The following is a 230,686-nucleotide window of genomic DNA, read 5'->3' on the forward strand; positions in this document are numbered from 1 at the left end:
GTTGCGCGCGTGTTGAAGCCGACTGCCTGTATTTGGGTGTTCGGCAGTATGCGGTTCCTCGCCACGGTCTTCGGCGAAATGGAGGCCGCTGGCTTCCGCTACGCGCAGGACATCGTATGGGAGAAGCAGAACGGCACGGGCTTCCATAACGACCGCTTCCGCCGTGTGCATGAGCACGCCATTCAGTTCTATCGCGGTGCATGGGGTGATCTGTTCCGGGCTCCCCAGTACACACAGGATGCGCGTGCGAAGGTCGTGCGCCGCAAGACTAGGCCGACCCATACCGGGAACATCGAGGCCGGCCATTACGTGTCTGAGGATGGTGGCCCGCGCCTGGTGCGGAGCGTCATCGACGTGGCAAACGAGCACGGCAAAGCCGTCCACCCGACTCAGAAGCCTCTCGGGATACTCGCGCCGCTGATCGCCTACTCGGTCCCGCCTGGAGGCTTGGTGATTGATCCATTCATGGGTAGCGGATCGACGGGCATTGCCGCCGCGACACTGGGCCGACGCTGGATCGGTGCGGAACTGAATCCGGATTACATCGCCCTGCAAGCTGAACGCACGCGCCAACCGGGCCTGATGCTAGAGACCGCCTAACTTTACAGCCGCTTATGCGGCGCGACCGTTTAGACCGAATTATTCAGAACCAATAATTGCAGTGGAACAAGCAGCAGCACATATCATCGAGACAACCCGGAATGCCTGGGAGCAGCAAATGGACAACCGACTCATGAGTGAGAAAGATCTTCAGGACGTGACTGGCCTGAAACGGAAGAGCCTGCAGGCGGAATGGTTCAAGCGCCATTTCGGAGTGACGCCCGTGCAACGCTCCGACGGCAGGATCATCATGACCTGGGCGGCATTCGAAGGCCTGCAGGCGAAGCGCGCAGGCGTTCTGCCCAACGCTGGCTCTGCGATCCCGGGCCGCACTCCCCTCATCCCGATCAGGAAAGCAGCATGAACGCGCGCCGCCGCACAAAGCCAGACGGACTGCCAAGCCGGGTCTACATCCGGTACGGCAGCTTTCACTGGGTGCGCAACACCGACGAGAAGTGGATCAAGCTGTGCCGCGTCGACGAAGGCGAAACGCGGATGCTTGAGCGGTTGGCCGAGGAGAAGCGGAAGACCGAGGTCGACGGCGACGAGGGCAGCATGTCGCGGCTGGTCGCGATCTACATGGAAAAGCACGCCAAGCACTACGCCGAGTCGTACCGAGACGAATGGCGCCGCCGCGGTGAGGACGTCCGCAAGGCCTTCAAGCGGCACGGCATCGAAGAGGTCGATCCGGGCGCCGTGCAGGAATTTCTGCTCGGCAACTGGCCGGACAAGCTACCGACACAAAACGCCATGAAGGGCTGGCTGTCGAAGTTCTTCAGTTGGGCGGTGTTGCACCGGCACATCAAACTCAATCCGTGCCGCGAGATTGAGCTGAAGAAGCCGAAGGTGCGAAAGGTGTACATCCCGCATGACCACTTCCTGGCCATCCGGGCCGCGCTGGCAAGCTACAAGTACAAGAAGAAGATCGGCGCCGAGGTAGCGGAGATCACCGCCAAGGTGCCGACCGGGCCGGAGATGCAGGTCTTCGTGGATCTCTGCTACCTGACTTGTCAGCGCTCAACCGACATCCGCGAGTTGCGCTGGTCGCAGGTGGACCGTCAGGCCGGCGTGATCCACTTCGTGCCCAGCAAGACGGAAGACAGTAGTGGCGAGGCCGTCGATTGGCCGCTCACGCCAGAGATCAAGGAAGTGCTGCGGCGCGCAAAGGAACTGCGCCACGGCATCAAGGTGCAGGCGCTGGCCGATGACTATGTGCTGGTCGACCGTCAGGGTAAGCCGAAGACCGCGGCCGCATGTCGGGATGCATGGCGCGATGCGCTGGTGCGCGCGAAGCTGCCGGGGAAGGATTACACGGTGAAGGACATCCGGGCGAAAGCACTGACGGATGCGAAGAAGGCAGGGTATGACATCGAGGCCCTGCAGGTGGCCGGTGCGCACTCTGACCGCGCTACCACTGAAGGCTACATCAAGCAGCGCGAGGTACCGGTTTCGACCGTTCGCTTGGCGCTGCCTGCTGCATGAATATTGGATGTCATCCAAAAAGACGGGTAGCAACGCTACCCAGCGGGAAAAGTAAAAAACCCGCTTGGCCTTATACCAAGCGGGTTCTGTCTGGTCGGGGCGAGAGGATTTGAACCTCCGACCACCTGCACCCCATGCAGGTACGCTACCAGGCTGCGCTACGCCCCGAAGAAGCGAGAGTATATCACCGTCAATTCGACGATGGCTAGTATCCAAGCCAATTTATTGGTGCCGTGCGATCTCTTTCAATTGCGCCAGCAGGTGCTGCACTTCGACCAGGTCGTTGCGCAGCGCATTCAGGTCAACAGAAAGCACAGGTGCTTCCTCCACGGCAACCTGAACCTCACTGGACTCGGCGCCCACCGCGACGCCAGCGCCGTGATGGCGCCCTTCGTCGAGCCGGTTGCGCGCGCCGTTGATCGTAAAGCCTTGCTCGTACAGCAGATCGCGAATCCGGCGAATCAGCAGGACTTCGTGATGCTGGTAGTAACGGCGATTGCCGCGTCGCTTCACGGGCTTGAGCTGGGTGAATTCCTGTTCCCAGTAGCGCAGCACATGCGGCTTGACGGCGCAGAGCTCGCTGACCTCACCGATGGTGAAGTAGCGTTTTGCGGGAATCGGCGGCAGCGCGACGCGCTCGCTGGATTTTTCCGTCATGCGTTGGGTAGTCTGATGTCAGGCCGTGGACCAGAGCCGGTTGGCTCGGTTGGACGCGAACTGCGCGCGGCATTGCAGGATACAGACTGCAATCGCCGCGGGCAATCACCCGGTTGCGCGTCGTTACAGATGTGTGGCTGCCGCGACGATACTGCCCGTGCGGCACATGCCCTCGCGCGTCAGGCCTCCAGGCCCGCGCGCTCCTCCACCTGTGCCTTGAGCTTTTGGCTGGCGTGGAACGTCACCACGCGGCGCGCCGTGATCGGGATGATCTCTCCCGTCTTGGGGTTGCGGCCGGGACGTTGCGCCTTGTCGCGCAACTGGAAGTTGCCGAAGCCTGACAGCTTGACGCTGTCGCCGCGCTCCAACGCTTCTCGAATCACGTCGAAGAACGCTTCGACCATGTCTTTCGATTCGCGCTTGTTCAGGCCAACCTGATCGAACAGCATCTCTGCAAGTTCGGCCTTAGTCAGGGTGGGCACCTCGGCGGCACGGGCTTCCGGCGATGCATCGTCGAGGGAGGCAGCGTGCCGGTCGCTTGCATCGCCCAGGTCTGCAGCATTCATGGAAATCGTGTCTCGATCGTTCATCCTAGATCGCTCTGTAAAATCTGCCGCGATCCGCCCGGGGGCTGTGCCCGGGCGCTCCAATTGAAGGTGGACTGCCTGATTCGCTTAAGCGCGCAGGCGGGCGTCGAAGCCTGCCGTCAGCGCGTCGATCATGCAGCGCACCGCACTGTCGACTGTCTCGTCCTGGAGGGTCGACCCAGTATCTTGCAACGTTACGCGGAACGCAAGGCTTTTCTCGTCAGCGCCAATGGCCGTCGACGCGGCCTTCGGCCGGAACTCGTCGAACAGTACAAGGCTCTGGACGAAATGGCCGAAGCCGCCCTTGTCCAGCGCCGCGCGCATGGCGTCCAGCATGTCTTGCGCACGCAGCGACTGCTTCACGACTACAGCCAGATCGCGTACTGCCGCCGGGAACTTCGAAATCTCCGTGTACACCGGCAGACCTACACCGCGCAGCGCGTCGAGTTCGAGTTCGAACAGCACCGGCGCCTGCGTCAGCTCATACTTCTGCAGCCAGCGAGGATGGAGTTCACCGACCACGCCGACAGCCTTGCCATCGACGATCACACGCGCGGCGCGACCCGGGTGCAGCGCGGGATGCGCCACTGGTTCGAAGCGCGGCACGCGCGGGTGGAACAGCGCTTCCACATCGCCCTTGATGTCGAAGAAATCGACCGGACGCGTGGCCACGCCCCACTGCTCATCGAACGCCGGGCCGTAGGCGATACCGGCAGCCATCATCGGCTGATGGTAGCCGGCAACGGTCAGGCCGCCGTCGGCCACCTTCGGATCGCGGTGGAACACGCGGCCCACCTCGAACAGGCGCACGCGCGAAGCCTTGCGGTTAAGGTTGTAGCGAACCTTGTCGAGCAAACCACCGATCATCGTGGAACGCATCACGGCCAGTTGGCTCGCAATCGGATTCAGCAGCCGGATCGGGTTATTGTTGTCCGCGAAGTCCTGCTCCCACTGCTCTTCCACGAAGGCGAAGTTGATCACCTCGTTGAAGTCGCGCGCGGCCAGCGCGTGGCGCACCACGTGTTGCGAGCGGCGGCCTTCGCTGGTCGGACGCATTTCGCTTTCGGCCACAGGCGGGCGGGCCGGGATACGCTCGAAACCATAGATACGCGCGACTTCCTCGATCAGGTCTTCCTCGATCTCGATGTCGAAGCGATAGCTCGGCGGCGTGACTTCGAACACCTCGCCTTCGTCGCCTTGCGAGCGCGTGAACGACAGGTTCAGGCGCTGGAACACATCAGCGATCTCCGCCGACGACAGTTCGATACCCAGCACGCGCTCGGCACGCGCCACGCGCAGCTTCACGGGCTGACGCTGCGGCACATTGACGGTCTGGTCGTCCACCGGACCGGCCTGACCACCACAGATGTCGAGAATCAGCGCGGTGATGCGTTCGATATGCTCGACCGTGGTGGCGTAGTCCACGCCACGCTCGAAACGATGCGCGGCATCGGTCGAGAAGTTGTAGCGGCGCGCGCGGCCCTGGATGGCATTGGGCCACCAGAACGCGGCTTCCAGGTAGATATTGGTCGTATCGAGCGAAACGGCAGTGCTGTCGCCGCCCATGATGCCGGCCAGGCTCTCGATCTCCTTGTCGTCGGCAATCACGCCCACCTGCTCGTCCACCTCGACGGTATTGCCGTTGAGCAGCTTGATCTGTTCGCCCTTGCGGCCCCAGCGCACATCCAGGCCGCCGTGGATCTTGTCCAGATCGAACACATGCGACGGACGGCCTAGCTCGAGCATCACGTAGTTCGAGATATCGACCAGCGCCGAAATACTGCGCTGCCCCGAGCGCTCCAGACGCTGCACCATCCATGCCGGCGTGGCCGAGCGGGCGTTCACGCCGCGGATGATCCGGCCCGAGAAACGGCCGCACAGGTCCGGCGAGGAAATCTTGACCGGCAGCTTGTCCTGGATCGTCACGGCTACTGGCGACATGTCGGGCAGCGTCAGCGCGGCACCAGTCAGCGCCGACACTTCGCGCGCAACACCATGGATCGACAGGCAGTCGGCCTTGTTCGGCGTCAGCTTGATCGTGAAGACCTGATCATCGAGATCAAGGTACTGGCGAATGTCCTGACCCACCGGCGCGTCGTCCGGCAGGACCAGCAGGCCACCGTGATCTTCGGACAGCTTCAATTCGCGTGCCGAGCACAACATGCCAAAGCTATCCACGCCGCGCAGCTTGCCGACCTTGATCTCGAACGGCTTGCCGCCCTCTTCACCCGGCGGCAGCACGGCGCCGACCAGCGCGCACGGCACGACGATGCCGGGCTTGACGTTAGGCGCGCCGCAAACGATCTGCAGCGTTTCGCCGGTGCCGGCATCCACCTGGCACACGTTCAGGCGGTCGGCGTTGGGATGGCGTTCGGTGGCCAGCACGCGGGCCACCACGATCTTCGTGAACGGCGGCGCAACGGGGCCCACTTCTTCCACTTCGAGCCCGGCCATGGTCAGGCTGTGCGACAGCGCGTCGGTGGAGATCTTTTCAGGGTTGGCGAACGTGCGAAGCCAGGATTCCGAGAATTGCATGGCGCTTCTGATCCGGTAGGTATTCTGAGTTGTCTGGGACGTTGGAGCTGCGTTATTGCTTCGGGCGGTACGCCATTTCAGGCGAACTGGCGCAGGAAGCGCACATCGCCTTCGAAGAACAGTCGCAGGTCATTGATGCCATAGCGCAGCATCGTCAAGCGCTCGAGGCCGGAGCCGAACGCAAAGCCGATGTAGCGCTCGGGATCGAGGCCCATATTGCGCAGCACGTTGGGGTGCACCTGGCCCGAGCCGGAGATTTCCAGCCACTTGCCGTTGCCGAACGCCATGTCGATTTCAGCCGACGGCTCGGTGAACGGGAAGTACGACGGACGGAAGCGCACCTGGATATCGTCGCGCTCGAAGAACTTGCGCAGGAAATCGGTGTAGACGCCCTTCAGGTCGGCAAAGCTCACGTTGTCGCCAATCCACAGACCTTCCACCTGATTGAACATCGGCGAGTGCGTGGCATCGCTGTCCACGCGGTACGTGCGGCCCGGGCAGATCACCTTGATCGGCGGCATGGCGCGGCCGGCGTACTTCTCGACGTGCATGCGCGCGTAACGCACCTGCATCGGGCTGGTGTGGGTACGCAGCAGCAGGAGCTTGTCGTCGCTGTCGCGGCCGTCCACATAGAACGTGTCCTGCATCGAACGCGCCGGATGGTTGTCCGGGTTGTTCAGCGCGGTGAAGTTCATCCAGTCGGTTTCGATTTCAGGGCCGTCGGCCACGTCGAAACCGATCGAGCCGAAGATCTGCTCGACACGCTCCCAGGTACGCATCACCGGATGCACGCTGCCACGCGCAACAGAGCGGCCGGGCAGCGTCACGTCGATAGCTTCCGCGGCCAGACGCGCGTTCATCAGCGCATCGGCCAGCGCCTGGCGGCGGGCCTGCAGCGCGGCTTCCACCTGCTGCTTGACCTGGTTGATACGCGCACCTTCGGTCTTGCGCGTTTCCGGGTCCAGCTTGCCGAGGCCCTTGAGCAGCTCGGTCAGCGCACCGGTCTTACCCAGAAAGCGGGCCTTTTCGTTTTCCAGCGTGGCGTTGTCGTTGGCGGCGGCGAAAGCAGCCTGGGCGTCGGCGACGACTTGATCCAGATCCAGGGACATGGCGGCAATACGTAGACAAATACGTGGAAAGGTTGACACTGCACGCGGCAATGCGCGTGCGGTGCATCTATTTCGAATGCCGTCTCGGATCGCTCCGATCGACACGGCATTCGAAATAAAAACGGGGCTCGGTGAGGAGCCCCGTTTCAGCAGACCTTGCGGTCGGTGCTTGCCCGGAAGCGCGGTCTAGGCGCTTCCGCAGCCGGCATCAGGCAACGGTGGCTTTCACCTGGTTGACGATGGCGGCAAAGGCAGGCTTGTCGTGGATAGCCATGTCCGACAGCACCTTGCGGTCCAGTTCAATCGAAGCCTTCTTCAGGCCGTTCATGAACACGCTGTAGGTCATGCCATGCTCACGCGTAGCAGCGTTGATACGTGCAATCCAGAGAGCGCGGAACACGCGCTTCTTGTTGCGACGATCGCGGTAGGCGTACTGGCCAGCACGCATGACCGCCTGCTTGGCGATGCGATAGACATTATTACGACGGCCGCGGTAACCCTTGGCAGCGTCGATGACTTTCTTGTGACGGGCCCGTGCAGTAACCCCACGCTTGACTCGAGGCATATAAAACTCCTTTCGTTATCGTTTGAGGTTATGCGTAAGGCATCATTGCGCGAACGGACTTCAGGTTCGTCTCATGGACGTCCTGGGTGCCGCGCAGTTGACGCTTGTTCTTGGTGGTCTTCTTGGTCAGGATGTGACGCTTGAAGGCCTGGCCGCGCTTGAACGACCCGTTCGGACGCGCAGTAAAGCGCTTGGAGGCGCTTTTCTTGGTCTTCATCTTAGGCATGAAAAACTCCAGCTCTATGACATGCATACAGGTGGACGGCTGACGCCATCACTTGCAAAACCCGTATCCACTTGTTTTTGTACGCAGCACACGAAGCGCCGCGCACGGCTTCCGCACAGGACGACGCCGGGATGCACATGGCACCCCGGCCGCCACCCCGCACAAGAATCACTTCTTCTTCTTGGGGGCCAGCACCATCACCATCTGGCGACCTTCCATCTTCGGCATCTGCTCGACCTGACCCAGTTCTTCCAAGTCAGCCTTCAGACGCTCGAGCACGCGCGCGCCGATTTCCTGGTGAGCCATTTCACGGCCACGGAAGCGCAACGTGATCTTGGTCTTGTCGCCCTCTTCCAGGAAGCGTCGCAAATTGCGCAGCTTGACGTTGTAATCGCCATCATCCGTGCCAGGACGGAATTTCACTTCCTTGACCTGGATGATTTTCTGCTTGAGCTTGGCCTCGTGGGCGCGCTTGGCTTCCTCGTACTTGAACTTGCCGTAGTCCATGATGCGGGCCACGGGCGGAGTCGCGTTGGGCGCGATCTCCACGAGATCCAAGTCCTTGTCCTCGGCCAGGCGCAGTGCGTCCATGAATTTGACGATGCCGAGCTGCTCGTTATCAACCCCTACCAAGCGCAGCTCAGGCGCGCTGATTTCCCGGTTGATACGGTGACCTTTGTCTGTAGCGATGTTCCGTTACCTCAAGAAGACAAAAAAACAAGCCGTGCTCGACACCCTCAGGCTTTGCTGGAAACGTCCTGTTGCAGACGCTCCACAAACGCGGAAACAGGCATGACACCCAGATCCACGTTGCCACGGGCACGCACGGCCACTTGATTGGCATCCCGCTCCTTGTCGCCAATTACCAGCAGGTAAGGGATCTTCTGGAGGGAATGCTCGCGAATTTTATACGTAATTTTCTCGTTACGCAAATCCGCCTTGGCCCTAAACCCTTGTTTTTGCAAGAGTTGCACAACGCTTTCAGCATATTCCGACTGGGATTCGGCGATATTCATCACCACCACCTGCTCCGGAGCCAGCCAGGCCGGCAGCGCACCCGCGTGGTTTTCCAGCAAGATACCCAGGAAGCGCTCGAACGAACCAAGGATCGCGCGGTGCAGCATAACCGGACGCTTCCGGGAATTATCCTCGGAGACGTACTCGGCGCCCAGGCGCTCCGGCAGCACCAGATCGAGCTGCAGCGTGCCGCACTGCCACGAGCGGCCGATTGCATCCTTGATGTGGTACTCGACCTTCGGGCCGTAGAAAGCACCCTCGCCCGGCAGCTCTTCCCACTCCACGCCGCAAGCGCGCAGCGCCAGGCGCAAGCCATCCTCGGCGTGGTCCCAGACTGCGTCCGAGCCCGCGCGCTTTTCCGGGCGCAGCGACAGCTTCACCGCGACATCCTTGAAGCCAAAGTCGTCATAGATCGAGAACGCGAGTTCGTTGAAGGCCTTTGCCTCCTCGACGATCTGCTCTTCCGTGCAGAAGATATGCGCATCATCCTGCACAAAACCCCGCACACGCATCAGCCCGTGCAACGCTCCCGAGGGCTCGTTGCGATGGCACGCACCGAACTCGGCAAGACGCAGCGGCAGGTCGCGGTACGAGCGCAGGCCGTGGTTGAAGATCTGCACATGGCCCGGGCAGTTCATCGGCTTGATCGCGTAATCGCGCTTCTCCGACTCCGTGACGAACATGTTCTCTTTATAGTTGTCCCAGTGGCCGGAACGCTCCCAGAGCGAACGATCCATCACCTGCGGCGTGCGCACTTCCTCGTAGCCGGCCTGACCCAGACGGGCGCGCATGTATTGCTCGACGGCCTGCCACACCTGCCAGCCCTTCGGGTGCCAGAACACCATGCCAGGTGCCTCTTCCTGCAGATGGAACAGGTCGAGCGTCTTGCCCAGGCGACGGTGATCGCGCTTCTCGGCCTCCTCCAGCATGTGCAGGTAGGCGTCCTGGTCTTCCTTCTTCGCCCAGGCCGTACCGTAGATACGCTGGAGCATCTCGTTGTTGGAGTCGCCGCGCCAGTAGGCACCAGCCACCTTCATCAGCTTGAAGACCTTGAGCTTGCCCGTGGACGGTACGTGCGGGCCACGACACAGGTCGACGAAGCTGCCTTCGCGATAGAGACCGATCTCCTGATCCGCGGGAATCGATGCAATGATCTCGGCCTTGTACTTCTCGCCCATCGACTCGAACAGGGCCACCGCCTCATCGCGATTCCATACTTCGCGCGACACCTTCTCGTCCTTGCGGGCGAGTTCCGTCATCTTCTTTTCGATGGCGGCAAGGTCTTCCGGCGTGAAGGGACGCTTGTACGAGAAATCGTAGTAGAAGCCGTTGTCAATGACCGGACCGATCGTGACCTGCGCGTCGGGATACAGCTCCTTGACGGCGTAGGCCAGCAAGTGGGCCGTCGAGTGACGAATCACGTCGACGCCATCAGCATCCTTGTCCGTGACGATGGACAGCGATGCATCCTGGTCGATCCTGAAGCTCGTATCGACCATGCGACCATCGACCTTGCCGGCGAGCGCTGCTTTGGCCAGTCCGGAGCCAATGCTCTGCGCCACTTCGGCCACCGTGACGGGGCCGGGATACTCACGACGGGAACCGTCTGGCAGCGTGATTACGATCATCTTGCACCTCTCGAGGATTCCGCTGCACCGGCCTTCAGGCGATGTGGCGAGCGGAGCATAGCTTCTTTTGTGGCGCCAGCCCATCCAATCGCCTCAACGGCTATCGGACACGACCAGCAACGAATCTTTCTGGCTGCCTCACGGCGAGCGACGAGGCAGCTTACCGGATGCTGGAAAACGACAGACGAAAAAAAACGCGGCCAAGGCCGCGTTTTTCTGTGTTTCCCCGCATCACACACTACGGGTCGAAGGCGCACCTCGACTACTGTCGCTAACCAGCGGTAGTAGTTCGAGTTGTCTTGCTCATGATGCGTTTCCGTTCCTTGGAAGGTTATTCGGATCTGCCAGCGCCAGCCTTCGATTGCCGACGGGTGCTACGTTTTACTGCATGTTCGTTGGTAGGCTCGATTGGACTCGAACCAACGACCCCCACCATGTCAAGGTGGTGCTCTAACCAGCTGAGCTACGAGCCTAGCGAAGCTGCAAGTATAACCTTATTTTCGTTTCGCGTGCAACACCCCCTGCACTTCTTCGATCAGGGAAATCGCACGCTGGAGTTGCGTGGCCTCGGCGACCTCCGCCGTGAACTGCATTCGAGCAACACCCTTGCTCGACAGCGTCTTCACACCCGTGACGTTGATCTTCTCGCGCGAAAGCACTTCGGAAATATCGCGGAGCAAGCCTTGCCGATCGATCGCCTCCACCTGAATGTCCACGGGATACACGGCATCGCTGCGCTTGCCCCACTCCGTCTGGATTACCCGCTCGGGGTCTCGCGTCGACAGTTGCTGGAACGTGTGGCAGTTGCGTCGATGGATTGACACACCCCGACCACGAGTCACGAAGCCAACGATATCGTCCGGCGGCGCCGGCTTGCAGCAGCGAGACATTTGCGTCATCAGCGAATCGACGCCCACCACGAGCACGCCACTCTTGGCGCCGCGCGCCACGCTGGTGGCGCGACTCTTCTTGGTAACGGCCTCTTCCTCGCTGAACTGCGGCTGCACCTCCCCGTCCGGATGCCGTAGCGCCTGCTCCACGTGGCGCAGGCTGAACTCTTCCTTCGCCACCGCCGCGAACAGATCATCCGGTGTCTTGAAGTTGAGTCGGGTGGCGAGATCGTCGAGATTGACCGCCGTCTTGCCCTCGCGCTGCAACGTCTTTTCGATCAGGGCACGCCCTTGGGCAATCGTCTCCTGAGAGTCGAGCGCATTGAACCATGCCCGCACCTTGGCACGTGCGCGGCTGCTGGCCAGGTAGCCCAGCTCGGGGTTCAGCCAGTCGCGCGAAGGCCCACCCTGCTTGACCGCCACGATCTCCACGGTCTGCCCGTTCTTGAGCGGCGTGTTGAGCGGCACCATCGCGCCATCGACACGCGCACCGCGGCAACGATGGCCGAGGTCACTATGCAGGTAGTAGGCAAAATCCACCGGCGTGGCGCCCTGAGGCAACGCCACCACGCGCGCCTGCGGCGTCAGCACATAGATGTGGTCGTCGATTGCCGCGTGCTTGAGCTGCTCCCACGGCGAATCCTCGTGCGTGACCGTGTGATCGGCGTCATCCTTCCACGCCAGCAGTTGCCGCAGCCACGCGATTTTCTCGTCGTAGCTGTTGTCCGCGGTGAACTGACCGCTATAACCCCTGCCACCCGCTTCCTTGTAGCGCCAGTGCGCCGCCACGCCGTACTCGGCGAAGTGGTGCATCTCGTGCGTACGGATCTGCACCTCGAACGCTCGGCCATCGTCGCCGATCACCACCGTGTGCAGGGATTTGTAGCCATTCGCCTTCGGCCGCGAAATGTAGTCGTCGAACTCGCGCGGAATCGGTTGCCAGATGTGGTGCACGATACCGAGCACCGTATAGCAGTCCTTGATGTCGTCGACAATCACGCGGAAGGCGCGCACGTCGTAGAGATCGGCAAAATCGAGCGCCTTGCCCCGCATCTTCTTCCAGATGCTGTAGATGTGCTTGGGTCGCCCGGTCACTTCGGCGCGAATGCCCGCCGCCGCCAGTTCGGACTGCAGCCGCGCGATCGCCTGCGAGATATAGCCCTCCCGCTCGATGCGCTTTTCGTCGAGCAGCTTGGCGATGCGCTTGTAGGTCTCGGGCTGCTCGAAGCGGAAGGCCAGATCCTCGAGCTCCCACTTCATTTGCCAGATACCCAGCCGGTTCGCCAGCGGCGCATAGATATCGAGCGTTTCGCGCGCCACGCCCGGCAGCGGCTGGCTCTTGGTCTGCGCCAGCCAGCGCAACGTCTGCAGACGCGAAGCCAGCCGCACCAGCACCACGCGGATGTCCTGCGCGAAGGCCAGCAGCATCTTGCGCAGCGCCTCAACTTGCTCCTGCCGCGCCGCCGCCTGCGACTTCGACGTTTCGGCGGTCTCGGCCTGCGTGGCGATCGCGCCAATCCGCAACAGTTGCCGCACGCCCTTCACCAGCCGCGCCACGTCCTCGCCGAAGCGTTCCTCGATGTGCGCCTCGACGCCGGGCACGAACGCCACCATCGGGAACAGGCACGCCGCCGCACGCGCGGCATCGTCTACGCGCAGGCCATCCAGGATACGCAGCATCCCCTCGGCATGAGACAGCACGGTCTCGCCGGTGGGCAGTGTCGTGGGTTTCTCGCCGTCGGCCTTCTCGCGCACATACGCGAGCGCGCGCTCGACGAGCCCGGCGTCGGGCACGCCCGCGGTCTGACCCGTCAGCTCCGTCGATGTCACCATGTCTTACCGCCCCGCATCAGTTGAGCGCGGCCGTCACCACCACTTCGATCAGGTAGTCGGGATTGGCCAGCGCCGCCTGGACGGTGGCCCGCGGCGGCGTATTGCCTTGCGCCACCCACTCGTCCCACACCTCGTTCATCTCGCCAATGCGCGTGATGTCCGTCAGGAAGATTTGGCACATCAGGATGCGCGTCTTGTCGCTGCCGGCTTCGGCCAGCAGGCGGTCGATATGGCCCAGCACCTCGCGCGTCTGGCCGCGCAGGTCGGCCTTGGGGTCGACCTCGGGCACCTGGCCGGCCAGATAGACGACGCCGTTGTAGACCGCGTATTCGGACAGGCGCTTGCCCACGTGGGCGCGCTTCAGGGTGTTGGTGCTCATGACAGTTTTCGTTCAGTATCGGGGCTCAAGACCCCAGGAAAAATTGACGGGCGATGGCGATCTGCGCCGGATCGACAAACGTCGGAGCATGACCCACATCGGGAATCTCCACGCTCGACACCTGCTTGCCGCGTGCCACCATCTCGGCCAGGATCTCGCGCATCAGCAGATCGGACTGCGCGCCGCGCACCACCAGTGTCGGCCCTTGAATGGCCTCGAACATCGCCCACAGCGCGGCCTCGCCAGCCTGCATCGCCTCCGGCGTCGCGTCCTTGAACGGCACGGCCAGCGCCGGGTCGTAATGCAATCCCCATTCGAGCCCCTCCGCGCCCTGCATCGGTTTCAGGATCGCGCCATTCAGCTCGCGCCACTGCTCGGGAGTATGACGGCCGAATGAGGCGCTGATCGTCTGCAGATAAGCCAGCCCTTCCTCGAACGTCTTGAAGCGCACCGGCAAACCCAGATACGCACCAATCCGTTCCATCGATTGCGCGGTGATGCGCGGACCCACATCGTTGAGCAACAGCTTGCGCACCGGCGACTTGACCAGCCCGGCCAGCCCGATGCCGATCAGCCCGCCCATCGACGTGCCGAACCAGTCCACCTGTTCGACGTTCAGTCGCGCGATCAGCGTAACCATATCGGACACGTATTGCGGCAACACGTAGCCCCGCGGGTCGGCCAGCCAGTCGGAGCGGCCACGGCCCACCACGTCCGGGCACACCACACGGTACTCGTCGCTCAGCGAACGTGCCAGCGCGTCGAAATCACGTCCGGTACGGGTCAGGCCGTGCACGCACACCAGCACTCGCTGATTCGCGGGATCTCCCCACTCGTGATAGGCCATGCGATGCAGGCCGGATGCGCTGATGCACTGTACGAAGCCGAGGCGCGGACTGGAAGACATCTGGACTCCCTGCAATCTCGCGCCAAAGGCATGATGACGCGAAAGGTTAAGCGATATGACTACTTCGGAAAGTACGACGGTCGAACCGGGCGGTTGAACCAAATTGCGGGCTTTTGGCCAAAGCAGGATTGTACGCTCAGCGAGTACAATGCCACAGCACATCCTGACTCGCCCAACGGAGGCATCCATGCTCAAAGGCAAGACGGCACTGGTCACTGGATCGACCAGCGGTATCGGACTCGGCATCGCCCAGGCGCTGGCCGCGCAAGGTGCGAACATCATCGTCAACGGATTCGGTGACGTGGACGGCGCAAAGGCGGAGATCGCCAAATCCGGCAGCGGCATTCAGGTTGGCTACCACGGCGCCGACATGAGCAAGGCCGCCGAGATCGAGGACATGATGCGCTATGCCGAGAAGGACTTCGGCGGTGTGGACATCCTGGTCAACAACGCAGGCATCCAGTTCGTGGCAAAGATCGAGGAATTTCCGGTCGATCGCTGGGACGCGATCATCGCCATCAATCTCACCTCCGCATTTCACACTACCCGCCTGGCGCTGCCCTCGATGAAGGCGAAGAACTGGGGTCGGGTCATCAATATCGCCTCGACCCACGGTCTCGTGGCATCGGCGGAAAAGTCGGCCTACGTGGCCGCGAAACACGGCATCGTCGGCTTCACCAAGGTCACCGCGCTCGAAACGGCGCAGACCGGCGTCACGGCCAACGCCATCTGCCCGGGCTGGGTGCTGACGCCACTGGTACAGAAACAGGTGGAAGCCCGCGCCCAGAAGGAAGGGATTCCGGTCGAGCAAGCCAAGCGTGAACTGGTGATCGAGAAGCAGCCTTCCGGCCAGTTCGTCACGCCCGAGGAACTCGGCGCGCTGGCGGTGTTCCTGTCGAGCGAAGCCGCGCGTCAGGTGCGCGGCGCGATCTGGAACATGGACGGTGGCTGGGTGGCCCAATAAGAGAACGAGGAGTGCAGTAAATGGCAGACCGACGTAACTTCCTGCGCATCCTTGGCGCCAGTTCGCTGACGCTGGCGCCGGTGTTGGCCATGGCGCAGTCGCCGAAGCTGTTGGCCATCGACGTCTACAAGAGCCCGACTTGCGGCTGCTGCGAGGACTGGGTCAAGCATCTGCGCGCCAACGGCTTTACGGTGACCACGCACGATGTCGAGGACACTGGCGTCTATCGCACCAAGTACGGGATTCCGGACCGCTTCGGCTCGTGCCACACCGGCGTCATCGCCGGCTACGGTATCGAGGGCCATGTGCCGGCAGCCGACATCAAGAAGCTGCTGGCCAGCAAGCCGCAGGCCGCAGGATTGGCCGTGCCGGGAATGCCGGCAGGATCTCCGGGCATGGAATATGGTTCACGCAAGGACCCGTTCGACGTGCTGCTGGTGAAAGCCAATGGCGCGGCGTCGGTCTTCTCGAGCTACAACAAGGCGAAGTCCTGAGGCTCGCGCGAGCCAGGCTCCGCGAACGGCAACCCTCGCCAAGAAAAAAGCCCCCGCCGGCATAAACCAGCGGGGGCTTTTTCTATTTGGCTACTGCACTTTGGCCACCATACCAAGCGGCCAGACCAGCGGCTCAGATCAGCTTCGCGCCCGTCTTCGCCTGCACTTCCTCCCGGCTCACGCCCGGGGCGGTTTCCACCAGCTTCAAGCCTTCCGGCGTCACGTCCATCACGGCCAGGTCGGTGATGATGCGATTCACCACACCCACGCCGGTCAGCGGCAGATTGCACGCCTCAAGGATCTTGATGTCCTCGGTGCCATCCTTCTTCTTGGCGGTATGTTCCATCAGCACCACCACGCGACCCACGCCGGCCACGAGGTCCATCGCGCCGCCCATGCCCTTGACCATCTTGCCCGGGATCATCCAGTTGGCCAGGTCGCCGCGCTGGCTGACCTGCATGGCGCCCAGGATGGCCAGGTTGATCTTGCCGCCGCGAATCATCGCAAACGAATCGGCCGACGAGAAGATCGACGAACCGGGTAGCGTCGTCACCGTCTGCTTGCCGGCGTTGATCATGTCGGCGTCCACTTCTTCCTCGGTCGGGAACGGACCGATGCCCAGCAGGCCGTTTTCCGACTGCAGCCACACTTCCATGCCTTCCGGCACGTGGTTGGCCACCAGCGTCGGCAGGCCGATACCGAGATTCACATAGAAACCGTCCTGCAGTTCCCGGGCCGCGCGCGCGGCCATTTCATCACGTGTCCATGCCATGATCTGTCTCCTTACTTGGCACGCACGGTGCGCTGTTCGATGCGTTTTTCGGGGTTCGTGTTCAGCACGATGCGGTGCACGAAGATGCCCGGCAGGTGGACGTCGTCCGGATCGATCTCACCGGTTTCAACGATCTCTTCCACCTCGACCACCGTGATCTTTCCGGCCATTGCGCAAACCGGGTTGAAGTTGCGGGCGGTGCGGCGGAAGACCAGATTACCTGCCTTGTCAGCCTTCTTGGCCTTGACCAGCGCCACGTCCGCCGTCAGCGAACGCTCCATCACGTATTGCTGGCCGTCGAACTCGCGGATTTCCTTGCCATCTGCGACGATCGTGCCCACGCCGGTCTTGGTGAAAAACGCCGGGATGCCCGATCCGCCGGCGCGCAGCTTCTCGGCCAGCGTGCCCTGCGGCGTGAATTCGAGTTCGAGTTCGCCAGCCAGGTACTGGCGCTCGAACTCCTTGTTCTCGCCCACGTAGGACGAGATCATCTTGCGGATCTGCCGCGTGGCAAGCAGCAGGCCGAGGCCAAAACCATCGACGCCGGCATTGTTGGAGATGCAGGTAAGCTGCTTGGCGCCGCTATCGCGCAGTGCCGCGATCAGCGCTTCGGGGATGCCGCACAGACCAAAACCGCCCACGGCGATCGTCTGGCCGTCGCGCACGACGCCCGCGAGCGCCTCAGCAGCGCTGGCGTAGACCTTGTTCATTGTTTGCTCCTTCCTCGGTAGTCCCGCGCGGATGGTTCGAAGCCTTCCGACGACGTTCTTGGTCCGCCACATGGCCAACCGGCCACATGCGGAATCTGTAACGGTACAATCAGCGGTCAGGCCCCGCCGTTGCCGCCCCAAAGCATACGTCAACGCATACCGCCAACGCCATTACGTAAAAGTACATAAGGGATAATGCCGTCCATCGACTACCAGACCGCTTTTCAGCTTGCGCCCGTCGGGCTGGTGCTGTCGCGCGCCCGCATGATCGAGGATTGCAATGACGAGGTTTGCCGGATCTTCGGCACCACGCGCGACGCCCTGGTCGGCGAGTCCTTCCAGGTGCTCTACCCCACTGCCGACGAGTTCGAGCGCACCGGCGCGCGGATCGTGCCGATCATGAATGCAAAGGGGATGTACTCGGACGAGCGGATCATGAAGCGCGCCAACGGGGAGCTGTTCTGGTGCCATGTCACCGGCCGCGCGCTGGACCGGCAGGATCCACTCGGCAGCGGCATCTGGACGTTCGAAGATCTATCCCAGAAGCGGCCCGTAACAGCCGAGCTGACCGCGCGGGAGCGCGATATTGCCGCGCAGCTGGTCGAGGGCAAGACCAGCAAACAGATCGGCAAGCTGCTGGCGATCAGCCCGCGCACGGTGGACATCTACCGGGCACGTCTGATGAAGAAGTATGGCGCGCATACGGCGGTGGATCTGGTCCAACGCCTTGTCAATCACTGAGGATGCGCCCCCTCTCCCGCGAGACGGGAGAGGGAACCTGCCGATTGCGGATGTAAAGCCTACGCCTCGATCAGGCGACGGATTTCATCCGGAACCGGGACCGACTTCTCCGCCGCATAGTCGCACCACACCACCTTCGCGCCACCTTCCGCCCAGATCACGTCAGGCAGATCGGTCCGGATGATCTCGGTCCACGTTTCGAAACTCGTGCGACCGAGCTTGCCCGCGTACACGCGGCATTCGATGTCGCCGGGGTGACGAAGCTGCTTCAGGAACGTCATGCTGGCGTTGATGATGACCGGCCCATGGCCGCTGGCGTCCTTGCCGCTACGGCCCAGCGAGGCGAACCACTCGAGCCGCGCCTGTTCCATGTAGCGGAAGTAGACGGTGTTGTTGACATGACCCATGGCGTCCATGTCACCCCACCGTATCGGCATCACGAAGGTGAAGACGTGTTTCATCGGCGATTGGCGATGGACGCTTCGGCCTTGGTCACCAGATCGGCGCCAATCTGCTTCTTCCACTTGTCGTAGACCTTGGCGGTGGCCTTGCGGAAGGCATCGTGCTCGGCCGGCGTCAGGCTGGTCACCTTCACGCCGTGCTGCTCCATGTCTTTCCATGCCGGCGCGCCCGCCTCGTTCAGCCCCTTGCGGGCCAGCGCGATTTCCTGCTTGCCTGCGTCGATGGCGGCCTGCTTGACGATCTCGCGGTCAGCCGGCGTCCAGCTTTCCCAGATCTGCTTGTTGACCACGAAGATCAGCGGGTCAGCCACGTAGCCCCAGGTCGTCACGAACTTCTGGCCCACCGTGTAGAGCTTGGCAGCGGCGAACACGCTCTGCGGGTTCTCCTGGCCATCCACGGCGCCGGAGGCCATGGCCGGCTGCGCATCGGCCCAGCTCATCTGCGTAGGGTTGGCGCCCAGCGCGTTGAACGTCTCGATGTACAACGGCGAGCCCACCACACGCAGCTTCAGACCCTTGAGGTCCTCCGGCTTGCGGATCTCGTGCTTCGAGTTCGAGACTTCACGGAAACCGTTCTCGCCCCAGGCCAGCGGCACCACGCCCGCCTTCTCCAGCGTGGCGAAGATCGACTTGCCCACATCGCCCTGGGTCAACGAGTCCAGCGCCTTGTAGTCGGGCATCAGGAACGGCAGCGAGAACAGGTTCAGTTCCTTGACCTGCGGGGACCAGTTGATGGTGGAGCCCACAGCCATATCGATCACGCCCTGGCGAATCGCCGAGAACTCGCGCGTCTGGTCGCCAGCCACCAGCGACGTGCCCGGATACAGCTTGATGTTGATGCGGCCATTGGTGCGCTGGCGCACCATGTCTGCCCAGATCTCGCCGCCCTTGCCCCACGGGAACGCGGGACCGAGCACCAGCGACATCTTGTATTCGGACTTGTAGGTCTGCGCCATCGCTCCGGCCGGCGCAAGCGCGGCGGCGGCGATCGAAGCGGCAACGGACAGCATCAGGGCACGGCGTTTCATCCGGGAATCTCCTCTTTTCGTTTTCTCGTTCATATCAATAGCCCAGGTAGTCGGGCAGCCAGGTGGCCAGCGGCGGATAGGCCAGCACCATCAGCATGGCGACGAACATCGCCAGCAGCATCCAGATCACCCACGGCACGGTCTCTTCCATGCGCACACGCGCGATGCGGCACGACACCATCAGGTTGACGGCCAGCGGCGGGGTGAACTGACCCAGCGCCACCTTGAGCGTGAGCACCACGCCAAACCATACCGGATTCCAGTGGAACGCGGTGGCGATGGGCAGCAGCAGCGGCACGAAGATCAGGAAGATCGAGATGCCGTCCAGGAACATGCCGACGGTCATCAGCAGCAGCACGATCAGCGCCAGCACGCCGTACTCGCCCAGCCCCGAATGCGCAATGGCATTGGCCAGCGGGTCGATCACGCCGAGCGTGGACAGCGCATAGGCGAAGATGCCGGCTAGCGCAACGACCAGCAGGATCACCGCCGATGTCTCGGCCGCCTCCTGGAAAATCGTAAACAGGTCGCGCACGCCGATGCTGCGATAGATCACCATGCCGACGAACAGCCCGTAGACCACGGCCACGACGGCGGCCTCGGTCGGCGTGAACCAGCCCGCGCGCATGCCACCGAGAATCAGGAACGGCGCCACCAGGCCCCATGCGGCCTCGCGCAGGCTCTTCCAGAACGGCGGGCGCGGCAAGCCGGCCTCGATATGCCCCATGTTGTGCTTGCGCGCCAGCCAGACGGCCGGAACGATCAACGCCACACCGGCCAGGATGCCCGGGATCATGCCGGCGGCGAACAGCGCGGGCACCGATGCGCCCGGCACCAGCACGCTGTAGATAATGAACGCCACCGACGGCGGGATCAGGATGTCCGTAGCCGCCGCCGCGCCAACCACCGCGGCGCTGTAGGAGCCGGGATAGCCCGCACGCGACATCGCCGCGATCATCACGCCCCCTACCGCGGCCGCGTTCGCGGGACCGGAGCCGGAGATGCCGCCCAGGAACATCGCCACGAGGATGGCCACCAGCGGCAACATGCCCGGACCACGGCCCACGATCGCGATGGCGAACGTGACCAGTCGTTGCGCCACGCCGGAACGGTCGAAGATCGAACCGACCAGTACGAACATCGGAATGGCCAGCAGCGGGTACTTGGCAAGTCCGGCATAGAAGTTCTGGGGCACGGCCAGCAGGCCGAACATCTGCGTATCGAGGTTCGACAGGCCGATGGCGACCAGACCGCCCAGCCCCAGCGACACGCCAATTGGCACGCCCAGCAGCATCAGGCCAATGAAAACCACGAACAGAATGATGGCGATCAGCGTCATTGCGCGCGCTCCCCATCGTTCTTCAGAGCGCGCAGCGCCCGGACATTGCGCAGGGCCAGAGCCAGCGCCCGCAGCGTTATCGCCATCGACAGAACAGGCAGCCAGACCGAGTACCACCAGCTTGGCACGCCGATGCCCGGTGACGTCTCACCGAACGTGTACTCGTCCCACGTGATCCGCACACCCAGCACGGCTAGGGCCAGGAACATGACCGCGACAGCCAGCGCCGAAACGATGGCCAGCCGCTTCTGCCGCGCGGCACTGCCACGCTCGAAGAAGAATTCGATGCGGATATTGCGATCGCGCGCCACGGCGGCGCTGCCAGCCACCAGCGCCAGCACGATCATCAGGAAGACCGAGAACTCCTCGGTCCAGGCAAACGATTCGTCGGTGAAGTAGCGGACCACCACGTTGGTGAACGTGATGATTACCAGCAACCCCATCACGATCACGCCGATCCAGTCCTCGATACGCGGTGAAACCCGGAATTCGCTGTCCCGCGCTTCGTCGGCGGCTTCGGGAATGATCACCGAATCGACGACATGCTGCGGCACGGCGTCGCGCAGTGCCTGATTGTCTTGCTCCATCCTCCCCGGCCTCCGGTCCGGTCCCGAGGCGCTAACAAAACGATTCTGGCACCGTGGTACGGGCGCCATGGTCTCGCCGCGCCACCTTCCCTGCCCAGAACTGGTTCGCTTCGTTCTGTTAACGCCCCGGGGTGATTCTTATTTGGTTATTTATTCTTCTCGGTCCAATCCGGGAGGATCAGACCATGCCATCGTCGGCCGTAACCACCGCGCCATTGATAAAGCGCGAGGCATCGGACGCCAGCAGCAGCAACAGGCCATCGAGGTCTTCGGGTTGGCCCAGGCGCTTGCGCGGCAGCATCTGGATCAGCTTCTGCCCCGCGTCGGTGTCCCAGTGGTGGTGGTTGATCTCGGTGTCGATATAGCCCGGGCAGATCGCGTTGGTATTGATTCCATGCCGCGCCCATTCCAGCGCCATCGCCTTGGTCATATGGACCACGGCAGCCTTGCTCATGCAGTAGACACCGATCTGCGACAGTACCTTGAGACCGGCCACAGACGCAATATTGACGATTCGCGCCTGGGGCAGCGGATTGCCCAGTTTTTCGGCGCCCTTGGCCCGCGCGATCATGCGCTTGGCCACTTCCTGGGCGACAAAGAACGCGCCTCGCGTATTGGTATCGAAGACGAAATCGAAGTCGTCAGCGGTGACGTCGGTCAACTTCTGCGTGGTGGAAACGCCCGAATTGTTGACCAGGATGTCGATCGCGCCAGCCTCGGTTTCAGCGTGCGCCACGGCCGCCCGGATACTGTCCGGATCGGTCACGTCGAGCTGCACCACGTGCGCGCTGCCGCCGTCTGCCTCAATCGAGGCACGTAGCTCCTTGAGCCGTTCCACTCGGCGCGAAGCCAGTACCACCTTGGCCCCGGCGGCCGCCAGAACATTGGAAAAACGCGTGCCCAGGCCGCTTGACGCGCCGGTCACCAGCGCGACCTTGCCTTCCAGATTAATCGACAGACCCATAGTTACCTCGGAGTTTGGGGGGCGCCCGGCCCAGCCGGACGTGCGGCGCCGACGTTACATAGGCTGGCGGCCGCAGCTTACCAAAAAAAAGAACGGTCGTTCAAAAAAAAATCTTGCCTGAGGGTGTCGAGTCCCGGACAATGCCGGAGATTCTAAGAACTTGGTCCCCAAAGCGAAAGGGGGAAATGCGGGAGACTTCGCAAAGCCCCGCAAATCCCTGCCAGTTTCTTGGAGCCCGATCACCGCATTCCCACAAACCGCAGCACCCGCACGACGGACTGCGACCCATGCGGCAGTATTGCCGCCCAGAAGAAACAGAGGGTAAGAGACAATGGATCAGCAACAGCTCGTCGAGCAGTTCGGCCCGCGAGAAGCCATGGAGTACGACGTCGTCATCGTTGGCGGCGGACCTGCAGGCCTCGCCACGGCTATTCGCCTGAAGCAACTGGCGCAAGAAAAAGGCGGCGACGTCAATGTCTGTGTGCTGGAGAAAGGCTCGGAGCCCGGCGCTCACATCCTGTCCGGCGCGATCATGGATCCGCGCGCGCTTACTGAACTGATCCCGAACTGGAAGGAACTCGGCGCGCCGCTGAACCAGCCGGTAACGGAAGACAAGTTCCTGTTCCTGAACGAATCCGGCTCCAAGGGCACCCCGCCGGCGCTGCTGCCGGAGTGCTTCCACAACCACGGCAACTACATCGTCAGCCTGTCGAACTTCGTTCGCTGGATGGGCCAGCAAGCCGAGGCGCTGGGCGTAGAAATTTTCCCGGGCTTCCCGGCCGCCGAAGTCCTGTACAACGAGGACGGCTCGGTCAAGGGCGTTGCCACGGGCAACATGGGCATCAGCAAGGAAGGCGAGCCCACCGAGAACTTCCAGCTCGGCATGGAGCTCCACGCCAAGTACACGATCTTCGCCGAGGGCGCGCGTGGCCACCTGGGCAAGCAGATCATCGCCAAGTACAAGCTCGACGCCGGCAAGGACCCGCAAAGCTACGGCATTGGCCTGAAGGAACTGTGGGAAATCGATCCGGCCAAGCATAAGCCCGGTCTGGTGGTGCACACGGCCGGCTGGCCGCTCGACCCCGCAACCTACGGCGGCTCGTTCCTCTATCACATGGAGGACAACAAGGTCGCAGTGGGCTTCGTGGTTGGCCTGGACTACACGAACCCGTGGCTGTCGCCGTTCGAGGAATTCCAGCGCTTCAAGACGCACCCGGAAATCCGCGCTTACTTTGAAGGCGGCAAGCGAATCGGCTATGGCGCCCGAGCGATCACCGCCGGCGGCCTGCTGTCGCTGCCGAAGACCGTGTTCCCGGGTGGCGCGCTGGTGGGTTGCGACGCCGGCTACCTGAACGCCTCGCGTATCAAGGGTAGCCACGCTGCGATCAAGACTGGCATGCTGGCCGCCGAGGCCGCCTACGACGCGCTGGAGGGCGGCCGTCAGCACGACGAACTGACCGCCTACCCCGCCGCGTTCGAATCGAGCTGGCTCCACAAGGAACTGCTGCAAGCGAAGAACTTCAAGCAGTGGTTCAAGAAGGGCCGCACCACCGCCACGCTGATGACCGGTATCGAGCAATGGCTGCTGCCGAAGCTTGGCATCCGCAACCCGCCCTGGACCCTCCACCGCGAAAAGCCGGACCACGTGTACCTGAAGCCGGCCGCCGAATGCGAGAAGATCGTCTATCCGAAGCCGGACGGCAAGCTCACGTTCGATCGTCTCTCGTCAGTGTTCATCAGCAACACGAACCACGAAGAAAACCAGCCCGCGCACCTGACGCTCAAGGACGCGAACGTGCCGGTGAACATCAACTGGGAAAAGTACGCCGGCCCCGAGTCGCGCTACTGCCCGGCTGGCGTGTACGAGTTCGTGCAGAACGATGACGGCAAGGAGCGCCTGCAGATCAACGCGCAGAACTGCGTGCACTGCAAGACTTGCGACATCAAGGACCCGACGCAGAACATCGTGTGGGTCACGCCGGAAGGCGGCGGCGGCCCGAACTACGTGGGCATGTAAGACGCCTGCCGCCCGAGACAAGATCAGGCGGCATTGCACGACAAGGAAAACGCCGGCCATTGGCCGGCGTTTTCTATTGGGCGAACCTTCTTTTGGGCGAACCGCGACTCAGGCGTCACCCCCGCGCGGCGCCTTGAACACCTCGACGGCAGGTGCCGGTCCCCGATACTTCTCGACGTCGGCCATGGCCGTGTGTCCGCAATTGCCTTGCGCCAGCTTCGAGGTACCGATGCCAGTTGTCAGGTTGTTGACGTCGCCATATCGGCACAGCGTCCCGGGCTTGCCTGGCTCTGCAGGATCGTACCACCCGCCCTCGCACACGCGGATAACGCCACGGCGAATGTCATCGGTAAGCCTGACGCCTACCAGCATCTGCCCGCGATCATTGAACACACGTACGATGTCGGCATCGGCAATCCCACGGGTCTTGGCATCTTCCGGATGCATCAGGCACGGTTCGCGTCCCTTGATGGCATAGCTCCCGCGCAGCACCGTGCCGCACAACTGCGAATGCAGGCGACTTCTGGGATGGCTGCTGTCGATGTGCAACGGATACCTGGTCGTGGGCCCACCCAGCCGTTCCAGCGGCTCCATCCAGGTGGGATGAGGTGGGCAATCGTCGTATTTCATGCGCGCGATGTTCGACGAGTAGATCTCGATCCGTCCCGAGGGCGTGCCGAGCGCATTGAGCAGCGGGTCATCGCGGAAATCCTTGTGCCGGATGTAACCCTTCGCCTCCTCGCCGATCGGGAACGCCAGCGGCTTGTTGCTGTTCCAGAACACATCGAACACTGGCATTTCCATGCGCTTGCCGCGTGCCTGAACGCGCGCCGCTTCGTAGAACGTGCGAATCCAGGCCATGTCGTCGCGCCCCTCTGTGAACGCCTTGCCGGTACCCATGCGCTCGCAGATCGCCGCGAAGATGTCGTAGTCGTCGCGCGCCTCGAACAGTGGGTCCACCACCTTGCGCATCGCCAGGATGTGGCTCATCGAGTAGTCGCCAATGCCTTCGATGTCATTGCGCTCGTAGGTCGTAGTGCACGGAAGCACGATGTCCGCATGACGCGCGGTGGCCGTCCACTGGAAGTCCTGCACGATGAACGTATCGAGCTTGCGCCACGCCTTGATCATCCGGTTGCGATCCTGATGATGCATGAACGGATTGCCGCCGACCCAGTAGGCCAGCCGGATGTCGGGGTACTTCGAGCGCTTGCCATTGAAGTCGTACGGCTTGCCGGGATTCTCGAGCATCTCGACGATGCGCGAGACCGGTATCGTCTCCGTCCCACCCGCTTCGAGCCACTCCGATCCTGGCGGCGGCTTCGCACCGCCGACGATACCCGGCAGCACTGGCCCGGTAGCCGTGGGGCTGCCGCCATTGGCATAGTGATAGGTGAAGCCATAGCCCCCACCGGGCAATCCGATCTGCCCCAGCATCGAGGCCAGCGTCACCAGCATCCAGTGTGACTGCTCGCCATGATGCTGACGCTGAATGGACCACCCTGCCGCCAGCATCGTGCGCTTCGAAGCGAATCGGCGCGCGAGATCGCGGATCGTGTCCGCAGGTATCTCGCAGATGCCCGCCGCCCACTCCGCATTCTTGGCCACACCATCGGACTCCCCCGTCAGATAGGGAACGAACCGATCGAAGCCAGTGGTATAGCGGGCCAGGAACTTCGCATCGTGCAGCTTTTCCGTGTACAGCGTATGCGCGATCCCAAGCATCATCGCGACATCGGTTTGCGGGCGCGGTGCCAGCCATTCGGCATCGAAATAGCGGCAGGTGTCCGTTCGCACCGGATCGATGCAGATCACCTTTACGCCCTTGCTCTTCAATGCTTCCATGCCAGGATAGGCGCCATGGTCAGGCACCTGCCAACCGATCTGGTTCGTGACCATCGGATCGGCCGCCCAGAAAACCATCAGTTCCGTGTGCTCGGCCAGCACCGGCCACGCGGTGGGTTGCTCGTAGACGTCGATCGATCCCACCACGTAAGGCAGGATCACCTGTGCCGCGCCGGTCGAGTAGTCCCCGCTGCGACTGACGAATCCGCCGTTGACGGTCAGCGCGCGTGCCAGCAACGTCTGGCAATTGTGCAGCTTGCCGGGACTCTTCCAGCCATAGGAGCCACCGAAGATCGAGGTCGGGCCGTGTTTCTTTCGCACACGCATCAGCTCCGCAGCCACGAGATCGAGCGCCTTCTCCCAACTGACCCGAACGAAATCGCCCTTGCCGCGCCCCTCGGGATTGGCACCGGCCCCCCGCTCCAGCCAGGCCCGGCGCACCATCGGATGGCGGATGCGCGTCGGTGAGTACATCGAGTCCAGCACACCGGGCAGTTGATGCGATGGCTTCGGGTCCTTCTCCCACGGCCGGACGCCCGTTACCCGACCATCGTCCACACGCATGTAGAACGCCCCCCAGTGCGATCCAGTCAGGACCTCGCGACTGCCCGCCGTTGCCGCCCGCGCACCCGACGCCAGTAGCGTGGCCCCAGTGGAACCCAACGTACCCGCGGCCAGCGCGCCCTGGATAAAGCGCCGGCGAGACATGTTCGTGTCCGACTTCCCAAATTCATTCGACATGGTGACTCCCGTCTTGTCCATCGATCACGGAGACGAGGTGGGGCTGACCATCGGGCCCCGGCGCCTCCAGCAGATTCAGATTGCCCAGCAGTCGCGCCAGCCCGCCATAGAAGCCGTCCGGGTCCAGCGCGATACATCCGTCGATCAGTGCCGGCATCCAGCCTGCCAGCCGCGCCCGCATCAAACCCTCGCCGCCGATGTGCCCCTTGCGCAGCAGCGCTGCAAGGAGCGCGAGTTCGATCGATATATGGTCAGAGGCTTCGCGCGTGGCGCCGAGGCCCATCCTGAATTGCCGCAGCAGCGCATCCATCTCGCCTGCGGCGCGTCCGTACAGCCTCGGCGGCGCTGGCGCCTCGCACGCGGCAACTGCATAGGTACTCTCGTAAAGTGATACGGCAGGGATGCCACAAACCCCTTCGAACAACCGTGTGTAGCTGACGGATAGATCCGCAGCCACGGTGTCCGCTGGCTTGCAAGGGTCCAGCGCCCGGCGAATCTGGAGCATGGCGGTATGACTCGACCATTCCACCGCAATGGCGCCGAGAACCGCGCAACCCTCCGGCGAGCGCAATCGCGCGATCTGGTTCCCGGTCGGTGGCGCCACCAGCAAGCCCGCAATCCATTCGAGCACTGGCGCCACCGTCACGTCCGGGACTCCGCTATCTTCCGTGGCGCTCGTCATGGATGGTTGCCCTTCGACGACGTACCGACGTCCTTCGAGTGATACTGCAGCCACGACAGCAGCAACCGGTACTCGGCATCGTCCAGCGACGTGTAGCGCTTCATGGCGCCGAGCGTCCCGATCCATTGGTTCGCGAGGAAATCCTCACTGTGTGGCAGTGCGTGGCACGTGGCGCAAGACGCGCGATACGTTTCATCGCTGTGATGCCAGAGTTGCGCAAGATCCGCCGACAATCCCTTCTGGGCGATCCATACTTCCAGACTGACCTGATGCCACTGTTGACCCGTATGCTCGTCCTTGATCGACGACAAGCGCTTCACCCTGGCAATCGCCTCGGGCGACAGCACGGCCTGCAGGATCCGTTGCCCCGGAAGCGCGTAGACCGCGCTGTCCGAGCCGCCGAGTTGCCAGCCCTCGACGCGTACCCGCATGCGCCCCCCGTCTCTCGACAGGACGGCGACTCTCGTGGCACCAAGCAGCTTGCCATCCTCGGCCGTGCCGCTCGCCTCCAGCGTGAAAGGCGCGGGAGAGACGACGTAGAGCGCATCGCTCTTGCCGATCACTTCGGGCGATGCCAACAGCGCAGTCAGTTTCGATGGCCCCGCCGCCGCGTGGGCAGCCGGCAGCATGATCACCTCCGCCGTGCGGTTCGGCTTCGGCGCACCAGCGTTCGGTGCTTCGACGGCCGGCACGGACTTCAGGTACTCGGCCATCGCCAGTCGATCCTCGTGCGAAAGCCGCGCGGTGTTCTCGATGACCTCTTTCATGTCTCCGCCAGCCTTCATGCCGATCGGGCCGACACCGTCTTCGAGATAACGCGCGATATCGTGCACGGACCAGTACCCAATGCCCGTCTCATCGGGCGTGATATTCGGGATGTATCCAGTGCCTTCGGGATTGGGACCACCGGAGAAACGTTTCGCGAGTGGCACGGCACCCGCCACGTTGCGCGGAGAGTGGCATTCCACGCAATGGCCCGCGCCTTCCACCAGATACCTGCCGCGCCGCCAGAGCTCACTCTTGTCCGCCGCAACCTCCGGCAACGGTTTGCCATCGAGGAAAGCCAGCCGCCACAGACCGACGCCGCGCCGCATTGAAAACGGGAATCTGAGTTCGTGATCGGGTACCGTGCCGGCCACCGGCGGCAGCGACTGCATGTAGGCGAACAGGTCGCGCAGGTCATTGCCCGTCATGCGTTGATACGACGTATAGGGGAAGGCCGGATAGGCATTGCCCTTGCCGGGGATGACGCCCTCGCGCATGGCCATGATGAACTGCTCCAGCTTCCATTGGCCGATACCGTCGTTCGGATGCGACGAGATATTCGGCATGTGGAACGTGCCGAACGCGGTCTCGAGCGAACGTCCGCCACCGAGCAGCGTATCGTCGCCCTTGCCTACCGACGCGTGGCATGTCGCGCAGTCGCCAGCGACGAACATGACACGTCCGTTCTTCAAGTCGGGGGAAGATGCGTCAGGCAGGTCACGTGACGCGTGCAGCAATCTCCAGGTGGTGGGAGCAGTAAGCGCGAGGAAGACAACGATGCCAATCGCCACGATTGCCGTGACGACGCGCAGGGACCATTTGCTTTTCATGTTTGACGACCTCTGTTGGGGAAACCCAAGTCGTCCATCACGCTACGCTTGCGAAAACGTGCGTGAATTGATACTCGACAATCGAGCTTTAACGATGACAGTTTGGTACAGATTCGATTCGCGATCCGTTAGCAGGCCGCACTGTCGAGCGGCGCCTGGACAGCGCTATGGTTTATTCCGCGGTCGATTCCACGGTGCCGCTTAACAGCGCTGACTGCCTGACGTCGAACCCCACGCTCAAGGATGCGCGAGGTTCGACGGTACCTGGTGTGCCATGTGCCCATGCCACGGGCTGCCATATCGAAGTCGTTGGCACTACGCCGCGCCCGCTTGTTCAAGTCAACACGCCCCGCCCTCGTCCGCTGGTGCCTTGTCGACGACGTAGGCCCGCAGCACCTCCGAAAGATCGGCAAACATCCGCGCGCGCAATGGATCGACCTGCAGCCATCGATCTGCATCGGATGCCCCCACTGCCTGCTCCACCCCGTGCCGCAATTGCGCGTAGGCAGCGTAACGATCATTCCAAGCTAGCCGAAGTACGCACATGGATTGGAGCGCGTCTCGCGTCAGAGCCGTGTCAGACCGGCATGCAGGTGGTGGCCAGCAACTGCTCGTAGATGAAGCATTGCAGCAGCGTCAACTCGCGCTCGCCCAGCGCATCGAATGCCACGCCGAAGGCCGGGAATTCGTCATCGTGCGGCGAAGCCGCGCTGCGCACCGTGCCGTCGATGATCACTTCGGCATCGAGCGAAGCCGTCTTCAGACGAAAACGCAGACGCACCTTCTGACCCACGGCAGGGGCCAGCGAGGATGTCTGCACAAGTGCCCCGCCGGTGCTGAGATCGGACAGCACGCCCAGCCGCGCCATCCCTTGGCTCATACGATCATCCATGCCGGCATTGGATGGCTGGCCATCCTCATCCCCGCCCTCGGTCAAATAGGCCGCCAATCGCGTAGGCACACGCGCCGCACGCCGCACGGGCATCTGCTCGGTCTGCGCCGGCGCCGACAGCACGAGATACCGGAACGGGCTGCGGCAGACCGCCGTGATCGTCGAGGTGAAGCTGTGGATGGCCTGGCCCGAGAAGCCGCGTAGCAGCAAGGGCTCGCCGGCCTGCAGCATCAGGTCCCGCCCCCCCAGTGTTGGCCACGTGATGAACAATCCCTGATCGACAAACCCGATCAGGCGGCTGGCGGCGGCGCGCGACTTCTCGCCTGGCGTCTTCACGTGCAGCAGCGTGCCAACCTGCAAACCGAGCGGGCCAGCGGAGAGGCGCGAAGCGGTTTGCACCTCGGGTTCGTTGCCGGCTTCGGGTATGTCATCTGGCCGGCAGACCTGTCCGTGGCGGAAGACCAGGGCCAGGTCGCGGGCGTCGGGAATGATGCTGCCGCTGTCGAGCATCAGGTTGCCCTGCTCGTCGAGCAGCGACCAGGGTAATGGCTGCCCCACTGGCAGGTCCTGGGGAGATAGCAGAATCATGGTGTGAACGCGGCTCCATGAGATGCGCCGGGACCGGACGAGCGGAAATGCGGCGCGATGCATGTATGAAAGGCGGCCGTGCCAAACCGATGGACTCCCGGCCCTTGAAGGCTGCTATCGGCCAATGTGACGAAACCTTGACCCTTCCGAGCGCACGCGCCCCGGCAGACAGCACACCTCAGTTAGCGGGCGATCATCGGCCACCTGTAGCGCTCGGGCAGCTTGCCGCTTGACGCGGCTCAATCATCGCTGCAGAATCAGCCACTTGCGCAAAGCTGTCTGACAGACTGACATATCAATTCCAATGAATCGTCTCTCCCGCCCCGCCTCCCTTGCCAGCCGCATCGCCCAGGCGCTGCGCGACGATATCGCCGCCGGACGCTTTGCCGCTGGCGCCCGGTTGCCGGCCGAGGCCACGCTGGCGGAGACGTTCGATGTAAGCCGGCCGATCGTGCGCGAAGCCATCGCCCTGCTGAAGGCCGACGGGATACTGGTCACCCGCAAGGGGTCCGGCGCCTATGTCTCCGAGACACCGGGCGGGCAAGTCTGGCGCGTAGCCAGCGCCCCGGACGGCGGCCCGACGCTGGTTCAGCTATTCGAATTACGACGCGTAGTGGAAACCGCATGCGCCGAAATGGCGGCCGCGCGCCGCACCGATGCCGATCTGGTCGCGATCCGTGCCGCACTGGCCACGATGAAGACCCACGCCACAGACTTCCCGAGCGCGGCCGCCGCCGACATTGCGTTCCACCACGCAATTGCCCAAGCCGCCCACAACCCCTGCTTTACCGGGCTAACGGATTTCGTCAGCCAGCAATTGCTCGTGGCGCGCCAGCACGCCTGGGAGAACAGCGCCCGCCTCGGCGCATTGCATGGCACACCACGCGCTGCCGACGCAGAGCATGCAGCCCTGGTCGAGGCCATCGCGGCCGGCGACCCCTCGGCGGCCCGCGCGGCGGCCACCGCCCACCTGTCCGCCGCCGCTGCGCGGATGGGCCTCGACTGAACAACGGATATCAGAGCAACAAGGAGCAGAGAGATGGAACAAGTAGATTGCGTCGTGATCGGCGCTGGCGTGGTCGGTCTGGCCGTTGCGCGCGCGCTGGCGTTGCAGGGCCGCGAGGTCATCATTCTCGAGGCCGAGAACGCGTTCGGCACGATTACGAGCGCGCGCAACAGCGAGGTGATCCACGCCGGCATCTACTATCCCGCGGGGTCGCTCAAGGCCGAACTGTGTGTGCGCGGCAAGGCGATGCTCTACGACTACTGCGCCAGCCATCATGTCGCCCATCAGCGCTGCGGCAAGCTGATCGTCGCCACCAGCACCGCCCAGGTGGCCACGCTGGAGAGCATTCGCGCCAAGGCCGCCGCCAACGGCGTGCATGACATGCAACTGCTGACGCGCGACGAAGCGCGGGCGATGGAACCCCAGCTCGAATGCGAAGCCGCCCTGCTCTCACCTTCCACCGGCATCATCGACAGCCACGGCCTGATGACCGCGCTGCTTGGCGATGCCGAGCGGGCCGGCGCGATGCTGGCCGTGCAGTCGCCGGTGCTGTCGGGCGCGGTGACGCCGGACGGCATCCGGCTCGAGGTCGGTAGCGATGATGGATCGACCGTGCTGCTCGCCCGCACGGTCGTCAATTCGGCGGGGCTGACCGCGCCGGATCTGGCACGCCGCATCGACGGCATTCCGCCCGAACATATCCCACCGCAGTACTACGCCAAGGGCTGCTATTTCACACTCGCCGGCCGCGCCCCGTTCTCGCGGCTGATCTATCCGGTGCCCGAAGCAGCCGGGCTGGGCGTGCATCTGACGCTAGACATGGGGGGTCAGGCACGCTTCGGTCCCAACGTGCGCTGGATCGACGAGATCGAATACAGCGTGCCGCCGCACGATGCCGATAGTTTCTACGACGAAGTCCGCCGCTACTGGCCCGGCCTGGCCGACGGCGCACTGCAGCCGGGTTATGCCGGCATCCGGCCGAAGATCAGTGGCCCGACGGAGGTTGCGGCCGATTTCCGGATCGACGGGCCTCGGACGCATGGCGTGCCGGGGCTGGTGAACCTGTTCGGCATCGAGTCGCCCGGGCTGACTTCGTCGCTGGCGATCGCGGAACGCGTGGCGGGGTTGCTGGAGTACTGATGGTTTGCACCCCTCTTCCGCGAGCGGTGTATAGACCGGAGAGGGGTGCGCGTAGCGCCGGACATCCGTCAGATCGACGATCTCAGGCCCGTTCGGGCTCCCCGCGAAAACTCATCACGGCGCATCCCGCGCCAATCAGCGCCGCCAGCGCCGCTAGCCCGAACGTGTGCATCGGCGCGAGCGTCTTCCACGTCCAGCCCATCGCCAGGCCGCCGAGCGTGCCGCCCACGCCGTAGGAAATGCCTGTGTACAGCGCCTGCCCCCGCCCCTGCAGCGGGCCGGCGAACCAGCGTTGCAGGCGCTTGAGGCTGGCACTGTGGTGCGCGCCAAAGGTGGCTGCGTGCAGGATCTGCACTAGCGCCATCAGCCAGGCGTACTGCGCGAAGTAACCGGTCATGCCGAAACGCAGCGCGGCCAGCACGAATGTGCCTGCCAGAATCGTGCGCAGCGCCAGCGCGCCGAACAGCTTTCCCTGATAGAAGAAGAACACGATCTCGGCCACCACGCCGATGGTCCACATCACACCAATCGCAAACTTGCTGTAGCCAAGCTGCTCCAGATAGAGCGAGTAGAAGACGTAGAGCGCCGCGTGGGCGAACATCATCAGGAAGGCCGATGCGAAAAACCAGGCCACATCGGGCCGCCGCAGCAGCGGCAGCGCAGGTGGGGGGGCTGCGCGCGGGCCTTCGTCGGCCGCGTCGCGCATGCCGAAGACCACCAGCGCGAACAGCGCCAGCATCGTGCTGGCCAGCCACGGAAACGCCTGCATGCCAAAGCGCTCAAACAACGCGCCGCCCGTCAGCACCGCGGCGATAAAGCCGATCGAGCCGAACATCCGCACACGCCCGTAGCGATGGTCGAACGCGCCGTGGCGGCGCAGCGTCGAGATCGTCAGCGCGTCGCCCAGCGGCGACATGGCGCTCGTGATCAGGTTGAGCCCGATCATCATCGCCATCATGCCGCCGTAGCTCTGGATACCGGGCACGGCCAGAAATGCCAGCAATGCCGTGACCGCGGCCAGCCGCAACAGCTTCACGCGTGTGTGCATCACGTCCGAGAGCCAGCCCCACAGATACGGGCCCACGATGCGGGATAGCTGGAAACAGGCCATCAGCACGCCGATTTGCACCGGCGAATAGCCCCGGTCGGCGAAAAACAGGCTGACGTACGGCGATATCACGCCGACATAGCCGTAATAGCCGAGATAGAAGAGTCCGAAACGGAGATAGGTCCCCGGGTCGATCGACCCGGAAACGCGAGTGCTCAGGATTTGCCCGGTGCTTGCGCCGGGATGCGCGGGGTGTCGACGCGGACGTCACCGCATTGGGCGCGATGCCGCAATGCGTGGTCCATCAGCACCAGCGCGAGCATGGCTTCGGCGATCGGCGTGGCGCGGATGCCGACGCACGGGTCGTGGCGGCCGAACGTTTCCACGCTGGCCGGGCTGCCAGCCTTGTCGATCGATTCGCGCGCGGTACGGATGCTCGACGTCGGCTTGATTGCCAGCGATACCTTGATGTCCTGCCCCGTGGAAATCCCGCCGAGCACGCCACCCGAGTTATTCGTGCGGAACCCCTCCGGCGTCAGTTCGTCGCCATGCACGGTGCCGCGCTGGGACACGCTGTCGAAGCCAGCGCCGATCTCGACGCCCTTGACCGCGTTGATGCCCATCATTGCGTGCGCGATATCGGCGTCGAGCTTGTCGAACAGCGGCTCGCCCAGACCCACCGGCACATGGCTGGCCACCACTTCAATACGCGCGCCGACGGAGTCGCCGTCGCGGCGCAGCGCATCCATGTAGGTTTCCAATTCGGGAACGATATCGGCATTCGCCGCGAAGAACGGGTTCTCCGGCACGTGTTTCCAGTCGGTGAACGGCACTTCGACCTCACCGAGTTGCGACATGTAGCCACGAATCTCGGTGCCGTACTGCTCATTCAGCCATTTCTTCGCGATTGCCGCGGCGGCCACCACGGGCGCGGTCAGGCGCGCCGACGAGCGGCCACCACCGCGATAGTCACGGATACCGTACTTGTGCCAGTAGGTGTAGTCGGCATGGCCCGGGCGGAACGTCTCGACGATGTTGCCGTAGTCCTTGCTGCGCTGGTCGGTGTTGCGGATCAGCAGACAGATCGGCGTGCCCGTGGTCTTGCCTTCGAATACGCCGGACAGGATCTCCACCTGATCCGCTTCCTGGCGCTGCGTCACGTGGCGCGACGTGCCGGGCTTGCGGCGGTCCAGGTCGATCTGGATGTCGGCTTCGGTCAGCGACATCCCCGGCGGGCAGCCATCCACTACCGCGCCGATGGCGGGCCCGTGCGATTCGCCGAACGTGGTAACTGTGAAAAGCAGGCCGAGGGTATTGCCAGACATGATCGAAACCGCACAGGAATTGGGGACGGCCTACATTGTACGGCTATTTTGCAGGGCTATTGCTGCCCGAAAGCCGCCTCGGGCCGGCCTGCCGTTGCGGCGGAGGCTGGCGCGAAGACCCCACTGCCCTGGAAATCAGGGTAGTACCGGGTCCGCATCCGGGCCATATAGGCGATCAGGTTCGGATGTGACTCGGCCGCGGCGCGAATTGGCGTCTCGAATACCGGGGACAGCAGGCTGGCCGCGAATGCGAACAGCGTGGCGTCCGCGCCGCATGGGTTGTTTCCCATCAGGTAGGGCTTGTCACCAAGGATGTCGGTGATCGCCTTGATGCCCTGCACCGCCATCGCCGTCATGTCCTGCTCGCTATGCCGGCCAAGGCCCTGCGCCCAGAGCATCTGCCGCACCTTGCGGCGTACCAGCACCTTGACCAGGCCACGCAACGGCCCCGGCACGACGTTGAAGAACTGCGCCGGACCGCGCTCGAAGTTGTCACGCTCCAGCCAGCGCACACGCGCCACCGCCCAGTAGAGGTTGTCCTCCATGAGCTTTTCCACGGCCCACGCGGTACCCCGCTCGGCCGGGCTCAGTCCTTCATCGAAATCGACGTGGTACGTCTTCTCGATATGCCAGCGGATCAGCGTCGAGTCCGCGACGATCCGGCCCATATCGTCCAGGTACGGCAGCTTGCCCTTGGGCGCGCGCCGCAGGTTGCCGCGCGCGGTCTGGTACGGCAGGCCGGCCATCTTCAGCAGCAACTCGGCCTTCATGACGAACGGGCTCGCATCGGGCAGGCCAAACGACGGGCCGAACGTGAAGAGCGTGATCATGGCTATTTCCAGTCGCCGCGCAGCGCGAGCACCATTTGTTGAAGACTCTCCGGCGTGGCCGCTTCGGGCGGCACCGGCTCACCAACCACCAGTTCCAGCTTGCTCAGGATGCCGCGCCGGAACGGACGGGTCATCGCCGGCGCGCCCTTGCGCGAGAAAAAGCTGCCCCAGAGCCCGCGCAACGCCATCGGCACCACCGGCACCGGCGTTCGCTCAATGATCTGGCGCACACCGCTCTTGAACGGATTGACGTCGCCAGTGGCTGTGATCTTGCCTTCGGGGAAGATGCAGACGAGGTCGCCATCGGCCAGCGCGGCCGCCACGGTATCGTAGGCGCGCGCCAGCATCTCCGGATCTTCGTGCGCGGGTGCGATCGGAATCGCCTTGGCCTGCCGGAAGAACCACGACAGCAGCGGCACCTTGAATATGTTGTGGTCCATCAAGAAGCGCACCGGCCGGGGGCTGGCCGCCATCAGCACCACCGCATCGGCAAAGCTGACATGGTTACAGACCAGCACCGCCGCCCCCTCCTCCGGGATGCGCTCGGCGTTGATGCGGCGCAGGCGGTAAATCGTATGCACCAGCACCCAGGCGATGAAACGCAGCAGGAACTCGGGCACCAGCGTGTAGATGTAGATCGCCACCACCGCGTTGAGCAGCCCCACCACCAGGAACAGTTGCGGAATGGTGTAGCCGGCCTGGGTCATGTACACGCCCAGCAGCGAGGCGCCGATCATGAAGAAGCTGTTCAGGATGTTGTTGGCCGCGATGATCCGCGCGCGGTGCGTGGGCGCGGACCGGCTCTGGATCAGCGCATAGAGCGGCACACTGTAGAAGCCGCCGAACATCGCCACGCCGAACAGATCCACCAGCACATGCCAGGTGCCCGGCTGAGCCAGGAAGCCCGGGATGCCGTTCAGCGAGGCGCCGGCGGCGAGCCCGTGCGACGCCAGGTACAGATCGACGGCGAACACCGTCATGCCGATCGAGCCGAACGGCACCAGGCCAATCTCCACGTGACGCCCGGACAGCCGCTCGCACAGCAGCGACCCGGTGCCGATCCCGATCGAGAATACGGCCAGCAGCAGCGTCACCACGTTCTGATCGCCGCCCAGCACGTCCTTGGCAAAGCTGAAGAACGAGGTCAGGAACGTGGCCCCGAGGAACCAGAGCCACGAAATACCGAGCAGGCTCAGGAACACCACGCGGCGCTCGCGCGCGAGCATGAGGTTGCGCCAGGTCTCCGTGAACGGGTTCCAGTTGATGCGGAGGTCCGGCTGCGGAGCGGGCGACAGGGGGATGCCCTGCGACACCGTCCGCCCCGCCACGGCGATAGCGACACAGGCGATACCGACGTACAGCGGACCGATCACGGTGCCATCGCCACGTGCGATGCCGGCCATCTCGCCGCCAAGCAGCGTGCCGAACAGAATGGCCACGAACGTGCCCATTTCCACCAGACCGTTGCCGCCAACCAGTTCGGTCTGGTCCAGATGCTGCGGCAGATAGGCGAATTTGACCGGGCCGAACAGGGTCGAATGCAGCCCCATCAGGAACGTGCCGAGGTACAGCAGTGTGGCGCTGTGCAGGTAAAAGCCGGCCAGCCCGACCAGCATGATCGCGATCTCCAGCGACTTGACCAGCCGGATCAGCTTCGATTTCTCGATCTTGTCGGCAATCTGGCCGCTCGTGGCGGAAAACAGCACGAACGGCGCGATGAAGATCGCCGAAATCAGGAATGCCGCGCTGTGGGGGTCGACACCCTCGAACAGCGTGGCATGGTAGGTAACCAGGGAAGTGAAAGCGACCTTGAAGACGTTGTCGTTCATCGCCCCAAGGAACTGCGTCCAGAAGAACGGCGCAAACCGGCGCGCGCCAAGCAGGCGAAACTGGCTTTGTTGGCTCATGAGCAGCGTTTCTTATTGACCCCGGTTACCCGCCGGGGCATCAGGCCGCCGCCATCATACCTGCAGGGGGCGCCAGGACTGCCGAGGGGATCAGCCGGCGCGCTCTTCCTTCTCTTCGGGCCAGTCGCGGATATAGGCCTTGAGCATCTTGTTCTCGAAGCTCTGCTCTTCCACCACGGATTTGGCTACGTCGTAGAACGAGATCACGCCCATCAGTGTGCGATTGTCGAGTACTGGCAGGTAACGGGTGTGGCGCTCCAGCATCATGCGGCGCACTTCGTTGACGTCGGTCTCGGGGGTGCAGGTCAGCGGCGCGTCGTCCATGAGCTTGCGGATGCTGTGGGTGCCCAGCGTGCCGTTGTTGGCCGCCATTGTCTCGATGATCTCGCGGAAAGTCAGCATCCCGACGAGATCGCCGTATTCCATCACCACCAGCGAGCCAATGTCGTGCTCGGCCATCGCCTGGACGGCCTGCATCAATGGCGTATCCGGCGTGACGGTAAAGAGCGTGTTGCCCTTGAGTTGCAGGATATCGCTGACTTTCATGATGGTGTCTCCGCTGCTTTGCGTATTGCTGTGCCTGATGGTATCCAGGCTGGTTTCGTGAGGGGCGCGCCCGATGGTCGATCCTAGCCCAAACCGCCATCTCAAGTAAAGCGAGCGCGGCTTCCAGCGCCCGTCCCGCCGTGGATTCCCGGGTTGCGCATGTGGCGTATGGTGCTACGATGCCGGACGGAGACAACCACCCATGGCTCGGCAAACCGAGCCCTTTCACCATGTCCGGTACCCGCTTTGACACGCTGGCCCTGCACGCCGGCGCCGCGCCCGACCCCACCACCGGGGCCCGCGCCACACCGATCCATCTGACCACATCCTTCGTATTCCGCGACAGCGAGCATGCCGCATCGCTGTTCAATATGGAACGCGCCGGACACGTCTATTCGCGCATCAGCAACCCCACCGTCGCCGTGTTCGAGGAGCGCGTGGCCGCGCTGGAGAACGGCGCGGGCGCCATCGCCACGGCCTCGGGCCAGGCCGCCCTGCACCTGGCCGTGGCCACGCTGATGGGCGCTGGCTCCCATATCGTGGCATCCACCGCGCTCTATGGCGGGTCTCACAACCTGCTGCACTACACGCTGCGCCGCTTCGGCATCGAGACCACCTTCGTCAATCCGCGCGACATCGACGCCTGGCGCGCCGCGATCCGCCCCGAGACGAAGCTGCTCTTCGGTGAAACACTGGGCAACCCCGGCCTGGACGTGCTCGACATCGCCACCGTGGCCCAGATCGGCCAGGAACACGGCATTCCGCTGCTGGTGGACTCGACGTTCACCACGCCCTACCTGCTGCGCCCGTTCGACCACGGCGCCGGGCTGCTCTACCACTCGGCCACCAAGTTCCTGGGCGGCCATGGCACGACGATCGGCGGCGTGCTTTCAGAAGGCGGCACGTTCGATTTCGAGGCCTCGGGCCGCTTCCCGGAACTGTCCGAGCCGTACGAGGGTTTCCACAACATGGTGTTCACCGAGGAAAGCACGGTAGCGCCATTTCTGCTGCGCGCGCGGCGCGAGGGCCTGCGCGACTTCGGCGCCTGCATGAATCCGATGGCCGCCTGGCAGCTGCTGCAGGGCATCGAGACGCTGCCGCTGCGCATGAGCCGCCACGTCGACAACACGCGGCGCGTGGTGCAGTTCCTGGCCAGCCACCCGATGGTCGAGTCGGTGGCGTATCCGGAGCTCGAATCTCACCCGGACTACGAACTGGCCAAACACCTGCTGCCGCGCGGCTGCGGCGCGGTGTTCAGCTTCAACATCAAGGCCGACCGCACCGCCGGCCAGCGCTTCATCGAAAGCCTGTCGCTGTTCTCGCACCTGGCCAACGTGGGCGATGCACGCTCACTGGTGATCCATCCTGCGTCCACCACCCACTTCCGCATGGACGCCGCAGCGCTTCGCGCGGCCGGCATCGGCGAAGGCACGATCCGCCTGTCGATCGGCCTGGAGGATCCGGACGACCTGATCGACGACCTGAAACGCGGCCTCAAGGCCGCCGAGAAGGCCATGGGAGGGAAAGCCTGATGGAACTGAACCTCTCCGGCCACAAGGCCTACGCCTACACCGGCGGCAAGCCGTTCGACCCCGCCCTGCCCTGCGCCGTCTTCGTGCACGGCGCGCAGAACGATCACAGCGTCTGGGGGCTGCAGACACGCTGGTTCGCCAATCACGGTTTCTCGGTGCTGGCCGTCGACCTGCCCGGCCACAATCGCAGCGAAGGCGCGCCGCTGACGTCGGTCGAGGAATTGGCCGACTGGGTGATGGCGCTGGTCGCGGCAGCCGGCGTGAAGGCGCCGGCACTGGTGTTCGGCCACAGCATGGGCTCCCTGATCGCGCTCGAATGCGCGGCGCGGCACCCCCAGGCGGTGCGCGCGATCGGCCTGCTGGCCACCGCCTATCCGATGAAGGTGTCCGACGCCCTGCTCGACGCCGCCCTGAACCGCGAAGGCGATGCCATCGCGATGGTCAACCAGTGGTCGATCTCGAGCCTTGCGAACAAACCCTCCTCCCCCGGCCCGGGCGCGTGGATGCACGGCGGCAGCCAGCGCCTGATGGAGCGGATTTCGGCGCGCAATCCCGGGGCGCATGTGTTCCATACCGACTTCTCGGCGTGCAACGGCTACGCGCATGGCGAGGAAGCCGCAGCGGCGGTGGCATGTCCGGCGCTGTTCGTGGTGGGGACCAAGGACATGATGACGTCGCCCAAGGCAGCCCAGGCCCTGGCCGGCAAGATGAAGAACGCCAGGATCGTCACGGTGCCGAGCGGACACGCCATGATGGGAGAAAAGCCCGACGAGGTGCTGGACGCGCTGGCGGGATTCGCGAAGACCGCCCGCTAGGAAACACCAGAAAGAAAAAACAGGAGACTGCCATGGCCCATGCCCACACCAAGGAATTCACCAGCTTTTCCGATTTCTACCCGTTCTACCTGAACGAGCACCGGAACCGCACCTGCCGCCGTCTGCATTTCGTCGGGTCGACGGTCGCGCTGGCCTGCCTTGTGACGCTACTGGTCACCGGCAATGCGTGGTGGCTGCTGGCGGCCCTGGTGTCGGGCTATGCGTTTGCCTGGGTCGGGCACTTCGGCTTCGAGAAGAACCGCCCGGCCACGTTCAAGCACCCGTTTTACAGCCTGATGGGCGACTGGGTGATGTACGCGGCCATCCTGCGCGGCAAGATCAAGTTCTGAACGGCTGCCCTGCAACCCGGGAACTGGAAACCGTCTAAAAAGCTGTTTCACAATGAAGCGAAGCGGTTCTGGCTAGACGCGGGGCCGCAAACAACAGTGCCGGTGGTACGGCAAGGCCCCGCAAAGACGCCGGAATCAATCTGAAACGGTTTCCTAGACCTGCCCGTGCCAGCCCGGCGGGACGACTTCCACCACCTTGCGATCGCGGTGGCCCGTCTCCTCGTTCGCGGCCGCCCCGGCCGTCTGCTGGCGGAACACCGCGTCCAGCGTCTGCTCGAGTTGCGGATTGTCCAGGATCGACCGCAGTGCCTCGGCCCCCTGCATCTGTTGGGCCAGCGCCGTGCGCGGCAGGCGCGCCATGTTCAGCACCAGCCTGTCGTGCAGCGTGCGCAGCGTGACCTGCGACGGATCGCAGAGCAACGCCCAGTGTGCCTGACCCCGATCCTGCTGAAGCTTGCCCACCAGATGCATGGCCTTGAGCTTGGCCAGCAGGCCGGAGAGATAGTCGGCCTCCATCCGCAGCTTGCGGCCCATATCCAGTTCGCCGACGGTGCGCGGCACCTCGTCCCGCGCGCGGTACAGCAGATACAGGATGCCAAGCGCATCGAAGAACTCACTGCCCGCGAACGTCCGCCGACGCCAGTGTCCCTCGCGGATCACCGGCAGGTTGGCCGCGATCGTCGCGCCGAGCAGCGTCACCAGCCAGCTCACGTACATCCACAGCAGGAACAGCGGCAGCACGGCGAAGGTGCCATACACGGCCGTGTAGGTGGGGATATGGGTGATGAAGTAGCCAAAGCCGCGCTTGGCCACTTCAAAAGCGACGGCCGCCACGATGCCGGCGACAATCGCATCGCGCCACTCCACGTAGGCATAGGGCACCGCCATGTAAAGGAAGGCAAAGGCGAGCGCAGAGAGCAGCACCGGCACCAGGCTGATCACGAACCCGACGCCGAACGGCAGGTTGCCGACGTAGCCCATCGAGACCGACATCAGGTACGAACTGACGGACAGGCTCGCGCCGATCAGCACCGGCCCGAGCGTCAGCACGGCCCAGAACACCAGCACCCGTTGCGCGAATGGCCGGCGCCGCCTGACGCGCCAGATCGCGTTAAGCGCGTCCTCGACGGTCAGCATCGTCAGCACGGAGGTCACCATCAGCCCGCCCAGGCCCAATGCCGTCAGGCCACGCGCGCTGCGGGAAAACTGCCCGATATAACGCGACACCGAATCGCTGATATTGCCGCCCGGGATCAGGTTCTGGAACAGGAACATCTCGATCTGGCCGCGGAAATCCCGAAACACCGGAAACGCGGCCAGCAGCGCGAAGGCAACGGTCAGCACCGGCACCACGGCCAGCACGGTCGTGAACGTCAGGCTGGCCGATACCTGGGGCAGGCGGTCCTCGCCGGCGCGGCGCAACGCATAGCGGGCAAGTGCACGCACTTTCTGCAGGTTCCACTCCCTGCGCAGGCGGGCGATGCGTACAGCGGTCATGCGGGGGCTTTCTCCTCGATGGGATGATCCTCGATGGGATGATGGCAAACTCACGCAAATATAATACGCGCAATGCACTTGCGCCGACCGCGCCCCGCCAATCCATCCATGACCGACATTCTCGTCCTTTACTACAGCCGCCACGGCGCCACCCGCAAACTCGCCGAACTGATCGCCCGCGGCATCGATAGTGTGCCCGGCGCCCAATCCCGCCTGCGCACCGTCCCGCCGGTTTCCACGGTCTGCGAGGCCACTGCGCCGGACATCCCGCCCGAAGGCGCCCCGTATGCCGAACTGCGCGACCTTGAGGAATGCGCCGGCCTGGCGCTGGGCAGCCCGACACGCTTCGGCAACATGGCCGCGCCGATGAAGTACTTTCTCGACGGCACCGTCGCCCAGTGGCTCTCCGGCGCGCTGACTGGCAAGCCGGCCTGCGTGTTCACGTCGACGGGCAGCCTGCACGGCGGCCAGGAGACCACGCTGCTCTCGATGATGCTGCCGCTGCTGCATCACGGCATGTTGATCGTCGGCCTGCCCTACGCCGAGTCCGGCCTGATGACCACCACGGCGGGCGGCACGCCCTACGGCCCGAGCCACTACGCCCACGTGGACAATCACGGCCCGATCACCGAGCAGGAGGCATCGCTAGCCACCGCGATGGGCCGCCGCCTGGCGGAAACCGCATTGAAGCTGGCGCGATGAACTCACCGGACACCAATCGGGACGGCTCCCCCGACGCCCTGCACAATCCGGCGCTCTGGCGCCTGAGCCTGGCCAGCCTGATCGCCTTGATGCTGCTCTGTATCGCATGGGAGTGGTTCCTGGCGCCGTTGCGTCCGGGCGGTTCCTGGCTGGTCTTGAAATTCGTGCTGCTGCTGCCGGTGCTGCGCGGCGTGCTGGCACGCAACCGCTATACGATGCAGTGGTCGTCGATGCTGATCCTGCTCTACTTCACCGAGGGCATCGTCCGCGCGACCAGCGACCGGGCCCCGTCTTCCTGGCTGGCCTGGGGCGAGGTAGCGTTGACGCTGCTGTTCTTCTTCAGCACGATCCTCTACCTGCGCCCCTTCAAGCGGCGCGCCAAGGCATTGGCCAAAACAGCGACCAAGACGGCAACCAAAACGCAATCCAACCACTGACTGCCATGCACTCCGATTCCTTCCTCGATCTTTGCCGCGCAGCCATCGGTTCGCAGAACGTGCTGACCGACCCGGCCGACAAGGCCCCCTACCTGACCGACTGGCGCCGCCGCTACACCGGCGACGCGCTGGCCGTGCTGCGTCCCGGCTCGACCGAGGAAGTCGCGGCGGTGATGCGTGCCTGCCATGCGCACAAGCTGGCCGTGGTGCCCCAGGGTGGCAACACAGGCCTTTGCGGCGGCGCCACCCCCGAACCCGGCGATGCCGCCGCGCGTGGCACGGTGGTGCTGTCCCTGCAGCGCATGAACCGCGTGCGGCAGGTCGACCCGCTCAATAACACGATCACCGTCGAGGCCGGCGTGATCCTGCAGCAACTGCAGGAGGCCGCGCAGACACACGGCCGGCTGTTCCCGCTCTCGCTGGCGGCCGAAGGCAGCTGCACAATCGGCGGCAACCTGTCGACCAACGCCGGCGGCACCGCCGTGCTGCGCTACGGCAACACGCGCGAACTCTGCCTGGGGCTCGAGGTCGTGAACATCAAGGGCGAGGTCTGGGATGGCCTGCGCGGCCTGCGCAAGGACAATACCGGCTATGACCTGCGCGACCTGTTCATCGGCGCCGAAGGCACGCTCGGCATCATCACCGCGGCGGTCATGAAACTGTTTCCGGCGCCGCGCGCGCGGGTCACCGCGCTGGCCGCCGTTGAAAGCCCACGCGCCGCGCTGGCGCTGCTGGCCATCGCGCAATCGCACGCGGGCGCCATGCTGACCGGTTTCGAGTTGATGTCCGCGATGTGCATGGATCTGGTGACGAAGCACTACCCGCAGTTGCGCTACCCGTTCACCGCCCATCATCCGCAACTCGTTCTACTGGAACTGTCCGACAGCGAGAGCGAGGAACACGCGCGGACGATCTTCGAAAAAATGATGGAGGTGGCGCTCGAAGCCGGCGTGGTCAAGGATGCCGTGGTGGCCGAATCGGTACAGCAGTCACGCGATTTCTGGAACCTGCGCGAACACATTCCGCTGGCGCAGGTCGAGGAAGGCAAGAACATCAAGCACGATATCGCCGTACCGATCTCGCGCGTGGCGGACTTCATCGAGACCACCGACACGCTGCTGCAAGACGCCTTCCCCGGCGCGCGCATGGTCACGTTCGGCCATCTTGGCGATGGCAACTTGCACTACAACGTGTCGCCGCCGGTCGGCGTGGATCATGATCAGTTCCTGTCGCACCAGGATGCGATCAACCTGATCGTCCACAACAGCGTGCATGTCCACAACGGCTCGATCTCGGCCGAACACGGTCTTGGCCAACTCAAGCGCGAGGAGAACCGCCGCTACAAGAGCGAGGTGGAACTGGCGATGATGCGGGCCATCAAGCAGGCGCTGGATCCGCAAGGGTTGATGAACCCCGGAAAAGTGGTTTGAGGATTCGGGCGGGGCATGGCAACCACATGCCCCGTCAATGCGGCATCCGCCGGTCATCCCCCTCGAACAACGCCCCGCACAACGCCTCGCCCTCCTCCGTCAGCCGCGCCGCGCCCCGGCCACCCTCTTCCAGCGTCATCACCGCCAGTCCCGCGTCGGCCAGTTGCGTCAGCACCCGCCTCAGCACGCTCATCTGCGCCTCGGCCCGCTTGCTGAGTCGCGCCAGCGACAGGTCGCCGCCGGCTTCCCGTGCATGCTCCCAAAGCGCGCGGAGGATCGCCTCCAGCACCGGGTCGATGCCCTCCTGTTCGCTCACGTCATCGCTCATATTGCCTCCCGCGCCTGCAATGTCGCCACCAGCTTGCCGAGCGTAACGACGGCCGCCTCCATGTCTGGCGTCCATGCGCTGCTGTAGTTAAGTCGGATGCAGTTGGCATAGGTCGGCACCGGCGAGAAGATGTGGCCGGGCGCCACCGTGATGCGTCGCTCCAGCGCCGCGTGATAAAGGGCCATCGCGTCCACCTCCTCCGGCAACTCCACCCACAGCACATACCCGCCAGCGGGGCGCGACACGCGCGTGCCCGGCGGAAAGAAGCGACGCACCGCCGCCGCCATGATGTTGGCCTGCTGCGCATAGGCCTTGCGCACGCGCCGCAGATGAAAGTCATAGCCGTCCTTGCGCAGGAACTCGGCGATGGCCAACTGCGGAATCGTCGACGTGGTCAGCGTGTTCAGGAACTTGAGCCGCTCCACCCTCTCCCGGTACCGTCCCGGCAGCGCCCAGCCGATGCGGTACGCATTGGTCAACGTCTTCGAGAACGACGAGCAATGCAGCACGATGCCGGCCCGATCGTAGGACTTGAGCGAGGTCGGATGCACGTCACCGTAAAACAGCTCGCCATAGACGTCGTTCTCGATCACCGGAATATCGCGCGCGGTCAGCAATTCCACCAGCGCCTGCTTGCGTTCGTCCGGCATCTGGAAGCCAAGCGGATTCTGGAAATTCGGCATCACCATGCACGCGGCCACGGGGCGCTCGTCGAGCAGCTTCGCCAGCGCCTGCACATCGATGCCTTCCACGGGATCGGTCGCCACTTCCACGGCACGCATCCCCAGCCGCTCGATCGCGTGCAGCATTGCGTAGTACGTTGGCGATTCCACGGCGATGGTGTCGCCCGGCTTCGCCACGGCCTGCAGGCACAGGTTGATGGCCTCGGTGGCGCCGATCGTAACGATCACTTCGTTCGGATCGACGGCCAGCCCGTTCTCCAGGTAGCGGCGTGTGATCTGGCGAATCAGTGGTGGCGCGCCAGGCGGCAGGTCGTCGAGCACGCTCCACGTGTCGTAGCGCTTGGCGATAGCATTGGCGTACTGCGTGATGCGCTGCCACGGATAGAGCCGGGGGTCGGGATACGGCGAGCCGAGCGGCACTGCGTCATCGACACGAATCGAGCGCAGCGTCGACAGCACGAGCGCGCTCACATCCACCGCCGAAGGGCGAGCCGCGGGTCGGGTCGGGAGCAGGTCGATCGGTGGCTCGCCGGGCCGGGCACGCACGAAGTAGCCCGATTGCGGCCGGCTCTCCAGAATGCCGCGCGATTCCAGCAGCAGATACGCACGCACGACCGTGGTGATGCTCAGGCGATGATGCTGCGCCGCCTGCCGCACCGAGGGGATCTTCTCGCCCGGAAGCAATACGCCTTGCTGGACCAGCGCCTCGATATCGGCCGCAAGTTTTTCGTAGAGAGTCACACCGCCAACCTTTCGCCAGTAATTTCCGATCTGGCTGGCGGTGCCCGGCCGGGCGTCAGCCCGATACCGCCAGCGGCTCAGATCGTAATACGAAACCCTCGTTCTCTGCTGGCGCCGTGTACTCGACGAAACCGTCCTGGCGGCAGAAACTCAGCAGGCGCAGGCCGGCCTGCGTGGCAATGCGGATGGCCAGCGACGTCGGCGCGGAGATCGTGGCCAGCATCTGGATGCGCATTCGCGCGGCCTTGCGCACGAGCTCATAGCTGGCGCGGCTGGATAGCAGGACAAAGCCGTCGCCGAACGTCGTGCGGGTGCGGGCCAGATGGCCGATCAGCTTGTCCAGCGCATTGTGGCGACCCACGTCCTCGAACGCGGCAACGACGTTGCCCTGCGCGTCACACCATGCCGCCGCGTGAACGCCCCCGGTGGCGGCCATCAGCACCTGCCGCGCCCGCAACGCTTCGGTGGCGCGACGGAGCATCGCAGGCGTCGGTTCAATCCGTCGCGCGGGCACGCCAACCGGCGTCGGCTCCAGATCGAGCAGCGCCAGGCTTTCGGTACCGCACACGCCGCAGCCAGTACGCCCGGCCAGCGTGCGGCGGTGCGCGCGCAACGCCATGAACGCACGCTGGCCGATCTCGATACGCACCTCGATGCCGTCGCAGCCCGGCTCGATCTCGATGTCGCGGATCTCGGCAACGCTGTCGACGATCCCCTCGGTCAGCGAGAAGCCGATCGCGAACGCCTCCAGATCGAGCGGTGTGGCCATCATCACGGCGTGCGAGATGCCGTTGTAGACCAGCGCGACCGGCACTTCTTCCGCCACGTCATCGATTTCGGGAACGGTGTGGCCACCGGTGTGGCGCCGAATCTCGCGCTCGACGTAGCCGGCCTGCCCATACTCGACTTCCACCATGCTCCTGCCTCCGGTCAGCCCGCGCGCCGCAACAGCACGGGTATCGATTTCGACGTCGGGGTGCCGGATCGGTCGCCAATGCTCTCCAGCGGCACCAGTGGATTGGTCTCCGGATAGTACGCGCCGAGGCAACCCTCTGGGATGTCGTAATCGACCAGACGGAAATCCTGCACATGGCGCGTCACGCCGTCTTCCCAGACGCTCGTGATATCGACGTGCTCGCCTTCCGCGAAGCCCAGCCGCGCGCGGTCCGCGGGATGGATGAACACCACGCGGCGCAGCCCGTACACGCCGCGATAGCGATCATCGAGTCCGTAGATGGTGGTGTTGTACTGGTCGTGCGAACGCGTGGTCATCATGACCATCATGTCGTCGCCGTAGCGGGCGCGGGCGCGCTTGATCGGTGTGTCCTTGTCGATGGCATGCACCAGGAACTGGGCCTTGCCCGACGCGGTTTTCCAGACGCGGTTGCGCGATGCCGGGGTCAGATGAAAACCACCCGGATGCGCCACGCGCTCGTTGAAGCGCTCGAAGCCCGGAATCACCTTTTCGATCGCGTCACGGATGCGTGCATAGTCCTGCGCGTACCAGCGCCAGTCGACCTTGTCCGAGCCGAGCGTGGCGTCGGCCATGCGCGCCACGATGGCGGTCTCCGACAGCAGGTGCGGCGATGCCGGCTTGTTCATGCCGTACGAGAGATGGACCATGCACACCGAGTCCTCGACCGTCACGCCCTGCGGCACGCCGTTCTGCTCGTCGATCTCGGTGCGGCCAAGCGTCGGCAGCAACAGCGAATCCTTCCCGATCACCAGATGGCTGCGGTTGAGCTTGGTGGCGATATTGACCGTGAGATCGCACTGGCGCAGCGCCTCCCACGTGCGGGGCGTATCGGGTGTGGCGATCGAGAAGTTCCCGCCCAGACCCACGAACACCTTGACCTTGCCGGCCAGCATCGCGTTGATCGCGGCCACCACGTCCTGCCCGTGGGCGCGCGGCGGCTCGAAATCAAACGCGGCGCCAAGGCGGTCCAGGAAAGCGTCGTCGGGCTGCTCCTCGATGCCCATCGTACGGTCGCCCTGCACGTTAGAGTGGCCGCGCACCGGCATCAGGCCCGCGCCGGGCCGGCCGATGTTCCCACGCAGCATCATCACGTTCGACAGCAACTGGATCGTGCGCACCGATTCCTTGTGCTGCGTCAGTCCCATGCCCCAGCAGGCAATCGTGCGTTCGCTGTGGACATAGACGTCGGCCAGCCCATCGATGGCCGCGCGCGTCACGCCGGACTCCGCGACGATGTCGGCCCAACTCTCGGCGCGCAGATCCGCAGCGAAGGCATCGAAATCGGCGGTGTGCTCGCGGATGAAATCCACGTCCACCACACGCTTGCCGCCCGTGGCGATGGCCGCGTCGTCGAGCTCGATCACACGCTTGCCCAGGCCCTTGAGCAGCGCGAAGTCACCGGCCAGCTTCGGGCGAACGAACATCGTGGCGATCTTCGTGCTGCCGCCGGTGAGCATCTCGCTGACGTGCTGAGGACTCGTAAAGCGCTGCAGGCCGCGCTCCTTGAGCGGGTTGATCGAGACGATCGTGGCGCCGCGCTTCGCCGCATCGCGCAACTCGTTGAGCATGCGCGGATGGTTGGTGGCGGGATTCTGGCCGAACACCATGATCGTGTCGGCAAGCTGGAAGTCGTCGAGCACCACCGTGGCCTTGCCCACGCCCACCGTCACCGGCAGGCCACGGCTGGTGGCCTCGTGGCACATGTTCGAGCAATCCGGGAAGTTGTTCGTCCCGTACATCCGCACGAACAACTGGAACAGGAAGGCGGCCTCGTTGCTGGCACGGCCCGAGGTATAGAACGTGGCGCGGTCGGGGTCGTCCAGCCGGCGCAGATGATCGGCGATCAGGCGAAATGCCTCGTCCCAGTCCACCGGCACGTACTTGTCAGTGGCGGCGTCATAGCGCACCGGGTGCGTCAGGCGACCATGCTGCTCGAGCTCGTAGTCGGACTGCCGCATCAGCTCGGTGACCGTGTACTGCGCGAAAAACGCGTTGGTCACGCGTTTGCTGGTGGCCTCGGCCGCCACGGCCTTGACGCCGTTCTCGCAGAATTCGAAGGTCGACGCGTGCTGACGGTCCGGCCAGGCGCAGCCTGGACAGTCGAAGCCGTCCGGCTGGTTCTGCTTGAACAGCGTCTTGTACTTGCCGCCGGCAACCTTCTCCTTGACGAGGTTGATGGCGACCTGCTTGAGCGCGCCCCAGCCGGCGGCCGGGTGCGTATAGGGGGCAACATGGCCCTTTTCGGGCGTCGGGGTAGTCATCGGGGGGGGCGACTTTTGCTGCAATGCACGAGAGACTAGGCCCTCGATGTGACGCCCGTGACGTACAGAATTACCCTGCCGGAAAGAGTACAGTTTGCGCCATCGCGGCGCACCAAACCAGAACTGTGCTTGTCAAGGCCGCATAAGTGCACAAATGTGCATATCTATTCTGGCCGTTCCGGCGTGGCGTCGATGATGCCCTCCAGCTCTGCGCTCATCGGAATGCCCAGCCGCTCGCCGGTCGGCAACTTGTTCATGAACCATTGCTTGTAGAGCCGCTCCATGTCGCCCGAGGTGATCACGTCGCGCACGGCCTTGCCCACCAGCGTCGCGAACTGCGGATCGTTCTTGCGCAGCATGATCCCGTACGGGTCATACGAAATGAAGTCGCGCGTGATGATGAACTTCTTGCCGGCGCCGTAATGGGCCAGAAAGCCATATAGCAGCACATCGTCGCCGGCGTAGGCATCGGCGCCGCCCCGACTCAACACCGCGAATGCGTCGGCATGGTCGCGCACGCGGATCAGGTTGATGTTCAGGTCGAAGCGCTTCGACAACTGCGCGACGGCCTGCTCGTTGGTCGTGCCCGCCGTGACCACCACGGTCTTGCCCTTCAGGTCGCGGAACGACTTGATCGGTGACGCGCGCGGCACCATCAGCTTGGTGCCAGCGATAAAGATCACCGGGGAGAACGCCACGGTCTGCATGCGCTCGGCGTTGCGCGTGGTCGATCCGCATTCGAGATCAATCTTGCCCGAGGTAATCGCCTCGAATCGGTTCTCCGATGTCACCGGCACCCACTTCACGGCCAGTTCGCGGCCCACCTCTTCGCTAGCGGCCTGCACGATCTCCGTGCAGATGTCGATCGAGTAGCCGATGGGCCGGCTGGCCTGGTTCAGGTACGAAAACGGCAGCGACGACTCGCGATAGCCGATCACCAGCGTGCCGGTGTCCCTGGCTTTCTTGAGCGTGCCGCTCAACACGGTGGCGTCCTGGGCCACGGCCAGCGTCGCGCCAAACGTCGCGACCAGCCCCAGCCACAGTGCGGCCAGCATTCCCGGCAAGCGCGCCGCCATGATGTCAGGCCTCCGCCGTGCTCGCATCGTCCGCGGCGATCGCGCTCTCGGTCTCGGCAACCGGCCCGGATGACAGCTGCCCTTCCCACTTGGCCACCACAGCGGCGGCGATCGAATTGCCGACCGCGTTGGTCGCCGACCTGCCCATGTCGAGGAACTGGTCCACGCCCATGATCAGCAGCAAACCCGCCTCCGGAATGCCGAACTGGTTCAGCGTGGCGGCGATCACCACCAACGAGGCGCGCGGCACGCCGGCCATTCCCTTCGAAGTCAGCATCAGCAGCAGCAGCATCGTGATCTGCGTGCCCAGCGGCAGGTGGATGTCATACGCCTGCGCAATGAACAGCACAGCGAACGTGCAGTACATCATCGAGCCGTCAAGGTTGAACGAATAGCCGAGCGGCAGCACGAAGCTCGAAATCTTGCGATCGACGCCGAAACGGTCGAGGGAATCGAGCAGCTTCGGATAGGCCGCTTCGGAGCTCGCCGTCGAAAACGAAATCAGGAATGGCTCGCGGATAAGCCGGATCAGCGTAAAGACGCGGCTACCGAGGAAAATGTAGCCGGCCAGCGCCAGTAGCGCCCAGAGCACGAACAGCGACAGGTAGAAGCTGCCCATGAACTTGGCGAAGGTCACCAGGATGCCGAGCCCCTGCGTGGTCACCGTGGACGCAATCGCCGCAAACACCGCGATCGGTGCCAGCCACATCACCGCGCCGGTGATCTTGAGCATGATCTGCGCGAGGTCGTCGATCACGCCGGCCATGCGCGCGCCACGTTCGCCGAGCATCGAGATCGCGGTGCCGAAGAAGATCGAGAACACCACGATCTGCAGGATCTCGTTGTTCGCCATCGCCTCGCCCACCGATTTGGGCACCAGATGGGTGACGAAGTCCTTCAGCGTGAAGGCGTTGGTCTTGAGGTTGGTCGCGGAGCCCACGTCGGGCAACGGCAGGCCGATGTTGTGGCCCGGCGCCAGCACCGTCGCCATGATCAGGCCAAGGGTCAGCGACACCAGCGACGCGGTAATGAACCACGCCATCGCCTTGCCGCCCACCCGCCCCACGGTGCCCGCATCCCCCATATGGGCGATGCCGATCACCAGCGTAGAGAACACGAGTGGCGCGATGATCATCTTGATCAGCCGCAGGAACACATCCGTGATGAGCGAGATGTACCCGGCCACTTCCTTGGCCACCTTCGGGTCGGGAAACGCGATGTAGCACGCATAGCCAACGGCGGCGCCCAGGATCATCGCAATCAGAATCCAGGTCGTGATATGGGACTTCGTGCTCATGACATCTCCTTTGGGGGGGCGGCCATACGGATGTCCTGCGTGTCCTGCGTGTCATACGTGCCGTGCCAGCCTGCATGTCCTGCGTCTGCGCCAGCACTCTAGGTAACGATAGGACGTGCCAGTGCAATTCCGCAAACCCGGAAAACACCTGCACGTGCAGATGACCCATCGCGCGTCATGGCTCGATTGCGACGCCCATGCGCCATGTATATAATCCGCCACACTCGCCCCCGCATCCATCGTTGCCGGAGCGTCATACCGACAAGCGCGCGCAGCGCCACCCGGCTGAGCCACCGGGCCGCGCGGACCGTGCCCCCGGGCCTTGCCGGCCCGCGTGCCGCCTATTTCTTCCGGCGGCCGATTTACATACCTACCTAACCCACGCCGAACCTCGGTGCGCCGCCGCATAGGCGGAGCAATGACCCGGCGTCAGCAGTCGCACGTCATACATGGCGCAATTCTTTCTTCGCCGACCCGCCTTCGCGTGGGTGCTGGCAATTCTGACCATGGTTGCGGGGCTCGTTGCCCTGAACAGCATTCCGGTGGCCCAGTACCCGGCGGTGGCCCCACCGACGGTCATCCTCTACGCCGACTACCCGGGCGCCACCGCGCGCACCGTGGAAGACCGCGTCACGGCCGTGCTCGAACAGCAGATGCATGGGATACCGGGGCTGCTCTATATCGACTCGAGCAGCGAGGCCGGCACGGCCACGGTCACCATCGGCTTCCGGCAAGGCACCGATCCGCAACTCGCGCAGGTGAACGTGCGCAACCGCGTGTCCCAGGCCGAGCCGCTGCTGCCCGAAGTGGTGCGGCGCGGCGGGGTCTATGTCGATCAGGCCAGCGCCAGCCCGTTCATGTACGTATCGCTGATCTCGAAGACCGGCACGATGTCCGAGACCGCGCTGGCCGACTATGCCGCCGGCACGGTCCTGCCCATGCTGCGGCGGCTGCCCGGCATCGGCAAGGTGGAGGCGTACAGCGCCGAGTACGCGCTGCGCGTCTGGTTCAATCCCGACCAGCTCAATGCTTATGGCCTGACCACGGCCGATGTGGAGGCCGCGATTCGCGCGCGCAACGGCAGCGTCACGCCGGGCCAGCTTGGCGGCGCGCCATCGAAGCCCGGGCAGTCCTACCAGGCGGTCGTGCGTCCGCCTGCGCCGCTGGCCGACCCCGAAGCGTTTGGCCGCATCGTGCTGCGCTCGGCCGCCGATGGCTCCGCCGTGTTGTTGCGCGACGTGGCGCGCGTGGAGATGGCCGCTGCCGACTATCGCTACAGCTCCACGCTCAATGGCCGCGAGGCCGCCTCGATGGGCCTGAAGCTCGCGGACGGCGCCAACGTGCTGGCCACTTCGCGCACGGTCCGGGACGCCCTCGACGAGGCCGCCAAGGCCTTCCCGGCTGGCGTGGCGTATGACATCTCGTACGACACCGCGCACTTTGTGCAGAGCTCGATTTCGCGCGTGTTGATGACGCTGGCCGAGGCCACGGTGCTGGTGTTCCTGATCCTGTACCTGTTCCTCGGCAACCTGCGGGCCACGCTGATCCCGTGCATCGTCGTGCCGGTGTCGCTGCTCGGCACGGTGGCATGTCTCTACGCGTTCGGGCTGTCGCTGAACGTGATCACGCTGTTCGGCGTGGTGTTGGCTATCGGCATCCTGGTAGACGATGCGATCGTTGTGGTCGAGAACGTCGAGCGGATCATGCGCGAGGAAGGCGTCGATGCCTTTACCGCCGCGTCGCGTTCGATGCGCGAGGTCTCGGGCGCGCTGCTCGCGGTGACGCTGGTGCTCTGCGCCGTGTTCGTGCCGATGGCCTTCCTGGGCAGCGCCGTGGGGGTGATCTATCGCCACTTCGCCATGACACTGGCCATCTCGATCGCGTTCTCGCTGTTCTTCGCGCTGTCGCTGGCGCCTGCGATGTGTGCTTCGCTGCTACGCCACGGCGCCCAGCCCGCACGCGGGCCGCTAGCGTGGTTCGAGCATCGCTTCACCGCGTTCACCACGCGCTATGCCGGCTGGGTGCAGCGGCTTCAGCAACGCCGCCTGCGGTGGCTGGCGGTCTATCTGGCCATGGCCGCGGTCTGCGCGGTTGGGCTCTGGCAACTGCCGAGTGGCTTTCTGCCCGAAGAGGACACTGGTGAACTCGTGATCGACGTGGAACTGCCGCCGGGCAGCACCCAGGCGCAGACACGGGAGACCATCGCGCAACTGGAACAGTGGATGAAACAGGAGCGCCTGCCGGTCAAGACGTCGTTCGCGCTGCTCGGCTGGAACAGCGGCGGCTCTGGCGAGCAACGCGCCAGCGTGTTCCTGTCGCTCGACGACTGGAAGCTGCGCGGCCGCGAGAACGCGGCGGACGTCGTGCTGGCACGGCTGACCAAGGGCCTCGAGGAATGGCCCGGACGCGGCGATGCCCAGCTCTACCCGTACAACGGCACTGCGCTGCCGGAACTGGGCAGCACCAGCGGGCTGGACATGCGGCTCGTCACGCGACTGGAAGGCGGACGTCCGAGCCTCTACGCCGCGCGCGACAAGCTGATCGAACGCGCCAAGGCCGACCCCGTGTTCGCCGAAGTCCGCGCCACGGCGGGCCAGCCCGTGCCCGCGCTCGACCTGGCGATCGACTACCGCAAGGCCGAGAGCTTCGGCGTCGATACCGAGGCGATCCACCACGCGCTGGCGGCCACGCTCGGCTCCCGCTACATCGACGAACTGGCCCGCGACGGTCGCGTGCGGCGCGTGATCCTGCAGGCGGATGCGCCGTTCCGAATGCAGCCGGAGGATCTGGCACGCCTGCACGTGCGCAACGCGCAGGGCCAGATGGTGTCGCTCGGCGCGTTCGCCACGCTGGAATGGGGCAACGGCGAGGCCACGCTCGAACGCTACAACGGCTTGATCTCGGTACGGATCAATGCCGACGTGGCGCCGGGCACCAGTACCGGTACCGCGATGACGCGGCTTGAGTCGCTGGTGCGTGAACTCGGCCCCGACTACGAGGTGCGCTGGAGTGGCCGCGCGTTCGAGCAGCAGCAAAGCGGCACGCAGGCGCCGTGGCTGTTCGCGCTGTCGATGCTGTTCATCTTCCTGTGCCTGGTGGCGTTGTACGAAAGCTGGACGCTGCCGCTGGCGGTACTGGCAATCGTGCCGGCCGGCCTGGTCGGCGCCGCGTCGGCCGTCTGGCTGCGGGGGCTGCCCAACGATGTCTACTTCAAGGTCGGCGTGATCGTGATCATGGGGCTCGCGGCCAAGAACGCGATTCTCGTGGTCGAGTACGCCGAGCAACTGCGGCGCAATGGACTGGAGCGCGTGCAGGCCGCCACCCAGGCGGCACGCCAGCGGCTGCGTCCGGTGGTGATGACCTCGCTCGCGTTCATCCTGGGCGTGGTGCCACTGGCGATCAGCACCGGCCCCGGCGCCGGCGCCCAACGTGCCGTGGGCACGGGCGTGCTGGGCGGCATGCTCGGCGCGACGATCCTCGGCACGCTGGTCATCCCGCTGCTCTATGCCTGGATCGCGCGCTGGTCGAAAGCGCGCGCCACCACCGAACCCGCCGAGGCGCCGGCCTCTGAGCCCGGCGCCTGAAAGCGCCGGACAAGCCACAATCGCCACAACCGCCACACCCGCGACGTGCAGCCACACATTGCATGTCGCGGTTGACGCCTTCATCACCTACAAATGATAATAGGTCGCATTTGCATCAAAACGCTTACTCTTAGCTGACACTCCATCCATGGCCTCGACGCGCCTGCGTGCCCTCGGTCTGTACGTGCACTACCAGGAGCTGGTCGGTACCTGGACGCGCAGGCTCAGCAATCGGCACGAGGCCGAGGACCTGTCGCAAGAAGCCATGCTGCGCGTGCTGGAGGCCCGGGTGACGCCCGAGCAGCCACGCGCCTATCTGCACCAGACCGCCCGCAATATCGCGATCGACACCTTCCGCAAACGAGACGGGCACGAGCACCTGCCGCTTGACAGCATCGAGTCGATTCACGCACCCTCCGGGAATCCCGAGGCAGACCTGCATGCCGTGCAGGTGGTCGCCGGGCTGGAGCGCGCGCTGGCCGAACTGCCCTTGAAGTGCCGCCAGGTCTTTATCTGGCAGCGGCTGGACGGGTGCTCCCAGCAGGAAATCGCCGAGCGGCTGAATATCTCGAAGAACATGGTCGAGAAATACATGATTCGCGCGATGCGACACCTGCGCGACCAACTGGGCCAACTCTCACCTCACTAGAACAATCTTGTCGATGCCTGCCCCCTATCCGTCTGGCGGCGTCTGCTCCCCCCCAAGCAGCCCATGCAGCGGTCTTGCGCCCCGGTCGAGAATCCGATGAGCCAATCCGTCGATGTCCGCGAAGCCGCGGCGCGCTGGTTCTCGCGCAATCAGGCCCAGGCGCTCAGCCCGGCCGAGCAACAGGCATTTGCCGCCTGGCTGGCGGCCAGCGCCGACCATCGCGCCGAATACGCGGCGCTCGAACGCGTCTGGCAAGCCGCGGCAGCTATTGATCCGGACAGGCTACGCAAGCTGGCCGTGGATGAAAGCGCCTGCCCGACACCCCCACTAGCGCCTCCGCTATCGCCTTCACCATCGCGCCGGATATCGGCCGGCTGGCGCCCCGCCCTGCTCGGGCTGTGCGCGGCACTGGCCATCGGCATTGGCTGGATCGGCTGGCAGCATGACGCGGCGGTTGCCACCAACGGTGAATACCAGACCGCACCGGGCGAACGCAGAACACTGACGCTCGACGACGGATCGCGCATCGAACTCAATACCCGCTCGCGCCTGGAGATTCATTACAGCGCCGGCACCCGTCGCGTGACCTTGCGCGAAGGTGAGGCGATGTTCGAGGTGTCGCACGACGCCGCGCGCCCGTTCGTGGTTGATGCGGGCATGGGCACCGTTACCGTGACCGGCACCCGTTTCGACGTCCGGCGTGACACATCGGGCGTGGACGTATCGGTCGAATCCGGCTCGGTAAACGTCAGAGGCAACGCTAAAGACGGCATGAAAGGCAACGCCAGCCGGACGCCCGACACGCGCCTGTCCGCAGGGCTCGGCGCGCGCATCGCCAGCGATGGCACCGTGACCGGCGCGTCCTCGATCGACGTGCCCGGCGTCCTGGCCTGGCGCGAAGGCAAGCTCGTCTTCAACGACGCGCCGCTCTCGGCCGTGGCGGCCGAAGTCTCCCGCTATCGGCAGCAGCCCGTGCGCGTGGCAGATGCCGCGACGGGCAGCCTGCGCGTCAGCAGCGTGTTCAGCGCCGACGACACGTCGGGCCTGCTGGCCGCGCTACCGCAGATGCTGCCGGTGGGCGTGCGTAACCTGCCAGACGGCAGCACCGAAATTTTTTCGCACTAAGCATTCAGGTTTTTCTTTCGGATTTCGTCTTCTTCCCGATAGCCAGCGAAGCCGCGGCTGTCGTGTTCTGAAGTAATCCAAGAAAACCTGACGTGACACATTCAAATTCGACTACGGGGAACCGGGCCGGCGCCGCCGCCCGAGATTACGGACGGCGTGGGTCCATGGCCGCGCTTGCGGCCGCCGTCCTGATGAGCATGGCCGTGGCACCCGCCGCTGCCCAAACGCCGCGCGGTGACGTGCCAATCCACATCGAGGCACAGCCGCTGGCCGATGCCCTGCTGCAACTCGGCCGCCAGACATCGCTGCAACTGTATTTCCCGCCTGAACTGGTGGCGGGCAAACGGGCGCCGGCCGTGAACGGCACCATGCGTCCAGAGGCAGCGCTGGACTCGCTGCTCAAGGGCAGCGGCATCCAGTACCAGCGCAGCGGCAACCAGGGCTTCGTGCTGCGACCGGTTTCCGCGGCACCGGCCGCAGGAACAGCAGTGGCATCCGACACGCTCCACGCCACGGCCCAGCCCACCACCGTGCTGGCCGCGGTGGAGGTCACCGCGTCGCGGACATCGAGCGATCTGGTCCGCCCGACGCGTCAATCGACGGTGCTGGAACGCACCGAACTCGAGGAACTGAAAACGGGCTCGGACAGCCTGGCCACAGTGCTGTCCAAGGTGATCCCCGGCATGGCCGACTCCAGCCACACGGTGACAGACTTCGGCCAGACACTGCGCGGGCGCGGCATGCTGGTGCTGCTCGACGGCATTCCGCTGAACACCAATCGAGACTCCGCGCGCAACCTGGCCAATATCGATCCGGCGCTGGTGGAACGCGTGGAGGTGCTGCGAGGCAGTAGCGCGATCTACGGCGGCGGCGCCACGGGCGGTATCGTCTCGATCACCACCCGGCCAGCCGGCGGCGAGCCCAAGGCCGATACCACGGTGACGATGTCCACCCCGCTTTCCCGCCTGCGCGCGGACGGCCTGAGCGCCAACGTGCAGCAGCACTTCTCGGGCAGCAGCGGGATGCTCGACTATGCGTTCGACCTTGGCGCGCGCCATATCGGCAATTCGTATGATGCGAAGGGCCAGCGCATTGCACCGGAGCCAAGCCAGGGCGACCTGTTCGATTCGAACAACTACAACGTCGGCGGCAAGCTCGGCCTGCGCTTCGCGCCTGACCAGCGCATCCAGCTTGCCTTCAGCCATTTTGACGCCAAGCAGGACACGCGCTGGGCATCGGATCCGAGCGTGGCCAAACTGCCGCCGGGCAGCGTGCCCGCGCGCGCGCTCGACGGGCTGCAACTTGCCGATCAGAACCAGATCCGCAACACGCTCGTCAATCTCGAGTACGAACACCGCGACCTGCTCGGCAGCCAGTTGTCGGCGCAGTTCTACTACCGGAACTACTACAGCCGCTTCACGCCGTTCGACGCCCGCGCCGTGCCCGTGCGCGGCGGCAACGTCGACCAGGCGATGCAGGATTCCGAGGTCTTCGGCAGCCGCCTGACCATCAAGACGCCGCTCGGCGCGGACAAGCGCACGCGCGTGATCTGGGGCATGGACTTCGAGCAGGAGACCAGCGACATGCCGATCGACATCTTCGACCCGAAGGCGTATGACGCCAGCGGCGGCCGGATCTTCAACAAGATCGGCACGCTGACCTACATGCCGCCGATCACCACGCGCAGCATCGGCGGCTTTGCCCAGTTGCAGCACAAGTTCAACGAGCAGTGGTCGACCGAGGGCGGCCTGCGCTACCAGTACGCGCGGGCGAGCTTCAGCGACTTCGTGCCGCTTTCGCAATCGCGCGTGACCAATCCCGCCACCGTCAGCGGCGGCGCGGTCGACTACAGCGCCGTGCTCGGCAATATCGGCGTGGCCTACAAGCCGGTGAAGGACCACGAGTTCTATGCCGCGTTCAGCCAGGGTTTCAACCTGCCCGATATCGGCCTGCAGGTGCGCAATGCGCGCGCGGGTTTCGATATCGGCTCGTCCGACCTGCAGCCGGTCAAGACCAACAACTACGAACTGGGCTGGCGTGGCGCGTTCGGCAACACGCTCGGCTCGCTGGCGATCTTCTACACCACGTCAGACCTCGGCGACGTGCAGAGCTTCAACAACGGCCTGATCCTGACGCGCACCGCGGAAAAGATCTATGGCGTGGAAGCATCGGCCGACTATCTGTCCACCGACGAACGCTGGGGCGCGGGTGGCACCTTCACCTGGATGCAGGGCCGCGAAACCCCGCAAGGCCGTGATAGCCAACAGATGACCGGCTACCGCATCCCGCCACTCAAGCTGACCGGCTACGTGCAATACCGCCCCGTGCCGAAATGGAACAACCGGCTGCAAGCCACATTCTTCGCCGGCTACGACTACCGACTGAACGGCGTGACGAGCTTCGGCCGCCGCGACGTGAGCAGCTACACCACGCTCGATCTGATCAGCAGCTACCAGGTCACGAAGAAGGACACGGTCACCGTTGGCATCCAGAACCTGTTGAACCGCTACTACTACCCGCTCTACAGCCAGCTTCTGCGCAACAGCAACAACACCAGTCATCTCCCGGCGGCCGGCATCACGCTCACCGCCACCTACCAGCACCGCTGGTAACGGCGTGACAAGGCTTTTCGGGCCTTGTCACGGCCGGAGTTAGTAACGATTCTCATTGCCATGTACTACAGCGCCCCTTCAGCAAGGAGATTTGCACCATGGTCTGCAACAGCATCATCGAGAGTATCGGCAACACGCCGCTGGTCCAGCTACGCCGCCTCTTCGGCCGCGCGGACGCGGAGGTCTTCGCCAAGCTGGAACTGTTCAATCCGGCCGGCAGCGTCAAGGACCGGCCCGCGCGCTACATCGTGGAGAAAGGCCTGGCCGAAGGAGCGATCGGGCCGCACTCCCATGTCATCGAAAGCTCGTCGGGCAACCTCGCCATCGCCCTGGCGATGATCTGCGGCCTCAAGGGGCTGCGCTTCACGGCGGTGGTCGATCCCAAGATCTCGCCCACCAACCTGAAGATCCTGCGTTGCTACGGCGCGGGCATCGAGCAGGTGACCGCGAAGGACAGCCAGGGCGGATACCTGGAAACGCGTATCGAGCGGGTGCGTCAGATGCTGCGCGAACAGCGCGATGCGATCTGGATCAACCAGTACGCCAATCCGCTCAACTGGGAAAGCCACTACTACGGCGAGGCCGCCGAGATCCTGGCGCAGCTTGCCCAGCCGGCCGATGTGCTGGTGCTGGGCGTCAGCACGTCCGGCACCGTGCATGGTATTGCGCGACGGCTGCGCAAGGCGTGGCCGTCGATGCGCGTGGTAGGCGTCGACGCAGTCGGTTCCGTGCTGTTCGGCCAACCGTCGCAAGCGCGCGAACTGCCGGGCATTGGCGCCAGCCGCGTGCCGGAATTGCTGTGCCGGGACGAGATCGACGAAGTGATCCATATCGACGACTACACCGCCGCCACGGCGTGCCGGCGCCTGCTGGCGCGCGAAGGCATCTTCGCGGGCGGATCTTCCGGCGCGGTCGTCGCTGCCATCGAGCAGGTCCTACATGCCACGCCGGTCAGCCATCGGCCGCTGCGCATTCTCACCCTGTTCCCTGATCGCGGCGAACGCTATCTGGACACCGTTTATGACGACACCTGGCTCGCACGCATCGCCGCGCGTCGCGCCGTGCCGAACCTCGCCGCCCTTCCCACCGTTGCCTCATTGATCCCCGCCGGAGTGTCCGCATGACCAACTCGCCCACGCTCACAGCCACCGCCTCTCCCTCTGCATCGAACCCCTCCCAGACCAAGCCCGAACTACGCTACCTGAGCCGCGACGACCTGATCGCGCTGGGCGCGGGCCACTCCGACGCCTTCGTGCAAGCCATTACCGAAGGGCTCGCCATCCACGCGCGCGGCGAGCATGTGCAGCCGCTCAAGCCCTATCTGCGCTGGTTCGGCGCCGACCATATCGCCGACCGTATCATCGCGATGCCCTGCTACATCGGCGGCGACAACCCAATCGCCGGCATCAAGTGGATCGGCAGCCGCCAGCACAACCCCGCGCGATTCGGCCTGGAACGCGCCAGCGCGGTGATCGTGCTCAACGACGCCACCACCAACTACCCGGTGGCGATCATGGAAGGCGGCCTGATCAGCGGCATGCGCACCGCCGCCATCACGGCGGTGGCCACGCGGCATCTGGCGCGTAGCGGCTTCACCGATGTCGCCTGCATCGGCTGCGGCCCAATCGCCCAAATGCAGATGCAGACGCTCCTCGAGCAATTCCCGCAGATCCGCGCCGTGCACCTGTTCGATCTCTCGCACGACGCCATGCATGCGATGCGGTCGATGCTCGGCAGCCGCTTTCCCGCCGTGGGCTGGGAACTGTGCGGCAGCGCCGAACTGGCCGTACGCGCCGCCGACGTGGTGGTGACCTGCACGGTCACCGATACGCCGTACCTCGAACACGCCTGGCTCAAGACCGGCGCCTTCGTCTGCAACGTGTCGATCATGGACGTGCACAAGGACGTCTATGAGAAGGTCGACAAGGTGATCGTCGACGACTGGGACCAGTCCAACCGCGAAAAGAAGATCATCAATCAGCTCGTGCTCGAAGGCCGCTTCAGCCGCGAGCAATTGCACGCGGAACTGGGCGAGATCGTGATCGGCAGGAAGCCCGGCCGCGAGCGCGACGACGAAATCATCCTGCTCAATCCGATGGGCATGGCGCTAGACGACATGGTCTGCGCGCGCCACTTCTACCACCTGGCGCTGGAACGAAACGCCGGCACGCGCCTGCCGCTGCTATGAGTGGCGGCTTCCACGAACGCCTGCTGGTGCAGGACCTGATCGACGCGCTGTGGCTGGAGGACCTGCATGGATTTCGCAACCACGCGCGTGTCGTGGATCACGACGCCGGGCAAGGCGCGTCGCTCGTCATCGCGCTCGGTCGGGCGGGAGAGCTTCATGCACGCGGGCGACGCTTGCACGGCATTCGCCCGTTGGCCGTGAAGGATGCCACGTTGACACTGCGGCGCGATGGCGCGGAGGCGACGGTCGATGGCGCGGCTGCATTGGCGGCGCTACAAGCCGCCGACTGGTGGCCGCAGTGCAGCGAGCGTTTGCGCGCACTGTTCGAACTGGCTCGCGCCCAATCCGCCCACACATTCGACCACGAGGACACCATCGTGGAGAAAGCGCGCACCGCCCCCGAAGCACTGATGCACTGGGAAGCACTGACTTGCCTCCGTGACCGGCCCTTCCACCCCCTCGCGCGCGCCAAGGCTTGGGGGAACAAGGGGCGCCCCGACACGCCCGGGTACCACGCCGAAACGGGCCAACCGCTGCAGCTGCGATGGGTGGCGCTACCGCGCAATCAGGTGCGCGGCGGCGTACGCGTGCCGGAAACCGGCCAACCTATCGCCAAAGCCTTGTTGAGCCCGCACGCCTTCGAGCGGCTGCATACCTGGGCGGAGACGGCCCGGACCGATGCCTCTCACCTCTGGTTCCCGATGCATCCGTGGCAGCGGCGTCATCTGTCCGGCATGTCGTGGATTGATCTGGGCAACCACGGCGATGCGTGGCCCACCGCATCGCTTCGTTCGATGGCCGTCCCGGACTCGTCGGAGCCATATCCCTTGCACGTGAAGCTTTCGCTCAGCGTGCAAGCCCTGGGCGCAACGCGGACACTGCCACCCCGGTATCTCCAGAACGGCGTGCTCGCGCAGGCATGCCTTGCCCGGCTACAGGCGCGTGATGCCTGGCTGGGCCAGCACCTGTTCCTGTGCGACGAGCAGGACTGGTGGTCCTTGCGGCAGCATGACGTCCTGTCGCGCGAGCCCGGCGAACTGGCTTGCCTGTTGCGCCGCTATCCCGCGCCAGAGCAACTGCCGCCCGGTAGCTGGTTGATGCCGATGGCAGCCTGCGCCGCTGTCACCAGCGACGGCGATCTCCCCGCGTTGCGTGCGCTGGATGCCAACGATTCACAACAGGCATGGGACGGGTTCCAGCGCATCTCCCACCTGTTGCTGGAAGCCGGCCTGCGTTGCTTCGCGCACGGCGTCATGCCCGAATTGCATGGCCAGAATGTGCTGCTGGTGATCGCCCCGACGGAAAACGGTCCTGGCCTGCACGGCCTCGTGCTGCGCGATCACGACACGTTGCGCATCTGCCCGGCGTTGATGGCCGACGCTGGTGTGCCGGCACCCGACTATGCCATCGATCGCTCCACGCCTAACACGCTGATCCTGGACGCGCCGGATGCCTTGCTTGCGTACCTGCAGACGCTAGGGATTGGCGTAAACCTGTTCGCAATGGCGGTGGCCATTGCCGACGCGTATGGCGCCGACGAGAACATCGGCTGGCGCATCGTGCGTGAACGGATCGATGCCCTGCTACGCGAAGGTGTCATCGCCAGACCTCACGTTGCGGCCATCGCCCGGCATGCGCTGCTGGAAGCCGACACGTGGCCGTTCAAGCAAGTGCTCGCGCCATTGCTCGCGCGCGAAGCGATCGGCACGGGAATGCCCAGTGCGATGGGCCGCCTGCCGAATCCGCTACGCCAGCCGGAGCCATAGTCATGCGTCCCAATCGCCCCCAAACGCTGACAGTGCTGCTGGCCACACAGGTGGTGGCTACCACGGGTCTGATGACGCTCGTGCCGATTCTGCCGCTCTACCTGCAAGCCATGCCGGGCGCGCATGGCACCGACTGGAGCAGTGTCGCGCTGGCCGCGCCCGCGGTCGGGGCGCTCGCGGTGGCGCCGTTCACCGGCATCTGGTGCGATCGCGTCGGTCATCGCCCGGTCTTGCTCGTGTCACTGGTCGTCTTCACGGTCAGCGTGCTGATCCTGGCCACTTCGCAGCATGTCGCCGGATTCATCGTCGGTCGGGTGCTGCAAGGCGCCAGCGCTATCGGCGTGATGCTGACCGCATGCATCGGACACGTTAGCGCGCCCGCCTCGCGCAACCGGGCGTTTGGCCTTCAGGAGTCGGCGGTGGCAGCCGGCGCACTGCTGGGCCCGGTGCTCGGCGGCGTGTTGCAGGATGTCTGGTCACCACGCCCGATGCTGCTTGCGGTGGCGGCGCTCAATGCCCTGCTGACGTTGGCGCTGTCGACCCTGTTGCGCGACATGCCGACGCACACCGCGCCGGTGCCTTCCGCTGGCAAGCGCCGGCCCATCCGCGATGTGCTGATGCTGCGCCGCTGGCTGGCCGCCGCCTGTCTGTCGCAGGCGGGTGCGTTCGCGCTCGTCAACGTGTTCGTGCTCTACCTGCAGCAGCGCGCGCCGCACGATGCGCTGCTAGCCAGCAAAGCGGGCACGCTCCACGCGCTCGGCTGGCTCGCGGCGATGTTCGCCAGCCCCTGGTGGGGCGCGCGCAATGATCGCGTGGCGTCCGGGCGGCATTTTCTCCTTGCCGCGTCCGGATGCGCGGCGGCCATTGCACTGCTGCCGCTGGCCACCACGCTCTGGCAGATTGCGCTGCTCCGCGTGATTCACGGCGCGTTGTTTGCCGCACTGGCGCTGTCTGTGCTCGCCCATTGTCATCGGGTGCTTCCCGCAGCGCTGCACGGCACTGCCACGGGCGTGGCGCGAAGCGCGATGACGACCGGCCAACTCGTCGGACCGCTGGCCGTGATGGTCAGTCTGCCGCTCGGTGGCCCGAACGCCGCGCTCTGGGTGACGGCCGCCATGTTCGCCGTATCTGCCCTGCTGGTCTTGCCAGACCGTTCTCCTTCATTCGCCCCTGTCCATGATGCGAGGTGACACCGTGTCAATACTCTCAGTCGACCCTGCAGTCTCAGTGCCGCACGCCAAACGTGTATTCTCCGCGACAACCCCATCGGTCGATCCGGTGGAGCGGCGCCTGATCGAGCAGTTTTTCAACACCTACTGCCGCGAAAGCGGCATCCACGATCCCTGCGGCAGCGCTCACTTGCCGGCCGATCACGCTGTTCCCGCCACGCTCGACCCAACGCTGTCGATATGGCAGGCGTCGGGCCGCCGTACTGCCGTGATCGCACTGCCCCACCCCGATGGCAACCACCGATGGCTCGCGGCCGCGCTCGACTACGTATCACCGATCGGATACCACCAGGTCGCCCACGCCGCAATGCTCGATCCCGAGGATGGCCAGCCCACGCCACTGGTCCAGGCGGAGCCCCTCGTCGACGCCATCGTCGATGCGTTGGCCGCCAGCTTTCCTGCTTCAGCCACGGACGAATGGCCCGCGCGCTTTGCCGCGCTGATGCGCAACGGTGCGCAGAAGGCCCGGCTCTATCACGCCGATGCGCCCGCGCCTTCCGCGCCGTCGACCTTCATCGCCGCCGAGCAGCGCTTGCGCTTCGGCCATGTCTTTCATGGAACATCGAAGGCATCCGAAGGATTCACGCAAGACGACCTGCGCCGATACGCGCCAGAGTTCGGCACCGCGTTTCCGCTGCACTACCTGGCGGTAGCCAACGAGCACTTCGCGTCCCACAGCGCCGGTCACGGACCATTGCCGATTGATCCGGAGGTCATGGCGTTCGCCGCCCCCCTGCTGCGCGACGGCGAGTATCGGCTGCTGCCCTGCCACCCCTGGCAAGCTCGGCACTTGCTGCAGCAACCCGCCATCCGCGCACTGATCGCGCGTGGCGCGCTGCTGTCGCTCGGACAACGGGGCGAACTCGCCTGGCCAACGTCCTCGGTACGTACCGTGTGGCTGCCACGCCAGCGCCTGTTCCTGAAGCTCGCGATCGATGTGCGGATCACCAATTTCGTCCGCAACAATCCTCCCGAGCACGTGCTGCGCGCGCTTGATGCGAGTCGCGCCATCACGCGAGTACCGGCATCGGCCCGCGCCAACGATCGCTTCACGGTACTGACCGAGCTTGGCGGCGCGGTGCTGGCCGTCGACGACCCCGGACTCCGTGCCAGCACAGCGGTCATCTATCGTCAGGGCCTGCCCGAGCGGCATGGCGATACGGCCCAGGTGCTGGCGACTGTGCTGGAAGACCCACCGCATGGCACGAGTCTGCTTGCGACCCACTTGCTCCAGGCGCTGGGCGCATCACCGACGGTGGAAGACGTCAGCCGCTGGTGGGCGCGCTATCTGGAAGTCACCCTGCTGCCGCTAACGCGCCTGTTCGGTGACTATGGCATCAGCCTCGAAGCGCATCTGCAGAACAGCATGGTTGCCTTCCACGAAGGCTGGCCCGCGCACGGCTATGTGCGTGACATGGAGGGCGTCAGCATCAGCCGGCGCCGGTATCCCTGGGCGGACGACCTCTACGGCAGTCCGGCGCTCTACGACGACGACGCAGCGCTGCACCGTTTTGCCTATTACGTGATGGTGAACCACATCGGCCATTGCATCGCGTGCATCGCCCGTACCGGCCATTGCAACGAGGCAACGCTGTGGCAACAGACCGCCCGCGCCCTGCATGACGACGGCCCCACCGCCCGAACGGTACTGGCACAGCTCGCAGCCATGCCCACGCTGCCCGCCAAGGCCAACCTGCTGAGCTGCTTCGGACGGCACGGCGAAACACCGGCCTGGGTAGCCATCGCCAACCCGCTTCATCACCCGCACGCGTAACCGCCATGCAGATCGACGACTATCAAGCCCTGATCCAGAGCGATCACTATCGCCGTGCCACGCAACGCGTGATCCGCCAACTCATGGAGGCGCTGCTGTTCGAGGACGTGTTTCGCGACGCCCACTGGACCACCGGGTCCGTCACGCTCCCAGCCGTTGCAGCCGATGGTCAACCGGTGCGGTACCGTTGCGCGCTCAGGCGCATCGATGCGTTCGGCCGCATCCGTCTGGGCAACGTGATACGCGCGCACGGTGGCGACGAGACGGCGGCGGACGATGTATCGCGCCTGCTGCACGAGCTGGCCGGCCAGTTCGACGCCGATCCCCAGCGCATTCAGCAGTTCGCGATGGAACTGCTATCCACGCAGCTCAAGGATGCGCACTCGCACCACGCGAACGGCGCCAGCGGCCAACTGCTGCGCGACGCCGACTACGACACCGTTGAGGCACGCCTGACTGGCGCGCATCCCTACCACCCGTCCTACAAGTCTCGCCTTGGCTTCACCATGATCGACAACGCGCGTTTCGCCCCGGAATGCGCCTCGGCGGTACATCCCGTGCTGCTGGCCGCGCGACGGGATCGTTGCCGCACATCGGCTAGCGCCACCGTGCCCGGGCAGAACGCTGGCGCCTTGCTGAGTGATACCGCGCGTCAGCACTTTGACGCGGCGCTTGCCCGATACGGCGCTGACCCGGCCGACTACCTGCCGCTACCGGTCCACCCCTGGCAATGGGCGGAGGTTGCCGCGCCGACATTCCACGCCGCCTTCGCGCAAGGTGATCTGATCGCCATCGGCACACTTCCCGAGCGCTACCTGCCCCAGCAATCGATTCGTACGCTGGCCAGCCTGGATCACCCCGGAGCGCCATCGCTGAAACTGGCCATGAACATGGTGAACACGTCGACGTCACGCGTGCTGGCGCCGCATACGGTCTGCAACGCCGCGCCGCTGAGCGACTGGCTGGCCAGCCTGGTGGGAGGCACGACGTGGACGCCCCCGATGGCCGCGCCGATCCTGTTGCGCGAGGTGGCGGGCGTCAGCTACATGCCAGCGGCACCCGCTCAGGGACAGTACGGCGCGTTGTCGTGCATCTGGCGCGAAAGCATCCACGGCCATCTCGCCCCGGGAGAGCGCGCGCTGCCGATGACCGCCCTCGCCCACCGCGACAGCGATGGCGAGCCCCTGCTCGCGCCTTGGCTCGATCGGTACGGTGCCGCCACATGGGTGCGTCGACTGATCGAACGCGCATGGCTGCCGGTGCTGCACCTGCTGTGGGTTCATGGAATCGCCCTGGAATCCCACGCGCAGAACATGCTGCTGATCCACGTGGATGGCCTGCCCGAGCGCGTCGCGCTCAAGGACTTCCACGACGGCGTGCGTTTCTCGCGCCAATGGCTGTCGACGGAGCCGCCCGCGCTGACGGCCCCGCCGCCCGAGCACGCGCTGGTCAATCCAAACTCGTTTATCGAGACCGACGATGCCGACGAACTGCGCGACTTCACCTGCGACGCCCTGTTCTTCGTCAATCTGGCCGAGTTCGGCGCGATGCTGGCCGACCATGGCTATCTGGAAGAACCTGAGTTCTGGCGCATCGTCGCCGCCGTGATCCGCGATTACCAGGCCGATCATCCGGATCTGGCGGAACGATTTGCGCGCTTCGACTGCTTTGCGCCGACCATGGCCATCGAGCTACTGGCAAGCCGCCGCTTTCTGCCGGAAGTCCGCCTGCGCACACGCGACGCGCCGAACCCGCTCGCAAGTGCGCCCACATCAGCGGCTGCAACCAGCCTTACGACAGCCCACGCACCGACGGAGGCATCGTGCAATCGTTGAAGGAGCGCTTGTTCACGCCAGGCAGCGAACCCATCGTCGGCCTGTTCTGCTCAACGCCGACACCGCTTACGGTGGAACTGATCGCCGCCGCTGGCTACGACTTCGCGGTGATCGATCTGGAACACACGTTGATCGATGGCGCATTGCTTGGCGCGATGCTTCTGGCGGCACGTGCCAGTGGCATCGCTCCGCTGGTGCGCGTGGCAGCGTTGCATCAGGTGGCGCCGGCGCTGGACGCCGGCGCGCAAGGAATCGTCTTCCCGCGCATCACCAGTGCGGCGCGGGCAAGCGAAGCGGTGGCCTGCTGCCACTACACCTGCGGCATCCCGGCAGGCAGGCGCGGCCTCAATGCCACCTGGCACAGCGGCTACGGCCGAGACGATCTGTGCGAAGCCACCGAGGACGCCGCACGGCACACGCTCGTGGTGGCGATGATCGAAGACGCCGCGGGCTTGCGCAACGCCGATGAGATCGCGGCGCAACGGGGCGTCGACGTGCTGCTCGAGGGTGCGGCCGATCTCTCCCAGTCGCTGGGTGTGCCATGGCAAACCCGCCATCCGCACGTGCGCGACGCCGTGGAAACGATCGCCGCCGCCGCGCAGCGTCATGACAAACACTTCTGCGCCCTGCCCCGCACGCCCGATGACGCCGCCGCATGGCGTGCACGGGGCACGCGGATGATGGTGCTTGGCGACGATCGCGGCATCGCCCGCCGTGCGATGGTCGCCCACCGGCAGACGTGCATCGCCTAGCAGCATGAGGACATAAGCTGCCTCGAACAGGAACAACCATGGATCTGACACACGTTACCCGCTATATCGCCGGGCAGGACACTCGCGAGCCGGTCTGCGCCTATCTCTACGATCTCGACGATCTGCGCCTGCGCACGACACGCTTGCGGGCGGCGCTGCCGGAGCAATGCGCACTGTATTACGCCGTGAAGGCCAACAGCGACGCGCCTGTCCTTCGGGCCCTGCTGGGTGTAGCCGATGGCTTCGAAGTGGCCTCGTTCGGCGAGATCGAGCGCGTCCGCGGCGTCGATGCCGAAGTACCCATCGCATTCGGCGGCCCGGGCAAGACCGATGCCGAGCTCGAAGGCGCGCTGCGTCTTGACGTCGGCCTGATTCACGTGGAAAGCACGCTGCAGCTAAGTCGGCTGGATGCCGTAGCAAGACGGCAAGGCCGCTGCGCCGATGTGCTGCTTCGCGCGAACCCCGCCTACGGTCTGCCCGGCGCCACGCTCCGGATGGGCGGCAGCGCCACGCAGTTCGGCATCGACGAGGCCCTGCTACCCGATGTGCTGGCGCTGTCCCGCACGATGCCCAATGTGCGCGTGGTTGGCCTGCATGTGCACGCCGGGTCGAACAGTCTCGATGCCGACACCCATCTGGCCCTGATCGGTCGCCATATCGCGCTGGCCAAGCGCCTGCGCGACCTGCACGGCCTGACACTCGAGTGGCTGAACGTCGGGGGTGGCATCGGTATCGACTATCAGAATCCGGAGCGCCACTTCGACTGGGGCCGTTTCTGCCATGGACTGGCCGCCCTGCTGCGGGAGACCGCGCCGAATACGCGCATCGTCTTCGAGTGCGGCCGCTTTATCAGCGCGGGCTGTGGCTGCTATGTTGCCGAGGTCGTCGACCTGAAGCGGAATCACGACAAATGGTTCGCCGTGCTGCGCGGTGGCACGCACCACTTCCGGCTGCCCGTGTCATGGCAGCACAACCATCCGTTCCAGGTGCTGCCGAATGACCAATGGGACTATCCGTTTCCGAGGCCCGTGGTTGAGCGGCAGCCGGTGACGCTGTGTGGCGAACTCTGTACGCCGAAGGATGTGCTGGCGCGCGAGGTGCCGGTGGATCGGCTGCGTGTCGGAGATCGCATCGCGTTCACCATGGCCGGCGCGTACGGCTGGCATATCTCCCACCACGACTTCCTGAGCCATCCGCACCCCGAGCGCGTGTTCATCGGTGGTCAACCTTGATCCCACCAGGACGATTCGAAAGGAATGCTTGCCCCGGGGGCGAGCCCGATATACGGTGAAACCGGACGGTCCGGTGGTGTGTCGTGCTCACCGGCCGGTCCGGTAACGATCGGGAGCGCGTGCCACGGCGCGCCGTTCCGCAAGGAGAACAACCATGATGGAAATTCTGGACGGCTTTCCCGCAAACGTCGTCGCGGTGCACGGCAACGGCAAGCTGACGCGGGATGACTACGAGAAGGTGCTGATTCCCGCCATCGATGCCGTGCTGACCGGCCGCGAGAAGGTGCGCCTCTACTACGAGCTGGGGCCCGACTTCACGATAACGAGCATGGAGCCCGGCGCCCTGTGGGACGATTTCAAGCTCGGCGTGTCGCACTACCTGAAATGGGAATCCGTTGCGCTGGTCACCGACCATGACTGGGTCCGGCACTCGATCAATGTGTTCCGGTTCCTGGTGCCCGGGCAAATCCGCACGTTCACAATGAGCCAGTCCCGCGAAGCCCGCGAGTGGATCGTCGGGTAGATTCCCGGGCCGTTGTCATGCCGGGTGGCACATCGCCGCCTGGCATGACGAGGCGCGCTTAGTAGTCCACGGTCATGGACAGCTTGAACGTGCGAGGTTGGCCAACCACCAGATAGCCGCCATACGACGAGGCCCAGTAATCCTTGTCCGCAAGGTTTTCCACCGACGCACGCATCGTGTAGCGCATCTGCGCGGCCTTGAACGTGTATCGCGCGCCCAGATCGAAACGGTTCCAGGACGGCAGGCTGATCGTGTTGGTCGCATTGGCTTGCTGGCTGCCGGTCTGGATGTATCGACCCGAGACGGTCAACCCCGGCACGAAAGGCAGGTCGTATTCGGCACTTGCCGTCAGCGTGTAGTTCGGCACGCCAATCGCTTCCTTGCCCTCGGTCGCGGCATTGCCGGTGTTCGACATCTTCGTATCGATATAGCCGATGCCGCCCAGCAGACGGAGCCCGCGCACCGGCTCGCCAAACACGCTCCACTCGACGCCACGGTTGCGCTGCTCGCCAGCCACCGAGAATATGTTCCCTTGCGTAACGCCGTTGGGTTGCTTGATCTGGAAGAACGCAAGCGTTGTGCCGTACTTGCCCGCATCGTACTTGACGCCGGCCTCATCCTGCTTCGACTTGATCGGCGGGAATACGTCGTTCCGGTTCGTCGCGCTTGACGGCGGCGTTGGCCCGGCGGCCAGTCCTTCGATATGGTTGTAGTAGACCGACAGGTTCTGGAGCGGCTTGATCACGATGCCGAACATCGGCGACGTTGCCGAATCGCCATATGCGGTGACCGCGTTGGTGCCATACGCGTAGCCGCGCGTGTTGATCACTTGATGCCGGACGCCTGCCGTAAGCAGCACGCGGTCGTCCAGGAACGACATCGTGTCAGCCACCGACACGCCGTTCAGGTTCGTTCGGCCAGTCACCTGCGGATCGGTCATGCTGCTGCCCGTATATGCCGTGGCTGGACGCGCAACGACAGGGGCATCGTAAAGGTTGGTCGCGTACGTGCGGGACATCTCGTAGGCCGATCGTTTTTCCTGCTCCAATCCGGACCACCCCAGATTCACGCTGTGCTTGACGGGACCCGTCACGAATCGACCCCGAATCCCAACCTCTCCGGTGGTTGTGTCCTGCTTGAACGGCACGCTGAGCCGCTGCGAGGTGCCGAAGCCGTCGTTGCCGACCGTGGCGCCGCCGTAGTTGCCGATCTCGTTGCTGTGATGCATGCCGAAGGCCGCATACGCCGTCCAGTCCTTCGCAAAGTCGTACTCGGCGCGAATCGTCCCCCACGTATCCTCAAGCATCGAGTTCGTCCAAGGTTGCGCGAAATTCGAACTCGCCGACGGCACGGGCGGCAGGGCCGTCGCTCCCGAAGTCAGCTGGATCGTGCTTCTTCCCTGATTCACCGTCTGCTTCTGATAGCCAAAATCGGCATTGACGCGAAACGCCTCGCCCTGGTAATCGAGTCCGAGCGTCAGCAGACGCTGCTGGCGGTTCTCGGAGTCGACCGGGGTATCGCCCCCACGCGCCATCGCGTTGATCCGCGCCCCAAACTCCTTGGCGTTGCCAAAGCGGCGGCCGACATCGACTGCGCCACCCACTTGGGCATCACTGGTGTAGTCGATCGTTGCCTGCGTGATCGGCGCCACCGTGGCGTACTTCGGGACGAGGTTGATGCCCCCGCCAATGCCGGTACCGGTTGGCGATACGCCGTTGAGGAACGCGCTGGCGCCCCGGAACGTTTCCACCCGATCGACCGCTTCCGCCGCCACGAGCTGACGCGGCGCGATGCCGAACAGGCCGTTCCAGCCCAGGTCGTCGCCAGTCAGCTGGAAACCGCGCACCATGTACGTCTCGGAGAAATTGCCGAAGCCGTAGCTGGAGCGGATAAACGGATCGTCGGCCAGCACGCCAGCAATACTTCGTGCCTGCTGATTCTGGATGGCCTGCGACGTGTACGTCGTCATGCTGAACGGCACATCCATGAAGTCCTGATTGCCGAGCACGCCAAGCCGGCCACCGCGTGCGACCTGCCCGCCCGCATAGGGCGGCGGCAACTGATCAGGAGTTGCGTCGCCGTGCACGGTCACGGTGGGCAACGTCGCCGCGGCTTGCGGTGCGCCTGACGATTGGGAAGGCTGCGCGTCTTCCTGTGCCAGCGCCACGGACGGGAGTACGCCGGCTGCCGCCAGCGCCACGACCAGATGGCGCAGGTAAATCGGGGATGGCCGCAAGGCACGCGGTTGAACACTACGCTCTACAGCAAGAGACAAGATAAGACTCCAAAAGGAAATAACCCCCTTGCACCACGGCCCGATCCAAAAGCCGTAGGGGCAAGGCATAACCCGTGTCCGCGAATGTTTTTTTCCACCCGTTCGCTACTGAAAGCAGATCAATGCGAGGGCGGTGGTAACGCCAATGCCAATCGCCACGCGTGCAAGACGTGGCGTGGCACGAGGCGCCCAGGTGAATGCGCCGATCGCAGTCAGCGCACCGATTGTCAGAAGTCCAGTCCAGTAGATGACGCCGAAAGCCCAGCCCTCGGCGAACACGCATGCGGCCAGCGCCGCCAGTAGCGCCAGCGTGCCGAGCACGCGCAGCCGCGCGACACGCGCGGGGGATGGCGCGCTGCCGCGCCCGAACATGTCGGCGTGATGGCGCTCGATGGCCTGGGCTAGCCACGTAAAGCCGCCCACGGCAAAGGCAAGGCCGGCGACGCTCGCGGCTGGCTCGACGCTCATGGCGACACCTCCGCCGCGCCGTGCCTGACTGCAAGAGCTGCGCGTTTTTCGGGGCCCCGTTTGCCAAGCATCCATGCGGCGGCACCAATACCAATGCCGATGGCAAGCACGGTCAGATCGAAACCGGCGACGGCAATCGGGCCGTGACGCAGCGTTACCCCGAGGTGCGAGGTGGTAGTGATGGCGTTGAGCACCGGGAGTCCCGCGAACAACCCCGCCCCGGTCCACAGCAGCACGCACCACATCTCTCGCGTGGGTTTCCATTGCGCCAGCAGCGCCGCCACCGCCCAGGCACCGAAGAAGGCCTGGATCTCCATGCCGGAGCGCTGGGCCATGTCGACCGGAAGCAGCCGGTTCGCCCAGAAGTAAGCAGCGAAGGCAATCGGCAAACCCGCGATGACACCGAGGTTGAGCGCCTCGACGAGCCGCAGCCCGAACGGCACGCGCCCGATGGCGGCGATACGCTTTGCATGGCTCTGGCGCGTCTTGACCGCCCACAGCAACGCGCCAGTGGCCACCATCAGCGCACCGGCCAGCCCAGAGACAAAAAACAGCGCGCGCAGTAACGGCGGTGCGAAATGCGCCACGTGCAGGCCGACCATCGTGCTGCGTGTGGCGCTGGCTGCGGCCACGCTCTCGCCAAGCGCGGCCTGAACGGCAGCAGTGGTGCCCGAAAACACCATGACGGGCAGCGTGGTGCCGATATCGCGGCTCTCCGCACGCGTCAGGGAGACGGTGGCATTGGCATTGTTGGGCTGCTCCACCGCTATCCGCTGCGGCGGCGTGCCGTGCCAGCGCGCCATGGCCTGCTCCACCATCGGCGCGATCGGCGCCAGTGCCGCTGCTTCGTTCGCCGCCTTGACGCGCGGCGCGCGAGCCGCGAGTTCGGCCGTGAATGCCTTCTCGTCGCCCTTGTAGACAGCCTGGATGCCCCACGGCATGTACATGAACAGGAGTGTCACCAGGCCCGTATAGGTGATCATCAGATGGAATGGCAGCGCCAGCACCGCCAAGGCGTTGTGCCCATCGAGCCAGGAGCGCGGGCCCTTGCGCGGACGGAACGTGAAGAAGTCCGTGAAGATGCGCCGATGCGTGATCACGCCGCTGATGATCGCCACGAGCATGAACATCGCGCAGATGCCAACGATCCAGCGTGCCTGGACCGCGGGCATGTAGTGCAGGTCGAAATGCAGCCGATAGAGGAATTCGCCACCACGCGTATCGCGCGCGCCGGGAATCGGCATACCCGTGCGGGCATCGAGCGTGCGTGATTCGAGGCGCGCGCGATTGCCCTTGCCGGCATCGGCCGGGCCGGGCTTGCGCAACCAGAATACGGAGATCGCGGGACGCCGGGCATCTGGCAGGTTGATGAACCAGCGCTCGGCGCCAGGCGCCTCGCGTTGCAGGTATGCGTAGGCACGCTGCGCGACGTCAGCGGCGGATACGTCTCCCTCCAACGACGCGTGCAGCTCCGGCTTCATCCATAGCGAGATCTCGTCCTTGACGTAGCTTGCCGTGCCGCCGCAGAACACCAGGAACAGGACCCAGCACACCAACAGCCCCGACCACGTATGCAGCCAGGCCATCGACTGCCTCAATCCCGCCCCCTTCTTCAGTTCAGCCATCACGCACCGCGCAGGATCGACCATCCGGCGGCCATCAGCACGCCAGGCACACACAAGCCAATCCAGGCGCGCCACGCGGTACTGGCCGCGAACACCCAGATCACGGCCAACGCAAACCAGAGGAACGACATCAACGTCGCCGTCATCACGGCTTCCGACCGTGCGACATCGGTCCACCGCACCAGTGCCAGCGACAGGCAGCCAGTACAAAGGGCAGCCACCGCATAGCCACCAACAACGGCGGCAATCACCCGCGAGCCGATTGCCATGCGATATCCGACCGACACACGCTGCTTCATGATTCGACGACTTCCGTTCAGGCCCAACAAACACAAACGCATATGATAATGGTTTGCATTACGGATTCGAGCCGGGAACGATGAACGGGGGTTGTGCGTGGGGTAAGACATTGGCAGACATGTTGCTTTCTCGACGAATCGGCACCGTATGGGTAGCAAAAAGATAACTACAGTACGCTTGCGTGGCCGATCGGGTGCCCCTTTCTGGAAACGACCCGAGCATCACCTCCCGCTTGACCATCATCCCGGCGTTGTTATAAATACAAATCATTTGCATTCGTATTAGTATTTGGCGCTTTTGTCGAATTCAGCCGCATCCGGGTGCGGAGCCACGCACCAGAACAACAACAATCCAGGAAGTCTGTATGTCCATGCTTGATTCACTCGACAGGCACGCGAGCTTGCGCGCGCGTAATTCGACGCACTCGACGCACTCGACGCGCTCGGCACGCCCGCTGCCGATCCTGTCGCCAATAGCCATTGCCGCGCTGAGCTTCAGCCTTTCGCAGCCAGCGCAGGCACAGTCGCAGGACACAGCCGACGCGACCACGTTGCCGGCGGCTACCGTGGTGGCGGACCGCTCTGGGGAGGCCGTCAAGGTGGAACGGGTCAATAGCGGCGCGCTGGGCGACCGCAAGCCCGTGGATACCCCCTACTCCGTGGTGGCCGTATCGGGCGACGAGATCCAGCAACGCCTGGCGCAGACGGCCAACGACGTGTTCAAGTACGACCCGGCCGTGTCGGTGCTGGGCGATAACGCGCGGACCGAGAACTCCTATTTCGCTGTGCGCGGCATGCGCGTGGACCTGCTCAATGGCACCAAGGTAGACGGGCAGAATTTCGTCACGTGGGATGCCGACATGCCACTCGAGCCATTCGAACAGGTGGAACTGCTCAAGGGGCTGTCAGGCTTCATGTACGGCTTCGGCTCGCCCGGCGGCATCATCAACTATGTGGTGAAACGTCCGACGGACAAGCCGCTGCGAGAAGTCACGGTCGGCTATCAGGCCAACAGCGTCTGGAGCGAGAAAGTCGACCTCGGCGGCCGCTTCGGCGTGAATGATCGCTTCGGCTATCGGATCAATGCGGTCAACGAGGATGGCAACACCAACGAGCCAAACGTGCATGTGCGGCGCCAGGTCTTCTCGCTGGCCACGGATTTCCGCATCACCCCGGACCTCACATGGAATGCCGACGTCATGTACTGGAAGCGCAAGTCGCAGGGCACGATCTTCGGCCTGTCGTTCGCGTCGGACCTGTCCATCCCGCCCGCCAGCAGCGTGGCCCGGAATCTGGCACAGCCATGGTCGTCGCACGAAACCGACACACTTACCGTAGGCACCGGCGTGGACTACCGCATCAACGATGCCTGGCAGGCCAGCTTCAAGTATCGATTTGCGCGGCAGAACCGGCTTAACGCCGACAGCTTCCTGTACGTCACCAACAGTTCCGGGGATTTCTCTGACACCAACTACCGCTGGAAGACCGCCTACTACTACCAGGCGTACGACGCAATGGTGCAGGGCAAGTTCGAGACGGGTGCGATCAAGCACGATATCGTTGCCGGCATCGGCTACCTGTCGCAAGTGCGCGAACTCGACAACGGTCTTGGCGGCAATGGCATCCCCATGGGCACCAGCAATCTGTATAACCCGGTGCCGCTGCCCGAGCAGCCGGGCGTGGGCAAGGACTACATCCCGTACCGCGACTACAGGATTCAGCAGAAATCGGTCTACCTGAGCGACACAATCCAGTTCACGCCACGTTTTTCGGTACTGGCCGGCGTGCGCTACAACGACTTCACGCAGGACAACTACGATCCGTCGCAAGTCAAAACCTCGCACTACAGCGCGACTCCGTTCACCCCAACCGTTGCGCTGATGTACAAAACCGACGACTTCTCCACGGCGTATGTCAGCTACGTGGAGTCGCTGGAGCAAGGAGGCTCGGCGGGCGTCACCAATGTCAACGCCGGGCAGACCCATGGTCCACTCAAGAGCCGGCAGTATGAACTTGGCTTCAAGACCGACCGCGACAAGTGGGGCGCCAACGTCGCGCTGTTCCGCGTCGAAAAGGGCTACGAGTACACCAACTCGGCCAACTACTTCGTGCAGGACGGCAGCCAGCGTTTCACCGGTCTGGACACAAGCGGCTGGTTGCGCGTAGCACGCGATGTACGGCTGATGGGCGGTGTGCTGTGGCTCGACACGAAGACCTCTGGCGTGGACGATCCCCTGGTCAATGGCAAGCGCGTATTTGCCACGCCGAACTACATCGTGACGGGCCGCATCGAGTACGACACCCCGTTCGCCCCCGGCCTGACGCTGTGGACCGGCGCCAAGGTAACCGGCGAAATGTATGTCAATTCGGCTAACACGCAGCACATACCGTCATACACCACCGCCGATGTGGGCGCGCGCTACACCACGCGCATGGCCGGCAAGACGCTGACGGTGCGCGCCGTGGTCAATAATGTGTTTGGACGCCGGTACTGGACGACCACGTACGACGGCTTTGTCCTGCCAGCGTCAACACGCACGTTCCTGGCGAATGCGTCGCTTCAGTTCTGACGGACACGCGCACCGTAAGCATCCATTGGCTGCCCCGGCCCTGCCCCCTACCGCCTGAACTCAAATTTCGGCTGGCACTCGTGGTGGCGCTTCGAGGAAGCGCAAGGGTCGCCCCAGAGGAGTCATCCCGACGAGCGCTTCGTCCCGCACGACGATGTGGCCACGCACCACGGTATGGATCGGCCAGCCCGTAACACCGACGCCGTCATAGGGTGTCCACCCACTGACACTCGCGATCCAGTCGTTGCGAATGGTCCTGCGAGCCTCCAGATCGACCAGCGTCAAGTCGGCGTCGTAGCCAAGCGCGATACGGCCCTTCCCTTCGACACCGAAGATCCGGGCCGGGCCGGCGCTTGTCAGGTCGACGAATCGCTGAAGACTCAATTGGCCACGATGCACATGGTCGAGCATCACCGGCACCAGTGTCTGCACACCGGTCATGCCGCTGGGCGAAGCTGGATATGGACGACGCTTCTCCTCAAGCCTGTGAGGCGCATGGTCACTACCGATGACATCGACGACGCCCTCGCGAATTGCTTGCCATAGGGCGTCCCGGTGGCGACTTTCGCGCACTGGTGGATTCATTTGCGCCAGCGTCCCCAGCCGCTCGTAGCATTCTGGCGCCTCCAGGGTCAGGTGGTGCGGCGTCACTTCAACTGTCACGCGATCCTTCCGATCCGATAGGAAGGCAATCTCTTCGGCAGTCGAAACATGCAGGATATGAAGGCGCCGCCCAGTATCCCCGGCAAGCTTCACGATGCGCTGCGTGGCCAGCAATGCGCTGCTGGCGTCGCGCCAGACCGGGTGCTGGCGCACGTCGCCGCTCGACTCAGCGATGACCTTGCGGTCGCGCAGGCGGGCCTCATCCTCAGCATGCACGGCCATCCTGCGGCGACCGTGCGCCAGGATCCGACATAGCACCTCGTCTTCATCCGCCAGCAGGTCGCCGAACGAGCTGCCCATGAAGACCTTCACGCCAGCACAACCAGGCAGACTCTCCAGGTACTCCAGGTGCTCGGCATTCACCGACGACCCGCCGATGTAGAACGCGTGGTCGCACCACGCACGGCCCCGTGCCGCATCAAGCTTGGCCCGGAGATCCTCTGCACGCAATGTGAGCGGTTGCGTGTTCGGCATCTCGAATACCGCCGTGACGCCGCCCAGCACCGCACCGCGCGTGCCGGCCTCCAACGTCTCCTTGTGCGTCAAACCGGGCTCGCGGAAATGCACCTGACTATCGATAACCCCCGGCAGTACGTGCAGACCCTTCGCGTGGAGCGTGGCATCGGCCGTCCACGAGCGCTGGAGGTCTCCAAGCGCCACGATGCGACCGGCTGCACATGCGACATCGGCGCACTCGACACCGTTGGGGGTGACGATGGCCCCGCCGATCACCAGCAAGTCCGCATGGCGGCGTACCGATGGCAGCCCAACGCCGGGGACTGTTCCATCCGTCACGCTGTGTCCTCCACGATTGCGCGTGGCAGCGTGGAGCGTGGGAGCGACTGACATGTTTCAGAACTCGTTCTGGATGGCTTTGTATCCGCGCACCAACGCGTTGTTGGTCAGCGCGACATCTTCGGAAAACTCGCTGGCGTCGACGGACACCTTGGGGAGTGTGGCAAGGTCGGTGGATCGTCCAATGCGCATCGTCGACGGAACATGGAAGCCGGCCGGCAAATGGCAGCCATCGACCACGGCGTTGAAGCGCACCACGCAGCCGTCTTCCACAACGCAGTCGAACAGCACGCTGTTGAACCCGATAAACACCCCATTGCCGACCCGGCACGGACCGTGGACGATGGCACGATGCGCGATCGAGGTACGTTCCCCGATCGATACCCGCGCGCCAGACTTGGAATGGATGACGACGCCGTCCTGGATGTTGGAATGCGCGCCAATCAGGATCGGCTCAAGCTGCCCGTTGGCATCTACCTCGTCGGCACGAATCACCGCGTAGGGACCGATAAATACGTTCTCCGCAACAACGACCTTGCCGCACAGGACGGCCGTCGGGTCAACGAAGGCGCTCGGGTGAATCTGCGGCAGATCGCCGCTCGGGTTCTTTCTGATCATGTAGCGGATTCCTGGCGTGCTAATCCGCACGCGCGCGTTTTAACCGTTCGAACAACGCCGGGTCGCTCCATTGCGCCGTGATGGCTGGCGCGAAGACGATGGATTCAAGATCGATGCGTCCCATGCGGGGATTCTCGGCGTCCTCACGGAAACACTGCGCATAGCCGGTCTCCGTTTCATGGACGATGACGGAGTGCAATCGCACGTCACCCTCGCCATTGCGCAAGGCGGTTGTGGCTAGCACCGCATCCACCAACAGGAAGAACAACCTTGAAAATTGTTCGGCGCTTGGCGACACCGGTATCAACACCCAACGCTCTGAATGCTGGCGCATGGCCGCCAGATACGCTGGGTCGTCGCCGGCCCATAGCGTGACCGCATGGTCGAAGGCGTCGATCAGCGTAAACGCGCCGCCTTTGAGCAGGCCGAAGTCATAGACCATCTGTCCATGGTCGAGTGAGTGTGCCTCCAGCAGTAACTCGATCTTGTACGAATGCCCGTGGATGGAATGCGAGCAGCGCCTCGTGCTGCATCCGCGCACGATATGGGCGTTCTCGAAGCGGAAGAGCTTGCGAATCAGCATGGCTTCGTCACGTGCGCCCGCCGCCCTTATGCCGGAGTTCCATCGACAAGGGTCCAGGTACTCCCATTGGCCGTGTCGTGAACCAGGACACCGGCCGCGCCAAGTTCCTCACGCAGCGCGTCTGCCCGTGCGAAGTCGCGGCGCTTGCGGGCCTGCTCGCGCTCCGCGACCAGATGGTCAATCCGTGCCGCGTCCGCGGTAGTGGCGAGACCGTGGGTGACTGCTGGCCCGGCCAATCCCCGGAGCGCGAAGTCAGGGTCCTGCTGGAACAATCCGAGTAACCGTCCCGACGCCATCACCCGTGCCTTGGCCACGGATCGGCTGGCATCGGCACCTGCCTTTTCCAGCTCGGCGAGCAACACGTGGAGTCGCGCCAGCGCACCCGGAATGTTCAGATCATTGTTGAGGGCCGCGATTACCTCCTCGTCAGGCTCTTCGCCGGGCGAGATCTCGATGTGTTCGACTGCCTTCAGGCCCCGGTAGAAGCGCAACAGCGTCTGGCGCGCCGTCAACAGGCGCTGCGCGTTCCAGTCTAGAGGATGCCGGTAATGCGCCGAAAGCAGCGCCAGTCGTATCGCTTCCCCCGGCGCCTGACCCAGCAGATCGCGCAGCAGCAAAACGTTGCCGAGCGACTTGGACATCTTCTGACCGTCCACGGTAACGAAGCTGTTGTGAACCCAGGTGCGGCAGTACAACTCGCCATTCGCGCAAGTGCCCTGGGCAATCTCATTCTCGTGATGCGGGAAGATCAGATCCTGGCCGCCCCCGTGGATGTCGATCGTGCTTCCCAGGTGTTGCCCGATCATGGCTGAGCATTCGATATGCCAACCTGGCCGCCCGCGTCCCCATGGACTCGGCCAACCCGGAAGCTCGGCAGTGGACGGCTTCCAGAGGACAAAGTCCAGCGGATCGCGCTTGTACGGTGCGACCTCGACGCGCGCGCCGGCGAGCATGTCCTGTGGTCGGCGACCCGAAAGCTGGCCATACGCGGGAAAGGACGGCACGTGAAACAGGACATGATCCTGTTCGACATAGGCATTCCCGTTTGCGATCAGCCGCCGTATCAACGCAATGATCGCGGGGATGTGCTCGGTGACGCGCGGCTCCAGGTCAGGAACCAGCACGCCCAGCGCCCGCATGTCTTCGTGGTAGGCATCGATGTAGCGCGCAGTAATGGTGCCGATAGGCACGCCCTCCGCCGCCGCGCTCGCGTTGATCTTGTCGTCCACATCGGTGAAGTTGCGGGCGTAGACCACTTCTGCGTACTGCTCGCGCAGTAGCCGCGCCAGCACGTCGAAGACAACGGCCGGCCTGGCATTGCCGATATGCGCGAAGTTGTAGACCGTTGGCCCGCAGACATACATCGCGACGCGGCCCGGCTGCCCAGTCCGCAAGGGCTCCTTCTTGCGGGTCAGCGAGTTGTAGAGGCTGAGCGCGGAAGTCATGCGGCCACCTCCCGTGCATGCTTCGTCTGCAACGGCGCTGCCCAAGCCACCGCATCATGAGGATGGAGACTCTCAAGGTGCCGAACGTGAACCCTGGGATTTGCGAAACGTCCGTCCAGCGCAACCTGAATGCGGCGCGCCGCGTCTTCAACGAACATAAGATTCTGGCCATTCAGCGCGGCGAATGCCTGCTCATCGGCGCGCTTGACGGCAGTCTGTACTGGCGTGCCCAGCGCGCGCTCGATGTGGTCGACCAGGTCGAGAAGCCCCAGGTTCGGCAAATCAACGGCAACGTCCACGGTGATCGCCGCCTCACTGCGCTGGCTGTGCGGCGTCGCCAGCGTGCCGTGTTGCCGCAACCAGGCCAAGACTCTGGCGACGTCGACTCGACGCTCATGCGCGAACGCCTTCTCAAACCCTTGCTCTACCAGTTGCCGGGCCAACGCCGCGGAGCACGGGCAAGTCGACGAGTAGCCTGCCGTGATCCGGCCCGTCAGCGCAAAGACATTGCCGACCAGCGATGCGTCCAACCGCACCGGATACGACTTCCATCCTGCAATGCCTTCCGTGACCAATGCGGAGCGACGGACTAGCAGATCAAAACGCAGGCGTAGCCGCGCGCTGCCTGTCTCGCAATCGCGATGACTGTCCACCATCGCTTCAAGCAACTGCCGTATGCGGATGGGCGAAAGCCCCTCGCCGTCGTCCAGCGCATCCAGCAGCGCGTACAGGCGAGACATATGGATCCCCTTGACCCTGGGCGCGGGCAGGTCGACATGAAGGTCCGCGCGGGCGTGTAACTGGCGCCGATAGCCAGGCTCGACAAGCCTGATTGGCAGGTCAATGCCCTGCATGCCGACCCACTCCAGCGGGGTGAAGGTCGGGGAGACGTCGGTCAGGGAAACGTCGGGAAGGGCTGCGCTCATGCTTTCGTTCGGATTGGGAAGGCATCCCCAATGTCCTAGGCGCATGGGGAGCCCAAAGTGTCAGGGCCAGTCAGGAAAGGGGTTGTGCCAGGTGGCCCACGCATCGGGACCCTGCGCCATCTCGTCGTCCGTCAACAGGCAGGCGTCCAGACATCTACGAAGTTCGAGCTCGCCCATGTCGACACCAATCAGCACGATTTCCTGACGCGCATCGCCGACGCTGTCGTCCCATTTGGCGCGAATCAAGGCAACGGACTCCGGGTCGTCCGGCCAGCGCTCGGGCGGCACCGCGGCCCACCAGTAGCCTGCCGGACCGTGCCTGGCAACGGCGCCAGCCTGAGACCAGGTTCCTGCGAGCGTCGGATGGCTTGCCAGCCAGAAGAACCCCTTTGATCGCACCACACCCGGCCATTCGGCCGCGACAAACGCGTGGAAGCGTTGAGGATGAAATGGTCGACGGGCGCCGTAGACGAAGCTGCGAATGCCGTATTCCTCCGTCTCAGGCATGTGCTGGCCGCGCATTTCCTGTAACCAGCCGGGCGCTTTCGATGCTTCCTCGAAATCGAACAAACCCGTGCCGAGCACCCGCTCGAGTGGCACCCGGCCAAACTCGGCGATTTCGATTTGTGCCCTGGGGTTGAGGGCACGCAGCATGGCCAGGAGGCGCTCGCGGTCCGCGTCGGCGATCAGATCGACCTTGTTCAAGACCAGCACATCACAGAATTCGACCTGATCGATCAGGAGGTCTACGACGGTGCGCGTATCCTCTTCGCCCAGTGACTCGCCGCGCGATTGCAGACTGTCGCGCGAACCGTAGTCCCGGAGGAAATTGAAGGCGTCGACCACCGTGACCATGGTGTCCAGATGAGCAACCTCATTGAGACTGCGGCCATCTTCGCCTTCGAACGTAAAGGTCTCCGCCACCGGCAGGGGCTCCGAGATCCCGGTAGATTCGATAACCAGTTGGTCGAATCGCCCTTCCCTGGCCAGCCGGTCGACTTCCAGCAGAAGATCTTCGCGCAGCGTGCAGCAGATGCACCCGTTGCTCATCTCCACCAATGTCTCTTCCGTCCGCGAAAGATTGGCGCCGCCATCCCGGACAAGCGCCGCATCGATGTTGACGTCGGACATGTCGTTGACGATCACCGCGACGCGACGACCCTCACGGTTATGGAGGATGTGATTAAGCAAGGTGGTCTTGCCCGCGCCGAGGAAGCCCGAGAGCACGGTGACAGGAAGCTTGGCTGGAAGCATGGGGATTTGGTTTGCCCGCAAGGCATCCTGCCAAATGCGGGCGATCTGTTAATGCAACATTGTTGCAAACAGATCTTAAATGCAACCATGTTGCATTTCAAGCCAAATCTTCAAAGTCCCCAAAGCGACGAGCGTGGCAACACCAACAGCGCCGTCGGAGTCGGGGCCAGCTTGTAGCGATCGAAATCGACATGCGGGCCCCGCCGCCTCCTTCTATCTGCGTTGCCTGAATGCAACTTGGGCTGATGTCCCGTACTGCCAGGCGATCTGCCACAGCATCGTGGCACGAAATGCGAAGACCGAGGCATCAGATGTCAACTGCATGGGGAAAAAGGCCTGCAGCATGGATCCTCCCGTCATCGATCACGTATCCGAAGTGGGTAACTCCATTCTTCAGCGCAGAATCATTGGTCTGATGGCAGCGGGCCATCGCCTCGTTACGGTGCGATCACCGATTACCCGGCATGTTGTGCACGTTGCCGTGATGACCCCAGAGAACGCCTCCATCATCGATCGCATCCCACTCTGGCGAGCCAAGCGGCTCATCCACGCAGGCGCGATCGTTCCAGATACCGGCAACCTCGATTCAGCAAATGAGTTGCTGCTGTCGAGAACTGCAAATCGAGATCGATTTGGCTAGTTCGCGTGCTGCCTGGCCCCATGGTCACTCTCAATGCCAGGCAGTCCCCACCTGGACATATATGGCGTTCTGATCCTTGCTGTGCGCGACATCGAGTCCCATAGCAAGTCCAAGCCTTCTGGCTATCAGGTATCGGAAGCCCATCCCTACGCTGACCACGTTTTCCGCGTCCGAGAAAGATTGGCGGCCGTAAGCCTTGCCGAGTCCCGAGAATCCAAGGACAGACCAACGCGGCTTGATATCCCAACGCAATTCGACCTCCGTCGCAATGGCGTTGCGGTCCTGGTAACGCGCCTTCTTTACGCCACGAAGGTCAATATAGGGCTGAACAAAGAACGGTACGTCTCCTGTCGAGAAACGCGTGTCCGCTCTCAGTCCCAGGACAATTGACTTGCCAAGAGGTAGCCAGGTGTAGCCGCGCGCCGCATACATGTTGTAGTTCTGCGTGCTACCTATACCGTCGCGAGCGAATTGGGTTTCGATTTCGGCAAAGCTGCCACGGTTAGGGAAGAAAATGTTGTCCCGAGAATCGTAGTCGATCACAAGGCTCGCCGCGCTGATACGCTGATCCCGACCTTGACCGGTGACGTCAGACGGGTTCTGTCCGAACTTGAACGTCGCGTTGGCATCGAAAAAGATATAGCGTGGCCCAGCGAACCATCGGCTGTTTCCAATGCGGACCAGTAGCTGCTGGAAGAGTCCGACCCCATCCAGTTCATACGCACGCGCCTGATTTGCCACGCCAAAGTAATCCAGATTCGCATCGACTTTGGCGACGCCACCAAGATAGCGGTATCTGTCGTTGTCCCAGCTATGGAAGTGCGCGACCGCACCTGCCCACGTACCGTTATCGGTGTAAGCACCCCCGAGCACCGTGATGTTCGGCGGCGCCCGCTCCTGCCCAAGCTCTTTCGCTCGTGTCTCGCTTTCCGCGAGGGACTCGGAGAAGAACAGGAGCCCGATACCGACACCGAATCCGACCGCCGGCTCGGTAATCACAAACGGGACGGGCAACGCACCCTTGTGTTCGAGCAGATAGTTGCTGAGATCAAACGCCCCGTCTTCCGGGTCGCGAAAGCTCGGCGAGCTCGATTGCGCACTCGCACAAATCGGGATGAACGGGAGCAGCAAGGATATGGCTGCCAGCAGTAAGGAACTTCGCCTGAAAGCGACATCTCTCATACGCCCACCCAGATCCGTAGTTCGCTTCAATTTCCGCGTGTCTTCAACATAGAAATCCGATCAATTCCTTTCGTCTATTGGACCAAGGACCATTGCCGGCCGCGTGCGTGCAACCTGTATGTGCGTCAATGGCTCGCGTCTGGCCGGAGGGCCCGTCTCAAGTGCTGAAGCGGCCATCGGCAAGGCGCAGCCTGGCGGGACAATGCCACGCGCGAGAAGTACGGCTGAAGCATGGTCGGCGCTAGCGCGACAACATCAAAACGCTTCGTTGATCTGAAAATAGACGCCCTTCGTGTTGCGGCCGACACCTGCGTCAAAGCGAACGTTCACGCGCGGCTTGAATTCGAAACGGTATCCGACACCAGCATTCGGCAGCCAGTGCGCGGAAGTGAGCGCGCCCGGATTGGGAGCCACGGCCCCTGTACCGACCCAGAACACCATGCCCTGCCGCCCAACGATGTGCCATCTGTACTCCGCCTGAACGCCTGCCATGACCTTGTCCCGAAATTGGCCAAGAAAGTAGCCGCGCATGCGCTTGTTGTTACCGAGCGTCGCCATCATGTCCCACGGCACATCCCCAAAATTGAAGTTCCCGTAGAGATCGAACGCCAGCACATCGCGCTCTCGCATCCGGAAATACTTGTTGGCGGTGATCTCGAGATTCTCCATGTCGGTATCGCTGCCCAGTGCACGCCGATACACCGTGGCATTGGCCAGCAGCGACTCGCCACGGTAGGGATTCGGGATGAAGTCGCGGGTGTCATAGGAGAAGTGCGCGCTGATCCCGGAACTCAACACGCGCGGACCGTGTGGATCTGTCGCCAGCGCGCTTTCCGCGCCACGTTCGAGTTTGGTGGCGTTGTCGTACTGCAGGCTATATCCAGCCCCTATATAGACGTTCGGCGCGACCCGGAACAGGATCTTTGGCTGTAGCGCCACGGTTTGGCGCGTATAAGCTTCCTTGTTGGCGCTGTCGATGGCGTTGCTGTAGCCGATACCCCAATATGCTGTCGGCATATTGATAAGGTCCGCTTCAATCGTGACGCGGTAGCTGTCGTCCGCAAAGAAGGTATTGTTTTCGACCGATATGCCGTAAGCCCCCTTGACCGTGCCGAAGCCGCGGATCGACAGCGTGGAGAGTTGCGTCTCCGCCTCCGCACTCTTGGGCTTGTAGAGTCCGATCGCTGCCGCCCCTATCCCGAACCCCATCTCCGGGTTATAGAACGGCCCGGGCAGGACGCCCCAGTCGATGCCCTTGCTTACGTCCACCTCCTTGGACGCGCCGAGCTTGTTGAGAAGCCTGTCAATCCACCCTTGCTTCTCACTGTCGTCTGGTTGATTGACCTCGGCCGAGATGGCTGTAGCGCACCACAGGCCGATCACGAGTATGCAGATGGTCTGTGGATGCGAGCGCATGAAGTCTTTCTAGAAGCGGAAGAAGCCGGTCGCAATAATATTGTTCCGGTTGTATCCGTAACCGAACTCCATGATGAACCCCAGACTGCGGTTGACTGCCCAGCTCACGCCTGCCGATCCACTCCAGGCCCCGACCACACTCTGATTGATTTCGTAGTTCAAGCGCGCTGTCTGGCCGCCAGCATCCTGGATCGGGACGTCAAAATGGCCGGTGATCTTGGCATGAGTCCTGAAATAGGTCACACCGACAAATGGCGTCAACAGACCGAGGCCCGGACCAAGGCGAAAATTCCAGCCGATGCGTGGGCCGATGTTGATGGACTGCACAGGCGTCTCTGACATCGTAATGTCCGAAACGGTATAGGTTACGGGCAAGGAGAAAAAGAGCTGCTTGTACGTGCCAACCAGCGTAAAGCCACCACCGAAGGTGTGGCCGCTATAGTTCGCGAATTGCGTGGGCAGCTTGATGGGGTTGGAACACTCCGGACGGGGCCGACTGCCGCCGCAGCCGATATTGATGCCGAAGAACTGCTGCAAGTCCGTTTTAGACGAAAACGAAATATCGATCGCCCCATTCCCCTCGATCGTGCCGAGCATCCCATAGACGTTCAAGAACGGAAATATCCACGCCCCGAGCTGGAACTGGTTTGAGACGTTGTGAAGTTTGGATTGCTGAAACTGGACGAAATCCGCTGCGCGTAGAGGATTGCTCCCTGCGGAAACCGCGAGGTCGCTAAGCTGATACCGCTGGTATCCGTTGTAATAGGAATAGCCGATGTTGTATGGATTCGGAAGGTTGTAGCCTTTATCGATCACGCGCTGCGCAAAGAACGGTAGTGCTCTGTCCCACTCCTTCGGTGCTTCTGGCGCGGGCTCCGCCGTACCTACCGGTCCCACGATGCCCCGATAGGGTCCAGACTCCGTGTCGGGGCTGGCCGTAGCCGCTCCGGCACCGCCGTCACTGCCTGCAGTCCAGGCGTGCGCCGCGAATGCACTGGCGGCAAACGCCAAGAAGACAAGGTAGCGTGGGACCACTCCGCGCAATACTGATCTGCCCATGTGACATTTCCGTCCGGTCGCCAACTCCGCGTTACGTCTGCGCCCCCGTGTGGGGGTCGATCGTGTAGCCCTTTGGAGCAGTCGAGCCGTTTGAGGCGGTGCTGGCGCACATCCTGGTCTGCAGATGAACGTTGCACGCAGCACAAGACGTCGGGTGAATATCGTCTGACAGAACGACAGAACGCGAAACCCGACGTCCCCGGCACCAGTAGCGCGAGTGGCTTTTGTCAGCGGTTGAAGTCCAGCACGATGCGGCCTTCGATCTGGCCGGCCTTCATGCGGTCGAAGATACTATTGATCGAGTCCAGTTTTTCCGTGGATACCGTGGCTTTCACCACACCGCTGGCGGCAAATTCGAGCGCTTCCTGCAGATCGCTACGCGTGCCGACAATGGAGCCACGAATAGTGATGGCCTTGAGCACCACGTCGAAGATCGGGGTGGGGAAGTCTCCCGGAGGCAGGCCGTTCAGCGAGATCGTGCCACCGCGTCGCACCATGCCGATAGCCTGCGAGAACGCCTGCGGCGAGACTGCGGTGACCAATACACCGTGTGCGCCGCCAATTTCCTTCTGCAAGAAAGCAGCAGGGTCGGTAGTGCGAGCATTGATTGCAACTTCGGCACCGAGCTTGCGCGCGAAAGCGAGCTTCGCGTCGTCAATGTCGACGGCGGCCACGCGCAGGCCCATTGCCTTCGCATACTGCACGGCCACGTGACCCAGACCGCCGATTCCCGAGATCACCACCCACTGTCCTGGCCGTGTGTCTGTGACTTTGAGACCCTTGTACACCGTCACCCCAGCGCACAAGATCGGCGCGATCTCGATGAAGTCGACATTCTTCGGCAGCAGACCGACATAGTTCGGATCGGCCACCACGAACTCGCCGTAGCCACCGTTGACGGAGTAGCCGGTGTTCTGCTGCTTCTCACACAGCGTTTCCCAGCCCTGGAGGCAGTGCTCGCAGTAACCGCAGGCGCTGTAGAGCCACGGCACGCCGACGCGATCCCCTTCCTTCACGCGTTTGACATTGGCACCAACTGCCGACACGAATCCCACGCCTTCATGGCCGGGAATGAATGGCAGCGACGGCTTGACCGGCCAGTCGCCCTGCGCCGCATGCAGATCGGTGTGGCAGACGCCGGACGCTTCGATCTTGACCTGGATCTGGCCAGGGCCAGGCTGCGGCACGGGCACTTCGTCGATAGTCAGAGGTGCGCCGAACGCGCGCACGACTGCGGCTTTCATCATGGCTGGCATATGTGGCTCCTTCTACAGGTGGCGCGTCGTCGACAGCGGGAAACATGCCATAGGCACGCGGCGTCCGACGCCAGAGTCATGATATGAATCAGGATCCGGATGGTCCAGAACTGAACACGGACTGTGGATCGAGACCGTGGCCCCGGACTACCAGAACCCCAGAATCTTCCACCAGATACCGCCTACCACGGCGAAGATGACAAGTTCAAAGACACACATCACCGCGCCGACCCGCCACCATTGCCCCATCGTCACATACCCGCTGCCGAATATGATCGGCGATGTGCCCGTGGCATAGTGGGTCAGCGTCATCATGATCGCCGAGCCGGCGGCCATCATCAGCATGAAAGGTGCGATATAAGCCGACGGAATCAACTGCGCGCCCACTGTCAGAAAGGCCAGCATCATCGCGCTGATATGGGCAGTGGTACTTGCGAACAGGTAATGAGAAAACACGAACGCCAGGACCAATATGGCGGCAATCGAGAGCCAACCCATTCCACTGGCGGCAATGGCATCGCGCATATCGGCCGAGAACCACGCGATCACGCCAAGCTTGTTGAGTTGCTCCGCGAGCATTACCAGAGCGCCAAACCAGATCAGGGTGTCCCAGGCGCTCTTTTCCGATAACACATCGTCCCAGTCGATCGTGCCGGTAATAATCAACGCGAACAGGCCGAGAAAGGCGACCACCGTCGGGTCGAGCGTGAACGTCGGCCCCCAGATCATTGCCGGCACGTTGGCCCACAGAACCAGCATCATGGCGAAGACACCAATCATGACGCGCTCTTTGCCACCCAGGGGGCCCATGCGAGCAAGCTCACCCCTGGCGTATTCGATCGCATTGGGGGTCGCCTTCAGTTCGGGCGGACAGAGCACGCGAATGACAAGCGGCATCAGAAGCAGGCAGACGAGGCCGGGCAGCAGCATGCACAGCGCCCAGGTGGTCCAGCTCAGGTGAAGCGACTGGCCACTGGCCTTGGCCACGTAGTCGACGACCAGGGGGTTCGGCGCGGTGGCGGTCACAAACATGGCCGACGTGATCGGGTTGGCGTGGTAGTTGACCAGTGCCAGATAGGTACCAACCTTTCCCTGAGTCCCGTTAGCCGGATCAGAATCGAAGGCGCCGGCAATCGACCGCATGATCGGGTGCACAATGCCGCCGCCGCGCGCGGTGTTGCTCGGCGTGAATGGCGCCAGTACCAGCTCGCAGATCGCCAGCCCGTAACCAATGCCGACCGTCCGCTTGCCCAATAGCGCGATGAACATCAGGCCGATGCGACTGCCCAACCCCGTCTTCTTCAGGCCGCGCGAAATCAGGATGGCCACAACGATCAGCCAGATCAGCGGACTATCAAAACTGCTCAGCGCATCGGCAATGGCGCCCTTGGACGAGTTCGAGGTCACTTGCGCCAGTGACACGATCACGATTGCCATCATTGCCATCACACCGATCGGCATCACCTTGAGAATGATGGCGACGATCGTGGTCAGAAAGATGGCGACCAGATCCCAAGCGTTGTCCTTCAAACCAGCCGGCGTCGGTGTGAGCAGCAGTGTGACAAGCACAACCGTGGTGATGATGGCCGGCGTCAGCCGGAAAGGCACCACGGACATGAAGTAGCGATATGTCGCGACGATCTTGGCGAACATCTCCGAACCTCCTCGAAAAGGACACGGCGAAATGAAGACAGCCAAAGTCTCCGCGTCTGCCGACACGAACTTCTGACACGAACAGCTCTACCCGGCTGTGCCGCGCACTTCCTACACTCAGAAAATCCTGATTGAAGGACTCCGCCAGCGGAAGTGAATCTTTTCGAAAATTGGATGAAAAAACTAAAAACCTGGAATCCTTCGGCCGTGATGCCGGGAAGACGGCGGCCTGCCGTCAGGGATCAGGCTCGCCCGACGAAAGGCGCGACGGTTCATCTTGCAGCGCCGGCTGCACACTATTTTGGAAGCGCCCCGCGTGGACATATGATTGATCGGGGCGCCGGCTGGTGAGAGTCAATATGCACGTGGGACCGAGCATCCACGCGTGCCGCAAGCAGCACCTTGCCTGCGTATGCTGACTTCGCGCGACAAATCGCCTTTGGCATGGGGGAAGATCGGCCACGTCCAGGTGAGTGAACAAGTCATTTCTGACCAATCAGTAGACGTTTCATCAGCGGGAATCATGGGCCATTCACAGAGTTCAGCTACTTACTGGTCGATGGATCGGCGCATGAAGAAGTCGTGGCTTCGGCGGGCGTTACCTATTCTGGCCCTGCTGGTGGCCATAGATATCCTGGTGAATGTATGGCAGTCCTACTATGACTTTCGTGCAATCAACGCCCTGGCCGCCCGGCTACTGGATGTGCAATCTTCCCTGATGGCCGGACGTATTGCAGATCAGTTTCGCGACGTAACTGCGTTAACGAGCGGAACGGAGCGTCTGCTCGATACGGGCACACTCACGGACGCCACACTTGTCAATCTCACCGAGGCTCTGGATAACCCATTGAGACGCGCGCTGATCGGGGTGTTCGATCCGCAGGGTGAGCATCTGCTTGCCAGTTCCCGTCCAGGCTTCATGAACGAAGTGCCGCCGCTTGACCAGATTTTGGCAAGCGTGCGAGCCAATCCGTCAAACGCCGTCATACTCCCCGTCGCGTGGGGCGAGCGTGGCGCGGTCGTGGTCGCCAAAGGGCATCAGAACCGGGCGATCAACCTTGATGCGGTGGTCGTCATCATCCTGACCTACGAACGCCTTGTGCTTGACGGCGTGAACCTGGCACCCGGCACCTCCGTTCTGCTATTGGATAGCGAACACCGCCTGGTGATGCGTGATCCGGAGCATCCGACACTAGCCGTTGGACAGGTCCTGCGCGAAGCTCGCGGGTGGGCCGGACCAACAACCGCAACGCAATATGCTTCCTCGCAAATCGACGGTATCGAGCGTTTGGTGTCCACACGAAGCATTGCGACACGGCTGACCCCCGACCACTGGACGGTGGCGGTCGGATATTCGGTCAGCGATTTCCGGGAGGGCTTCTGGCGGAGCACCTACATCAATGCGGCCGGCGCCGCTGTCATGCTTCTCATGTTGGTGAGTGGCATTCTGCTGATCCTCCACGAGCGTCGTCTGCAGGATCGGGTCGAGAGGTTCGCGAGCATGGTGTCAACCATCGTCAAGAACATGCCGACGCCCGTTGCCGTAGTCGACCATGACACGGAACAGATCCTCCTGACTAACGAAGCCCTACTCGCTGACTTCGGCGCTGTGGCCGGAGCGGGGCAATCATTCTCCCGGCTCTTTGCGAACGCCGCAGACTGGTCGCAGGTATGTACGACCCGTATGGATGAAGCCATTCCCATGCTCACGCGCGACGGAACGCGATACATGCTGGTGCATTGTGCTCAGCTTGAGTTTGGAGGTGAATCAGTCGCGTCAAAAGCGGTACTTGTCACACTGGTCGACGTCAACAGCCAGCAACAGATGCTCAAGGAGTTGCGAACCCAAGCCGACCTCGATGCACTGACCGGGCTCGCCAACCGCCGCTATTTCGAAAACGCAGCCCAGAAGGCAGTCATGCACGCGCGCAAGCAAGGCAGTGCCTTGTCGATACTCGCGCTTGATCTTGATCTATTCAAGCGGGTGAATGATACCTACGGCCATGCCGCTGGCGATCGCGTTTTACAGGTGGTGGCGCGGCAATTCGAGGGCGCATTGCGCAGCACTGACCTTGGCGCGCGAATTGGCGGAGAAGAGTTCACCGCAATCCTGTTCGATACGGCACTGGGACAGGCGCAGGTGATCGCCGAGCGCATCCGCGCCGCCATCCAGAATACGCCGATCATTCTTGAGTCCGGAGAAGCAATCACGCAGACCGTGAGTATTGGCATCGCGGCGTACCGCGAGGGCGAATCCGACCTCGCGGCAGCGCAGGAACGGGCGGACGCCGCCCTCTACAGTGCCAAGGCAGCGGGGCGAAACCGAGTCCATGTGTATGTGCCCGAGACGTCTGCGCCCCAGGACGCCGGCTAGGTACCGAATGTCGGTTTGACCATCGCAAACGGCCGCCTGGCCTGGGTGGCTCTGGATACGCATGGGGTGCGGACGACAAATGTAGGCAGAGAGCCTCACACAGGCATCACATTGCAGACGAAGCGCCTGAGACTATTCTTACTCTGATCCTCTGCTTTCCTGGCACTTGAAGGTGCGGCGCTCACCCGCTTTTCAGCCGACCCTTGGCTCCCTGCCGTCCATCCTGGGGTACGAAATGATCAAGCGCATCACAGTTGTTTCGGCTTCGATTGCCCTTGGGTGTCTCGCGACGGTCGTCCCGGTCCTCACCAGCCTCTATGTCGCGAAAAAAGATGTCGAGCGACGAGAGCGTGCCGAGATTAAGGACTTCGCCAATAAGGCGATCATGCGCGCGGAAGTTGTCACGTCCCAGGCCTTTGCCGCCCTCAATGATCTTGACCAACAGCCGGGTGCGCCTTGCTCGCCCCCCAACCTCGAACATGCGGCACGCGTGATCTACAACTACCGGTACGTCCAGGATGCCGGTGCATACGCCGATGGGCTATACCTCTGCTCGCCACTGCTCGGCGACGTGCGCGCGAAGGATCTAACGTTGCCTCCCCCGGATTATCAGAACAATGAGGGGTACTCCATGTGGTTCAGGCGGAAGAGTCCGCTTAGCAACGAGCGCAATGACCTCCAGATCGGGCGCAACGGCCGTTACGTCTCCATCGATCGCGGCTCCTACGTCGACCTGATCGACCCGGCCAAGCGTCCCATCGCGGCAATCCAAACCACCACAGGAACGCTGATCGCCGTCTCAACCGGCGCCGACCCAGGCGACATGCTCAACGCCTGGAAGCAAAGTGGCAACGTGAAGAGTGACGAATGGAATTACGCCGTAGCCCAGTCTTCAACACGACAGATCGCCGTCGTTGTGAAATCCCCGCGCAGCAGTATCGCCGGCAACTGGCCGAAGTTGCTGGCTGCCTGGCTTTCCATTGGCGTCACTGCGGGCGCATTGCTTGGATGGCTTGCGTACAAACGCATCTCCTGGCAGTTCTCATTCCCGGCAACCCTTGAATGGGCCATTTCACGGCGCAAGATCGACGTTGTCTATCAGCCGATCATCCGCATCGCCGACAACGAATGCGTAGGCGTCGAGGCGCTCACGAGGTGGACCCTTCACGGTCAATCGATCTCACCCGAGGTATTTGTGCGAGTCGCCGAGGAAAATAACCTCATCCAGTCTTTGACAGACGCCGTCCTCGAGAAAACCATCGCGCAGCTTGGCAAGATGCTCGTCGCGAATCCGACGTTCTATGTCTCGATCAATGTGAGCAGCGAGGATCTGCGCAGCGTACGCTTCCTTAACCAACTCACGTCGTCGCTCGCTGGGACGGGCATCGCCCCCCGGCAGATCCGAATCGAAGCGACGGAGCGCAGTTTCATGAATACGGAAGAGACACGAGGTGTCATTGCCGCGTTCAGGGCAGCGGGCCATCCCATCTACATTGACGACTTTGGAACGGGATACTCGAGTCTGTCTTATCTGCAGTCCTTCGAGATTGACGTTCTGAAAATCGACAAGTCGTTCGTCGACACGATCGAGCAGGACACCGCCTCAAGTGTTGTCGCTCCCCACATTATCGCGATGGCTCATGACATGGGCTTGGAAATCGTCGCTGAAGGTGTGGAGTCGGCGGTTCAGGTCGCATGGCTCCTCGAAAGAGGCGTGCATTATGCGCAGGGCTGGTATTACGCCAAGGCGATGACGGCGAGCACACTCGCACCATGGCTTAGCAGAGCTCATGCGCCACGCCAGGCAGTCAGCGTCGCGACAATCTAGAAGACCAACGCGCATCGACGCCCTTGGCATGATTCGGCGAGACGGCAAGGCGCCTAGAGAGCATTGCACTGAAAACGTGACGGGCCGAAAGAGCCTGGAGCGCAATCACTCCGATCTGGTCGTCGTAGGGTGTCCGTGAGCCTTTGATCTGGACCCTCTCCTCAGCCGCGCCCCCGAAGCGCCTGGCGCCCTTCTCTCTCGCGCCCAGGATACCGCCGCAAGGGACGCGCTCAGAGATGGCGATAGAGTACGGGCCCGGTCCAATGGGCGGGCCGGGCAACGAGCGAAACGCGTGGGACTTTTGAGGGACCAGAGAGGGACGCGAAGGGGTGCAGCGAAGGACCACAACCTACGGCCAGAGAATCGCACCCCAGAAAAAACAAAACCCCGGAAGACCGCGATCTTCCGGGGTTCGCCGCCAATACGATGTAGTGGCGGAGACGGAGGGATTCGAACCCTCGATCCAGGTTTTGGCCCGGATGCTCCCTTAGCAGGGGAGTGCCTTCGACCTCTCGGCCACGTCTCCCAAACTTGCGTTGTGCGAGGGAGCCACACAACGAAGCGCGTATTCTAGCGAGGGTGCCGCTACTGGTCAATGAAAATTCGATGACCCGCAGCAAAAAATGCCACGCCCCGCCAGAACGTTTTCAGTTCCGGATCACGCCTGATCCAGTTCGAACACCTTGTGCAGCGCGCGCACGGCGAGCTCCATGTACTTCTCGTCGATCAGCACCGAGATCTTGATTTCCGACGTGGAGATCATCTGGATGTTGATGCCCTCTTCCGACAGCGTGCGGAACATCTTGCTGGCGATGCCCACGTGCGAGCGCATACCCACGCCCACCACCGACACCTTCGACACCTTCGGATCGCCCGACACGCTCTCGGCGCCAATATGGCCCTTCACGTTGTCGTTCAGGATCGTCAGCGCACGCTGGTAGTCACCACGCGGCACGGTGAACGTGAAGTCGGTCTTGCCGTCCACGGACTGGTTCTGGATGATCATGTCGACGTCGATGTTGGCGTCGGCGATCGGGCCCAGGATCTGGTAGGCAATGCCCGGCTTGTCCGGCACGCCAAGGACAGTGATCTTGGCTTCGTCACGGGCAAAGGCGATGCCGGAGATGACGGCTGCTTCCATTTCAGACTCTTCCTCAAAAGTAATCAGCGTGCCCGAATGCATTTCCTGTTCGAGCGGCATCAGGGGGTCGGTCAGCGACGACAGCACGCGCGTCTTCACGCGATATTTGCCGGCAAACTCCACCGAACGGATCTGCAGCACCTTCGAACCCAGGCTGGCCATTTCCAGCATTTCCTCGAAGGTGATCTGGTCCAGGCGGCGGGCGTCTTCGACCACGCGCGGATCGGTCGTGTACACGCCATCCACGTCGGTATAGATCAGGCACTCGTCGGCTTCAATCGCCGCGGCAATGGCCACGGCCGAGGTATCGGAACCGCCGCGACCCAGCGTCGTGATGTTGCCGTCGCCGTCGATGCCCTGGAAACCCGTGACCACGACCACCTTGCCGGCGTCGAGGTCACCCAGGATGCGCTCGTCATCGATCGATTCGATGCGGGCCTTGGTATAGGACGAGTCCGTCTTCACCGGCACCTGCCAGCCCGTGTAGCTGACCGCGTCGATGCCTTCGCCGTGCAGCGCGATGGCCAGCAGGGCCACGCTGGCCTGCTCGCCGGTCGACGCCAGCATATCGAGTTCACGCGGGTCCGGCTGCGCGGAGATTTCCTTGGCAAGGCCCAGCAGGCGATTGGTTTCGCCCGACATGGCCGAAGGCACCACGACAACGCGGTGACCGGCGCGGTGCCACTTGGCCACGCGCTTGGCGACATTCTTGATGCGTTCCGTGGAACCCATCGAAGTGCCGCCGTATTTGTGAACGATGAGAGCCATCTTCTTATCGACGCCAGCGATTGTGCAAAGCCAATGAAATTACACGAAGAGTGGCTGCCCGTAAAGGCCAAAGGGGATAAATCCGGCAAAAACACCGCAGATTTTGCATCATTTTCTTGTGAAAATAATTCACAAGTCGAAATGATACTGTCCCCATTTTCCGCCGGAAACCGGGAGATTAGCCGCGCAGATCGGGCCGCGCGAGCCACTCCACACGCCACCGCGGGGCATGTGGCGCATCGTTGGGCCAGCGACGATGCATGCCCAAACCAGCCGCCAGGACCAGCACATCGGCACTCCATAGCAGCGGCAGATGCGCTCGCCGCCATGCGGGAATATCCGCCTCCTGATAGGCCTGTTTCAGCGCTCGCGCCGGGCCACCCGGACGCAGGACGATGCGCTCGCCCCCTGCCCTGCCAGCCAGCCTCAACGGCACGCGCAGCACAGACTCGGGCACACCAAAGGTGTCATCACGCTCGAAGTGCAGTTCGCCACGCCATGCCGGCACGACGATGCGCGATTCGCCGCGCCACTCGAATACAAACGGCGCCGGCATTCCAGCGGGCACGGCTGGGCAGGCCAGCAGCCGGTCACGGAAACGTCGCAGCACCAGGCCATCGTGCGCGATGGCCGGCTCGCCACCTTGATGCTGGATGAGTTGGGCCCGCATCGCGGTCAGGCGCGCCGTCGACGGCGGCTGGGTGCCGAGATCGCGCAGCCAGTGGCGCAGCACGGCATCCGCGTGCTCGGACGGCAAGGCGCGCAGGCCCGCGAGATCAAGTTCCGAAATGGTGTCGGCATCGCGCCCGGCGCAGACCAGCGAAGCCAGCGATTGCGCGGCCAGCGCATCGAGCATGCCGGCCGCCTGTGCGAAATGCGTGGCGGCCTGGGCCACGTTCTCATAGAGGGCCGGAAACGCCTGTAGTAGTGCAGGCAATTGCACGCGCAGCGCATTGCGCGCGAAACGCGTGTCCGCGTTCGAGGGATCGTCGATCCAGCGCAACCCCTGCCGCGCGCAGTAATCGTCGATCTCGGTGCGTGTTACACCGAGCCATGGCCGCACCAGTTGAATGTCGCCCCGATCATCGAGCGGGCGTCGCGCGGGCATTCCAGCCATACCGGCCACACCCGTTCCACGGAACAGGCGCAGCAGCACGGTTTCCACCTGATCGTCACGATGATGCGCGAACAGCAGCAGCCGTGCGCCCTGCTCGCGACACATCCGGCCCAGCGCCTCATGGCGAGCCCGCCGCGCCGCGGCCTCTATGCCCTCGCCCGTCGCCGCCTGCACCGTCACGCGCGCGCTGACCAAGGGCACCTGCAGATCGCCGCACAGCGCGGCGCAGAATCGGTCCCAGTCATCAGCCTGCGCCTGCAGGCCATGGTGCACGTGCAGCGCCACCAGACGCGCAAGCGGCCACGTGGCGGCCAGGGCTTCCCGCGTGGCATGGAGCAGCGCCACGGAGTCACGGCCACCTGACAGCGCCACCGCGACGGTCACGGGCTGCCCGACGGCGGCCAGTTGGCTACCAGTCTCCAACCGCCTATCGCCAGAAACAACAAAGGCCGCACTGGCCTGTAGAGCCTGTGCGACCTTGTCGGTCAGACGCGCGATCAGTTGCGTCGAATTCCCTGCGCTCACATCATTCCTGGGCGCCGGTTTCCTTGAACTTGCCATAGGCCATCAGTCGCTCGTGACGACGCGCCTGCAGTTCCTTGACGCTCATGCCCTGGAACTGGCGCAGCGATTCGGCCAGTGAGCGCTTGAGCATCGTCGCCATGCCCTTCGCATCGCGATGCGCGCCACCCAGCGGCTCGCTCACGATCTTGTCGATCAGGCCCAGCGCCTTCAGTCGATGAGCAGTCAGACCCAGTGCCTCGGCGGCTTCAGGCGCCTTCTCGGCAGTCTTCCAGAGAATCGACGCGCAGCCTTCCGGCGAAATCACTGCGTAGGTTGCGAACTGGAGCATCTGAACCACGTCGCCGACGGCGATCGCCAGCGCGCCACCCGAACCGCCTTCGCCGATGATCGTCGCGATCAGGGGCACCTTCAGGCCGGCCATGACATAAAGGTTGTGGCCGATGGCCTCGGACTGGCCGCGCTCTTCGGCGTCGATGCCCGGGAATGCGCCCGGCGTGTCGACGAACGTGAAAATCGGCAGGCCGAACTTGTCGGCCAGTTCCATCAGGCGCTTGGCCTTGCGGTAACCCTCGGGCTTGGACATGCCGAAATTACGCAGCGCGCGTTCCTTCGTGTCTCGGCCCTTCTGGTGACCGATCACCATGCAAGCCTGGCCGTTGAAGCGCGCCAGACCGCCCACGATCGACAGATCGTCGGCAAACGCACGGTCGCCGTGCAGTTCATGGAAGTCGGTGAAGATCTCGCGCACATAGTCCAGCGTGTACGGACGCTGCGGATGGCGCGCGATCTGTGCCACCTGCCACGGGGTCAGGTTGGCGTAGATGTCCTTGGTCAGCTGCTGGCTCTTGCCGGCCAGCCGGGAAATCTCTTCGGAAATATCGACAGCCGAGTCGTCCTGCACAAAACGCAGTTCTTCGATCTTTGCCTCGAGCTCGGCAATCGGCTGCTCGAAATCCAGGAAGGTGGTTTTCATAAAAACGCGGACCTGTCTGTGAAGGGGCGCATTCTACCGGAAAAAATACCGTTTCCGACCGCCCAGGAAGTTGATTTCTGCGCACAAATCGCAGAAATTAACGCCGTTTTTGCTCCAAATTTACCCTACCGCACTCCTGCCGTATTCCTAATACGTCACTGGCAGGGGGTCCAGACTGCGCCACATGTACCACGTCGCCACCGTTCGCCACGGCTCCCAGTTGGCGGCCACCTCGCGTGCCTCACTACGTGTCACCGGCTCTCCGCTGAAGTAGTTGGTGGAGATCGCGTTGATCAGCCCGACATCGTCGAGCGGCAGCACGTTGGGTCGCATCAAATTGAACATCAGGAACATCTCCGCCGTCCAGCGTCCGATGCCGCGAATCTGGGTCAACTCGGCGATCACTGCCTCGTCGTCCATCGCCACCCATTCCTTGACGTGCACGCGCCCCGCCTTGAAGTGGTCGGCCAGATCAATGATGTACTCCGCCTTGCGCTTCGACAACCCGCAACCAGCCAACTCCTCGGACCCGGATTTCAGGAACTGCGCCGGCGTCAGGCGCGGGCACCTGGCGGCGAGCCGTTCCCAGACCGATTGCGCGGCCTTCACCGATATCTGCTGGCCGACGATCGAGCGCGCCAGTGTGACGAACGGATCGCCACGCGACACCAGATGCGCCGGACCATAGGTAGGAATCATCTTGCGCAGGATGCGGTCGCGCTTCATCAGGTCAGCACACGCCTCGTCCCAATAAGCAGGCCGCACCGCGTCGACGACGGTTTCGACCGGCAGGGGTACTGCATCCACCTCGGGCAGGTCCGATTTGCGGGGCTTGCCGCCGGCCTTTGGCGCGACCTTGGCGGCAGCCTTCCCCGCCACCGGCTTCGGCTGGGCAGGTGCAACCGCCTTCGGCTTGCGCGCGGCAGCGTTCAAGCACGCCTCCACTCGGTGGCACCACCTGGCTTGTCTTCCAGCACCACGCCGGCTTCGAGCAATTCGGCGCGAATGCGGTCGGCCTCGGCGAAATTGCGCGCGGCCTTGGCGGCACGACGGGCCGCGATCTGCGCTTCGATCTGCTCGCCGCTCAGGCTGCCGGCGACATGACCACCTTGCAGGAACGTGTGCGGATCGCGCTCAAGCAGACCCAGCGTGCCGCCGAGCGCCTTGAGTTGATGCGCCGCCGCCACGGAACCGGTGCGATTGACCTCGCTGGCCAGGTCGAACAGCACCGACATGGCGATTGGCGTGTTGAAATCGTCGTTCATCGCTTCGGCAAAGCGCTTCGCGTGAGACTCTTCCCAATCCACCGCGCAACCGCCGGGCTGCGTTTCCTTGAGCGCCGTATACAGGCGCGTCAGTGCGTGGCGTGCGTCATCAAGGTGGGCATCACTATAGTTCAACGGGCTCCGATAGTGCGCGCGCAGGATGAAGAAGCGCACCACTTCGGCGTCGTACTCTTTGAGCACGTCGCGGATCGTGAAGAAGTTGCCGAGCGATTTCGACATCTTCTCGTCATTCACACGCACGAAACCGTTGTGCATCCACATATTGACGAACGGCCTGCCGGAAGCCCCTTCCGATTGCGCGATCTCGTTCTCGTGGTGCGGGAACTGCAGGTCGGCACCGCCGCCGTGAATATCGAAATGCTCACCGAGCAGCGTGCAGCTCATGGCCGAGCATTCGATATGCCAGCCCGGACGGCCGCTGCCCCACTTCGAGTCCCACTTGCTTTCGGGCGGCTCGGTTGCCTTGGCCGACTTCCACAGTACGAAGTCGAGCGGATCCTGCTTGGCATCGTTGGCATTGACGCGCTCGCCGGCGCGCAGGTCTTCCAGCGACTTGCCCGACAGCTTGCCGTAGCCCGGGAACTTGCGCACCGAGTAGTTCACGTCGCCGTCCGTCGCCTGGTAGGCCAGGCCCTTGGCTTCGAGTTTCTCGATGATATTGAGCATCTGCGGCACGTATTCGGTCGCGCGCGGCTCATAGTCGGGACGGATCACGCCCAGCGCCGTGGCATCCTCGTGCATGTACTGGATGAAACGCGTGGTGAGCTGACCGATCGTCTCGCCGTTCTCCGCGGCGCGACGAATGATCTTGTCATCGATATCAGTGATGTTCTGGACGTACGTCACGTCGTACCCGGCGGCGCGCAGCCAGCGGTGCACCATATCGAACACCACCATCACCCGCGCATGGCCAACGTGACAGTAGTCGTACACGGTCATGCCGCACACATACATGCGGACCTTGCCGGGTTCGATGGGCACGAAAGGCTGCTTTTCACGCGCGAGCGTGTTGTAGATGTTCAATTGCTGCATGAAGCGGATGTGAGTGGATACGGCGTCGATGACATCGAGCGAGACTGCCGCGCGCTGACAAGCATGTCGATGGCGCGCGAGCCCCATATCTTACCGGAAGCCATCAACGGCGGCCGGACGCGCTGCCGACAATGTCACGCGAACTTGCGACCTGTGCTCCACGCCCCGCCGCTTTGTTAGAATGCCGCGGAGTATAACGGACCGCCCTTACATGAGCCTGCCTCTGCCCATCCCGACCATTGCTTCGTCCCGCCGTGGCGGACCCCTTTCCGCGCTGGCGAGCGCGCTGGCGATGGCCGCCGCGCTGAGCGCCGCGCCAGCGTTCGCGCAGAACGGGCCGCTTTCGCTGACGCCGCCACCGGCCGCGCCGACCGGACCGCAATCGGCGGACCCCGGCATGAAGCCCGCGCAGAAGGCGGCCAACGAGAAGCGCTATGACGACGCCATCGCCGGATTCGACCGCGTGCTGGCCGACAACCCGCGCAATGCGCAGGCTCGATTCCAGCGCGCATGGGCAATGGCCAAGGCCGGCCGCGAGGACGATGCGATCAAGGCGTTTGCCGAGATGGCGCAGGATTTCCCCGAACTGCCGGAGCCGCACAACAACCTGGCGCTGCTGTACGCGAAACGCGGCGACCTGAAGCGCGCGGAGGCCGAACTGCTGCTGGCAATCGAGGCCCGTCCCGACTACGCGCTCTCCTATAGCAATCTGGGCGACGTCTATCGGGCCCTGGCCGTCCAGGCCTATGGCGACGCAACGCGCCGCAACCCCGGCGACAAGCGCGCCGCCGCGAGCCTACGCGAACTGCAGCCGGCGGCCGCACCCGCGCCATCCGCCGTGCCCGCCCCGGCATCGGGCGCCCCGGTGGTCAAGAGCAAGGCAAAGCCGGCCATGTCGCCGGTTACCCCGCCCGCCAGCGCGCCCGACGCACGCTGAACTCGCACAGTATTCAACGCCTCATCCGGCGACGTCCAAGTGACGTTGCCGACTGCCAGACCTGCAACCCGGAGTCCAGACATGACCCTTTCCCGCCGCATCGTCCTGACCGGCCTGATGGCCGCCGCCACTGCCCTGTCTCCGCTGGCCGCAATGGCCCAGGGCGCCAGCCCCGCCACCGCCGCGCCGAAGACCGAGCGCGTGCAATTCGTGACGAGCGCCGGCAAGTTCACTATCGAGTTGTACCCCGATGCCGCCCCGAAGACCGTGGCCAACTTCATGGGCTACGTAAAAAGCGGCTTCTATTCCGGCACGATCTTCCATCGCGTGATCAACGGCTTCATGGTCCAGGGCGGTGGCTTTGACCGCGACATGAAGGAAAAGCCGACGCTGGCGCCGATTGCCCTGGAATCGCAGAACGGCCTGAAGAACAAGGCCGGGACCGTCGCCATGGCACGCACGTCGAACCCGAACTCGGCAACCGCCCAGTTCTTCGTCAATGTGGTGGATAATCCGAACCTCGACTACCCACAGCCGGACGGCAATGGATATGCCGTCTTTGGCAAAGTGGTAGAGGGAATGGACACGATCGACAAGATCAAGACCACGCCGACTACGGCGTATGGCGCCATGCGCAACGTGCCTGCCGCGCCGATCGTGATCGAATCGGCCACCGTGGTCACCAAGTGACCCCAGGCAACCCCGAATACAACCGTCATCGCATCATCGAACAGAGGTAACCCCATGAGCAAGGTACAACTCCAAACCACGCAAGGCGCCATCGTCATCGAACTGGACGCCGAGAAGGCCCCGAAGTCGGTCGAGAACTTCCTGTCGTACGTGCGCAAGGGCCACTATGACAACACGATCTTCCACCGCGTCATCAAGAACTTCATGATCCAGGGCGGTGGCTTCGAGCCGGGCATGAAGCAGAAGGACACCGATGCGCCGATCGAGAACGAAGCCGGCAACGGCCTGAAGAACGACCGCTACACGGTTGCCATGGCCCGCACCAACGCGCCGCACTCGGCCACGGCCCAGTTCTTCATCAACGTGGTGGACAACGACTTCCTGAACTTCAGCTCGCCCACGCCGCAAGGCTTCGGCTATGCCGTGTTCGGCAAGGTCGTGGAAGGCACCGACGTGATCGACGCCATCAAGGGCGTGCGCACCGGCAGCTCGGGCTTCCATCAGGACGTGCCGCTCGAGGACGTCGTGATCGAGAAAGCCACGATTGTCGAGTAATCGCGTTTAACGTCGATTCGAACGACAGGCGGCATGCCGCTCGTGGTGAATACAGACATCCGGACCGCATGACCGCTCCCACCCGCACGCCGGTGGCCGCCCCGATCGAGGTGCAGGCGCCGGCGTGGTTCATTTCCGATCTCCACCTGACGGCCGACATGCCGCGCACGCTGGCGGCCTTCCACCGCGTGCTCGAGCGTGCGGCACGGGATGCGCGCACGCTGTTCATCCTGGGGGACTTTTTCGAGTTCTGGGTAGGGGATGAGGAAACCGACTCGCCGTTCGCGGCCGAGGTTGCTGCCGCGCTGCGCCGGCTTGCCGATGCCGGCGTGCCGGTCTATCTGATGCACGGCAATCGTGATTTCCTGCTTGGTCGTCGATTCGCGGCCAAGGCGGGCGCGACGCTGCTGCCGGACCCGTCGGTGATCGCCTGTGCTGGCCACCGCGTGGCACTCAGCCACGGCGACATGCTGTGCACGGACGACGAGCGCTACATGCGCTTTCGCCGCTGGACACGCAAGGGCTGGGTACAACGGCTGTTCCTGCTACTGCCACTCGGCACGCGGCTGTCGATCGCCCGACGCCTTCGGGCTGACAGCGAAGCCGGGCGCACGCGCCAGGACATCGACGCGGTGCCGGTCACCTATGGCGATGCGGCACCGGACGCCGTCAACGCACTGCTCGCCTCGAGCGGGGCCAGCACACTGGTGCACGGCCACACGCACCGCCCCGCACGCCACACGCACGAAGCCGGCGAGCGCTGGGTGCTGACGGACTGGGACCTCGACGGCCGCCATCCGCGGGCCGCCGTGCTCGAACTCGACGGCACCGGCTTCCGCGTGCTGCCGCAGGTCGACTGACGATGTCTGGCTCGCGCCAATCGCCACGCCGACCGGCGTGCGCCTCCACTACTTCATCAGCTTGCGCAGCTCGCTCGCGTCGAAGCGGCCGTTTGGCGTGTTCTCGAGATGCTCGCCGAGTCGGTCGAGCGCGGCCAGCACGGCCTCGATGCGGTCATGTTGCCTGGCCGCGTTGTCGATCAGGCTCTTGAGCGCCAGGGACACGGGATCGTCCGCGTTCGGCGTGATGCCGTAGGCCGAGAATTCCTGTTTCGCGCCCTGCTGCGTGGAAGGCGCATCGGGCATGATGATGCGCGCCGGAATGCCCACCGCCGTCGCGCCAGGCGGCACAGGCTTCAGCACGACGGCATTCGACCCAACGCGCGCGCCCGCGCCCACCTCGAAGCCGCCAAGCACCTTGGCGCCGGCGCTCACCACCACGCCGACGCCCAGCGTCGGATGGCGTTTCTGGCCCTTGTACAGCGACGTGCCTCCCAAGGTCACACCCTGGTAAATCGTGCAATCGTCGCCAATCTCGGCGGTTTCGCCGATCACCACGCCCATGCCATGGTCGATGAACACGCGACGTCCCAGCTTGACCGCCGGGTGGATCTCGATCCCGGTCAGAAAGCGGGACCAGTGCGAGATCCAGCGCCCCAGCCAGTGAAATCCACCTCGCCAGCACGCATTGGCCACGCGGTGAAACACCACGGCGTGCAGCCCGGGATAGCAGGTCAGGACTTCCAGACGGCTGCGCGCGGCGGGGTCGCGCAGCATGATGGTGTCGATATCTTCCTTCAGGCGAGTGAACATCTTCTTCGTGTCGTGTTGCCGCAGCGTGCGCCGTTCATGGAACTGGTCGCCGCCGAGGTCATTGGCCGGTATTGAGCAGTCAGTGTGGGGGACGGCTCTGGCGCGAGACAGCGAGTGTAAGAGATTTGCGCGCCTGCCGCCCCGCCCTGACGACATCAGGGCTTCTTGGAAAGCCGCCTCAGAATGAGTCTGAAACGACGTCCCGGGTCAGCACCAGGCTCAACATCGTTCCGGCAAATGCGCGCACGCATGCCTCACCGCCGAGCGACCAGACGCCGCGCCACGGATGAGGTCTTGCATGATGTACGCCGGGAAAATCGCCACGGAACTAGTCTTCCTTGTTGTCGTCGTGCTTTGCATCGCCCGTCAGCAGCATGCGCTTGGCGATGCCACGCAGGATGTTCACTTCCTCGCGCTCCAGGCCCGTCCGCGCGAACAACCGGCGCAGGCGCGGCATCAGCTTGCGCGGATTCGCCGGGTCCAGAAAGCCAATCGCCGCAAGCCCAGCCTGAAGGTGGCCAAACATCGCCTCGATCTGCTCGGTGGTGGCGGGGTCACCAGCATAGCCGATATCGCCAGCGACGTCCGGGAGCCCGCCGGCCGTTTCCTGCGCCTCGAGCAGGGCCAGCCGCATCTCATAGGCAATGAGCTGCACGGCCTGGGCCAGGTTGAGAGAGGCGTAAACCGGATTGGCAGGAATATGCGTCACCGCCGAACAGCGCAATACCGCGTCGTTCGGCAAGCCGAAGCGTTCATTGCCGAATACGAAGGCGACCGTGGTAGCGGGGTCCGCCTCCAGCACCGACCGCGCCTTGGCCACGGCGGCGCGCGGTAGCAGCCTCGGCGGCCCGAATTCGCGCTGCCGGGCGGTCATGGCGACGGTAAAGGCCGTGCCAGCCAGCGCGGCCTCGATGCTGTCGACGATCGTGGCGCTGGCCAGCACATCGTCGGCACCACTGGCCATCGCGACGGCGTCGGGATGCCACACGACGCCCGGCTCGCGCGGCGAGACCAGCACCAGGCTCCCCGGCACGTGCCCGAAGCCCATCGTCTTGATCGCCCGCGCGACCGAGCCCACGTTGCCGGGGTGACTGGTTTCCACCAGCACCACACGCACATGCGCGAAAATGTCCGAAAGATCACTTGCGGCCGTGCCATTCGGGATCGGATCCATCTGAGAGTTCAACACTTCGGTCATCCGGAGCGTCCCGGCCGTCTCGATCGAGGTTGTCGACTCGTGCGAGAAGCCAGGTTCCTATACAATGCTGCCTTCCAATTGCGGTGCGGCGCTTCACATGGCGACGCACCCCGTTCTTCTACAATTCGTTGTGTTGTCTGGCGGCCCCGGCAGCCCGCGCGATTCGCCCTTGTTTCTGTGGCGTCCCATGTCGCGTCGTGGCGCGGTTGCCCCGCCTGGAGAAATTCATGCATCCGATGCTCAATATCGCCGTCAAGGCGGCCCGCAAGGCGGGGTCCATCATCAACCGCGCGTCGATCGACGTCGATCTGGTGCGCGTTTCGCGCAAACAACACAACGATTTCGTCACTGAAGTCGATCGCGCGGCCGAAGCGGCCATCATCGACATCATCCGCACCGCCTACCCCGAGCATGCCATTCTAGCGGAAGAGTCCGGTCAGTCCTGGGCCGACGGCGAAGAACAGAGCGAGTTCACCTGGGTTATCGACCCGCTGGACGGCACCACGAACTTCATCCACGGCTTTCCGCAGTACGCAGTGTCGATCGGCCTGCTGCACAAGGGCGTGCCGTCGCAAGCCGTGGTCTACGACCCAACCCGCGACGAACTGTTCACCGCCAGCAAGGGCGCGGGCGCGTTCCTGAACAACCGCCGCATCCGCGTCACGCGCCGCGACAAGCTGGCCGATTGCCTGATCGGCACCGGCTTCCCGTTCCGCGATCTGGAAGGCATGGACGAATACCTGGAAATGTTCGCGCTGATGACGCGTAGCTGCGCCGGCCTGCGCCGCCCGGGCGCCGCCGCCCTGGACCTGGCCTACGTCGCCTGCGGCCGTCTGGATGGCTTCTTCGAGCGCGGCCTCAAGCCGTGGGACATGGCTGCCGGCATGCTACTGATCACTGAAGCTGGCGGTCTGGTCGGCAACTACGCCGGCGAATCGCGCCAGATGGAACAGGGTGAAGTGCTGGCCGGCAACCCGAAGGCCTTCGCACAGATGGTTCGCCTGCTGGCCCCCTTCTCGCTCGACAACGCGAAGCCCGCCGCAGTCTGATCCTTAGCTAGCCCCCAGGCTGCCTTCAAACAGGCGCCATCGGAGAGATCCGATGGCGCCTGTTTCGTTTTGCGCACTTTCTTTCAGAATCTCGCCCGGGATTTCCCGATTCACCCGCCATAAAGTTGCTCGCGACACACAAGTTTACTTGCGCCCCCTAACACCGTGTGTAGACTTACACACGGATCATTCAGGGCTCGAAATTGCATTCGTCCACGCTGATCCGATTGCTCGAACAGAAGGGGTGGAAGCTGGTGCGCACGCATGGCAGTCATTTCACCTTCAAACATCCGCGGCACATGCTGATTGTGACCGTGCCCCATCCAAAGAAGGATCTGCCGACAGGCACGGTCCGAAACATTCTGAGGACGGCCGGGCTATGAGCAGCGCGCCGTGTACAAAGAGGAACGACATGGACTTTCCCATTGCCATTCACAAGGATGCGAACTCGGTCTACGGCGTGACGGTGCCCGATGTGGCGGGCTGTTACTCCGCCGGCGAATCCATCGAGGAAGCGGTCCGCAACGCACGCGAGGCCATCACGACTCACGTGGTGGCCCTGCTCTCCCTTGGCGAGGAGGTTGTTCTGAAAGCGACGCCGATCGGCACGCTGATGGCCCAACCGGAGTACGCAGGCGCGATCTGGGCGCTGGCCGACATCGACATGAGCAAGCTCGACGCACGCCCGGAGCGAATCAATATCAGCCTGCCTCGTTTTGTATTGCACAAGATCGACACGTTCGTGGAACGTCGCCACGAAACCCGGAGCGGGTTCCTCGCGCGCGTCGCGCTGGACGCCATCGCGGGCAGCGTCTGAGTCCAGAACGGAAAATCCCAGCAAAAATGAGAATTCGGCACGAAGCCGAGGTGTGGGGTCGCAGTAAAATGCCCCTTTACGCCGCGCACGGGGTGGGCCTGTAATCCAGACGCCACCAGACCGCCGGCAACCGATACACCGGCGGCCCGGCACCTGCGCCGCTTGCCGCCCGAGAGGAATGCATGTCAGAAGCCCTATCCGTACCTGCCGCTGAAGGCGAGAACACCGTGACCGCGAGTGAATCGCCCGACCTTGCCGCGACTTCCGCCAGGGCCGAGAAAGTCGGCAAGCAGGGAAAGCCCGAGAAAGCCGAGAAGCAGTCGCCCATGATGCTGCAGTACCACGGCATCAAGGCCGACCACCCGGACACGCTCCTTTTCTACCGGATGGGTGACTTCTATGAGCTATTCCATGACGATGCCGAGAAGGCCGCGCGATTGCTCGACATCACGCTGACCGCGCGCGGCCAGTCTGGCGGTGTGCCAATCCGTATGGCCGGGATCCCATTCCATTCGGCTGACCAGTATCTGGCGCGCCTGGTAAAGCTTGGCGAATCCGTGGCGATCTGCGAACAGATTGGTGACCCAGCGACCAGCAAGGGCCCGGTCGAGCGCAAAGTGGTGCGCATCGTTACGCCCGGCACGCTGACCGATGCCGCCCTGCTGCCGGACAAGTCCGACACGTTCCTGTTGGCCGTGCACCAGCAGACCACACGCCGCGGCGTCAGCAAGACGGGCCTGGCATGGCTGAACCTCGCCAGTGGCGAACTGCGACTCATGGAGTGCGACGCCGCGCAGTTGTCCCGTGAACTCGAGCGTATCCGCCCCGCCGAGGTGCTGTACACCGACGGCATGGACCTGCCGGCGCTGACATGCGCGCGCACCCGGTTGCCGGAATGGCACTTTGACCAGGAAGCCGGTACTCGCCGCCTGCGCGAACAGATCGGCGTGGCCAGCCTGGAGCCGTTCGGCTGCTCGGGCCTGGGAGCCGCCCTCGGCGCTGCCGGCGCGCTGCTCAACTATGCGGCCACCACGCAAGGCCAGTCTCTGCGCCACGTGCAGGGCGTCACCGTCGAGCGGGAATCCGAATTTGTCGGCCTCGACTCGGCTACACGCCGCAACCTCGAACTGACCGAGACGCTGCGTGGCACCGAATCGCCAACGCTCTTCTCGCTGCTCGACACATGCGCGACGACGATGGGCAGCCGCGCGCTGCGCCACTGGCTGCATCATCCGTTGCGCGACCCGGCCCTGCCGCGAGCGCGTCAGCAGGCCATTGGGGCACTGATCACACAAGGGCCGGACGGCTTGCGTACCGTGCTGCGCAAGCTTGCCGACGTCGAGCGGATCACCGCGCGACTCGCGTTGCTGTCGGCACGTCCGCGCGATCTGTCCTCGCTGCGCGACACCCTGCGTGCCCTGCCCGATGTGCAGGCCGCCACGGTCAGTTCAGAGGATGCGCCGCTGCTGGCGCAGACCCTTGAGGAAATCGACATTCCGCAGGACTGCCTGGAACTGCTGATCCGCGCCGTGGCGGATGAACCCTCAACGGTGATTCGCGACGGCGGCGTCATCGCGCGCGGCTACGACGGTGAGCTCGACGAACTGCGCGATATCTCGGAAAACTGCGGTCAATTCCTGATCGAGCTGGAAACCCGGGAGCGCGAGCGCACAGGCATCACGAACCTGCGCGTCGAATACAACCGAGTTCATGGCTTCTATATCGAAGTCACCAACGGGCAGGCCGACAAGGTGCCCGACGACTATCGACGCCGGCAGACCCTGAAGAACGCCGAACGCTACATCACACCCGAGTTGAAAGCGTTCGAGGACAAGGCGCTCTCGGCACAGGATCGCGCGCTGGCTCGCGAGAAGCAGCTCTACGACGGTCTGCTGCAGGCCCTGCTGCCGCATATCGGCAGTCTGCGTCGCGTGGCCGGCGCGCTCGCCCGCCTCGACGTGCTTGCCACACTGGCCGAACGTGCGAAAACACTCGACTGGGTCCAGCCGGAACGCGTCCAGGAGAACGTCATCGACATCTCGCAGGGCCGCCATCCCGTCGTGGAAGGTCAGCTGGCCGCGGAGTCGGTCGCGTTCATCGCAAACGACTGTCAGTTGAACGAGGCCCGCAAGCTGCTGCTGATCACCGGCCCGAACATGGGTGGTAAATCGACGTTCATGCGCCAGACCGCATTGATCGTTCTGCTGGCCTGCGTCGGCGCCTGGGTGCCGGCACGCCGTGCCGTGATTGGCCCGGTGGATCGCATCTTCACGCGTATTGGGGCCGCCGACGACCTGGCGGGCGGACGTTCGACCTTCATGGTCGAAATGACCGAGGCCGCAGCCATCCTGCACAACGCCACGCCATCCAGCCTGGTGCTGATGGATGAGATCGGCCGCGGTACTTCGACCTTCGACGGTCTCGCCCTCGCGTGGGCCATCGCGCGTCATCTGCTGTCCCACAACCGCAGCCACACACTGTTTGCCACCCATTATTTCGAGCTGACGCAACTGCCGGTCGAGTTCCCGCAGGCTGCCAACGTGCACCTGTCAGCCGTGGAGCATGGCGATGGCATCGTATTCCTGCATGCGGTGCAGGACGGTCCGGCCAGCCAGAGCTACGGGCTGCAGGTGGCCCAATTGGCGGGTGTTCCGCAACCAGTCATTCGCGCAGCGCGCAAGCATCTCGCGTGGCTGGAAGAACAATCGGCGGACGCCACGCCCACGCCGCAGATGGATCTGTTCTCGGCGCAGTCTTCCCCGTCCGCAGACGATGAAGATGACAAATCGGCAGGCCAGTCCGCCGTGCCGCCCGCGCAGGCTGCCACGCTGGAAGCGCTGGCCGATATCGACCCGGACAGCCTCTCGCCGCGTGAAGCGCTCGAGGCGCTGTACCGACTCAAGTCCATCTCGGAGACCGCGCGAACGGTATGACGGCACGCTTCCGGGGTCGAAGCTCGGCGGCCACGTGCTTGGCGGCCATTGCCTGCGCGTTGCTCGCGGTGCCGGCGCTCGCGCACGCGGCGCGGGCGGGCAGCATTGCGCCGCCGCCAGTGCCGACCGTGCAGATGACCCGGATCGCCCTGATTGCCGACACCCCGCAATGGCCAGCCGCGGAAACGGACACGACTGCGCTATTCGACATGATGAACGCGCAGCAGGTAGCGATGATCGTCCACGCTGGCGGCATCAAGGGCGATACCGAATCCTGTGGTGACACCGTTCTCAACGCGCGGCTGCAGGTGCTCGACGATTCGCCCACACCGCTGCTCTACGTACCAGGCGAGACCGACTGGGCTGAGTGCCAGAAGCCCTCAAACGGGAAGTTCGATGCCGTCGAACGGCTCAATCGATTGCGGGAGCTGTTCTTCCCGCTCGACACCACGCTTGGGCGACGCACATTGCCAGTGGTGCGTCAGTCGGATCAGGCGCTGTTCCGCAGCTATCGGGAAAACGTGCGGCTCGTCACCGGTGGCGTGATGCTGGTGGGCCTGAACCTGCCCGGCGACAACAACCACTATCGCATCGAGGGCGGGCGCAATGGCGAATTCGAGGATCGGCGCGAAGCCAACCGGCAATGGCTGGCCAGGGCATTCTCGGTTGCCGAGCAGCGCGATCTGCCCGGCATCGTGGTCATCGCGCACGCCGATCCGCTATTCGGGAACGGCTGGGAAAAACGTGGCAAACCAAGCCTGCTGGACGCGTTCGTGCGTCACGGGGCACGCGACGGCTATCTCGAGTTCAAGCGTCAGCTTCGTGATCTGTCCTCGAAGTTCTCTGGCCAGGTGCTGCTGGTCCATGCAAGCGATAGCGGCTTCAGCGTCGACAAGCCTTTACGCGACACGTCGGGGAAGATCGTTGCCAACTTCACGCGAGTCGCACTGCCCATCGGCACTCCTTCGCGATGGACGGAGCTGACGATCACGCCGGGCACACGATCGGTATTCCAGGTTCAGCTACAAGATGGGCCCAAGGGCAATTGATATTCATCAACAAGAGGACAAAATGAAAAAGCCGGCAAATGCCGGCTTTTTCATTTTCGCGATGACCTATCGCGGATCGCTCGTGTTGTGAGACTCAGTGCAGCGTGCGAGGTGCCTCGCCTTCGCCGTCCTCGTCTTCGTCCACCACTTCAATGCCCGAAGCGCCGTGCGCGTGACCGTGCTCGACTTCCTCGCCCGTCGCCTCGCGCACTTCCGAGACCTTCAGCCAGAAGCGCAGCGCCATGCCGGCCAGCGGGTGATTGCCGTCGAGCACGACCTTGTCCTCGGCGACATCCGTCACCGTGTAGATAATCGAATCTTCGTCGTCACCGTCCTCGGGCACGCCCTCGAACTGCATGCCTACTTCGAGCGGCTCCGGGAAACGATCACGCGGCTCCACCTTCACGAGTTCGGCGTCGTAGTCGCCAAACGCCTCGTCCGGTTCCAACTGCAGCTCGGTCTCGAAGCCGGCGTCGTGGCCCTCCAGCGCTTCCTCGATCTTGGGGAACGTGCCATCATACCCGCCGTGCAAATAGACCATGGGCTCATCCGACTCTTCGATCAGATTGCCCTGCGCGTCCGACAGCTTATACACCACGGACACCACCGTATTCTTAGCGATTTTCAATTCTTGACTCCATGAGCGATTCCGCATTATACGCGCACGCCTTGCCTCCGGAACCTGTCGATCCCGACGCGCCGCTCACCCTGCTCGGCGGCATGACGCCCTCAGCCTTCATGCGTGATATCTGGCACCGCAAGCCGCTGCTGATTCGACAGGCCGTGCCGGAAATCGTGCCCCCAGTGTCGCGCGAGGCGCTTTTCGAACTTGCCGATCGCGACGACGTGGAATCACGTCTGGTGTCGTTCTTTCGCAACCGCTGGAAGCTCGAACACGGACCGTTCTCCGAGGACAACCTGCCCTCGCGCAAGACCGGCAAGTGGTCGTTGCTGGTCCAGGGCGTCAACCTGCACGATCAAGCGGCAGCCGAGCTAATGAGCCAGTTCCGCTTCGTTCCCGATGCCCGGCTTGACGACGTGATGATCAGCTATGCCACCGACGGCGGCGGCGTGGGACCTCACTTTGACTCCTACGATGTGTTCCTGCTGCAAGTATCGGGCCGGCGCCGCTGGCGCATTTCGTCACAGACGAAGCTCGACCTGATCCCCGACCTGCCCCTCAAGATCCTTTCGGATTTCAGCGCCGAGCAGGAATGGGTACTCGAGCCCGGCGACATGCTCTACCTGCCACCTCAGTACGCGCACGATGGAGTGGCCGAAGGCGAATGCATGACGGCCTCGATTGGTTTCCGCGCCCCCGCCTATCGTGAGCTCGCAGGTCATTTCCTGGCCTGGCTTTCGGAGACCGTTGCCGACAACGAAGGCCTCGACGGACGTTACGCCGATGCAGGTGAATCGGCGACCTCGACGCCCGCGCAACTGCCGGCAAATCTGGCACGGGCGGTGGCGGAACGCCTTCAGTCACTCAAATGGAACGCGGGCATGGTTTCGGAATTCCTGGGTACGCATCTCTCCGAGCCGAAACCGTCCGTGCAATTCGACGAAATCGAGGAAATTCCGCTGCGTCAGTTCACGAAGCTGGCGCGCGCGCAGGGTGTTGTTTTGGCGCCCGCTTCCGTTGCGCTCTATGACCGCACGCACTTCTTCCTGAACGGCGAAGCCTACGAGCCGCCAGCATCGCTGGCCAAGTGGCTGCGACGTCTGGCTGACCGCCGTCAACTCACCGCGAGCGAGGTCGAGGCATGTGTTGCGCTGCCCGACTTGATGGATACCTTCCACGACTGGGCGATGGAAGGATGGCTCCAGATTGCACCGAAACGCGTGTAATAATGCGTAACAAATCAAACCTGCAAATCTTGACTGTACACAAGCAGGGGAAACGCGGATATAATCGCCCGCTGGCTAGTACTGTGGACCACTGCACTGTCGGCACCCGGGAGAGCCACAAATTCGCAGTTCAAGAGCGATAATTACCGGTAATTATTCATCGCCTGTTTTCGTTATTAAAAGTTAAAGGACGAACAATGAAGAAGTCTCTCCTGATCGCATCCCTGCTGGCTGCTGTTGCTCTGGCCGCTTGCGGTAAGAAAGAAGAAGCTGCTGCTCCCGCCGCTGACACGGCTGCTCCGGCTGCTGCTGCTCCGGCTGAAGCTTCGGCTCCGGCTGCTGCTCCGGCTGCTGACGCTTCGGCTCCGGCCGCTGCTCCGGCTGCTGACGCTTCGGCTCCGGCTGCTGACGCTTCGGCTCCGGCTGCCAAGCAATAATCGGATTCGTCCGATAAAAAAGCCGACCTTCGGGTCGGCTTTTTTTATTTCTCGGATTTTTCTCACCCCTCATTCGCGGGGAAGATGAATGCCGAGATTATGGGCGCACCGTCTGCCAGCCCAATCCCTCTTCCTGATCCGCGATCAGGATATCCCCCGGCGATGTGCCAAGCACCGAGGCCAGTGCGCCTGCCGCCAGTTCGCACGTATTGTTCTGCTTGCTCAGATGCGCTGCAACGACGCGCGACATCTGCCCATGCATGACCTGAGACAGAATACTCGCGGCAATGTCATTTGCCAGATGCCCAAAATCACCTCCGATGCGCCGTTTGAGCGAATACGGATAGACCGAGTTACGCAACATCTCCCGATCGTGATTGCATTCGAGCACCAGTGAATGCACACCCGCCAGCCGCGCGGTCACATACGGCGTCTCCATCCCTGCATCGGTCAGCACACCGAGCCGCGCATCGCCATCAGTCAGCACGAACTGCAATGGTTCACGTGCATCATGCGGCACCGTATAGGGATGGATCTGCAAGCCACCGACCGAGAATGAATGATCGGCACAGCACACGCGCACATCCGCCACATCCGCGCCTCGCATATGTGACGTCGCCAGCCACGTGCCGTGGCTCGTGTGGACCGGTAGCTTGTGACGCGCCGCGAACGCATAGGCCGAGCCGACATGGTCGCCATGCTCGTGCGTGACCAGCACCGCATCGAGTTGCTCCGGCGCGACGCCGAGCCGCTCCAGCCGGCGAGCGGTCTCCTTGATGCCGAAACCGCAATCCAGCAGGACGCGCGTCACGCTCGCACCATCGCCAGCCTCGATCAGTAGCGAGTTGCCCTCGCTGCCGCTGCCCAAAAAAGCAAAGCGCATCATGGATGCGCTCGCTCGGGCTGGCACTCGACGGCTCGCGCCGTCGGTGCCACTTGACTGCCTGGGACGATCATCAGTGAAGCTGTTCGTCGAGCAGGGTCAGGATTTTCTTGCCGATCTCGGAGTTCTCGGGCTGGCCAGCATCGTTCAGGACGGTCACGGTGGTGCCGGTACCGTTGCCCTTCAGCGCCACGCGATACTTCTTCGCGGTCTTGCCATCATTGGGCTTGGTGAAGAGCTTGCCAAAGAAGCCACGATCATCGACCGTGGTCTTCGGATCGACGTAGCGCACGTAGTACAGGCCCTGAGCGCGATCACGATCTTCCACCGTGAAGTTCACGCGATCCAGCGACAGACCGACCGAGCGCCAGGCGCGATCGAACGGCTCCGGCAACTGCAGCGCGGGCGAGCCATTCACCTGCGCCAGGAACGACTTGTTGCTGGATGCCGCGGCTGCCGTGGCCGCGCCAGTAGCGGCGGCGGCACCAACGCCTGCTGCAGCAGGCGACGGCTGGGCCGTACCGATACCGGCCGGCGTCGGATTCTTGGCCATCTTGTCGGCCTGCTCCTTCTGCACGCCCAGGCGTTGCGCCAGACGCGAGAGGAATTCGGCCTCCAGCTCCGGATCAGCCGGACGCGGCGTCCAGACCGTCTGCGACTTGTCCACGCCGGTCAGTTGTTCCTGCGCACCACGGTGGCTGATGAACACCTCGAGCTGGCCGTTCTGCGAACGCTCGACGCGCGTGCGGAACTTGTCGCGCTCCGACGTCGAATACAGGCCATCGAACACCTTGCCAATCGTGTTGCGGATGATGTCCTGCGGGATCTTGGCGCGGTTCTCGGCCCAGTCCGTTTCCATGATGCCGGTCTCAGGGGAGTCCTGCGTCAGCAGGAAGCCGTTCTCCTGCCAGAAGCCACGCAGCGACTCCCAGAGCTTGTCCGGGGGCATGCCGTTGTTGATCACGAGCCAACGCTGGTTGCCATCGCGCTCCATGCGGATGCCGTCCGTGCTCGGCAGCACGTTGTCGGTCGGCGAGGCTTCGCGGGTCTTGTTGGCCTGGCTATAGTTCGACAGCGTCGACGTACCGGCGGCATCAGGCACCGTGTAGCGGCGATCGCCCTCGAGCTTGGTCAGGTCCGGCGGAATATCCAGCGATGCGGTCTTCTTGCCCTGGGACTTGTAGTCGATCTTGTCGGGCTGCATGGCCTCGTTGATGCTGCTGCAGCCTGCAATCAGCGACAGCGCCAGCACCGGCGCAACCACAGCGACACGGCGGACTTGCGTCGCGCCGCGACGGTTAAGCTTCTGTTTCATTGACACGTAATCCTGGTTTCAAGAGTCGGCACATCGCCGCATGTGGGCCGGTAAGACTTAGCCAAGCAGGCCGGCGGCGGCGAGCGCGCGGCGCACGGTTTCATGCTGACCTTCGGCCAGCGGGGTCAGCGGCAGGCGGATACCGCCTTCCATCTTGCCCATTTGCTGGAGCGCCCACTTCACGGGGATCGGGTTGGCCTCCACGAACATTGCGCGATTGAGGTCAATCAGCTCCATATGCAGACGACGCGCCGTCACCACATCGCCCTTGAGCGCGGCAACACACATCTCATGCATCTTGCGCGGCGCCACGTTCGCGGTCACCGAGATATTTCCATGGCCGCCCAGCAGGATCAGCGCCACGGCCGTGGGATCGTCGCCACTGTAGATGGCGAAGCCTTCCGGCGCGCTATTGATCAGTTGCGCGGCACGGTCGATATTACCAGTCGCTTCCTTTACGCCGACGATACCGGGTACCTGCGCCAGGCGCAGGATCGTATCGTTGTTCATGTCCGCCACGGTACGGCCGGGCACGTTGTAGAGCACCACCGGCAGATCCACCGCTTCCGCGATCGTGCGGAAATGGCGGTACATGCCTTCTTGCGTCGGCTTGTTGTAGTAGGGCACGACCTGCAGCGATGCGTTGGCGCCCACCTTCTTGGCGAAGGCGGTCAGCTCGATCGCCTCGCTGGTGGAGTTGCCGCCCGTGCCCGCGATGATCGGTACACGGCCCGCGGATTGCTCGACGGCCACGCGAATCAGTTCGCAGTGCTCGTCGACGTTGACGGTCGGCGATTCGCCCGTGGTACCCACGATCACGATGCCATCGGTACCTTCCGCCGCGTGCCAGTCAATGAGGGCGCGCAGCGCGGGAAAGTCCAGGCTGCCATCCTCGTGCATCGGGGTGACGATGGCCACGATGCTGCCGGTAATCTGTGTCATAGCTCAGGAATTCGGAAATTCGAACATCCGCGATTGTACCGGAACCGTCAGGCCCTCCGGACACCCACGGAATGAGGGAAAACGTTAGCGGGCGTAACGTGTGAAGGCGCCGCCGCGCTGACACCTGCGCCCGCGCTTCAAGTGGGCAATTGGTAACGCGGCGGCGCAGTGCCATCCACGCCACCCGGCGCTTCGCGCACCGCACATATGCGCTGTACGAACGCCGTACGGGGCACATCGAGCGTGCCATCTTCGTAACCGACCACGCGCAGCGCGTCATGCGCCACTTCAAGCAATTCGCCCGGACGCAGCAAAAAATCGGGGCGGGAAGGCTTGCCCACGGTCTCGTTGCCGGCCGCGAACGTCTCATAAATCAGCACGCCACCGGGCGCCAGCGCCTCGATCAGGTGCGGCCACAGCGGGCGGTGCAGGTAGTTCGTGACCACCACGGCGTCAAACCGGCCGGCATCGGCCAGCGGCCAGGCGCCCTGCTCCAGGTCCACCGTGCGGCGCTCGATGCCCGACGGCAGCGCCGCGATGGCCTCGGCATCGCGATCCACCGCCAGCACGGCAAACCCCTGCGCCGCCAGCCATGCCGAATGGCGTCCGCTGCCGCAGGCCAGGTCGAGCACGCGGCCGCCAGGTCGAATCAGATGCGCCCAGCGGGTCAGCCAGGGCGATGGCGCCGCGATCGGCGGGTGTGTCAGGGTCATGCGCGGGACAGGCAAGGATTGGGAAAGACGGAGACTGGCGTCACTGGAGCAGCCACATGACCGGACGCAGCATCAACTCGACGATCGACAGCAGTCCGTTCATGACCGGACGCATCCAGATCTTGGTGATCACACCCGCCGCCACCAGCGCTAGAACGACAAAAATGCCATAGGGCTCGATGCGCGCCATGACGCCGGCAAGCCGCTGCGGCAGCAGCGCCGTCAGTACCCGGCCACCATCGAGCGGTGGAATCGGGAACAGGTTGAACGCCGCCACCACCGTGTTGACCAGTACGCCAGCACGGGCCATTTCGCTCCAGAACGGCTCCTGGATATGTGCCAGCGCCAGACCAATGGCCACCAGCGCCCACGCGAACGCCTGGACGATATTGCTGGCCGGGCCGGCCAGCGCCACCCACATGCCATGCCAGCGCGGATTGCGAAGGCGATCGAACGCCACCGGCACTGGCTTGGCGAAGCCGAAGACGAACTGACCGGCAGTCAGGAAGTACAGGAGCAGGGGCACCGCCACCGTGCCGATCGGATCAATGTGCCGTACCGGGTTCAGGCTTACCCGGCCAAGCAGGTAGGCGGTGTTGTCGCCAAAATGCTTGGCCACATAGCCATGCGCGGCCTCGTGCAGCGTGATGGCGAACAGAACAGGCAGGGCGTAGACCGCGAAGGTCTGAATCAGGGAGGAATCCATGCGGACTATTCTATCGGGCAACCTGCCCACGGAGGCATCGAATGTGTGTCAGGTCGTGGCGAAGTCCGACGCATTCAGGCCGAAGCGCTCCACATCGCCCCTGCCCGCCCGCACCAGTACCGGCTCGCCGCTGGTCAGATCGATGACCGTGGTCGGCTGAGCCGGCGCCGGACCACCGTCGATCACCAGGTCGAGGCGCTTTTCCAGACGCGCCCGGATCTCTGCCGGGTCGTTCATCGGCGCGTCGTCGCCCGGCAACTGCAGCGTGGCGGAAATCAGCGGCTGACCCAGTTCGGCCACCAGCGCCAATGGAATCGGATGCTCGGGCACGCGCACGCCGATGGTCTTGCGCGCCGGGTGCGACAGCCTGCGCGGCACTTCCTTCGTCGCCTCCAGGATGAACACATACGGTCCGGGCGTCGCGCCCTTGATCCAGCGGTACTGGCGGTTGTCCACCCGGGCGAAATTGCCAAGTTCGGACAAATCGCTGCACATCAGCGTCAGGTGATGCTTCTCGTCGATCTCGCGCAGACGGCGCAACTGCTCCACGGCGGCCTTATCGTCGATCTGGCAAGCCAGCGCGTAACTCGAGTCAGTCGGGAGCGCGATCAGCCCCCCCTGGCGCACGATCTGCGCGGCCTGCTTGACCAGTCGCGCCTGCGGATTGTCGGGATGAATCTCGAAGTATTGGGACATGTAGGCTGGCTATGAGGGCGCTTACCAGTCGTACCAGACCGGCGTGACATCGGCCGGCAGCGGGGGCAGCGCGCCGAGTTCCACACGGCCCTCGCCGGGTCCGTGGAAATCCGAACCGCGCGACGCCAGCAAGCCATAGTGGCGTGCCACGTTGGCATAGCGGCGGAACTGATCGGGCGTGTGGCTGCCAGTCACCACCTCGACGGCTCGGCCGCCAAGCTGCGTGAACTCGTCGAACAGCGCATCGTGCTGCATATCGGTGTAGTTGTAGCGACCCGGATGCGCCATCACTGGAATACCGCCAGCAGTCCGAATCCAGCCTACGGCCTCGGCCAGCGTGGCCCAGCGATGCGGCACGAAACCGGGACGCCCTTCGGAGAGATATTCGGCGAAGACATCGCCAATCGTCGCGCAACGTCCTTCGTCGACCAGCCAGCGCGCGAAGTGCGTACGGGAAATCAGGTCGGGATTGCCGACGTAGCGCAGCGCGCCATCGTAGGCGCCGGAAATGCCGACTTTCGCCAGCGCGTCACCAATATCCTGCGCCCGGCGCGCGCGGCCATCGCGCGTTTTCGCCAGGCCATCGATCAGTTCGGGATGGAAGGGGTCGATCTGCAGGCCGACGATGTGGACGGTCTGCCCGGCCCACGTCACCGATATTTCCACGCCCGGCACATATCGCATGCCAAGCGCTTCGGCGGCGCGGCGCGCCTCGATCTGTCCGCCTACCTCGTCATGGTCCGTCAGCGACCAGAACGCGACGCCACCGGCGTGCGCCCGGGTCGCCACGTCGGACGGCGACAACAGCCCGTCGGACACGGTGGAATGACAATGCAGATCGGCGTTGATGGCGTGAGCATTTTGCATGGCAACCATTCTACTCCCGGCAGGGCTTTTTAGCCCTGCCAGCAAAGGTGGCGTGCCCGGATTGCCGACGACCGCAAGGTATGATGGAACCGTTACGAAACCGATACCTTCCTCGTCCGCCATGTCCACGACACCCACCTCCGCACCAGAAACCACCCAGACCGATGTACTGATCGTCGGCGCAGGCCCGGTGGGACTGTTCGCGGCGTTTCAGGCCGGTGTGCTAGGACTGAAATGCGAGATCGTGGATGTGCTCGACCGCGCCGGCGGCCAGTGCACGGAGCTGTACCCCGAGAAGCCAATCTACGATATTCCGGCCGTCCCGGGCTGCCTCGCCCAGGACTTGGTCGACCGCCTGCTGGAACAATGCGCGCCTTTTGCGTTTCCGATGCACTTCAGCCAGCGCGCCGAATCGGTCAGCGACACCACCTGCGCAAACGGCCATCCGCGCCTGCTGGTGACCACCGATGCGGGCAAGCGCTTTGACGTGGCCGCAGTGCTGATCTGCGCCGGTGCCGGCGCCTTCGCACCGCAGCGTGTGTCGCTGCCAGAAGCGACAGCGCTGGAAAACCGTCACGTCCACTACGCCGTGCGCGATCTATCGCGCTTCGCCGGCAAGCGTGTGATCGTGGCCGGCGGCGGCGATTCGGCTCTGGATTGGGCGATGGCATTGCGCAAGACTGCGGCGCGCGTGACGCTACTGCACCGGCGCGAAGGATTCCGCGCGGCCGACCACACGGTCAATGCGATGCGTGACGCGGTGGCCGCTGGCGAGATGGATTTCGTGGTCGGCATGCTTGGCGGGCTCCAGACCAATGGCGATGGCGCACTAACCGGCGCAGTGGTGAAGTCGCGCGACGGCGAGCAGACGATCCCCGCCGACGACCTTGTCGCCCTGTATGGTCTGGTGTCCGAGCCGGGCCCGATCGCACAGTGGGACATGGATATGCGCGCGGGCCGTATCGCGGTCGATACCACGACGTATGAAAGCTCCCGCCGGGGCATCTTCGCGGCCGGCGACATCGCGTTCTATCCGAACAAGCAGAAACTGATCCTGTCGGGCTTCCACGAGGCCGCGCTGGCGCTGCGCAAGGCCTATCACTACGCATTCCCCGAGAAGTCGCTGGTGCACGTGCATACGAGCAACAACGCGGCGCTCAAGGAAAGGCTCACGCACGGGTGACGCCTCTGCCCCCTTCCGCTCGTGGAAGAGGGAGGCAACCGGCCTCAGATCAGAAAATCCTCGATCAGTCTGGCCACCACCGCCGGCTGGTCGTGATGCAGCATGTGCCCCGCATCGTCGACGATGGCTTCGCGGAAGTCGGAGAACGCCCGGAAGCGTTCCCTGAACTCCTCGATGGTCTGCTTGTGCGCGATGTGCTTGAGCGTGGCGGAATCGCGTGCCTCCACGTGCAGCACCGGCGCCGTGACCTTGGCCCAGATCGCCATGATTTCGTCGATGCGATACAGCATCGGGTTGGTCATCTTGTGAGCGGCATCGCCAAGAATTTCCCACCTGCCATCGGCATTGCGACGCGACCAGTGCGCGGCAAGGAAGGCAGCCCGGTCATCGGGCAAGCGCGGATTGGTCTTCTGCAGACGCGCCGCGACCGCTGCCTCGCTCTCGTAGGTCTTCAACTCGGGCGGGTTGCGTAGCTCGTCGAGCCAACGCGCCATGCGGCCCGGCGCCTGCTCGGGGCGTGTGCGCGTCATTCCGAACCCCTCCAGGTCCACGACGCGCCGCACACGCTCCGGACGCACGCCAGCGTAGATGCACACTACATTGGCACCCATGCTGTGCCCCACCAGATCCACCTGTCCGTCAGGCTGGTAGTGGTCGATCAGTCCCTCGAGATCGGCGACATAATCAGGAAACCAGTACGACGCGGTACCCGGATAGCGCGTCGGATGATCGGTCTCGCCGAAGCCGCGCCAGTCCATGGCGATCACGTGCCAGTCGCGCTGGAACGCATCTACCAGGAACTGGAAGGAAGCGGCCACGTCCATCCAGCCATGCAGCATGAACAGCTTGGGCGCGCCAGGCTCCCCCCATTGGCGCACGTGCGTGCGGAGCCCCCGCAGCGTGATAAATTCGGAACGCGAGGTTTCCGTGATGGTCATTGTTTCTGTCTCCGTGTCCGGGTCTTCTGGCACGCGCGGCTCAAACCCACGCGGCAGCCCGAATAAAAATAGAACGGTCGTTCGCTTGCCGGATTATAGCCATTTCGCGAGATCCGGGCGCGGCCGACAACCTGGAGACAACCGGATGACCGCCTTGCCGGCCACGCGGCGCGACGACTACCGCGCACTGCACGATTCCTTTCACTGGGACGTGCCCGAGATATTCAACCTGGCCGAAGTCTGCTGCGGCCGCTGGGCACGCGATCCAGCCACGATGCACCGCATCGCGGTCTACACAGAGCACGAGGACGGCCGACGCGCCTCGCATACCTATGCGCATATCCAGGCCGAGGCGAACCGTCTTTCGCGCGCCCTGCGCGAACTCGGCGTACAGCGTGGCGACCGCGTGGCCATCGTCATGCCTCAGCGCATCGAGACCGTGATTGCCGGCATGGCCGTCTACCAGCTCGGCGCGGTAGCCATGCCGCTGTCGATGCTGTTCGGCCCCGAGGCCCTGTCCTACCGTATCGACCACAGCGAGACCCGCGTGGCCATCGCCGACGAGACCTCGATCGACAACATGCTCGCCGCCCGCCCCGACTGCCCGACGCTGCGGACGGTCATCGGCGTGGGCGACGCCACCGGCCGCGGCGATCTGGACTGGGACACGCTGCTGGCCGCGCAGATCCCCGAGTTCACCGCCGAGCAGACCAAGGCCGAGGAAGCTGCCGTACTGATCTACACCAGCGGCACCACTGGCCCCCCGAAGGGCGCGGTCATCCCGCATCGCGCGCTGATCGGCAATCTGACCGGCTTCGTGTGTTCGCAGAACTGGTATCCGCAGGACGACGACGTATTCTGGAGCCCGGCGGACTGGGCCTGGACCGGTGGCTTGTGGGATGCACTGATGCCGGCGCTCTACTTCGGCCGTCCGATCGTCGGATATCAGGGGCGATTTTCGGCGGAGCGCGCGTTCGAACTGCTCGAACGCTACGGTGTCACCAATACGTTCCTGTTCCCGACCGCGCTCAAGCAGATGATGAAGGCCTGCCCGAACCCGTCGGACCACTACCAGCTCAAGCTGCGGGCGATCATGAGCGCCGGCGAGGCCGTCGGCGAAACGGTCTTCACCTGGTGCCGCGACGCGTTAGGCGTGATCGTCAACGAGATGTTCGGCCAGACCGAAATCAACTACATCGTCGGCAACTGCACCGCGCAGTACGACGAAAGCCGCCTTGGCTGGCCCGCGCGACCTGGGTCGATGGGACGCCCCTACCCCGGCCATCGCGTGGCCGTGATCGACGAGGACGGCCGCCCCTGCCCGCCGGGCGAGGATGGCGAAGTCGCAGTCTGCGCGACCGATATCCACGGCCATCCCGATCCGGTGTTCTTCCTGGGCTACTGGAAGAACGAAGCGGCCACCGCAGCCAAGTACTCGGAATATGACGGCCTGCGCTGGTGTCGCACCGGCGACCTCGCGCGAATCGACGCGGATGGCTACCTCTGGTACCAGGGCCGCGCGGACGACGTGTTCAAGTCATCGGGCTACCGCATCGGGCCGAGCGAGATCGAGAACTGCCTGCTCAAGCATCCGGCGGTGTCGAACTGCGCCGTGGTGCCTTCGCCGGACCCCGAGCGCGGGTCGATCGTCAAGGCGTTCATCGTGCTGACGCCGTCGGTGACGCGTTCGTTCGATAACGATGCGGCGCTGATCGCCGAGCTTCAGCAGCATGTGCGAGGCCAGCTTGCGCCGTACGAGTACCCGAAAGCGATCGAATTCATCGACCAGTTGCCGATGACCACCACCGGCAAGATCCAGCGCCGCGTGTTGCGGCTGCAGGAACAGGAGCGCGCCGCAAAGCCAGCCGGCTAGCCGGCGGAGGCCTCGAGCCAGGCCAGTTCGTCCTCGTCGAAACCGGCCGCGCGGCGAGCCTCGAGATTGAATGGGCCGCGCAGCTTCGGCGCGCGGTACTGTTCGGCAAGCCGCGCGTATGTGGAGATCGGGTCCAGCCCTCGCTGGGCGCAGAGCCAGCGGTACCAGTGATTGCCAATGGCCACGTGCCCGACTTCGTCGCGCAGGATGATGTCGATGATCTCCGCGGCCGCGGTATCGCCCACCTCGGCCAGCTTGGCACGCACTGGCGGCGAGGCGTCGAGCCCACGCGCCTCCAACGTGCGCGGCACCAGCGCCATGCGCGCCAGCACGTCGCCGGAGGTGCGATCGGTCATCTCCCAGAGCGAGTTATGTGCCGGATAGTCACCATAGGTCGCCCCGAGCGTGGCGAGATGGTCGGCCAGCAGCGTGAAATGGAGTGCCTCCTCGTCTGCCACGCGAAGCCAGTCGCGGTAGTACGCCTCCGGCATCCCGGCAAAGCGCCAGACCGCATCGAGCGCCAGATTGATCGCATTGAATTCGATATGGCACAGCGCATGGATCATCACCGCGCGGCCGGCCAGGGTGTGTAGCGAGCGCCTGCGGTCCACCTGCTGCGGGGGCACCAGTTCGGGCCGCGCCGGGCGCCCCGGGATCGCCGCCGAGGCATCGGCCACCAAAATTTCATCCACATCCGTTACCGTGCCCCCGTGCGCATGCAGATCGGCATGGAGCGCGCGCGCAGCGGCCGCCTTGGCCCTGGCGTCGGTGATACACAGCACCGCCAGCGCCCGGTGGCGCGTAGCAAGTGGCGAATCGGCGATTTCGGCGGGTGCGATGTCTGGCATAGGCGTAAAATCCGGGAAGCCGTCATTGTAGAGCCTCGCCGGTGCCACGCCGGCCCGCGGGAACCGGCTCTTTTAATCGCGACGGCCACCCCCAATTACCTACATTGCTTCAGGCAGGAGACCCCATGGCGCTTTACCAGCTCGGCGAGATCGCCCCGACCATTCACGACGATGCCTACGTGGCCGCGGAAGCCACCATTATCGGCAACGTGACGCTAAAGGCACGTGCGAGCGCCTGGCCCGGCGTCGTGATCCGTGGTGACAACGAACCGATCGTGGTGGGCGAGGATACGAACATCCAGGAAGGCTCCGTGCTGCACACCGACCCGGGCCGCCCCCTGACGCTGGGCGACAAGGTCTCGATCGGCCACCAGGCCATGCTGCACGGCTGCACGGTCGGCGAAGGCTCGCTGATCGGTATCCAGGCCGTGGTGCTGAATGGCGCCGTAATCGGCAAGGAATGCCTGGTCGGCGCCGGCGCCGTCGTGACCGAGAACAAGGTGTTTCCTGACCGCTCGCTGATCCTGGGCGCGCCCGCCAAGGTGGTGCGCGAACTGACCGATGCCGACGTGGCCAACCTCTATCGCAATGCGGAGACGTATGCGAAGCGGCAAGCCACTTACAAGACCGATTTGAAGCGTATCGGTTGATACCGATACGCCGGATTGACATTGCTTTACGTGAAAGACTGATAGAACCGTGACCGCTACATCGAATCCCGACACACTCCAGAAATTCCTGTTCGACGCTGCCCCCGTGCGCGGCGAGCTGGTCCGCATGGAGGCCACCTGGCAAGAAGTGCTAAACCGCCATGCCTATCCGGCACCGGTGCGGCGCCTGCTGGGCGAGATGATGGCGGCCGCGGCGCTGCTATCGGCCAACCTCAAGTTCAACGGCGCGCTGGTGATGCAACTGCACGGCGACGGCCCGGTGCGGATGCTCGTGGTGGAATGCCTGTCCGACCTGTCGATGCGCGCCACGGCCAAGATTGCCGAGGACGCCACGATTGCCGACGATGCCACGCTGTCGACGCTCGTCAACGTGCATGGTCATGGCCGTTTTGCCATCACGCTCGACCCGCAAGACAAGCTGCCGGGCCAGCAACCCTACCAGGGCATCGTGCCGCTTTCCGACGAAAACGGCCCGCTCGACTCGATGGCCGCGGTGCTCGAACACTACATGCAGGCGTCCGAGCAGCTCGACACCCGCCTGTGGCTTGCCTCGAATGAGCAGGTCGCCGCGGGCATGTTGCTGCAGAAGCTGCCGTCCTATGGCGGCACGATGGAAGCGCAGGTTGGCGAAACCGGTTCGCCGCTCGCCGGTGATGTGCAGGCGCAGGACCTGGATACCTGGGATCGCGCGTGCCAGTTGGGCGCCACGCTCAAGCAGGACGAACTGCTGGCCGAGTCGCCTGAGACCCTGCTGCGCCGCCTGTTCTGGGAAGAACTGCAGAATGCTGGCCTGCGCGTCTTCGAGCCAATGACGCCGCATTTCCAGTGCTCGTGCTCGCGCGCCAAGGTCGCCGGCATGTTGCAGTCGCTGGGCCAGGCCGAAATCGAAAGCATCATTGCCGAACGCGGCGACGTGGAAATCCATTGCGACTTCTGCGGCCAGCGCTACGTGTTCGACCCGGTGGATGCCGCGCAGCTCTTCACGGTACCCGTGGCAACGGGCGCAGGCGAAGGCGCGCAGCAGCAGCACTGAGCATCCGTCCACTCCCCTGCCTCATCAGGGATGAAGGGGAAAAGACCACGGGTATGTCAAAGGTTCCGGATATGCGCGGAACCACATACCCGCGCTTGCGGGTCCAATGACATTCCCGAACCCCAGTTGCCGGACGGAGGCCGACATGATCAAGACGTATCGTTCCCGCGCACTGTCCGGGCTGATCATTGCCTTGGCGGCGATGATCGCCGGCTGCGCAGCCCCCGTTCCACGCGATATGTACGGCAGCCCCGCCACCGCGCGCCTGGAGCCCGGTTCGACTCCCCCCGCCCCACTGACTGACGAAGAAAGGCAGCACCTCACAGCGCTGAACCAGCAAGTGCTGCGCGAGCAGGAGCATGTGATCGCCAGCCAGCAGCAGGCCGAAGCCTGGGCGCGGGCAGCTTACGCCTACCCGAGCACAAACTGGAGTCTGTATTACGGCGGATGGGGTGGTGGCCACTGGGGTGGCGGCGTGGGAATCAGCTCGCCCGGCTGGGGCTGGGGTGGTTACCCGTACGGCTCCCCGTACTGGTGGTGATTCAGAAGAAATAGAAACCGCGCCGCAGGAATGCGCAAACGCGACCGACCTAGCAGTCAAGGTCGCGCATCGACTTCAGAATAGTCCGAAGAAGCCGGTTAATGTCCGCCGCGTCCCGCGACGGAATTGGGCGGCGGCAGCAGCGGCGGCGTGGCGCTGACCTTCGGAGCCGGCGCCACAAACTGGACGAAGACTTCCCCGTCCTTGACCATGCCCAACTCATAGCGGGCACGCTCCTCGATGGCGCCCGTGCCATCCTGCAAATCCTTCACTTCCCCTTCCAGCTTGGCATTGCGCAGCTTGAGCGCCTGGTTGTGCACGGTCTGCTCATTGACCTGGCGATTCAGATCCCATACGCGTAGCCAGCCGCCCTTGCCCAGCCATAGCGGGTACTGGATTGCGAGCAGCAGCACGAACAACAGCAGGGAAATCAGGCGCATCAGGGCGAAAAGGCGCTAGGAAAAGGATGATTTGGCTATTTCTGCGGGACCAATGATCCACCAAGCCGCCAAAGATTGCAAAACAAAAGACGATACAAAGCGAAACAACGGCGCAACAGGCATCCGGTTGACAAAAAAAAGCGCCGCCCCAGTGCTCTGGGGCGGCGCTTTTTCTCGAACTCAGAACACTAACCGGCGATATCAGCGCAGGTTGTAGAACGTGCTCTTGCCCGGGTACGTGGCGATGTCGCCCAGGTCTTCCTCGATACGCAGCAGCTGGTTGTACTTCGAGATGCGGTCCGAGCGCGACAGCGAACCGGTCTTGATCTGGCCGGCGTTCGTGCCGACGGCGATGTCGGCGATCGTGCTGTCTTCGGTCTCACCCGAACGGTGCGAGATCACGGCGGTGTAGCCGGCGCGCTTGGCCATCTCGATAGCGGCGAACGTCTCGGTCAGCGTGCCGATCTGGTTGATCTTGATGAGGATCGAGTTGCCGATGCCCTTCTCGATGCCTTCCTTCAGGATCTTCGTGTTGGTCACGAACAGGTCGTCACCCACCAACTGGACGCGCTTGCCCAGCTTGTCGGTCAGCGTCTTCCAGCCTTCCCAGTCGCCTTCGGCCATGCCGTCCTCGATCGACACGATCGGGAACTTGTCGCACAGGTTGGCCAGGTAGTCGGCGAACTGGGTCGACGTCAGCTTCAGGCCTTCGCCTTCCAGCGAGTACACGCCTTCGGCTTCGTGGTAGAACTCGCTGGCGGCGCAGTCCAGGGCCAGCAGCACGTCCTCGCCAACCTTGTAGCCAGCCTTTTCGATAGCCTGCACGACCGTGTTCAGGCACTCCTCGTTCGACGAGAAGTTCGGGGCGAAGCCGCCCTCGTCGCCCACGGCGGTGGACATGCCCTTGTCGGACAGGATCTTCTTCAGCGCGTGGAACACTTCGGCGCCGCAACGCAGGGCTTCACGGAAGCTGGTCTGCGACACGGGCATGATCATGAATTCCTGGATGTCCAGGCTGTTGTTGGCGTGCGCGCCACCGTTGACGATGTTCATCATCGGCACCGGCATCTGCATCGCGCCCGAACCACCGAAGTAGCGGTACAGCGGCAGACCGGCTTCCTCGGCGGCTGCCTTGGCCACGGCCATCGACACGGCCAGCATGGCGTTGGCGCCCAGGCGACCCTTGTTCTCGGTGCCGTCCAGTTCGATCAGCGTGCGGTCCAGGAAAGCCTGCTCGGAGGCATCCAGGCCCATGATCGCTTCAGAGATCTCGGTATTGATGTGCTCGACAGCCTTCAGCACGCCCTTGCCCAGGTAGCGCGACTTGTCGCCATCACGCAGTTCGATGGCTTCGCGCGAACCGGTCGATGCACCCGACGGCACGGCAGCACGGCCCATCACGCCCGACTCCAGCAGCACGTCGCACTCGACGGTGGGATTGCCGCGCGAGTCGAGAACCTCGCGACCGATGATATCTACGATTGCACTCATATTTCCTCTCTGGACTGTTGAATCTGGTGAATCTTATTACCGCGCAGGATGCCCGACGAATATGTCAGATGCCTTCCACGACGATCATGTTCATCTTCGCCGCATGCTCGCGGGACTTGCGCGCCGCCAGGTATTCCTCGCTGGCGTGGAACGCGCGGGCGGCTTCGTAGCTCTGGAACTTCAGGACCACGACCCGCGTGGGGCCCCAATCACCCTCGAGCCGTTCGGTCTGGCCGCCGCGCACCAGCACTTCCGCGCCGTGCGCCTGCATGGCTTTCGTGGAAAGCACCTTGTACTGCTCGTACTGCTGGGGATCTGTCACATCGACGTACGCGATGATATAACCGGCGGCCATGCGCTATCTCCGAATCTTTTGTATTGTCTTTCGATACCGTTTCGTCAGCATTGAAGCCGGAGGTCCGGCAGCGGCACCAGAAACGGCACCGCCCGCGTCAGGCGCGGGCGGCAGTTGCCAAGGCAGGCTCAGGCGCAGGCCGGCCAGCCGAAGTTGTCTTCCAGGAAGCCGGCACGCTTGACCATGCCGTCGAGATCGCGCAGCACGGTTAGCAGTTCCTTCATGCGCGACAGCGGCACGGCGTTGGGGCCGTCCGACATCGCCTTGCTCGGATCGGGGTGGGTCTCCATAAACAGACCCGCCACGCCTGTAGCCACCGCGGCACGCGAGAGCACCGGCACGAATTCGCGCTGGCCGCCCGAGCTGGTGCCCTGGCCACCCGGCAACTGCACCGAGTGGGTGGCATCGAACACCACGGGGGCACCCGTCTCGCGCATGATCGCCAGGGAGCGCATGTCGGAGACGAGATTGTTGTAGCCGAAGGAAACGCCACGCTCGCAGGCCATGAACACGTCATCGGGCAGACCCGCCTCACGGGCGGCGTCACGCGCCTTGTCGATCACGTTTTTCATGTCATGCGGCGCCAGGAACTGGCCCTTCTTGATGTTCACCGGCTTGCCACTCTGGGCGCAGGCACGGATGAAATCAGTCTGGCGGCACAGAAAGGCCGGCGTCTGCAGCACATCCACCACGGCCGCGACGGGCTTGATCTCGTCGATCTCGTGGATGTCGGTGAGCACCGGCACGCCGATCTGACGCTTTACCGTGGCCAGGATCTCGAGACCCTTTTCCATGCCGAGGCCGCGGAACGACTTGCCCGACGACCGGTTGGCCTTGTCGAACGACGACTTGTAGATGAACGGAATGCCCAGTTCACCCGTGATCGCCTTCAGCTCGCCGGCCGTATCGAGCGCCATCTGCTCGGACTCGATCACGCACGGACCAGCGATCAGGAAAAACGGCTTGTCGAGGCCGACGTCGAATCCACACAGTTTCATGGCAGTTTCCTTCCCCACCAGCGCCTCAGGCGCCTTGGCGTTGCGCGGCGAGCGCGGCTTCCACGTAGGCCTTGAACAGCGGGTGGCCATCACGCGGCGTCGAGGTGAATTCCGGGTGGAACTGAACGCCGACGAACCACGGGTGCATCGATTCCGGCAGTTCCATCATCTCCGGCAGGTTCTCGGTCGGCGTGCGCGCCGAGATCACCATGCCAGCCTTTTCCAGCTCCGGCACGTAGTGGTTGTTGACTTCGTAGCGGTGACGATGACGCTCGTTGACTTCGGCGCCATAGATCTGCGAGGCCTTGGTGCCGGTCTTGATGGGTACCCGCTGGGCGCCCAGGCGCATCGTGCCGCCGAGGTCGGAGTCTGCCGAACGCTGTTCCACCTTGCCGTCGCGATCGACCCACTCAGTGATCAGCGCGACTACCGGGTGTTCCGTGTCGAGGTTGAATTCGGTCGAATTGGCGTCGCCCATGCTGGCAACGTGACGCGCGAATTCGATCACGGCGAGCTGCATACCCAGGCAGATGCCCAGGTACGGCACCTTGTTCTCGCGGGCATACTGGATCGCGCGGATCTTGCCTTCGGTACCGCGCTTGCCAAAACCGCCCGGCACCAGGATGGCATCCAGCGGCTTCAGCACTTCGAGGTGACCCGACTCGAGTTCTTCCGAATCGATGTACTCGATATTCACGCGCGTGGCGGTATGCATGCCGGCGTGGCGCAGCGCCTCGATCAGTGACTTGTACGACTCGGTCAGGTCGACGTACTTGCCAACCATGCCGATCGTGATCTCGTGCTCGGGGTTTTCCTGTGCCTTGACCAGCTTCTGCCACATCGACAGGTCAGCCGGCTTCGGGTCCAGACGCAGTTCCTCGCAAATCAGGCGGTCGAGGCCCTGCTCGTTGAGCATCTGCGGAATCTTGTAGATGCTGTCGGCATCCCAGACCGAGATCACGGCTTCCTGCGGGATGTTGGCGAACAGCGAAATCTTGGCGCGCTCGTCGTCCGGAATCGGGCGGTCGGCGCGGCACAGCAGCGCGGTCGGCGAAATGCCGATTTCGCGGAGCTTCTGCACCGAGTGCTGGGTCGGCTTGGTCTTGAGCTCGCCGGCGCTGGCGATGAACGGCACCAGCGTCAGGTGCACGAACGCGCAGTGATTGCGGCCCAGGCGCAGGCTCATCTGGCGCGCGGCTTCCAGGAACGGCAGCGACTCGATGTCACCCACCGTGCCGCCGATCTCCACCAGTGCCACGTCGGCCTTGCCGTCGTGCGACGCAGCAGCGCCACGCTCGACGAAAGCCTGGATTTCGTTCGTGATATGGGGAATGACCTGAACGGTCTTGCCGAGGTACTCGCCGCGGCGTTCCTTGCGGATCACCGATTCGTAGATCTGGCCAGTCGTGAAGTTGTTCGACTTCCGCATCTTGGCCGACACGAACCGCTCGTAGTGACCCAGGTCGAGGTCGGTTTCCGCGCCATCTTCGGTCACGAACACCTCGCCATGCTGGAAGGGGCTCATCGTGCCGGGATCGACGTTGATGTAGGGATCGAGCTTGAGGAGGGTGACTTTGAGGCCGCGCGACTCGAGAATAGCCGCGAGCGAAGCAGCAGCGATGCCCTTGCCGAGAGAAGAGACGACGCCACCGGTGACGAAGACGAATTTGGTCATAAACCGAGCTTGCCGGGGAAATCGGGATTATACATGAGAGCCCGATCCCCGCCGACGCCGAATTTGTGAAATCGAGGTGTCGGCCCGGCACGTAATGGCGGTCTGCGGCGCATACGTCGCACTGCACGTCTCACTGCGCGCCGTACCACAAGCCGAGCCGGCGCCGCGCGCGCCGGCCTCCCGGACTTCAGCGCCCGGACTTGCGCATTTCCTCGATCAGGTCCCGCACCATGCCGGCTGTCTCGAGGGGCCGCTCCATTGGATACAAGTGGCCGCCTTCGATATAGCGCAGCCGGTCGCCCACAAGCTTGCGGGTGGCGCCGAGCCCCGCCTGCCTTACCTCGCGCGAGCGGGTGCCGGCAACGAAGCTGACCGGGATCGGCGCGCCACGCGCGACCTTGCGGCCGAGGCTGGTCGGCAGCGTCCGGTAGATCCAGTATTCGACCTCACGATCGAAGCGCAGCTTGCGTTCGTTGGCCACACCAGTGGGCTCGGTCCCATGCTCGGCGTAGTCGCGTAGAACCTCGGGGTCCCATACCTTGAAATTGCGCTTGGACTGGAAATGACTCCAGACCGCGTCGGTATCGGGCCAATGGGTGCGCCGGTTCTTGGTCACCGCGGCGGGGCCTGGCTTCTCGTCGAGCCCAAGCATCTGGGACGCGCGCACCAGCGACGCTTTCCAGCCGGCGATGATTGGCGAATCCAGCATCACCACGCCCCGCACGCGCTGCGGCCGACGCAGCGCAGCCATCAGCGACAGGAAACCGCCCAGCGAATGGCCAACCAGCCAGACCTTGGGCGCGTCGGCACCGCTCCGCCCCGGGCGATCCAGCTCGCCAAGCAGTTCGTCGACCAGATGCGGCCACTCGCGCGTGACCGGAAACTTCGGATTGTGGCCGTAACGTTCGACGGCGCGGATGTCGAAGGTGTCGTCTAGCGCGCCGAACAGCTTGCGATAGATCGGCACCGGAAAACCGTTGGCGTGGGAAAAGAGCAGGATGTCGCGCATGGCGGCAAATCGATGGAATGGGTCGGAAAAACCTGGAATGAAAGGAATCAGCTTCGGTCGCGGCGGGCCCGTACCGGCTGGCCCCAGCGATCGGCTTCGTCGCGTGCGAGCGGGAATTCGGCCGGCTGGCTAGCATCCCATTCGGGATTGGCGATCTCGCCAAAAACCTGGCGCAGGCGCTGGCCCCAGGTGTCGCGGATCATGCGGAAGTATGCGTTCTTCTCGTCGATGCTGACGAAGCGCGTCACACGGAGCGAATCGGCCTCGTAGACCAGCAGGTCGAGCGGCAAACCGACCGAGATATTCGACTTCAGCGTGGAATCCATTGAGACCAGCGCGCACTTGGCCGCCTCGCCCAGCGGCACCGACGGCGTGATGACACGGTCGACGATCGGCTTGCCATATTTGGCCTCGCCAATCTGGAAGTAGCAGTTCTCGGGAGTGGCCTCGATGAAGTTGCCCGCCGCGTAGACATGGAACAGGCGCGTGCGCTCGCCCCGGATCTGCCCACCGAAAATCAGGTTGACGCTGAATTCGATGCCAGCCTCGCGCAACGCATGGGCATCGCGCTTGTGCACGGCGCGCACCGCCTCGCCGACGATGGTGACCGCCTCGAACATGTCGCGCGCGGTCCACAGTGAGCGCTTCTCGTCGCGCGCCTCGGCCAGGCATTGGCGCACAGACTGGCTGATCGCGAGATTGCCGGAGGTAAGCAGCACCATGACGCGGTCGCCCGGCTCCTCGAATACGGTCATCTTGCGCGCGGTGGAAATGGCATCCACACCGGCGTTGGTACGGGAATCAGACAGGAATACCAGACCGGCATCCAGCCGCATGGCTACACAGTACGTCATGGGTTCGGGTTGACAGAGGCGCGACGGCAACGCCCCATTCTAGCCGCACGGCAGGCGCAACGGCGGTGTATGAATACCGAAGGATTACTCTGCCGCCGCACTTCGAACCAACCTGGCTTCGCCATTTCAGGCCAGCGGCGTGATCTCGATGTCGACTTCCATTGTTTCCCCGGCCCCGCCTTCGAGAATGCCCCGGATTGGTGCGGCCGAGGCATAGTCACGCCCCACGGCAAGGCGGACGTGGCGCCCATCGGTGATGCAGCGATGCGTGACATCGATGCTGCACCAGAGCCCGCGGTCCGCATCCAGGCAGACGTCGGCCCAGGCATGACTGGCCAGCGAGGCTGCGGCCGCATCGTAGAAGTAGCCACTGACATAGCGGGCCGGAATACCGAGCGCGCGGCATGCCGCCACCATAACCTGTGCCTGATCCTGGCAGACCCCACTGCCCAGCCGGAAAGCCTCGACGGCGGACGTGCCGACATCGGTCGTATTGGCCCGGTACTGGACCCGCTCGGCGATGCCATCGGCCAATGCCAGCAGGGCCGGCACCTCGTGGCCAGCGGCCAGGTATGGGGCTGCGAACGCCCGCATGTCCGCAGGCGCCTGGGTCAGCGGCGTGCCCGATAGAAAATAGAGCGGCGACACACGCGACTCACCAGCTTCGGGCAGATCCTGGAAAGCGCCATGACCACCCTCCCCGGCCTCGGCGCCCGCCTGGCCCGTTGGGGCTGGATCGATCCTGACCTCGACCTCGCCGGTAGCGACGATCGCAATCGTACGGGCGGGGCCGGCCATGGTGAAGTTGTGGACGATATTGCCGAAACCGTCACGCGCTTCGGACAAGTTACCCGGCGCGGAAAGCGTCCAGTACTGCACGGACTGCAGTGGGCCACTGCGGGGCGCCAGACGCAGCTCATGCACGCTGCGGCGCACCGGCTCGGTGTATCGATAGATGGTCTTATGGTGGATCTTGTATTTCACGGGTATATCTCGCGCCACATGCATGCCGGCCCCAGTCGGGGATACCGCACACCCGGCGCGTGGCGCCGGGGGGTTCCTGCAACGGTCAGGCAGCTAGCAGCGGCACGAGGAAATCCCGGCTGATGCCATTGCCGAGGTCGCCGATGCGCTCCAGGAAGCTGGTCAGGTAGGCATGCAGGCCGACGGCGAAAATGTCGTCGATGCGCGCGTACTTTAGGTCTGCGTGAAGTTTACCAGCCTGCCTTTCGGTCTCCGCCGACTGCTGGTTCGACACCAGCGCCAGAATCGCGACCACTTCGTCCATGCTGGAAACCAGCGAACGTGGCATGTCGGGCCGCAGGACCAGCAGTTCCGCCACGCGCTGCGGCGTGATCACGGCACGGTAGATCTTGCGATAGACCTCGAAGCCGGAGACCGACCGCAACACGGCCGCCCAGTGATAGAAATCGTTCTGCTCGCGGTTCGGATCGCTGTCGTCGCGGCCCGAGGCCTGGAACTTGACGTCGAGAATCCGCGCGGTGTTGTCGGCCCGCTCCAGGAAGGTGCCAAGCCGCATAAAGTGGAACGCGTCGTCCTTGAGCATGGTGCCGAACTGGACGCCACGGGCCAGATGCGAGCGGAACTTGACCCACTCGAAGAAGCGCGATGGATCCTCATGCAGCTCGCCATCGGCGATCATGCGCTGGACGTCGAGCCAGGTGGTGTTGATGGTCTCCCAGACCTCGGTCGTCAGCGATCCACGCACCGCACGCGCATTCTCGCGTGCCGCACGCAGGCAGCTCATGATCGACGAGACATTGGTCATGTCGCGCACCATGAAGTCGATCACGTCGTCACGGTGCAGCAGGCCGTACTTGTGGTCGTAGGCCTCGGTCAATTCGGAGATATCGAGCATCGCCCACCAACCCTGCTCGGCCACTTCGGCCGATTGCGGCAGCAGCGAAGTCTGGTAGTTGACGTCGAGCATGCGCGCGGTGTTCTCCGCGCGTTCGGTATAGCGGGCCATCCAGAACAGGTGGTCGGCGGTACGGCTCAGCATGGTGAAATCTCCCGGCAAACAGCGTCTGTGGACTTAGAAGCCGTTGCAGATTGAGGCGAAGCGGTTCTGGCTAGGTTGAAGCAGTACGGCAAGGCCTCGCAACCACGCCAGAATCATTCTGAAACGACTTCCTAGCGTTCCAGCACCCAGGTGTCCTTGGTACCGCCGCCCTGAGACGAATTGACCACGAGCGAGCCCTCTCTCAACGCCACCCGCGTCAACCCGCCCGGCACCATGCGCACCTCCTTGCCCGACAGCACGAACGGGCGAAGGTCGATATGGCGCGGCGCGATGCCCGCATCGACATAGGTCGGGCAAGTCGACAACGCCAACGTCGGCTGCGCGATGTACTGCTCGGGGCGCGATTTCACGACCTCCCGGAACTGGTCGATCTCCGCGCGCGTCGCGGCCGGTCCCACGAGCATGCCGTAGCCGCCGGCGCCATGCGTTTCCTTGACCACAAGGTCCTGCATATGGTCGAGCACGTACTGCAGGTCGTCCGGACGCCGGCACATGTAGGTCGGCACGTTCGACAGGATGGGTTCCTCGCCGAGATAGAAGCGGACCATGTCCGGCACGTACGGGTAGATCGACTTGTCGTCGGCCACGCCCGTCCCGATCGCATTGCTGATCGTCACGTTGCCGGCACGGTAGACCGAGAGCAGCCCGGCCGCACCCAGCGCGGAATCGTGGCGAAAAACGAGCGGATCGAGAAAATCGTCGTCCACGCGCCGGTAGATCACGTCGATACGCTGCGGCCCCTGCGTGGTGCGCATGTAGAGGTGGTCGTCCTCGACGAACAGGTCATTGCCTTCCACCAGTTCGACGCCCATCTGCTGGGCCAGGAACGCGTGCTCGAAGTAGGCCGAGTTGTACATGCCCGGCGTGAGCACGACGACGGTCGGATCGGCGATATTCTGCGGCGACACGCTGCGCAGCATGTCCAGCAGCAGATCGGGATAGTGCGCCACCGGCGCCACGCGGTTGCGGGCGAACAGGTCGGGGAACAGCCGCATCATCATCTTGCGGTTCTCGAGCATGTACGACACGCCCGATGGCACCCGCAGGTTGTCTTCGAGAACGTAGAACTCGCCCTCGCCCGCGCGTACGACGTCGATGCCGGCCACGTGCGCGTAGATGTCGCGAGGCACGTCGATGCCCAGCATTTCCGGGCGGTACTGCGCATTGTTGTAGATCTGGTCCGGCGGAATCACGCCGGCACGGATGATGTCCTGCCCGTGGTAGATGTCGTGGATGAAGCGGTTTAGCGCCGCGACGCGTTGCCGCAGGCCGCGCTCGAGCGTGGCCCACTCGCTGGCCGGGAAAATGCGCGGAATCACGTCGAACGGAATGGTCCGCTCAGTTCCGCTGTTGGACTCATCCTTGTCGCCGTAGACGGCAAAGGTGATACCCACTCGCCGGAAGATCAGATCCGCTTCCGCGCGCTTGTTGCTCATCGTCGCCGCGGACTGCCGCCCCAGCCATTCGGCAAAGTTCCGGTAGTGGGGCCTGACCGCCCCCGACGGCAGCGCCCGCCCGGCCTCGATGGCCTCGGTTGCTCCGTCCTCTCGCCCTTCCAGCATCTCGTCGAAAAACCGCGCCGCCATGATGGCCGCTCCTTCGTGAAATTGGGCGTCTTGCCGCGGTTGTCCTCCGGTGGTTGTCTCCCGGTTACTGCCTGATACCAACCGCCGCCGCCCGTTTATCGATGCCTTGTCGAGTCGACTCCTTCAGCATATCCGTACCGGCTGAACCCGCAAGGGGTTGCACACAAGTGACACGCGCCGGCACACAGAAACGATTTAGCAAGATGCTTGCCAGCCACAGCTTAATCAGGGCGCCTTCCCGGAACAGGCGGCCGATGCCGGCGGGCATTTTTCCAGAATATCCTCGACCAGTGCCTCGGGAGTGCGGCGAATATCGAGCACGAGCGCGTCGCAAGGCTCCTCCAGGGTCTCGAACTGGCTCTGGAGCAGCGCGGGATTGAAGAAATGGTCCGTGCGCGCGGACAGGCGGCTGCCGATCGTCGAAGCGTCGCCCTTCATGAACACGAAGGTCACGCCGCCGTCCGACGGCAGCAAGCGGTCCCGATAGACCTGGCGCAGCGCTGAACATGTGAACACGTGGGTGCGGCCCTCGGCGCGGGCGGCGTCGATGGCGGCCCGCATCGCGTCCAGCCAGGGCCAGCGGTCGTCATCGGTCAATGGGATGCCGGCGTGCATCTTGGCCTTGTTGGCGTCGCTGTGGAAGCTGTCCGCGTCGTGGAAACCGCAATGAAGACGGTCCGCCAGCATCTGGCCGACCGTGCTCTTGCCGCTGCCGGAAACGCCCATCAGGATATAGATCATGTCTGCTCCATCGATCATGTGTCGGATGGTGTTGCCATCCTTGTCGGTAGCCTTCGGCCACGTCGATGTGGCGCGAAGGTGCTTCCGGGGTGCAGCGCGTGCTGCCGGGCACCCCGGAAGAATACGCAAGAGAAACGGAATGATTGGCGCGAGCGCCGCCTGACGGCCCGCCTATTGTGCGACGGCGGACGCCGTTTGGACAGCGGGCGCCAGAGCATCGGCTTCGGACAGGTCCAGCGCGCTGCCCCCCTCCTCGGCGGCCCGCGCATGGCGGCGGAACAGGCCGAACAGGCCCCGGCCCATGCTGAAACGGGTGAATTCGTCGGCTGGCGCCGCTACCGGCACTCGCCCGGCAAAGTCAGCCTGGGTGGCAGCATCGCCCACCAGATCGAGCGTGCCCGCCAATGCGTCCACGCGAATGACGTCGCCGTCGCGCACCCGAGCCAGCGGCCCGCCTGCCAGCGCCTCCGGCCCGACATGGATCACGGCGGGCACCTTGCCCGACGCGCCCGACATGCGGCCATCGGTTACCAGCGCGACCTTGCGCCCGGCATCCTGCAGCGCGCCAAGCGCGGGGGTAAGCCGGTGCAACTCGGGCATGCCATTGGCATTCGGGCCCTGGAAGCGCACCACGGCCACCACGTCACGATCAAGCTCGCCTGCCTCGAAGGCGGCCTGCAGCGCTTCCTGCGAATCGAAAACTCGCGCCGGCGCCTCGACCACCCGGTGCTCGTCGGCCACGGCCGAGACCTTGATCACCCCGCGCCCCAGATTGCCCGCCATCAGCCGCAGCCCCCCCTCGGGTGAGAACGGCGCCGACGCTGGCGCCAGCACCGACTCATCCCCGCTCGTGGCCGGGCCAGCCCGCCAGCGCAGCACGCCATCGTTCATGACCGGCTCCTCGGTGTAGCGCTTCAGGCCGGGGCCCGCCACGGTCTGCACGTCCTCGTGCAGCAGACCGGCCTCGAGCAGTTGGGCAATCACATAGGCCACGCCGCCCGCTGCGTGGAAATGGTTCACATCGGCCGAGCCATTCGGATACACACGCGCCAGCAATGGCGTGATCGCTGACAGGCAGTCGAAATCGTTCCAGTCGATCAGGATGCCGGCGGCGCGCGCCATCGCCACCAGGTGAATCGTGTGGTTGGTCGAGCCGCCAGTGGCCAGCAGGCCAACCATCGCGTTGACGATCGCCCGTTCGTCGACAATCTTCGCCAGCGGGGTATAGGCGTCGCCGCGAGCGATCAGGGCCAGCGCCCGCTGGGCTGCCGCGGCGGTGAGCGGGTCACGCAGGCCGCTGTCCGGATGCACGAACGCCGAGCCGGGCATGTGCAGGCCCATGATCTCCATCAGGAACTGGTTGCTGTTGGCGGTGCCATAGAAGGTGCAGGTACCCGCGCCGTGATAGGCGGCGCATTCGGCCTCCAGTAACGCATCGCGCCCGACCTGCCCGGTGGCATAGAGCTGGCGCACACGCGCCTTTTCCCTGTTCGACAGGCCCGTTGCCATCGGCCCGGCCGGGACGAACACGATCGGCAAATGGCCAAACTGCAGCGCCCCCATCAGCAAACCCGGCACGATCTTGTCGCACACGCCCAGCATCAGCGCCGCATCGAACGTGTTGTGCGACAGCGCGACGGCCGTGCCCATCGCGATCGCATCGCGCGAAAACAGCGACAACTCCATGCCGGCGTTGCCCTGGGTAATCCCGTCACACATGGCCGGCACGCCACCTGCCACCTGCGCCACGCCACCCACGGCGCGCGCGGCCTCGCGAATCACGGCCGGGTAACGCTCATAGGGCTGGTGGGCGGACAGCATGTCGTTGTAGGCGGTCACGATGCCGAGATTCGGGGCATGTTCGACCCGCAGCTTGAGCTTGTCGTCCGAAGGCAGTGCAGCGTAGCCGTGGGCAAGGTTCGCGCAGGACATGCCGCGCAAGGGCCCGAGTTCCTGCTGGGCGCGCTCGCATCTGGCCAGATAGGCCGCCCGGCTGGCGCGACTGCGGTCGACGATACGTTGCGTGACGGCCAGTACCTCGGCATGAACGGCTTGGGACATGTTGGAGTTCTTCCTGGTGGGGAAACCGAGGCATCCATTGGACGCTCGGCATGTAGAATTTCTACATTATATCCATGAGATTCACGCTACCGGAAGACAGAAGCCTCAGGTATAGCGGCAGTTCTATGGGAAATTCGGGTAAATCCTGAGCACAACAGCCCACGCAAACCCTTCCGAGAGTCCTCTCTATTTGTGTAGAATCTCTACATTACCGAGGCCGCACTGAAGCCAGCCCAAGGGCGCCGGCACAACCAGCGCCCCACCCCAATACCCTTACGCACGATCCCGCACTCCCTCACCATGCGCGACAGAATCCTTGCCGTCTACGACTCGCTACGCCCGTCCGAACGCCGCTTGGCTGACTACGTGGCCCGACACGGAGCGAGCGTCATCCGGCTGACCATGCCGGAACTGGCAGACCGGGCCGGTGTCTCGCAGCCGACGATCGCGCGCTTCTGCGCCGCGCTTGGCTACGACGGCTTCAAGGAGTTCAAGCTTCAGTTCGCCCAGAATGTGGGGGGTGGCACGCCCTTCGTTCACCAGGATGTGGAAGCCGACGATCGGCCCGCCGATATCGCCGGCAAGGTGTTCGACCGCACCATCGCCACGCTGATGTCCGTGCGCAACGCGCTGTCCGCCGACCAGATCGAGCACGGTATCCGGCTACTGGCCGGGGCGCGCCGCATCGAGTTCTATGGCTGCGGCAACTCGGGCATCGTTGCGCTCGACATCCAGCACAAGTTCTTCCGCCTGGGCATTCCCACCACGGCTTATTCGGACCCGCACGTGTTCAGCATGTCCGCAGCGCTGCTGCGCCCGGGCGATGTTGCCGTGCTGGTGTCCAACAGCGGCCGCACATGGGACATGCTCACCGCCGCCACGCTGGCACGTAGCAGCGGCGCCAGCGTGCTGGCGCTGACCCATAGCGGATCGCCACTCGCCCGCCTTGCGGACGTCTGTGTCTTCTCCGACGTCGAAGAGGACAGCGAGGTCTATACGCCCATGACTTCGCGCATCTGTCATCTCGTGCTCGGCGACGTGCTGGCCGCAGGCGTGGCACTGGATCGCGCCGACTCGGTCGCCGCAGGCCTGCAGCGAGCCAAGGCACATCTGCGCGAGCGCCGGATTGCGGGTGCCGATCCGGCGCCGCTGGGCAAGACTCCGGCAGCGACCTCGGCCACAACCGCATCCGAGGCGACATCGCAGTCAACCAAACCGAGCCGGGCGGCGCGTCGCCTGACAAAGCCTGACAGCCCTGCCAGCAAGACGACCAAGCCCGCCGCTCACCGTGGCGCGGGCGGCGCGTCCCGCCAATAACGGCGCTGTTGCTGACGGAACGACGTCACCACGTAGTCGCCGCCGCCCGTGACGATCGACACCGCGCCGGTTTCATCAGTGCGGTACCGCGCCGCCCCCGCACGCGCGTACCGCTGCCAGACATCTTCACGCGGATGCCTGTGCCGGTTTGCGAAACCGAGCTGAAACACCGCCAGTTCGGGCTGTACAGCCCGCAGGAATGCCGCATGTGACGACGTGCCACTGCCGTGATGCGGCACCAGCAGGAAATCCGCACGCAATCTCTCACCTAGTTCGCTATCGATCAGCCGCCGCTCCTCCGATACACCAATATCGCCGGTCAGCAGCACGCTGCGCTGCGCCGTTGCCACGCGGAGCACGCAACTTCGGGCGTTGGCCGACAAGCGCCGCCGCGCCAGATCCTCTTCCGTCGGGTGCAGGACCTCGAAGTCCACACCATCCCAACGCCACGCAACGCCAGCCAGACACGGCTGCCATGCGCGCGCCTCCGGCAAGTTTGGCAGTGGCTTGTTCCCAGGCCCTTCCGCCGTCAGCCCCTGCGCTACCGGCACGGCCTGCAGCAAGGCTTCAACGCCGCCCGCGTGGTCGTCATGCTCATGGCTGACCATCAGCATATCCAGATGCCGTACCCCGGTCGCGCGGAGATAGGGCACGATCACCTGACCACCTGCGCTGGCACCCGACACATACGAAGGCCCAGTGTCGTAGAGCAGCACGTGACGGCGCGTTTCCACGAGCACGGCTGCACCCTGCCCGACGTCGAGCGCTGTCACACGCATTTCCCCTTCCTCCACCGGCTCGCGCCCGGCCGAGAGCATCGGCGCCATCAGCAGCACGCCTAACCAGCGCGGCGCGATCTGCACTCGCCTGGCACCTTTCGCATCCGACGGACGGGGGATGAGCAGGACGTAGACACCAGCCAATGCCAGCCCGGTCGCCACCGGACCCGGATGCGCGGCCTCCCATACTGCCCACGCGGGCGCGGCCAGCCACGCGAGTCCCCCGACCAACCACTCCAGCGCTTTGTGGGCAATCCACAGCAGCGGCGCAGCCCAGTCAGGCGGCAACACCGCGCCAGCCAGCGCCAGCGGCGTAACAAGCAGACTAACCACCGGGATCGCCACGGCATTGGCGAACACGGATACCACCGAGACCTGTCCGAACAGCAGAAGCGTCAACGGTACGAGCCCGATAGTCACCGACCATTGCGTGCGCGCCGCCTCGGCAGCCACGCCGCCAATCCAACTCACCCAGCGGCTCACACAGCGGCTCACCCAGCTTTTCGGATCCGCCTGCCGTTCCTCGACCGCCTCTCCATCCCCACTGCCGTCGCCCCGCGCGCCCAGGAAGATCACCGCCACCGCGCCAAATGACAACCAGAAGCCCGGTGACATCACCGCCCATGGGTCGATGGCCACCGCGATCCCCGCCGCCCAGGCGAGCACTACCGTCGGCGGTGGTGTCCGCCCGCTCCACAGCGCCACGGCAGCGACCATCAGCATCGATACCGTGCGCAGCGCCGGGATCTGCATGCCCGCAATCAGCCCGTAGCCAAGCGCCGTCTGCACCGCTACCACCATCGCCACCTTCTGCGCGGGCCAGATCAGCGGCAGCGGCCGCCGGAGCCAGCGCCCGATGCCGAACGAATGGCGCCAAAGCAGGCCCGCCAGCGCCGCAGCCACCCCCGATATCATCGTGATGTGCAGCCCGGAGATGCTGACCAGATGGGAGATGCCGGTACGCCGGAACACATCCCAGGCCGCGGGCCCAATGCCCCGCTGATCACCGATCACCAGCGCGACGAGCACTGCCCGGTATTGCGCATCGGATGGCAACGCCGCCCACAAGCGGTCACGCAATCCGGCCCGCCACTGCGTGATCCGGATCGACAACGGCATCGCGGCATCACGATCCAGCAACTGACCGTGGCGTACATAGCCCGTCGCCCCGATGCCTTCGGCAAGCAGCCAGTAGCCATAGTCGAAACCATGCGGATTCGCGAGACCGCGCGGTCTGCGCAGCCGGACCGTCAACCGATGGCGCTGGCCGGGCTGCAGCACCTCCGGCGGATCTCGCCACGTCAGCAATACCCTGGGCGGCAATGGCGCTGTTGACAGTGGCGCCACCCCTTCGTGGCGATCTCCCGTCGCCACGCCACCCGATGCCCCGCTCTCCACCGTGAACAGGAACCGCGTGCCGTGCGGGGCCGCGTCTGGCAATCCGCTGACAACACCGTCGATGATCTGGTCACGCCCTGCCAGCGACGGGTCCAGCCACGCACCGAGCCGCATGTCCGCCCGCCACGCCGACCAACCCAGCCCCACGATTGCCGCGATCGACAGGCTCACCAACCATCGAACCCAGACTACCCACCGCGCCTCACGCCCGCGCACCCCCCAAACCCCAAACAGTCCAACCAGTGCAAAACACCCCCAAACGACCCAATCCCATGGCCCCGGCAGTGCCGCCTGCTGCTGCAACCACCAGCAGCCCACCACGAACGCGAGCAGCACTGCACGCATAGCAAGGCACGCCCTCGCATCTGATTGCTGAAAGGCTTATTTGTACTGCGATTGACAGCTGGAAAACGTGACCGAGCGATACGTCGGTGTGTCAGAAGGTTAAATCTGCGCGCGGAGCGCTGAGGGCCGCCTAGCGAGGGGCCATGACATCCGCGAACGCCGCCAGTCTTGGCAGCGCGGCCACGGAATTGCGCCACATGGTATCGGCGAGCTCTCGTTCGGAGACGCCGCGCAGTTCGGCCATGACGCGCGCCACGCCCACCACTTCCGCAGGCGTATTGCGGGCCTTGTGCTGCTCGCCGAATTGATCGTCGGAAAGCCAGGCGGGAGCGATATCGGGCGCGTCCGTTTCCAGCACGATCGACTCGATCGGCAATTCGGCGGCCAGGCGGCGGATCTGCCGCGCGCGGGAAAACGTCACGTTGCCGCCGAATCCGAGCTTCATGCCGTGGGTCACGTAATGGTGCGCCTGATCGTGACTGCCGTTGAACGCATGGGCGATACCCTGCCGCACGCCCGCGCGACGCAGTTGCGCCAGGATCTGGTCCTGCGACTTGCGCACGTGCAGCAGCACCGGCAGGTCGAAGTCGCGCGCGATCTTCAACTGCTCCGCGTACAGCCAGGTTTGATGGGCGGCGTCGAGCCCAGGCACGAAGAAGTCGAGCCCGATTTCGCCAATGGCAACGAGGCGCGGGTCGTCGATCGACGCCGTCACCTGGCGGCGCAGTTCATCGAGATCGGCCTGCCCGGCGGCCCGCGAGTACAGCGGGTGGATGCCGAGCGCATAGACACAGCGTGGGTCGGTATGCGCCAGCCCACGCACCACGTCGAAGTTCGCCACTGCCACGGCCGGCAACACAATGCCGGTCACACCGGCAGCCGCAGCCGCGTCCGTGACGTCAGCCCGGTCGGCATCGAACTCGCTGGCGTCGAGGTGGCAGTGCGTGTCGATCCACATGGCGGGGGCTAAGGGGAGGCTAAGGGAGGGCTATGGGAAGGTTACGGGTTGGCTACCGGCGCTCAACGCTCTTGATGCAGATGACCGTCGCGCAGCCGCAGCACGCGGTCGCAACGGCCAGCCAGGTCGAGGTCGTGGGTGACGATCACGAAGCTCGTGCCCAGCGTGCGTGACAGCTCCAGCATCAGGTCGTACACGCCGCCTGCCGTGTGGTCGTCAAGGTTGCCGGTCGGCTCGTCGGCCAGCACGCAGGCCGGCTTTCCGACCAGCGCGCGGGCAATTGCCACGCGCTGGCGCTCGCCGCCCGAGAGTTCGCCGGGGCGGTGCTTCGAGCGGCCGCCAAGCCCCACGCGCTCAAGCACTGCCTGCGCCTCGGCGCGCGCGGCGGGCTCGCTCAGGCCGCGGATGCGCATTGGCATCGCCACGTTGTCGAGCGCCGTGAACTCCGGCAGCAGATGGTGAAACTGATAGACGAAGCCCAGCGAACGGTTGCGCACGATATTGCGCTCCTTCTCGCGCAGCGCCGTGAACGGCTTGCCCAGCAGCGCCACGCGGCCGGCGTCGGGGTTGTCGAGCCCGCCCAGCACGTGCAGCAGTGTCGATTTGCCCGAACCGGAAGCACCGACGATGGCCACCTTCTCGCCTGCGTCGACGCGCACATCGACGCCACGCAGGACTTCGACGTCCAGGCCGCCCTGTTTGAAACGCTTGGTCAGGCCCTCGCCCAGCAGGACCGGCGTGCCGGTTGGCGTGCCAGCGCCGTGGGTGCCGGCCTGGAATGAGGCTTCGGGGAGCAGCGTCGTATCACTCATAGCGCAGCGCCTCCGCCGGGTTCACGCGCGAGGCGCGCCAGCTCGGGTAGATCGTGGCCAGCGACGCCAGCACGAAGGAAATGATACCGATGGTAGCGATGTCGTTCATGCGCGGGTCCGAAGGCAATTCGCTAATGAAGTAGATGTCCTTGGGCAGGAACTGCACATGCAGGATCCGCTCGATGAAAGGCACGATCACGTCGATATTGGTGGCGATCAGCGTGCCGCCCAATACGCCGAGCAAGGTGCCGATGAAGCCGATGGCCACGCCTTGAACGATGAAGATCTTCATGATCGAGCGCGGCTGGGCGCCCATCGTGCGCAGGATCGCGATGTCGGCCTGTTTGTCAGTCACGGTCATGACCAGCGTGGACACCAGGTTGAACGCGGCCACGGCGATGATCAGCGTCAGGATGATGAACATCATGCGCTTTTCGGTCTGCACGGCGGCGAACCAGTTGCGGTTCTGCTTCGACCAGTCGCGCAGGTAGAGGTCGCCGCTCATGGTGCCCGCCAGCTCCTGGGCCACCTGCGGCGCGCGCTGCATGTCCTGCAGTTTCAGGCGCACGCCCGTGGGTCCGCTCTGGCGGAAGAGCGTTTCCGCATCGCCGATGTTGATCAGCGCCAGCGCGCTGTCGAACTCGTAGTGACCCGACGAGAACACGCCGGCCACGGTGAACTGCTTGAGGCGCGGCAGCATTCCGGCGGGCGTGATCGTGCCTTGCGGCACCACCAGCATCACCTTGTCGCCCACGCGCACGCCCAGTGCATTGGCCAGTTCACTGCCGAGTGCGATGCCGAACCCACCCGGCGCCAGCGCGTTCATGCTGCCGACGCGAAACTGGTTGGCGATATCCGACACCTTGGGCTCTTCGGCGGGGTCCACGCCGCGCAGCAGCACGCCGCGCACCACGTCTTCCCGCGTCATCATGGCCTGGGCCGCCACATACGGCGCGGCGCCCACCACTTCCTTGTTGCGCAGCGCCTCGGCGGCCGTCTTCTGCCAGTCCGTCAGCGGCGCGGCGCCGATGACTTCGATGTGCGACAGCACCGACAGCATCCGATCGCGCACTTCCTTCTGGAAGCCGTTCATGACCGAGAGCACGACGATCAGGGCGGCGACGCCAAGCGCGATGCCCATCATCGAAATCATCGAAATGAATGAAATGAACGTATTGCGGCTGGCGCGCTTGCTCGCGCGGGTGTAGCGCCAGCCGATCTGCCATTCGTAAGGAAAGTTCAAGAGGAGTCCTGTTGTTCGAGGAAAAGCGCCGACGGCAGTTTATCGGTTATCCGGTAACGGGAAACTGGCGCCGGCCAGCCGGGAGTTTACAATCTCGCCAACCATGATGACGCACCTGACCCTGATTGTGCCTTTTTCCGTCCCGCCCGGTGCCGGCGACGACGCCTCGGACTATGTCGTGCCCGGTGCGCTGTTGCGGCAGTTGGAGTTGCCGGCGCTCGGAAAGTTGCTGACGCGCGCCACCTCCGGCCCTCGCGAGACGCACGACGACCCCTACCTGCGCACACTGCCGCAGGAGCGCTGGCTGGCCGGACGGGCCGGGCTGGATACCACGCGAGTGCCGACTGCGCCCTTCATGCGGCTGGCGGACCACCGCGGCGCCACCCCGCCCCCCACGCAGGCCGCCGGGGAAGCCGGCTGGGCCTGCCTGCAGCCGGTCCACATCCATGCCGCGCGGGATCACCTGGTGCTGATGCACCCGGATCAGCTCGACATCCGCCCCGACGAGACAGCCGCCCTGCACGCCGCCATCGCCGGTCTGCTGGACGAGGCAGGCATCACGATCGATACCCCCCACCCCGCCCGCTGGTACATCCCCGATGGCATGTTCGGGGACCTGACTGCGACCACGCCGGTGCGCGCCACGGGCCGCAATATCGATATCTGGATGCAGGCTGGCCCGAAAGCGCGCGACTGGCGCCGCCTGCAGAACGAAATCCAGATGACTTGGCACGGGCACCCGGTGAACGAGGCGCGCGAGGCCGAAGGACGGCTGACAGTCAATTCCGTGTGGCTGCACGGCGGCGGCAGTGCCAACGCGGCGCGCAAGCTGGCCGACACGGTGCTGACCGACGATCCGTTCCTGGCCGGGCTGGGCCTGGCCGGTGGCAGCCGCCTGGGGCCGCAGCCGGCCCGCTTCGCCGACATCGCCGATACCGATGGCTCGGTCATGACGCTGCTCGACAGCGCCACCGAGGCCCATATCGCTGCGGACTGGGGGCTGTGGCTGGAGCGGATGCACACGCTCGACGCCGAATGGTTCGCGCCGGTGCTGGCCGCGCTCGGCGAGGGCCGGATTCAGGCCGTGACGCTGGTGCTCGGCGGCGAAAACCACTTTGCCGAGTTCACCGTCACACGGGCCGACCTGCGCAAATTCTGGCGCGGGCTGGGCTCGCGCGGAGACTGGCGCGCCCTGTTGTCCGACCTGGCCATGGTCTCCTGACCCGGCGGCCTGACATCACATTGACGAATTCGAACGCGAACGCCACATGACCCGGATTGCCATCCGCTCCTTCTCCGACGAACACGCAAAGGCCCTGGCGGCCTCGGGTCTGCATCCGACGCTGGCGCGCATCCTGTCCGCGCGTGGCGTAGCCCAACCCTCCGAACTGGCCACGGACCTGCCCGAACTGGCGCCGCCGGCCAGCATGAAAGGCATCGGCCATGCGGCCGAGTACCTGGCCGACGCGATTGCCGCGAATCGCAAGCTGCTGATCGTGGCTGACTACGATTGCGATGGCGCCACGGCCTGCGCGGTGGGCGTGCGCGGGCTGCGCATGCTGGGCGCGCGCGTCGACTACATCGTGCCGAACCGCTTCGAGTACGGCTACGGGCTGACGCCGGAGATCGTCGAACTGGCGGCCCGGCAACATCCTGACGTGATCGTCACGGTCGACAACGGCATCGCCAGCGTCGACGGCGTGGCGGCCGCCAACGCACGCGGCATCGACGTCGTGGTGACCGACCACCACCTGCCCGGCGAGACACTGCCCGACGCTGCGGTGATCGTGAACCCGAACCAACCGGGATGCGAGTTCCCGAGCAAGAACCTGGCGGGTGTCGGGGTGATGTTCTACGTGCTGCTGGCCCTCCGCGCTGAACTGCGCCGCCGCGGCGTGTACACCCAGGCCACCCAGCCGCCATTGCAAACCCTGCTGGATCTCGTGGCGCTGGGCACGGTGGCCGACGTGGTCAAACTGGACACGAACAACCGGATTCTGGTGGCCCAGGGGCTGAAGCGCATGCGCGCAGGACGGATGCATCCCGGCGTGGCGGCACTGTTCCGTGCCGCCGGCCGCGAAGCCTCGCGCGCCAACACGTTCGACCTCGGCTTCGGCCTGGGCCCGCGTCTGAATGCAGCGGGCCGGCTGGCTGATATGTCGCTCGGCATCGAGTGCCTGCTGACCGACGACGCCAATCGCGCCTGGGAAATCGCCCAGGAACTGGACGGCATGAACCGCGAGCGGCGCGATATCGAGGCTGGAATGCAGCAGGAAGCACTTCAGATCCTCGAACAGCCGCTAGCCGGGCTGGACCCGACATCGCGTCACACCGTCAGCGTGTTCCATGACACGTGGCACCAGGGCGTGATCGGCATCGTCGCATCGCGGCTCAAGGAAAAATTCCACCGCCCGACCATCACGTTCGCGCCCGGCGACGAGGAGCACATCAAGGGTTCAGGGCGATCGATCCCCGGTTTTCACCTGCGCGACGCGCTGGATCTGGTGTCGAAGCGCCACCCGGGACTGCTGGTCAAGTTCGGCGGACACGCGATGGCGGCCGGTTTGACCGTGCGCGCCAAGGACTTCGACACCTTTGTCAGCGCGTTTGAGGAAGTTGGCCGCGAATGGCTGACCGACGACCAATTGGCGCGTGTGATCGAGACCGATGGCGATATCGAGGATGCGTGCTTCAGCCCGGAATTCGTCACCCTGCTCGAAGGCCAGGTCTGGGGTCAGGGCTTCCCGGCGCCGACGTTCTGCGGCGAGTTCGACGTATTGCGCCAGACCGTGCTCAAGGGCAAGCACCTGAAACTCCAGCTCGGTCGGGGCAGCCAGCGCTTCGACGCCATCTGGTTCAACCATGCCGACGCGCTTGATGGCGCCAGCGCGATGGTGGCTTACCGGCTCGACAACAACACATTCAACGGAATGACCCGGGTGCAACTGGTGATCGAGCACGCGCAGTAAGGGCCGCTTGTTTTCTCCTCTCCCGCCTGCGGGAGAGGAAAGCGAAGCGCCTGACAGGCGGCTCTTACCCCCTAGCCCCGAGAAGGCAGATAGTTCGCCGGATTGAGCGGCCGACCGTTGCCGCGCACCTCGAAATGCAGTTCGGCGGCCTGCGCCATGCTGCCAATCTCCTGGCCAGCGGTGACGCGATCGCCCTCCTTGACCAGCGGCTTGTCCAGGTTGCCGTAGACGGTCAGCCAGTCGTCGTTGTGCTTGACGATGACCAACATGCCGTAGCCACGCAGCGTGCCGACGTGAATCGCCCAGCCCGGCGCGGCCGCGCGGACCTTGCCGCCAGCCGGTACCTCGATACGCATTCCCTTCTCCGCCGGCGGCGCGAAACGGCCCGAGACACGGCCATCGGCTGGCCATTGCAGGCTGATCGAACTGGCCGGCGGCTTGGCGGACGGCATGTCCTGGACGGGACGCGCGGGCTTGTCGGACTGCGGTGTCGTCGCCGCCGATGTGGAGGCCCCGCCGGGCGGACGAAGGCGAATCAGTTGCCCAACCTCGATCTGGTTGGTGTTCGACATATTGTTCCAGCGTGCCAGTTCGGACACGGAGCGCTTGTTCCGGCGCGCGATCGAATACAGCGTGTCGCCACGCTCGACGCGGTAGAAACCGTCCGGAGCCGGCTCGGTCGGCGTGGTGCCGCAGGCTGCCAGCAGGGCGGACAGGGAAATCGCGGCGAGGCTGCCGAGCGCGCCCAGGGCACGGCGGCGGGTCTGCAGATTGGCGTGGTGCGTTCGATTCATGCGCCGGAATCACTCCTGAAAAATGGCGCCGGGGTGGGCGCGGTTCGGGCGTTATTGTCGCCGAAGCGGCGAGAAGGCTCCGCGAATAGACCGTTCGCTGCGCGAACGGTTCGCATTTTCGTTGCGAGATCTGTCCGCCCCACCCCGGATTTGCCCCGTCAATCCGCTATAATTCCCGGTTTTGAAGCGCAAGAACACTACAACATGGAAGCAGAACGCCTGAACGCCATCTCCGGTGCAATCTCCGATCTCCGTTCCCGGACGGAAGATCTACGGGGGTATCTTTGACTACGATGTCAAATTAAACCGGCTGGATGAAGTCAACGGGTTGCTCGAAGACCCCGACGTCTGGAACAACCCCAAGCGAGCCCAGGACCTGGGCAAAGAAAAGAAGGCGCTGGAAGGCGTCGTGCAGGTGCTCGGCAAGCTGACCGACGACCTCAACGGCACGGACGAGCTATTTGAGCTTGCCCGCGAGGAAGGCGACGACGAGACACTCGAATCCATCGAGGCCGACGTCTCTGGCTTCGAAGCCCTGGTGGCGGACATGGAGTTCCGCCGCATGTTCTCGGGCGAGATGGACCAGGCCAACGCGTTCATCGACATCCAGGCGGGCGCCGGCGGCACCGAGGCCTGCGACTGGGCGTCGATGCTGCTGCGCCAGTACCTGAAGTACTGCGAGCGCAAGGGTTTCAAGGCCGAAGTGCTGGAAGAATCCGAAGGCGACGTGGCCGGCATCAAGAGCGCGACGATCAAGGTCGAGGGCGAATACGCGTTCGGCTACCTGCGCACGGAAACCGGTGTGCATCGCCTGGTGCGGAAGTCGCCGTTCGATTCGTCGGGCGGGCGCCATACGTCGTTCTCGTCGGTCTTCGTGTACCCCGAAGTGGACGATTCGTTCGAGGTGGAGGTCAACCCGGCCGATCTGCGCGTGGATACCTACCGCGCGTCGGGTGCCGGTGGTCAGCACATCAACAAGACCGACTCCGCCGTGCGGATTACGCACATGCCCACCGGCATCGTCGTGCAGTGCCAGAACGACCGTTCGCAGCACCGCAACCGCGCCGAGGCCATGTCCATGCTGAAGTCGCGCCTGTACGAGCATGAAATGCGCAAGCGTCAGGCGGAAGCCGACAAGCTCGAAGCCGGCAAGACGGACGTGGGCTGGGGCCACCAGATCCGCTCGTACGTGCTGGACCAGAGCCGTATCAAGGACCTGCGCACCAACGTGGAAATGTCCAACACCCAGAAGGTGCTGGATGGTGACCTCGACCCGTTCATCGAGGCCAGCCTGAAACAGGGGTTGTAATCCAGACGCCTGATACTCAGGTCCTGGCAATTTCTGCCGAAGATTGCAGATAGACGTCGCCGCGCAATGTCCCCGGACAAACTCGGGGCCTGCGCGGCGATTCCGATGCCATCTCACTGAACAAGGTCCACTCACATGACCACCGGAACGCCCCGCTCCACCCATCTCTACATCGTCACCGGCGCCTCGCGCGGCCTGGGGGCCGCCTTGGTTCGCGCGCTGCTGGTACCCGGCAACCGCGTAATCGGCGTGGCGCGCAGCCGCAACCCCGAGCTCGAGGCCGAGGCTACGGCCAGTGGCGTGCGCGTGGCCTGGCATCTGCAGGATCTGTCACAGCCTGGCCCGTCGGCCGGCTGGCTGGCGAGCGTGCTCGATGCCGTGGAAGAGGCGCCCGCCAGCATCACCCTGATCCTGAACGCCGGGGTCGTCGAGCCGATCGGTCCGATCACGCAACTGCATGACAGCACGCTGGTGCCGCATCTGCAGACCAACCTGGTCACGCCGATGACCATGACCGGTGCGTTCATCGAACATACGGTGCGCTTCGATTGCCCGCGCAAGGTGCTGGCAATCTCGTCGGGCGCCGCGCGCAACCCCGTACCGGGGTGGTCTGCCTACTGCGCCGGCAAGGCTGGCCTGGACATGTTCATCCGCTCGGTGAACACCGAGTACGCGAGCGTGCCCGAGCCGCGCACCTTGCGCGCCGTGGCGCTGGCGCCGGGCGTGGTGGATACCGGAATGCAGGAAACCATCCGCGGCGCGGATTTCGCCCAGGTGCAACGCTTCCGCGACCTCAAGGACAACGAACAGCTCGCCTCGCCTGACGATACCGCCCGGCGCATCGTGGCCTATCTGGCCCGTCCCGATTTCGGCACCACCGAACTCGACGACATCCGCAAATACTGAACCGAAACATTGAACCGAACCCGCGCGACGCTCCGCGCCGCGCGATCGAACCTCACATCATGACCGAACCGACCCGCGCCCAAGCCGCCACGCCCACCACCGAAGGGCTTGCCGTAGATGAGAACAAGATCATCGCCGAGCGGCGCGAGAAACTGCAGGCCCTGCGCCAGCAAGGCGTGGCCTTCCCCAACGATTTCCAGCCGACGCACCAGGCCGGCGCGCTGCACGCGCAGTATGGCGAAACGGACCAGGCCACGCTGGAAGCCAGCCCGGTGGAAGTGTCCATCGCCGGACGCATGATGCTCAAGCGCGTGATGGGCAAGGCCAGCTTCGCCACGGTCCAGGACGGCAGCGGCCAGATCCAGTTCTACATCACGCGCGACAAGGTCGGTGAAGACGTCTATGCCGCGTTCAAGCACTGGGACCTCGGCGACATCATCAGCGCGCGCGGAGAACTGTTCCGCACGAACAAGGGCGAGTTGTCGGTGCAGGTGCGCGAACTGCGCCTGCTGTCGAAGGCGCTGCGTCCCCTGCCGGACAAGTTCCATGGCCTGGCAGACCAGGAAACCAAATACCGCCAGCGCTATGTGGACCTGATCGTCTCGCCGGAAACGCGCAGCACGTTCCGCGCCCGCACCCAGGCCATCTCGTCGATCCGTCGCCATATGGCCGACGCCGGCTTCATGGAAGTGGAAACGCCGATGCTGCACCCGATTCCGGGCGGCGCGGCAGCCAAGCCGTTCATCACGCACCACAACGCACTGGACATGCAGATGTTCATGCGCATCGCGCCCGAGCTCTATCTGAAGCGCCTGATCGTCGGCGGCTTCGAGCGCGTGTTCGAAATCAACCGCAACTTCCGTAACGAAGGGGTGAGCCCGCGCCACAACCCCGAGTTCACGATGATGGAGTTCTACGCGGCCTACACGGATTACCGCTGGCTGATGGACTTCACCGAGAACCTGATCCGTCAGGCCGCGATTGACGCGCGGGGCAGCGCCACGGTGACGTACCAGGGCCGCGAACTTGATCTGTCCAAGCCGTTCCATCGCCTGACGATCTGCGGGGCGATCCAGAAGTACGCGCCGGAATACACCGACGCGCAACTTGCCGATGCCGACTTCCTGCGCGCCGAGCTCAAGGACAAGTTCAAGATCAACACCAGCGCGCCGCAGTTCCTGAACGCCGGCCTGGGCACGCTGCAACTGGTGCTCTTCGAGGAAACCGCGGAAGCGCAACTCTGGGAACCGACCTACATCGTCGACTACCCGGTCGAGGTATCGCCGCTGGCGCGCGGCTCGGACACGCAGCCTGGCATTACCGAACGCTTCGAACTGTTCATCACGGGCCGCGAGATTGCCAACGGCTTCTCCGAGCTTAACGACCCGGAAGACCAGGCCGAACGTTTCCGCAAGCAGGTCGAGCAGAAGGATGCGGGCGACGAGGAAGCGATGTACTTCGACGCCGACTACATCCGCGCGCTCGAGTACGGCATGCCTCCGACAGGTGGCTGCGGTATCGGCATCGACCGCCTGGTGATGCTGCTGACCGACAGCCCGAACATCCGCGACGTAATTCTGTTCCCGCACCTGCGCCGCGAGGACTGATTCTCACGGCCGCTCCACCGGCCGGTGAGAATATGACCCTGAACAAGAGCCCCGCCCACGCGGGGCTTTTGCTTTGTTGAGGCACCCGGGAACTGCACATCGCGTGCCCGATTGTTACAACGTGGTCGTCAACGATGATCGAGCACAGATATAAGCCATTGATTGCCAAGCATTTTTTGGACTACAGATACTTACAAAAACGAACGGTAATGCGCTCTGGTATCGGCCAAACTTGAAACTATCCACTGCGCATGCGGTGACCTGGAGAACAAGCAAATGTCTGGTCCGGAAACCCTCCCCTCCTTGCTGACCCAACGCCGCCTGAATCCGCTGATTGGCGCGGCGGCTGTGTCGATCGTCGTTGCCAGCCTCGCGGCCGTGGCAGCGATCACGGGTGTGCTGCCGATCAGCAAGGCCAACCAAGGTGGCACCGAGCCCACCGCGGCACAGTACAACGCGCAACCCGCCACACAAGCGGAGACGCAAGCAGAGACACAAACGTCTGCGCCCGGCTCGACCACACGCCCGCCGGCCTATGACAGGCAGTACGCCCAAAACGCAATGCCACAGGCGCCTGCCCAGCAGCAGCAACAGCAACAACAGCAACAACAGCAACAACAACCTTCGCAAACCGAGCCGAATACCGCCGCACGGGCCAGCCATACGGCTGGCCATGTATCCGGCGTGCAAGCGGTGGAATCTGAAAAGCCGACCTCTGGTCTTGGCGCGGTGGGTGGTGCGGTAGTGGGCGGCCTGCTCGGCAACCAGATCGGCAGCGGCAATGGCCGCATACTGGGGACTGTCGCGGGCGCGGCAGCCGGCGGCTTCGGCGGTAACTATGCCGAGAAGAAGCTGAACACGAACAAGTCCTACCGCGTCAGCGTGCAGATGGACGACGGCTCGCGCCGCACGTTCACTTACCAGAACCCTCCGGGTGTGGAAGTTGGACAGCGCGTGCACCTCGAGCGTGGTGTGCTGGTGACGGGCTGACAGCAGCGCGTTCAAGCCAATCAGCAAGACTCTGATCTGGCGCAACCTTGAACCAGGGGCTGGCTTTTTGCCGGCCCTCATTGTTAAGATGGCCCGATTTCTTTGCTGGCCACTTGTAATGTTGTTGTCTGAAGTTCTGTCTTTTCTGTCGCACCGTCTACGTATATCAGTCCTGTTGTTGAGCGCCACCGCGTGGATGACACCCGTCCACGGACAGGAGTTGCTTGTACTAGGAGGCTTGCAACGCTCCGACCAGGGTGGTGAATCCAGCTACGGCTACACCTACAGCTACCAGCACAATCTGTCCGAGAACTGGTACGCATCGTTCTCCTACCTGAACGAAGGCCATATCCCCGACCACCATCGCGATGGTCACAGCGTTCAGCTCTGGTGGCGCTATCCATTTGCTGACCGGAATTTCAACGTCGCCGTCGGTATTGGCCCCTATCGCTATTTCGACACCACCAGCCGAAGCTCAGGCAATGGCTCCGACAACGACCACGGCTGGGGCGCATTGGCCAGCTTGTCAGCCACCTGGTATGTCAACGGCGGCCCGTGGATGGTGCAGGCGCGATACAACCGCGCGCAGACGCGGTCGAGCATCAAGACCAATACGCTGCTGCTCGGCGTGGGCTACCAACTCGATCGTGGCGATCGCGGCGGACCCGTGGTGCCGCCCCCGTCTCGCACGAATAACGTCACGCAGAATGAATTCACCGTGTTCCTGGGCGGGACCATCGTGAACACGTTCAATTCGGAAACGTCGTTCGCCAAAGCGATCGAATACCGGCGCGGCCTGAGCCGCTACCTGTCAGGCACGGTGAGCTATATCAATGAAGGCCAGAACGCCGCATTGCGCCGCAATGGCGTGGCCGCGCAGTTGTGGGTGGAGCGCGCATTCTTCAACGACAAGCTGACGCTGGGCGTTGGCGCCGGGCCCTACTACGCGATCGACCTGAGCGATCACGGCCAGGCCGCACCCGAGACACCATCGCGATGGTCGGGGCTGATGACGATGTCGGCCAGTTACCGAATCAACCAGCAATGGTCAGCACGCCTGTCGTGGAACCGGACGGTGACCGGCTATGACCGGGACACGGACATCATCATGGGCGGTATCGGCTACCGCTTCTGACGCGGCAAACAAAAAAGCACGGCATGATCGCCGTGCTTTTTTCTCAAAGGTCACGCAGGCTTACTGCGCTTCCTCGATCCACGCTGCCTGAATCGCCTCCAGGATCTTCTCGCCCGAACGCTCGGGCAGATCGCTAAAGTCGTCGAGTTCGAGCACCCACTGACGCAGTTGCGTGAAACGCACCGTCAGCGGATCGACCTCCGGAAATTTGTCATAGAGCGCGGCGGCGATATCGTAGGTATCAGTCCATTTCATGAGGAAACTCCGGGCGTCAGGCTCAGTGGCCTTCCTTGGCATGGTTGATCGTGTACTTCGGAATCTCGACGGTCAGGTCGTCGTCCGCCACCAGCGCCTGGCACGACAGGCGTGAATTCGGCTCGAGACCCCATGCCTTGTCGAGCAGGTCTTCTTCCTTTTCCTCGGCATCTTCGAGCGAATTGAAACCCTCGCGCACGATCACGTGGCAGGTAGTGCAGGCGCACGACTTCTCGCACGCGTGCTCGATCTCAATGCCATTGGCAAGCAACGCGTCGCAGACGCTCGTGCCGGTGTTGGCTTCGAAGACAGCCCCTTCGGGACACAACTCGACGTGGGGCAATACGATGATCTGTGGCATTTCTATCCTGTAGTCTTTCCGCAGCGTGGGCAGCGCCGCCTTCAGCCGATTTCCTGAACCTTCTTGCCGGCCAGCGCGCTCTTGATCGAGCGGTCCATGCGGCGTGCGGCAAACTCGTCGGTGCCTTGCGAGAGGCGTTCGACCGCCGCCTTGATCGCGCGATGGTCCTCGCCCTTGGCGATTTCGCTCACATTGGCAATCAGCGCGTCGACTGCGGCACGCTCGTCGGCGGACAGCAAGTTGCCGTCGGTTTCGAGCGCACGCGTGGTGGCTTCCACCAGACGGGCAGCGTCCACGCGTTCCTCGGCGAGCGCGCGGTTCTTCATGTCGTGCTCGGCTTCCTGGAAGCTCTCCTGCAACATGCGGGCGATATCGTCATCGGCCAGGCCATACGAAGGCTTGACCGACACCGATGCTTCCACCCCGGAACCGGTCTCGCGGGCCGACACTGACAGCAGGCCGTCGGCATCCACCTGATAGGTCACGCGGATACGTGCCGCGCCGGCCACCATCGGCGGAATGCCACGCAGTTCGAAGCGCGCCAGCGAACGGCAGTCGCTGGCCAGCTCGCGCTCGCCTTGCAGCACGTGAATCGCCATTGCTGTCTGGCCGTCCTTGAACGTGGTGAACTCCTGCGCGCGCGCCACGGGAATCGTGCTGTTGCGCGGGACGATCTTCTCGACCAGCCCACCCATCGTTTCCACGCCCAGCGAGAGCGGGATCACGTCGAGCAGCAGCCAATCCTCGCCCGGCGCATGGTTGCCGGCCAGCAGGTTGGCCTGCATGGCCGCGCCCAGCGCCACAACTCGGTCCGGATCGAGGTTGGTCAGCGGCTGCTGGCCGAAGTAGTCACCCACCGCCTTGCGGATTGCCGGCATTCTCGTGGCGCCGCCCACCAGGACCACGCCCTTCACGTCCTCGGGACCGACACCGGCGTCACGCAGCGCCTTGCGTACTGGCGTCAGCGTCTTCTGCACCAGGTTGGCGGTGATCTGTATGAAGGTATCGGCATCCAGCGTGAGATGCACGATCTCGCCGCTCGTCAGCACGGCGTCAATCACCGTGCTGTCACTGGACGACAGCGCTTCCTTCGCCGCGCGGGCGCGCACCATCAGCAGACGCGAGTCTTCGGCAGACAACGGTTGCAGACCGACCTGCTCGACGATCCAGCACAGCAGGCGCTGGTCGAAGTCGTCGCCACCGAGCGCCGAATCGCCGCCCGTCGACATCACTTCGAACACACCCTTGGTCAGCTTGAGCACCGAGATATCGAAGGTGCCACCGCCCAGGTCATAGACGGCGTAGATGCCTTCCGCGGCGTTGTCGAGACCGTAGGCAATCGCGGCGGCGGTCGGCTCGTTGAGCAGGCGCAGCACCTCGAGGCCCGCCAGTTGAGCGGCATCCTTGGTGGCCTGACGCTGCGCATCGTCGAAGTACGCCGGCACCGTGATCACGGCACCGACCAATTCATCACCAAGCGAGTCTTCCGCGCGTTGGCGCAGCGTGGCCAGGATCTCGGCCGAGACTTCCACCGGGCTCTTGATGCCGGCGGCGGTCTTCAGCTGGACCATGCCCGGCGCATCGACAAAGTCGTACAGGCTGTGCTCGATATTGGCCACGTCGCGCACGCCACGGCCCATGAAGCGTTTGACCGAAATGATCGTGTTCTTGGGGTCGCGCACGGCCTCGTCCTGGGCCTTGTAGCCGATATGCGCATTGCCGTTCGGCAAATAACGCACCACGGACGGCAGCAGCGCGCGGCCGTGCTCGTCGGGCAGGACTTCGGGAATGCTGTTGCGCACGGCGGCCACCAGCGAGTTGGTGGTGCCAAGGTCGATACCCACGGCCAATCGGCGCTGATGGGGCGCCGGCGACATGCCGGGTTCGGAAATCTGGAGCAGTGCCATGGTATTTCTTTATTCCTCGAGACGATCGATCGCCTCGCTCGCGTCGTGTTCGATCTTCTCGATAAACATTAGCTGTCGTGCCGCCTCGCCAGCGGCGCCGTTATCGTCTGCATCAAGCAGCGCGCCGAGCGCCGCATGGCGTTCGAGCTTTTCCTGACGCAGGTCGCGCAGCAGGCGATCCAGCTGATCCACCGCGCGGCCGTCGACGGCATCCTGCAGTGCCTCGCGCCATTCCATCTGCTGCATCAGGAATTCGGGTGCCATGGCCGTATTGCTCTCGGCCTGGATATCGACGCCCCGCAGATGCAGAAGATAGATCGCGCGCTTGAGCGGCTGGCGCAGCGTCCGGTATGCCTCGTTGGCATGCGCGGCCCACTGCATGGCCACGCGCCGCTCGGCATCGCCCGCATTGGCGAAACGGTCCGGGTGTGCCTGCGACTGGACCGTGCGATAGGCCGCGTCCAGCGCGGCCTCGTCCACTTCATAACGGGCAGGCAGCCCGAACAGCGCAAAAAAATCGTCTTTCAAGAGCTTCCCCAACAAAAAGGAGCGGCTATGCCGCCCCCTGTTGCATGCCTCGCGGCAAAAGCCGTCAGACCCGGAACGACTCGCCGCAGCCGCACTCGTCCTTGACGTTGGGGTTGTTGAACTTGAAGCCTTCGTTCAACCCTTCGCGTGCGAAATCCAGCTCGGTGCCGTCGATGTACGGCAGGCTCTTCGGGTCCACGATCACCTTGATGCCGTGCGTTTCGAACACCTGGTCTTCGGGCAGCACTTCATCGACGTACTCAAGCTTGTACGCCAGACCCGAACAGCCGGTCGTCTTCACGCCCACGCGCAGGCCCACGCCCTTGCCGCGGCGTTCCAGGTATCGGGCGACGTGCTTGGCCGCCTTTTCGGTCATTGAGATCATCTTTGCCTTGCTGTCGAACACCGCGCGCGACCCACTTGCCACGCGCGGTCATGCAAACCGTCTACGCCGGATCAGGCAGCCTTCTGCTCGGCGCCCGGGTGCTTCTTCTTGTAATCATCGACGGCCGCCTTGATGGCGTCCTCGGCGAGGATCGAGCAGTGGATCTTCACCGGCGGCAGGGCCAGTTCCTCGGCGATCTGGGTGTTCTTGATCTCCAGCGCCTGGTCCACGGTCTTGCCCTTGACCCATTCGGTCACCAGCGACGACGAGGCGATCGCCGAACCACAACCATAGGTCTTGAACTTGGCGTCTTCGATCACGCCCGCCTCGTTCACCTTGATCTGCAGCTTCATCACGTCGCCGCAGGCCGGGGCGCCGACCATGCCGGTACCCACCGCGTCGTCGTTCTTGTCGAACGAACCGACGTTACGCGGATTTTCATAGTGGTCGAGAACCTTGTTGCTGTAAGACATTTTGGCTACCTCTAATCAATCTTTTAATGGGGTTGTTCTTTTTACGTGTGCCGCAATCAGTGCGCGGCCCACTGGATCGAATTCAGGTCGACGCCGTCCTTGAACATTTCCCACAGCGGCGACAGGTCGCGCAGCTTGCCGATCTTGTTCTTGAGCAGTTCGACGGTGTAGTCGATTTCGGCTTCAGTCGTGAAGCGGCCCACGGTGAAACGGATCGAGCTGTGCGCCAGTTCGTCATTGCGCCCCAGGGCGCGCAGCACGTACGACGGCTCCAGCGAAGCCGACGTGCAGGCCGAACCCGACGACACGGCCACATCCTTGATCGCCATGATCAGCGACTCACCCTCGACGAAGTTGAAGCTGACGTTGAGGTTGTGCGGCACGCGGTGTTCCATCGAACCGTTCAGATACACCTCTTCCATGCTCGACAGACCATTCCACAGGCGGTCGCGCAGCATCCGGATACGTTCGTTTTCCGTGGCCATTTCCTCGCGGGCCAGACGGAATGCCTCGCCCATGCCGACGATCTGGTGCGGGGCCAGCGTGCCCGAACGCATGCCGCGCTCGTGACCGCCGCCGTGCATTTGCGCTTCGATGCGCACGCGCGGCTTGCGGCGAACATACAGCGCTCCGATGCCCTTCGGGCCATAGGTCTTGTGGGCCGAGAACGACATCAGGTCGCACTTCAGCGTGCTCAGGTCGATGGTCACCTTGCCGGTCGCCTGCGCGGCGTCGCAATGGAAGATGATGCCCTTCTCGCGGCAGATCTCACCGATCTGCTCGACGTCCTGGATCACACCAATCTCGTTGTTCACCAGCATCACCGACACCAGGATCGTGTCCGGGCGAATCGCCTGCTTGAACACATCCATGTCGATCAGGCCGTCATCCTTGACGTCGAGGTACGTCACCTCGAAGCCCTGACGCTCCAGTTCACGCGTGGTATCGAGCACGGCCTTGTGCTCGGTCTTCACGGTGATGATGTGCTTGCCCTTGCCCGAGTAGAAATTCGCCGCGCCCTTGATGGCGAGGTTGTCCGACTCGGTCGCGCCCGACGTCCAGACGATTTCGCGCGGATCGGCGCCGACCAGCGCGGCCACCTGCTCGCGTGCCTCTTCCACGGCGCGCTCGGCGTCCCAGCCATACGCGTGGCTACGCGACGCCGGATTACCGAACTGCTCGCGCAGGTACGGAATCATCTTGTCGGCCACGCGCGGGTCCACCGGCGTCGTTGCCGAGTAATCCATGTAGATCGGGAAATGTGGGGTGGTGCTCATCGTTATGACTGCCTTATAGGTACAGCTAATCGCTTAATGTCTACCGATAGTTTACTGCAGCCGCGAAATCCCTGCTCAGGACTGCGCGAGGCTGAAAACCGAATTGACCACGCGGGGGCGTGCCGGCTTTTCCTGCTTGTCCGCCTTGCCACGGGTCACGGCGACCGGCTGCTGCGCGGCGTCTTCGCGCATGTCGTGCAGCACCGCCGGCTGGCGGGCGCGCTGCTGGTCGACCAGATTCTTCAGGGAGACGGAGTCGAGATACTCAACCATCTTCTGGTTCAGCGTGGCCCACAGTTCGTGGGTCATGCAGCGTCCGCTGCCGTCATCTCCGTTACAATTGCCCTTCCCCCCGCACTGCGTCGCATCGAGCGGTTCGTCCACAGCGATGATGATGTCCGCCACCGTGACGTCCTCGGCCTTGCGGGCGAGACTGTACCCGCCGCCCGGGCCACGCACGCTCTCCACGATTTCGTGGCGGCGCAGCTTGCCGAACAGCTGTTCCAGGTACGACAGGGAGATCTTCTGACGTTGACTGATGCCTGCCAGGGTGACAGGACCCTGATCCTGGCGCATGGCCAAGTCGATCATGGCGGTTACCGCGAAACGGCCTTTGGTGGTCAGTCTCATGATGCTCGGGGAGGAATACTTGAGGATTTCGGTCGAGTATAAGATTTTCCGACTAAATCAGTCAAGTACCCCTTGCTGCAATGCAGTGTTCCACTCGCTATAACGACGGGCTTCCCTCGGGTGCCGAATCCGGCGCTTTGCGCGGCGGAATCAGCAATGAAAGCGGATGCCGGAGAATGCGCTGACGCACCGCCCGCACCACTTCCCGCCGGTCGACCCGGCGCAGGTTGCGCGAGCGCAGCGCCATGTTGAAAGCCAGCGCGAAGCTCACCGCCACGTTCAACACCCCCATCAGCGCGATCCCCGCCACCGCTAGCCACAGGGCCGGCATGCGCAGCGCATCGAGCCCAAGCACGCCAATGGCCGCACCGATCGAACCAGTTGAAAGCGTCACATGGCGCACTTCCATGTGCGGACCGAAGAAGCTCAGGATCTCCGGCCCCAGCCCAAGCAGGAAGCCCAGCGACACGTTGGCCGTGATGCCCGAGAGATTGCGTTTCCAGAAATCGGCCAGGCGCATCGCACCGCGTTGACCGAGCACATAGCGCAAGCGCCGGTTGTAGGCCATGACATCGTGCACACGATGCAGCGCGAACCAGTTGTCGGCCCATCCCGCGATCAGGCTCGAAAGCCAGAGCAGCACGCCCGTGAAGATCGCATAGAGCGGCGTGGGGCCCAGGATCGAGAACGATTCGATCGTCGCGATCGCCTTCGCGGGCGTCAGCAGGTGGGCGCCGAACGCCTTGCCCACGCCCCACTCGATCGCCAGCGCCACCGGGAACACCACGGACAGGTTGCCGAAGATCGCGGCCGCATTTGACCGGATCATGGCGATCGTGTCGTCGACGAAAATCTCGCGCCCTTCCGGCCGCCCCGCGCCGTCGAGCCGGTGCGCCAGCGCCGGCCCGGTCATGGCCGGCTGCTTGGTGGCCAGCGTGAAATGCGCGAAATGGATCGCGAGGAAGCTGCCCGCGTAGTTCAGCGAGGCCAGGAAGCCTTCGATGAACTTGTCGAGGTGAAGCCCGTAGATCAGGAACTTCAGGTAGACGGTAAGGACGGTAACCAGACCACCGCCCATCGCGGCGCGCATCAGTTCGCCATACTCCTTGCGATCGCGCGTGATGTAGTGTTCGCCGCTCTCGGCCGAACGCTCGACGACCTTGCGCGCGAGTTGCGCGAACGACGAACTCATCAGATGCCCGACGCTGCGCCGCGCCTGCGTCGACCGGATCAACTCGGCAATCAGGTGCGCGTGCCGTCCATGGTGCGAGGGATCGACCCATGCGGTGAGGAGCAGATCGATACGTGCCAGGCGAGCCTTCATCCGCTCGATCTGGAACACCACCTCTACGGAAACACCGTTTTCCTCGAGATCCTCGTAGACCTGGCGCGCGGCTGCGTGGCAACCGTCGAGCAGGCCGCGGAAGTAATTGAGCCGATGGACGAATGCACCATCATCGTGCGCCAGTCCGTCCTCGCACAATGCCGCGACGGCGCGGTCCAGGCGGAAGAACGGTGTCTCGTCCACGCGCCCACGCAGGCGGCTGCGGATCGCCTGACTCAGCCCCGTCGCCCTCACCTGGCTCACCAGAACCTGGATGCTGGCCGTCAGCGTCGCCTCGCGCGCCTTGCGCAGGCGCTTGACGCCATCGCCTTCTTCCGCGCCACCATCCGCACCATCCTCGGCGCCCACCAGCAGCGCCTGGGCAAACCGCTCGACCAGTTCGTCGTCGAGTGCCTCTACCCAGTCAGCGTCGTTCTCATCGACAAATAGCAGCGCGAACAGGCCTGCCATATCGCTGCGATTCGGGGGCGGCGGCAGGAAGCGCGCCTGGAGCCGGTCCGCCATCTCGCTCCAGATCCCCGGGTGAGAGGCCACGCCGGTATCGCAGAACAGCGAGGTCGGATCGTTGTCGCGCACGATCGAGCGGACCGTGCGGGCGAAGCTGTCGGCCCAGTCGGGATGCCGGGCCAGCACCTGCAGCAGGTAACGCAGACGAACATGGACCGGGAAACTGCGGCTGCCGGCCCCGCCCGCCTCCGCGCCGGCATCGAGATTGCCGTCCCGGCGCAGCCAGTAGGCGAGTTCGATCAGCCATTGATTTCGGTCGGCGAGCAGCGCATCGGGATCGGCCGCGGCCAGGATGGCATCCAGTTGCAGGCTGGCATTGCGTGACTCGCGCCACTTTCGAAACAGGGAACGCAGCATCAGGTCAGCCGCTTCCGCAACATCTCGATCACGCCGTCACAGGCATCCTCGATATAGTCCAGCACGCGCTCGAAACCATCGCCCTCGCCGTAGTACGGGTCGGGCACTTCCTCGGCGTTGTGCTGCGTGGCAAAGCTCATCAGCAGGCGCAGCCTGTCGGCGCCGGCATCGGCATGGAGCGCGCGCAGCGCCGAAAGGTTGGCCTGGTCCATTGCCAGCACCAGGTCGAAGCGGCTGAAGTCCGCCACAACCACCTGCCGGGCACGCAGTGCGGACAAGTCGTAGCCGCGTCGCAGCGCATGGCGCTGGCTGCGCGCGTCGGGCGCCCTGCCCACGTGATAGTCATGCGTGCCGGCCGAATCGAGTTCGACCAGATCGGCAAGGCCGGCGGCCTCGAGCTTGGCGCGCAGGACACCCTCCGCCGTCGGGGAACGGCAGATATTGCCCATACAAACCAGAAGAATCCTTAGCATCTGTCAAGCCGCATAAAATAAGGGGATAGAGTCCAGTTGGTATCAGGTAAAATCCAGTTATCCAGACTAGATTGATACCAGAATCGATACCAAATGCGACTCACCGAAACCGTTTTACGCAGCTTGGCGGCACCCGCTCAGGACTCTATCGTGGGCGATGATGCCACAACCGGCCTGTATTTCCGGCACAGCGCAGCCACCGGCAAAATCACATGGGTCTACCGCACCCGCAAGGGTGGCGCGTGGCGCGTTGAGAAAATCGGCCAATGGCCCGGGGTGAGCCTCGCGGCGGCCCGCGCCCGTGCCACTGCACTGCATGACAGCGTCATCCCCGAGGCGATGACATTCGGCGCTCTGCTGAGTGAATGGTTTGAGCGGCGCATTGAACCCCGATACCGGCAAACCCGCAACGTGGGCATCTACGTAGCCAAGGGCAAGGCCGTACTTGGCAGCACGAAACTCACAAGCCTCACGACGGCGGGATTGGTTGCCAAGCTCAAGGACTACGCCAAGGTCTCACCTGTTTCGGCAAACCGCTGCCTATCGAACTGGAAACTCGCCCTCGCCTATGCCGTGGAATGCGGCTATCTGCAAGCCAATCCGCTTGACCGCACCACCGCGCGCGTCATTGGCGGCGAGGAAAAATCCCGTGCTCGCACACTGACTGATGACGAAATCCGCGCCATGTGGAAATGGCCCGACCCCAATGCCCAACTTCTGAGGTTCATCCTCGCCACGGGCTTGCGCATCAGTGAAGCACAGCAAGGGTATGTAGATGGCGACAAGTTCCGAATTGACCACACAAAAAATGGCTCGGCGCATTGGGTGCCGATGACACCCTCCGCTGTTGCCAACCGAGGCGAAACGGAAACCAGCGCCACGGCAGTACAGGCATGGCTCAAGCGCAAAGTTGGGCGTGAGCAGTGCGCCCCGTTCGTCGCCCATGATCTGCGCCGCACGTTTGCCACGCGGCTGGCTGGACTCGGGGTGCCTCCGCACGTCATCGAAAAATGCCTGAACCACCGAATGCAGGGCGTTATGGCTGTCTACAACCAGCACGACTACGCCGAAGAACGCATTGCCGCAGCACGGCTCTGGTCTGACGCACTCACGCGGCTGGTACAGGAATGATCAGCGATATTTCAGACTGGCCCCGCGCTCTGGAAATGCTGCGCAGCGAGGCTGACCCCAGCGCCCGCGAGAACATTGTGGAGATGTTTGCCGAAGAGATGAATGAGATGGCCGGCATTGGTCATGCTGCATCAGATTTCATCCTCGCGGCAGCCCGCTACGCAGCATGGGGCGGAGACTTTCACGAAGTACAACATGCATTCATTGAGTTACTCGTAACCCACATTCCGGAGTTCGCAGCGAGGCAGGCCCACAGCGCCCGTAGCCAACGGACGCGAGGACGCCCACGCCCCAGAGCACAGAAAAATATCGCACGGGACGATCTTCTCGCCTATTTGCGTGAGACCCATGATTGGGATGGAGTCGGGCGGCGTCCTCGCGGCAGCATCAAGGCTGCCGCAGCGCATTTTGGCGTGAGCACTTCGACCATAAGTGACCTACTAACACAAAATTAACCAGCTAACCTGGTTAGCCGGGTTGTTCTCCCCGCCAGTCCCACTTTCCTCCTAGCCTGTCTGCAACGCGTCACCTACAAGCGACGGAGGAAAACCGAAATGCCTCGCACCCCCCCGCCCGATCCGGGCCAAGCCGCAAAGGAAGCCATCGAATCCGAGCGCCCCGCTCGCGCATCGCAGGCGTTGCTCGTGTCCATCGCACCCGCATTGCCGGTCGAGGTGTTTTGCAGTGTGATGCTCGGCATTCCGCTTTCCACCTTTGAAGAAATCATCGCCAATGGCGATGGCCCGCGCATGTTCCTCATCGGGCGGCGGCGCTACATCACCAAACAAGATGGCTTGGACTGGATCGAGGAACTGCGCGAGTCCCGCCCCTACGTCCGCAGTATCCGGCAGCGCAAGGCCGCCGCCAGCACCCCCAACGCCACCGAGTGAGGGCGGCCATGTCCCGTCCTCTTGACCGGCTGTTGCCGCTGCTCGACCACGTGACGTGGTCGTCGAAGGAATCCGGCCGCGCCGCGTGTCCCGCTCACGGCAGGGGCAGGAAATCCACGCTTGCATGGCGCGAACTGCCTGACGGGCGCGTCCTGATGAAATGCTTCGCTGACTGCGACGTCGTTGACGTGCTGGCCGCCGTGGGTTTGACGGTCGCCGACATGTTCCCAGATCGCACGCACGCAACGCCCGGCGAGCGGTTCGCGCTCAATGCGCGTGACGTCCTGCGCGGCATCGAGTTCGACTTGGTCGTCATCGTTCAATGTGCGCGCTGCATCCGTCGCGGAGATGTTCTAGACGCGGTCGCGTGGAGTCGTTTCGACCTGGCCGTCGAGCGCGTCTTCGCTGCTGTGGACTCGCAAAAGGGGGCCGCGCGATGAATGGCAAGAAGGGCCACAGCGAACAGTTCGTCAAGCTGCCGCATAGGGTGATCGACAGTCCCCAGTTCTTGCTATTGAGCGGGTCGGCGCTCCGGCTCCTGCTCGACCTTCTGCGTCAGTACAAGGGCAACAACAATGGATTTCTGATCGCCACGGAAGCGCGTCTGATGAAGCGAGGCTGGACCAGCAAGGCGACCATCGCCAGCGCAATTGATGAAGTGCTTCATAGTGGCTTGGTCAAGCGACTCGCCGAAGGCGGCCTGAATCGTCCCGCCCGGTACGCCCTCGCATGGATCGAACTCGCCAAAGCGCCGCCGCCAATCGTGTTGCAAAAGGCGCGTCGGCCGCGTTCGACCAAACGCGCCACTCCCCCGAAAAATGGGGTAGTCGCCCTTACCCCAGAAAATGGGGTAGTGCCCGTTTTTGCTACCCCGGAAAACGGGGTAGTGCTACCCCAGAAAGTGGGGCAGCCGTGTGATACGGGGCTCCGCACTACCCCGAAAACTGGGGTAGTCGACGGTTTTTGTGACACACGACTACCCCAAAAACTGGGGCGATCTATATCTACCAAGGGGGGTGCTGTTGAAGTTGGTGAAGTTGGGGGGCTAAGAACCCCCCCATCTGGCGCGCTCATTTCCCCCCTGTCCTTGTACGTCAAACAGGCCGACTCGGGTGTTCTGTCTGTGGCGATCCGGCTCGGGTTCCAGACGACCGAAACGAGGGTTTGCGAAAGTGCCGACCCGGCGATGCTCGAAGCTGCCGCAGCACATGCCATTAACACCGCTCGGACGCATGGCGTGCCCTACCGTCTCGTCGGAACTACCGAGGCTCTTGCGGCGTTCGACCCGTACCTGCGCGCGGCAAAGGGGGCAGCATGACCGCCCCCCACCTGGCTGCCGAATTGCGCGCCCTGCGGCTGCGGCAGGGCCAAGCATGGGTCGAACGCGCTGCCGACCTTGAAGGCTGGCCCAAGGACCGACGCATGAACGCGTTCGCGGAACTCGCCTGCGCCAGTGGTCCAGCCTTGGACGCGCTTGTCGAACATCATCGGGCATACCTGTCGCACCTGCTCGACGCGCACAGCCTGAGACCCGCATATGGCGGCGCTTCCGATCCGCGCAGGCACGGCACATTGCCAGACACTCCACCACCAGCAAGAAAGCGCGGAATTGCTCGTGCGCTCAAGCCGAAGGTGAACGACCCGGCGACACGCCAGCGCGATCTTTTCGGGGACGCGCCATGAATCGCGACGCCGAACCGTTCGTTCGCTGTTGCGAGTGCTGCCGCGCGTTCCGCCGCCGCGATGATGGCTTGCCAATTTGCCTGACGCCCGCGCGCAGCTATGCCGACGTGGGGGCACAGCGAATCGCTTTGGCTGGCGCGAACGCGCGGAACCGCTGCGCGATGTATGCGCCGATAGACAACCTGGAGACTGACGAATGACCAAGGACGAAAAAATCAAACAGGCACGCGGGAAAGAACTCGCGACCGTGTCGCCGCTCTATCACGGCATCTATCTGCGCGCCTACGCGGGACAGAGCCGCGCCGCCGCTGTGCAGGCGTTCTGTCTGCGCTGCACTGGTGACAAGCGCGACGAAGTGCGCCGCTGTTCGTCATATGCGTGCCCGCTCTGGCCGTATCGGCCCTACCATGTTGAAAAGAACGACAACCCGGGGAATGAAGAATGACCAAACCCTTTCCCGATCTTTCGCAAGGCGCGGCCGTGTTCGTTTGGCCCTATGGTTGTGGTGGCTACGTCGTCTATCTCGACAGTGCCGGCGTTGCCGGACTCGATGTGAACAATGCGTTCGTGCTGGGCCACACACTGAGTGAGCACGAAGTCGTCGACTTGCTGCGCGGCCTGCTGGTCGTCTTCGCCCAACACGGCATCACGTCGTACACGCTCGCTGTCGAGCTACACGATGTCGATGCAGCGGCGCGAATCAAGCGGGCGTTAGAAGCGCCAAAGGCCCGGCCATGATCCATTTCGACGAACGCGGTCGGCGCATTGTGCCCGACGACCTATCGACGCTCGACGAAGACGAGTTCTCGCAATTGATCGGGGAAGTCTGCGGCGACCTGCAATATGACCTGGGCGACGTGCTGGTCGGCATTGCCGAGTTCTCGAAAGTCTTGGGTAGTCTGGTGCCGGCACTGCTGCGGCCCGACCTGTTCGACGACGAAGCGACGCGCGGCATAGCGATGCAATCGACCGCGTTGGAATGGTCGGATCAAGTCGATGGCCCGGCCAAATCGTTACTCGAGGCAATGACACTACTCGACCGACTCATCGACGAGCGCAATCGCCGGCTCGGTCTCGAGCATCACGAACCCGCATCACCTGAGTCATTGATTGCCGAATTGTTCGGCATTCGCAAACCCGACACGCTCGACGCGGACGACGTCTGAGAAATCGCGTGGCGCGGGTCGAGCGCGAGGCAGGGGGGGAGTGTCTTTGCTCGGGTCATTTTGGAAAACCGGGTGCCGCTGAGCAGCGTTGCCAAACTATCAGGAATCGAGCCATAAATGCTCTTGATAACAGCATGTAATACGCTATAAATTGCTTTCATACTCGCCTGATCGACGTTGTCCTCGGAGGGTTCTCGCTTGGCCCACGCTCGAAGCCCGTCATGGCTCGACCTGATCGTTGAAAAATCCGCGCCGCCGAGCCTGCCCAAGCGCGAGCCCGACCCGCTGCCCGTGCGGCGGCGCTGGCGGCATGATCCGCGCTTTGTCGTCGCCCCGGCCGCCGCGCACGACCCCGAGCGTTTGGATGTGCGACTTGTCATCGGTGCCGGATCGGTCTAGGCTTCACGGCAAAGGCAAGCACGCTGCCTGATGGCTCCCGCCGCCTCGACCGGGCATGTACGGTCGGACGGTTCGGTGAAACCCCCGGTCATCGGTGAGTGCGTTCGCCGCAAGTCCCCATCATTCCGAGCGACGGTGTTCCGGTCTCGGTGCAACGAACGACTGCACCCGATGGCCGCACCCGCCCCCATCCCCATCCAAAGCGAACCGCCCACCCTGGTCGACGAGCGCGCCCGTGTCTGGCGCACCCTCGCAGGGTTTGAAAACGGTGCCCCGTTCTGGCTCTTGCTGCGTTGCGCTCGCCTGCCCGCTGGCCGCGTGCGACACGCTCTGCGCCAACTTACCGCCGTCGGCGACGTGATCGCCAAATCTGAGCGCGGCGAAATTCGCTATTGCATCCGATAGAAACCATCTGGCCGCCGCTAGTCGCGCGCGCCGCTCCCGTGGAGTCTGCAAATGCAAACCTTCACCCCGATTTCCGAAACGCATCGCGCCTGCCGTCTGGCCGCGCAAAAGCTCCTGAACGCCGTCGACGACGCCTATGCCGCGCTGCCCGACGATGCCGTGCCTGACCTGGCGCGTGCCGATGCCATCGACAGCAAATTCGCCGAGGGCGAACATAAGATTTGGGCCCGCATCGAAGGCGACGCGCTGGGTTTGACCCTCTTCGAAGACCTCGCGCGGCATCTGCGCAACGGCGACGACGTTCGTTATACCGAGCATGAGCCCGCCCTAGCCGAAGCCGCACGCATGATCCGCGCCGCGCGTATGCATGGTGCCGTCGATCAAACCCGCGTCGACGCCGTAGCGAGTGACCTCGAGTCGTTCGTGAAAACGGGCCGGGCCGCGTTCGGCGCGCTGGCCGAAGACGTCAAACGCCTGTGTCTCGCGCGCGATCTGGCGCAGAGCAATCAACGCGGCAATTGGTTGCGTCGCGTTGCCCGCGCAAACCCGGACGCCGATCTATCGGGCCTGATTCGCGAGTGCGAGCGCAAGAGCGCCGCCGCGAAATTTGCCTACGCAACCGCGAACAGCAAGGGGGCGAAATGAGCTATCCACACGAGCAACGCGCCGTCGTCCAGCATGTCGGCGGTCTGCCTGTCACCGCCCAAGCGAAGCGCGTCACGTCGTCGACATCGTCACCAAGCGATGCGCGCGAACTGGTCGCCCTGCGTTCCGAACTTGACGAACTTTGGCGCGCCATCGGCAACGTCGCGCCATCTGACACGCCCGCTGATGCATACGGTGTGATTGAACGTCTCGACGCTCAGTTGCGCGCACTGTCATCGCGCTTGGATGCGCTCGAAAAGAACCCGCACATCGACAAGGTCGCGCGTGATGGGAACCGGTCAATCCGTACGGAATTCAACAAGTTCGCCGACGACATGCTCGACCTGCTCAAGAAGGCATTGGGTCGTATCGAAGGGATCGAAGCGGAAGTCTTGAAACAGCGCCGCACGATTGACGACACGATTCTCTCGACGGCGCGACAGCACGACGCGATGACGAGCATCGCCACGTGGCAAACGGATGCGGCGATGGCGCTACTCGTGAACGAAGCGCGCCTGTACGTGGCCCCGCACTGAACACGAAGTGCCCGACGAAGGGCGTCTCCGACGTCGGTTTTGTAGCGCATCAATCGGATGCACCTGTCGACCCGCCTCACGTTTGAGTCGAGCGGCATCAATGGAGAAACAAAATGTCATTTGGATGAACATCATGCAAGCAACTGCCATGAAGCAAATCGCCGACGCCCGTCACGCCCTACAGCGTGCGATTGACGAAGGCAACGACACCGAGGCCGACCGGCTCATGATCGAAGTCAAATCGTTACAGGATCAGGCCGACGCGCCGCCCGTCGCGAAGGCGCACCCCGTGTCGGTGCCCGCCACGCGCCCTGGTGCAAAGGTGCCCCCGGCCGTCGACCGTAGCGCGCCGCTCTGGCGCATGTTGACCGTTCGAACGATTGCCGCGATTGAGGGCAAGCCCGTCGGAGACGTGCTCGCGCAGCGTTACCCCGATCTGGCCCGCAAGGATGGAGACGCGGTGATGACCGTCATTCGTGCTGCGCAAGACCCGGCCATGACGAACGTCGCCGGCTGGGCGCAAGAATTGACGCGGCAGGTTCAGGCTGCCTATCTCGAAGAACTGGCCCGCGTCAGTGCGCTTGCGGCGTTGCCACTCGCTGACGAGAGTTTCGGCGGCGCGACAAGCATCACGGTTCCGACGCGCGACACGACGAGCGCAAGCCCGAACCTCGCCGCAACCTGGCGCAAAGAGGGCGACCCGATTCGCGTCGGCGCGGTCAAACTGCGCGGCGTGCGGATGACACCTTGCGCACCTGCCATCATTGGCTCATTCACGATGGAACTGCTCCGTCGCTCGACGCCGTCGATTGAACGCATTATTCGCGAAGCGATTTTGCTCGACAGCGCGACCGCGTTCGACACGAAATTTCTTTCGGCCGATGCCGAAGTTGTGGGCGTGTCGCCGGCCGGCGTTCTCTCGGGTTTGCCTGCTGCCAACACGTACGCGTCGACGGGTGCCACGCCTGCGCAAATCGTCGCCGATCTGAAAAAGGCGCTTGGTCTGCTACTACGCGCGGGGCTCGCGCCGGGTAACTTCTCCTGGCTCGTGAGTCCTTTCAACGCTGTGTCGCTGCAATTGCTCATCACCGCGACGGGCGCACTGCAATTCCCGACGATGGAAAGCGGACTGTTGCTCGGTGCGCGCGTGGTTGTCTCGCAGAACGTGCCAGACGCGGACGTCTTTCTGATCGACTGCGCGAGCGTTGCGCGTTCGTTGCCAGCGCCGGAATTCGACGTTTCGACCGAAGCCACGCTGCACGAAGAGAACGCGACCCCGCTGCCGATCATTGCGCAAGACTCGGTGCCGGCCGCCGTGCCGTCGTCGCCCGTGCGTAGCTTGTACCAAACGAACTCGGGTGCGGTTCGTGCTGTGTACGACGGGCTCGCATGGGCTGCGCTGCGTTCCGGGGCCGTGGTGCATGTGACTGACGTCGCCTGGTAATACCGTGCGTCCGAGGCGGCGCGCTGGCAGGCCGTCGCCTCATTTTTCACCCCGGGGTTTGTTTCGCGAGATTCACGGCCCCGGGCCTTTTTGAAGACGACGAATATGGACGACATCACCGAAGCGGCGAGGCTCGTCGCCGATCACGACCTATGGCTGATTCGCCTGTCGAGCAAGTCGCGCATGTGGTCGACGCTCGTGCCATGCCTGCGTGCCGGCCTAGATGACGCCGCCATCGTTCAGAACGCCTACTTCCAGTTGTATCGGCTAGAGCGAGTGGTAAACGAAATCCTCGACGAATATCCCCACCTGGAGCCGCAGGTCTCCGCCATTCTGCGTCGCATCTAGGATACCCCCTACCAAAGAGGGGCGGCGATGGGGCGTGTTGCCGGTATTCTGCCCCGGTCAACCTTCACCGATAGGGCCAAGTGCGATGAACGCCGTAGAAGCCATCCAACACGTACGAGATGTACTCTCTGAAACCAAGAAACGTGGCGTGGATGCTGTGCAAATAGAGGCCTTCGATAACTTTCTAGAGGACTTCAGCAAAGGTGCTCCAACGATGGGGGCTGAGGAAGCAAAGCGACGCACCACGGTGGACATTGAGCGTTGGAAGATTCAGAACACGTTTGAAGTAGAGATGTTCAAAGCCGTAATCGAGGCCGGACAAACAGCGCTTAGATCTGCACTGCTGATTAATGGGGGGGCCGCCGCTGCGCTGCTGGCGTTCCTCGGCAATTTACTAACGAAGACTCCATCGGCAAATAGCGGGACGCTTGTGTCCGGCGTAGGGTTTGCCTTGCTGATTTTTGTCTGTAGCCTCGGATCGGCGGGGGTGGCTTCCGGCTTCCGATATCTCTCACAGTTTTGCTATGCACACCAAAATGGTGACTGTGCGAATAGTTGGATTGCTGCAGGACACGTAATGAACTTCACATCTGTTGCTCTTGGTGTGGCGTCCTTCGGCGGATTTTTTTGGGGTGGCTACATGGCATATCGATCGCTCATTGCGATGTAGTACCACAGCATTCTCGCGAGCGGAGGTTAGGCATGGTCAACAGAACGTCACAGATGGATGGTGGAGCGGAAGGTGACCCCCCCGAGGGTCACAGATGGCTAAAGGTTAATGGGGTCGTCGTCGGCACAGTACCTATCACCGGTGATCCCGAAACGGATCTGATAGTCGCGAGAGAATTCCTCGACAAGCGTGGCTTACGGCCTCCGCCGCCCACGAAAGTGCAGAGCATGTTTCGGCAGGCGATTGCGTTTGCCACCGTCTCACGAGACTGCCATGCCATGTTGAATCGACAACCACGTAACCCTGTGTATGCAGCGCCGTTCGTGGTCAACATTGCCTTTTCGATTGAACTGTATCTAAAGACTCTTGCCGAGGCTCACGGTGTTACCCCTTGGGGACACGACCTTATGAAACTCTATGAGGGCTTGCCCGGCGCCGCTCTTGCCGCCTTAAGCAAGGTGACTCCCCACGCGGCGCAAAGCGAGGGACTAGCCGAGACGTCCGATGTTGGCGACGTTCTGGCCAACCTCAGGACGGCTTTCGTTGATTGGCGGTACGTGTACGAAAAGGAAAGCACTGAGATGGTTCACATCCCAAATGCGATTTTTGTAGCACGAGCCCTGCATGAGGCGTGCTTGGCCTCCGGCATCAAATAGAGCACTGCCTAGCCCACACCGCGTCGCCAGAATCGAATTGCCGGTCCCGGGACGACCCATGGTAGCCCCTGACCCCGTTCGACGATTTTTTTGGCACTCTACGGGGCATTCCAGACGCCGGAACCGAAGTTTGGGCCCCGGCCGTCCCGACGTTGCAAGCGGCAATGGCCGCACCGTCGAGGGCGACGTAGTGGGCGGAATCGAAATTGAGCGTGGCACCCGTACGTCGTGCGAGGGAGGCCGGCGCGCGCCCCATATTGATACCAAATTCGATACCAAAAATCCCGCAACCCGCTTCAGAAAAGGGATTGGCGGTTATTGCCCATGCAACACATCAAAATGGCGTACTTTTTCATCGGCGCGATTCTACCGCCTGCCGACTGACGCCGAAACGACTTCGCCCGGTCAGAGTTGCTCGGCGATCGCCTTGCCACGCGCGAATCCGGCCGCCTCGGCTTCTTCGGGCGTTCCGTACCGCTCGGAGGGTGGCGCTGTTTCCACCATCGTGCTGGCAGCGCGGATATTCGTGCCCTTGCGGCACACCCGCACCGTGTATTCCCATGCGATCGGTGAACGGGGTTTCACCAGCACCTGAATCTCGTGCGTCTCGAAAACCCTCTTCTTCCACTCACTGCTATAGGCCATTGCCTGTCTCCTGCGACCTGCGCTTCCGGATGCTTCGCCTTGCCGGCCCGTCAGTTCACTTCACCGGCGTCGATCGTACGCATGGCTTCGGCTTCCGCCAGGGCAAGCGCAGCCTCGGGCGAATGCGCCGTGCCGGTTTCCGTCTCGAAAGTCGGGCCGCCGGGCTCGCCGAACGCGTCGGCAATCGTCAATACCCCGGCAAACCCACCGCCCGCGTGCGGGACTGCACGGGCCACTACCGCATAACCACCATATTCGAACTGACTCACCATGGCGTGCTCCTTGTCCGTGATCCGGCGTCTCCGCCCCAACCACTATAGGATGCCGGCGATACGTCGTGGCTCGGGGTGATCCCCGATCGACCTCTTACGCGGACGGCGGCAGGAGATGATCGCCTTCGGCTCCGGCCCCGAACACCTGCGTCCGCAGCTTCGCGAGCTGATCGCGCACCTGGGCCGCCTTTTCGAACTCCAGGTTCTTGGCGTGGTCGAGCATCTGCTTCTCCAGCCGCTTGATCTCCTTGGCCACCTGCTTTTCGCTCATGTCCTCGTACCTGGCCCGCTCGGCGGCGGCCGTCAGTTCGGCCTTGACGTCGTCGGCGTTGTAGACCCCGTCGATGATGTCCTTGATGCGCTTGACCACGCCTCGCGGCGTGATGCCGTTGGCCTCGTTGAAGGCCATCTGCTTCTCGCGGCGACGCTCGGTTTCCCGGATCGCCACCTTCATCGAGTCGGTCATGCGGTCGCCATACAGGATGGCCGTGCCATTGACGTTACGCGCGGCGCGCCCGATGGTCTGGATCAGGGAACGCTCGGCGCGCAGGAAGCCCTCCTTGTCCGCATCGAGGATCGCCACCAGCGACACCTCGGGGATATCGAGCCCCTCGCGCAGCAGGTTGATGCCCACGAGCACGTCGAACGTGCCAAGCCGCAGATCGCGAATGATTTCCACGCGCTCGACGGTATCGATGTCCGAATGCAGGTAGCGGACCTTCACGCCGTTTTCCGAAAGGAACTCGGTCAGTTGCTCCGACATGCGCTTGGTCAGCGTGGTCACCAGTACACGTTCGTTGACCTTGACCCGCTGATGGATTTCCCCAAGCAGGTCGTCCACCTGCGTCGTGGCGGGCCGCACCTCGATCACCGGGTCGACCAGACCCGTCGGCCGCACCACCTGCTCGACCACCTGCCCCGCGTGCTCCTTCTCGTAGTTCGCCGGCGTGGCTGTCACGAACACCGCCTGGCGCATCTTGCGCTCGTACTCGTCGAACTTGAGCGGTCGGTTGTCCAGCGCCGAGGGCAAGCGGAAGCCGTACTCGACCAGCGTGGTCTTGCGCGCGCGGTCACCGTTGTACATGCCGTTTAACTGACCGATCAGCACGTGGGACTCGTCCAGGAACATCAGCGCGTCTGGCGGCAGATAGTCAACCAGCGTCGGCGGCGGCTCGCCCGGCTTCGCGCCCGACAGATGGCGCGAATAGTTCTCGATGCCCTTGCAGAAGCCCAGTTCGGTGAGCATCTCCAGATCGAACCGCGTACGCTGCTCGAGCCGCTGCGCCTCCACGAGGCGGTTCTCCTTGTAGAAGAAATCCAGCCGCTCGCGCAGCTCCACCTTGATGTCCTCGATCGCGCGCAGCACTGTTTCGCGCGGCGTCACGTAGTGGCTCGAGGGATAGACCGTGAAACGCGGAATCTTCTGGCGCACGCGGCCGGTCAGCGGATCGAAGAACTGCAGCGAATCCACCTCGTCGTCGAACAGTTCGACGCGCACCGCCATCTCGGCATGCTCGGCCGGAAAGATGTCGAGCGTGTCGCCGCGCACGCGGAACGTGCCGCGCTGGAAGTCGGTCTCGTTGCGCGTGTACTGCATCGCGATCAGGCGGGCGATGACATCGCGCTGGCTGATCTTGTCGCCAGTACGCAGCGTCAGGATCATCTGGTGGTATTCGCTCGGATTGCCGATACCGTAGATCGCCGACACCGTTGCGACGATGATCGTGTCGCGCCGCTCCAGCAGGCTCTTGGTCGCCGACAGCCGCATCTGCTCGATATGCTCGTTGATCGACGAGTCCTTTTCGATGAACAGGTCGCGCTGCGGCACGTAGGCCTCGGGCTGGTAGTAGTCGTAGTAGCTGACGAAATACTCGACCGCATTGCGCGGGAAGAACTCCCGGAACTCAGAATACAGCTGTGCCGCCAGCGTCTTGTTTGGCGCGAAGACAATGGCCGGCCGGCCCATCCGGGCGATCACGTTGGCCATCGTGAAGGTCTTGCCGGAGCCGGTCACGCCCAGCAGCGTCTGGTACGACAGGCCGTCCTCCACGCCCTCCACCAGTTGGCGGATCGCCTCCGGCTGGTCGCCCGCCGGCGAATACGGCTGATAAAGCTGGAATGGAGACCCCGGAAACGTGACGAATTTGTCTTCATCCAGGGCGGGGGCGGCTTCAGCAAGGTTCGTCATAAACGTAGGGAAATACCTGAGGAAAACTGGCGGATACGCTAGAATCTTGGGGTTGCGCGGCTTGGTTCAAGCACAGTCTGCCCGACGCTGCTGTCAGGTTCTGTCAGGAGTGTGTTCCAGGTTCCGCTGCAGCCACTGCGCAGTCGAAGCGATTCTACGCCCTCCGTTTTGTTACACAGCTGACCACGAGATTCCAAATGAGTTTGTTTTCTGCCGTCGAGATGGCCCCGCGCGACCCGATCCTGGGCCTGAATGAAGCGTTCAATGCCGATACCCGCGCCACCAAGGTGAACCTGGGCGTTGGCGTGTACTTCACCGACGAAGGGAAAATTCCGCTGCTGCGCGCCGTGCAGGAGGCCGAAAAGGCCCGCCTGACGACCGCCACGCCGCGTGGCTACCTGCCGATCGAAGGCATCGCCGCCTATGACCAGGCCGTGCAAACCCTGCTGTTCGGCAAGGAATCGGCCCTGATCTCCGAAGGCCGCGTGGTGACGGCTCAGGCACTCGGCGGCACCGGCGCCCTGAAGATCGGCGCCGACTTCCTGAAGCGCCTGTACCCGAACGCATCGGTCGCGATCAGCGATCCGAGCTGGGAAAACCACCGCGCGCTGTTCGAAGCCGCCGGTTTCCCCGTGATCAACTACGCCTACTACGACGCTGCCAGCCACGGCCTGAACTTCGCCGGCATGGTGGAATCGCTGAAGTCGTACCCGGCCAACACGATCGTCGTGCTGCACGCCTGCTGCCACAACCCGACCGGCGTGGACCTGGACGAAGCCCAGTGGAAGCAGGTCGTGGAACTGGTCAAGGAACGTAACCTGATCCCGTTCCTGGACATGGCCTACCAGGGCTTTGCCGAGGGCATCGAGCCGGACGGCGCCGCTGTGCGCCTGTTCGCGGAGTCGGGCCTGCCGTTCTTCGTTTCCAGCTCGTTCTCGAAGAGCTTCTCGCTGTACGGCGAGCGCGTTGGCGCGCTGTCGATCGTGACCACGGGCAAGGAAGAAGCGCAGCGCGTGATGTCGCAGATCAAGCGTGTCATCCGCACGAACTACTCGAACCCGCCGACCCACGGCGGCACCGTGGTGGCCACCGTGCTGAACAGCCCGGAACTGCGCGCCATGTGGGAGCAGGAACTGGCCGAAATGCGCGACCGCATCAAGCTGATGCGCCATGCCCTGGTCGACAAGCTGGCCGCCAAGGGCGTGCCGGGCGACTTCTCGTTCGTGAAGGCCCAGCGCGGCATGTTCTCGTACTCGGGCCTGACCTCGGCCCAGGTGGACCGCCTGCGCAACGAACACGGCATCTACGCCGTGAGCACCGGCCGCATCTGCGTGGCAGCGTTGAACAGCCGCAACATTGACGCCGTGGTGAACGCGATCGCCGCCGTCTACTAAACCGGCGACATCGAACGGGCGCCGCACCAAAATGCGGCATCCGGCAGCGAAAGGCGACCTGGAGGCCACTCCGGTCGCCTTTTTCTTTGGGCGCTCGGAAATGTCATCTGGAATATAGGCAAATGCCCTATTGTCTTCCCCACTTGCAGGTACAACGATGAGGTTTATGCTGCAAAGCACGATCGTTCTATTCCGTGCATAATCGGTTGCACGACATCCGTTGGCGACAAGAAAGGCTAGACAGGTACCCCCATGCTTTATCAACTGCATGAATTCCAGCGCACGATGCTGAACCCGCTTACCGCGTGGGCCCAAGCGACTGCAAAGACATTTACGAACCCCCTCAGCCCCCTTTCACTGGTCCCCGGCGCCCCTCGGCTGGCAGCAGGCTACGAACTGCTGTACCGATTGGGAAAAGCCTACGAAAAGCCGGAATTCAACATCAAATCCGTCCGTTCGAATGGCCGCGACATTCCGATCGTCGAACAAACCATCCTGGACAAGCCGTTCTGCAAGCTGGTGCGCTTCAAGCGCTATGCGGACGATCCGGACACCATCAAGCTGCTCAAGGACGAGCCGGTCGTGCTGGTCTGCGCGCCGCTGTCCGGCCACCACTCGACGCTGCTGCGCGATACCGTGCGCACTTTGCTGCAGGACCACAAAGTCTATGTGACCGACTGGGTGGACGCCCGCATGGTGCCGGTGGAGCATGGCGAGTTCCATCTGTCCGACTACATCCGTTACATCCAGGAGTTCATCCGCCACATTGGCGCGGAGAACCTGAATGTGATCTCGGTGTGCCAGCCGACCGTGCCGGTGCTTGCCGCGATCTCGCTGATGGCGTCGGCAGGTGAGAAGACCCCGCGCACCATGACGATGATGGGTGGCCCGATCGACGCGCGAAAGAGCGCAACGGCGGTCAACTCGCTTGCCACCAACAAGTCTTACGAGTGGTTCGAGAACAACGTCATCTACACGGTGCCGGCCAACTACCCGGGCCACGGCCGCCGCGTCTATCCGGGCTTCCTGCAGCACGCCGGCTTCGTGGCGATGAACCCGGACCGCCATGTGTCGTCGCACTATGACTACTACCTGAGCCTGGTCCAGGGCGGGTCTGACGACGCCGAGGCGCACGTCAAGTTCTATGACGAGTACAACGCCGTGCTCGATATGGCGGCCGAGTACTACCTCGAGACGATTCGCACGGTGTTCCAGGAATTCCGCCTGGCCAATGGCACGTGGGTCGTCGACGGCGAGCCGGTGCGTCCGCAGGACATCAAGAGCACTGCCCTGCTGACGATCGAAGGCGAGCTCGACGATATCTCGGGCGCCGGCCAGACCGCCGCCGCGCACGACTTGTGCACCGGCATCGCGAAGACCCGCAAGCAACACCTGACCGCCGAGAAATGCGGCCACTACGGGATTTTCTCGGGCCGCCGCTGGCGCGATAGCGTCTACCCGGAACTGCGCGATTTCATCCGCAAGTACCGCGCCTGACGTCGCGCGTCGCACCAAAGTCAAACGCCCGCGAGTTTTCGCGGGCGTTTTTTTATCTGCCGATGCCGGCGCCAGCTCCAGCGCTTCAGCGCTTCAGGTACGACAGCAGCATCTCGGTATGCAGATCGGCAAAGCGATCGTGCTCCTCCTCCGAGGCCACGTCCCGGCCGATCACGGCACTGATCGTGTAACGATTCGACAGCACGTAATAGCCGAGCGCCGAGATGGTCAGATAGAACTGCGGCACGTCGATGTCATCGCGGAACAGGCCCTGCTTCTGGCCACGCTTGATGATGTCGGCCAGCACGTCGACCACCGGGTTGACGAGCTGATGCAATTGCGCGGACTTCTTCAGGTGCCGCGCCTCGTGCAGGTTCTCGCTGTTCACCAGCCGGATGAATTCCGGATGCTGGTAATACCAGTCCCAGACGAAGCGTGCCAGCGTGCGGACGGCGGCAACCGGGTCTTCGTCGGTGATGTGGAGACGCTCCTCGTCCGCGCGAAACTCCGCATACTGCTTTTCGAGCACAGCAAGGAACAAGCCCTCCTTGCTGCCGTAGTAGTAATAGAGCATCCGCTCGTTGGTCTCGGCACGGCGTGCGATCTGGTCGACGCGCGCGCCGGCCAGCCCGCCCTTGGCAAACTCCTCCGTGGCCGCAGCCAGAATGCGCCGGCGCGTGCCCTCGGGGTCCCGCTTGGTTCTTGGCTCGTTTGACATGAATTCCTGGTCTGTGAGTTGCGCGGATTATGGCACACAGCAATGTTGCGTCGCCCTGCTCCTCCCCCGAACAGGTGACGCAGCGCATCATCGCTTTTTCTGGCCCGCGACGAAATCGGGGATAATCCTTGCCGCGCACACGCTCGCCAGAAGCGTGCCAGATTCCAGCCGTCCCTCGATATACGTTTTGCAGTCGTGACTACCACCCCCTCAGCCGCCGCCAGCCTGGCGGATCGCCTTGAAGCCCTGCTGCCACAAACCCAATGCACCAAGTGCGGGTTCGATGGCTGCCGCCCCTACGCCGAAGCCATGGCGCGCGGTGAAGCGGCAAGCAATCGTTGCCCCCCGGGCGGCGCCGAAGGCATCGTGCGGCTGTCAGCGGTGCTCGGCGTCGCGCCACAGCCGCTCGACCCGGAACGCGGCGTGGAGCAACCCCGCGCGGTCGCCCGGATCGAAGAATCGCTCTGTATCGGCTGCACGCTGTGTATCCAGGCCTGCCCAGTCGATGCCATCGTCGGTGCACCCAAGCAGATGCACACCGTCCTGCCAGACTGGTGCACGGGCTGCGACTTGTGCGTGACGCCCTGCCCAGTCGACTGCATCGAGATGATTCCGGTCACCGGCGAGCAAACGGGATGGGCTGCGTGGTCACAGGAGCAGGCCGACGCGGCACACGCGCGCTACGCCGCGCGCGGCGTGCGGCTGGTGCGGGAGCGCGAGGAAAACGATGCGCGGCTGGCTGCCAAGGCCGCCGCCAAACTCGAGGCGCTGCAGGCCGAGCCCGTCGCCAACACCGCGGAACAGGAAGCCCAGGCGCGCAAGAAGGCGATCATCCAGGCGGCCATTGAACGCGCGCGACAGAAGCAGGCTGCGGCCCGGCCGCTCAACACCGAGAACGTTTCGCCGGCCGTCCAGGCGCAGATCGACGCTGCCGAAGCACGGCGGGCAAAGCTTGGCATGACAACGCACGAACCGGCCGGTGAGCAGGGCAATAAACAGGAAAACAAGCAGGACAACAACAACCCTTCGACATGAACTCCGCCAAGTGCCGCGCCATCTTCGAAACCCTGCGTGAGGTCAATCCGACGCCGACCACGGAGCTGGAGTACAGCTCGCCGTTCGAATTGCTGATCGCGGTGCTGCTCTCCGCGCAGGCCACCGATGTCGGCGTCAACAAGGCCACGCGCCTGCTGTTCCCGGTTGCGCATTCGCCGCAGCAGATCCTGGCGCTTGGCGAGGCGGGCCTGATCGACTACATCAAGACGATCGGCCTCTATAAGACCAAGGCCAAGCACGTAATGGAAACGTGCCGCATTCTTGTGGAGAAGTACGACGGCAAGGTGCCGCCGGTACGCGAGGCGCTGGAATCGCTGCCCGGCGTCGGCCGCAAGACGGCAAACGTGGTGCTTAACGTTGCGTTCGGCCAGCCGACGATCGCCGTGGACACGCACATTTTCCGCGTATCGAACCGTATTGGCCTGGCGCCCGGCAAGAATCCCGATGCAGTGGAGCAGAAGCTGCTGAAGGTCGTGCCGAAAGAATTCCTGCACGATGCGCACCACTGGCTGATCCTGCATGGTCGCTACGTGTGCAAGGCGCGCAAGCCCGAGTGCTGGCACTGCGCGATCGAACCCCTCTGCGAGTTCAAGGAAAAAACGCCCGCGCCGAAGCAGTAGTCGGTATCCAGTTGCCGGTCGTCAGGAACGCTGACGATCCTTCAGCACCAGCGCCAGCTGCAGCGCCGTCGCCGCAACGGTATCGACATCGGGCGCATAGCCGTGACGGATCCAGTGAAGCGCCACATGAATGATGCCGCCAGCCACACCGGCCAGCAGCATCGGATCCGGCTCCTTGCCTTCCGGCATCAGCACACGCGCCAGCAGCCCGCCGAAATCGCGCAGCGAGAGGCCGAGCGCCTCATCCACCAGTTTGCTGACACCCCGGATCTCCACCAGAAAGACCCGCGCCGAGCGGGGCTCGCACTGCAGCGTGCCGAAGTAGGCACGCAATATCGCCAATGCGCGGTGCTCGCCATCGCCGCCGGCCGCTTCGCCGGCCAGTTCGATCTTCTGCAGCAACAGGTCCGTGACCGTTTGAAACGACGCCAGCAGCAAGGCCTCGCTGTTGGCGAATGACTCGTAGAAGTACCGCTCGGTAAGACCGGCTGCCTCGCAAACGGCCTTTACTGTCGCGTTCTGGTAGCCGCGCTCGCCATAGACTTGTACGGCCGCGGCAATCAGTTGCCCACGGCGCTGGGCGCGCCGTTCTTCGGCTTCGGCGCCGCGGTAGCGGCGCGCGGGAGAGAGCTCGGTAGTCATGGGCGCCATTATGACATTCCCTATTGTCAGATTGCTTCTGACAACCTATGTTGTCAGAAATGCCACTGATCCGGGTTCCCGTCATGACCGCCCCTACTCCTGATGACGCAGTCCTTGATGTTCTGATCGTCGGCGCCGGCCTGTCCGGTATCGGCGCCGCCCGACAATTGCAGGACCGCTGCCCCGGCAAGCGCTACGCCATCCTGGAAGCCCGGCAGGCCATGGGCGGTACCTGGGATCTGTTCCGCTACCCGGGCATCCGCTCCGACTCGGACATGTACACCCTGGGGTACCGCTTCAAGCCCTGGAGAGGCGCCAAGGCAATTGCCGATGGCCCGTCGATCCTCTCGTACATTCGCGAGACCGCCGACGAGGCGGGCATCACAAAGCACATCCGCTACGGGCACAAGGTGGTCAGCGCGGCCTGGGATAGCCGCGCCGCCTGCTGGACGATCGAGGCCGAGCGCACCGCCGATGGCAGCCGGGTCCGCCTGCGCTCGCATTTCCTTTACGTCTGCGCCGGCTACTACAGCTACGCGGAGGGACACCGGCCAACGTTTCCGGGCGAGGAGAACTTCCGTGGCCGCATGGTGCATCCACAGTTCTGGGACCCGTCGATCGACTATGCCGGCAAACGCGTGGTGGTAATCGGAAGCGGCGCTACGGCCGTCACGCTGGTACCGTCCATGTCGCAAACCGCGGCCCACGTGACGATGCTGCAGCGGTCGCCCACGTATATCGTCACGCGTCCCGGCCAGGATGCGATCGCTCACAAGCTGCGCCGGATGCTGCCTGAAGGGCTGGCCTATGCGGCCACGCGCTGGAAGAACGTGCTGCTGGGGATGTTCTTCTTCCAGCTTGCGCGCCGCAAACCCGAGAAGGTCAAGGCCCGGATGATCGGCATGGCGGCCGAGCAGCTTGCGCCCGGCTATGACGTCGACACCCATTTCACGCCGCGTTACAAGCCGTGGGACCAGCGCGTCTGCCTGGTGCCAGACGGCGACCTGTTCCGCGAGATCCGCGAGGGCCGCGCCTCGATCGTGACCGACACCATCGAGCGTTTCACCGAGGACGGCATCGTGCTGGCCTCGGGTCAGACCCTGCCGGCCGACATCGTGGTGATGGCCACCGGACTGAAGCTGAACATGCTGGGCGACATCGTCGTCACCGTGGATGGCGTGCCGCGCCGCCCGGCTGAGGCGATGGCCTACAAAGGCATGATGCTCAGCGATGTGCCCAATCTCGTGCTGGCCTTCGGCTACACCAATGCATCGTGGACGCTCAAGGCGGACCTGACCGCCGAATACGTCTGCCGGCTGCTGCGTTACATGGATCGCCACGGCTACCGCTCCGCCGCGCCACACGTTGACCCAACCGTGCAGACCATGCCATTCCTCGACTTCTCTTCGGGCTACGTGCAACGCGCCGCCAGCGTGCTGCCCCGGCAGGGCGACCGCCGGCCGTGGCGCGTCTACCAGAACTACTTCATGGATATGATGACCATTCGCCATGGCCGCATCGCAGATGGCGTGCTGCAGTTTGATAGACAAGGCACCGCGACCTTGCCGCAGGAAGATGCCCTGGCGGAGGTACAGTCGTGAACGCCCTGCTCTCCGTCATCGTCGCCGTCGTTGGGCTGCTGGTACTGATCGGCCTTGCGCTGTTCCTGTTCACGTGGCGCACCACCCGGAAGATCGAAGCCGCCTTGCCGCCGACCGGACGTTTCATTGACGTCCCTGGCGCGCAGTTGCATGTCGTCGAGCGCGGCACCGGCCCCGCTGTACTGCTGGTGCACGGCCTGTCCGGCCAGCTCGGCAACTTCGATTACGGGATGATCGAACCGCTTGCGCGCGATTTCCGGGTGGTGGCCATCGACCGGCCTGCCGCCGGATACTCGACGCGCGCGCCCGGCGCCGCTGCCGACCTGCCTGCGCAGGCCGACACGTTGGCTGCCCTGATCGACAAGTTGGGCCTCGACAAGCCACTGGTGGTCGGCCACTCGCTGGGTGGCGCGATTGCGCTGACCCTGGCGAGTCGCCACCCCGAGCGTGTGGGCGGCCTGGCCCTGATCGCCCCGCTGACGCATCCGCCCGAGCATATCTCGCCCGTGTTCGAGGCAATGACGATCCCGAGCGCATGGAAGCGAAAGCTGCTGGCGTGGACGCTGCTGATCCCGATGTCGATCAAGAATCGCGAGCAGGTCATGGACATCGTCTTCGGCCCGGACCGCGCGCCCGACGACTTCCCCACGCGCGGCGGCGGCCTGCTGGCATTGCGGCCGAGTCATTTCCTTGGCGCCTCGGAAGACCTGATCGGCGCAGCCTCGAGCCTGCCTGCCGTCGTGCCGCACTATGGCACGCTGCGGATGCCGATCCACGTCCTTTACGGCCGCGAGGACCGCATCCTCGACTACAAGCTGAACGGCGAGGCATTCGCCGCGAAGGTCCCTGGCGCCAGGCTGACATTGGTAAGCGGAGGGCATATGCTGCCAGTTACCGCGATCGATACCAGCGTGGATTTTGTCCGAAATGCGGCACTGCAACTGCGCGAGCCAGTGTCCGCCTGATCCGCCCGCCCGAAAATAGGAGCCCAACGATGGCCGCTTCGACCGGTTTCAACCCTTACAAGCGGGACTTGCCCACCGCCTTCGATGCCATCCGCAAACTGCTGGCGGACGGCCACGACACGGAGCAGGTCTTCCGCATCATGCGGGCGCTCAATGGCCCGAGCATGCCGAAGAACTACAGCCGGCTGCTGAGCACGCCGGAAGGCCGCCGCCTTGCTTACCTGCGCGAAGAACTGGCCGAGCGACTCTGCGATCCCGCATACATCGCCAGCTTTGCCCCGGGAACGGTCGGCGCGACGTACCGTGGTTTTCTCGAAAAGACTGGCTACAGCGCGGATGGGTTGGCGAAGGTCTCGAACCTGAACCAGGAACCGGTGGTCGAGGACGCGTATATGTGGTTCGGCCGGCGCACACGCGACATCCACGATATCTGGCACGTGCTGACCGGCTACCGTGCCGACGAAAGTCTCGGCGAGGCGGCGTTGGTCGCATTCAGCTATGCGCAGACTGGCGGCAAGGGTTGGGCCTTCATCGCGGTCGCCGCTGCCCTGAAGAGCTGGCGGCTGACCGGCAGCCTCGCGTTCGCGCGCGCCGTGCTCGAAGGCTACCGCCTGGGCAAGCGGGCGAAGTGGCTGCTGGCCGAAGATTACGATGCGCTGCTGAACGAGCCGATCGACGCGGCCCGGGAGCGGCTTGGCATCTCGGAAGCAAAGCGATACCTCGCCTGCAATCCGATGGAGGAATGGTCGGCCTGAGCCCCGGAGCCCCTGAGCCCTGAGCCGTCCACGCGCCAACAAAAAAGCGACCTCGATGGGTCGCTTTTTTGTTTCGGGTCGGCGGCGCGTCAGACGATGCGGCAGGCTTCGTCGAACGTCAGGCGCGGACCACGCGGGAACAGCTTGTCAGCCTCGCCATAGCCCAGGTTCACCAGGAAGTTGACCGCCCACTTGCCGTCGGGGAAGAACGTGGCGTTGAGCTTGTCGGCATCGAAACCGGCCATCGGGCCGCAGTCCAGACCCAGTGCGCGGGCGGCCAGGATGAAGTAGCCACCTTGCAGCGAGCTGTTCATCAGTGCGTCGCGGGCAATCTTCTCGTCGTTGCCGGCGTACCACGAACGCGCATCGGCGTGGGGGAACAGCTTCGGCAGCTGGTCGTGGAAGTTGCGGTCGAACGCGATGATCGCGGTCACCGGCGCCGAGCGGGTCTTGTCAGCATTGCCAGCCGATACGCACTCGACCAGGCGAGCCTTCTCGGCCGCCGACTTCACGAACACGATGCGTGCCGGCGAGCCATTTGCGGCGGTCGGACCGAATTTCATCGCTTCGTAGATCTGCTTCAGCAGCGCATCATCCACATGCTTGTCTTGCCACACGTTGTGGGTGCGGGCTTCAGTGAACAATTGTGCAAGGACTGCCTGATCGACGGATTTCATTGCGCGTTTTCCGGGTTCTGTGATGAAAGAAAGCGCGATTGTACCCAAGCGTCCGCCGTGCGCCCACAAGCGCTTTGACGAACCCGTTCAATTCCGTTCGTCGGAGGCCTTCAGTGGCGGCGTACCGCTGGCCCGGCGTGTCAGCCAGAGCACACCGGCGAGGATCAACCCGCCCCCGACGGCCTGGGTCGGGCCGATGTGTTCGCCGAGCAGCAAGGCGGCCAGCACCACGGTCACCACAGGCTCCAACGTCGACAGCATCGATGCCTTGGAGGCGCCGAGCCGCTGCAGTCCGGCGAAGAACGTCAGGATCGCGAGCACGGTCGATACCAGCGCGATGGCCACCAACGCCAGCCAGCCACCTGCGCTGACCGGAAACTGCGGCGGCACGCCAGCCCCAGCGCGCAAGAGCCCGAGCGTCACATAGACCAGTGCCGCCGCCGTACAGATCACCGTGGTCGTGGCGATGGCATTGACGCCTGCGGTCACGCGCGCGCCCACCACGATATAGATCGAATAGATCACCGCCGCGGCCACCCCAAGGGCGATGCCGAGCGAGCTGCCCTCGCCGCCCCCCACGGTCAAACCCGCGCCCACCGAGCAGAGCACCAGCGCGATCACCGTGGAAGTGGTCAGATGCTCCTTCAGGAAGACGGCGGCCAGGATCGTCACGAACAGCGGATAGAGATACAGCAGCAGCGCCACCAGGCTGGCCTGCGCGTAGTTCAACGCCGTGAAAAAGCAGTACGACTGGCTGACATAACCGATGCCGCCCATCGCCGCCAGCGCCAGCACGCGACGCCACGGCGGCAGGCTGATCCCCCTGGCACGCATCACGAAGCCCATCGCAATCGCGGCCAGCAGGAAGCGCACGGCCAGCAGGCCATAAACGTCCGCCCCCGCTGCATAGGCAAAGCGCGCGAAGATGGCCATGGCGCCGAAGGCGCTGGCGGAGAGCGCGATCAGCAACACGCCCGCGAGCTTGTCGCGGGCGTGGCCCAGGGTGCCGGAGGCGGATGCAGTCATCGGTGGCGAATCGGAAAAATGGCAGGGACTGAGGTTTGTTCGCGATGGGTTTGTTCGCGATAGTTTGTCAGCGTATTGAACGGCGGCGAACAAACTTCCGCATTCTACTAATGCGCGGGGCCCCGTCGGCAGAGCCGCGACCGCTGCACTACAATAGCGGCCATCATGTTCAATCCCTCAAGAGAAGAAGTCCGCCGGTTCTTCTGCGAAGCCTGGCAGAAGCGCGTCGCGGGCAACGTCCTCACGCCGCTTGAAGCGATCGCGGTCGACTGGATCGACCAGCATCCCGAGTACCAGTCCCTGCTGACCGATACTGAAGGCGCGCTTGCGCGCGACTACACACCGGAAGGCGGCCAGACCAACCCGTTCCTGCACCTGGCGATGCACCTGTCTATCTCCGAACAGGTCTCGATCGACCAGCCGCCCGGCATCCGCACCGCCTACGAGGCACTGAGCCGCCGGCTCGATTCGCCGCACGAGGCCCAACACCAGATCATGGAAGCGCTCGGCCAGATGCTCTGGAACGCGCAGCGCAATGGTATGCCGCCGGACGGGCAGGCCTACGTGGACGATATCCGACGCCGGGCCGCCGGCTGATCCGCACCCACCCGGTTTGGCCACGCCCCGTGGCTAACCATTCGTCACATGCCGCACGCGCCACACATGGTACGCTTGCGGGCATCGCAACTCTTGTCGCGTCCACGTCACCGGAGTGCTGTCGATATCCCGCCGGTGCGGCGCTTATTGCTCCCGATGCCACGTTACGTGTCAGGCCGTGTTGCACTTCCACGCACGGCCTTCCGCCTGCTGTTGCCTGCGCTGGCCTCGTCGGCCGTCCTGTTCCACGCCACGCCAGCCGCCGCCGCGGTATCCGTGTTGCAGCCACCGCGTGTCGTTGATGCCACTCAGCCGCTCACCCTGACCCTGCTGATCACCGGGGATCGGGACACGCGCCGCTATGCCGTGCCCGACACCCTCGAGGTGTCAGCCTCGGGAGACCTTGTGGCGCCGGCACCCATCACGCTCAGGCGTATCGGCAAGGGGCCAACCATCCTGAATCTGCGGCAAGGCGAGCACCAGACAGTCAGCTTCCGCGGGGAATGGCCTACGACATTGCGTGGAGTGGTCCGGCTGGACATCTCAGGGATCGATGCCGCGCCGGTCCTGATCACGCTGAACCAGGCGCCCGGCGCAAACCCGGCCACCGTTACTGCGCCAGTGGTCGCCGGCACGCCGGCCGAACCCAAGGCGGCCGTCGTGCCGGTCAGCGCTGGTCAGGTCACCCCGGTCGTATCGGCTGAGAATGTTCCCGCATCCACCCCAGCGCCAGCCGATCTGCGCGACGCGCAACGGCTTTCCTTCAACGAGCCGATGTACATCATGTTCGGCGCGCACGACGGGGCCAACGCCAAGTTCCAGCTCAGCTTCAAGTTCCGGATCTACGAGGGCAAGGATCCGGCGTCGAAGCGTTTCATCGACAACCTCTACTTCGCCTACACGCAGTTCTCTTTATGGGACCTGCACAGCGCCTCGAAGCCGTTCGAGGACACCAACTATCGTCCGAGCCTGTATTACTACCTGTCCGACACGGGTGTGAAGAACAGCGTGATCAGCCGGCTGTCGATCGCTTCGGGCTTCGAGCACGAGTCGAATGGCCGGGCCGGTGCCGACTCGCGCAGCATCAACACGCTGTTCCTCAAGCCGACGATGTACTTTGGCGACCAGAACGACTGGCACTGGCGCGTGGCGCCCAAGGTCTATGCGTACCTGGAGAAAAGCGAGAACGAGGACATCGCGCACTATCGTGGCTACATGGACCTGAACGTGGCCTACGGGAAGCCCGACTCATGGGAATTCGCCGCCACGCTGCGCAAGGGCACGCGGCAGATGTACGGTAGCGTCGACGCGCAGGCCTCTTACCCGCTTTCTCGCCTGATTCCGGGCACGGCTGGCTACCTGATGCTGGGCTACTTCTATGGCTATGGCGAAAGCCTGCTCAACTACAACCAGAAGACGCCCTGGCAGATCCGCCTGGGCTACGCGCTATCCCGCTAGCGGCTTGCCGCTGGCCTTGAGCCGCGCATTGCCCACGGCCGCCGAGAACTGCCCATGGCCGTGCCAGCCCGTGGCGCGGCCGAGCTTCTTGCCCTTGTGGAAGAACATGAACACGGGGATACCATGCAGGCCGAAGCGCCGCCCCAACTCGGGATGGGCATAGACATTGGCATGTAGCCAGCGCAGGTCGAGCGCGCGAATCGGTTCGGGATTGGCCAGGATCGCCTTCTTGGCCATCTCGCAGTTGAAGCAGTCCACACCCCAGAAGAACACGCAGACCAGATCGTCGCCAGCATTGGCGATTGCCGCGTCGATGTTCTCGCCATCGACTTCGGCCATGTCGAGCGCCTCGAACGCGCGGTGATCGAGGTGCGCCTGGTTTTCTTCGGACATTTCAATCGCTCCTGAAACGACAACGCCCGGCGCCAATGGCCCGGGCGTTTCGTACTGCCGTATGTGGACGACCCGCGCTCAGCGCGGCGCCGAGACGGTCACCAGCGCCGGGCGCAGCACGCGGTCGGCAATCATGTAGCCGCGTTGCAGCACGTTGACCACGGTGTTCGGTTCCTGCTCGGACGGCACCATCGAGATGGCTTGGTGGCGATGCGGGTCGAACTTCTCGCCCACTGGGTTCACTTCGACAATGCGACCACGTTCGAACGCGGCGGCCAGTTGGCGCGCGGTCAGTTCCACACCTTCGCGCAGCTTGCCGAGGTCACCGGTACCGTCGGCCAGCGCGGCCTGCAGGCTGTCCATCACAGGCACGAGGTTATCGGCAAAGCTCTCGATGGCGAACTTGTGGGCCTTGGCCACTTCGTCCTGCGAACGGCGGCGGATGTTCTCGCCCTCCGCCGTGGCGCGCAGGAACATGTCGAAGTGTTCCTTCGCCTTGGCTTCCAGTTCGGCCACCTGTTGCGTCAGGCGGACCACCTCATCGGCACCGGCTTCCGGCGTGCGGGCGGCGTCCTCGGCTGCCTGCGTATTGGGGGTTGGCGTCTGGTTCTGTTCTTCCATGTCGATTCGTATCAAAACAAAAGCACGGCCCGCTCTGGCGGCAGGCCATCGGGTGAGTCGGGTGTCAAACCGGCAAGTCTAGCTGCACTTGGTGTCAGTCCCCGATTTTTCAAGTGTGGAGGTTCAGAGACGCGGAAATACGTCGTTACAAAGCCTTGCCCGATGAAATCGAGCCGTCATTGCTTTGCTGCATCGCACACACTAAGATTCACTTAATAAAAAATGTCAAAAATAACGGGAGCAGAGAGGTGGATCATTTTGGTGCATCCTTCGGAAGGTTCGCCATGCACAAGCTGCCAGTCGTTACCCTTTGCCTGATTGCCGCGCTCTCGGCGATGACGGTCTTCATCTGCCTGTCCGACACGGTTGCCCCGCGCGACACCGAGTATGGCAGCGGCAAGGCCGTATTCAAGCATTACCTCGTCCAGTACGTCCGCTAACCCGCCACATTACGGCCAGCCGGAGCGCCCCGCCCCGGCTAGCCGCAACCGTCACCCCTTGAAGTCGTCGATTCTGCGCCGGTCGCGCTTGGTCGGTCGCCCGTGCATCTGCTCGGCCGGCTCGTGCTGGAAGCGCCGCCGTTCCGCGTCTGTCTGACGCCTGACCTGGCTTTCCTCGGTCTCCGCATAGAGCGTCTGGGCGACCGGCGCCGGCCCGCGTGACGCGGCCACGCCCTTGACCACCACCTCCCAGCGCTGCTGATGCGCCTCCAATATCAGGGTGTCGCCCGGCTTGACCTCGCGCGAGTTCTTGCAGGGCTGCCCGTTGACACTCACGCGGCCCCGCTCCACCGCCTCGGCAGCCAGCGAGCGCGTCTTGAAGAAGCGCGCGCACCAGAGCCATTTGTCGATGCGCAGCCGCGCATCGGGTTCGAAATCGACTTGCATGATTACCGTCCGTTACTGCCCGTGACTGCCATCACGGCCTCAGGCTCCCGCGCCACGCGCCTGCGCGCGGGAGCGTCTTGCTTCCAGTTCGTGGGGATGTGGAACATTGAGCGGCCACCCCTGCAAATGCTGCAACGCAATATCCGCCAATCCGGCGATCCACGCCTCGGCATCGTTGAGGCACGGGATGAAATGGAAATCCTGGCCGCCGGCCACGCGGAATTCCGACTGCCCCTCCATCGCGATCTCCTCGAGCGTCTCGATGCAGTCGGCGGGAAAGCCGGGACAGAACACGTCCACGCGCTGCGTCCCGACCTTGCCCAGTTCGGCCAGCGTTGGCGCTGTGTAGGGCTGCAACCACTCCGCCTTGCCAAAACGAGACTGAAACGTCACCTGATACTGGCCAGGCTGCAAACCCAGCGCCTCGCCGAGCAGACGACCGGTCTTCAGACACTCGCAGTGATAGGGATCACCCAGGTCCAGCAACCGGCGCGGAAGGCCGTGGAACGACAGGATCAGCTTGTCACCGCGCGCGAAGTCCGGCTTGCCATGCTGGGCCCAATAGCCGCCCACCTGCTTGTGCAGCGCAGAGATATACGCCGGGTGATCGTGGAAATGCTTGACCAGCCGTAACTCGGGCTGGTTGCGCCATGTCGACAGGACACGAAATGCCTCGTCGAAGGCGGTGGCCGTGGTCGTGCCGGAGAACTGCGGATACAGCGGCAGCAACAGGATCTGCTCGGTACCCTGCCGGCGCAGCGCTTCCATGACCGATTCGATCGACGGATTGCCATAGCGCATCGCACAGGCCACCGTTACGTCGTGACCCTGCTGCTGCATCAACAGTTGCAGCGCATGCGCCTGGCGCTCTGTATACACAAGTAGCGGCGACCCTGTCATATGCGCCTCGCGCAGCCAGATCGACTCGTACTTCATGGCCGACGCCCGCGAGCGGAACGGCAGGATCAGGCCGTGCAGGATCGGCAGCCAGGCCAGGCGCGGGATCTCTACCACGCGCGGGTCGGACAGGAACGCCTTCAGGTAGCGCCCCACCGCCTTAGGCGTGGGCGCGTCCGGGGTGCCGAGGTTGATCAGCAGGATCGCGGTGCGCGGCGGCTGGCCGTGCTGGTGTGCCGGTTCAGGCGAAAACGTCATAGGGTTTCCGTTGGGACTGCCGGGGGCGCTGGCGAATCAGGGGCCGGCCGCAAGCCGTTGCAGGCGGCCGACCCAGGACAGACACGTCCACCGTGTCAATAGTTCGTGGCTCAGCTCTGGCTGAGCGCGCTGGACAGGAGCCGCGCGGTGATATCGACGATCGGGATCACCCGTTCGTAGGCCATCCGCGTGGGGCCGATCACGCCCAGGGTGCCAACGATCTGGCCATCCACCCCGTATGGCGCGGTGATCACGGCCATGTCCTCGATCGGCACAAGCTGGCTTTCGCCGCCGATGAAGATCTGCACGCCTTGCGCGTGACTCGACACATCGAGCAGCTGCAGCAGGCTTGTCTTGTGCTCGAACACGTCGAACAGGCGACGCAGCTTGTCCATGCTCGACGACAGGTCTTCCACTTCCAGCAGCTTGCGCTCGCCAGAGATGAACACCTGCTCGTTGTCCTCGGCCATCGCGCTGCTGCCCGCCTCGACCGCCGCCTGCATCAGCGCGGACATGTCGCGGCGCAGGTCCTGCAACTCCACGCGCAGGTGGTCGCGCACGGCGTCGAAACTCATGCCCGCATAGTGAGAGTTGAAGAAATTCGCCGCCTCGATAAGCTGGCCCGGCGTGTACGCCAGGTCAGTCTGGATGATGCGGTTCTGCACATCCCCTTCCGGGCTGACGATGATCAGCAGGATGCGCTTGTCAGACAACCGCATGAATTCCACCTGACGGAATGACTGCGCGCGCCGTGGCGTCATCACCACGCCAGCGAAATGAGAAAGATTCGAAAGCGTATGCGCTGCCGCCGTGATCATGCGCTGCGGCCCGAACTGCTGGCCACCCAGTTGCCCCTGGATCTGGCCGGTCAGCTCCGCCAACTCGGCACTGAACTCCGGCGCGCGCTCCAGCGGGCGCGCCGTCAGCATCGTGTCGACAAACAGCCGGTACCCGCGCGGCGTGGGGATTCGGCCGGCCGAGGTATGTGGGCTGGCGATAAAACCCATCTCCTCGAGGTCCGACATCACGTTGCGGATGGTGGCCGGCGAGAGATCAAGCCCCGAGAACTTCGACAAGGTGCGCGAGCCCACGGGCTGCCCCTCGACGATGTATCGCTCGATCAGGGTCTTGAGAAGCTTTTTTGAACGTTCGTCCATGATGCCCCGATTTTAATCAAACTTTGGCGGTTCAGGCGTCACCTGGAGCGGTGGCGGCCCAGTGCTGACAACGATCATGCCGGTATGGTCTAATCCCGGCATGTCTGCCCCCCACAAGACCGGCGCCGCGCGCCCCCCGTTCAAGACTGTAGCCCTGGTGGGCCGACATTCGACCGCTGGCATCGAAGGTCCGCTGGAAGAGCTCGCATCTTGCATCTCCCGCAACGGACAGGATGTGGTGTTCGAACGCGAAACCGCAATGGCTACCGGGCTGACAGGTTACCCGGTGCTGACCCCCGACGAGATCGGCCGCGAAGCTGATGTGGCGGTGGTGCTGGGCGGCGACGGGACGCTGCTCGGGCTGGCCCGCCAGCTAGCCGGGCACGATGTGCCAGTGATCGGCGTCAACCACGGCCGGCTGGGCTTTATGACCGACATCCCGCTCGATGCCATCTCCACGGCACTGCCCGAGATGCTGTCTGGCCGGTACGAGGCCGAAACCCGGATGCTGCTGGAGTCGCGCGTGATCCGCGACGACTCGGTGATTTTCTCCGCGCTGGCGTTCAACGATGTGGTGGTGAACCGCTCGGGGATCTCCGGCATGGTCGAACTGGCGGTCTCGGTCGACGGCTATTTCATGTACAACCAGCGCTCGGACGGCCTGATCGTCTCCACGCCCACCGGCTCCACCGCCTACGCGCTGGCCGCGGGGGGCCCGATCCTGCACCCAACGCTGTCCGGCCTGGTGCTGGTGCCGATCGCGCCGCACGCGCTGTCGAACCGGCCCATCGTGCTGCCGTACGACGCCGAAGTCACGATCGAAGTGGCCAGCGCGCGCGATGTCAGCGTCAACTTCGACATGCAGGCGCTGGCCTCGCTGCTGCCCGGCGACCGCATCGTGGTACGCCGTTCGGCCAAGACCATCAACCTGCTGCACCCGGTGGGGTATAACTACTACGCCACGCTGCGCAAGAAGCTGCACTGGCACGAGTATCCGACTGAAGACAACCGGCTCTGATCCGCAGACGCCTTAACGTTCCGTCCTGATCCTCGTTACCCGCCCTTACCACCCTTACCGCCCTTACCCGCCACCGCTCACCGCCCACGATGCTGCGCAGCCTCTCGATCCGCGACTTCGTCATCGTCGACACGCTCGACCTCGACTTCTCCGCCGGCTTTACCGTCTTCACGGGTGAAACCGGCGCGGGCAAGTCGATCCTCATCGACGCGCTCGCCCTGGTGTTGGGTGAACGGGCCGACGCAGGCGTGGTCCGCGAAGGCGCGGCACGTGCCAGCATCAGTGCCACCTTCCACACCCACCCAGCGCTGGATGCGTGGCTGGCCGAGCGCGAACTGTCGAGCGACATGGAAGACGACGATGGCGGCACCGTGCTGCTGCGCCGGACTGTCGACGCCAGCGGCCGCAGCAAGGCCTTCATCAATGGCGCCGCGGCAACGCTGGCGCAGTTGCGCGAGGTGGGCGACCAGCTCGTCGATATCCACGGCCAGCACGCGCACCAGTTGCTCCTGCGCCCGGATGCCCAACGCCAGTTGTTCGACGCCCACGCAGGTCTGACCGAACAATCCGCCGCCGTGGCCGAGGCCTGGCGTGTGTGGCGCGCCTGCGTCAAGCAGCGCGAGGCGGTGGAGCACCAGTCGCGCGAGATGCAACTCGAGCGGGAGCGGCTCGAATGGCAGGTTGGCGAGCTGGACAAGCTCGCGCCGCAGCCGGGCGAATGGGAAGAGATCCAGGGCGAATACAACCGCCTGTCGCACGCGGCGGGCCTGATCGACGGCAGCCGCGCCGCGCTCGACGCGCTATCCGAATCGGACGGCGCAGTGACCTCCGTGCTCAACGGCGTGGTGCACCGGCTCCAGCAACTGGCCGATGTCGACCCGGGCCTGCGCGACGTGCTGGCCGCGCTCGAGCCGGCGCTGGTGCAGGTCGAGGAAGCCGCGCACTCCCTGAACCGCTATGTCGACCGGCTCGAACTCGATCCGGAACGGCTGCAGACCGTGGAAGAGCGCATGCAGGCGCTGCACGCCACCGCCCGCAAGTATCGTCTGCCGCCGGAACAGCTATCCGACGAGTTGCTGGCCCGCCGCCAGCAACTTGACGACCTCCAGGCCGCCCAGGACATCAACAAGGTGCTGGCGCGTGAAGCCGCGTCGCGCGCTGCCTACCTGACCCTCGCCCAGCATCTGTCAGGAACGCGCAAGGTGGCAGCCGAAGCCTTGTCCACCGCGGTTACCAATGCGATGCAGGGCCTGTCGATGGCCGGCGGCACGTTCGCCGTGGCATTGCATCCGCTCGAGGAAGGCCAGAGCCACGGGCTCGAGCAGATCGAGTTCCTGGTGGCGGGCCACGCCGGCGTGAGCCCCAGGCCGCTCGCCCGCGTGGCATCGGGTGGCGAACTGGCGCGGATCAGCCTGGCAATTTCGGTCATCACGAGCGAGGCGGCGCCCACGCCAACGCTGATCTTCGACGAAGTGGATACCGGTATCGGCGGCGCGGTAGCCGAGGTGGTCGGACGCCGCCTGCAGGAGCTCGGACGTTCGCGACAGGTACTCTGCGTCACGCACCTGCCACAGGTGGCGGCGCAGGCCGGGACCCACCTGCTGGTCAGCAAGGAAACCAGCAAGGACGACAAAAAGGCCGGAGGCGACAATGGCGGACCGGTGACGCGGTCGCGCATCCGGACACTCGATACAGATGGTCGCGTCCAGGAAACCGCGCGTATGCTTGGTGGTACCACGGTCACTGCCACGACCATGCAACATGCCGAGGAAATGCTGGCGCAAGGCACCAAGGCTGCACAAGCGGCCAACTCGCCGCGCGAAGCCAGTGGCAAGCGCCCGCGCCGCGCCGCCGGCTGATTCCGGCACGCCGAACCACACAGGAGTTTCAAACCGATGCCCCATGGCAAGTCGCCATCGCTCCACCGCCGCGTCGTCGCGGCCACCTTTGCCGCGCTGGCTGTGACGGCAGTGTCGGGCTGCGCCTCGGAATCGAAGTCATTCGCGCCGCCGCGCGGCAGCATTACGGACGACCGCGCGATCGGGGACATCCTCGTCAAGTTCACGCCGCCGGATGTGACAACCTCGGAAGACGCCGGCAAGCTGCTGGCAGCGGTCGAGGGGCCGGTGCGCTATGTGGTCAAGCGCCCAATGTCGGGAGGGGTCTGGCTGGTCACCGCGATCACGAAATCCCCCGACATCACCGCCGACCAGGCCGTCGCCACGCTGCAGGCCGCGCCGCGCGTGGAATCGGCAACACCCGACCGCATGTTGAAGCCGCACCGGTCCATGCCGGTTGGCCGCGACATGCCCCAGCAATAAGGTTCAGCATCGCCTAATCTGAGAGCCGAGTACCTCAGCAGTTCGCATCGCCGGTTGCCTCGCCAAGCTCTAGCCGACAAAGCCCCTTAAGGAGCGATGATGCCGTACAGGTTGCTGAAGTCCCGGCTCACGTCCGCCGCGCCAGCCGCGCTGTTGGTCATCGGCGCGGCCCTTGCCCACGCTCCTGCCGCCCATGCCGATACCGGCACGGCAGCGCGCCCCGCCCCGGTCTACACCGGCAACTACATCGTGCGCTGGCGCGACGGCAGCCAGACCGTCGACACCCCTGCGGACACCACCCGGATGCGCCAGGTGGCTTCCAGCACGGGGCTAGGCCTGTCGGTCAAGCGTCCGATGTCCGGCGCCATGCAGTTGCTGACTGTGAAAGACAGTCGTGGCGACGATCCCGAGATCGTCGCAAAGCGGCTGCGCAACGATCCGCGCATCGCCGACGCCGTGCCGGATCGCTGGCTGCGGTTGCATGACACGATTCCGAACGACCCCGAATTCGCCACCAACCAGACGTATCTTGGCCCGCCATCGCAGGTAGTTGGCGGCGTCAACCTGCCGAAGGCGTGGGACCGCACGCGCGGCAGTAGCAGCGTCGTGATCGCGGTGGTCGACACCGGGTATCTGCCACACCCAGATCTGGCCAGCCGGATAATAGCCGGCTACAACTTCGTCACGTCGAACGGCGCGACGCGCAGCAGCGACGCCACGGACCCCGGTGACTACGTCCCATCCGGCGTCACCTGCCCTGACGGCTCCGCTGGCCCAGAGGCCAGCACCTGGCACGGCACACGCGTGGCCGGCACGCTGGGCGCGTTGACCAACAACGGCCTCGGCATCGCCGGCGTGGACTGGTCGGCACGGATTCAGCCCGTGCGGGTATCGGGGCGCTGCGGCGCGCTACTGTCCGACACCGTCGACGGCATGCGCTGGGCCGGCGGCCTGAGCGTGCCAAATGTGCCGAACAACCCGACCCCGGCACGGGTGATCAATGTCAGCCTGGGCGGTGGCACGTGCTCGACGATTGAACAACAGGCGATCAACGATCTCAATGCAGCGGGCGTGGTGGTGGTGGCTGCCGCCGGCAACTCGGCCGGCGCCGTGGAAGCGCCCGCCGACTGCTCCGGCGTGGTCGCCGTGACCGCGCACGCAAACGATGGCGAGAACGCGAGCTACGCCAACTTCGGGACGCAGGTAACGCTGAGCGCGCCGGGCGGCGGCTGCGGCAACTCAAAGGTTGGCACCATCGCGGGTCAGCCAGTCTGCACGGCGGTGGGCGGCCAGTCATACATCCGGACGCTCTCGAACGATGGCGCGACGACCATCGGCAACTACACGATCGTCAGTTCTCAAGGCACGAGTTTCGCGACTCCAATGGTGTCGGGCGTCGTCGCATTGATGTTCGCGGTGAACGGCGCACTGACGCCGGCCCAGGTCACGACTGCCCTGCAGAGTTCGGCACGTCCGCACCCGGCCAACACGTTCTGCACCACCGGCAGCAATGTCGGCAAATGTGGCGCGGGACTGCTGGATGCCGACGCTGCCTTAGCGGCGGCAATTGGCACGCCGGCCAGTTCCACATCGACGTCGACTGGCAGCGGTGGCGGCGGGGGTGGTGGCGGCGCGATGGTGCCGTGGAGCGCTGCCTTGTTGCTGGTGATCGGTGTGATGGGGTTCGCGATACGGCGACGGGTGGGAGTGAAGCGGGCATGACCGCGTAGCGGGCGCCTGCCCTCTGCCCCTTCCCCCGCCCCTTCCCCTTTCCTGCTAGTGGGGTCGGGGCAGAACACCGCGGGAGTATCAAAATCGAAGGCTGGCGATTTGCGCTGCTCGCCGGCTGGCTGGAAGGGCGACAACCGCTCAACTATCCTTCACGCTTCCCGCGCGCCACCCACCATTCCTGCAGCAACCAGCAGCCCAATCCCGCCACGGCGCCGGCCGCGTGCGCGCCGCGCACCACGCCGAACCCCCACGACGGATCGAACACCACGGCCGCGAGCCACGACTGTTCGAGCCAGACTTTGCCCAGCACGATCACGCACGTCACCACGCCAATCAGGCGCGACCAGCCGGGTGCCTGCAGCAGCCGCAACGCCGTCCATAGCGCAAGCCCGTGTGCAGCCCCGGACAGCCCGCCATACCAACCTACCGCCGGCATCGCGAGCAACGCCAACTGGGCGGCCAGTCCGCAGATCACCAGCACCGTCAGCGACTCACGCACCCGCGCCTCGCGCCCGGCCAGCAGCATGAGCCCGGCGGTGGCGGCAACATCGGAGAGATAGTGTCTGGTGTCGAGGTGCACCCACATCGCGGTGAACAGACGCCACCATTGACCCTCTATCCGCACGGCATCGCGCAGATAGAGGCCGTGCGCGTGCATCCACGGCACGAACGTGAACAACGCGGCCAGCGCCGCCACACCCGCCACTGCGGCGAGCATGGCCGGCCAGCCCGGCAAGGCGCGCTCAGCCTTCACCAAATACCGCGCGCCACAGGGTGCGCACCTGCGTGGCCTGTTCGCGCACGCTCTCCGGTTGCACCCGCGCATGGTCGAACCCATCGAGCCGCAGCTTGTGCTGGCGCGCGCGGAACAGCCGGTAGGCGTCGCCCACGGCCTGCGCGAGATTGGCGTCGATCAGGTTCAGCACGCCCGCCATGCGCAGCAGCGCAATGTTGCCGGCATTGCGGGTCAGTTCCGGATGCGCGCCGCTGTGCAGCAGCACCAGGTACTGCACGGTGAACTCGATATCGACCATGCCGCCGCGATCATGCTTGAGGTCGAACAGGTCGGTCGGGTTCGGATGCCCCTCCGACACCTTGGCGCGCATCTCGACGATTTCGCCGCGCAGCGCGGCGGCATCGCGCGGCTGGCGCAGGATCTCTTCGCGAAGATCCTCGAAACGGGCGCCGATTTCCGGGGCGCCAGCGCAGAAGCGCGCGCGCGTCAGGGCCTGGTGTTCCCAGACCCATGCGGCGTTGTCACCCTCACGCAACTGGTAGCGTCGGAACGCGTCGAAGCTGGTCACCAGCAACCCGGCCGCGCCGTTGGGCCGCAGACGCGTGTCCACGTCGAACAGCATGCCCGCCGCGGTATGGCTGGTCAGCCAGGTGATCAGGCGGCGTGCGTAGGCCGCATAAACGTCGGGCGCACGTTCGTGATCGTCGTCGTCGTAGAGGAAGATCAGGTCCAGATCGGACGCATACCCCAACTCCTTGCCGCCGAGCCGGCCATAGGCGATCACGGCGAAACGCGGGGTGTCGCAGTGGCGCGTCGGCAACTGGCGCCACACGGCCTGCAGCGTGACGTCGAGCATCGCATCGGCCAGATCGGAAAGACGGTCGGCCACCTGCTCGACGGTGAGCATCCCCTGCAGATCCTGCAACAGGATGCGGAACGTTTCGGCATGGTGCTCGCGACGCAGGATATCCATCTGCGTCTCGATCTGGCCGTCCGACGCCTGCAGCCGCTCGCTCAGCCGCGCGCGGAAAGCGGGCCAGTCCGGCGCTCCGGCCAGCGCGTCCGCATCGAGCAGTTCGTCGAGCAGTTGCGGGTGACGCGTCAGGTAGGTCGCGGCCCAGCGCGATGCGTGCAGCGTCTGCGCGACTCGGTCCATTGCCTGCGGATACTCCGACAGTAGCGACAGATACGACGCCCGCCGGCTGATCGCATCGAGAAAATCGAGAAAGCGCGCGATCGTGCTGTCCGAATCGTCCTGCTTGGCCGCGAGATCGAGCGCCCGGTTGACGAGCTGGTCGAAGCGCGAGCGGCTGGTTTCGGACAATGCGCGATAGCGCATCGACGTGGCGATCGCGCGGAGCCGGTCGTACAGGCCCGTGCAGTCGCTAAAGCCCGCGGCCTGCAGGCGCTGGCATGGTGACGATTCGGGATCGGTCTCCTCGCCATCACCCGGGGTGTCCTGCGAGGCGCGGGAGCTCTGCTCCTCACGCACCAGCGCGGGCCACAGCGCCTCGCACTCCGGCGTATCCGGATTGGTGAACGTCGCCTCGAACTGCTGCGCCACGGGGTCCATCAGCGCGTTCATCTGCGCGACCAGCGCTTCCCAGTCGCCATAGCCCATCATCTGCGCCACGGCGACGCGCTCCTCGTCCGACGTCGGCAGGTGATGCGTCTGGGCGTCGTCGCGATACTGGAGCCTGTGCTCGAGCTGGCGCAGGAAGCGGTAGGCATCGGCAAGCTGCAGTGCCTGCCCGGCGGGCAACAGGTTGCGTTCCAGGGCCACGTCGAGCACCTCGAGCGTGGGCCGCACCCGCAGCGCGGGGTCCTGGCCACCGCGAATCAACTGGAACACCTGCGCCATGAACTCGATTTCGCGAATGCCGCCACGGCCGAGCTTGATATTGAACGAGCGCTGGTTCACACCGTGCCCGGCCAGACCACCGCTGCGCTTGGCGGCTTCGGCGCGAATCTGGGCATGGAGCGATCGGATCGCCGCGATCACGCCGTAGTCGAGGTAACGTCGGAATACGAACGGCGTGGTCAGGCGCGAGAGCATGGACGCGACGCGTTCGGCGTGCGGCGTATCGCAGGCCGACACCACACGCCCCTTGATCCAGGCATAGCGTTCCCACTCGCGGCCCTGCACCACCAGGTATTCCTCGAGCATCCCGAAGCTGCAGACGAGCGGCCCCGCGTCGCCATTGGGGCGCAGGCGCATATCGACGCGGAAGACGTAGCCATCAGCCGTGACCTCGGACAGCAGCGTGATCAGCCGGCGGCCAAGGCGAATGAAGTACTCGTGATTGGACAGGCTGCGCGGTCCGCCCTGCGTCTCGCCATCCTCGTCATAGAGGAAGATCAGGTCGATGTCGGACGAGACGTTCAGTTCGCGCCCGCCGAGCTTGCCCATGCCCACGACCACCAGTTCCTGCGCCTCGCCGCTCTGGTCGCCGATGGGGCGCCCATAGGTCGCGCCAAGGTCCGCGCCGAGCACGCGCAGGCCGAACTGAATCGCCAGCTCCGCCAGGTCCGTCATCGCGCCGGTGATCTCCGCCAACGTGGCCAGACCACGCAGATCGCGCTCGATCAGCACGCACATGACCTCGGCACGCAACCGGCGCAGTGCCTGGGCCGCGGCGGCCTCCGCATCGGCGGACGGCGCGACCAGCGCCTGCAGCCGCGACTCCATCCATGCGCGGGATACCGGTGTCGCGGCGGCCTCGCCGACGATCGCCGGCAGGCCCGGGCGTGCCGCGAGCACCCGACGTGCGTAATGAGAGTACGCAGCCGAGTACAATACATGGCCTTCGCAATCCGCGGCGGCAAGCCCCTGAGCCGCGATCGTGGCATAGGCCCCCTGGGCCATGTTGCCGATCGGACCGGCCTCGCCGGGCAATGTCACATTCGAAGTGGTTCCTGCGCCATCCGCCATGCGCTGCAGGTCAGTCGAAGCCGGGGCATTGCCCTCGGCGGAACTCGTCGGATCAGGGACAGTCATTCCAGTTACTTTTTGCAATTTCGCAGCAGGCGCCGTGACAACACGCGGCATTCGCGTGCGCACCACTTTGGAGAGCGGCTAGTATTGTCGGATAATCTGCCCATGTCCAGCCGCCCTACCGCTCCACACGACGGTTCCGCATCTCCGCGCGCGGGTGGCGAAGACCAAGTCGCGCTTGCCGTTGCTCCCCGGAGTTCGATGCCCACACCTGGCGCTGGTCGCCGGGCGGCGGCGTTCGTCCGCGCCACGCTGCGCGGGCTCTGGATCGGATTGTGGACAGCCATCCGCCATCCGGTCTGGCCCCGACTCTGGCGGATGATCGTGCGCATCGTGGCGGCGCTGCTCGCACTGGCGATCGTCGCCGTGCTGCTGATCCGCTTCGTGCTCTGGCCGCAGGCCCACACCGCGCGCGAATGGCTCGAACACCAGGGGTCGACCGCGCTCTCCGCGCGCCTCACGATCGGCGAACTCGACACCTATTGGGATGGCTGGCATCCGGCGTTCCGTGCCCGCGACGTACGCGCGGTGGACGCGCAGCAGCGCGTGCTGCTGGCCGCCGGGTCGCTCGACGGCAAGCTGTCGTGGCAATCGGTGCCGACGATGGCGCTGCAGTTCGTCAGCCTGACGGCCGACCGTACCGATGTGCTGATCCGCCGCACTCCCGAAGGCAAGCTGCTGGTAGCCGGTGTGCCTGTGGAACCACAAAGGACCGGCGCGCAGGACGATCCCTTCCTGCACTGGCTGCTGTCCCAGGGACGCATCGATCTGGTCAGCGGTAACCTGCGCTGGCTGGACGAGAAGGCCCGGCTGCCTCAGCTTGACGTGGCGGACATCCACTTCACCACCGAGCGCGATGGCGCCCAGCACATTGTGCGGCTCGAGGCGCGCAGCGCCGCGCTGGCGCCGCGACCGCTGGTATTCCAGGCCAACCTGCGCCACGACTACCTGCACGGCACGGGCAACTGGCAGCACTGGACCGGTCAGGCAAGCTGGGCCTTCAACCAGCTCGAATTGCCGGTCGTGCAGCGCTACCTGGCCATCTTCGACAGCGTGCAGGATGGCGTCTTCAGCACCGACGGCACCGTCGACTTCCGTGGCGGACAGGTACAGCGCAGCCAGATGCGGCTGCGTGCATCTGGCGTCGACCTGCATCTGGCTGGGGCGCCGGAGCCACTCAAGCTGGCCAACGCCCAGGCTCTGCTACTGCACAAGAGCGACCGCAACGGCAACCACCAGCTGACCATCGACACCCTGCTCTGGCAGGCCGAGCCGCAGGCGGGCCCGCCGTCCAACGCGGACGCGTCGTGGCGCGAAGGGATGCGCAAGGTGACGATCGACTGGAACCGTGACAGCTCCGGCCAGTTGCGCAAGTTCGCACTGCGCGCGCCGACTTTCGACCTCAACACGTTGCGCGCGCTGGCTACGTCGATGCCGCTGGACACCGCCGTGCTGCGCCAGCTCCGCGCGTTGCAGCCGGCGGGCCATATCGACAATCTCGACGTCGCGTGGTCGCGCGACCGCGCCGGCCTGCTGTCGCGCGCCCCGGGCACCCAGCACTACAACGTGCAGGGCACGCTGCGCAACGTTTCCGTGAATGGCCAGCCCGCCGTGCCGGCCGTGGATGCGGACGGCCTCCCGCGCGCCGGCACGCCCGGCTTCAGCCAGCTCTCGGGCAGCTTCAACTTCGACGACAAGCAGGGCGTGGCGAGGGTCGACACTACCGGCGGCGCCCTGATCTTCCCGGGTGTGTTCGAGGATCCACGCCTGCCGTTCGACACGCTGCGCGGCGAAGTGCGCTGGACGCACGAGGGCGACAAGCTCGTGGTCCGTACCGATGGTATCCAGTTCGCCAACGCCGATACTGCCGGCGCCGTGCGCGGCACCTGGCGCCAAGGAGGCGACAGCCACGCCGGCGTGGCCGATCTGACTGGCGAACTCGAACGCGCCCAGGCCAACCGTGTCCCGCGCTACATGCCGCTCACGCTGCCAGCTACCCGCCACTATCTGGCGGGCGCGCTGGTCGGCGGCGAAGCGCACGACGTCAAGTTTCTGGTCAAGGGCGACCTCACTCACTTCCCCTTCCATCCGCCGCTGGCCAAGGCTGGCGACTTCCGCGTGGAAGTGCCGGTGCGCCGCGTGAACTACCAGATCGCACCAGACGAAACCGGCCCCAATGGCGCAAGCGGGCAAAAGGCCGGCACGGCATGGCCCGAATTCACGGACATCGAAGGCACGGTGATGTTCGAACGGGGCAGCATGTCGTTCCTGGCGAAGCGCGCGGGCGTGGCGGGTATCCAGGGCGTAACCCTGCGCGACGTCAGCGGGCGCATCGAGGACATGGGTGACCACGGCCATCTGCAGGTCGACGGCAGCGCCAGCGGCCCGGTGCAGAGCTTCCTGCGCTTCGTGGCTACCAGCCCGGTCAAGGAATGGACGGCCAACGTCACCGAGACGTCGCACGCGCCGGGCAATGGCGAGCTCAAGCTCAAGTTGGACCTGCCGCTTAATCACGCGGCAGGTTCTAAGGTCAACGGCGAGTTCCGCTTCCCCGGCAACGACGTGACCCTGTTCCCGGAACTGCCGACGCTCTACGGCGCCACCGGCGCGGTGGCCTTCGACGAACACGGCTTCCGACTCGACAACGTGCGTGGCCGATTTGTCGGTGGCGAGACTCGCCTCGGCGGCGGCACGCAGCCAGACGGCACCACACGCGTGACAGTCAGCGGCACGGCCACGGCCCAGGGCCTGCGCGAGGCGCTCGGCACGGAAATGTCAGCCCTCGGCAGCCGCATCGACGGGACCACCGCCTATAGCGCCGTGGTCGGCGTTCACGACAAGCATCTGCAGGTGGAACTGGCATCCAATCTCAACGGACTCGCGCTTGACCTGCCTGCGCCGCTGGCCAAGACCGCCGCGCAGGACATGCCACTGCGCTTCGACCTGCGACCGTCGACCGCGCCCGGCCGCGCGGGCCAGGACGAAGTCACCGTGCAACTCGGCAATGCGGCCAGTGCGCGCTATGTGCTGCGCCGTGGCGGCGATGCGCTGGAAGTCGTGTCCGGCGGCATCGGCCTTGGGCAATCGGCGCCCCAGCCTGCCAGCGGCGTCACGGTGGCGATGACCACGGACCGGCTCAATGTCGATGCCTGGCGCGCCTTGCTCAGCGGCCCGGATAACAAAGGCGGCGACAAACCCGCCGGTGACATAGGGCGTTCGTCGCCATTCCTGCCCGATCGCATGACGGTGCGCGCCAAGGTGCTCGATGCGTTCGGCCGCAGTCTCGATGACGTTTCGCTCGATGCCAGCCGGGAGCGCGGCGACGGCGGCTGGAACATGCAGATCAATTCGCGCCAGATCGCCGGCACCGGACAGTGGCGCCGCAACGCGAGCAATCCGTCCGGGATGCTCACCGTGCGGCTCGCGCATCTGGACATCCCCGACGCCACCGATGACGGCCACATGACCGAAGCCATCACGCGCAGCGTCGAGGAAATGCCGGCGCTCGACCTGAGCGTCGACAGGTTCGTCCTGCACGGCCGGGAATTCGGCAAGCTCGAGGTCAAGGCCCATACGAGCCATGACGACAACCAGCCGGTCTGGACGCTCGACAGCCTGATCATCGAACAGCCGGGCGCCAAGCTCACCGGCAATGGCTCCTGGCGCCTGCCAAGGCGCTTGCGTGAAGCGGCGGCTCAGGGCGATGCTTCCTCGACCGAAGGCCGCCGCACGCTGCTGAACTTCAAGCTCGACATCCGCAACGGAGGCGACGTGCTCGAACGTATGGGCCTGCCCCACACGCTGCGCGACGGCAAGGGCACGTTCGAGGGTCGCATCGCCTGGCGCGGCTCGCCGATGTCGATCGACTACCCCACGCTTTCGGGTCGCCTGAAACTGAATATCGAGAACGGCCAGATCCTGAGCGTCGACCCGGGTGCCGCGCGGCTGCTCGGCGTGCTGAGCCTGCAAAGCCTGCTGCGCTTCGCCACGCTCGACTTCCGCTCGCTCTCGAGCCGGGGGATGGTGTTCGACAGCCTCAACGGCACCGGCACGATCGAAAACGGCGTGGGCAAGATCGAAGAGTTCAAGTTCAAGAGTGGCCAGGCCATGGCCTCGATGTCTGGCACGGCGGACCTGCTGCACGAGACGCAGGACCTGGAAGTGGCCGTGACGCCGCGCATCAACGCCACCACCACGTCGGTGGCCGCCGCGTTCATCAATCCGGTGCTGGGCATCGGCACGCTGGCCGCCCAGTTGATGTTCGCCGACGAGATCTCGAAGGTGTTTACGCAGCATTACCGCGTGTCCGGATCGTGGGCCGACCCCAAGGTCACCAAAGTGGAAGACAATAAGACGCAACCGCCGATCCAGGAGCGTTCCGGCGCCTATCCGCGCTGAAGCCCCTGCTCCAGAGAAGGAAGCCAAGATGACTGCCACTGCCCCGATGCGCGTTGCCGCCATCCAGACCGTCACCGGCATCACGCTCGACGACAACCTCGCGCGTGCCGATGCGCTGATCGCCGAGGCCGCGCGCGGCGGCGCCGAACTGGTGCTGCTGCCCGAGTACTTCTGCATGATGGGCCGTCACGAGACCGACAAGGTCGCCATCCGCGAACAGGATGGCGACGGTCCGGTGCAGAGCTTCCTGGCCGATGCCGCGCGGCGCCATCGCGTCTGGCTTGTGGGCGGCACGCTGCCGATGTGGTGCAACGACGATGCGCGCGTCTACAACACGTCGCTCGCCTTCGATCCGCATGGCCGCCGCGTCGCGCGCTACGACAAGATCCACCTGTTCGGCTTCACCAAGGGCACCGAGAGCTACGACGAATCGCGCACGATCCTGGCCGGCAAGACGCCGGTGGCCTTCGATGCGCCGTGCGGACGGGTGGCGATGTCGGTCTGCTACGACCTGCGCTTTCCGGAGCTCTATCGCGGGCTGGCCGGCAAGAACGACGTCAGCCTGATCCTGATGCCGGCGGCTTTCACCTACACCACGGGCCAGGCTCACTGGGAGATCCTGCTGCGCGCCCGCGCGATCGAAAACCAATGCTATGTGCTGGCCGCAGCACAAGGCGGCAAGCACGAAAATGGCCGCCGCACCTGGGGTCACTCGATGCTGGTGGACCCGTGGGGCGAGTTGATGGGCGTGTTGCCCGAGGGCGAAGGCGTGGTGTCGGGTACGGTCGACCCAGCCCGTCTTGCCGAAGTGCGTCAGAACCTGCCGGCACTGCGTCACCGCGTGCTGTAGGATTGACGGAAATTCACATTGCAGGCCGCCGTGGCAGACCGCCACGGGGTATCGAAAAGGACAATCATGAACGCCGGCGATCTCGGAATCCGCAACCTGGCCACTGCCCAGCAACTGCTGCTGGCGCCGTACGGGCTCGATGAAGCCAAGCTCCAGCGCGTGCTGGCCGACATCTTCACGCACAAGGTCGACTACGCCGACCTGTATTTCCAGCACACCCGCAACGAGGCCTGGAGCCTCGAGGAAGGCATCGTCAAGTCGGGCAGCTTCAGCATCGACCAGGGCGTTGGCGTGCGCGCCATCTCGGGCGACAAGACCGCCTTCGCATACTCCGACGACATCAGCCTGCCGGCCCTGAGCCAGGCCGCCGCGGCTACCCGCACGATCGGCAAGAGCGGCGGCGGGCGCGTCAAGGTGGCGGGCTCGCTCGCCTCGCACACGGGCCGCAACCTCTATGCGCCGAACGATCCGCTCGACTCGATGACCGCCACCGAGAAAGTGGCGCTGCTCGAGAAGATCGAAAAGCTGGCACGCGCCAAGGATCCGCGCGTGGTGCAGGTCATGGCCGGCCTTGCCGGAGAGTACGACGTGGTGCTGGTGGCGCGCAGCGACGGCGTGATCGCCGCCGACGTGCGTCCGCTGGTGCGCGTGTCCGTGACCGTCATCGCCGAACAGAACGGTCGGCGCGAGATCGGCTCCTCGGGCGGCGGCGGCCGCTATGCCTACGGCTACTTTACCGACGACCTGCTGCGCAAGTACGTGGACGAAGCGGTGTCGTCGGCGCTGGTCAACCTGGAGGCGCGTCCCGCCCCGGCTGGCGCGATGACCGTGGTGCTCGGACCGGGCTGGCCCGGCGTGCTGCTGCACGAGGCCGTGGGCCACGGCCTGGAGGGCGACTTCAACCGCAAGGGTTCCTCGGCGTTTGCCGGCCGCATGGGAGAGCGCGTGGCGGCCAAGGGCGTGACCGTGGTCGACGACGGCACCATCGCCAATCGCCGCGGATCGCTGAACCTCGATGACGAAGGCAACCCCACGCAGTGCACCACGCTGATCGAGGACGGCATCCTGCGCGGCTATATCCAGGACACGCTTAACGCGCGTCTGATGAAGATGCCGGTCACCGGCAACGCACGCCGCGAGAGCTACGCCGCGCTGCCGATGCCGCGCATGACCAACACCTACATGCTTAACGGCGACCGCGATCCGCAGGAAATCCTCGCCAGCGTCAAGCGCGGCCTCTATGCCGTGAACTTCGGCGGCGGTCAGGTCGACATCACCAACGGCAAGTTCGTGTTCTCGGCCAGCGAGGCATACATGATCGAGGACGGCAAGATCACGTATCCGGTCAAGGGCGCGACGCTGGTCGGCAATGGCCCCGAGTCGCTCAAGGACGTCACGATGATCGGCAACGACATGCGTCTGGATTCGGGCGTGGGCGTCTGCGGCAAGGAAGGCCAGAGCGTGCCGGTGGGCGTGGGTCAGCCAACGCTGCGGATCGAGAACATGACGGTGGGTGGCACGGCCTGACATCCGGAGTTCGCCCCTCTCCCGCCTGCGGGAGAGGGGCGCCTGGTCAAGACTACGGCCTCACCTCGTACACCAGATTGAACGGCGTCTGCGCCGTTCGGCGGAAGCTGCCAAAGCCGCCCTGCTCCGTCACACCACGCATGCGGACCTCACCGGCCTGCGCTCCCAGGCACATTGCCCCCTCCTGCGACCGCGATCCCGGCGTGCAAATGAATGTCGACGCCGAATAGAACACGCGCCCGATCGGATTGAGGTTGTCCTGCAGCCGGTCATTGGCAAACGGCTCCACAATCATCCAGCACCCGTCGGGCTTCAGCGATTCGCGGATGTGCCGCGCGGCGCCAACCGGGTCGCCCATGTCATGCAGGCAGTCGAAGACCGTCGCGAGGTCATATCCGCTACCGGGATAATCCTTGGCCGCCGCCACTTCGAACGTCACGCGGTTGCTCACGCCGGCACGTCTGGCAGACTCGATCGCATACCGGATCGACGGCTCGTGGTAGTCGAAGCCGCGAAACGTGGAAGCCGGATAGGCCTGCGCCATGATGATCGTCGAGGCGCCATGCCCGCACCCCACGTCAGCCACCATGCCCCCCGCCTTGAGCCGGGCGTCGATGCCTTCCAGCGACGGAATCCATTCGCCGACCAGATGTGCCGCGTAGCCGGGGCGGAAGAACCGCTCGGTACCATGGAACAGCGCCGGGTCGTGTTCGTGCCAGCCAAGCCCTCTGCCGTTATGGAAGATGTCGACCATCTTCGGAATCGCGCGAAACTGTGCCACCGCAATCTGGAATGCGCCGGGAATGAACGCGGGACTGCCCTCTTGCGCCAGCGCCAGCGCCTGTTCCTCGTTCAACGAGAAGCTGTCGGTGTCCGCGTCGTATTCGACGTAGCCGCTGGCGGCCTGCGCCGACAGCCACTCGCGCAGGTACCGCGCATCCGTGCGGGTTTTTGCCGCCAGCACGTCGGCGGTCATCGGTTTTTCGGCCAGCGCCTTGTACAGCCCAAGCTCGTCGCCCAACACCACCGTCGCCGCGTGCATCACGGCACCGATGTCATGGACGAATTTCTCCATGAAGGCATTCAGCCTTGCTTCATCGACTGGCATGATGGGTACCCTCCCTCCACCTTGTTCTTGTGATTCCACTATAGGAAGCATGGGTACTCTGCAATTGCTTAAATCTATCGATTGGCCGCTTGCCATCTTCCTTGAAAAGCGATATAAAGATGCTTCGTTGTCGTGCGAGCGGCGATTGCACCCCGTGGTTTTTCCCACGAGTGCGCAATAAAATGCCTTTTGATCGCGCACCGCAGCATAAATTTCACGCATTACCGCATAACCAACACAAGCTGACTACAGCCGATCCGATTTCCGCCATGTCCGCCAAGTTTTACTTTTACTTTTTTTGGCACCTCACACCGCTGGCGGATAGAGAGGGATAGCTGCAAGTAGCCCCGAATACTAAAAAAAGCCGCCAGCGACCCTGGCGGCTTTTTTTATCCCCGCCACCGCCGCAACGCAATTCCAGATCAGACTCACGACCTCACAAACCCGGAGCCATCATGCTGAAGAACACCGACGACCTGCGTATTCGAGAACTCAAGGAACTGCTGCCGCCCGCGCACCTGATCCGCGAGTTTGCTTGCTCGGAGGCTGCGTCCGACGTGATCTATGGCGCCCGCCAGGCCATGCATCGCATTCTGCACGGCATGGACGACCGCCTGATCGTCATCATCGGCCCGTGCTCGATTCACGACACGCGCGCGGCCCTGGAATACGCCAAGCTGCTCAAGGTGCAGCGCGACCGCTTCGCGGGCGAGCTCGAGATCGTGATGCGCGTCTACTTCGAAAAGCCGCGCACGACCGTGGGCTGGAAGGGCCTGATCAACGATCCGCACATGGATGGCAGCTTCAAGATCAACGACGGCCTGCGCACCGCCCGCGAGCTGCTGCTGAATATCAGCGAAATGGGTGTGCCGACGGGGACGGAATATCTGGACATGATCAGCCCGCAGTACATCGCCGATCTGGTGAGCTGGGGCGCGATCGGCGCGCGCACCACCGAGTCGCAGGTGCACCGCGAACTCGCTTCCGGACTGTCGTGCCCGGTCGGCTTCAAGAACGGCACCGACGGCAACGTGAAGATCGCCGTCGACGCGATCAAGGCCGCCTCGCAGCCCCACCATTTCCTGTCGGTAACCAAGGGCGGCCACTCGGCCATCGTGTCGACCTCGGGTAACGAGGACTGCCACATCATCCTGCGCGGCGGCAAGACACCGAACTACGACGCCGCCAGCGTGCAGGAAGCCTGCGACGCGATCTCGAAGTCCGGCCTGGCCGCACGCCTGATGATCGACGCCTCGCACGCCAACAGCAGCAAGAAACACGAGAACCAGATCCCGGTCTGCGAGGACATCGGCAAGCAGATCGCCGGCGGCGAGCAGCGCATCGTCGGCGTCATGGTGGAATCGCACCTGGTAGCCGGCCGACAGGACCATGTGCAGGGCACTCCGGTGGAGAACCTGACCTACGGCCAGTCGGTGACCGACGCCTGCATCGCCTGGGATGACTCCGTGGCCGTGCTGGAGACGCTGGCCAACGCCGTGAAACAGCGCCGTCTGGTGACCGGCAGCGGCAACTGATCCGCACTGCAGAACGAAAAAGCCGCTCATTCGAGCGGCTTTTTTTGCTTCGATTCCCTTGCGACGGAATCGAAGCGGCTGACGTCTTCCGACTTACTTCTTCAGCACCAGATCACCCGGCAGCGATTCGATATACGCGGCAATATCCTTCAACTCCTTGCGCGTAAACTCCCGTGGCTTGCCGTCCTTGCCGGTGACTGCCGGGTTGCTCTTGACCTGACCGGCCATGATCGCATTATTGCGGCCCACCAGCGGGTTGCCGCTGATCTGGTAGGACAACAGGGCGTGATAGATGTAGTCCTGGTGCTGGCCGGCCAGCTTCGGATAGTCCGGCGAGATCGGCGCGTTCAGATCCTTGCCGTGGCACGCCACGCATCCACCCTTTTCCACCAGCGCCTTGCCAGCGGCGATATCTGCCGCCGAGGCGGACATGGCAGTGGCGCCAAGCGCGACAGCACCCAGCGTGAACGAAACAGCTTTCAGCATCTTCATGGTCAGGGGCCTCTTACTTGAGCGGATTGTTCTGCGTGTCGCGCTTCTGCTGCGAGTAGTACGCAGCCACGGCGGCGATGTCCTTGTCGGACAGGCTGTCGGCAATCCCGCGCATGGTCGGATGCTTGCGATCACCCTTCTGGTAGCTCTTGAGCGCGTTCTCAATGTACTTGGCACTCTGGCCGCCAAGCATGGGCACCTGATATACCTCGGGGAACGATGCACGGTAGCCAGGAATGCCATGGCAGCCAATGCACATTGCGACCTTGTCCTTGGCGGCGTCCACGTTGCCCTTGTCCTGGGCCTGCGCAGCCGTTGCGGCCGCGCCCAACACCACCATCGTGAGGAGCTTTTTCATTGTCTTAGCTGAGTGGGAAGTGTTTAAACCGCGTGTGACTGCCCTGCAGGGCGAAACGGCTTTGGGAACGGGGATCTGAAATCGCGGTAAGTGCTGATGTGCCGCGGGTGCTTCCACACCATTCTGCAACCATCTCGCGCTGTCGCCGCCTCCCGGTGAACTGCCATGTCTCAGTGACAGAACTGCCGGGTATGAGGGGGAGATATTGTGACCAGGGGCGCGTCAAACCGGCGCATTGTACCGCAGCGTGCACGCGCCAGTCCACAGAACGGCCTTGGGGTGTCCCCCACTGAACGCGAATCCCGATCTGCTCTTATACTGGCCCATTCCGACCGAAATTCCGATTGTTCATGCCGGTTGTTGCCCGACCGGATCATTGGCCCTGAGTCATTGTTTCCGATTGTCTGCCAACCACGCCCCTTGCAATACGATCAGACCGCCCATGTCCACCACCGCCAACGCCAATCCGTCCCAGCAGGTCAAGTTCGAAGGTAGTGCCCAATACGTTGCCACCGACGATCTGAAGCTGGCCGTCAATGCCGCACGCACGCTGCAGCGCCCCCTGCTGATCAAGGGCGAGCCCGGCACGGGCAAGACCATGCTGGCTGAGGAAGTGGCCGCAGCACTGGGTATGCCGCTGTTGCAATGGCACATCAAGTCAACCACCAAAGCCCAGCAGGGCCTGTACGAATACGACGCCGTGTCGCGTCTGCGCGACTCCCAACTGGGCGACAACCGCGTGCACGACATCGCCAACTACATCGTCAAGGGCGTGCTCTGGCAGGCGTTCGAGGCCGACGAGCCCGTGGTGCTGCTGATCGACGAGATCGACAAGGCCGACATCGAATTCCCGAACGACCTGCTGCGCGAACTCGACCGCATGGAGTTCTACGTCTACGAGACGCGCGAACTGATCCAGGCGAAGCATCGCCCGCTGGTGATCATCACCTCGAACAACGAGAAGGAGCTGCCGGACGCCTTCCTGCGCCGCTGCTTCTTCCACTACATCAAGTTCCCGGATGCCGAGACGATGCAGCAGATCGTCGACGTCCACTACCCCGGCATCAAGCGCGAGCTGGTAGCGGCCGCGATGGAATCGTTCTACGAGATGCGCAACCTGCCGGGCCTGAAGAAGAAGCCGAGCACGTCGGAGCTGATCGACTGGCTCAAGCTGCTGATGGCCGAGGACATTCCCGCCGAGGCACTGCGCAGCCCGGACCGCAAGGCCGCGATCCCGCCGCTGCACGGCGCGCTGCTCAAGAACGAACAGGACGTGCACCTGTTCGAGCGTCTCGTGTTCATGAACCGCGCCAACCGCTGAGGACAGCACGATGTCGAGGTTCGTTCAACCCGTGACGCTGTCCGGCAGCCACGCCACGCTTGCACCGCTGTCGATGGACCATGCCGAAGGCCTGCGCGAAGCCGCGGCCGATGGCGAACTCCATCGGCTCTGGTACACCTCGGTGCCCTCGCCCGAAGGCATGGAAGCCGAGATCAAGCGCCGGCTCGACCTGCAGACGCAGGACTCGATGCAACCGTTCACCGTGCTCGATGCAGACGGCCGCCCGGCCGGCATGACCACGTACATGAACATCGACGGCAAGAACCGGCGGGTTGAAATCGGCTCGACATGGTACGCGCGGCGCGTGCAACGCACCGCGCTCAACACCGAATGCAAGCTGATGCTGCTGCGCCATGCGTTCGAGACGCTCGACTGCATCGCCGTGGAATTCCGTACGCACTGGATGAACCACCAGAGCCGCACCGCCATCGCACGCCTGGGCGCCAAGCAGGACGGCGTGCTCCGTAACCATCAACGCATGCCGGATGGCTCGTTCCGCGATACGGTCGTGTTCTCGATCATCGCCAGCGAATGGCCCACCGTGCGTGCGCACCTGCAGTTCCAGCTCGACCGCCCGCGCTGACCGGGGAGAGTTTCCCATGCTGATCGATTTCTTTTTCTCGCTGCGCCACGCCAAGCTGCCGGTATCGGTCAAGGAGTACCTGACGATGCTGGAAGCCCTGCGCGCGCAGGTTATCGCGCCGTCGATCGACGAGTTCTATTACCTGTCGCGCATGACGCTGGTAAAGGACGAGAAGCACTTCGACAAGTTCGACCAGACCTTCGCCGCTTACTTCAAGGGCGTGGAGAGCCTGATCGACTGGAAGAGCGACATCCCGCTCGACTGGTTGCAGAAGACGCTCGAGCGCGAGCTGTCGGCCGAGGAAAAGGCCAAGATCGAGGCCATGGGCGGCCTCGACAAGCTGATGGAACGCCTGAAGCAACTGCTCGAGGAGCAGAAGGAAAAGCACGAGGGCGGCAACAAGTGGATCGGCACGGGCGGCACCTCGCCGTTCGGTCACGGCGGCTACAACCCCGAGGGCATCCGCATCGGCGGCCCGTCCAAGGGCAACCGCACCGCGATCAAGGTGTGGGAGACGCGCGCGTACAAGGATTACGACGACCAGGTCGAACTCGGCACGCGCAACATCAAGGTGGCACTACGCCGCCTGCGCCGTTTCGCGCGCGAGGGCGCCGACACCGAACTCGATCTCGACGATACGATCCACTCCACCGCCGCCAACGCGGGGATGCTCGACATCAAGTTGCGGCCCGAGCGCCACAACAAGGTCAAGGTCCTGATGCTGATGGATGTCGGCGGCTCGATGGACGACCACATCAAGCGCGTGGAGGAACTGTTCTCGGCCACCAAGACCGAGTTCAAGCACCTCGAGTACTACTATTTCCACAACTGTCTCTACGACTATGTGTGGAAGAACAACCGCCGCCGCCATGCGGAGAAGATCGCCACGTGGGATCTCATTCACAAGTACACGCCGGACTACAAGGTGATCTTTGTCGGCGATGCGACGATGAGCCCCTATGAGATCCTGCAGCCGGGCGGCTCGGTCGAGTACAACAATGCCGAGGCCGGCGCCGTGTGGCTCAATCGCATGATCGAGCAGTTCCCGCGTTTCGTGTGGCTGAACCCCGAGCCGGAAGGCCTCTGGCAGTACCGCCAGTCGATCACCGTGATCAACCAGATCATGAAGAACCGCATGTATCCGGTCACGATCGCGGGGCTCGAGGCAGCGATGAAAGTGCTGTCGAAATAGAAATAGCGGATGCCATGCATCGACGTAGCGCCCGGAGTTAGCGCCTGGAATGAGCGCTTGCCGGGCCGCTACGCCACCACGTCGACACCCTCCATCAGCCAGGCCCGGAACGTCTGCAGCGCCGGCAGGTGAGCCTTCTGTTCCGGATAGCAGAGGTAATACCCCTTCTTGGCCAGCACGCGCGCGGCATGCGCCACCACCAGCGTGCCGGTGGCAATCTCCTCTTCGATCAGGCAGCGCGGAATCAGCGCGATGCCTAGCCCCGACACCGCCGCCTGCGTCAGCAACGAGAACTGATCAAAACGCGCCCCGCTCCATGCCTGGCGCGTGGACACCCCCAGTTCGGACAGCCAGTCTGGCCACGCCTCCGGCACCGTGGTGTGATGCAGCAGCGGATAACGCAGCAAACCCTCGGCTGATGCAACCGCGCCCCCAGGCTCCTGCGCGAGCAATCCCGGCCGGCACACCGGCAGCACTTCGCGTCCGGTCATGTAGTCGGCGAGGCTTCCCGGCCAGACGCCGTCGCCGAAGCGGATCGCCGCATCGAGATCAGGTTGGGAAAAATCGTAGCCCTGCGCATGGGGAACGAACTCCAGCGTGACTTCGGGATGCCGGGCGAAAAACTGCGGCAGCCGCGGAATCAGCCACTTGGCGCCGAGTGTCGGCATGCTGGCGATATGCAGGATGCCGCCCCGCCCCTTGCGCGCGATCAGCTCCACGCTGGCCGCCTCGATCTCGTTCAGGCTCGGCCGGATGCGCTCCAGATAGCGCTCCCCCGCGCCGGTCAGCATCAGGCGCTGGCGTACGCGCTCGAACAGTTCGACACCCAGGAACGCCTCGAGACTGCGCACCTGCTTGCTAACCGCCCCCTGTGTGACGTGGAGCTCCCGGGCTGCCAGCGTGAAGCTGTTGTGCCGCGCAGCGGCTTCGAATGCCTGCAATTCCGTCAGCGACGGACATAAGCGTCGCATAGGTCACCTCTAATTCAATACCATTTGGAATGACCTGGGGATTTTATTTCGTTTGCAAGCATCTTGCATCGGCAAGCAGAATCATGAGAGCCAAAGAATTCAGCTTTTGCTGAGTTCCGCTCCCTGAATCCCCACCGGAATCCCGACGATGCAACGCCGTCCCCTGCTCAAGATCCTCGCCGCCGCCACCGCCTTCGCGGCCGCCGGCCTGACCCTGCCCGCCCTGGCGCAAGGCACGTACCCGACCAAGCCCATCACGCTCGTCGTGCCGTTCCCGGCTGGCGGCACCACCGACATCGTCGCGCGTATCGTCGCCGACAAGCTCGGCCAGCAACTGGGCCAGGCCGTGGTGGTGGACAACCGCGGCGGCGCCGGCGGCAGCATCGGCACCGGCTACCTGGCCAAGGCCACGCCGGACGGCTACACGCTCGGCATCGCCACGGCATCGACGCACGGCATCAACCCGGCCGTGTACCCGCGCCTGCAATACGACGCCACCAAGGACTTCACGCCGATCACGAACCTGGCCTCCGTGCCGAACGTGATGAGCATCAACCCGAACGTGAAGGCCACCGACATGAAGTCGTTCATCGCGCTGGCCAAATCGGAACCGAACAAGATCGCCTACGGCTCGGCCGGCAACGGCAGCGTGTCGCACATGATGGGCGAGCTGTTCAAGATGAGCAGCAAGACCGAACTGCTGCACGTGCCCTACAAGGGCGTGGGCCCCGCGCTGAACGATGCGCTGGCCGGCCAGGTGCAGGTGCTGTTCGACAACCTGCCGTCGTCGCTGCCGTTCATCGAAGGCGGCAAGCTGCGCGCGCTGGCCGTGGCTGCGCCGAAGCGCGTGGCCGCGCTGCCGAACGTCCCGACCTTCGCCGAACTGGGGCTGCCCGAAGTCAATGACGCCGCATGGTTCGGGCTGATCGCCCCGGCCAAGCTGCCCGCCGACATCCAGGCCAAGCTGAACGCCGCCGCCATCAAGGTGCTGGCCATGCCGGACGTGCGCGCCAAGCTCGAGAAACTCGGCGCCACGCCGGTGGGCGACACGCCGCAGCACTTCGCGCAGCAGATCGCCACCGAAGTGGCCAAGAACAAGCGCGTGGCCGCTGCCGCCAAGATCTCCCTGGACTAATTACGGACCGGTAACCCAGCATGACCGAAGCAGACCGAAAGACCGCGGAAAGCCCGTACTTCCTGCACATGCCGGAAGGCGAGTGCGGCCCGCTCTTTCTTGATTCCCCCCATAGCTGCACCACGTACCCGGCGGACTTCCGCTTCGCCGGCAACCTGCCCCTGCCGCTGCTGCGGCAGGCGGAAGACACGTTCGTGGACGAGCTCTATGCCGACGCGCCCGCGCGCGGCATCCCGCTGCTCTGCGCGGGCTTTCCGCGCAGCTACCTGGACGCCAATCGCAGCCTCGAGGAAATCGACGAAGCCCTGCTCGACACGCCATGGCCCGGCGCCAAGCAGGAAACTTCGAAGACGCGCCTCGGCAAGGGCCTGGTCTGGCGCGTGCTGGACACCGGCGAGCCGATCTACGATCGCAAGCTCGGCGTGGCCGAACTGCAGGCGCGCATCGACAACTACTACCTGCCCTACTACGCGCAGTTGCAGCGACTGTCCGACCAGGCCGTCGCCCGCCACGGCCGCGTGTGGCACATCAACTGCCACTCGATGCCGAGCGAGGCCGCGCAATACGCGACCGAGCACCCGGGCCTGCAGCATCCGGACTTCGTGGTGGGTGACCGCGACGGCACGACTTGCGACACGCGCTTCACCGATCGCGTGGAGAGCGTACTCAAGGAAATGGGCTACGGCGTGTGGCGCAACCATCCCTACAAGGGCGTGGAAATCGTGCGCGTGGTAGGTCAGCCCCAGGCCAACCGCCACAGCCTGCAGCTGGAGGTCAACCGGAAGCTGTACATGGATGAAGTCGGCCTGACGCACAGCGCCGGGTTCGACAAGCTCAAGCGCGACCTCAACGCGCTGATGGACGAGCTGCTGCGCTTCGCGCGCACGATCTGACCGACGGATCAAAGGGCTGCCGCAATGGCGCCCTGCCCCGAGGCACGCAGCACGCGTGCCTCGGGGTTCGCCAGAGTTGCGTGACTCGGCAATTCTCTGCTATCGCACACACCCAAATCCACGGGGATCGCGACGGTTGCGAGCAATTAGAATGAAGGGTAACAACATTTAGGAACTTTGCCGCGGGGGATTCCTCTATCATGGCAATCCTTCACTAACCCCTCCTTGCTTCACCGAGCAAAGACGACCCCGTGATCCGACGAATTTCCGAACTGTTCGGCAGCCGGCTGCGTATGCTGTCTGCCGCAGTGGCCGGTGCGATCGCACTCGCCGGTTGCGCCACCGCACCGACGGACGAGACCGCAGCCGTGGCTGGCCAGCCCGGCTCGCCCGCTGCCAGCACCGCCACCCCCGTAGCCCCCGGCCCCGCCTCGGCGACGGCCGCCAAGACCCCGACCACCAACGGCAAGAGTCCGCCCACGACGACAGTCACGCTGCCCGACAGGGGCCGCGTGAGCTTGGCCGAATATCGCGCGCAAATGCGTGATCAGTTGATGAAGACGGAGAATGCATCGGCCGACGTGGCCGATTGCGCCGCGCACGCCAGCTGGGTGGTGCCGCGGTCGGCGACTTATGACGCGCTGAAGATCCCCACGGGCGCGCTCGCCCAGGATCAGGCCACCGAGGAGCGCTGGGAAAGCCGGTTCTCGCCGGGCAAGCAGTCCGTCGTCGTCAGCTCCGTCGTGACGTTCGCTGCCAGCGCGCACCGCCGCTCGGGGGAACCGCAATGGCAACCGGTCAAGGTCCGCTGCGGCTACGACAACGGCATGATGCTCGCGTACGAACTGCTCAACAGCAGCGGCGAAACGATCAGCGAACCGGCTGCGGCACCCGCCGTGGCCACGTCGCACTCGAAGAAGAAAAAAGGCAAGAGCACCGCCAAGGCTTCGACGTCGTCGAAGTCCAGCAAGGCAAGCTCGACGTCCAAATCGACATCGTCTTCGAAGAGCACATCTTCCAAGACGACAACCAAGAAGAAGCAGTAAGGCCCTGCGCCGACTGCGACTGAGACGCAGGCCCGCCTCCCTCTCCCGCTTGCGGGAAAGGGAGCGCTTGGCGCTTCAAACCCTGATCACGTCCGTCAGCCCAGATACTCCAGCACCGCCTGCAGCATCGACGTACCAAGCAGGCCGCTCTTCGCACCGTTCCAGCCCAGCACCGGGTCTGGCAGGTCGGCGTTGTCCTTGAACGGCATCTCCAGCGTCAGGGCCAGGCAGCCGAAGGTATGGCCGATGTACTTCGAGGCAAGCTTCAGTGCGTCCGCGTTGTACTTGCTTGCAGCGTAGCCGTGCACGTCCTGGAAGTCCGGCGTGGCCCGCTTGAACGCCTCGATGAAGCGCGACTGCTGGTCGCGCTGGGCTGCGGTAAAGCCAGGAAGCATCTCGCTGCCGGCTACGAAGTTGTACGGCAGCGCCTCGTCACCATGAATGTCGAAGAACAGATCGACACCAGTGGCTTCGATCGCCCGGCGCACGTGGTACACCTCGGGGCTCGTCTCGAGGCTCGGCTGCATCCATTCGCGATTGAGGTTGGCGCCCGCGGCATTCGTGCGCAGGTTGCCGCGCGCCGAACCATCCGGATTCATGTTCGGCACGATATGGAACACGGCGCGATCGAGCAGCTTGCGCGCCACCGGATCGCCCGCCCACATGCCGGTGCCCGTCAGGCGCTGCAGCACGCCTTCGCAGAACCACTCCGCCATGCTTTCGCCCGGATGCTGGCGCGCGATCATCCAGACCGTATTCTTGCCCGGCCCTGGCTGACCCAGCGTCACGCAGGTCAGGTCGCGCCCATCGACGGTGCTGCCAAGGTGCGACAGCTTCGCCAGCGGCGAACGCTGGCAGGAGGCCAGCAGCGAAAGGTGCCGCTCCTCGGGATACGGTTCGAAATACGCAAACCAGACGCTGTCGTGTTCGGGCTTGAAGTCGACGGTCATGGTGGTGCCGTCGTAGCGCGTCGGCACGCGGAACCAGTAGGCCCGGTCATAGGAGGCCACGACGCTGTAGTCACGCCAGCCGTCCGGATAGGTGCATTCGCCCGCGTTCAGGAACTGGAGCCTGCAGGCCTGCCCGGCCGTGCCCTGCAGCCGGAAATGGAACCACTGGCGAAAATCGGCGTGCGAATCGGCGCGGATACGCAGGCGGATGTCGTCGGCACGATCGAGGGCTTCGACTTCGATCGCACCCGAATCGAACAGCGTGGAGATATGCAGCGCTGAGGTCATGAAGTAGCTCCTTGGTTCTCAGTCTTCCAGACGGCGGCGGAATACCCAGCGGGCATCGTCCGACGCGGCCTTGTCGAAGGCGTAGCCGTCTTCGTTGAAGCGCTTCAGTTGCGCGGGATCCGTCACGCGATGCGTGACCGCGTAACGGGCCATCGTGCCACGCGCGCGCTTGGCGTGGAACGAGATGATCTTGTAGCGGCCGCCCTTCCAGTCCTCGAACACGGGCGTGATCACGCGTGCGGCCAGCACCTTCGGGCGCACCACCTTGAAATATTCTTCGGACGCCAGGTGCACCAGCGTCTGCGAGCCCTCGTGCTTGAGCTCGGCCATGTCCTTGTTGATCAACTGCGTGACGTCGTCGCCCCAGAACGCGTAGAGGTCCTTGCCGGCGGCGTTGTCGAGCCGCGTGCCCATTTCCAGGCGATACGGCTGCATCCAGTCCATCGGCCGGAGCACGCCGTAGAGGCCGGACAGGATGCGGATGTGCTTCTGCGCGAAGGCAAGGTCGTCGGTCGACAGCGTCTTCGCATCGAGGCCGTCGTAGACATCGCCATTGAAGGCCAGCACGGCCTGCTTGCTGTTGGCCGTCGTGAACTCGGGCGACCAGTCGGCGTAACGCGTGACATTGAGCACCGCGAGCTTGTCGGAAATATCCATCAGCGACGCCACATCCTGCGGGGCCAGCTTGCGCAGGCGCTCGATCAGCGTGGCCGAGCGGTCGATGAAACGCGGTAGCGTATGGGTCTTGACGCGTGGGGGTGTCTCGTAGTCCAGGGACTTGGCGGGAGACAGGACGATGAGCATGGCAAAATCGCGGGCAGAAACAAAGACCAGATTGTAGCGAATGCACACCACCCACACCGGCCACGATGCCAACTCCAGCACCGACCCCGATGCCGGCGCCCTCTCCGTCACTTCCGCACCCCGGGTAGTCCTTGACTCCAATATCTGGGTAGACCTGCTGGTCTTCCGCGACCCGCATGTGGAGCCGATCCGGGCCGCGCTGGCAGCCGGCGCCATCGCCCCGGTGATCCGGGCCGACTGCCGAGAGGAGTTGCGCCGGGTGCTGGCCTATCCCCAGTTCGCCCGCTTTGCCGTCGATATCGACGCGGCGCTCGCGGAGGTCGACCGCTTCACCACGTTAGAACCGGCGCCCACCCAGGAAGACGCCGACGCGATCCGCCTGCCCAAGTGCAAGGACACCGACGACCAGAAGTTCATCGAACTCGCCCATTTCTCGCGCGCGGCGCTGCTGGTGTCCAAGGACAAGGCCGTGCTCAAGCTCCGCAGCCGCCTGCGCCGCTCCAGCGGGGTGGAAGTGCTGCCGCCGCTGGCATTCGGCGGCTGGCTGGCGGCATGGGTGCCGCCCGATGATCGCGGCTAGAATGTCGCTCTGGCTGATTGCCCCGCTTCTACTCTTTCAAGCTCCGTCATGGCTGAATCCAATCTCGCCCCGCTGAATCCGCCTCCGTCGCGCCTACCCAAGGTGGGCACCACGATCTTTACCGTGATGTCGGCGCTGGCGGCCGAAAAGAACGCCGTCAATCTCGGTCAGGGCTTCCCGGATTTCGACTGCGACCCGCGCATCGTCGATGCCGTGACACACGCAATGCGCACCGGTCACAACCAGTACCCGCCAATGGCCGGTGTGCCGCAACTGCGCCAGGCCATCGCCGCCAAGATCGCGAAGCTGTACGAACACACCTACGACTGGAATACCGAGATCACGGTGACCGCGGGCGCCACGCAGGGCCTGCTGACCGCCATCCTCTGCGCGGTGCATCCGGGTGACGAAGTGATCGTGCTGGAACCGTGCTACGACAGCTATCTGCCTGCGATCGAACTGGCCGGCGCGACGGCCGTGCCCGTGACGCTGGAAGCGCCGCTGTTCCGCATTCCGTTCGACAAGCTGGCCGCCGCGATCACGCCGCGCACGCGCATGATCATGATCAACACCCCGCACAACCCGACGGGCACGATCTGGCGCGAAGAGGACATGCAGCAACTGGCCGACCTGCTGGCCGGCACCGACATCCTGCTGCTGTCCGACGAGGTCTACGAACACATGGTCTACGATGGCCAGCGGCACGAGTCGGTGGCTCGCCATCCCGAACTGGCGCGACGCAGCTTTGTCGTGTCGAGTTTCGGCAAGACCTATCACGTGACGGGCTGGAAGGTCGGCTTCGTGGCCGCCCCGGCCGCGCTGTCTAACGAATTCCGCAAGGTCCACCAGTTCAACGTGTTCACGGTGAACACGCCGGTGCAGTACGGGCTGGCGGATTACATGGCCGATCCGGCTCCGTATCTGAACCTCTCCGGGTTCTACCAGGCCAAGCGCGACTACTTCCGCGCCGGTCTGGCCGGCACGCGCTTCAAGCTTCTGCCATCGGACGGCACCTACTTCCAGTGCGTCGACTACTCGGCGATCTCCGATATGAGCGAGGCCGATTTCTCGATGTGGCTCACGCGCGAAATCGGCGTTGCCGCGATTCCGGTCTCGGCGTTCTACTCCACGCCGCGTGAATCGGGTGTCGTGCGCTTCTGTTTCGCGAAGAAGGAAGAGACGCTGAAGCTGGCGCTGGATCGTCTGGCAAAGCTCTGATCCGAATCGGAGGTTTGCGCGCCCCACCCCCACAACGTGGAAGTGGGGGGATCACCCTGCTTACTTGTTCCGGGCGACCATCTGTTCCAGATTCACCTTGCGATCCGCGTTGACCTTCTGCACGGACGGACGCTCGGCCATCGCCTTCAGGTAGTCCTTGGCCGGCAGTCCGGCCAGCAGGTCTTCGCCGTAGATGATCTTCGTGCACGACGAGATCAGCGGCAGGTGGCAGATAGCGGCGCAATCGGCCAGCGTGAAGGTATCCCCCGCGATGTAGGGCGAGAACTTCGCCAGTTTCGCGAAGCCGGGGATGTACCGGTCGAGCAGCTTGCGCTGGCGCTCCTTGACGCTGTCGCTGACCTTGCCGCCAAAGAACGCTTCCGGGTAGAGTTCACGCGCGGTCAGTTCCAGGTACAACTCCAGAAACGTGATGACCTCGCGTACCTTGGCAGCCTGATAAGGGTCTTTCGGCAGCAGCGGCGACCCCGGATAGGCCGCCTCGATATACTCGTCGATCACCTCGGACTCGCACAGCGGGCCTGCATCGGTGATGATGTAGGGGACCTTGCCGAGCGGCGAGGCCTGCAGGTCGGTCTGCCCCAGCCAGGCCAGCACTTCCTCGAATGGCTGGTTCTTCTCCAGCATCGCCAGCTTGACCTTGTTGTAGTAGTTGCTGGCCGCAAAGCCGCAGAGCTTCAGCATGTTGTCTCTCTCCGTAGTAGTGTGAGATCGTCGGAGTCGACCCGGAGTCGCCTCATCGTTCCCCGCACTGCCGTTTCTGTCCGATCAGCGCACGCGGCGTGCGCGCCCCGTCTGTCGCGGCAAGTGCAAAAAACGTACGATCGTGCTAATTTAACCACATCTTTTTTGGACGAACGATGAGCAATTCCACCATCCAAACGCTCGGCATCGTCGGCACGGGCGCCATGGGCCGAGGCATCGCCCAGATCGCCGCGCAGGCTGGCCTGACCGTCAACCTGTTCGACACGAATGCCCAGGCCGTGGCGGCAGCACGCCAGTATCTGCAGGATACCTTCACCAAGCTGGCCGAGAAAGGCAAGATGAGCGCCGCCGACGGCGAGGCCGCGCTGGCCCGCGTGAAGGCCTGCGCCGCGCTGGAAGACCTGGCCGCGTGCGACATGGTGCTGGAAGCCATCGTCGAGAGGCTCGAGGTCAAGCGTGACCTGGTGGCCAAGCTCGAAGCCGTCGTGCGCGAAGATGCCGTGATCGCGTCGAACACTTCGTCGCTGTCGATCACGGCCATTGCCGTGGGCGCGAAGAAGCCCGGTCGCGTAGTCGGCTATCACTTCTTCAATCCGGTGCCGCTGATGAAGGTGGTGGAAGTCGTGGATGGCATCTCGGGCGACCCGGCCGTGGGCGACCGCCTGATGGAACTGTCGCGCCGCATGGGCCATACGCCGGTGCGCTGCAAGGACATGCCCGGCTTCATCGTCAATCACGCCGGCCGCGGCATGAACATCGAAGGGCTCAAGGTTGCGCAGGAAGGCGTGGCCGAGTTCGTCGACATCGACAACATCATGCGCGAGCAGGCTGGCTTCCGCATGGGCCCGTTCGAGCTGATGGACCTGACCGGTCTTGACGTGTCGCACCCGGTGATGGAGTCGATCTACAACCAGTTCTACCAGGAGCCCCGTTACCGTCCGTCGCCGATCACGTCGCTGCGTTCGGTCGGTGGCCTGCTCGGCCGCAAGACCGGCGCGGGCTTCTACGCCTACCCCAACGGCCAGAAGCAGGTACCCGCCGCCGCGCCGGTGCCGGCTGCGCGCCCTGCCAGCGTGTGGGTGAGCCGCGCCAACGAGCGTGGCCA

The 230,686-nt window shown here is 64.0% G+C and carries 215 protein-coding genes and 3 tRNA genes (1 of these 218 cut by a window edge); 100 read left to right on the forward strand and 118 right to left on the reverse strand.

Translation table 11 applies throughout. The features are described from left to right. The 3 genes from RN01_RS11005 to RN01_RS11015 all read left to right on the forward strand — a co-directional run. Positions 1–600: site-specific DNA-methyltransferase (locus RN01_RS11005; protein ID WP_039016671.1), on the forward strand; the 600-nt coding region annotated here is incomplete at its 5' end. Between the two features lie 118 nt (positions 601–718). Next, entirely contained in the window at positions 719–964 is a 246-nt protein-coding gene (locus RN01_RS11010) for a DUF4224 domain-containing protein (protein WP_017514240.1), read from the forward strand. Then, positions 961–2,082, forward strand: coding sequence for a tyrosine-type recombinase/integrase (locus RN01_RS11015; RefSeq protein ID WP_017514241.1), 1,122 nt, complete (start codon positions 961–963; stop codon positions 2,080–2,082). Before RN01_RS11010 ends, RN01_RS11015 begins: the two co-directional genes overlap by 4 nt. A gap of 91 nt (positions 2,083–2,173) precedes the next feature. Here the strand turns inward: RN01_RS11015 and RN01_RS11020 are convergent. The 13 genes from RN01_RS11020 to RN01_RS11080 all read right to left on the reverse strand — a co-directional run bounded on the left by RN01_RS11020 (position 2,174) and on the right by RN01_RS11080 (position 14,415). Further along, positions 2,174–2,250: transfer RNA gene (locus RN01_RS11020), tRNA-Pro, on the reverse strand. Between the two features lie 54 nt (positions 2,251–2,304). Next, on the reverse strand, positions 2,305–2,739 hold the full coding sequence (locus RN01_RS11025) for a MerR family transcriptional regulator (protein WP_017514242.1): 435 nt from the start codon (positions 2,737–2,739) through the stop codon (positions 2,305–2,307). A 179-nt stretch (positions 2,740–2,918) separates the two neighbouring features. Then, positions 2,919–3,329 carry an integration host factor subunit alpha gene (locus RN01_RS11030; RefSeq protein WP_008650476.1) on the reverse strand — a complete coding sequence of 137 codons (411 nt, stop codon included), beginning with the start codon at positions 3,327–3,329 and terminating at the stop codon, positions 2,919–2,921. Between the two features lie 84 nt (positions 3,330–3,413). Continuing rightward, the gene (gene pheT / locus RN01_RS11035; protein ID WP_024569197.1) at positions 3,414–5,861 is read right to left on the reverse strand and encodes a phenylalanine--tRNA ligase subunit beta; all 2,448 of its coding nucleotides are present in this window, start codon (positions 5,859–5,861) and stop codon (positions 3,414–3,416) included. Between the two features lie 77 nt (positions 5,862–5,938). Continuing rightward, complete coding sequence (pheS, locus tag RN01_RS11040) at positions 5,939–6,970, reverse strand: phenylalanine--tRNA ligase subunit alpha (protein WP_008650479.1); 1,032 nt, start codon at positions 6,968–6,970, stop codon at positions 5,939–5,941. Between the two features lie 208 nt (positions 6,971–7,178). Beyond that, on the reverse strand, positions 7,179–7,535 hold the full coding sequence (rplT, locus tag RN01_RS11045) for a 50S ribosomal protein L20 (RefSeq protein WP_008650487.1): 357 nt from the start codon (positions 7,533–7,535) through the stop codon (positions 7,179–7,181). Positions 7,536–7,563: 28 nt separating this feature from the next. After that, positions 7,564–7,761 (reverse strand): 50S ribosomal protein L35, encoded by a 198-nt coding sequence (gene rpmI, locus RN01_RS11050; protein ID WP_006575466.1) that lies wholly within the window; start codon positions 7,759–7,761, stop codon positions 7,564–7,566. Between the two features lie 168 nt (positions 7,762–7,929). Next, complete coding sequence (gene infC / locus RN01_RS11055; protein ID WP_080672715.1) at positions 7,930–8,451, reverse strand: translation initiation factor IF-3; 522 nt, start codon at positions 8,449–8,451, stop codon at positions 7,930–7,932. Positions 8,452–8,498: 47 nt separating this feature from the next. Then, entirely contained in the window at positions 8,499–10,406 is a 1,908-nt protein-coding gene (gene thrS / locus RN01_RS11060; RefSeq protein ID WP_017515452.1) for a threonine--tRNA ligase, read from the reverse strand. 396 nt (positions 10,407–10,802) lie between these two features. Beyond that, a tRNA-Val gene (locus tag RN01_RS11065) sits at positions 10,803–10,879 on the reverse strand. Positions 10,880–10,900: 21 nt separating this feature from the next. After that, positions 10,901–13,129, reverse strand: a complete 2,229-nt coding sequence (locus RN01_RS11070; protein ID WP_017515373.1) for a bifunctional (p)ppGpp synthetase/guanosine-3',5'-bis(diphosphate) 3'-pyrophosphohydrolase — start codon at positions 13,127–13,129, stop codon at positions 10,901–10,903. A 16-nt stretch (positions 13,130–13,145) separates the two neighbouring features. Next, entirely contained in the window at positions 13,146–13,508 is a 363-nt protein-coding gene (locus RN01_RS11075; protein WP_008650501.1) for a RidA family protein, read from the reverse strand. Positions 13,509–13,533: 25 nt separating this feature from the next. Next, on the reverse strand, positions 13,534–14,415 hold the full coding sequence (locus RN01_RS11080; RefSeq protein WP_008650503.1) for an alpha/beta fold hydrolase: 882 nt from the start codon (positions 14,413–14,415) through the stop codon (positions 13,534–13,536). Between the two features lie 187 nt (positions 14,416–14,602). On the opposite strand from RN01_RS11080, the gene RN01_RS11085 reads away from it, so the two are divergent. Together RN01_RS11085 and RN01_RS11090 are read left to right on the forward strand one after the other, a co-directional pair. Beyond that, positions 14,603–15,379, forward strand: coding sequence for a 3-hydroxybutyrate dehydrogenase (locus RN01_RS11085; protein WP_011515941.1), 777 nt, complete (start codon positions 14,603–14,605; stop codon positions 15,377–15,379). A gap of 20 nt (positions 15,380–15,399) precedes the next feature. Then, positions 15,400–15,873, forward strand: coding sequence for a DUF411 domain-containing protein (locus RN01_RS11090; RefSeq protein ID WP_008650506.1), 474 nt, complete (start codon positions 15,400–15,402; stop codon positions 15,871–15,873). 133 nt (positions 15,874–16,006) lie between these two features. On the opposite strand, the gene RN01_RS11095 is transcribed toward RN01_RS11090, so the two are convergent. Continuing rightward, positions 16,007–16,645, reverse strand: a complete 639-nt coding sequence (locus RN01_RS11095; RefSeq protein ID WP_008650507.1) for a CoA transferase subunit B — start codon at positions 16,643–16,645, stop codon at positions 16,007–16,009. A gap of 11 nt (positions 16,646–16,656) precedes the next feature. Further along, a complete protein-coding gene (locus tag RN01_RS11100) occupies positions 16,657–17,355 on the reverse strand; it encodes a CoA transferase subunit A (protein WP_008650509.1) in 699 nt (232 codons plus the stop codon). A gap of 195 nt (positions 17,356–17,550) precedes the next feature. Between RN01_RS11100 and RN01_RS11105 the strand changes: the two genes are divergently transcribed. Continuing rightward, positions 17,551–18,096 (forward strand): PAS and helix-turn-helix domain-containing protein, encoded by a 546-nt coding sequence (locus RN01_RS11105; RefSeq protein ID WP_008650510.1) that lies wholly within the window; start codon positions 17,551–17,553, stop codon positions 18,094–18,096. A 59-nt stretch (positions 18,097–18,155) separates the two neighbouring features. Here RN01_RS11105 and RN01_RS11110 read toward each other — a convergent pair whose 3' ends face one another. The 5 genes from RN01_RS11110 to RN01_RS11130 all read right to left on the reverse strand — a co-directional run bounded on the left by RN01_RS11110 (position 18,156) and on the right by RN01_RS11130 (position 22,475). Then, a complete protein-coding gene (locus RN01_RS11110) occupies positions 18,156–18,557 on the reverse strand; it encodes a thioesterase family protein (protein ID WP_011515938.1) in 402 nt (133 codons plus the stop codon). Continuing rightward, positions 18,554–19,585, reverse strand: a complete 1,032-nt coding sequence (locus RN01_RS11115; protein ID WP_008650515.1) for a DctP family TRAP transporter solute-binding subunit — start codon at positions 19,583–19,585, stop codon at positions 18,554–18,556. Before RN01_RS11115 ends, RN01_RS11110 begins: the two co-directional genes overlap by 4 nt. Positions 19,586–19,619: 34 nt before the next feature. Beyond that, positions 19,620–20,924, reverse strand: a complete 1,305-nt coding sequence (locus RN01_RS11120) for a TRAP transporter large permease (RefSeq protein WP_017515138.1) — start codon at positions 20,922–20,924, stop codon at positions 19,620–19,622. Further along, the gene (locus tag RN01_RS11125) at positions 20,921–21,511 is read right to left on the reverse strand and encodes a TRAP transporter small permease (RefSeq protein ID WP_017515137.1); all 591 of its coding nucleotides are present in this window, start codon (positions 21,509–21,511) and stop codon (positions 20,921–20,923) included. Before RN01_RS11125 ends, RN01_RS11120 begins: the two co-directional genes overlap by 4 nt. Positions 21,512–21,689: 178 nt before the next feature. Beyond that, positions 21,690–22,475, reverse strand: a complete 786-nt coding sequence (locus RN01_RS11130; protein WP_008650518.1) for an SDR family oxidoreductase — start codon at positions 22,473–22,475, stop codon at positions 21,690–21,692. A gap of 331 nt (positions 22,476–22,806) precedes the next feature. Here RN01_RS11130 and RN01_RS11135 point away from each other — a divergent pair, with 331 nt between their 5' ends. Beyond that, the gene (locus RN01_RS11135) at positions 22,807–24,492 is read left to right on the forward strand and encodes an electron transfer flavoprotein-ubiquinone oxidoreductase (RefSeq protein ID WP_024569195.1); all 1,686 of its coding nucleotides are present in this window, start codon (positions 22,807–22,809) and stop codon (positions 24,490–24,492) included. A 108-nt stretch (positions 24,493–24,600) separates the two neighbouring features. Here RN01_RS11135 and torA read toward each other — a convergent pair whose 3' ends face one another. The 5 genes from torA to RN01_RS11155 form a co-directional block, all read right to left on the reverse strand. Next, entirely contained in the window at positions 24,601–27,078 is a 2,478-nt protein-coding gene (gene torA / locus RN01_RS11140; RefSeq protein WP_024569194.1) for a trimethylamine-N-oxide reductase TorA, read from the reverse strand. Beyond that, entirely contained in the window at positions 27,068–27,760 is a 693-nt protein-coding gene (locus RN01_RS11145) for a molecular chaperone (protein WP_024569193.1), read from the reverse strand. Before RN01_RS11145 ends, torA begins: the two co-directional genes overlap by 11 nt. Further along, complete coding sequence (locus tag RN01_RS11150; protein ID WP_029699621.1) at positions 27,757–29,355, reverse strand: c-type cytochrome; 1,599 nt, start codon at positions 29,353–29,355, stop codon at positions 27,757–27,759. The genes RN01_RS11145 and RN01_RS11150 overlap by 4 nt, the downstream gene beginning before the upstream one ends. 339 nt (positions 29,356–29,694) lie before the next feature. Further along, on the reverse strand, positions 29,695–29,826 hold the full coding sequence (locus RN01_RS34890) for a hypothetical protein (RefSeq protein ID WP_017515237.1): 132 nt from the start codon (positions 29,824–29,826) through the stop codon (positions 29,695–29,697). 106 nt (positions 29,827–29,932) lie between these two features. Beyond that, positions 29,933–30,835, reverse strand: a complete 903-nt coding sequence (locus RN01_RS11155; protein ID WP_024569192.1) for a flagellar brake protein — start codon at positions 30,833–30,835, stop codon at positions 29,933–29,935. A gap of 304 nt (positions 30,836–31,139) precedes the next feature. Between RN01_RS11155 and RN01_RS11160 the strand changes: the two genes are divergently transcribed. Both RN01_RS11160 and RN01_RS34590 read left to right on the forward strand, forming a co-directional pair. After that, the gene (locus RN01_RS11160; RefSeq protein ID WP_017514319.1) at positions 31,140–31,841 is read left to right on the forward strand and encodes a FadR/GntR family transcriptional regulator; all 702 of its coding nucleotides are present in this window, start codon (positions 31,140–31,142) and stop codon (positions 31,839–31,841) included. 33 nt (positions 31,842–31,874) lie between these two features. Beyond that, complete coding sequence (locus RN01_RS34590; RefSeq protein WP_017514320.1) at positions 31,875–32,981, forward strand: NAD(P)/FAD-dependent oxidoreductase; 1,107 nt, start codon at positions 31,875–31,877, stop codon at positions 32,979–32,981. A gap of 82 nt (positions 32,982–33,063) precedes the next feature. On the opposite strand, the gene RN01_RS11170 is transcribed toward RN01_RS34590, so the two are convergent. From RN01_RS11170 to RN01_RS11190, 5 genes are all read right to left on the reverse strand, one after another. After that, complete coding sequence (locus RN01_RS11170) at positions 33,064–34,161, reverse strand: MFS transporter (RefSeq protein ID WP_017514321.1); 1,098 nt, start codon at positions 34,159–34,161, stop codon at positions 33,064–33,066. An 83-nt stretch (positions 34,162–34,244) separates the two neighbouring features. After that, positions 34,245–35,354: a chorismate synthase gene (aroC, locus tag RN01_RS11175; protein ID WP_011515925.1), complete on the reverse strand. Its 1,110-nt coding sequence runs from the start codon at positions 35,352–35,354 to the stop codon at positions 34,245–34,247. 56 nt (positions 35,355–35,410) lie between these two features. Beyond that, entirely contained in the window at positions 35,411–36,184 is a 774-nt protein-coding gene (locus tag RN01_RS11180; protein ID WP_011515924.1) for a glutathione S-transferase family protein, read from the reverse strand. 2 nt (positions 36,185–36,186) lie between these two features. Beyond that, complete coding sequence (locus RN01_RS11185) at positions 36,187–38,091, reverse strand: MFS transporter (protein ID WP_024569191.1); 1,905 nt, start codon at positions 38,089–38,091, stop codon at positions 36,187–36,189. Positions 38,092–38,181: 90 nt separating this feature from the next. Continuing rightward, entirely contained in the window at positions 38,182–38,637 is a 456-nt protein-coding gene (locus tag RN01_RS11190; RefSeq protein ID WP_008650530.1) for a CBS domain-containing protein, read from the reverse strand. 230 nt (positions 38,638–38,867) lie between these two features. Between RN01_RS11190 and RN01_RS11195 the strand changes: the two genes are divergently transcribed. The 3 genes from RN01_RS11195 to RN01_RS11205 are packed head-to-tail and all read left to right on the forward strand — an operon-like array spanning position 38,868 to position 41,334. After that, positions 38,868–40,169, forward strand: coding sequence for an O-acetylhomoserine aminocarboxypropyltransferase (locus RN01_RS11195; RefSeq protein WP_024569190.1), 1,302 nt, complete (start codon positions 38,868–38,870; stop codon positions 40,167–40,169). Continuing rightward, positions 40,169–40,984 (forward strand): alpha/beta fold hydrolase, encoded by an 816-nt coding sequence (locus RN01_RS11200; protein WP_024569189.1) that lies wholly within the window; start codon positions 40,169–40,171, stop codon positions 40,982–40,984. Before RN01_RS11195 ends, RN01_RS11200 begins: the two co-directional genes overlap by 1 nt. A 32-nt stretch (positions 40,985–41,016) precedes the next feature. Then, the gene (locus tag RN01_RS11205; RefSeq protein WP_017513953.1) at positions 41,017–41,334 is read left to right on the forward strand and encodes a DUF962 domain-containing protein; all 318 of its coding nucleotides are present in this window, start codon (positions 41,017–41,019) and stop codon (positions 41,332–41,334) included. A 153-nt stretch (positions 41,335–41,487) separates the two neighbouring features. On the opposite strand, the gene RN01_RS11210 is transcribed toward RN01_RS11205, so the two are convergent. Continuing rightward, positions 41,488–42,831, reverse strand: a complete 1,344-nt coding sequence (locus RN01_RS11210; protein ID WP_017513952.1) for a YihY family inner membrane protein — start codon at positions 42,829–42,831, stop codon at positions 41,488–41,490. A 108-nt stretch (positions 42,832–42,939) separates the two neighbouring features. On the opposite strand from RN01_RS11210, the gene wrbA reads away from it, so the two are divergent. From wrbA to RN01_RS11225, 3 genes are read left to right on the forward strand one after another with little or no spacing between them, the layout of a single operon-like run. Further along, a complete protein-coding gene (wrbA, locus tag RN01_RS11215) occupies positions 42,940–43,533 on the forward strand; it encodes an NAD(P)H:quinone oxidoreductase (protein ID WP_008650538.1) in 594 nt (197 codons plus the stop codon). Then, positions 43,530–43,970: a DUF2069 domain-containing protein gene (locus RN01_RS11220; RefSeq protein ID WP_017513951.1), complete on the forward strand. Its 441-nt coding sequence runs from the start codon at positions 43,530–43,532 to the stop codon at positions 43,968–43,970. The genes wrbA and RN01_RS11220 overlap by 4 nt, the downstream gene beginning before the upstream one ends. Before the next feature lie 5 nt (positions 43,971–43,975). Next, on the forward strand, positions 43,976–45,400 hold the full coding sequence (locus RN01_RS11225) for an FAD-binding oxidoreductase (RefSeq protein ID WP_017513950.1): 1,425 nt from the start codon (positions 43,976–43,978) through the stop codon (positions 45,398–45,400). A 34-nt stretch (positions 45,401–45,434) separates the two neighbouring features. On the opposite strand, the gene RN01_RS11230 is transcribed toward RN01_RS11225, so the two are convergent. The 6 genes from RN01_RS11230 to RN01_RS11255 all read right to left on the reverse strand — a co-directional run bounded on the left by RN01_RS11230 (position 45,435) and on the right by RN01_RS11255 (position 52,762). Beyond that, positions 45,435–45,728 carry a hypothetical protein gene (locus tag RN01_RS11230; RefSeq protein ID WP_017513949.1) on the reverse strand — a complete coding sequence of 98 codons (294 nt, stop codon included), beginning with the start codon at positions 45,726–45,728 and terminating at the stop codon, positions 45,435–45,437. After that, positions 45,725–47,152 carry a PLP-dependent aminotransferase family protein gene (locus RN01_RS11235; protein ID WP_024569188.1) on the reverse strand — a complete coding sequence of 476 codons (1,428 nt, stop codon included), beginning with the start codon at positions 47,150–47,152 and terminating at the stop codon, positions 45,725–45,727. Before RN01_RS11235 ends, RN01_RS11230 begins: the two co-directional genes overlap by 4 nt. A 55-nt stretch (positions 47,153–47,207) precedes the next feature. Then, positions 47,208–48,068, reverse strand: a complete 861-nt coding sequence (gene fdhD, locus RN01_RS11240; protein ID WP_017514962.1) for a formate dehydrogenase accessory sulfurtransferase FdhD — start codon at positions 48,066–48,068, stop codon at positions 47,208–47,210. Positions 48,069–48,082: 14 nt separating this feature from the next. Continuing rightward, positions 48,083–50,389, reverse strand: a complete 2,307-nt coding sequence (locus RN01_RS11245) for an FdhF/YdeP family oxidoreductase (protein WP_017514961.1) — start codon at positions 50,387–50,389, stop codon at positions 48,083–48,085. A gap of 164 nt (positions 50,390–50,553) precedes the next feature. After that, positions 50,554–51,465, reverse strand: a complete 912-nt coding sequence (locus RN01_RS11250; RefSeq protein WP_029699618.1) for an amino acid ABC transporter substrate-binding protein — start codon at positions 51,463–51,465, stop codon at positions 50,554–50,556. Positions 51,466–51,469: 4 nt separating this feature from the next. Further along, positions 51,470–52,762 carry a dicarboxylate/amino acid:cation symporter gene (locus RN01_RS11255; protein WP_017515649.1) on the reverse strand — a complete coding sequence of 431 codons (1,293 nt, stop codon included), beginning with the start codon at positions 52,760–52,762 and terminating at the stop codon, positions 51,470–51,472. Between the two features lie 449 nt (positions 52,763–53,211). On the opposite strand from RN01_RS11255, the gene RN01_RS11260 reads away from it, so the two are divergent. From RN01_RS11260 to RN01_RS11320, 13 genes are all read left to right on the forward strand, one after another. After that, positions 53,212–56,346, forward strand: coding sequence for a multidrug efflux RND transporter permease subunit (locus tag RN01_RS11260; RefSeq protein WP_024569186.1), 3,135 nt, complete (start codon positions 53,212–53,214; stop codon positions 56,344–56,346). Between the two features lie 148 nt (positions 56,347–56,494). Beyond that, positions 56,495–56,995: a sigma-70 family RNA polymerase sigma factor gene (locus tag RN01_RS11265; RefSeq protein WP_011515907.1), complete on the forward strand. Its 501-nt coding sequence runs from the start codon at positions 56,495–56,497 to the stop codon at positions 56,993–56,995. Positions 56,996–57,091: 96 nt separating this feature from the next. Continuing rightward, complete coding sequence (locus RN01_RS11270) at positions 57,092–58,120, forward strand: FecR family protein (protein ID WP_024569185.1); 1,029 nt, start codon at positions 57,092–57,094, stop codon at positions 58,118–58,120. Positions 58,121–58,284: 164 nt separating this feature from the next. Beyond that, positions 58,285–60,732, forward strand: a complete 2,448-nt coding sequence (locus RN01_RS11275) for a TonB-dependent receptor (RefSeq protein WP_024569184.1) — start codon at positions 58,285–58,287, stop codon at positions 60,730–60,732. A 98-nt stretch (positions 60,733–60,830) separates the two neighbouring features. Continuing rightward, positions 60,831–61,856, forward strand: coding sequence for a 2,3-diaminopropionate biosynthesis protein SbnA (sbnA, locus tag RN01_RS11280; protein WP_024569183.1), 1,026 nt, complete (start codon positions 60,831–60,833; stop codon positions 61,854–61,856). Beyond that, positions 61,853–62,920, forward strand: coding sequence for a 2,3-diaminopropionate biosynthesis protein SbnB (sbnB, locus tag RN01_RS11285; RefSeq protein ID WP_024569182.1), 1,068 nt, complete (start codon positions 61,853–61,855; stop codon positions 62,918–62,920). The genes sbnA and sbnB overlap by 4 nt, the downstream gene beginning before the upstream one ends. Beyond that, positions 62,917–64,686, forward strand: a complete 1,770-nt coding sequence (locus RN01_RS11290) for an IucA/IucC family protein (RefSeq protein ID WP_017514505.1) — start codon at positions 62,917–62,919, stop codon at positions 64,684–64,686. The genes sbnB and RN01_RS11290 overlap by 4 nt, the downstream gene beginning before the upstream one ends. A 2-nt stretch (positions 64,687–64,688) precedes the next feature. After that, the gene (locus tag RN01_RS11295; RefSeq protein WP_017514506.1) at positions 64,689–65,876 is read left to right on the forward strand and encodes an MFS transporter; all 1,188 of its coding nucleotides are present in this window, start codon (positions 64,689–64,691) and stop codon (positions 65,874–65,876) included. Beyond that, complete coding sequence (locus tag RN01_RS11300; protein WP_081092623.1) at positions 65,863–67,689, forward strand: IucA/IucC family siderophore biosynthesis protein; 1,827 nt, start codon at positions 65,863–65,865, stop codon at positions 67,687–67,689. The genes RN01_RS11295 and RN01_RS11300 overlap by 14 nt, the downstream gene beginning before the upstream one ends. A 5-nt stretch (positions 67,690–67,694) precedes the next feature. Further along, the gene (locus RN01_RS11305) at positions 67,695–69,524 is read left to right on the forward strand and encodes an IucA/IucC family siderophore biosynthesis protein (RefSeq protein ID WP_017515171.1); all 1,830 of its coding nucleotides are present in this window, start codon (positions 67,695–67,697) and stop codon (positions 69,522–69,524) included. After that, positions 69,512–70,276 carry an HpcH/HpaI aldolase/citrate lyase family protein gene (locus RN01_RS11310; protein WP_017515170.1) on the forward strand — a complete coding sequence of 255 codons (765 nt, stop codon included), beginning with the start codon at positions 69,512–69,514 and terminating at the stop codon, positions 70,274–70,276. The genes RN01_RS11305 and RN01_RS11310 overlap by 13 nt, the downstream gene beginning before the upstream one ends. A 38-nt stretch (positions 70,277–70,314) precedes the next feature. Further along, complete coding sequence (locus RN01_RS11315; protein WP_024569181.1) at positions 70,315–71,508, forward strand: type III PLP-dependent enzyme; 1,194 nt, start codon at positions 70,315–70,317, stop codon at positions 71,506–71,508. A 154-nt stretch (positions 71,509–71,662) separates the two neighbouring features. Beyond that, positions 71,663–72,031, forward strand: coding sequence for an STAS/SEC14 domain-containing protein (locus tag RN01_RS11320; protein ID WP_017514851.1), 369 nt, complete (start codon positions 71,663–71,665; stop codon positions 72,029–72,031). 58 nt (positions 72,032–72,089) lie between these two features. On the opposite strand, the gene RN01_RS11325 is transcribed toward RN01_RS11320, so the two are convergent. The 4 genes from RN01_RS11325 to RN01_RS11340 all read right to left on the reverse strand — a co-directional run bounded on the left by RN01_RS11325 (position 72,090) and on the right by RN01_RS11340 (position 76,698). Then, positions 72,090–74,306: a TonB-dependent siderophore receptor gene (locus RN01_RS11325; protein WP_223277310.1), complete on the reverse strand. Its 2,217-nt coding sequence runs from the start codon at positions 74,304–74,306 to the stop codon at positions 72,090–72,092. 105 nt (positions 74,307–74,411) lie between these two features. Then, the gene (locus RN01_RS11330) at positions 74,412–74,774 is read right to left on the reverse strand and encodes a DUF3325 domain-containing protein (protein WP_017514849.1); all 363 of its coding nucleotides are present in this window, start codon (positions 74,772–74,774) and stop codon (positions 74,412–74,414) included. Then, positions 74,771–76,399: a PepSY domain-containing protein gene (locus RN01_RS11335; RefSeq protein WP_024569180.1), complete on the reverse strand. Its 1,629-nt coding sequence runs from the start codon at positions 76,397–76,399 to the stop codon at positions 74,771–74,773. The genes RN01_RS11330 and RN01_RS11335 overlap by 4 nt, the downstream gene beginning before the upstream one ends. Continuing rightward, positions 76,399–76,698, reverse strand: coding sequence for a DUF3649 domain-containing protein (locus RN01_RS11340; RefSeq protein ID WP_017515063.1), 300 nt, complete (start codon positions 76,696–76,698; stop codon positions 76,399–76,401). Before RN01_RS11340 ends, RN01_RS11335 begins: the two co-directional genes overlap by 1 nt. Positions 76,699–77,063: 365 nt before the next feature. Between RN01_RS11340 and RN01_RS11345 the strand changes: the two genes are divergently transcribed. Continuing rightward, the gene (locus tag RN01_RS11345) at positions 77,064–79,268 is read left to right on the forward strand and encodes a TonB-dependent siderophore receptor (protein WP_024569179.1); all 2,205 of its coding nucleotides are present in this window, start codon (positions 77,064–77,066) and stop codon (positions 79,266–79,268) included. 60 nt (positions 79,269–79,328) lie between these two features. Here RN01_RS11345 and RN01_RS11350 read toward each other — a convergent pair whose 3' ends face one another. Genes RN01_RS11350 through zigA form a run of 6 tightly spaced genes read right to left on the reverse strand, consistent with a single transcriptional unit; the run spans position 79,329 to position 85,552 of the window. Next, positions 79,329–80,726 carry a dihydroorotase gene (locus tag RN01_RS11350; RefSeq protein ID WP_017515046.1) on the reverse strand — a complete coding sequence of 466 codons (1,398 nt, stop codon included), beginning with the start codon at positions 80,724–80,726 and terminating at the stop codon, positions 79,329–79,331. Between the two features lie 57 nt (positions 80,727–80,783). Continuing rightward, complete coding sequence (locus RN01_RS11355; protein ID WP_008650594.1) at positions 80,784–81,344, reverse strand: hypothetical protein; 561 nt, start codon at positions 81,342–81,344, stop codon at positions 80,784–80,786. A gap of 19 nt (positions 81,345–81,363) precedes the next feature. Continuing rightward, positions 81,364–81,927: a 6-carboxytetrahydropterin synthase gene (locus RN01_RS11360; protein WP_017515045.1), complete on the reverse strand. Its 564-nt coding sequence runs from the start codon at positions 81,925–81,927 to the stop codon at positions 81,364–81,366. A 26-nt stretch (positions 81,928–81,953) separates the two neighbouring features. Further along, positions 81,954–83,372, reverse strand: a complete 1,419-nt coding sequence (gene cysS / locus RN01_RS11365) for a cysteine--tRNA ligase (RefSeq protein WP_024569178.1) — start codon at positions 83,370–83,372, stop codon at positions 81,954–81,956. Beyond that, entirely contained in the window at positions 83,369–84,298 is a 930-nt protein-coding gene (gene folE2, locus RN01_RS11370; protein WP_017515313.1) for a GTP cyclohydrolase FolE2, read from the reverse strand. Before folE2 ends, cysS (RN01_RS11365) begins: the two co-directional genes overlap by 4 nt. 60 nt (positions 84,299–84,358) lie before the next feature. Continuing rightward, positions 84,359–85,552, reverse strand: coding sequence for a zinc metallochaperone GTPase ZigA (zigA, locus tag RN01_RS11375; RefSeq protein ID WP_024569177.1), 1,194 nt, complete (start codon positions 85,550–85,552; stop codon positions 84,359–84,361). Positions 85,553–85,895: 343 nt separating this feature from the next. On the opposite strand from zigA, the gene RN01_RS33885 reads away from it, so the two are divergent. Beyond that, on the forward strand, positions 85,896–86,192 hold the full coding sequence (locus RN01_RS33885; RefSeq protein WP_017512040.1) for a hypothetical protein: 297 nt from the start codon (positions 85,896–85,898) through the stop codon (positions 86,190–86,192). A gap of 30 nt (positions 86,193–86,222) precedes the next feature. Here the strand turns inward: RN01_RS33885 and RN01_RS11380 are convergent, their stop codons facing one another. From RN01_RS11380 to RN01_RS11400, 5 genes are all read right to left on the reverse strand, one after another. Next, a complete protein-coding gene (locus RN01_RS11380) occupies positions 86,223–87,374 on the reverse strand; it encodes a BamA/TamA family outer membrane protein (RefSeq protein ID WP_017512039.1) in 1,152 nt (383 codons plus the stop codon). 255 nt (positions 87,375–87,629) lie between these two features. Next, positions 87,630–88,790: a BamA/TamA family outer membrane protein gene (locus RN01_RS11385; protein ID WP_017512038.1), complete on the reverse strand. Its 1,161-nt coding sequence runs from the start codon at positions 88,788–88,790 to the stop codon at positions 87,630–87,632. Positions 88,791–88,799: 9 nt separating this feature from the next. Beyond that, positions 88,800–89,849 (reverse strand): hypothetical protein, encoded by a 1,050-nt coding sequence (locus RN01_RS11390; protein ID WP_017512037.1) that lies wholly within the window; start codon positions 89,847–89,849, stop codon positions 88,800–88,802. Between the two features lie 227 nt (positions 89,850–90,076). Continuing rightward, entirely contained in the window at positions 90,077–91,105 is a 1,029-nt protein-coding gene (gene adhP, locus RN01_RS11395) for an alcohol dehydrogenase AdhP (RefSeq protein ID WP_017512036.1), read from the reverse strand. Between the two features lie 147 nt (positions 91,106–91,252). Then, positions 91,253–92,758 carry a DASS family sodium-coupled anion symporter gene (locus RN01_RS11400; protein WP_017512035.1) on the reverse strand — a complete coding sequence of 502 codons (1,506 nt, stop codon included), beginning with the start codon at positions 92,756–92,758 and terminating at the stop codon, positions 91,253–91,255. Between the two features lie 412 nt (positions 92,759–93,170). On the opposite strand from RN01_RS11400, the gene RN01_RS11405 reads away from it, so the two are divergent. Then, the gene (locus RN01_RS11405) at positions 93,171–95,132 is read left to right on the forward strand and encodes a diguanylate cyclase (RefSeq protein WP_029699609.1); all 1,962 of its coding nucleotides are present in this window, start codon (positions 93,171–93,173) and stop codon (positions 95,130–95,132) included. Between the two features lie 235 nt (positions 95,133–95,367). Continuing rightward, entirely contained in the window at positions 95,368–96,960 is a 1,593-nt protein-coding gene (locus RN01_RS11410; RefSeq protein WP_024569176.1) for an EAL domain-containing protein, read from the forward strand. A 432-nt stretch (positions 96,961–97,392) separates the two neighbouring features. Here the strand turns inward: RN01_RS11410 and RN01_RS11415 are convergent. The 6 genes from RN01_RS11415 to cysS (RN01_RS11440) form a co-directional block, all read right to left on the reverse strand. Further along, a tRNA-Ser gene (locus RN01_RS11415) sits at positions 97,393–97,486 on the reverse strand. A gap of 132 nt (positions 97,487–97,618) precedes the next feature. After that, positions 97,619–98,869, reverse strand: a complete 1,251-nt coding sequence (locus RN01_RS11420) for an aspartate kinase (RefSeq protein WP_008644554.1) — start codon at positions 98,867–98,869, stop codon at positions 97,619–97,621. A 178-nt stretch (positions 98,870–99,047) separates the two neighbouring features. Continuing rightward, positions 99,048–100,547 carry a tRNA lysidine(34) synthetase TilS gene (gene tilS, locus RN01_RS11425; RefSeq protein WP_369799839.1) on the reverse strand — a complete coding sequence of 500 codons (1,500 nt, stop codon included), beginning with the start codon at positions 100,545–100,547 and terminating at the stop codon, positions 99,048–99,050. After that, on the reverse strand, positions 100,513–101,484 hold the full coding sequence (locus RN01_RS11430) for an acetyl-CoA carboxylase carboxyltransferase subunit alpha (protein ID WP_008644552.1): 972 nt from the start codon (positions 101,482–101,484) through the stop codon (positions 100,513–100,515). The genes tilS and RN01_RS11430 overlap by 35 nt, the downstream gene beginning before the upstream one ends. A 147-nt stretch (positions 101,485–101,631) precedes the next feature. After that, the gene (locus RN01_RS11435; RefSeq protein ID WP_011515874.1) at positions 101,632–102,417 is read right to left on the reverse strand and encodes a DNA-3-methyladenine glycosylase; all 786 of its coding nucleotides are present in this window, start codon (positions 102,415–102,417) and stop codon (positions 101,632–101,634) included. Beyond that, complete coding sequence (gene cysS / locus RN01_RS11440) at positions 102,414–103,802, reverse strand: cysteine--tRNA ligase (protein WP_024569174.1); 1,389 nt, start codon at positions 103,800–103,802, stop codon at positions 102,414–102,416. The genes RN01_RS11435 and cysS (RN01_RS11440) overlap by 4 nt, the downstream gene beginning before the upstream one ends. A 211-nt stretch (positions 103,803–104,013) precedes the next feature. Between cysS (RN01_RS11440) and RN01_RS11445 the strand changes: the two genes are divergently transcribed. The 4 genes from RN01_RS11445 to RN01_RS11460 all read left to right on the forward strand — a co-directional run bounded on the left by RN01_RS11445 (position 104,014) and on the right by RN01_RS11460 (position 106,844). After that, on the forward strand, positions 104,014–104,739 hold the full coding sequence (locus tag RN01_RS11445; RefSeq protein ID WP_017513079.1) for a tetratricopeptide repeat protein: 726 nt from the start codon (positions 104,014–104,016) through the stop codon (positions 104,737–104,739). Positions 104,740–104,820: 81 nt separating this feature from the next. Further along, complete coding sequence (locus RN01_RS11450) at positions 104,821–105,429, forward strand: peptidylprolyl isomerase (RefSeq protein ID WP_024569173.1); 609 nt, start codon at positions 104,821–104,823, stop codon at positions 105,427–105,429. 54 nt (positions 105,430–105,483) lie between these two features. Beyond that, a complete protein-coding gene (locus tag RN01_RS11455) occupies positions 105,484–105,984 on the forward strand; it encodes a peptidylprolyl isomerase (protein ID WP_011515870.1) in 501 nt (166 codons plus the stop codon). Between the two features lie 68 nt (positions 105,985–106,052). Further along, positions 106,053–106,844, forward strand: a complete 792-nt coding sequence (locus RN01_RS11460) for a UDP-2,3-diacylglucosamine diphosphatase (protein ID WP_017513080.1) — start codon at positions 106,053–106,055, stop codon at positions 106,842–106,844. Between the two features lie 48 nt (positions 106,845–106,892). Here RN01_RS11460 and cysE read toward each other — a convergent pair whose 3' ends face one another. After that, complete coding sequence (cysE, locus tag RN01_RS11465; RefSeq protein ID WP_017513081.1) at positions 106,893–107,636, reverse strand: serine O-acetyltransferase; 744 nt, start codon at positions 107,634–107,636, stop codon at positions 106,893–106,895. Between the two features lie 328 nt (positions 107,637–107,964). Beyond that, the gene (locus RN01_RS11470) at positions 107,965–108,810 is read right to left on the reverse strand and encodes an RNA methyltransferase (RefSeq protein WP_223277339.1); all 846 of its coding nucleotides are present in this window, start codon (positions 108,808–108,810) and stop codon (positions 107,965–107,967) included. Between the two features lie 251 nt (positions 108,811–109,061). On the opposite strand from RN01_RS11470, the gene RN01_RS11475 reads away from it, so the two are divergent. The 5 genes from RN01_RS11475 to RN01_RS11495 all read left to right on the forward strand — a co-directional run bounded on the left by RN01_RS11475 (position 109,062) and on the right by RN01_RS11495 (position 114,682). Continuing rightward, positions 109,062–109,883 (forward strand): inositol monophosphatase family protein, encoded by an 822-nt coding sequence (locus RN01_RS11475; RefSeq protein WP_017513083.1) that lies wholly within the window; start codon positions 109,062–109,064, stop codon positions 109,881–109,883. A gap of 203 nt (positions 109,884–110,086) precedes the next feature. Further along, positions 110,087–110,266 (forward strand): type II toxin-antitoxin system HicA family toxin, encoded by a 180-nt coding sequence (locus RN01_RS11480; RefSeq protein WP_011515865.1) that lies wholly within the window; start codon positions 110,087–110,089, stop codon positions 110,264–110,266. A gap of 29 nt (positions 110,267–110,295) precedes the next feature. Next, positions 110,296–110,700: a type II toxin-antitoxin system HicB family antitoxin gene (locus RN01_RS11485; protein WP_024569172.1), complete on the forward strand. Its 405-nt coding sequence runs from the start codon at positions 110,296–110,298 to the stop codon at positions 110,698–110,700. 326 nt (positions 110,701–111,026) lie between these two features. Beyond that, entirely contained in the window at positions 111,027–113,633 is a 2,607-nt protein-coding gene (mutS, locus tag RN01_RS11490) for a DNA mismatch repair protein MutS (protein WP_035834685.1), read from the forward strand. Beyond that, positions 113,630–114,682, forward strand: a complete 1,053-nt coding sequence (locus RN01_RS11495; protein WP_024569170.1) for a hypothetical protein — start codon at positions 113,630–113,632, stop codon at positions 114,680–114,682. Before mutS ends, RN01_RS11495 begins: the two co-directional genes overlap by 4 nt. 94 nt (positions 114,683–114,776) lie before the next feature. Here the strand turns inward: RN01_RS11495 and RN01_RS11500 are convergent, their stop codons facing one another. Continuing rightward, a complete protein-coding gene (locus tag RN01_RS11500) occupies positions 114,777–115,310 on the reverse strand; it encodes a peptidylprolyl isomerase (protein ID WP_017514429.1) in 534 nt (177 codons plus the stop codon). A gap of 11 nt (positions 115,311–115,321) precedes the next feature. Between RN01_RS11500 and RN01_RS11505 the strand changes: the two genes are divergently transcribed. Both RN01_RS11505 and RN01_RS34595 read left to right on the forward strand, forming a co-directional pair. Next, positions 115,322–116,530 carry a cupin domain-containing protein gene (locus RN01_RS11505; protein WP_017514428.1) on the forward strand — a complete coding sequence of 403 codons (1,209 nt, stop codon included), beginning with the start codon at positions 115,322–115,324 and terminating at the stop codon, positions 116,528–116,530. Between the two features lie 197 nt (positions 116,531–116,727). Continuing rightward, positions 116,728–116,967, forward strand: coding sequence for a hypothetical protein (locus RN01_RS34595; RefSeq protein ID WP_080672714.1), 240 nt, complete (start codon positions 116,728–116,730; stop codon positions 116,965–116,967). Between the two features lie 97 nt (positions 116,968–117,064). On the opposite strand, the gene RN01_RS11510 is transcribed toward RN01_RS34595, so the two are convergent. The 7 genes from RN01_RS11510 to RN01_RS11540 all read right to left on the reverse strand — a co-directional run bounded on the left by RN01_RS11510 (position 117,065) and on the right by RN01_RS11540 (position 123,089). Beyond that, the gene (locus RN01_RS11510) at positions 117,065–117,853 is read right to left on the reverse strand and encodes an MBL fold metallo-hydrolase (protein ID WP_017514427.1); all 789 of its coding nucleotides are present in this window, start codon (positions 117,851–117,853) and stop codon (positions 117,065–117,067) included. Positions 117,854–117,923: 70 nt separating this feature from the next. Beyond that, the gene (bamC, locus tag RN01_RS11515; RefSeq protein ID WP_017514426.1) at positions 117,924–119,165 is read right to left on the reverse strand and encodes an outer membrane protein assembly factor BamC; all 1,242 of its coding nucleotides are present in this window, start codon (positions 119,163–119,165) and stop codon (positions 117,924–117,926) included. A 57-nt stretch (positions 119,166–119,222) separates the two neighbouring features. Next, a complete protein-coding gene (gene dapA, locus RN01_RS11520; protein WP_024569168.1) occupies positions 119,223–120,107 on the reverse strand; it encodes a 4-hydroxy-tetrahydrodipicolinate synthase in 885 nt (294 codons plus the stop codon). Between the two features lie 137 nt (positions 120,108–120,244). Further along, on the reverse strand, positions 120,245–120,820 hold the full coding sequence (locus tag RN01_RS11525; RefSeq protein ID WP_017515354.1) for a bifunctional 2-polyprenyl-6-hydroxyphenol methylase/3-demethylubiquinol 3-O-methyltransferase UbiG: 576 nt from the start codon (positions 120,818–120,820) through the stop codon (positions 120,245–120,247). Between the two features lie 40 nt (positions 120,821–120,860). Then, the gene (locus RN01_RS11530; RefSeq protein ID WP_011515854.1) at positions 120,861–121,526 is read right to left on the reverse strand and encodes a site-2 protease family protein; all 666 of its coding nucleotides are present in this window, start codon (positions 121,524–121,526) and stop codon (positions 120,861–120,863) included. A 48-nt stretch (positions 121,527–121,574) separates the two neighbouring features. Continuing rightward, complete coding sequence (locus RN01_RS11535; protein ID WP_011515853.1) at positions 121,575–122,222, reverse strand: L-threonylcarbamoyladenylate synthase; 648 nt, start codon at positions 122,220–122,222, stop codon at positions 121,575–121,577. 21 nt (positions 122,223–122,243) lie between these two features. Continuing rightward, positions 122,244–123,089, reverse strand: a complete 846-nt coding sequence (locus tag RN01_RS11540) for a 3',5'-nucleoside bisphosphate phosphatase (RefSeq protein ID WP_080672716.1) — start codon at positions 123,087–123,089, stop codon at positions 122,244–122,246. A 121-nt stretch (positions 123,090–123,210) separates the two neighbouring features. Between RN01_RS11540 and RN01_RS11545 the strand changes: the two genes are divergently transcribed. Then, positions 123,211–124,272: an NAD(P)/FAD-dependent oxidoreductase gene (locus RN01_RS11545; protein ID WP_024569167.1), complete on the forward strand. Its 1,062-nt coding sequence runs from the start codon at positions 123,211–123,213 to the stop codon at positions 124,270–124,272. Between the two features lie 44 nt (positions 124,273–124,316). Here RN01_RS11545 and RN01_RS11550 read toward each other — a convergent pair whose 3' ends face one another. Next, the gene (locus RN01_RS11550) at positions 124,317–125,210 is read right to left on the reverse strand and encodes an alpha/beta fold hydrolase (RefSeq protein ID WP_017514102.1); all 894 of its coding nucleotides are present in this window, start codon (positions 125,208–125,210) and stop codon (positions 124,317–124,319) included. Positions 125,211–125,355: 145 nt separating this feature from the next. Between RN01_RS11550 and RN01_RS11555 the strand changes: the two genes are divergently transcribed. After that, positions 125,356–127,083, forward strand: coding sequence for an acyl-CoA synthetase (locus RN01_RS11555; RefSeq protein WP_017514103.1), 1,728 nt, complete (start codon positions 125,356–125,358; stop codon positions 127,081–127,083). Here RN01_RS11555 and RN01_RS11560 read toward each other — a convergent pair. Then, on the reverse strand, positions 127,080–127,931 hold the full coding sequence (locus RN01_RS11560) for a ferritin-like domain-containing protein (RefSeq protein WP_017514104.1): 852 nt from the start codon (positions 127,929–127,931) through the stop codon (positions 127,080–127,082). The two genes, RN01_RS11555 and RN01_RS11560, sit on opposite strands and share 4 nt — an antisense overlap. 125 nt (positions 127,932–128,056) lie before the next feature. On the opposite strand from RN01_RS11560, the gene RN01_RS11565 reads away from it, so the two are divergent. From RN01_RS11565 to RN01_RS11575, 3 genes are all read left to right on the forward strand, one after another. Next, positions 128,057–128,581: a gamma carbonic anhydrase family protein gene (locus tag RN01_RS11565; RefSeq protein ID WP_008650087.1), complete on the forward strand. Its 525-nt coding sequence runs from the start codon at positions 128,057–128,059 to the stop codon at positions 128,579–128,581. A gap of 49 nt (positions 128,582–128,630) precedes the next feature. Beyond that, entirely contained in the window at positions 128,631–129,635 is a 1,005-nt protein-coding gene (locus RN01_RS11570) for an Hsp33 family molecular chaperone HslO (RefSeq protein WP_017514105.1), read from the forward strand. Between the two features lie 145 nt (positions 129,636–129,780). Then, complete coding sequence (locus tag RN01_RS11575) at positions 129,781–130,176, forward strand: hypothetical protein (protein WP_024569166.1); 396 nt, start codon at positions 129,781–129,783, stop codon at positions 130,174–130,176. A gap of 98 nt (positions 130,177–130,274) precedes the next feature. Here the strand turns inward: RN01_RS11575 and ftsB are convergent, their stop codons facing one another. From ftsB to edd, 12 genes are all read right to left on the reverse strand, one after another. Continuing rightward, positions 130,275–130,616: a cell division protein FtsB gene (gene ftsB / locus RN01_RS11580; protein WP_024569165.1), complete on the reverse strand. Its 342-nt coding sequence runs from the start codon at positions 130,614–130,616 to the stop codon at positions 130,275–130,277. A gap of 201 nt (positions 130,617–130,817) precedes the next feature. Then, complete coding sequence (gene eno, locus RN01_RS11585; protein ID WP_017515042.1) at positions 130,818–132,107, reverse strand: phosphopyruvate hydratase; 1,290 nt, start codon at positions 132,105–132,107, stop codon at positions 130,818–130,820. Positions 132,108–132,171: 64 nt separating this feature from the next. Further along, positions 132,172–132,462: a DUF1330 domain-containing protein gene (locus RN01_RS11590; RefSeq protein WP_008650103.1), complete on the reverse strand. Its 291-nt coding sequence runs from the start codon at positions 132,460–132,462 to the stop codon at positions 132,172–132,174. 128 nt (positions 132,463–132,590) lie between these two features. Beyond that, positions 132,591–133,460, reverse strand: coding sequence for a 3-deoxy-8-phosphooctulonate synthase (kdsA, locus tag RN01_RS11595; protein WP_011515845.1), 870 nt, complete (start codon positions 133,458–133,460; stop codon positions 132,591–132,593). Between the two features lie 25 nt (positions 133,461–133,485). After that, complete coding sequence (locus RN01_RS11600) at positions 133,486–135,135, reverse strand: CTP synthase (RefSeq protein WP_024569164.1); 1,650 nt, start codon at positions 135,133–135,135, stop codon at positions 133,486–133,488. Between the two features lie 187 nt (positions 135,136–135,322). Continuing rightward, on the reverse strand, positions 135,323–136,144 hold the full coding sequence (locus RN01_RS11605; protein WP_024569163.1) for an alpha/beta hydrolase: 822 nt from the start codon (positions 136,142–136,144) through the stop codon (positions 135,323–135,325). A gap of 47 nt (positions 136,145–136,191) precedes the next feature. Continuing rightward, positions 136,192–136,998 (reverse strand): hypothetical protein, encoded by an 807-nt coding sequence (locus tag RN01_RS11610; RefSeq protein WP_062794212.1) that lies wholly within the window; start codon positions 136,996–136,998, stop codon positions 136,192–136,194. 126 nt (positions 136,999–137,124) lie between these two features. Beyond that, positions 137,125–137,982 (reverse strand): transglutaminase family protein, encoded by an 858-nt coding sequence (locus tag RN01_RS11615; RefSeq protein WP_017514887.1) that lies wholly within the window; start codon positions 137,980–137,982, stop codon positions 137,125–137,127. Positions 137,983–138,067: 85 nt separating this feature from the next. Then, on the reverse strand, positions 138,068–139,021 hold the full coding sequence (locus tag RN01_RS11620; protein WP_011515840.1) for an alpha-E domain-containing protein: 954 nt from the start codon (positions 139,019–139,021) through the stop codon (positions 138,068–138,070). A 131-nt stretch (positions 139,022–139,152) separates the two neighbouring features. After that, positions 139,153–140,628: a circularly permuted type 2 ATP-grasp protein gene (locus RN01_RS11625; protein WP_024569162.1), complete on the reverse strand. Its 1,476-nt coding sequence runs from the start codon at positions 140,626–140,628 to the stop codon at positions 139,153–139,155. Between the two features lie 225 nt (positions 140,629–140,853). Beyond that, positions 140,854–141,369 carry a gluconokinase gene (locus RN01_RS11635; RefSeq protein WP_024569161.1) on the reverse strand — a complete coding sequence of 172 codons (516 nt, stop codon included), beginning with the start codon at positions 141,367–141,369 and terminating at the stop codon, positions 140,854–140,856. Positions 141,370–141,540: 171 nt separating this feature from the next. Further along, complete coding sequence (edd, locus tag RN01_RS11640) at positions 141,541–143,430, reverse strand: phosphogluconate dehydratase (protein WP_024569160.1); 1,890 nt, start codon at positions 143,428–143,430, stop codon at positions 141,541–141,543. 300 nt (positions 143,431–143,730) lie between these two features. On the opposite strand from edd, the gene RN01_RS11645 reads away from it, so the two are divergent. After that, entirely contained in the window at positions 143,731–144,747 is a 1,017-nt protein-coding gene (locus tag RN01_RS11645) for a MurR/RpiR family transcriptional regulator (RefSeq protein WP_017514054.1), read from the forward strand. Here RN01_RS11645 and RN01_RS11650 read toward each other — a convergent pair. The 4 genes from RN01_RS11650 to RN01_RS11665 form a co-directional block, all read right to left on the reverse strand. Continuing rightward, entirely contained in the window at positions 144,714–147,269 is a 2,556-nt protein-coding gene (locus RN01_RS11650; RefSeq protein WP_024569159.1) for a DNA internalization-related competence protein ComEC/Rec2, read from the reverse strand. The genes RN01_RS11645 and RN01_RS11650 overlap by 34 nt on opposite strands. A 130-nt stretch (positions 147,270–147,399) precedes the next feature. After that, positions 147,400–148,227 (reverse strand): TatD family hydrolase, encoded by an 828-nt coding sequence (locus tag RN01_RS11655; protein ID WP_011515833.1) that lies wholly within the window; start codon positions 148,225–148,227, stop codon positions 147,400–147,402. Between the two features lie 62 nt (positions 148,228–148,289). Beyond that, on the reverse strand, positions 148,290–149,039 hold the full coding sequence (locus tag RN01_RS11660) for an ABC transporter ATP-binding protein (RefSeq protein WP_017514052.1): 750 nt from the start codon (positions 149,037–149,039) through the stop codon (positions 148,290–148,292). After that, positions 149,032–150,282, reverse strand: a complete 1,251-nt coding sequence (locus RN01_RS11665) for a lipoprotein-releasing ABC transporter permease subunit (RefSeq protein ID WP_024569158.1) — start codon at positions 150,280–150,282, stop codon at positions 149,032–149,034. The genes RN01_RS11660 and RN01_RS11665 overlap by 8 nt, the downstream gene beginning before the upstream one ends. A 103-nt stretch (positions 150,283–150,385) precedes the next feature. Between RN01_RS11665 and RN01_RS11670 the strand changes: the two genes are divergently transcribed. Next, complete coding sequence (locus RN01_RS11670) at positions 150,386–151,504, forward strand: hypothetical protein (RefSeq protein ID WP_024569157.1); 1,119 nt, start codon at positions 150,386–150,388, stop codon at positions 151,502–151,504. A 46-nt stretch (positions 151,505–151,550) separates the two neighbouring features. Next, a complete protein-coding gene (recJ, locus tag RN01_RS11675) occupies positions 151,551–153,251 on the forward strand; it encodes a single-stranded-DNA-specific exonuclease RecJ (protein ID WP_024569156.1) in 1,701 nt (566 codons plus the stop codon). Between the two features lie 71 nt (positions 153,252–153,322). Here recJ and RN01_RS11680 read toward each other — a convergent pair whose 3' ends face one another. Then, complete coding sequence (locus tag RN01_RS11680) at positions 153,323–154,045, reverse strand: M23 family metallopeptidase (RefSeq protein ID WP_024569155.1); 723 nt, start codon at positions 154,043–154,045, stop codon at positions 153,323–153,325. Between the two features lie 204 nt (positions 154,046–154,249). Between RN01_RS11680 and prfB the strand changes: the two genes are divergently transcribed. From prfB to RN01_RS11705, 5 genes are all read left to right on the forward strand, one after another. Further along, positions 154,250–155,354, forward strand: a protein-coding gene (gene prfB, locus RN01_RS11685; protein ID WP_111733283.1) for a peptide chain release factor 2 whose coding sequence is annotated in 2 segments (ribosomal slippage) — positions 154,250–154,330 and positions 154,332–155,354 — 1,104 coding nt in all. Because the reading frame shifts where the segments join, the coding sequence is not laid out codon by codon here. Positions 155,355–155,489: 135 nt separating this feature from the next. Continuing rightward, a complete protein-coding gene (locus RN01_RS11690; RefSeq protein WP_008649271.1) occupies positions 155,490–156,260 on the forward strand; it encodes an SDR family oxidoreductase in 771 nt (256 codons plus the stop codon). Between the two features lie 59 nt (positions 156,261–156,319). Further along, positions 156,320–157,867 (forward strand): lysine--tRNA ligase, encoded by a 1,548-nt coding sequence (gene lysS / locus RN01_RS11695; RefSeq protein ID WP_024569154.1) that lies wholly within the window; start codon positions 156,320–156,322, stop codon positions 157,865–157,867. Positions 157,868–158,143: 276 nt separating this feature from the next. Next, positions 158,144–158,857, forward strand: coding sequence for a glycine zipper 2TM domain-containing protein (locus tag RN01_RS11700; RefSeq protein ID WP_024569153.1), 714 nt, complete (start codon positions 158,144–158,146; stop codon positions 158,855–158,857). A gap of 238 nt (positions 158,858–159,095) precedes the next feature. Then, positions 159,096–159,992 (forward strand): hypothetical protein, encoded by an 897-nt coding sequence (locus RN01_RS11705; protein WP_017512714.1) that lies wholly within the window; start codon positions 159,096–159,098, stop codon positions 159,990–159,992. Positions 159,993–160,052: 60 nt separating this feature from the next. Here RN01_RS11705 and iscX read toward each other — a convergent pair whose 3' ends face one another. The 10 genes from iscX to RN01_RS11755 all read right to left on the reverse strand — a co-directional run bounded on the left by iscX (position 160,053) and on the right by RN01_RS11755 (position 168,490). Continuing rightward, entirely contained in the window at positions 160,053–160,247 is a 195-nt protein-coding gene (gene iscX / locus RN01_RS11710; protein WP_008649279.1) for a Fe-S cluster assembly protein IscX, read from the reverse strand. A gap of 22 nt (positions 160,248–160,269) precedes the next feature. Then, positions 160,270–160,608 (reverse strand): ISC system 2Fe-2S type ferredoxin, encoded by a 339-nt coding sequence (gene fdx / locus RN01_RS11715; protein ID WP_011515823.1) that lies wholly within the window; start codon positions 160,606–160,608, stop codon positions 160,270–160,272. Between the two features lie 41 nt (positions 160,609–160,649). Continuing rightward, positions 160,650–162,515 (reverse strand): Fe-S protein assembly chaperone HscA, encoded by a 1,866-nt coding sequence (gene hscA, locus RN01_RS11720; RefSeq protein ID WP_017512713.1) that lies wholly within the window; start codon positions 162,513–162,515, stop codon positions 160,650–160,652. 9 nt (positions 162,516–162,524) lie between these two features. Continuing rightward, on the reverse strand, positions 162,525–163,043 hold the full coding sequence (gene hscB / locus RN01_RS11725) for a Fe-S protein assembly co-chaperone HscB (protein WP_011515821.1): 519 nt from the start codon (positions 163,041–163,043) through the stop codon (positions 162,525–162,527). Between the two features lie 64 nt (positions 163,044–163,107). Next, the gene (iscA, locus tag RN01_RS11730) at positions 163,108–163,428 is read right to left on the reverse strand and encodes an iron-sulfur cluster assembly protein IscA (RefSeq protein WP_008649296.1); all 321 of its coding nucleotides are present in this window, start codon (positions 163,426–163,428) and stop codon (positions 163,108–163,110) included. A gap of 71 nt (positions 163,429–163,499) precedes the next feature. Continuing rightward, complete coding sequence (gene iscU, locus RN01_RS11735) at positions 163,500–163,901, reverse strand: Fe-S cluster assembly scaffold IscU (RefSeq protein WP_008649297.1); 402 nt, start codon at positions 163,899–163,901, stop codon at positions 163,500–163,502. A gap of 56 nt (positions 163,902–163,957) precedes the next feature. Beyond that, entirely contained in the window at positions 163,958–165,178 is a 1,221-nt protein-coding gene (locus RN01_RS11740; protein WP_008649298.1) for an IscS subfamily cysteine desulfurase, read from the reverse strand. A gap of 75 nt (positions 165,179–165,253) precedes the next feature. Continuing rightward, on the reverse strand, positions 165,254–165,808 hold the full coding sequence (iscR, locus tag RN01_RS11745) for a Fe-S cluster assembly transcriptional regulator IscR (RefSeq protein ID WP_024569151.1): 555 nt from the start codon (positions 165,806–165,808) through the stop codon (positions 165,254–165,256). 97 nt (positions 165,809–165,905) lie between these two features. Continuing rightward, the gene (locus RN01_RS11750) at positions 165,906–168,017 is read right to left on the reverse strand and encodes a site-specific recombinase (protein ID WP_024569150.1); all 2,112 of its coding nucleotides are present in this window, start codon (positions 168,015–168,017) and stop codon (positions 165,906–165,908) included. Continuing rightward, positions 168,017–168,490, reverse strand: a complete 474-nt coding sequence (locus tag RN01_RS11755) for a low molecular weight protein-tyrosine-phosphatase (protein WP_029699591.1) — start codon at positions 168,488–168,490, stop codon at positions 168,017–168,019. Before RN01_RS11755 ends, RN01_RS11750 begins: the two co-directional genes overlap by 1 nt. 93 nt (positions 168,491–168,583) lie before the next feature. Here RN01_RS11755 and RN01_RS11760 point away from each other — a divergent pair, with 93 nt between their 5' ends. From RN01_RS11760 to RN01_RS11845, 17 genes are all read left to right on the forward strand, one after another. Then, entirely contained in the window at positions 168,584–169,621 is a 1,038-nt protein-coding gene (locus RN01_RS11760; RefSeq protein ID WP_080672712.1) for an integrase family protein, read from the forward strand. Continuing rightward, on the forward strand, positions 169,618–170,076 hold the full coding sequence (locus tag RN01_RS11765; RefSeq protein ID WP_017514947.1) for a hypothetical protein: 459 nt from the start codon (positions 169,618–169,620) through the stop codon (positions 170,074–170,076). The genes RN01_RS11760 and RN01_RS11765 overlap by 4 nt, the downstream gene beginning before the upstream one ends. A gap of 99 nt (positions 170,077–170,175) precedes the next feature. Beyond that, positions 170,176–170,511: a hypothetical protein gene (locus RN01_RS11770; RefSeq protein ID WP_017514946.1), complete on the forward strand. Its 336-nt coding sequence runs from the start codon at positions 170,176–170,178 to the stop codon at positions 170,509–170,511. 8 nt (positions 170,512–170,519) lie between these two features. Then, complete coding sequence (locus RN01_RS11775; protein ID WP_017514945.1) at positions 170,520–170,951, forward strand: hypothetical protein; 432 nt, start codon at positions 170,520–170,522, stop codon at positions 170,949–170,951. Next, positions 170,948–171,829 carry a hypothetical protein gene (locus tag RN01_RS32495; RefSeq protein ID WP_024569148.1) on the forward strand — a complete coding sequence of 294 codons (882 nt, stop codon included), beginning with the start codon at positions 170,948–170,950 and terminating at the stop codon, positions 171,827–171,829. The genes RN01_RS11775 and RN01_RS32495 overlap by 4 nt, the downstream gene beginning before the upstream one ends. Then, positions 171,826–172,194, forward strand: coding sequence for a hypothetical protein (locus RN01_RS11785; protein ID WP_024569147.1), 369 nt, complete (start codon positions 171,826–171,828; stop codon positions 172,192–172,194). The genes RN01_RS32495 and RN01_RS11785 overlap by 4 nt, the downstream gene beginning before the upstream one ends. Beyond that, positions 172,191–172,394, forward strand: a complete 204-nt coding sequence (locus RN01_RS11790) for a hypothetical protein (protein ID WP_017515960.1) — start codon at positions 172,191–172,193, stop codon at positions 172,392–172,394. The genes RN01_RS11785 and RN01_RS11790 overlap by 4 nt, the downstream gene beginning before the upstream one ends. Continuing rightward, positions 172,391–172,639, forward strand: coding sequence for a hypothetical protein (locus RN01_RS11795; RefSeq protein ID WP_017515959.1), 249 nt, complete (start codon positions 172,391–172,393; stop codon positions 172,637–172,639). The genes RN01_RS11790 and RN01_RS11795 overlap by 4 nt, the downstream gene beginning before the upstream one ends. After that, positions 172,636–172,932 carry a hypothetical protein gene (locus RN01_RS11800; RefSeq protein ID WP_017515958.1) on the forward strand — a complete coding sequence of 99 codons (297 nt, stop codon included), beginning with the start codon at positions 172,636–172,638 and terminating at the stop codon, positions 172,930–172,932. Before RN01_RS11795 ends, RN01_RS11800 begins: the two co-directional genes overlap by 4 nt. After that, the gene (locus RN01_RS11805; protein ID WP_024569145.1) at positions 172,929–173,360 is read left to right on the forward strand and encodes a hypothetical protein; all 432 of its coding nucleotides are present in this window, start codon (positions 172,929–172,931) and stop codon (positions 173,358–173,360) included. The genes RN01_RS11800 and RN01_RS11805 overlap by 4 nt, the downstream gene beginning before the upstream one ends. 198 nt (positions 173,361–173,558) lie before the next feature. Then, a complete protein-coding gene (locus RN01_RS11810; RefSeq protein WP_017515945.1) occupies positions 173,559–173,759 on the forward strand; it encodes a hypothetical protein in 201 nt (66 codons plus the stop codon). A gap of 456 nt (positions 173,760–174,215) precedes the next feature. Beyond that, positions 174,216–174,809: a hypothetical protein gene (locus RN01_RS11820; RefSeq protein WP_024569144.1), complete on the forward strand. Its 594-nt coding sequence runs from the start codon at positions 174,216–174,218 to the stop codon at positions 174,807–174,809. After that, a complete protein-coding gene (locus RN01_RS11825; protein ID WP_017515389.1) occupies positions 174,806–175,345 on the forward strand; it encodes a hypothetical protein in 540 nt (179 codons plus the stop codon). Before RN01_RS11820 ends, RN01_RS11825 begins: the two co-directional genes overlap by 4 nt. A gap of 100 nt (positions 175,346–175,445) precedes the next feature. After that, entirely contained in the window at positions 175,446–176,789 is a 1,344-nt protein-coding gene (locus tag RN01_RS11830; protein ID WP_080672711.1) for a phage major capsid protein, read from the forward strand. A 105-nt stretch (positions 176,790–176,894) separates the two neighbouring features. After that, on the forward strand, positions 176,895–177,137 hold the full coding sequence (locus RN01_RS11835; protein WP_017515391.1) for a hypothetical protein: 243 nt from the start codon (positions 176,895–176,897) through the stop codon (positions 177,135–177,137). A gap of 85 nt (positions 177,138–177,222) precedes the next feature. Beyond that, a complete protein-coding gene (locus RN01_RS11840) occupies positions 177,223–177,807 on the forward strand; it encodes a hypothetical protein (RefSeq protein ID WP_024569143.1) in 585 nt (194 codons plus the stop codon). Between the two features lie 32 nt (positions 177,808–177,839). Then, entirely contained in the window at positions 177,840–178,463 is a 624-nt protein-coding gene (locus RN01_RS11845) for a hypothetical protein (RefSeq protein ID WP_024569142.1), read from the forward strand. Between the two features lie 405 nt (positions 178,464–178,868). Here RN01_RS11845 and RN01_RS11850 read toward each other — a convergent pair whose 3' ends face one another. From RN01_RS11850 to uvrB, 3 genes are all read right to left on the reverse strand, one after another. Beyond that, a complete protein-coding gene (locus RN01_RS11850; RefSeq protein WP_008649302.1) occupies positions 178,869–179,108 on the reverse strand; it encodes a hypothetical protein in 240 nt (79 codons plus the stop codon). A gap of 50 nt (positions 179,109–179,158) precedes the next feature. Continuing rightward, positions 179,159–179,380, reverse strand: a complete 222-nt coding sequence (locus RN01_RS11855; RefSeq protein ID WP_008649303.1) for a hypothetical protein — start codon at positions 179,378–179,380, stop codon at positions 179,159–179,161. A 94-nt stretch (positions 179,381–179,474) separates the two neighbouring features. Continuing rightward, entirely contained in the window at positions 179,475–181,568 is a 2,094-nt protein-coding gene (uvrB, locus tag RN01_RS11860; RefSeq protein WP_024569141.1) for an excinuclease ABC subunit UvrB, read from the reverse strand. Between the two features lie 197 nt (positions 181,569–181,765). Here uvrB and RN01_RS11865 point away from each other — a divergent pair, with 197 nt between their 5' ends. Then, positions 181,766–182,962, forward strand: coding sequence for an amino acid aminotransferase (locus RN01_RS11865; protein ID WP_008649306.1), 1,197 nt, complete (start codon positions 181,766–181,768; stop codon positions 182,960–182,962). A 252-nt stretch (positions 182,963–183,214) separates the two neighbouring features. Beyond that, positions 183,215–184,459, forward strand: coding sequence for a polyhydroxyalkanoate depolymerase (locus RN01_RS11870; RefSeq protein ID WP_008649308.1), 1,245 nt, complete (start codon positions 183,215–183,217; stop codon positions 184,457–184,459). 85 nt (positions 184,460–184,544) lie between these two features. Here the strand turns inward: RN01_RS11870 and RN01_RS11875 are convergent, their stop codons facing one another. Continuing rightward, on the reverse strand, positions 184,545–185,177 hold the full coding sequence (locus tag RN01_RS11875) for a TetR family transcriptional regulator (RefSeq protein WP_017514221.1): 633 nt from the start codon (positions 185,175–185,177) through the stop codon (positions 184,545–184,547). Between the two features lie 195 nt (positions 185,178–185,372). Between RN01_RS11875 and rsxB the strand changes: the two genes are divergently transcribed. Continuing rightward, the gene (rsxB, locus tag RN01_RS11880) at positions 185,373–186,212 is read left to right on the forward strand and encodes an electron transport complex subunit RsxB (protein WP_011515813.1); all 840 of its coding nucleotides are present in this window, start codon (positions 185,373–185,375) and stop codon (positions 186,210–186,212) included. Continuing rightward, positions 186,209–186,853: an endonuclease III gene (nth, locus tag RN01_RS11885; RefSeq protein ID WP_017515297.1), complete on the forward strand. Its 645-nt coding sequence runs from the start codon at positions 186,209–186,211 to the stop codon at positions 186,851–186,853. The genes rsxB and nth overlap by 4 nt, the downstream gene beginning before the upstream one ends. Positions 186,854–186,874: 21 nt before the next feature. Here the strand turns inward: nth and RN01_RS11890 are convergent, their stop codons facing one another. Beyond that, positions 186,875–187,504 (reverse strand): TetR/AcrR family transcriptional regulator, encoded by a 630-nt coding sequence (locus RN01_RS11890; protein WP_008649315.1) that lies wholly within the window; start codon positions 187,502–187,504, stop codon positions 186,875–186,877. A 74-nt stretch (positions 187,505–187,578) separates the two neighbouring features. Here RN01_RS11890 and RN01_RS11895 point away from each other — a divergent pair, with 74 nt between their 5' ends. From RN01_RS11895 to RN01_RS11905, 3 genes are read left to right on the forward strand one after another with little or no spacing between them, the layout of a single operon-like run. Continuing rightward, a complete protein-coding gene (locus RN01_RS11895) occupies positions 187,579–189,096 on the forward strand; it encodes an NAD(P)/FAD-dependent oxidoreductase (protein ID WP_024569140.1) in 1,518 nt (505 codons plus the stop codon). Next, positions 189,093–190,061: an alpha/beta fold hydrolase gene (locus RN01_RS11900; RefSeq protein ID WP_024569139.1), complete on the forward strand. Its 969-nt coding sequence runs from the start codon at positions 189,093–189,095 to the stop codon at positions 190,059–190,061. The genes RN01_RS11895 and RN01_RS11900 overlap by 4 nt, the downstream gene beginning before the upstream one ends. 29 nt (positions 190,062–190,090) lie before the next feature. Beyond that, on the forward strand, positions 190,091–190,816 hold the full coding sequence (locus RN01_RS11905; RefSeq protein WP_017516073.1) for a Coq4 family protein: 726 nt from the start codon (positions 190,091–190,093) through the stop codon (positions 190,814–190,816). An 89-nt stretch (positions 190,817–190,905) separates the two neighbouring features. On the opposite strand, the gene RN01_RS11910 is transcribed toward RN01_RS11905, so the two are convergent. Next, the gene (locus tag RN01_RS11910; protein ID WP_008649321.1) at positions 190,906–191,493 is read right to left on the reverse strand and encodes a malonic semialdehyde reductase; all 588 of its coding nucleotides are present in this window, start codon (positions 191,491–191,493) and stop codon (positions 190,906–190,908) included. A gap of 87 nt (positions 191,494–191,580) precedes the next feature. Next, positions 191,581–192,519 (reverse strand): DMT family transporter, encoded by a 939-nt coding sequence (locus RN01_RS11915; RefSeq protein ID WP_024569138.1) that lies wholly within the window; start codon positions 192,517–192,519, stop codon positions 191,581–191,583. A 165-nt stretch (positions 192,520–192,684) separates the two neighbouring features. Between RN01_RS11915 and RN01_RS11920 the strand changes: the two genes are divergently transcribed. Both RN01_RS11920 and RN01_RS11925 read left to right on the forward strand, forming a co-directional pair. Next, positions 192,685–193,116: a DUF1841 family protein gene (locus tag RN01_RS11920; protein ID WP_017514092.1), complete on the forward strand. Its 432-nt coding sequence runs from the start codon at positions 192,685–192,687 to the stop codon at positions 193,114–193,116. A gap of 156 nt (positions 193,117–193,272) precedes the next feature. After that, on the forward strand, positions 193,273–194,574 hold the full coding sequence (locus RN01_RS11925; RefSeq protein WP_024569137.1) for a phospholipase A: 1,302 nt from the start codon (positions 193,273–193,275) through the stop codon (positions 194,572–194,574). Here the strand turns inward: RN01_RS11925 and RN01_RS11930 are convergent. Then, complete coding sequence (locus tag RN01_RS11930) at positions 194,563–194,967, reverse strand: co-chaperone YbbN (RefSeq protein ID WP_017514090.1); 405 nt, start codon at positions 194,965–194,967, stop codon at positions 194,563–194,565. The genes RN01_RS11925 and RN01_RS11930 overlap by 12 nt on opposite strands. A gap of 78 nt (positions 194,968–195,045) precedes the next feature. Continuing rightward, entirely contained in the window at positions 195,046–195,588 is a 543-nt protein-coding gene (gene grpE / locus RN01_RS11935) for a nucleotide exchange factor GrpE (protein WP_017514089.1), read from the reverse strand. Between the two features lie 284 nt (positions 195,589–195,872). Here grpE and RN01_RS32975 point away from each other — a divergent pair, with 284 nt between their 5' ends. Further along, positions 195,873–196,028 (forward strand): hypothetical protein, encoded by a 156-nt coding sequence (locus RN01_RS32975; RefSeq protein ID WP_024569136.1) that lies wholly within the window; start codon positions 195,873–195,875, stop codon positions 196,026–196,028. 51 nt (positions 196,029–196,079) lie between these two features. Here the strand turns inward: RN01_RS32975 and RN01_RS11945 are convergent, their stop codons facing one another. From RN01_RS11945 to hrcA, 3 genes are all read right to left on the reverse strand, one after another. Continuing rightward, positions 196,080–196,475, reverse strand: a complete 396-nt coding sequence (locus tag RN01_RS11945; RefSeq protein WP_017514088.1) for an RNA-binding S4 domain-containing protein — start codon at positions 196,473–196,475, stop codon at positions 196,080–196,082. A 39-nt stretch (positions 196,476–196,514) separates the two neighbouring features. After that, a complete protein-coding gene (hemH, locus tag RN01_RS11950) occupies positions 196,515–197,630 on the reverse strand; it encodes a ferrochelatase (protein WP_024569135.1) in 1,116 nt (371 codons plus the stop codon). A gap of 110 nt (positions 197,631–197,740) precedes the next feature. Then, positions 197,741–198,787 (reverse strand): heat-inducible transcriptional repressor HrcA, encoded by a 1,047-nt coding sequence (hrcA, locus tag RN01_RS11955; protein WP_008649330.1) that lies wholly within the window; start codon positions 198,785–198,787, stop codon positions 197,741–197,743. A 100-nt stretch (positions 198,788–198,887) separates the two neighbouring features. On the opposite strand from hrcA, the gene RN01_RS11960 reads away from it, so the two are divergent. The 4 genes from RN01_RS11960 (at position 198,888) to mprA (ending at position 203,848) form a co-directional block, all read left to right on the forward strand. Beyond that, positions 198,888–199,805, forward strand: coding sequence for an NAD kinase (locus RN01_RS11960; protein WP_008649331.1), 918 nt, complete (start codon positions 198,888–198,890; stop codon positions 199,803–199,805). Between the two features lie 89 nt (positions 199,806–199,894). Next, a complete protein-coding gene (recN, locus tag RN01_RS11965; RefSeq protein WP_024569134.1) occupies positions 199,895–201,664 on the forward strand; it encodes a DNA repair protein RecN in 1,770 nt (589 codons plus the stop codon). Positions 201,665–201,700: 36 nt separating this feature from the next. Next, the gene (locus tag RN01_RS11970) at positions 201,701–202,126 is read left to right on the forward strand and encodes a hypothetical protein (RefSeq protein WP_024569133.1); all 426 of its coding nucleotides are present in this window, start codon (positions 201,701–201,703) and stop codon (positions 202,124–202,126) included. Positions 202,127–202,225: 99 nt separating this feature from the next. Next, a complete protein-coding gene (mprA, locus tag RN01_RS11975; RefSeq protein WP_024569132.1) occupies positions 202,226–203,848 on the forward strand; it encodes an MprA protease, GlyGly-CTERM protein-sorting domain-containing form in 1,623 nt (540 codons plus the stop codon). Positions 203,849–203,999: 151 nt separating this feature from the next. On the opposite strand, the gene rrtA is transcribed toward mprA, so the two are convergent. After that, positions 204,000–204,575 (reverse strand): rhombosortase, encoded by a 576-nt coding sequence (rrtA, locus tag RN01_RS11980; RefSeq protein ID WP_051069038.1) that lies wholly within the window; start codon positions 204,573–204,575, stop codon positions 204,000–204,002. Between the two features lie 25 nt (positions 204,576–204,600). After that, positions 204,601–207,459, reverse strand: a complete 2,859-nt coding sequence (glnE, locus tag RN01_RS11985) for a bifunctional [glutamate--ammonia ligase]-adenylyl-L-tyrosine phosphorylase/[glutamate--ammonia-ligase] adenylyltransferase (protein WP_369799846.1) — start codon at positions 207,457–207,459, stop codon at positions 204,601–204,603. Between the two features lie 330 nt (positions 207,460–207,789). Here glnE and RN01_RS11990 point away from each other — a divergent pair, with 330 nt between their 5' ends. From RN01_RS11990 to tldD, 3 genes are all read left to right on the forward strand, one after another. After that, on the forward strand, positions 207,790–211,986 hold the full coding sequence (locus RN01_RS11990) for a YhdP family protein (protein WP_024569130.1): 4,197 nt from the start codon (positions 207,790–207,792) through the stop codon (positions 211,984–211,986). Between the two features lie 28 nt (positions 211,987–212,014). After that, on the forward strand, positions 212,015–212,836 hold the full coding sequence (locus RN01_RS11995; RefSeq protein WP_024569129.1) for a carbon-nitrogen hydrolase family protein: 822 nt from the start codon (positions 212,015–212,017) through the stop codon (positions 212,834–212,836). 66 nt (positions 212,837–212,902) lie between these two features. Then, complete coding sequence (gene tldD / locus RN01_RS12000) at positions 212,903–214,363, forward strand: metalloprotease TldD (RefSeq protein ID WP_017515195.1); 1,461 nt, start codon at positions 212,903–212,905, stop codon at positions 214,361–214,363. Positions 214,364–214,415: 52 nt separating this feature from the next. Here the strand turns inward: tldD and RN01_RS12005 are convergent, their stop codons facing one another. Beyond that, the gene (locus RN01_RS12005; protein ID WP_017515196.1) at positions 214,416–215,471 is read right to left on the reverse strand and encodes a class I SAM-dependent methyltransferase; all 1,056 of its coding nucleotides are present in this window, start codon (positions 215,469–215,471) and stop codon (positions 214,416–214,418) included. 455 nt (positions 215,472–215,926) lie between these two features. Between RN01_RS12005 and aroG the strand changes: the two genes are divergently transcribed. Then, on the forward strand, positions 215,927–217,006 hold the full coding sequence (gene aroG, locus RN01_RS12010) for a 3-deoxy-7-phosphoheptulonate synthase AroG (RefSeq protein ID WP_011515790.1): 1,080 nt from the start codon (positions 215,927–215,929) through the stop codon (positions 217,004–217,006). 93 nt (positions 217,007–217,099) lie between these two features. On the opposite strand, the gene RN01_RS12015 is transcribed toward aroG, so the two are convergent. Both RN01_RS12015 and RN01_RS12020 read right to left on the reverse strand, forming a co-directional pair. Next, the gene (locus tag RN01_RS12015) at positions 217,100–217,498 is read right to left on the reverse strand and encodes a c-type cytochrome (RefSeq protein ID WP_017511977.1); all 399 of its coding nucleotides are present in this window, start codon (positions 217,496–217,498) and stop codon (positions 217,100–217,102) included. 13 nt (positions 217,499–217,511) lie between these two features. Next, a complete protein-coding gene (locus RN01_RS12020) occupies positions 217,512–217,856 on the reverse strand; it encodes a cytochrome c (protein ID WP_008641741.1) in 345 nt (114 codons plus the stop codon). A 442-nt stretch (positions 217,857–218,298) separates the two neighbouring features. On the opposite strand from RN01_RS12020, the gene RN01_RS12025 reads away from it, so the two are divergent. From RN01_RS12025 to RN01_RS12035, 3 genes are read left to right on the forward strand one after another with little or no spacing between them, the layout of a single operon-like run. Next, positions 218,299–219,177, forward strand: coding sequence for a MoxR family ATPase (locus RN01_RS12025; RefSeq protein ID WP_008641739.1), 879 nt, complete (start codon positions 218,299–218,301; stop codon positions 219,175–219,177). Positions 219,178–219,187: 10 nt separating this feature from the next. Beyond that, positions 219,188–219,781 (forward strand): GNAT family N-acetyltransferase, encoded by a 594-nt coding sequence (locus RN01_RS12030; protein WP_008641736.1) that lies wholly within the window; start codon positions 219,188–219,190, stop codon positions 219,779–219,781. A 16-nt stretch (positions 219,782–219,797) separates the two neighbouring features. Then, positions 219,798–220,973: a VWA domain-containing protein gene (locus RN01_RS12035; RefSeq protein ID WP_008641734.1), complete on the forward strand. Its 1,176-nt coding sequence runs from the start codon at positions 219,798–219,800 to the stop codon at positions 220,971–220,973. Positions 220,974–221,041: 68 nt separating this feature from the next. On the opposite strand, the gene RN01_RS12040 is transcribed toward RN01_RS12035, so the two are convergent. Next, on the reverse strand, positions 221,042–221,944 hold the full coding sequence (locus tag RN01_RS12040; protein ID WP_024569128.1) for a LysR family transcriptional regulator: 903 nt from the start codon (positions 221,942–221,944) through the stop codon (positions 221,042–221,044). Between the two features lie 148 nt (positions 221,945–222,092). Here RN01_RS12040 and RN01_RS12045 point away from each other — a divergent pair, with 148 nt between their 5' ends. The 3 genes from RN01_RS12045 (at position 222,093) to RN01_RS12055 (ending at position 225,018) form a co-directional block, all read left to right on the forward strand. Next, positions 222,093–223,079, forward strand: coding sequence for a tripartite tricarboxylate transporter substrate binding protein (locus RN01_RS12045; protein ID WP_017511975.1), 987 nt, complete (start codon positions 222,093–222,095; stop codon positions 223,077–223,079). Between the two features lie 20 nt (positions 223,080–223,099). Then, a complete protein-coding gene (locus RN01_RS12050; protein ID WP_017511974.1) occupies positions 223,100–223,972 on the forward strand; it encodes an N-formylglutamate amidohydrolase in 873 nt (290 codons plus the stop codon). Positions 223,973–224,223: 251 nt separating this feature from the next. Continuing rightward, a complete protein-coding gene (locus tag RN01_RS12055) occupies positions 224,224–225,018 on the forward strand; it encodes a BspC domain-containing protein (RefSeq protein ID WP_017511973.1) in 795 nt (264 codons plus the stop codon). A 95-nt stretch (positions 225,019–225,113) separates the two neighbouring features. On the opposite strand, the gene RN01_RS12060 is transcribed toward RN01_RS12055, so the two are convergent. Further along, positions 225,114–226,256, reverse strand: coding sequence for a M14-type cytosolic carboxypeptidase (locus RN01_RS12060; protein WP_024569126.1), 1,143 nt, complete (start codon positions 226,254–226,256; stop codon positions 225,114–225,116). Positions 226,257–226,274: 18 nt separating this feature from the next. Next, entirely contained in the window at positions 226,275–227,060 is a 786-nt protein-coding gene (gene yaaA, locus RN01_RS12065; protein WP_024569125.1) for a peroxide stress protein YaaA, read from the reverse strand. 40 nt (positions 227,061–227,100) lie between these two features. On the opposite strand from yaaA, the gene RN01_RS12070 reads away from it, so the two are divergent. Further along, positions 227,101–227,640, forward strand: coding sequence for a putative toxin-antitoxin system toxin component, PIN family (locus RN01_RS12070; RefSeq protein WP_017511969.1), 540 nt, complete (start codon positions 227,101–227,103; stop codon positions 227,638–227,640). Positions 227,641–227,688: 48 nt separating this feature from the next. Further along, entirely contained in the window at positions 227,689–228,858 is a 1,170-nt protein-coding gene (locus RN01_RS12075) for a pyridoxal phosphate-dependent aminotransferase (protein WP_017511968.1), read from the forward strand. A 60-nt stretch (positions 228,859–228,918) separates the two neighbouring features. On the opposite strand, the gene RN01_RS12080 is transcribed toward RN01_RS12075, so the two are convergent. After that, positions 228,919–229,560, reverse strand: a complete 642-nt coding sequence (locus RN01_RS12080) for a glutathione S-transferase (protein ID WP_017511967.1) — start codon at positions 229,558–229,560, stop codon at positions 228,919–228,921. A gap of 176 nt (positions 229,561–229,736) precedes the next feature. Between RN01_RS12080 and RN01_RS12085 the strand changes: the two genes are divergently transcribed. Further along, on the forward strand, positions 229,737–230,686 hold the 5' portion of the coding sequence (locus RN01_RS12085; RefSeq protein ID WP_024569124.1) for a 3-hydroxyacyl-CoA dehydrogenase. It continues 574 nt past the right edge of the window; 950 of the gene's 1,524 nt are visible here — the first part of the coding sequence; its start codon is at positions 229,737–229,739; the stop codon falls past the right edge of the window.

Origin of the sequence: Cupriavidus sp. SHE (assembly GCF_000812445.1) — a bacterium.
GTDB classification, from domain to species: Bacteria; Pseudomonadota; Gammaproteobacteria; order Burkholderiales; family Burkholderiaceae; genus Cupriavidus; species Cupriavidus metallidurans.

Bases quoted from the DNA above. Each gene is read 5' to 3' on its own strand.
- RN01_RS11010 (WP_017514240.1), top strand. From the start codon at position 719: ATGGACAACCGACTCATGAGTGAGAAAGATCTTCAGGACGTGACTGGC.
- RN01_RS11015 (WP_017514241.1), top strand. From the start codon at position 961: ATGAACGCGCGCCGCCGCACAAAGCCAGACGGACTGCCAAGCCGGGTC.
- RN01_RS11025 (WP_017514242.1), bottom strand. From the start codon at position 2,739: ATGACGGAAAAATCCAGCGAGCGCGTCGCGCTGCCGCCGATTCCCGCA.
- RN01_RS11030 (WP_008650476.1), bottom strand. From the start codon at position 3,329: ATGAACGATCGAGACACGATTTCCATGAATGCTGCAGACCTGGGCGAT.
- pheT (WP_024569197.1), bottom strand. From the start codon at position 5,861: ATGCAATTCTCGGAATCCTGGCTTCGCACGTTCGCCAACCCTGAAAAG.
- pheS (WP_008650479.1), bottom strand. From the start codon at position 6,970: ATGTCCCTGGATCTGGATCAAGTCGTCGCCGACGCCCAGGCTGCTTTC.
- rplT (WP_008650487.1), bottom strand. From the start codon at position 7,535: ATGCCTCGAGTCAAGCGTGGGGTTACTGCACGGGCCCGTCACAAGAAA.
- rpmI (WP_006575466.1), bottom strand. From the start codon at position 7,761: ATGCCTAAGATGAAGACCAAGAAAAGCGCCTCCAAGCGCTTTACTGCG.
- thrS (WP_017515452.1), bottom strand. From the start codon at position 10,406: ATGATCGTAATCACGCTGCCAGACGGTTCCCGTCGTGAGTATCCCGGC.
- RN01_RS11070 (WP_017515373.1), bottom strand. From the start codon at position 13,129: ATGGTGACATCGACGGAGCTGACGGGTCAGACCGCGGGCGTGCCCGAC.
- RN01_RS11075 (WP_008650501.1), bottom strand. From the start codon at position 13,508: ATGAGCACCAACACCCTGAAGCGCGCCCACGTGGGCAAGCGCCTGTCC.
- RN01_RS11080 (WP_008650503.1), bottom strand. From the start codon at position 14,415: ATGTCTTCCAGTCCGCGCCTCGGCTTCGTACAGTGCATCAGCGCATCC.
- RN01_RS11085 (WP_011515941.1), top strand. From the start codon at position 14,603: ATGCTCAAAGGCAAGACGGCACTGGTCACTGGATCGACCAGCGGTATC.
- RN01_RS11090 (WP_008650506.1), top strand. From the start codon at position 15,400: ATGGCAGACCGACGTAACTTCCTGCGCATCCTTGGCGCCAGTTCGCTG.
- RN01_RS11095 (WP_008650507.1), bottom strand. From the start codon at position 16,645: ATGGCATGGACACGTGATGAAATGGCCGCGCGCGCGGCCCGGGAACTG.
- RN01_RS11100 (WP_008650509.1), bottom strand. From the start codon at position 17,355: ATGAACAAGGTCTACGCCAGCGCTGCTGAGGCGCTCGCGGGCGTCGTG.
- RN01_RS11105 (WP_008650510.1), top strand. From the start codon at position 17,551: ATGCCGTCCATCGACTACCAGACCGCTTTTCAGCTTGCGCCCGTCGGG.
- RN01_RS11110 (WP_011515938.1), bottom strand. From the start codon at position 18,557: ATGAAACACGTCTTCACCTTCGTGATGCCGATACGGTGGGGTGACATG.
- RN01_RS11115 (WP_008650515.1), bottom strand. From the start codon at position 19,585: ATGAAACGCCGTGCCCTGATGCTGTCCGTTGCCGCTTCGATCGCCGCC.
- RN01_RS11120 (WP_017515138.1), bottom strand. From the start codon at position 20,924: ATGACGCTGATCGCCATCATTCTGTTCGTGGTTTTCATTGGCCTGATG.
- RN01_RS11125 (WP_017515137.1), bottom strand. From the start codon at position 21,511: ATGGAGCAAGACAATCAGGCACTGCGCGACGCCGTGCCGCAGCATGTC.
- RN01_RS11130 (WP_008650518.1), bottom strand. From the start codon at position 22,475: ATGGGTCTGTCGATTAATCTGGAAGGCAAGGTCGCGCTGGTGACCGGC.
- RN01_RS11135 (WP_024569195.1), top strand. From the start codon at position 22,807: ATGGATCAGCAACAGCTCGTCGAGCAGTTCGGCCCGCGAGAAGCCATG.
- torA (WP_024569194.1), bottom strand. From the start codon at position 27,078: ATGTCGAATGAATTTGGGAAGTCGGACACGAACATGTCTCGCCGGCGC.
- RN01_RS11145 (WP_024569193.1), bottom strand. From the start codon at position 27,760: ATGACGAGCGCCACGGAAGATAGCGGAGTCCCGGACGTGACGGTGGCG.
- RN01_RS11150 (WP_029699621.1), bottom strand. From the start codon at position 29,355: ATGAAAAGCAAATGGTCCCTGCGCGTCGTCACGGCAATCGTGGCGATT.
- RN01_RS11155 (WP_024569192.1), bottom strand. From the start codon at position 30,835: ATGATTCTGCTATCTCCCCAGGACCTGCCAGTGGGGCAGCCATTACCC.
- RN01_RS11160 (WP_017514319.1), top strand. From the start codon at position 31,140: ATGAATCGTCTCTCCCGCCCCGCCTCCCTTGCCAGCCGCATCGCCCAG.
- RN01_RS34590 (WP_017514320.1), top strand. From the start codon at position 31,875: ATGGAACAAGTAGATTGCGTCGTGATCGGCGCTGGCGTGGTCGGTCTG.
- aroC (WP_011515925.1), bottom strand. From the start codon at position 35,354: ATGTCTGGCAATACCCTCGGCCTGCTTTTCACAGTTACCACGTTCGGC.
- RN01_RS11180 (WP_011515924.1), bottom strand. From the start codon at position 36,184: ATGATCACGCTCTTCACGTTCGGCCCGTCGTTTGGCCTGCCCGATGCG.
- RN01_RS11185 (WP_024569191.1), bottom strand. From the start codon at position 38,091: ATGAGCCAACAAAGCCAGTTTCGCCTGCTTGGCGCGCGCCGGTTTGCG.
- RN01_RS11190 (WP_008650530.1), bottom strand. From the start codon at position 38,637: ATGAAAGTCAGCGATATCCTGCAACTCAAGGGCAACACGCTCTTTACC.
- RN01_RS11195 (WP_024569190.1), top strand. From the start codon at position 38,868: ATGTCCGGTACCCGCTTTGACACGCTGGCCCTGCACGCCGGCGCCGCG.
- RN01_RS11200 (WP_024569189.1), top strand. From the start codon at position 40,169: ATGGAACTGAACCTCTCCGGCCACAAGGCCTACGCCTACACCGGCGGC.
- RN01_RS11205 (WP_017513953.1), top strand. From the start codon at position 41,017: ATGGCCCATGCCCACACCAAGGAATTCACCAGCTTTTCCGATTTCTAC.
- RN01_RS11210 (WP_017513952.1), bottom strand. From the start codon at position 42,831: ATGACCGCTGTACGCATCGCCCGCCTGCGCAGGGAGTGGAACCTGCAG.
- wrbA (WP_008650538.1), top strand. From the start codon at position 42,940: ATGACCGACATTCTCGTCCTTTACTACAGCCGCCACGGCGCCACCCGC.
- RN01_RS11220 (WP_017513951.1), top strand. From the start codon at position 43,530: ATGAACTCACCGGACACCAATCGGGACGGCTCCCCCGACGCCCTGCAC.
- RN01_RS11225 (WP_017513950.1), top strand. From the start codon at position 43,976: ATGCACTCCGATTCCTTCCTCGATCTTTGCCGCGCAGCCATCGGTTCG.
- RN01_RS11230 (WP_017513949.1), bottom strand. From the start codon at position 45,728: ATGAGCGATGACGTGAGCGAACAGGAGGGCATCGACCCGGTGCTGGAG.
- fdhD (WP_017514962.1), bottom strand. From the start codon at position 48,068: ATGGTGGAAGTCGAGTATGGGCAGGCCGGCTACGTCGAGCGCGAGATT.
- RN01_RS11245 (WP_017514961.1), bottom strand. From the start codon at position 50,389: ATGACTACCCCGACGCCCGAAAAGGGCCATGTTGCCCCCTATACGCAC.
- RN01_RS11250 (WP_029699618.1), bottom strand. From the start codon at position 51,465: ATGGCGGCGCGCTTGCCGGGAATGCTGGCCGCACTGTGGCTGGGGCTG.
- RN01_RS11255 (WP_017515649.1), bottom strand. From the start codon at position 52,762: ATGAGCACGAAGTCCCATATCACGACCTGGATTCTGATTGCGATGATC.
- RN01_RS11260 (WP_024569186.1), top strand. From the start codon at position 53,212: ATGGCGCAATTCTTTCTTCGCCGACCCGCCTTCGCGTGGGTGCTGGCA.
- RN01_RS11265 (WP_011515907.1), top strand. From the start codon at position 56,495: ATGGCCTCGACGCGCCTGCGTGCCCTCGGTCTGTACGTGCACTACCAG.
- RN01_RS11270 (WP_024569185.1), top strand. From the start codon at position 57,092: ATGAGCCAATCCGTCGATGTCCGCGAAGCCGCGGCGCGCTGGTTCTCG.
- RN01_RS11275 (WP_024569184.1), top strand. From the start codon at position 58,285: ATGGCCGCGCTTGCGGCCGCCGTCCTGATGAGCATGGCCGTGGCACCC.
- sbnA (WP_024569183.1), top strand. From the start codon at position 60,831: ATGGTCTGCAACAGCATCATCGAGAGTATCGGCAACACGCCGCTGGTC.
- sbnB (WP_024569182.1), top strand. From the start codon at position 61,853: ATGACCAACTCGCCCACGCTCACAGCCACCGCCTCTCCCTCTGCATCG.
- RN01_RS11290 (WP_017514505.1), top strand. From the start codon at position 62,917: ATGAGTGGCGGCTTCCACGAACGCCTGCTGGTGCAGGACCTGATCGAC.
- RN01_RS11295 (WP_017514506.1), top strand. From the start codon at position 64,689: ATGCGTCCCAATCGCCCCCAAACGCTGACAGTGCTGCTGGCCACACAG.
- RN01_RS11300 (WP_081092623.1), top strand. From the start codon at position 65,863: ATGATGCGAGGTGACACCGTGTCAATACTCTCAGTCGACCCTGCAGTC.
- RN01_RS11305 (WP_017515171.1), top strand. From the start codon at position 67,695: ATGCAGATCGACGACTATCAAGCCCTGATCCAGAGCGATCACTATCGC.
- RN01_RS11315 (WP_024569181.1), top strand. From the start codon at position 70,315: ATGGATCTGACACACGTTACCCGCTATATCGCCGGGCAGGACACTCGC.
- RN01_RS11320 (WP_017514851.1), top strand. From the start codon at position 71,663: ATGATGGAAATTCTGGACGGCTTTCCCGCAAACGTCGTCGCGGTGCAC.
- RN01_RS11330 (WP_017514849.1), bottom strand. From the start codon at position 74,774: ATGAGCGTCGAGCCAGCCGCGAGCGTCGCCGGCCTTGCCTTTGCCGTG.
- RN01_RS11335 (WP_024569180.1), bottom strand. From the start codon at position 76,399: ATGGCTGAACTGAAGAAGGGGGCGGGATTGAGGCAGTCGATGGCCTGG.
- RN01_RS11340 (WP_017515063.1), bottom strand. From the start codon at position 76,698: ATGAAGCAGCGTGTGTCGGTCGGATATCGCATGGCAATCGGCTCGCGG.
- RN01_RS11345 (WP_024569179.1), top strand. From the start codon at position 77,064: ATGTCCATGCTTGATTCACTCGACAGGCACGCGAGCTTGCGCGCGCGT.
- RN01_RS11355 (WP_008650594.1), bottom strand. From the start codon at position 81,344: ATGATCAGAAAGAACCCGAGCGGCGATCTGCCGCAGATTCACCCGAGC.
- RN01_RS11360 (WP_017515045.1), bottom strand. From the start codon at position 81,927: ATGCTGATTCGCAAGCTCTTCCGCTTCGAGAACGCCCATATCGTGCGC.
- cysS (WP_024569178.1), bottom strand. From the start codon at position 83,372: ATGACTTCCGCGCTCAGCCTCTACAACTCGCTGACCCGCAAGAAGGAG.
- folE2 (WP_017515313.1), bottom strand. From the start codon at position 84,298: ATGAGCGCAGCCCTTCCCGACGTTTCCCTGACCGACGTCTCCCCGACC.
- zigA (WP_024569177.1), bottom strand. From the start codon at position 85,552: ATGCTTCCAGCCAAGCTTCCTGTCACCGTGCTCTCGGGCTTCCTCGGC.
- RN01_RS33885 (WP_017512040.1), top strand. From the start codon at position 85,896: ATGGATCCTCCCGTCATCGATCACGTATCCGAAGTGGGTAACTCCATT.
- RN01_RS11380 (WP_017512039.1), bottom strand. From the start codon at position 87,374: ATGAGAGATGTCGCTTTCAGGCGAAGTTCCTTACTGCTGGCAGCCATA.
- RN01_RS11385 (WP_017512038.1), bottom strand. From the start codon at position 88,790: ATGCGCTCGCATCCACAGACCATCTGCATACTCGTGATCGGCCTGTGG.
- RN01_RS11390 (WP_017512037.1), bottom strand. From the start codon at position 89,849: ATGGGCAGATCAGTATTGCGCGGAGTGGTCCCACGCTACCTTGTCTTC.
- adhP (WP_017512036.1), bottom strand. From the start codon at position 91,105: ATGCCAGCCATGATGAAAGCCGCAGTCGTGCGCGCGTTCGGCGCACCT.
- RN01_RS11400 (WP_017512035.1), bottom strand. From the start codon at position 92,758: ATGTTCGCCAAGATCGTCGCGACATATCGCTACTTCATGTCCGTGGTG.
- RN01_RS11405 (WP_029699609.1), top strand. From the start codon at position 93,171: ATGCTGACTTCGCGCGACAAATCGCCTTTGGCATGGGGGAAGATCGGC.
- RN01_RS11410 (WP_024569176.1), top strand. From the start codon at position 95,368: ATGATCAAGCGCATCACAGTTGTTTCGGCTTCGATTGCCCTTGGGTGT.
- RN01_RS11420 (WP_008644554.1), bottom strand. From the start codon at position 98,869: ATGGCTCTCATCGTTCACAAATACGGCGGCACTTCGATGGGTTCCACG.
- tilS (WP_369799839.1), bottom strand. From the start codon at position 100,547: ATGGCAAGTTCAAGGAAACCGGCGCCCAGGAATGATGTGAGCGCAGGG.
- RN01_RS11430 (WP_008644552.1), bottom strand. From the start codon at position 101,484: ATGAAAACCACCTTCCTGGATTTCGAGCAGCCGATTGCCGAGCTCGAG.
- cysS (WP_024569174.1), bottom strand. From the start codon at position 103,802: ATGCAGCAATTGAACATCTACAACACGCTCGCGCGTGAAAAGCAGCCT.
- RN01_RS11445 (WP_017513079.1), top strand. From the start codon at position 104,014: ATGAGCCTGCCTCTGCCCATCCCGACCATTGCTTCGTCCCGCCGTGGC.
- RN01_RS11450 (WP_024569173.1), top strand. From the start codon at position 104,821: ATGACCCTTTCCCGCCGCATCGTCCTGACCGGCCTGATGGCCGCCGCC.
- RN01_RS11455 (WP_011515870.1), top strand. From the start codon at position 105,484: ATGAGCAAGGTACAACTCCAAACCACGCAAGGCGCCATCGTCATCGAA.
- RN01_RS11460 (WP_017513080.1), top strand. From the start codon at position 106,053: ATGACCGCTCCCACCCGCACGCCGGTGGCCGCCCCGATCGAGGTGCAG.
- cysE (WP_017513081.1), bottom strand. From the start codon at position 107,636: ATGTTCACTCGCCTGAAGGAAGATATCGACACCATCATGCTGCGCGAC.
- RN01_RS11470 (WP_223277339.1), bottom strand. From the start codon at position 108,810: ATGGATCCGATCCCGAATGGCACGGCCGCAAGTGATCTTTCGGACATT.
- RN01_RS11475 (WP_017513083.1), top strand. From the start codon at position 109,062: ATGCATCCGATGCTCAATATCGCCGTCAAGGCGGCCCGCAAGGCGGGG.
- RN01_RS11485 (WP_024569172.1), top strand. From the start codon at position 110,296: ATGGACTTTCCCATTGCCATTCACAAGGATGCGAACTCGGTCTACGGC.
- mutS (WP_035834685.1), top strand. From the start codon at position 111,027: ATGATGCTGCAGTACCACGGCATCAAGGCCGACCACCCGGACACGCTC.
- RN01_RS11495 (WP_024569170.1), top strand. From the start codon at position 113,630: ATGACGGCACGCTTCCGGGGTCGAAGCTCGGCGGCCACGTGCTTGGCG.
- RN01_RS11505 (WP_017514428.1), top strand. From the start codon at position 115,322: ATGAGCGATTCCGCATTATACGCGCACGCCTTGCCTCCGGAACCTGTC.
- RN01_RS34595 (WP_080672714.1), top strand. From the start codon at position 116,728: ATGAAGAAGTCTCTCCTGATCGCATCCCTGCTGGCTGCTGTTGCTCTG.
- RN01_RS11510 (WP_017514427.1), bottom strand. From the start codon at position 117,853: ATGATGCGCTTTGCTTTTTTGGGCAGCGGCAGCGAGGGCAACTCGCTA.
- bamC (WP_017514426.1), bottom strand. From the start codon at position 119,165: ATGAAACAGAAGCTTAACCGTCGCGGCGCGACGCAAGTCCGCCGTGTC.
- dapA (WP_024569168.1), bottom strand. From the start codon at position 120,107: ATGACACAGATTACCGGCAGCATCGTGGCCATCGTCACCCCGATGCAC.
- RN01_RS11525 (WP_017515354.1), bottom strand. From the start codon at position 120,820: ATGACCCTGACACACCCGCCGATCGCGGCGCCATCGCCCTGGCTGACC.
- RN01_RS11530 (WP_011515854.1), bottom strand. From the start codon at position 121,526: ATGGATTCCTCCCTGATTCAGACCTTCGCGGTCTACGCCCTGCCTGTT.
- RN01_RS11535 (WP_011515853.1), bottom strand. From the start codon at position 122,222: ATGTCCCAATACTTCGAGATTCATCCCGACAATCCGCAGGCGCGACTG.
- RN01_RS11540 (WP_080672716.1), bottom strand. From the start codon at position 123,089: ATGCAAAATGCTCACGCCATCAACGCCGATCTGCATTGTCATTCCACC.
- RN01_RS11545 (WP_024569167.1), top strand. From the start codon at position 123,211: ATGTCCACGACACCCACCTCCGCACCAGAAACCACCCAGACCGATGTA.
- RN01_RS11550 (WP_017514102.1), bottom strand. From the start codon at position 125,210: ATGACCATCACGGAAACCTCGCGTTCCGAATTTATCACGCTGCGGGGG.
- RN01_RS11555 (WP_017514103.1), top strand. From the start codon at position 125,356: ATGACCGCCTTGCCGGCCACGCGGCGCGACGACTACCGCGCACTGCAC.
- RN01_RS11560 (WP_017514104.1), bottom strand. From the start codon at position 127,931: ATGCCAGACATCGCACCCGCCGAAATCGCCGATTCGCCACTTGCTACG.
- RN01_RS11565 (WP_008650087.1), top strand. From the start codon at position 128,057: ATGGCGCTTTACCAGCTCGGCGAGATCGCCCCGACCATTCACGACGAT.
- RN01_RS11575 (WP_024569166.1), top strand. From the start codon at position 129,781: ATGATCAAGACGTATCGTTCCCGCGCACTGTCCGGGCTGATCATTGCC.
- ftsB (WP_024569165.1), bottom strand. From the start codon at position 130,616: ATGCGCCTGATTTCCCTGCTGTTGTTCGTGCTGCTGCTCGCAATCCAG.
- eno (WP_017515042.1), bottom strand. From the start codon at position 132,107: ATGAGTGCAATCGTAGATATCATCGGTCGCGAGGTTCTCGACTCGCGC.
- RN01_RS11590 (WP_008650103.1), bottom strand. From the start codon at position 132,462: ATGGCCGCCGGTTATATCATCGCGTACGTCGATGTGACAGATCCCCAG.
- kdsA (WP_011515845.1), bottom strand. From the start codon at position 133,460: ATGAAACTGTGTGGATTCGACGTCGGCCTCGACAAGCCGTTTTTCCTG.
- RN01_RS11600 (WP_024569164.1), bottom strand. From the start codon at position 135,135: ATGACCAAATTCGTCTTCGTCACCGGTGGCGTCGTCTCTTCTCTCGGC.
- RN01_RS11605 (WP_024569163.1), bottom strand. From the start codon at position 136,144: ATGCGCGACATCCTGCTCTTTTCCCACGCCAACGGTTTTCCGGTGCCG.
- RN01_RS11610 (WP_062794212.1), bottom strand. From the start codon at position 136,998: ATGACGTACTGTGTAGCCATGCGGCTGGATGCCGGTCTGGTATTCCTG.
- RN01_RS11620 (WP_011515840.1), bottom strand. From the start codon at position 139,021: ATGCTGAGCCGTACCGCCGACCACCTGTTCTGGATGGCCCGCTATACC.
- RN01_RS11625 (WP_024569162.1), bottom strand. From the start codon at position 140,628: ATGGCGGCGCGGTTTTTCGACGAGATGCTGGAAGGGCGAGAGGACGGA.
- RN01_RS11635 (WP_024569161.1), bottom strand. From the start codon at position 141,369: ATGATCTATATCCTGATGGGCGTTTCCGGCAGCGGCAAGAGCACGGTC.
- edd (WP_024569160.1), bottom strand. From the start codon at position 143,430: ATGTCCCAAGCCGTTCATGCCGAGGTACTGGCCGTCACGCAACGTATC.
- RN01_RS11645 (WP_017514054.1), top strand. From the start codon at position 143,731: ATGCGCGACAGAATCCTTGCCGTCTACGACTCGCTACGCCCGTCCGAA.
- RN01_RS11650 (WP_024569159.1), bottom strand. From the start codon at position 147,269: ATGCGTGCAGTGCTGCTCGCGTTCGTGGTGGGCTGCTGGTGGTTGCAG.
- RN01_RS11655 (WP_011515833.1), bottom strand. From the start codon at position 148,227: ATGTGGATCGACACGCACTGCCACCTCGACGCCAGCGAGTTCGATGCC.
- RN01_RS11660 (WP_017514052.1), bottom strand. From the start codon at position 149,039: ATGAGTGATACGACGCTGCTCCCCGAAGCCTCATTCCAGGCCGGCACC.
- RN01_RS11670 (WP_024569157.1), top strand. From the start codon at position 150,386: ATGATGACGCACCTGACCCTGATTGTGCCTTTTTCCGTCCCGCCCGGT.
- recJ (WP_024569156.1), top strand. From the start codon at position 151,551: ATGACCCGGATTGCCATCCGCTCCTTCTCCGACGAACACGCAAAGGCC.
- RN01_RS11680 (WP_024569155.1), bottom strand. From the start codon at position 154,045: ATGAATCGAACGCACCACGCCAATCTGCAGACCCGCCGCCGTGCCCTG.
- RN01_RS11690 (WP_008649271.1), top strand. From the start codon at position 155,490: ATGACCACCGGAACGCCCCGCTCCACCCATCTCTACATCGTCACCGGC.
- lysS (WP_024569154.1), top strand. From the start codon at position 156,320: ATGACCGAACCGACCCGCGCCCAAGCCGCCACGCCCACCACCGAAGGG.
- RN01_RS11700 (WP_024569153.1), top strand. From the start codon at position 158,144: ATGTCTGGTCCGGAAACCCTCCCCTCCTTGCTGACCCAACGCCGCCTG.
- iscX (WP_008649279.1), bottom strand. From the start codon at position 160,247: ATGAAATGGACTGATACCTACGATATCGCCGCCGCGCTCTATGACAAA.
- fdx (WP_011515823.1), bottom strand. From the start codon at position 160,608: ATGCCACAGATCATCGTATTGCCCCACGTCGAGTTGTGTCCCGAAGGG.
- hscA (WP_017512713.1), bottom strand. From the start codon at position 162,515: ATGGCACTGCTCCAGATTTCCGAACCCGGCATGTCGCCGGCGCCCCAT.
- iscA (WP_008649296.1), bottom strand. From the start codon at position 163,428: ATGATCTCAATGACCGAAAAGGCGGCCAAGCACGTCGCCCGATACCTG.
- iscU (WP_008649297.1), bottom strand. From the start codon at position 163,901: ATGTCTTACAGCAACAAGGTTCTCGACCACTATGAAAATCCGCGTAAC.
- RN01_RS11740 (WP_008649298.1), bottom strand. From the start codon at position 165,178: ATGAGCACCACCCCACATTTCCCGATCTACATGGATTACTCGGCAACG.
- iscR (WP_024569151.1), bottom strand. From the start codon at position 165,808: ATGAGACTGACCACCAAAGGCCGTTTCGCGGTAACCGCCATGATCGAC.
- RN01_RS11750 (WP_024569150.1), bottom strand. From the start codon at position 168,017: ATGCTGCGTTCCCTGTTTCGAAAGTGGCGCGAGTCACGCAATGCCAGC.
- RN01_RS11755 (WP_029699591.1), bottom strand. From the start codon at position 168,490: ATGCTAAGGATTCTTCTGGTTTGTATGGGCAATATCTGCCGTTCCCCG.
- RN01_RS11760 (WP_080672712.1), top strand. From the start codon at position 168,584: ATGCGACTCACCGAAACCGTTTTACGCAGCTTGGCGGCACCCGCTCAG.
- RN01_RS11765 (WP_017514947.1), top strand. From the start codon at position 169,618: ATGATCAGCGATATTTCAGACTGGCCCCGCGCTCTGGAAATGCTGCGC.
- RN01_RS11770 (WP_017514946.1), top strand. From the start codon at position 170,176: ATGCCTCGCACCCCCCCGCCCGATCCGGGCCAAGCCGCAAAGGAAGCC.
- RN01_RS11775 (WP_017514945.1), top strand. From the start codon at position 170,520: ATGTCCCGTCCTCTTGACCGGCTGTTGCCGCTGCTCGACCACGTGACG.
- RN01_RS32495 (WP_024569148.1), top strand. From the start codon at position 170,948: ATGAATGGCAAGAAGGGCCACAGCGAACAGTTCGTCAAGCTGCCGCAT.
- RN01_RS11785 (WP_024569147.1), top strand. From the start codon at position 171,826: ATGACCGCCCCCCACCTGGCTGCCGAATTGCGCGCCCTGCGGCTGCGG.
- RN01_RS11790 (WP_017515960.1), top strand. From the start codon at position 172,191: ATGAATCGCGACGCCGAACCGTTCGTTCGCTGTTGCGAGTGCTGCCGC.
- RN01_RS11795 (WP_017515959.1), top strand. From the start codon at position 172,391: ATGACCAAGGACGAAAAAATCAAACAGGCACGCGGGAAAGAACTCGCG.
- RN01_RS11800 (WP_017515958.1), top strand. From the start codon at position 172,636: ATGACCAAACCCTTTCCCGATCTTTCGCAAGGCGCGGCCGTGTTCGTT.
- RN01_RS11805 (WP_024569145.1), top strand. From the start codon at position 172,929: ATGATCCATTTCGACGAACGCGGTCGGCGCATTGTGCCCGACGACCTA.
- RN01_RS11820 (WP_024569144.1), top strand. From the start codon at position 174,216: ATGCAAACCTTCACCCCGATTTCCGAAACGCATCGCGCCTGCCGTCTG.
- RN01_RS11825 (WP_017515389.1), top strand. From the start codon at position 174,806: ATGAGCTATCCACACGAGCAACGCGCCGTCGTCCAGCATGTCGGCGGT.
- RN01_RS11830 (WP_080672711.1), top strand. From the start codon at position 175,446: ATGGAGAAACAAAATGTCATTTGGATGAACATCATGCAAGCAACTGCC.
- RN01_RS11835 (WP_017515391.1), top strand. From the start codon at position 176,895: ATGGACGACATCACCGAAGCGGCGAGGCTCGTCGCCGATCACGACCTA.
- RN01_RS11840 (WP_024569143.1), top strand. From the start codon at position 177,223: ATGAACGCCGTAGAAGCCATCCAACACGTACGAGATGTACTCTCTGAA.
- RN01_RS11845 (WP_024569142.1), top strand. From the start codon at position 177,840: ATGGTCAACAGAACGTCACAGATGGATGGTGGAGCGGAAGGTGACCCC.
- RN01_RS11850 (WP_008649302.1), bottom strand. From the start codon at position 179,108: ATGGCCTATAGCAGTGAGTGGAAGAAGAGGGTTTTCGAGACGCACGAG.
- RN01_RS11855 (WP_008649303.1), bottom strand. From the start codon at position 179,380: ATGGTGAGTCAGTTCGAATATGGTGGTTATGCGGTAGTGGCCCGTGCA.
- uvrB (WP_024569141.1), bottom strand. From the start codon at position 181,568: ATGACGAACCTTGCTGAAGCCGCCCCCGCCCTGGATGAAGACAAATTC.
- RN01_RS11865 (WP_008649306.1), top strand. From the start codon at position 181,766: ATGAGTTTGTTTTCTGCCGTCGAGATGGCCCCGCGCGACCCGATCCTG.
- RN01_RS11870 (WP_008649308.1), top strand. From the start codon at position 183,215: ATGCTTTATCAACTGCATGAATTCCAGCGCACGATGCTGAACCCGCTT.
- RN01_RS11875 (WP_017514221.1), bottom strand. From the start codon at position 185,177: ATGTCAAACGAGCCAAGAACCAAGCGGGACCCCGAGGGCACGCGCCGG.
- nth (WP_017515297.1), top strand. From the start codon at position 186,209: ATGAACTCCGCCAAGTGCCGCGCCATCTTCGAAACCCTGCGTGAGGTC.
- RN01_RS11890 (WP_008649315.1), bottom strand. From the start codon at position 187,504: ATGGCGCCCATGACTACCGAGCTCTCTCCCGCGCGCCGCTACCGCGGC.
- RN01_RS11895 (WP_024569140.1), top strand. From the start codon at position 187,579: ATGACCGCCCCTACTCCTGATGACGCAGTCCTTGATGTTCTGATCGTC.
- RN01_RS11905 (WP_017516073.1), top strand. From the start codon at position 190,091: ATGGCCGCTTCGACCGGTTTCAACCCTTACAAGCGGGACTTGCCCACC.
- RN01_RS11910 (WP_008649321.1), bottom strand. From the start codon at position 191,493: ATGAAATCCGTCGATCAGGCAGTCCTTGCACAATTGTTCACTGAAGCC.
- RN01_RS11915 (WP_024569138.1), bottom strand. From the start codon at position 192,519: ATGACTGCATCCGCCTCCGGCACCCTGGGCCACGCCCGCGACAAGCTC.
- RN01_RS11920 (WP_017514092.1), top strand. From the start codon at position 192,685: ATGTTCAATCCCTCAAGAGAAGAAGTCCGCCGGTTCTTCTGCGAAGCC.
- RN01_RS11925 (WP_024569137.1), top strand. From the start codon at position 193,273: ATGCCACGTTACGTGTCAGGCCGTGTTGCACTTCCACGCACGGCCTTC.
- RN01_RS11930 (WP_017514090.1), bottom strand. From the start codon at position 194,967: ATGTCCGAAGAAAACCAGGCGCACCTCGATCACCGCGCGTTCGAGGCG.
- grpE (WP_017514089.1), bottom strand. From the start codon at position 195,588: ATGGAAGAACAGAACCAGACGCCAACCCCCAATACGCAGGCAGCCGAG.
- RN01_RS32975 (WP_024569136.1), top strand. From the start codon at position 195,873: ATGCACAAGCTGCCAGTCGTTACCCTTTGCCTGATTGCCGCGCTCTCG.
- RN01_RS11945 (WP_017514088.1), bottom strand. From the start codon at position 196,475: ATGCAAGTCGATTTCGAACCCGATGCGCGGCTGCGCATCGACAAATGG.
- hemH (WP_024569135.1), bottom strand. From the start codon at position 197,630: ATGACGTTTTCGCCTGAACCGGCACACCAGCACGGCCAGCCGCCGCGC.
- hrcA (WP_008649330.1), bottom strand. From the start codon at position 198,787: ATGGACGAACGTTCAAAAAAGCTTCTCAAGACCCTGATCGAGCGATAC.
- RN01_RS11960 (WP_008649331.1), top strand. From the start codon at position 198,888: ATGTCTGCCCCCCACAAGACCGGCGCCGCGCGCCCCCCGTTCAAGACT.
- recN (WP_024569134.1), top strand. From the start codon at position 199,895: ATGCTGCGCAGCCTCTCGATCCGCGACTTCGTCATCGTCGACACGCTC.
- RN01_RS11970 (WP_024569133.1), top strand. From the start codon at position 201,701: ATGCCCCATGGCAAGTCGCCATCGCTCCACCGCCGCGTCGTCGCGGCC.
- mprA (WP_024569132.1), top strand. From the start codon at position 202,226: ATGCCGTACAGGTTGCTGAAGTCCCGGCTCACGTCCGCCGCGCCAGCC.
- rrtA (WP_051069038.1), bottom strand. From the start codon at position 204,575: ATGCTCGCCGCAGTGGCGGGTGTGGCGGCGCTGGCCGCGTTGTTCACG.
- glnE (WP_369799846.1), bottom strand. From the start codon at position 207,459: ATGGCCCAGGGGGCCTATGCCACGATCGCGGCTCAGGGGCTTGCCGCC.
- RN01_RS11990 (WP_024569130.1), top strand. From the start codon at position 207,790: ATGCCCACACCTGGCGCTGGTCGCCGGGCGGCGGCGTTCGTCCGCGCC.
- RN01_RS11995 (WP_024569129.1), top strand. From the start codon at position 212,015: ATGACTGCCACTGCCCCGATGCGCGTTGCCGCCATCCAGACCGTCACC.
- tldD (WP_017515195.1), top strand. From the start codon at position 212,903: ATGAACGCCGGCGATCTCGGAATCCGCAACCTGGCCACTGCCCAGCAA.
- RN01_RS12005 (WP_017515196.1), bottom strand. From the start codon at position 215,471: ATGCCAGTCGATGAAGCAAGGCTGAATGCCTTCATGGAGAAATTCGTC.
- aroG (WP_011515790.1), top strand. From the start codon at position 215,927: ATGCTGAAGAACACCGACGACCTGCGTATTCGAGAACTCAAGGAACTG.
- RN01_RS12015 (WP_017511977.1), bottom strand. From the start codon at position 217,498: ATGAAGATGCTGAAAGCTGTTTCGTTCACGCTGGGTGCTGTCGCGCTT.
- RN01_RS12020 (WP_008641741.1), bottom strand. From the start codon at position 217,856: ATGAAAAAGCTCCTCACGATGGTGGTGTTGGGCGCGGCCGCAACGGCT.
- RN01_RS12025 (WP_008641739.1), top strand. From the start codon at position 218,299: ATGTCCACCACCGCCAACGCCAATCCGTCCCAGCAGGTCAAGTTCGAA.
- RN01_RS12030 (WP_008641736.1), top strand. From the start codon at position 219,188: ATGTCGAGGTTCGTTCAACCCGTGACGCTGTCCGGCAGCCACGCCACG.
- RN01_RS12035 (WP_008641734.1), top strand. From the start codon at position 219,798: ATGCTGATCGATTTCTTTTTCTCGCTGCGCCACGCCAAGCTGCCGGTA.
- RN01_RS12040 (WP_024569128.1), bottom strand. From the start codon at position 221,944: ATGCGACGCTTATGTCCGTCGCTGACGGAATTGCAGGCATTCGAAGCC.
- RN01_RS12045 (WP_017511975.1), top strand. From the start codon at position 222,093: ATGCAACGCCGTCCCCTGCTCAAGATCCTCGCCGCCGCCACCGCCTTC.
- RN01_RS12050 (WP_017511974.1), top strand. From the start codon at position 223,100: ATGACCGAAGCAGACCGAAAGACCGCGGAAAGCCCGTACTTCCTGCAC.
- RN01_RS12060 (WP_024569126.1), bottom strand. From the start codon at position 226,256: ATGACCTCAGCGCTGCATATCTCCACGCTGTTCGATTCGGGTGCGATC.
- yaaA (WP_024569125.1), bottom strand. From the start codon at position 227,060: ATGCTCATCGTCCTGTCTCCCGCCAAGTCCCTGGACTACGAGACACCC.
- RN01_RS12070 (WP_017511969.1), top strand. From the start codon at position 227,101: ATGCACACCACCCACACCGGCCACGATGCCAACTCCAGCACCGACCCC.
- RN01_RS12075 (WP_017511968.1), top strand. From the start codon at position 227,689: ATGGCTGAATCCAATCTCGCCCCGCTGAATCCGCCTCCGTCGCGCCTA.
- RN01_RS12080 (WP_017511967.1), bottom strand. From the start codon at position 229,560: ATGCTGAAGCTCTGCGGCTTTGCGGCCAGCAACTACTACAACAAGGTC.